188 protein-coding genes, 2 tRNA genes, 2 pseudogenes and 3 riboswitches (1 of these 195 cut by a window edge) are annotated in these 230686 nt (G+C 33.8%); of the genes and pseudogenes, 114 read left to right on the top strand and 78 right to left on the bottom strand.

The features are described from left to right. A protein-coding gene (locus APR43_RS08065; RefSeq protein ID WP_082356339.1) for a BamA/TamA family outer membrane protein crosses the window boundary here: on the bottom strand, positions 1–2419 show its 5' portion. 155 nt of this gene lie to the left of the window's left edge; the window shows 2419 of its 2574 coding nt (coding positions 1–2419); the start codon lies at positions 2417–2419; its stop codon lies beyond the left edge, outside the window. A 38-nt stretch (positions 2420–2457) separates the two neighbouring features. Between APR43_RS08065 and APR43_RS08060 the strand changes: the two genes are divergently transcribed. Next, a complete protein-coding gene (locus tag APR43_RS08060) occupies positions 2458–3186 on the top strand; it encodes a TrmH family RNA methyltransferase (protein WP_053470063.1) in 729 nt (242 codons plus the stop codon). Positions 3187–3195: 9 nt separating this feature from the next. On the opposite strand, the gene APR43_RS08055 is transcribed toward APR43_RS08060, so the two are convergent. The 4 genes from APR43_RS08055 to APR43_RS08040 all read right to left on the bottom strand — a co-directional run bounded on the left by APR43_RS08055 (position 3196) and on the right by APR43_RS08040 (position 6069). Further along, a complete protein-coding gene (locus APR43_RS08055; RefSeq protein ID WP_053470064.1) occupies positions 3196–3918 on the bottom strand; it encodes a porin family protein in 723 nt (240 codons plus the stop codon). 1 nt (position 3919) lies between these two features. Further along, on the bottom strand, positions 3920–4651 hold the full coding sequence (gene ubiE / locus APR43_RS08050; protein WP_053470065.1) for a bifunctional demethylmenaquinone methyltransferase/2-methoxy-6-polyprenyl-1,4-benzoquinol methylase UbiE: 732 nt from the start codon (positions 4649–4651) through the stop codon (positions 3920–3922). 578 nt (positions 4652–5229) lie between these two features. Beyond that, positions 5230–5712 (bottom strand): dihydrofolate reductase, encoded by a 483-nt coding sequence (locus tag APR43_RS08045; RefSeq protein WP_053470066.1) that lies wholly within the window; start codon positions 5710–5712, stop codon positions 5230–5232. A gap of 12 nt (positions 5713–5724) precedes the next feature. Then, a complete protein-coding gene (locus tag APR43_RS08040) occupies positions 5725–6069 on the bottom strand; it encodes a 2TM domain-containing protein (protein ID WP_053470067.1) in 345 nt (114 codons plus the stop codon). Positions 6070–6309: 240 nt separating this feature from the next. Between APR43_RS08040 and APR43_RS08035 the strand changes: the two genes are divergently transcribed. Then, positions 6310–6606 carry an isoamylase early set domain-containing protein gene (locus APR43_RS08035; protein WP_053470068.1) on the top strand — a complete coding sequence of 99 codons (297 nt, stop codon included), beginning with the start codon at positions 6310–6312 and terminating at the stop codon, positions 6604–6606. A 37-nt stretch (positions 6607–6643) separates the two neighbouring features. On the opposite strand, the gene APR43_RS08030 is transcribed toward APR43_RS08035, so the two are convergent. The 4 genes from APR43_RS08030 to APR43_RS08015 form a co-directional block, all read right to left on the bottom strand. Next, complete coding sequence (locus APR43_RS08030; RefSeq protein ID WP_053470069.1) at positions 6644–7495, bottom strand: thymidylate synthase; 852 nt, start codon at positions 7493–7495, stop codon at positions 6644–6646. Between the two features lie 125 nt (positions 7496–7620). Continuing rightward, on the bottom strand, positions 7621–8244 hold the full coding sequence (locus APR43_RS08025) for a bifunctional nuclease family protein (protein WP_053470070.1): 624 nt from the start codon (positions 8242–8244) through the stop codon (positions 7621–7623). A 162-nt stretch (positions 8245–8406) separates the two neighbouring features. Further along, complete coding sequence (locus tag APR43_RS08020; protein ID WP_053470071.1) at positions 8407–9375, bottom strand: electron transfer flavoprotein subunit alpha/FixB family protein; 969 nt, start codon at positions 9373–9375, stop codon at positions 8407–8409. A gap of 146 nt (positions 9376–9521) precedes the next feature. Continuing rightward, positions 9522–10268: an electron transfer flavoprotein subunit beta/FixA family protein gene (locus APR43_RS08015; protein WP_053470072.1), complete on the bottom strand. Its 747-nt coding sequence runs from the start codon at positions 10266–10268 to the stop codon at positions 9522–9524. A 503-nt stretch (positions 10269–10771) separates the two neighbouring features. On the opposite strand from APR43_RS08015, the gene APR43_RS08010 reads away from it, so the two are divergent. From APR43_RS08010 to APR43_RS07985, 6 genes are all read left to right on the top strand, one after another. Next, entirely contained in the window at positions 10772–11749 is a 978-nt protein-coding gene (locus tag APR43_RS08010; protein WP_053470073.1) for a pyruvate dehydrogenase complex E1 component subunit beta, read from the top strand. Between the two features lie 69 nt (positions 11750–11818). After that, positions 11819–14320: a DUF5686 and carboxypeptidase-like regulatory domain-containing protein gene (locus tag APR43_RS08005; RefSeq protein ID WP_053470074.1), complete on the top strand. Its 2502-nt coding sequence runs from the start codon at positions 11819–11821 to the stop codon at positions 14318–14320. A 51-nt stretch (positions 14321–14371) separates the two neighbouring features. Further along, complete coding sequence (locus APR43_RS08000) at positions 14372–15424, top strand: acyltransferase (protein WP_053470075.1); 1053 nt, start codon at positions 14372–14374, stop codon at positions 15422–15424. A gap of 12 nt (positions 15425–15436) precedes the next feature. Beyond that, positions 15437–16036 (top strand): DNA-3-methyladenine glycosylase family protein, encoded by a 600-nt coding sequence (locus tag APR43_RS07995; protein ID WP_053470076.1) that lies wholly within the window; start codon positions 15437–15439, stop codon positions 16034–16036. 132 nt (positions 16037–16168) lie between these two features. After that, entirely contained in the window at positions 16169–16699 is a 531-nt protein-coding gene (locus tag APR43_RS07990; protein WP_053470077.1) for an inorganic diphosphatase, read from the top strand. Positions 16700–16812: 113 nt separating this feature from the next. Then, positions 16813–19365, top strand: a complete 2553-nt coding sequence (locus APR43_RS07985) for a sodium-translocating pyrophosphatase (protein WP_053470078.1) — start codon at positions 16813–16815, stop codon at positions 19363–19365. Between the two features lie 598 nt (positions 19366–19963). Here the strand turns inward: APR43_RS07985 and APR43_RS07980 are convergent. Beyond that, positions 19964–20578, bottom strand: a complete 615-nt coding sequence (locus tag APR43_RS07980; RefSeq protein WP_053470079.1) for a deoxynucleoside kinase — start codon at positions 20576–20578, stop codon at positions 19964–19966. Continuing rightward, complete coding sequence (locus tag APR43_RS07975; protein WP_053470080.1) at positions 20578–21381, bottom strand: hypothetical protein; 804 nt, start codon at positions 21379–21381, stop codon at positions 20578–20580. Before APR43_RS07975 ends, APR43_RS07980 begins: the two co-directional genes overlap by 1 nt. A 233-nt stretch (positions 21382–21614) precedes the next feature. Between APR43_RS07975 and APR43_RS07970 the strand changes: the two genes are divergently transcribed. The 3 genes from APR43_RS07970 (at position 21615) to APR43_RS07960 (ending at position 27614) form a co-directional block, all read left to right on the top strand. Continuing rightward, positions 21615–22499 (top strand): GLPGLI family protein, encoded by an 885-nt coding sequence (locus APR43_RS07970; RefSeq protein ID WP_053470081.1) that lies wholly within the window; start codon positions 21615–21617, stop codon positions 22497–22499. 90 nt (positions 22500–22589) lie between these two features. Continuing rightward, positions 22590–25277: a carboxypeptidase-like regulatory domain-containing protein gene (locus tag APR43_RS07965; protein ID WP_053470082.1), complete on the top strand. Its 2688-nt coding sequence runs from the start codon at positions 22590–22592 to the stop codon at positions 25275–25277. 87 nt (positions 25278–25364) lie between these two features. Beyond that, on the top strand, positions 25365–27614 hold the full coding sequence (locus APR43_RS07960) for a hypothetical protein (protein WP_053470083.1): 2250 nt from the start codon (positions 25365–25367) through the stop codon (positions 27612–27614). A 62-nt stretch (positions 27615–27676) separates the two neighbouring features. Here the strand turns inward: APR43_RS07960 and APR43_RS07955 are convergent, their stop codons facing one another. Together APR43_RS07955 and metK are read right to left on the bottom strand one after the other, a co-directional pair. Further along, complete coding sequence (locus APR43_RS07955; RefSeq protein WP_053470084.1) at positions 27677–29443, bottom strand: DUF4153 domain-containing protein; 1767 nt, start codon at positions 29441–29443, stop codon at positions 27677–27679. Between the two features lie 139 nt (positions 29444–29582). Continuing rightward, positions 29583–30833, bottom strand: coding sequence for a methionine adenosyltransferase (gene metK, locus APR43_RS07950; protein ID WP_053470085.1), 1251 nt, complete (start codon positions 30831–30833; stop codon positions 29583–29585). 532 nt (positions 30834–31365) lie between these two features. On the opposite strand from metK, the gene APR43_RS07945 reads away from it, so the two are divergent. From APR43_RS07945 to APR43_RS07895, 11 genes are all read left to right on the top strand, one after another. Beyond that, entirely contained in the window at positions 31366–34212 is a 2847-nt protein-coding gene (locus tag APR43_RS07945; protein ID WP_053470086.1) for a TonB-dependent receptor plug domain-containing protein, read from the top strand. Between the two features lie 596 nt (positions 34213–34808). Then, positions 34809–34997 carry a hypothetical protein gene (locus APR43_RS07940; RefSeq protein ID WP_053470087.1) on the top strand — a complete coding sequence of 63 codons (189 nt, stop codon included), beginning with the start codon at positions 34809–34811 and terminating at the stop codon, positions 34995–34997. Between the two features lie 91 nt (positions 34998–35088). Then, entirely contained in the window at positions 35089–36393 is a 1305-nt protein-coding gene (locus tag APR43_RS07935) for an O-acetylhomoserine aminocarboxypropyltransferase/cysteine synthase family protein (RefSeq protein ID WP_053470088.1), read from the top strand. 262 nt (positions 36394–36655) lie between these two features. Next, complete coding sequence (locus tag APR43_RS07930) at positions 36656–37744, top strand: aspartate kinase (RefSeq protein WP_053470089.1); 1089 nt, start codon at positions 36656–36658, stop codon at positions 37742–37744. A gap of 545 nt (positions 37745–38289) precedes the next feature. Next, positions 38290–38490, top strand: a complete 201-nt coding sequence (locus APR43_RS07925) for a hypothetical protein (protein ID WP_053470090.1) — start codon at positions 38290–38292, stop codon at positions 38488–38490. A gap of 189 nt (positions 38491–38679) precedes the next feature. Then, positions 38680–38788: riboswitch (SAM riboswitch) on the top strand. 78 nt (positions 38789–38866) lie between these two features. Further along, positions 38867–39850 carry an alpha/beta fold hydrolase gene (locus APR43_RS07920; RefSeq protein WP_240514938.1) on the top strand — a complete coding sequence of 328 codons (984 nt, stop codon included), beginning with the start codon at positions 38867–38869 and terminating at the stop codon, positions 39848–39850. 1 nt (position 39851) lies between these two features. Further along, complete coding sequence (gene thrA, locus APR43_RS07915; RefSeq protein WP_053470092.1) at positions 39852–42266, top strand: bifunctional aspartate kinase/homoserine dehydrogenase I; 2415 nt, start codon at positions 39852–39854, stop codon at positions 42264–42266. A gap of 200 nt (positions 42267–42466) precedes the next feature. Next, positions 42467–42895, top strand: a complete 429-nt coding sequence (locus APR43_RS07910) for an OsmC family protein (RefSeq protein ID WP_053470093.1) — start codon at positions 42467–42469, stop codon at positions 42893–42895. A 131-nt stretch (positions 42896–43026) separates the two neighbouring features. Continuing rightward, a complete protein-coding gene (locus APR43_RS07905; protein ID WP_053470094.1) occupies positions 43027–44199 on the top strand; it encodes a trans-sulfuration enzyme family protein in 1173 nt (390 codons plus the stop codon). Positions 44200–44397: 198 nt separating this feature from the next. Next, entirely contained in the window at positions 44398–44898 is a 501-nt protein-coding gene (locus APR43_RS07900; protein WP_053470095.1) for an RDD family protein, read from the top strand. Between the two features lie 134 nt (positions 44899–45032). Then, the gene (locus APR43_RS07895) at positions 45033–45443 is read left to right on the top strand and encodes an RrF2 family transcriptional regulator (RefSeq protein WP_012023576.1); all 411 of its coding nucleotides are present in this window, start codon (positions 45033–45035) and stop codon (positions 45441–45443) included. Between the two features lie 117 nt (positions 45444–45560). Here APR43_RS07895 and APR43_RS07890 read toward each other — a convergent pair whose 3' ends face one another. After that, positions 45561–46343 (bottom strand): sulfite exporter TauE/SafE family protein, encoded by a 783-nt coding sequence (locus APR43_RS07890; protein WP_053470096.1) that lies wholly within the window; start codon positions 46341–46343, stop codon positions 45561–45563. A 299-nt stretch (positions 46344–46642) separates the two neighbouring features. Here APR43_RS07890 and APR43_RS07885 point away from each other — a divergent pair, with 299 nt between their 5' ends. From APR43_RS07885 to APR43_RS07790, 20 genes are all read left to right on the top strand, one after another. Further along, entirely contained in the window at positions 46643–47530 is an 888-nt protein-coding gene (locus APR43_RS07885; RefSeq protein WP_053470097.1) for a sulfite exporter TauE/SafE family protein, read from the top strand. A 25-nt stretch (positions 47531–47555) separates the two neighbouring features. Beyond that, positions 47556–48266 carry a phosphoadenylyl-sulfate reductase gene (locus APR43_RS07880; RefSeq protein WP_053470098.1) on the top strand — a complete coding sequence of 237 codons (711 nt, stop codon included), beginning with the start codon at positions 47556–47558 and terminating at the stop codon, positions 48264–48266. Positions 48267–48512: 246 nt separating this feature from the next. Then, positions 48513–49412 (top strand): sulfate adenylyltransferase subunit CysD, encoded by a 900-nt coding sequence (gene cysD, locus APR43_RS07875; RefSeq protein WP_035645595.1) that lies wholly within the window; start codon positions 48513–48515, stop codon positions 49410–49412. A 160-nt stretch (positions 49413–49572) separates the two neighbouring features. After that, positions 49573–50817 (top strand): sulfate adenylyltransferase subunit 1, encoded by a 1245-nt coding sequence (locus APR43_RS07870; protein WP_053470140.1) that lies wholly within the window; start codon positions 49573–49575, stop codon positions 50815–50817. A gap of 163 nt (positions 50818–50980) precedes the next feature. Beyond that, positions 50981–53071, top strand: coding sequence for a HEPN domain-containing protein (locus tag APR43_RS07865; protein ID WP_053470099.1), 2091 nt, complete (start codon positions 50981–50983; stop codon positions 53069–53071). Beyond that, a complete protein-coding gene (gene cobA, locus APR43_RS07860) occupies positions 53064–53837 on the top strand; it encodes a uroporphyrinogen-III C-methyltransferase (RefSeq protein ID WP_053470100.1) in 774 nt (257 codons plus the stop codon). Before APR43_RS07865 ends, cobA begins: the two co-directional genes overlap by 8 nt. A gap of 212 nt (positions 53838–54049) precedes the next feature. Further along, the gene (locus APR43_RS07855; RefSeq protein ID WP_053470101.1) at positions 54050–54631 is read left to right on the top strand and encodes a bifunctional precorrin-2 dehydrogenase/sirohydrochlorin ferrochelatase; all 582 of its coding nucleotides are present in this window, start codon (positions 54050–54052) and stop codon (positions 54629–54631) included. 153 nt (positions 54632–54784) lie between these two features. Then, on the top strand, positions 54785–55837 hold the full coding sequence (locus APR43_RS07850) for an NAD(P)/FAD-dependent oxidoreductase (RefSeq protein WP_053470102.1): 1053 nt from the start codon (positions 54785–54787) through the stop codon (positions 55835–55837). A 146-nt stretch (positions 55838–55983) separates the two neighbouring features. Beyond that, complete coding sequence (locus APR43_RS07845; protein WP_053470103.1) at positions 55984–56211, top strand: hypothetical protein; 228 nt, start codon at positions 55984–55986, stop codon at positions 56209–56211. Further along, positions 56202–56495, top strand: coding sequence for a type II toxin-antitoxin system RelE/ParE family toxin (locus APR43_RS07840; RefSeq protein WP_053470104.1), 294 nt, complete (start codon positions 56202–56204; stop codon positions 56493–56495). The genes APR43_RS07845 and APR43_RS07840 overlap by 10 nt, the downstream gene beginning before the upstream one ends. Positions 56496–56823: 328 nt before the next feature. Next, positions 56824–56940: riboswitch (SAM riboswitch) on the top strand. A 329-nt stretch (positions 56941–57269) separates the two neighbouring features. Then, complete coding sequence (locus APR43_RS07835; RefSeq protein ID WP_053470105.1) at positions 57270–58274, top strand: homocysteine S-methyltransferase family protein; 1005 nt, start codon at positions 57270–57272, stop codon at positions 58272–58274. Between the two features lie 5 nt (positions 58275–58279). Beyond that, a complete protein-coding gene (locus APR43_RS07830) occupies positions 58280–58708 on the top strand; it encodes a hypothetical protein (protein ID WP_053470106.1) in 429 nt (142 codons plus the stop codon). 135 nt (positions 58709–58843) lie between these two features. Next, positions 58844–59068, top strand: a complete 225-nt coding sequence (locus APR43_RS07825; protein ID WP_165590655.1) for an NTF2 fold immunity protein — start codon at positions 58844–58846, stop codon at positions 59066–59068. Positions 59069–59321: 253 nt separating this feature from the next. Further along, positions 59322–61997 (top strand): methionine synthase, encoded by a 2676-nt coding sequence (gene metH, locus APR43_RS07820; RefSeq protein WP_082356340.1) that lies wholly within the window; start codon positions 59322–59324, stop codon positions 61995–61997. A 170-nt stretch (positions 61998–62167) separates the two neighbouring features. Beyond that, entirely contained in the window at positions 62168–63124 is a 957-nt protein-coding gene (metF, locus tag APR43_RS07815; protein ID WP_053470108.1) for a methylenetetrahydrofolate reductase [NAD(P)H], read from the top strand. Positions 63125–63254: 130 nt separating this feature from the next. Beyond that, complete coding sequence (locus tag APR43_RS07810; protein ID WP_053470109.1) at positions 63255–63908, top strand: class I SAM-dependent methyltransferase; 654 nt, start codon at positions 63255–63257, stop codon at positions 63906–63908. Between the two features lie 160 nt (positions 63909–64068). Next, a complete protein-coding gene (locus APR43_RS07805) occupies positions 64069–65292 on the top strand; it encodes a dicarboxylate/amino acid:cation symporter (protein ID WP_053470110.1) in 1224 nt (407 codons plus the stop codon). 117 nt (positions 65293–65409) lie between these two features. Further along, a complete protein-coding gene (locus tag APR43_RS07800) occupies positions 65410–66804 on the top strand; it encodes a pyridoxal phosphate-dependent decarboxylase family protein (protein WP_053470111.1) in 1395 nt (464 codons plus the stop codon). Between the two features lie 298 nt (positions 66805–67102). Continuing rightward, positions 67103–69469, top strand: a complete 2367-nt coding sequence (locus tag APR43_RS07795) for a TonB-dependent receptor (RefSeq protein WP_053470112.1) — start codon at positions 67103–67105, stop codon at positions 69467–69469. A 76-nt stretch (positions 69470–69545) separates the two neighbouring features. Further along, positions 69546–70787, top strand: coding sequence for a DUF4374 domain-containing protein (locus APR43_RS07790; RefSeq protein ID WP_053470113.1), 1242 nt, complete (start codon positions 69546–69548; stop codon positions 70785–70787). A 524-nt stretch (positions 70788–71311) separates the two neighbouring features. Here APR43_RS07790 and gldA read toward each other — a convergent pair. Then, positions 71312–72208 carry a gliding motility-associated ABC transporter ATP-binding subunit GldA gene (gene gldA / locus APR43_RS07785; RefSeq protein WP_053470114.1) on the bottom strand — a complete coding sequence of 299 codons (897 nt, stop codon included), beginning with the start codon at positions 72206–72208 and terminating at the stop codon, positions 71312–71314. Between the two features lie 147 nt (positions 72209–72355). On the opposite strand from gldA, the gene APR43_RS07780 reads away from it, so the two are divergent. Next, complete coding sequence (locus tag APR43_RS07780) at positions 72356–72937, top strand: outer membrane beta-barrel protein (RefSeq protein WP_053470115.1); 582 nt, start codon at positions 72356–72358, stop codon at positions 72935–72937. Between the two features lie 379 nt (positions 72938–73316). Here APR43_RS07780 and metE read toward each other — a convergent pair whose 3' ends face one another. Then, on the bottom strand, positions 73317–75638 hold the full coding sequence (gene metE / locus APR43_RS07775; RefSeq protein WP_053470116.1) for a 5-methyltetrahydropteroyltriglutamate--homocysteine S-methyltransferase: 2322 nt from the start codon (positions 75636–75638) through the stop codon (positions 73317–73319). Between the two features lie 157 nt (positions 75639–75795). Here metE and APR43_RS07770 point away from each other — a divergent pair, with 157 nt between their 5' ends. Next, positions 75796–76257 (top strand): Lrp/AsnC family transcriptional regulator, encoded by a 462-nt coding sequence (locus APR43_RS07770; RefSeq protein WP_029271860.1) that lies wholly within the window; start codon positions 75796–75798, stop codon positions 76255–76257. A gap of 271 nt (positions 76258–76528) precedes the next feature. Continuing rightward, the gene (locus tag APR43_RS07765; protein ID WP_053470117.1) at positions 76529–77875 is read left to right on the top strand and encodes a deoxyguanosinetriphosphate triphosphohydrolase; all 1347 of its coding nucleotides are present in this window, start codon (positions 76529–76531) and stop codon (positions 77873–77875) included. A 72-nt stretch (positions 77876–77947) separates the two neighbouring features. Here the strand turns inward: APR43_RS07765 and APR43_RS07760 are convergent, their stop codons facing one another. The 3 genes from APR43_RS07760 to APR43_RS07750 are packed head-to-tail and all read right to left on the bottom strand — an operon-like array spanning position 77948 to position 81473. After that, a complete protein-coding gene (locus APR43_RS07760) occupies positions 77948–78949 on the bottom strand; it encodes a DUF3078 domain-containing protein (RefSeq protein WP_053470118.1) in 1002 nt (333 codons plus the stop codon). A gap of 36 nt (positions 78950–78985) precedes the next feature. Further along, positions 78986–80776, bottom strand: coding sequence for a 1-deoxy-D-xylulose-5-phosphate synthase (locus APR43_RS07755; RefSeq protein ID WP_053470119.1), 1791 nt, complete (start codon positions 80774–80776; stop codon positions 78986–78988). Positions 80777–80828: 52 nt separating this feature from the next. Beyond that, positions 80829–81473, bottom strand: coding sequence for a hypothetical protein (locus APR43_RS07750; protein WP_053470120.1), 645 nt, complete (start codon positions 81471–81473; stop codon positions 80829–80831). Positions 81474–81702: 229 nt separating this feature from the next. On the opposite strand from APR43_RS07750, the gene APR43_RS07745 reads away from it, so the two are divergent. The 3 genes from APR43_RS07745 to pbpC all read left to right on the top strand — a co-directional run bounded on the left by APR43_RS07745 (position 81703) and on the right by pbpC (position 90620). Then, the gene (locus APR43_RS07745) at positions 81703–82146 is read left to right on the top strand and encodes a nucleoside deaminase (RefSeq protein WP_053470121.1); all 444 of its coding nucleotides are present in this window, start codon (positions 81703–81705) and stop codon (positions 82144–82146) included. Between the two features lie 170 nt (positions 82147–82316). After that, entirely contained in the window at positions 82317–87992 is a 5676-nt protein-coding gene (locus APR43_RS07740) for an alpha-2-macroglobulin family protein (protein WP_053470122.1), read from the top strand. Positions 87993–88244: 252 nt separating this feature from the next. Continuing rightward, entirely contained in the window at positions 88245–90620 is a 2376-nt protein-coding gene (gene pbpC, locus APR43_RS07730) for a penicillin-binding protein 1C (RefSeq protein WP_053470124.1), read from the top strand. Between the two features lie 302 nt (positions 90621–90922). On the opposite strand, the gene APR43_RS07725 is transcribed toward pbpC, so the two are convergent. Further along, positions 90923–92467 (bottom strand): ribonuclease E/G, encoded by a 1545-nt coding sequence (locus tag APR43_RS07725; protein ID WP_053470125.1) that lies wholly within the window; start codon positions 92465–92467, stop codon positions 90923–90925. Positions 92468–92881: 414 nt separating this feature from the next. Then, positions 92882–93172 (bottom strand): HU family DNA-binding protein, encoded by a 291-nt coding sequence (locus tag APR43_RS07720; protein WP_007805026.1) that lies wholly within the window; start codon positions 93170–93172, stop codon positions 92882–92884. A 139-nt stretch (positions 93173–93311) separates the two neighbouring features. Here APR43_RS07720 and mutY point away from each other — a divergent pair, with 139 nt between their 5' ends. From mutY to gldD, 4 genes are read left to right on the top strand one after another with little or no spacing between them, the layout of a single operon-like run. Continuing rightward, positions 93312–94358, top strand: a complete 1047-nt coding sequence (gene mutY / locus APR43_RS07715; protein WP_053470126.1) for an A/G-specific adenine glycosylase — start codon at positions 93312–93314, stop codon at positions 94356–94358. Between the two features lie 36 nt (positions 94359–94394). After that, a complete protein-coding gene (locus APR43_RS07710) occupies positions 94395–94835 on the top strand; it encodes a single-stranded DNA-binding protein (RefSeq protein ID WP_053470127.1) in 441 nt (146 codons plus the stop codon). A gap of 23 nt (positions 94836–94858) precedes the next feature. Continuing rightward, positions 94859–96154 carry a gliding motility-associated protein GldE gene (locus APR43_RS07705; RefSeq protein WP_053470128.1) on the top strand — a complete coding sequence of 432 codons (1296 nt, stop codon included), beginning with the start codon at positions 94859–94861 and terminating at the stop codon, positions 96152–96154. Further along, positions 96155–96715: a gliding motility lipoprotein GldD gene (gldD, locus tag APR43_RS07700; protein ID WP_053470129.1), complete on the top strand. Its 561-nt coding sequence runs from the start codon at positions 96155–96157 to the stop codon at positions 96713–96715. Between the two features lie 94 nt (positions 96716–96809). Here the strand turns inward: gldD and APR43_RS07695 are convergent, their stop codons facing one another. Further along, the gene (locus APR43_RS07695; protein ID WP_053470130.1) at positions 96810–97286 is read right to left on the bottom strand and encodes a hypothetical protein; all 477 of its coding nucleotides are present in this window, start codon (positions 97284–97286) and stop codon (positions 96810–96812) included. Between the two features lie 142 nt (positions 97287–97428). After that, the gene (locus APR43_RS07690; RefSeq protein WP_053470131.1) at positions 97429–97806 is read right to left on the bottom strand and encodes a heavy-metal-associated domain-containing protein; all 378 of its coding nucleotides are present in this window, start codon (positions 97804–97806) and stop codon (positions 97429–97431) included. Positions 97807–97907: 101 nt separating this feature from the next. Here APR43_RS07690 and APR43_RS07685 point away from each other — a divergent pair, with 101 nt between their 5' ends. The 3 genes from APR43_RS07685 (at position 97908) to APR43_RS07675 (ending at position 99930) form a co-directional block, all read left to right on the top strand. Beyond that, the gene (locus APR43_RS07685) at positions 97908–98774 is read left to right on the top strand and encodes a DMT family transporter (RefSeq protein ID WP_053470132.1); all 867 of its coding nucleotides are present in this window, start codon (positions 97908–97910) and stop codon (positions 98772–98774) included. Further along, positions 98774–99232: a hypothetical protein gene (locus APR43_RS07680; protein WP_053470133.1), complete on the top strand. Its 459-nt coding sequence runs from the start codon at positions 98774–98776 to the stop codon at positions 99230–99232. The genes APR43_RS07685 and APR43_RS07680 overlap by 1 nt, the downstream gene beginning before the upstream one ends. Positions 99233–99696: 464 nt before the next feature. After that, entirely contained in the window at positions 99697–99930 is a 234-nt protein-coding gene (locus APR43_RS07675; protein ID WP_053472558.1) for a hypothetical protein, read from the top strand. Positions 99931–100367: 437 nt separating this feature from the next. Here the strand turns inward: APR43_RS07675 and APR43_RS07670 are convergent, their stop codons facing one another. Both APR43_RS07670 and APR43_RS07665 read right to left on the bottom strand, forming a co-directional pair. Then, positions 100368–102416 carry a M16 family metallopeptidase gene (locus APR43_RS07670; RefSeq protein ID WP_053472559.1) on the bottom strand — a complete coding sequence of 683 codons (2049 nt, stop codon included), beginning with the start codon at positions 102414–102416 and terminating at the stop codon, positions 100368–100370. A gap of 12 nt (positions 102417–102428) precedes the next feature. Then, entirely contained in the window at positions 102429–103751 is a 1323-nt protein-coding gene (locus tag APR43_RS07665) for a M16 family metallopeptidase (protein ID WP_053472560.1), read from the bottom strand. Between the two features lie 276 nt (positions 103752–104027). Between APR43_RS07665 and rplU the strand changes: the two genes are divergently transcribed. Beyond that, positions 104028–104468 carry a 50S ribosomal protein L21 gene (rplU, locus tag APR43_RS07660; RefSeq protein ID WP_053472561.1) on the top strand — a complete coding sequence of 147 codons (441 nt, stop codon included), beginning with the start codon at positions 104028–104030 and terminating at the stop codon, positions 104466–104468. Positions 104469–104492: 24 nt separating this feature from the next. Next, positions 104493–104753, top strand: a complete 261-nt coding sequence (gene rpmA, locus APR43_RS07655; RefSeq protein ID WP_012023622.1) for a 50S ribosomal protein L27 — start codon at positions 104493–104495, stop codon at positions 104751–104753. Positions 104754–105005: 252 nt separating this feature from the next. Here the strand turns inward: rpmA and APR43_RS07650 are convergent, their stop codons facing one another. After that, a complete protein-coding gene (locus tag APR43_RS07650) occupies positions 105006–107762 on the bottom strand; it encodes an AsmA-like C-terminal region-containing protein (protein WP_053472562.1) in 2757 nt (918 codons plus the stop codon). Positions 107763–107807: 45 nt separating this feature from the next. Next, positions 107808–108389, bottom strand: a complete 582-nt coding sequence (locus APR43_RS07645; RefSeq protein WP_053472563.1) for a tRNA-(ms[2]io[6]A)-hydroxylase — start codon at positions 108387–108389, stop codon at positions 107808–107810. A gap of 113 nt (positions 108390–108502) precedes the next feature. Here APR43_RS07645 and APR43_RS07640 point away from each other — a divergent pair, with 113 nt between their 5' ends. Then, complete coding sequence (locus APR43_RS07640; RefSeq protein ID WP_053472564.1) at positions 108503–109744, top strand: glycosyltransferase family 4 protein; 1242 nt, start codon at positions 108503–108505, stop codon at positions 109742–109744. A 54-nt stretch (positions 109745–109798) separates the two neighbouring features. On the opposite strand, the gene APR43_RS07635 is transcribed toward APR43_RS07640, so the two are convergent. The 8 genes from APR43_RS07635 to porU form a co-directional block, all read right to left on the bottom strand. Beyond that, complete coding sequence (locus APR43_RS07635) at positions 109799–110674, bottom strand: helix-turn-helix domain-containing protein (protein ID WP_082356441.1); 876 nt, start codon at positions 110672–110674, stop codon at positions 109799–109801. Between the two features lie 92 nt (positions 110675–110766). Beyond that, the gene (locus APR43_RS07630; protein ID WP_053472566.1) at positions 110767–111306 is read right to left on the bottom strand and encodes a carboxymuconolactone decarboxylase family protein; all 540 of its coding nucleotides are present in this window, start codon (positions 111304–111306) and stop codon (positions 110767–110769) included. Positions 111307–111675: 369 nt separating this feature from the next. Continuing rightward, positions 111676–113523, bottom strand: coding sequence for a hydrolase/aminopeptidase (locus APR43_RS07625; protein ID WP_053472567.1), 1848 nt, complete (start codon positions 113521–113523; stop codon positions 111676–111678). A 93-nt stretch (positions 113524–113616) separates the two neighbouring features. Then, entirely contained in the window at positions 113617–115257 is a 1641-nt protein-coding gene (locus APR43_RS07620) for a pyruvate dehydrogenase complex dihydrolipoamide acetyltransferase (RefSeq protein WP_053472568.1), read from the bottom strand. A gap of 4 nt (positions 115258–115261) precedes the next feature. After that, positions 115262–116260 carry a pyruvate dehydrogenase (acetyl-transferring) E1 component subunit alpha gene (gene pdhA, locus APR43_RS07615; RefSeq protein WP_053472631.1) on the bottom strand — a complete coding sequence of 333 codons (999 nt, stop codon included), beginning with the start codon at positions 116258–116260 and terminating at the stop codon, positions 115262–115264. Between the two features lie 157 nt (positions 116261–116417). After that, the gene (cdd, locus tag APR43_RS07610; RefSeq protein WP_053472569.1) at positions 116418–116900 is read right to left on the bottom strand and encodes a cytidine deaminase; all 483 of its coding nucleotides are present in this window, start codon (positions 116898–116900) and stop codon (positions 116418–116420) included. Between the two features lie 76 nt (positions 116901–116976). Further along, positions 116977–118182 (bottom strand): type IX secretion system outer membrane channel protein PorV, encoded by a 1206-nt coding sequence (gene porV / locus APR43_RS07605; protein ID WP_053472570.1) that lies wholly within the window; start codon positions 118180–118182, stop codon positions 116977–116979. Between the two features lie 41 nt (positions 118183–118223). Further along, positions 118224–122060 (bottom strand): type IX secretion system sortase PorU, encoded by a 3837-nt coding sequence (gene porU, locus APR43_RS07600; protein ID WP_053472571.1) that lies wholly within the window; start codon positions 122058–122060, stop codon positions 118224–118226. Positions 122061–122273: 213 nt separating this feature from the next. Here porU and gldJ point away from each other — a divergent pair, with 213 nt between their 5' ends. Next, on the top strand, positions 122274–123959 hold the full coding sequence (gldJ, locus tag APR43_RS07595; RefSeq protein ID WP_053472572.1) for a gliding motility lipoprotein GldJ: 1686 nt from the start codon (positions 122274–122276) through the stop codon (positions 123957–123959). Positions 123960–124076: 117 nt separating this feature from the next. After that, a complete protein-coding gene (locus APR43_RS07590; protein ID WP_053472573.1) occupies positions 124077–125363 on the top strand; it encodes a UDP-N-acetylmuramoyl-tripeptide--D-alanyl-D-alanine ligase in 1287 nt (428 codons plus the stop codon). 36 nt (positions 125364–125399) lie between these two features. On the opposite strand, the gene APR43_RS07585 is transcribed toward APR43_RS07590, so the two are convergent. Next, positions 125400–128270 carry a triple tyrosine motif-containing protein gene (locus APR43_RS07585; protein ID WP_053472574.1) on the bottom strand — a complete coding sequence of 957 codons (2871 nt, stop codon included), beginning with the start codon at positions 128268–128270 and terminating at the stop codon, positions 125400–125402. A 345-nt stretch (positions 128271–128615) separates the two neighbouring features. Between APR43_RS07585 and APR43_RS07580 the strand changes: the two genes are divergently transcribed. The 11 genes from APR43_RS07580 to APR43_RS07530 all read left to right on the top strand — a co-directional run bounded on the left by APR43_RS07580 (position 128616) and on the right by APR43_RS07530 (position 146249). Continuing rightward, on the top strand, positions 128616–131729 hold the full coding sequence (locus APR43_RS07580) for a SusC/RagA family TonB-linked outer membrane protein (protein WP_053472575.1): 3114 nt from the start codon (positions 128616–128618) through the stop codon (positions 131727–131729). Positions 131730–131743: 14 nt separating this feature from the next. Next, positions 131744–133252 (top strand): RagB/SusD family nutrient uptake outer membrane protein, encoded by a 1509-nt coding sequence (locus tag APR43_RS07575; protein WP_053472632.1) that lies wholly within the window; start codon positions 131744–131746, stop codon positions 133250–133252. Positions 133253–133276: 24 nt separating this feature from the next. Beyond that, the gene (locus tag APR43_RS07570) at positions 133277–134155 is read left to right on the top strand and encodes a hypothetical protein (RefSeq protein WP_123924600.1); all 879 of its coding nucleotides are present in this window, start codon (positions 133277–133279) and stop codon (positions 134153–134155) included. Between the two features lie 133 nt (positions 134156–134288). Then, the gene (locus APR43_RS07565; RefSeq protein WP_053472577.1) at positions 134289–135743 is read left to right on the top strand and encodes a glycoside hydrolase family 30 protein; all 1455 of its coding nucleotides are present in this window, start codon (positions 134289–134291) and stop codon (positions 135741–135743) included. Between the two features lie 91 nt (positions 135744–135834). Continuing rightward, positions 135835–137304, top strand: a complete 1470-nt coding sequence (locus APR43_RS07560; protein ID WP_053472633.1) for a glycoside hydrolase family 30 protein — start codon at positions 135835–135837, stop codon at positions 137302–137304. Positions 137305–137329: 25 nt separating this feature from the next. Then, complete coding sequence (locus tag APR43_RS07555) at positions 137330–138802, top strand: glycoside hydrolase family 30 protein (RefSeq protein WP_053472578.1); 1473 nt, start codon at positions 137330–137332, stop codon at positions 138800–138802. An 18-nt stretch (positions 138803–138820) separates the two neighbouring features. Beyond that, entirely contained in the window at positions 138821–140578 is a 1758-nt protein-coding gene (locus APR43_RS07550) for a cellulase family glycosylhydrolase (RefSeq protein ID WP_053472579.1), read from the top strand. A gap of 6 nt (positions 140579–140584) precedes the next feature. Next, complete coding sequence (locus tag APR43_RS07545; protein ID WP_053472580.1) at positions 140585–141667, top strand: glycoside hydrolase family 16 protein; 1083 nt, start codon at positions 140585–140587, stop codon at positions 141665–141667. Positions 141668–141740: 73 nt separating this feature from the next. Next, positions 141741–142580, top strand: a complete 840-nt coding sequence (locus APR43_RS07540; protein ID WP_053472581.1) for an endonuclease/exonuclease/phosphatase family protein — start codon at positions 141741–141743, stop codon at positions 142578–142580. A 1-nt stretch (position 142581) separates the two neighbouring features. Further along, positions 142582–144006, top strand: coding sequence for a glycoside hydrolase family 30 protein (locus tag APR43_RS07535; protein WP_053472582.1), 1425 nt, complete (start codon positions 142582–142584; stop codon positions 144004–144006). Positions 144007–144020: 14 nt separating this feature from the next. Further along, complete coding sequence (locus APR43_RS07530) at positions 144021–146249, top strand: glycoside hydrolase family 3 N-terminal domain-containing protein (RefSeq protein ID WP_053472634.1); 2229 nt, start codon at positions 144021–144023, stop codon at positions 146247–146249. 49 nt (positions 146250–146298) lie between these two features. Here the strand turns inward: APR43_RS07530 and APR43_RS07525 are convergent, their stop codons facing one another. Beyond that, complete coding sequence (locus APR43_RS07525) at positions 146299–146556, bottom strand: hypothetical protein (protein ID WP_053472583.1); 258 nt, start codon at positions 146554–146556, stop codon at positions 146299–146301. A gap of 288 nt (positions 146557–146844) precedes the next feature. Here APR43_RS07525 and APR43_RS07520 point away from each other — a divergent pair, with 288 nt between their 5' ends. After that, complete coding sequence (locus APR43_RS07520; protein ID WP_053472584.1) at positions 146845–147600, top strand: NUDIX hydrolase; 756 nt, start codon at positions 146845–146847, stop codon at positions 147598–147600. A 29-nt stretch (positions 147601–147629) separates the two neighbouring features. Next, positions 147630–147953: an MmcQ/YjbR family DNA-binding protein gene (locus tag APR43_RS07515; RefSeq protein ID WP_053472635.1), complete on the top strand. Its 324-nt coding sequence runs from the start codon at positions 147630–147632 to the stop codon at positions 147951–147953. A gap of 2 nt (positions 147954–147955) precedes the next feature. Here APR43_RS07515 and APR43_RS07510 read toward each other — a convergent pair whose 3' ends face one another. From APR43_RS07510 to ahcY, 13 genes are all read right to left on the bottom strand, one after another. Next, entirely contained in the window at positions 147956–148564 is a 609-nt protein-coding gene (locus tag APR43_RS07510; protein WP_053472585.1) for an alpha-ketoglutarate-dependent dioxygenase AlkB family protein, read from the bottom strand. After that, a complete protein-coding gene (locus tag APR43_RS07505; RefSeq protein WP_053472586.1) occupies positions 148551–148796 on the bottom strand; it encodes an Ada metal-binding domain-containing protein in 246 nt (81 codons plus the stop codon). Before APR43_RS07505 ends, APR43_RS07510 begins: the two co-directional genes overlap by 14 nt. Positions 148797–149031: 235 nt before the next feature. Continuing rightward, complete coding sequence (locus tag APR43_RS07500) at positions 149032–149745, bottom strand: 2OG-Fe(II) oxygenase (RefSeq protein ID WP_053472587.1); 714 nt, start codon at positions 149743–149745, stop codon at positions 149032–149034. Positions 149746–149924: 179 nt separating this feature from the next. After that, positions 149925–150773, bottom strand: a complete 849-nt coding sequence (locus tag APR43_RS07495) for a bifunctional helix-turn-helix domain-containing protein/methylated-DNA--[protein]-cysteine S-methyltransferase (RefSeq protein WP_053472636.1) — start codon at positions 150771–150773, stop codon at positions 149925–149927. 219 nt (positions 150774–150992) lie between these two features. Next, on the bottom strand, positions 150993–151325 hold the full coding sequence (locus tag APR43_RS07490; RefSeq protein WP_053472588.1) for a DMT family transporter: 333 nt from the start codon (positions 151323–151325) through the stop codon (positions 150993–150995). A gap of 55 nt (positions 151326–151380) precedes the next feature. Continuing rightward, the gene (locus APR43_RS07485; RefSeq protein ID WP_053472589.1) at positions 151381–151908 is read right to left on the bottom strand and encodes a metalloprotease family protein; all 528 of its coding nucleotides are present in this window, start codon (positions 151906–151908) and stop codon (positions 151381–151383) included. A gap of 6 nt (positions 151909–151914) precedes the next feature. After that, positions 151915–152826, bottom strand: coding sequence for a hypothetical protein (locus APR43_RS07480; RefSeq protein ID WP_053472590.1), 912 nt, complete (start codon positions 152824–152826; stop codon positions 151915–151917). Positions 152827–153037: 211 nt separating this feature from the next. Further along, positions 153038–154120: a hypothetical protein gene (locus APR43_RS07475; protein ID WP_053472591.1), complete on the bottom strand. Its 1083-nt coding sequence runs from the start codon at positions 154118–154120 to the stop codon at positions 153038–153040. An 8-nt stretch (positions 154121–154128) separates the two neighbouring features. Beyond that, the gene (locus tag APR43_RS07470) at positions 154129–154413 is read right to left on the bottom strand and encodes a hypothetical protein (protein ID WP_053472592.1); all 285 of its coding nucleotides are present in this window, start codon (positions 154411–154413) and stop codon (positions 154129–154131) included. Between the two features lie 136 nt (positions 154414–154549). After that, positions 154550–155131: a hypothetical protein gene (locus APR43_RS07465; RefSeq protein WP_123959128.1), complete on the bottom strand. Its 582-nt coding sequence runs from the start codon at positions 155129–155131 to the stop codon at positions 154550–154552. 89 nt (positions 155132–155220) lie between these two features. Beyond that, positions 155221–155796 (bottom strand): hypothetical protein, encoded by a 576-nt coding sequence (locus APR43_RS07460; RefSeq protein ID WP_123959125.1) that lies wholly within the window; start codon positions 155794–155796, stop codon positions 155221–155223. 136 nt (positions 155797–155932) lie between these two features. Further along, positions 155933–156454, bottom strand: coding sequence for a hypothetical protein (locus APR43_RS07455; RefSeq protein WP_123924573.1), 522 nt, complete (start codon positions 156452–156454; stop codon positions 155933–155935). A gap of 138 nt (positions 156455–156592) precedes the next feature. Further along, the gene (gene ahcY / locus APR43_RS07450; RefSeq protein WP_053472596.1) at positions 156593–157909 is read right to left on the bottom strand and encodes an adenosylhomocysteinase; all 1317 of its coding nucleotides are present in this window, start codon (positions 157907–157909) and stop codon (positions 156593–156595) included. A gap of 290 nt (positions 157910–158199) precedes the next feature. Between ahcY and APR43_RS07445 the strand changes: the two genes are divergently transcribed. Continuing rightward, complete coding sequence (locus APR43_RS07445) at positions 158200–158850, top strand: 4'-phosphopantetheinyl transferase family protein (RefSeq protein ID WP_053472597.1); 651 nt, start codon at positions 158200–158202, stop codon at positions 158848–158850. 26 nt (positions 158851–158876) lie between these two features. Then, complete coding sequence (locus tag APR43_RS07440) at positions 158877–159374, top strand: hypothetical protein (protein WP_053472598.1); 498 nt, start codon at positions 158877–158879, stop codon at positions 159372–159374. A gap of 31 nt (positions 159375–159405) precedes the next feature. On the opposite strand, the gene APR43_RS07435 is transcribed toward APR43_RS07440, so the two are convergent. From APR43_RS07435 to APR43_RS07425, 3 genes are all read right to left on the bottom strand, one after another. Further along, entirely contained in the window at positions 159406–159804 is a 399-nt protein-coding gene (locus APR43_RS07435) for a group III truncated hemoglobin (protein ID WP_053472599.1), read from the bottom strand. Further along, positions 159801–160088 carry a hypothetical protein gene (locus APR43_RS07430; protein ID WP_053472600.1) on the bottom strand — a complete coding sequence of 96 codons (288 nt, stop codon included), beginning with the start codon at positions 160086–160088 and terminating at the stop codon, positions 159801–159803. The genes APR43_RS07435 and APR43_RS07430 overlap by 4 nt, the downstream gene beginning before the upstream one ends. Positions 160089–160169: 81 nt before the next feature. Continuing rightward, entirely contained in the window at positions 160170–160766 is a 597-nt protein-coding gene (locus APR43_RS07425) for a Crp/Fnr family transcriptional regulator (RefSeq protein ID WP_053472601.1), read from the bottom strand. A 94-nt stretch (positions 160767–160860) separates the two neighbouring features. Here APR43_RS07425 and APR43_RS07420 point away from each other — a divergent pair, with 94 nt between their 5' ends. The 5 genes from APR43_RS07420 to APR43_RS07400 all read left to right on the top strand — a co-directional run bounded on the left by APR43_RS07420 (position 160861) and on the right by APR43_RS07400 (position 167149). Then, complete coding sequence (locus tag APR43_RS07420; RefSeq protein WP_053472602.1) at positions 160861–161589, top strand: geranylgeranylglyceryl/heptaprenylglyceryl phosphate synthase; 729 nt, start codon at positions 160861–160863, stop codon at positions 161587–161589. A gap of 31 nt (positions 161590–161620) precedes the next feature. Then, positions 161621–162241: a nicotinamide riboside transporter PnuC gene (gene pnuC, locus APR43_RS07415; RefSeq protein WP_053472603.1), complete on the top strand. Its 621-nt coding sequence runs from the start codon at positions 161621–161623 to the stop codon at positions 162239–162241. Continuing rightward, positions 162205–164319, top strand: coding sequence for a DUF4301 family protein (locus APR43_RS07410; RefSeq protein WP_053472604.1), 2115 nt, complete (start codon positions 162205–162207; stop codon positions 164317–164319). The genes pnuC and APR43_RS07410 overlap by 37 nt, the downstream gene beginning before the upstream one ends. Then, a complete protein-coding gene (gene arfB / locus APR43_RS07405) occupies positions 164319–164723 on the top strand; it encodes an alternative ribosome rescue aminoacyl-tRNA hydrolase ArfB (RefSeq protein WP_053472605.1) in 405 nt (134 codons plus the stop codon). The genes APR43_RS07410 and arfB overlap by 1 nt, the downstream gene beginning before the upstream one ends. Positions 164724–164986: 263 nt before the next feature. Beyond that, positions 164987–167149, top strand: coding sequence for a TonB-dependent receptor (locus tag APR43_RS07400; protein WP_053472606.1), 2163 nt, complete (start codon positions 164987–164989; stop codon positions 167147–167149). A 44-nt stretch (positions 167150–167193) separates the two neighbouring features. On the opposite strand, the gene APR43_RS07395 is transcribed toward APR43_RS07400, so the two are convergent. Continuing rightward, positions 167194–167607 carry a Rieske (2Fe-2S) protein gene (locus APR43_RS07395; protein ID WP_053472607.1) on the bottom strand — a complete coding sequence of 138 codons (414 nt, stop codon included), beginning with the start codon at positions 167605–167607 and terminating at the stop codon, positions 167194–167196. A gap of 155 nt (positions 167608–167762) precedes the next feature. Between APR43_RS07395 and greA the strand changes: the two genes are divergently transcribed. Then, positions 167763–168239: a transcription elongation factor GreA gene (gene greA, locus APR43_RS07390; RefSeq protein WP_053472608.1), complete on the top strand. Its 477-nt coding sequence runs from the start codon at positions 167763–167765 to the stop codon at positions 168237–168239. Between the two features lie 52 nt (positions 168240–168291). Then, the gene (locus tag APR43_RS07385) at positions 168292–168681 is read left to right on the top strand and encodes an HIT family protein (protein ID WP_053472609.1); all 390 of its coding nucleotides are present in this window, start codon (positions 168292–168294) and stop codon (positions 168679–168681) included. Positions 168682–168775: 94 nt separating this feature from the next. On the opposite strand, the gene APR43_RS07380 is transcribed toward APR43_RS07385, so the two are convergent. Next, the gene (locus APR43_RS07380) at positions 168776–169930 is read right to left on the bottom strand and encodes a sensor histidine kinase (RefSeq protein ID WP_053472610.1); all 1155 of its coding nucleotides are present in this window, start codon (positions 169928–169930) and stop codon (positions 168776–168778) included. Between the two features lie 161 nt (positions 169931–170091). On the opposite strand from APR43_RS07380, the gene APR43_RS07375 reads away from it, so the two are divergent. The 4 genes from APR43_RS07375 to APR43_RS07360 all read left to right on the top strand — a co-directional run bounded on the left by APR43_RS07375 (position 170092) and on the right by APR43_RS07360 (position 173009). After that, complete coding sequence (locus APR43_RS07375; protein WP_053472611.1) at positions 170092–170967, top strand: flavin reductase family protein; 876 nt, start codon at positions 170092–170094, stop codon at positions 170965–170967. A 31-nt stretch (positions 170968–170998) separates the two neighbouring features. Further along, the gene (locus APR43_RS07370) at positions 170999–171370 is read left to right on the top strand and encodes a DUF3127 domain-containing protein (RefSeq protein WP_012023670.1); all 372 of its coding nucleotides are present in this window, start codon (positions 170999–171001) and stop codon (positions 171368–171370) included. A gap of 203 nt (positions 171371–171573) precedes the next feature. After that, complete coding sequence (gene aat / locus APR43_RS07365; protein WP_053472612.1) at positions 171574–172212, top strand: leucyl/phenylalanyl-tRNA--protein transferase; 639 nt, start codon at positions 171574–171576, stop codon at positions 172210–172212. A 2-nt stretch (positions 172213–172214) separates the two neighbouring features. Continuing rightward, the gene (locus APR43_RS07360) at positions 172215–173009 is read left to right on the top strand and encodes an MOSC domain-containing protein (protein ID WP_053472613.1); all 795 of its coding nucleotides are present in this window, start codon (positions 172215–172217) and stop codon (positions 173007–173009) included. Here APR43_RS07360 and APR43_RS07355 read toward each other — a convergent pair. The 12 genes from APR43_RS07355 to APR43_RS07300 form a co-directional block, all read right to left on the bottom strand. Further along, positions 173006–173716, bottom strand: a complete 711-nt coding sequence (locus APR43_RS07355; protein WP_053472614.1) for a HesA/MoeB/ThiF family protein — start codon at positions 173714–173716, stop codon at positions 173006–173008. The genes APR43_RS07360 and APR43_RS07355 overlap by 4 nt on opposite strands. Before the next feature lie 101 nt (positions 173717–173817). Further along, on the bottom strand, positions 173818–174930 hold the full coding sequence (thiH, locus tag APR43_RS07350) for a 2-iminoacetate synthase ThiH (protein WP_053472615.1): 1113 nt from the start codon (positions 174928–174930) through the stop codon (positions 173818–173820). 40 nt (positions 174931–174970) lie between these two features. After that, on the bottom strand, positions 174971–175348 hold the full coding sequence (locus APR43_RS07345) for a GxxExxY protein (RefSeq protein ID WP_053472616.1): 378 nt from the start codon (positions 175346–175348) through the stop codon (positions 174971–174973). Between the two features lie 159 nt (positions 175349–175507). Then, positions 175508–176284, bottom strand: coding sequence for a thiazole synthase (locus tag APR43_RS07340; RefSeq protein ID WP_053472617.1), 777 nt, complete (start codon positions 176282–176284; stop codon positions 175508–175510). After that, positions 176265–176903: a thiamine phosphate synthase gene (locus tag APR43_RS07335; RefSeq protein ID WP_053472618.1), complete on the bottom strand. Its 639-nt coding sequence runs from the start codon at positions 176901–176903 to the stop codon at positions 176265–176267. Before APR43_RS07335 ends, APR43_RS07340 begins: the two co-directional genes overlap by 20 nt. Next, on the bottom strand, positions 176896–177648 hold the full coding sequence (locus APR43_RS07330; protein ID WP_053472619.1) for a hydroxymethylpyrimidine/phosphomethylpyrimidine kinase: 753 nt from the start codon (positions 177646–177648) through the stop codon (positions 176896–176898). The genes APR43_RS07335 and APR43_RS07330 overlap by 8 nt, the downstream gene beginning before the upstream one ends. Beyond that, positions 177606–178220 (bottom strand): thiamine phosphate synthase, encoded by a 615-nt coding sequence (locus APR43_RS07325; RefSeq protein WP_053472620.1) that lies wholly within the window; start codon positions 178218–178220, stop codon positions 177606–177608. The genes APR43_RS07330 and APR43_RS07325 overlap by 43 nt, the downstream gene beginning before the upstream one ends. 33 nt (positions 178221–178253) lie before the next feature. After that, positions 178254–180077, bottom strand: coding sequence for a phosphomethylpyrimidine synthase ThiC (thiC, locus tag APR43_RS07320; RefSeq protein ID WP_053472621.1), 1824 nt, complete (start codon positions 180075–180077; stop codon positions 178254–178256). A 111-nt stretch (positions 180078–180188) separates the two neighbouring features. Next, positions 180189–180395 (bottom strand): sulfur carrier protein ThiS, encoded by a 207-nt coding sequence (gene thiS / locus APR43_RS07315; protein WP_053472622.1) that lies wholly within the window; start codon positions 180393–180395, stop codon positions 180189–180191. Positions 180396–180460: 65 nt separating this feature from the next. After that, positions 180461–180557, bottom strand: a riboswitch (TPP riboswitch). Positions 180558–180654: 97 nt separating this feature from the next. Further along, positions 180655–181224, bottom strand: coding sequence for a DNA-3-methyladenine glycosylase I (locus tag APR43_RS07310; RefSeq protein WP_053472623.1), 570 nt, complete (start codon positions 181222–181224; stop codon positions 180655–180657). Beyond that, positions 181224–181907 carry a hypothetical protein gene (locus APR43_RS07305; protein WP_053472624.1) on the bottom strand — a complete coding sequence of 228 codons (684 nt, stop codon included), beginning with the start codon at positions 181905–181907 and terminating at the stop codon, positions 181224–181226. Before APR43_RS07305 ends, APR43_RS07310 begins: the two co-directional genes overlap by 1 nt. Before the next feature lie 15 nt (positions 181908–181922). Beyond that, the gene (locus tag APR43_RS07300; protein WP_053472625.1) at positions 181923–182585 is read right to left on the bottom strand and encodes a queuosine precursor transporter; all 663 of its coding nucleotides are present in this window, start codon (positions 182583–182585) and stop codon (positions 181923–181925) included. 162 nt (positions 182586–182747) lie between these two features. On the opposite strand from APR43_RS07300, the gene APR43_RS07295 reads away from it, so the two are divergent. Then, positions 182748–184811 (top strand): M3 family metallopeptidase, encoded by a 2064-nt coding sequence (locus APR43_RS07295; RefSeq protein WP_053472637.1) that lies wholly within the window; start codon positions 182748–182750, stop codon positions 184809–184811. A 65-nt stretch (positions 184812–184876) separates the two neighbouring features. Here the strand turns inward: APR43_RS07295 and tsf are convergent, their stop codons facing one another. From tsf to APR43_RS07265, 6 genes are all read right to left on the bottom strand, one after another. Then, positions 184877–185839 carry a translation elongation factor Ts gene (tsf, locus tag APR43_RS07290; protein ID WP_053472626.1) on the bottom strand — a complete coding sequence of 321 codons (963 nt, stop codon included), beginning with the start codon at positions 185837–185839 and terminating at the stop codon, positions 184877–184879. A gap of 138 nt (positions 185840–185977) precedes the next feature. Next, the gene (gene rpsB, locus APR43_RS07285) at positions 185978–186748 is read right to left on the bottom strand and encodes a 30S ribosomal protein S2 (protein ID WP_053472627.1); all 771 of its coding nucleotides are present in this window, start codon (positions 186746–186748) and stop codon (positions 185978–185980) included. Between the two features lie 176 nt (positions 186749–186924). Further along, complete coding sequence (rpsI, locus tag APR43_RS07280) at positions 186925–187311, bottom strand: 30S ribosomal protein S9 (RefSeq protein WP_017497947.1); 387 nt, start codon at positions 187309–187311, stop codon at positions 186925–186927. Continuing rightward, a complete protein-coding gene (gene rplM, locus APR43_RS07275) occupies positions 187311–187766 on the bottom strand; it encodes a 50S ribosomal protein L13 (RefSeq protein WP_026983738.1) in 456 nt (151 codons plus the stop codon). Before rplM ends, rpsI begins: the two co-directional genes overlap by 1 nt. Before the next feature lie 194 nt (positions 187767–187960). After that, positions 187961–188773 carry a ferritin-like domain-containing protein gene (locus tag APR43_RS07270; protein WP_053472628.1) on the bottom strand — a complete coding sequence of 271 codons (813 nt, stop codon included), beginning with the start codon at positions 188771–188773 and terminating at the stop codon, positions 187961–187963. 26 nt (positions 188774–188799) lie between these two features. Continuing rightward, the gene (locus APR43_RS07265; RefSeq protein ID WP_053472629.1) at positions 188800–189546 is read right to left on the bottom strand and encodes a ferritin-like domain-containing protein; all 747 of its coding nucleotides are present in this window, start codon (positions 189544–189546) and stop codon (positions 188800–188802) included. A 194-nt stretch (positions 189547–189740) separates the two neighbouring features. Here APR43_RS07265 and APR43_RS07260 point away from each other — a divergent pair, with 194 nt between their 5' ends. After that, entirely contained in the window at positions 189741–190766 is a 1026-nt protein-coding gene (locus APR43_RS07260; protein ID WP_053472630.1) for a LacI family DNA-binding transcriptional regulator, read from the top strand. Between the two features lie 226 nt (positions 190767–190992). Here APR43_RS07260 and polA read toward each other — a convergent pair whose 3' ends face one another. Continuing rightward, positions 190993–193845, bottom strand: coding sequence for a DNA polymerase I (gene polA / locus APR43_RS07255; protein ID WP_053474403.1), 2853 nt, complete (start codon positions 193843–193845; stop codon positions 190993–190995). A 349-nt stretch (positions 193846–194194) separates the two neighbouring features. Here polA and APR43_RS07250 point away from each other — a divergent pair, with 349 nt between their 5' ends. The 7 genes from APR43_RS07250 (at position 194195) to APR43_RS07220 (ending at position 198905) form a co-directional block, all read left to right on the top strand. Beyond that, positions 194195–194392 carry a hypothetical protein gene (locus APR43_RS07250; RefSeq protein ID WP_053474402.1) on the top strand — a complete coding sequence of 66 codons (198 nt, stop codon included), beginning with the start codon at positions 194195–194197 and terminating at the stop codon, positions 194390–194392. A gap of 51 nt (positions 194393–194443) precedes the next feature. Continuing rightward, positions 194444–194626: a hypothetical protein gene (locus APR43_RS07245; RefSeq protein WP_053474401.1), complete on the top strand. Its 183-nt coding sequence runs from the start codon at positions 194444–194446 to the stop codon at positions 194624–194626. A 187-nt stretch (positions 194627–194813) separates the two neighbouring features. Beyond that, on the top strand, positions 194814–195488 hold the full coding sequence (locus APR43_RS07240) for a response regulator transcription factor (protein ID WP_053474400.1): 675 nt from the start codon (positions 194814–194816) through the stop codon (positions 195486–195488). A gap of 10 nt (positions 195489–195498) precedes the next feature. Then, positions 195499–196836, top strand: coding sequence for a sensor histidine kinase (locus APR43_RS07235; RefSeq protein ID WP_240514936.1), 1338 nt, complete (start codon positions 195499–195501; stop codon positions 196834–196836). A gap of 103 nt (positions 196837–196939) precedes the next feature. Beyond that, complete coding sequence (locus APR43_RS07230) at positions 196940–197122, top strand: hypothetical protein (RefSeq protein WP_053474398.1); 183 nt, start codon at positions 196940–196942, stop codon at positions 197120–197122. 173 nt (positions 197123–197295) lie between these two features. Continuing rightward, positions 197296–198531: a metallophosphoesterase gene (locus APR43_RS07225; RefSeq protein ID WP_053474397.1), complete on the top strand. Its 1236-nt coding sequence runs from the start codon at positions 197296–197298 to the stop codon at positions 198529–198531. 71 nt (positions 198532–198602) lie between these two features. Then, positions 198603–198905: a thioredoxin family protein gene (locus tag APR43_RS07220; protein ID WP_053474396.1), complete on the top strand. Its 303-nt coding sequence runs from the start codon at positions 198603–198605 to the stop codon at positions 198903–198905. Between the two features lie 33 nt (positions 198906–198938). Here APR43_RS07220 and APR43_RS07215 read toward each other — a convergent pair whose 3' ends face one another. Together APR43_RS07215 and APR43_RS07210 are read right to left on the bottom strand one after the other, a co-directional pair. After that, positions 198939–199577: a polysaccharide deacetylase family protein gene (locus tag APR43_RS07215; protein ID WP_053474395.1), complete on the bottom strand. Its 639-nt coding sequence runs from the start codon at positions 199575–199577 to the stop codon at positions 198939–198941. A 95-nt stretch (positions 199578–199672) separates the two neighbouring features. Then, a complete protein-coding gene (locus APR43_RS07210; protein ID WP_053474394.1) occupies positions 199673–202954 on the bottom strand; it encodes a DUF2723 domain-containing protein in 3282 nt (1093 codons plus the stop codon). A 247-nt stretch (positions 202955–203201) separates the two neighbouring features. Between APR43_RS07210 and APR43_RS07205 the strand changes: the two genes are divergently transcribed. Together APR43_RS07205 and APR43_RS07200 are read left to right on the top strand one after the other, a co-directional pair. Next, positions 203202–203272, top strand: a tRNA-Gln gene (locus APR43_RS07205). Positions 203273–203381: 109 nt separating this feature from the next. Then, positions 203382–203452, top strand: a tRNA-Gln gene (locus APR43_RS07200). A gap of 84 nt (positions 203453–203536) precedes the next feature. Here the strand turns inward: APR43_RS07200 and APR43_RS07195 are convergent. Next, positions 203537–204361: a universal stress protein gene (locus APR43_RS07195; protein ID WP_053474393.1), complete on the bottom strand. Its 825-nt coding sequence runs from the start codon at positions 204359–204361 to the stop codon at positions 203537–203539. Between the two features lie 173 nt (positions 204362–204534). Between APR43_RS07195 and rimP the strand changes: the two genes are divergently transcribed. From rimP to APR43_RS07175, 4 genes are all read left to right on the top strand, one after another. Further along, entirely contained in the window at positions 204535–204999 is a 465-nt protein-coding gene (rimP, locus tag APR43_RS07190; protein ID WP_053474404.1) for a ribosome assembly cofactor RimP, read from the top strand. Positions 205000–205012: 13 nt separating this feature from the next. After that, the gene (gene nusA / locus APR43_RS07185) at positions 205013–206266 is read left to right on the top strand and encodes a transcription termination factor NusA (protein WP_053474392.1); all 1254 of its coding nucleotides are present in this window, start codon (positions 205013–205015) and stop codon (positions 206264–206266) included. A gap of 48 nt (positions 206267–206314) precedes the next feature. Then, positions 206315–209185 carry a translation initiation factor IF-2 gene (gene infB / locus APR43_RS07180; RefSeq protein ID WP_053474391.1) on the top strand — a complete coding sequence of 957 codons (2871 nt, stop codon included), beginning with the start codon at positions 206315–206317 and terminating at the stop codon, positions 209183–209185. 151 nt (positions 209186–209336) lie between these two features. After that, positions 209337–209846 carry a DUF4920 domain-containing protein gene (locus tag APR43_RS07175; protein ID WP_053474390.1) on the top strand — a complete coding sequence of 170 codons (510 nt, stop codon included), beginning with the start codon at positions 209337–209339 and terminating at the stop codon, positions 209844–209846. 132 nt (positions 209847–209978) lie between these two features. On the opposite strand, the gene APR43_RS07170 is transcribed toward APR43_RS07175, so the two are convergent. Continuing rightward, entirely contained in the window at positions 209979–210368 is a 390-nt protein-coding gene (locus APR43_RS07170; protein ID WP_053474389.1) for an SPOR domain-containing protein, read from the bottom strand. Positions 210369–210587: 219 nt separating this feature from the next. On the opposite strand from APR43_RS07170, the gene APR43_RS07165 reads away from it, so the two are divergent. From APR43_RS07165 to APR43_RS07100, 13 genes and pseudogenes are all read left to right on the top strand, one after another. Continuing rightward, positions 210588–211925, top strand: coding sequence for a c-type cytochrome (locus APR43_RS07165; protein ID WP_053474388.1), 1338 nt, complete (start codon positions 210588–210590; stop codon positions 211923–211925). Between the two features lie 32 nt (positions 211926–211957). Continuing rightward, positions 211958–215017 (top strand): TAT-variant-translocated molybdopterin oxidoreductase, encoded by a 3060-nt coding sequence (locus APR43_RS07160; protein ID WP_053474387.1) that lies wholly within the window; start codon positions 211958–211960, stop codon positions 215015–215017. Positions 215018–215051: 34 nt separating this feature from the next. Continuing rightward, complete coding sequence (nrfD, locus tag APR43_RS07155; protein WP_053474386.1) at positions 215052–216452, top strand: NrfD/PsrC family molybdoenzyme membrane anchor subunit; 1401 nt, start codon at positions 215052–215054, stop codon at positions 216450–216452. Beyond that, the gene (locus tag APR43_RS07150; protein ID WP_025572651.1) at positions 216445–216969 is read left to right on the top strand and encodes a DUF3341 domain-containing protein; all 525 of its coding nucleotides are present in this window, start codon (positions 216445–216447) and stop codon (positions 216967–216969) included. Before nrfD ends, APR43_RS07150 begins: the two co-directional genes overlap by 8 nt. An 8-nt stretch (positions 216970–216977) precedes the next feature. After that, the gene (locus tag APR43_RS07145; protein WP_053474385.1) at positions 216978–217523 is read left to right on the top strand and encodes a c-type cytochrome; all 546 of its coding nucleotides are present in this window, start codon (positions 216978–216980) and stop codon (positions 217521–217523) included. A gap of 27 nt (positions 217524–217550) precedes the next feature. Next, a complete protein-coding gene (locus APR43_RS07140) occupies positions 217551–218948 on the top strand; it encodes a hypothetical protein (protein WP_053474384.1) in 1398 nt (465 codons plus the stop codon). Positions 218949–218967: 19 nt separating this feature from the next. Beyond that, entirely contained in the window at positions 218968–220161 is a 1194-nt protein-coding gene (locus APR43_RS07135; RefSeq protein WP_053474383.1) for a cytochrome c oxidase subunit II, read from the top strand. A 30-nt stretch (positions 220162–220191) separates the two neighbouring features. Then, positions 220192–221994, top strand: coding sequence for a cbb3-type cytochrome c oxidase subunit I (locus APR43_RS07130; RefSeq protein ID WP_053474382.1), 1803 nt, complete (start codon positions 220192–220194; stop codon positions 221992–221994). 106 nt (positions 221995–222100) lie between these two features. Beyond that, positions 222101–223123: a Holliday junction branch migration DNA helicase RuvB gene (gene ruvB, locus APR43_RS07125; protein ID WP_053474381.1), complete on the top strand. Its 1023-nt coding sequence runs from the start codon at positions 222101–222103 to the stop codon at positions 223121–223123. Between the two features lie 120 nt (positions 223124–223243). Further along, positions 223244–223942: pseudogene (locus APR43_RS07120) on the top strand (alpha/beta hydrolase); the annotation flags it as partial. A 61-nt stretch (positions 223943–224003) separates the two neighbouring features. After that, positions 224004–225350 carry a cytochrome P450 gene (locus APR43_RS07115; protein WP_053474379.1) on the top strand — a complete coding sequence of 449 codons (1347 nt, stop codon included), beginning with the start codon at positions 224004–224006 and terminating at the stop codon, positions 225348–225350. Continuing rightward, the gene (gene queG, locus APR43_RS07110) at positions 225347–226273 is read left to right on the top strand and encodes a tRNA epoxyqueuosine(34) reductase QueG (RefSeq protein WP_053474378.1); all 927 of its coding nucleotides are present in this window, start codon (positions 225347–225349) and stop codon (positions 226271–226273) included. Before APR43_RS07115 ends, queG begins: the two co-directional genes overlap by 4 nt. Positions 226274–226826: 553 nt before the next feature. Then, a pseudogene (locus tag APR43_RS07100) lies at positions 226827–230686 on the top strand (DUF11 domain-containing protein); the annotation flags it as partial.

The following is a 230686-nucleotide window of genomic DNA, read 5'->3' as shown; positions in this document are numbered from 1 at the left end:
CTGAACCTAAAGCAATTTCATCTAAATCGTTTAAGTTGTTAAATCTTGCCTTGTCGTCAATCACATTATCGAACACATTCCAGATATTTCCGGCGTCTGCGAAGAGTGCGCCTTTAACATCTCCAAAAATCTTAAAACGAAATTCAGCGCTTAAGGCAATTTTCATATTGGCCTCGTTAAAATCGTTTAAAGCATTTGTACTTCCGGGACCAAGAGAGTAGGGCTGCCATGCGCGATTATCATTTGATCCTCCAGAATAATAACTTCGTGAGAACGGAATATAATTTGAATTTCCAAACGGAACAGCTATTCCAAAAAAGCTTCGAACCGCCAAAACTTTTTCTTTCCCGAAATCCCAGTGTTTGATATAATCAAATTCGGTTTTTAAGTATTCAGAATATTCTAAATTAAAAATCGAATAATTTCCATTTGCATTTTTTTCCAATTTTGCAATGCTTGAAATGGCAGATAATAAGGTTCCTGCAGATTCTATTTTGGTTTTAAACTGATAAAAAGTATTATCGGCAAGATCTTTTTTTGTTGTTTTCGTAAAGGTATAACTTGTGGCAAGAATAAAATCATTTTCGGTCAAACGAACTCTTCTTTCTTCAATACTTTCTACATCTTTATATTGAGGGTCTCCAGGTTTTAATGCAGTTTGACCTGTTAATACCTCATTTGTAAAATTTGTAGTTCCGGTTGGGATCGTTAGATTTTTTTGAGCTTGTTGCTCTGCTTCTTCTCCCCAGTTGGTAGGAACAGTATTATAATCCTTACCAATACCATTTAATTCATCATAAGATGAAGTATAAACATTAAAGTAATTGTTCGGATTTAAATTTCGAACATATTGAGCGTTTAATAACTCCAGTTTAGCAGTATTGTATCTTTTAGGCGACCAGTTATACGAGATTCCTCCGGTAAAATTTTCCTTATCTAAACCAATGTTTTGCTGTTTCGAAAAACCCGATGTAATCGAAGTGTAAGGAATCATCCTCTTCGGAATAATTTTCTCTGTTCCGAAAGGAAGTAAAATCCTTGGAAAATTAAGCTTTAAGTCAAGTCCGTATTCCGAAACATTGAAAAAGTTATTGTTTGGATTCGCCATGTCTTTTGAAGAACCAATATTAGCTCTTGCCGAAATTTCTAATGTTTCAGCTCTGTTGAATACATTTCGAATAGTTTGAGAAATACTCGCTCCAATACCAAAATCCTGAATATTAGAGTGTGTTACATCTAAAGTTGCACCAAAACTGTATTTTTTCCTCGGCGTTAAATACACATTTGCAATTAAAGACTGTGCAGTCGAATCGCGTTTGTCTACTTCATATTGTATAGAAGGATAATTGAAAATTTTAAGATTGTTCAAATATCTGGAAGAAAGCGTTGTTCTTGTGTCAGAATAAGTGCTTCCTTTATTAATAAAGATTGCATCTGTTATGGCACGAGGTTTATACTTTAGTTTTTTATAACTGTATAAATTAAAGTTGTTGTACGTTGTACTGTCGTTGATTTTACTTTTTGAATTGGCAGGAGAGTAATCAGTATAAATGTTTACATCGCTGATTTTGTATAGTTTAAATGGCTCTGTTCTGCTTGAATCTCTTTCCTGAATGTTGTTGTTGTTGATGATTAAAGTTACATCTGCCTTGTTTTTTTTGCCAATTGTATCAATATCAAAAGTTACATATGTTGGCTGAAAAAAGTAAGCACCGTGATTTCTGTAATAAGTTGTAATACGGTTTTTTTCTTCCTCAAAATCAGTAGTTTTATATTGATTTCCCGATTTTAAAAACGAAGGTTCAGTATTTGTTTTATATAAGGAATCAAGTGCAGGAGTAAGGATTTTAGTTCTAATTGTATCCAAAATATAACCCGGTCCTGTGGTAATATTATAATTTACCTGTGCTTTTTTTCGGGCAATACTGTCAATAGTATAATCTGTTGAAACATTAAAATATCCATTGTTGAAATAGTAGAATTTTAAACGCTGCAAAGATTTTTTAGTTCTGGCAGTGTCAATAATTACAGGCGGTTCTCCAGTATTTTTTAAAAACTCGTGAATACCTTTGTATAAAAAAGACTGACCAAGTCTGTCAACTTGTTTGGCCGATAATAGTTTTGCCTGACGTTCGTATAATCCGGGATTATTTTTGAATTTTGCCTGATAAGTCGAATCCGGATTTAAGTTCGCCAGATTGTATAAGTTTAAACGCAGTTTGTATCCTAATAAAGTACCGTTTGGTTTTTGGTACAATTGATTAGACGCGTTTTCATCGTTTGTATTTTTACCGTTTACAACAATATTATTTTTTACGAGAAGATTTTTTCCATCCGGAACTCTTTTTACAGCATTACAAGCGCAAATAAGTATTGCTATTAGAATAAATGCTGTTATTTTTGTGGAATTATTTTTCAAGTGTTTTTTAATATTTAATTCAAAAGTACATTTATTTTATGGTTAGTAAAAACCAAATAAAGCTTATATCAGGCCTGCATCAAAAAAAACAACGTTTTGCAAATCAATTGTTTTTTGCCGAAGGAGTAAAGGTAATTCAGGAATTGTTGCAATCCAATTTTGAATTAGAGCATTTATACACGACGTTAAATGATTTTGAAGAAGTTCAAACTACAAAACTAACTCTTATTAATGAACAAGAACTGAAAAAAATAAGTGCTTTAACAACTCCAAATTCTTGTTTGGCAGTTTTTAAAATGCCTGTAGAAAATCAAATTATAAATTCTGGTTTAATCCTGGCGTTAGACGATATTCGTGATCCCGGAAATTTAGGGACCATAATGCGTCTTTGCGACTGGTTTGGAATCAAACAAATTGTCTGCTCAAAAGAAACAGTCGATATTTATAATCCAAAAGTGGTTCAGGCCACAATGGGATCAATTGCCAGAGTAAACGTAAATTATGTTGATCTAAAAACTTTTATAAGTCAAACAAAACTTCCTGTTTTTGGAACTTTTATGGATGGTAACAATATTTATCAATCTGATTTACCACAAAACGGAATCATTATTATGGGTAATGAAGCCAATGGTATTTCGGCAGAAATTGAAAAAATAGTGACCAGCCGACTTACAATTCCAAGATTTGGAGAGCTGCAAAAAACCGAAAGTTTAAATGTAGCTACAGCAACAGCAATTATTTTAAGTGAATTTAAACGAAATAGTTAAGATTTTGTTTTAATGAAATGTGAAATTTATTAAAATAGCTCTCGATTTCATCGAATCTATATTATCCGTATAAGGACTTACCGGATGTTCTGGAGTTACATTATCACGAATTAACTCGTCAGTAATACCAAACATACCTCTAATAGAAGGAGAGAAGATGAAATATTCTGTAAAGAAATCAATTCCAAAACCTAGTTCGTAAGCAGCTGTCCATTGTTTAACCCTGAATTTACCTTCAAAGTTATCATCTACAGAACTTGAGTTACTTGATAAGTTTAAAGTCGTTGACATTCCTCCTACTAAATAAGGACGAATGTTTCCGGTTCTTAAAGAGGAGAACTTTAATAATAACGGAAAGTGAATGTAAGTACTGTTTACTTCTCGTAAATAATCTTTTTCTAAGTTTCCAACTCCAGGGTAATATAAATCTCTTTTTGTGTAGTATAAACCTGGTTCAAAACGCAAGTTAATATATTCCTGCAGTCTTAAATCGGCAACAACACCCACATTAAAACCAGTTGTTTTTTTTACCTGAATATCTTTTTGAACTACATCTTTGTAATCAAATTTAAAATCAAAACTATTAAAGCCTAAATAATAACCGAAATAGACACGTTGTTTCTGCCAGTTTTCAAGGTTAATAATAGGATCTTTACTAAACATACTTTTAGCAAATTGAGAATATCCTTTTGTCGTTAAGACTAATAAAAATACGATTACAATTTTTTTCATACTATTTTTTAGATGCTGAATAAATGGTTGCTACACCAAAAGTTTGCGGCATTGCTACAACATCTATAAACCCAGTTTTTCTCAAAATATTGTTTAATGCTTCGCCATAAGGAAAAGCCGCAGCAGATTCAGATAAATAACCGTAAGCTGAATTGTCTTTTGAAAACAATTTTCCAATAAGTGGAAGTATATTTTTGCTGTAAAATTTATATCCTTGTTTGTATGGAGTTTTATCCGGAACAGAAGTTTCCAGAATTACAAAAACGCCGTTTGGTTTTAAAACGCGTAAAATTTCGGCAAAACCTTTTTCTAAATGTTCAAAATTACGTACACCAAAACCTACTGTAATCGCATCAAAATAATTATCCTCAAAAGGAATATTTTCAGAATCGCCTAAAACTAAATCTATAACATTAGAAAGCTTTTTTTCTTCGACTTTCTTTTTTCCAACTTCAAGCATTCCGGCCGAAATGTCAAGACCAATAATTTTTTCTGCATTAGTTTTTGCCATTAAAATAGCCAGATCTCCGGTTCCGGTAGCGATATCAAGGATAACTTTTGGTTTAGAATCAGAAACTATTTTCAATACTTTTTTTCTCCATTTAGTATCAATACCAAATGAAATTACGCGGTTCAAATTATCATAGTTCCCAGAGATGTTATCAAACATTTGGGCAACCTGCTCTTTCTTACCTAAAGAAGAGTCTTTATATGGAGTTATTTTCTCAGACATTATTATAATTTACGCAAATATAAACAATCTAGTTTAACTGTAATTGAGTTTTTTAAATTGTCAATTAAATGTTTTAGAGGATGCATTAAATCATTTTTGAGGACTTGCTCAAGCATCACCAAAAGTGGGTATTTTTAAAAAATCACCAAAAGTGGGTATTGTGTCCGGCTGATTTTATACCCAACTTTGTCAAAGTAAAAATGATGAAATTTTAATGATTGATAGTTTCACATTGACTTAATCAGATGGCCGCTTTTTTTGCACTGGCAGTCATTTGTTCAAGTGGTAGTTTTTAAAGTGTTGTTCTTGGGGGAATACTATTTTAAAAAGTGCGAAGTACGTTCTTAGGATTAAATTTGTTTTTGGAAATTTTAATTTTCTTGCCTTTAATATCTTAGTGGTATTTGTTATTAAAGGCGCTTTTGAGACTTGTTCTCAATTAACATTAAATGTTATTCATTTATTTCAAATGTCTTTTTTCCATTTGAGATTTTTTACAAAAACTATTTCTTGAGCAAGTCAAGACTAAAAGTCAATCATTTTTAAAAAACATCCTCCAAAAGAGGGTGTTTTTTTATTTATTTTCGAATGTAAGTTTCATAAGTATAATCATAAAGATGTTTTTCATCTTTAAAATTTTCTTCAGATTCTACTAACTGCCATTCACTCTTACTGATTTTAGGAAAAAAAGTATCGGCATCAAAAGTGTGGTGTACTTTAGTAATTTCAATTATATCCGTAAAAGGTAAAGCCAAATTGTAGATTTCTCCACCGCCAATGATATACGAATCTTCCTCTTCAGGGCACAATGCTATGGCTTTTTCAATGCTGTCTACAACAATGCATCCTTCGGGATTATAATCTGTTTGGCGGGTTATAACAATATGTGTGCGGTTTGGTAAAGGTTTAGGGAAACTTTCAAAAGTTTTTCTTCCCATAATAATATGGTGATTAGTTGTCAGTGATTTAAATCTTTTAAAATCATTAGGTAAATGCCAGACTAAATCATTGTTTTTTCCCAGAGCATTATTTTCGGCAACAGCCGCTATCATTATAATCATGTTGTGTTTTAACTAAATTTTATTCTCGGTGTCTTCGTTTATTTTCGATTCTAATTGGCTGATTCTCTTTTGCTGTAAAGCAACAAGTCGGTCAATTTGCTCTCTTTCCCATTTTTTATTCATAAAACGATCTGTTATATAGACTTTTATAAAATGTAAAATAAAGATAAAGAGCCAGATCGTGATACCCCAAATACACCAGTTTTGAGTTGTTCCTTCGCCAAAACCAAAAAATTTATTAGCAATAAATAAAAATAAACTTCCCAGCAGGAAAAGAACAAAATGAAAATATAAGATTTTTTTTTGTCTTAATCGCCTTCTGGCATACTCATATTGTTCGTGCGCTTCTTTTTCCATAAGATAAAAATGAGATTATAAAGTTAAAATTTATTTTCAAAAAACTACATATTTTGACCCCAGAATATTTCCTGCGAAATCTGCCGTGAATTAGAAATGTGAAAAATATCGTACATAAAATTACATATCTAATTAAAATAATATACTGTTTTTGTCATAATCATAAATCGATTACAGTGCTATCGAATGTTCAGGTGAATTTATGTAATTTTATTGTAGAAATCTAAAAACTAAATAGTTATGTCTTTGAAGAAACAATTTATTAAAACGAAGCCAGTTGTTAAAGTTACATTTTCAATAGATGCCAAAGATGCTGATTCGGCAGCAGTAGTTGGAGATTTTAATAACTGGAATGTAGAAGAAGGAACATTAAGCAAGTTGAAAAACGGAACTTTTAAAGCTACTTATGATCTGGTTAAAGACGCGATTTACGAATTTAAATACGTAATCGACGGTATTTATGTGAATGACCCTGAAGCAGATTTTTACAAATGGAATGATTACGCCGGAAGTGAAAATGGTGTTTTAGTGGTATAAAAAAATCCGCTTGAATTTTCAGCGGATTTTTTTATAATTATACAGCAACACTTCCTTTTATGGCAGGATGCGGATCATAATCTAAAAGTGTAAAATCATTAAAATCAAAATCAAAAATGTTTTTAATCTCCGGATTTAAAATCATTTTTGGTAATGGTTTTGGTTCACGGGTTAATTGCAATTCCAATTGCTCAAAATGATTGTTATAAATGTGTGCGTCACCAAAAGTGTGAATAAATTCACCTGGCTCTAAGTCGCAAACCTGTGCAATCATCATAGTAAATAAAGCGTAAGAAGCAATATTAAAAGGAACTCCCAAAAAGATATCGGCACTACGCTGATATAATTGGCAGGATAATTTTCCTTTCGTTTCTCCTTTTTCTAAATCTGGAGCCGCTACATAAAATTGAAAAAAGGCGTGACAAGGAGGTAAAGCCGCTTTGTTGTTGGCTACATTTTCTTCAAATGATTTTTTAGTATCCGGTAAAACAGAAGGATTCCATGCAGAAACCAGCATTCTACGGCTGTTTGGATTTGTTTTTAGTTCTGTAATTAATTCAGAAATCTGATCGATTTCTTCACTGTTCCAGTTTCTCCATTGATGTCCGTAAACAGGGCCTAAATCACCATTAGAATCTGCCCATTCATCCCAGATTTTTACTCCGTTTTCCTGAAGGTACTTTATGTTTGTATCGCCTTTTAAAAACCAAAGCAATTCGTAAATAATCGATTTTAAATGTAATTTTTTGGTTGTAACCATTGGGAAACCTTCACTTAAATTAAAACGCATTTGGTAACCAAAAACACTTTTTGTTCCGGTTCCGGTACGATCTCCTTTTTGATTGCCGTTTTCTAAAACGTGCTTTACTAAATCTAAGTATTGTTTCATTGTTGCTTTATGCTTTATGCTTTATGCTGTAGGCTTTGAGCTTTTGCCTGCCGCTTACAGTTTGATCTTTAATCTCTTTTTGCTCAATATTCCAGGCTTATTGCTTAAAGCTTATAGCCTAATGCCTAACGTTTCGAGATTTCGTCTCTGATTTTTGCTGCTTTTTCGTAATCTTCCTGAGAAACAGCCTGATCTAAAAGTTCGTTTAGTTCTTGCAAACTGTGTTTTGCGTAAACGTCTCCGGATTGATTTGTTTCTTCTTCGTGGCCAAAAGTTTCAGGATTAGAAAGTACATCGTCAATTTCCTGTGAACCCTGATCAGAATCTGAAGTGTTTGATTTTAGATAAATTCCGGCTTTGTCTAAAATGTTTTTATAAGTAAAAATTGGAGCGTTGAAACGCAAAGCCAAAGCGATTGCATCAGAAGTTCTGGCATCGATAATTTCTTCGATTTTATCTCTTTCGCAGATTAAACTCGAGTAAAAAACACCGTCAACTAATTTGTGAATGATAACTTGTTTAACAACAATGTCAAATCTTTCAGCAAAATTTTTAAATAAATCGTGTGTTAACGGACGTGGTGGTTTTATTTCTTTTTCTAAGGCAATAGCGATCGATTGGGCTTCAAAAGCACCAATAACGATAGGTAATTTTCTTTCACCATCAACTTCATTCAAAATTAAGGCATAAGCGCCATTTTGAGTTTGACTGTATGAAATTCCTTTTATAGATAATTTAACTAGACTCATATATGTTTGTAAAAAAGGCACTTAGCGCCTCATTTTTATGATTTTTTGATTAGAAAATAAAAGTGCAATTTTAATCAAAAAATATGGAACAAAAAAGCTGCCTATAAACAAAGATACAATATCTTGTTTTTAGGCAGCTATATTTTTTAAGAGAATTTTTAATTAAGAATGTTGTGCTTTAAAAGCTTTTAATTTCTCTGTTAATTTAGGAACAATTTCAAAAGCGTCGCCAACAATACCATAATCAGCAACTTTAAAGAAAGGAGCTTCTGGGTCATTATTGATTACTACTTTTACTTTTGAAGAGTTAATACCCGCAATATGCTGAATAGCTCCAGAAATACCTACTGCAATATATAAGTTAGTTGCAACTGGTTTTCCTGTTTGTCCAACGTGCTCGCTGTGAGGTCTCCATCCTAAATCAGAAACTGGTTTAGAACACGCAGTTGCAGCGCCTAAAACAGCAGCAAGATCTTCAATTAATCCCCAGTTTTCCGGACCTTTCAATCCACGTCCGCCAGAAACTACGATATCAGCATCAGCGATAGAAACTTTTCCAGTTACTTTTTCTACAGATTCTACTTTTACTCCAAAGTCATTGTCTCCAATTGTTGGATTAAAATCTTCTTCAGAAGCAGATCCTGCACTTTCGAAAATTCCGTAAGAGTTTTTAGCTAAACCAAGAACTTTTACATCTGTAGAAATTTCTGTGATATTGAAAGCTTTGTTTGAAAAAGCATTTCTTTTTACCTGAAAAGGTGAAGTGCTAATTGGTAATCCAACAACATTTGAAGCAAAACCAGCATTTAAAGCCACTGCAACTAATGATGAAAGGTAAATACTGTCTGTAGTAGAAGAAAGTAAAACTACTTTTGTTCCTTCTTTTTCAGCAGCTTGTTTAATTACATCGGCGTAAGCCTTAGCAGTAAAACCAGCTAATTTATCGTTGTTTACTTTTAGAACTTTATCAACTCCGTATTTAGACAATTCGCTTACGTCGCTAATGTTTACAGTTAAAGCTGTAACAGTTGTACCTAAAGATTCAGCTACTTTTTTTGCGTAAGAAGCTAATTCGAAAGCTACTTTTTTAAATTTTCCTTCTGCAGATTCTGCATATATTAATATTGACATAATAATTTTAGATTTTAGATTTTAGATTTCAGATTTTAGAAAATTGAAATCTAAAAAGATTATTGATTTTAGATTTTGAAGTGAATCAAATGTTGATTTTAGATTTAGTATTGCGATCCGCAATCTAAAATCTAAACTCTACAATCTTAAATCACTTTAGCCTCGTTGTGTAATAAATTAACTAACTCATCTAAATTATCTGCAGAAATTAATTTTACTGCTGATTTTGGAGCTGGTTTTTCAAATTTCACCGCTTTTGTATTTACAGGAGCATCAACTGGCTCAAGAATAGTTAAAGCTTTAGTTCTTGCAGTCATGATTCCTCTCATGTTTGGGATACGTAAATCTTTTTCTTCAACGAGACCTTTTTGACCGCCAATAATTAAAGGAAGCGTAGTGCTTACAGTTTCTTTTCCACCGTCGATTTCACGAACCGCTTTTACATTGTTTCCATCAACAGTAAGAGATGTACAAGAATTTAAAAAGTTAGAACCTAAAATTCCGGCAATCATTCCAGGAACCATTCCACCATTATAATCAAGAGATTCTTTTCCTGCAATTACAAGATCGTATCCGCCATTTTTAATTACTTCAGCTAATTGTTTTGCAACAAAAAATCCATCAGTTGGATTTGCATTTATACGAATTGCTTCATTTGCACCAATTGCCAATGCTTTACGCAATGTTGGTTCAGTATCAGGGCCTCCAACGTTTACAACTGTTACATTTGCACCTTGCTGCTCTTGGAACCAGATAGCACGTGTAAGTCCAAACTCATCATTAGGATTAATTACATATTGTACACCATTGGTATCAAATTCTGAATCACCATTGGAGAAGTTAATTTTTGAAGTAGTATCAGGCACATGGCTGATGCAAACTAATATTTTCATAAAGTATATATTTTGAATTTGTAATATGCTTTTACAAATTTAGAATTTAATTTGGAATAATTATACTATGCATGCATAATATTTTTTAAAACTATTACGATTTCGAAGATTGTGTGTTTTGAAGTGGTTTTCATCGGAATCTTAAAATGAAAAAGCATTCATTTTGCCTGATTGTTAGGAATTTTGCAATTTTTGAAGATTAAACAATGGTTAAAGTTTAGGGCGATAAATACTAAATTTTGAATTTCCCCGTTCTTATGAAAGAATTTCGGAGAAACAGGAATTAAACAAATAGATTAAAGTTTGTCAAAAAAATAGATTTGGCAGATTAAGTGTGAGCTACACGTCTATTATATCGATTTCGTAAATATCACAATAATCTTTAAAAAGTTAAAAGCTAAAGAGAGAAAGAACTTCATGCGATTTTAAATTCAATTTATGCTTTTAAGTTATTTAAAATATTTATTTTTGCTCTTCAGAAAATTCAACATACAATATAAAATATGAGAACAATACAATTTAGAGAGGCCATTTGTGAAGCGATGAGCGAAGAAATGCGTCACGATGAATCCATATATTTAATGGGCGAAGAAGTTGCAGAATATAACGGAGCATACAAAGCTTCAAAAGGAATGCTTGCTGAGTTTGGTGAAAAAAGAGTAATCGATACTCCAATCGCTGAGCTTGGTTTTACAGGAATTGCAGTAGGTTCTGCAATGAATGGTAACAGACCGATTGTAGAATATATGACTTTCAACTTCTGTTTAGTTGGTATTGATCAAATTATAAATAATGCTGCTAAAATGCGTCAAATGACTGGTGGACAATTTAATGTGCCAATCGTTTTCCGCGGACCAACTGCTTCTGCAGGTCAATTAGGAGCAACTCACTCACAAGCTTTAGAAAACTGGTTTGCAAACACTCCGGGTCTTAAAGTTGTTGTGCCTTCAACTCCTTATGATGCAAAAGGACTTTTAAAATCTGCAATTCGTGATAATGATCCTGTAATTTTTATGGAATCTGAGCAAATGTATGGTGACAAAGGTGAAGTGCCAGACGGAGAATACACAATTCCATTAGGAGTTGCTGATGTTAAACGTGAAGGAAAAGATGTAACTATCGTTTCTTTTGGAAAAATCATCAAAGAAGCTTTTATCGCTGCTGATGAATTAGCTAAAGAAGGAATTTCTTGTGAGATTATCGACTTAAGAACAGTTCGTCCTATGGATAAAGATGCTATTCTTAAATCTGTTAAAAAAACAAACCGTTTAGTAATTCTTGAAGAAGCCTGGCCATTTGCAAGTATTTCTTCTGAAATCACTTATATCGTTCAGGAGCAAGCTTTTGATTTCCTTGATGCGCCAATTCAACGTATTACAACTGCAGATACTCCTGCGCCTTACTCTCCAGTATTATTAAAAGACTGGTTGCCAAATGCAGGTGATGTAGTAAAAGCAGTTAAAAAAGTGTTATACAAATAGTACACATTTAGAATACTCATAAAACTTCATCATTCATGTTAATTGATGAAGTTTTTTTTTGCCCAGACAATGAAAAGAATAATTTTACTCAGCCTATTTTTTGTATTCGCATTTGCGGCTATTGCTACTGCACAAACGAAAGTGAGTGGAATTGTTTTGGACAAGTCTAATCAGCCGATACCTTTTGCAAATGTTGTTTTTAAAGGTTCAAACACCGGAATCGTTTCTAACGAAGATGGTCGTTTTTATCTCGAATCTCCAAATACTTATACCGCTTTATTGGTTAGTTCTGCAGGATTTTCGGATAGAGAAGTTCCTTTAGAAAAAGCAGTCAATTACGATTTTAAAATTGTTTTGAGCGAACCTCAGGCATTAAACGAAGTTGTAATTTATACCGGAAAAACATCAAAAAAGAACAATCCGGCGCTTGATATTTTGAGAAAAATATGGGAAAGAAAACGTAAAAACGGACTTTACCAATTCAATCAATATCAAATGCAGAAGTACGAAAAAGTCGAGTTCGACATGAACACGATTGATAGTGCTTTCATGAAAAACAAACTTTTTAAAGGAATGGAGTTTGTATTTAATCATGTTGATACTTCAGATGTTACCGGAAAAACGTATCTGCCAATTTTTATCAACGAATCTGTTTATGACGTTTACGGAGATAATAAATTAAAAAAGGTAAAAGAAAATATTACGGGAAATAAAATGTCTGGTTTCAACGGAAATCAGCAGATTTTAGCTTTCGTAAAAGACCTTTATTCAGATTATAATATTTACGATAATCACCTTAAATTTTTTGACAAAAGTTTTACAAGTCCGCTTTCAAGAACCGGAATTGATGTTTACAATTATGTATTGAAAGACAGTGCTTTTATTGATAAAAAATGGTGTTTTAATATTGTTTTTTATCCGAGGCGTAAAAACGAATTGACTTTTAAAGGAGATTTTTGGGTAAACGATACCACTTTTGCGATCAAGAAAATTAATATGGGCGTTACTAAAAGTGCCAATATTAACTGGGTAAAAGATATTTATATCGAACAGGAATTTGAAGTAGAAAACGATTCTGTTTTTCTATTGACCCGTGATTATATGATGTCTGATTTTGCTTTGAATAAAAAAGAAAAATCAAAAGGAGTTTATGGAAAACGAACGACCTTGTTTCGAAACCATAAATTCAATATTCAAAAACCGGAGAAATTCTATAAAGAAGAAGTCAATTTCATTGACAATGCGGTCTACGACCGACCGCCGGAATTTTGGGAAGAAAATCGTTTTGAGAAATTAAATAAGGACGAAGCGGGTATTTATAAAATGCTCGATACTTTGCAAACGGTCAAGCGATTTAAACAATTGTATAATCTCGTCTCCATTTTGGGAAGTGGTTATGTCGAATTTAAAAACTTCGATTATGGACCTATTTTCTCCACATTTGGATATAATGAAGTCGAAGGTTTAAGGCTAAGAGTAGGAGGACGAACTTATTTCGGGCCAAACGATCCTTGGCGTATACAAGCTTATACAGCTTACGGATTTGACGACAGTAAATTCAAATACGGAGTTTCAGGAAAATGGATGGTCGACAAGAAAAAACGTGTGATTATTTCTGGAGGAAACAGGCGCGACATTGAACAAATTGGAGCCAGTTTAACCACGACAAATGATATTTTAGGGCGAAGTTTTGCTTCTTCTGCGTTGTTTACAACCGGAAGCAACGGAAAATTGACCAACATTAATTTGAGTAACATTTCGGTAGAAATGGAACCTAAAAAGAATTTTGTTGTTCAGGCAGGGTTTTCTTATCGAACATTAGAATCGGCATCAAAAACATTTAGTTTAGATTATTATACAACATTACCAACTGCAGCAGACCCTATAGGAGTTGTAAAAAGTGATGTAAAACAATCTGAAGCCAATATTCAGTTTGAATATATGCCAAACCGTAAAACAATTGGTTACGGAGTAGAAAGAGATTTAGTAGACAGTCCGTTTAGTCATTTCTTTGTTAACTTTAGCTACGGTTTAAAAGGAGTTTTTGACAGTGATTTTGCCTACGAAAAAATACAGGTATTCTATAAACAGCCAATTATTATTGGACCTTTAGGAAGATCTAACATTATTATAGAAACAGGAAAAACATTCGGAACAATTCCGTTAGGATTAATGAGCGTAATTCCGGGTAACCAGACTTATTTTACCATTGAAAATACATTCAGTAACCTTAATTTCTACGAATTCGTTACGGATCAGTATACAACATTACAATGGAATCATGATTTTGGAGGAAGATTATTCGCCAGAGTTCCATTTATGAGAAAACTGAACTGGAGAGAGTTTATAGGAGTAAGAGCAGTTCATGGAACAATTTCTAAAGCAAATCGTGAAATAAATGCTTCCGGACTTCCTTATAATGCACCAGAAAATGTATACTGGGAATACAATGCAGGAATAGGAAATATCTTCAAAGTTTTCCGTCTTGATTTTTCATGGAGAGGAAATTATCTAGATATGCCTGACGCCCATAAATTTGCTATAAAAGGATCTTTCGGATTTTATTTCTAAACATCGTTTAGATTCTTCGCTTTCATAATTATAATTAACAAATAATATTTTATGAGTGAAAACCAAGTGGGTAATAAAATGAGCTGGGCAACTAATCTAAGAGTTGCCGCAACGATTAGTGTAATTCTAGTACATGTAACAGCTGAGATTTTATATCAATATGGTTATGTCTCAAATTTTGTTTGGTGGACAGGGAATGTTTATGATAGTTTTGTGCGCTTTTGTGTGCCTGTATTTGTGATGTTAACAGGAGTATTAATGTTAAGCAGAACATACGAATTAAGCGAATTCCTTAAAAAAAGATTTTCACGAATAGTTTTACCTTTCTTATTTTGGAGTTTTGTGTATGCAATGTTTGCACTAAACGATAATATTTCTGGAGGTCATGAAATGTCTTTTTGGGAAATTATTGAATGGGTATTCCATCTGATACTAAATGGGAGCTCCTATCATCTTTGGTATATTTATATGATTATTGGAATATATTTATTTGTGCCGATCATGAGTAAATGGATTCAAAATGCTACAGAAAAAGAGATTTTATATTTTATAATTATATGGATATTTACTCTGTTTATTAATCAGCCAGTTTTATGCAGCTTTAGAATTAATGTTGATTTAACCTATTTTTCTGGGTTTATAGGGTATTTGGTTTTAGGATATTATTTGTCTATTAAATCTTTCTCGTTTCCTAAAAGAACAATTATTGGTACCGCCGTATTTTTGGTGTTAATTGGAGTAAGTATTACAATATTTGGGACTTATTTTTTATCCCGCGACAGCAATAGTTTTGAAGAGTATTTTTATAATTATAGTTCTTTAAATATTTTGATGGTTTCAGTTGGTCTTTTTCTTTTTTTTAAGAATCTGGAGATCACTAATTCTGTAGTAGTACAAATCACTAATTTTATCAGTAAATATAGTTACGGAATTTATTTGGTTCATGTTTTGATTTTACGATTGATGTGGACAATTAAAATAGATTATGATTTTATAAATCCAGTATTTGCAATTCCCTTAGTAACTTTAATTTGTCTGTTGATTTCTACTGTGATTATATATTCTATTAATAAATTACCTTATGGTAAATATATATCAGGATAAAAAGTTTCCATCATGAAAGAAGCAATAGATTTTCTAACCAATAAAAATCCAGTATTTCGGGAAATAATCGAAAAATACGGGCTTCCGCCAATACCAAAGCGTCCGCAGGGTTTTGAAACTTTGGTGTTACTAATTCTTGAGCAACAGGTTTCTGTAGATTCGGCGAAAGCCACATTCTTAAAAATAAAATCTTATACAACCTGCAATCCTGAAACAATGGCGATTTTGCCAGATGAAGAATATAGAAGTCTTGGCGTAAGCCGTCAGAAAACAAAATACATCAAGATCTTGTCGGAAGCCATTTTAAACAAAGAACTCGATGTAGAAAGTCTGGCTTCGAAATCGGCAAAACAAGTTCGTGAGGAATTAATCAAATTAAAAGGAATCGGAAACTGGACAATTGATATCTATTTAATGTTCTGTCTTCAGGAGCCGGATTTGATTCCGCTGGGCGATATTGCAGTCATAAATACAATCAAAGAATTGCTTGATATTCACGACAAACAAGAGATGGAAATCCATGCAGAACAATGGAGTCCGTACCGATCTTATGCCACATATTTGCTATGGCATTATTACCTAAGTAAGCGAAATAGGAAAATTATATATTAACTGTCTGTTATATAAAAAGAAAAGTATATTAATTAATGTATAAATACAGAGATTAATATACTTTTTTCATTGTAAAAAAGGATTGTTTAGTTACTTTTGCAGTCGAAATTATAGATATAATAAAAAACGAAAATGACCGCAGACAAACTAACAACTTTCGATGTATTAATCGAAATACCAAGAGGAAGCAGAAATAAATATGAGTACGATTTTGAAATCAAAAGAATGCGTTTCGACAGAATGTTATTCTCTTCAATGATGTACCCTGCAGATTACGGATTTATTCCTGAAACTTTAGCACTTGACGGTGACCCTCTTGATGTATTGGTTTTAGTAAACGAACCAACTTTCCCTGGATGTGTTATGGAAGTAAAACCAATTGGTGTTTTCCACATGGCAGATGATAAAGGACCAGACGAAAAAATTATTTGTGTACCAGTTTCAGATCCAATCTGGAATTCATTAAATGACCTTTCAGATATTAATGGACACTTATTAAAAGAAATCGAGCATTTCTTCCAGGTTTACAAAGATCTTGAAAACAAACAAGTAGATGTAGAAGGATGGGGAGACGTAAACGAAGCATTTGCAATTATTGCTGAATGTACAAAGCGTTTTAACGATATTGAAAACAAACCAGAGGGATTATTTAGTATTAAATAATTTATACCCTATTTTATTATAAAAAAAGCAATACTGCCGTCAGGAGTATTGCTTTTTTGTTTAAATTCGTTTCAGTTAGATTGTTGACTATTAACCAAAACCATTAATATATTATGAATGCATTTATGATTTACCTGCCAATTGTCATGGCAGTTTTAGGATTACTTTTCATGGGAATAAAAAGGACTTGGGTTTTAAAACAAGATGCCGGAGACGGTAAAATGAAAGAGATTTCAGATTACATCTACGAAGGGGCCTTAGCCTTCTTAAAAGCCGAATATAAACTATTAACCATCTTTGTTATTATTGCAAGTTTAGCTTTGGCAGGAATTACTTTTATTCCGGGTGTAAAAACACATTTATTGATCGTAATTGCATTTATTTTTGGCGCATTATTTTCAGCTTATGCAGGTAATATAGGTATGAAAATCGCAACCAAAACAAACGTTAGAACAACACAGGCGGCACGTACAAGTTTACCACAGGCACTAAAAGTGTCTTTTGGTGGCGGAACCGTAATGGGACTGGGCGTTGCAGGTCTTGCAGTTTTGGGTTTAACTACTTTTTTCATCATTTTCTTTAATTTATTTTCTGACGGAGTTTGGAAAGACACCGAAACAATGACAGTTGTTTTAGAAACGTTAGCCGGATTTTCTCTTGGTGCAGAATCTATTGCATTGTTTGCCAGAGTGGGTGGCGGAATCTACACAAAAGCGGCCGACGTTGGTGCCGATTTAGTAGGTAAAGTAGAAGCCGGAATTCCGGAAGATGATCCAAGAAACCCTGCAACAATTGCAGATAACGTTGGAGACAATGTTGGTGACGTTGCCGGTATGGGTGCCGATTTATTTGGTTCTTATGTTGCAACGGTTTTAGCAGCAATGGTTCTTGGAAACTATGTGATAAAAGATATGGGCGGAAGTATCAATGACGCTTTTGGCGGAATTGGTCCAATTTTACTTCCAATGGCAATTGCCGGTTTCGGAATTTTATTCTCCATTATCGGAACAACATTAGTAAAAATTTCAGATGACAATGCGAAAGAAGCGCAAGTTCAAAAAGCATTAAATATAGGAAACTGGGTTTCTATTGCTTTAACGGCCGTAGCTTGTTTCTTTTTAGTACAATATATGCTTCCTGAAACTATGCAGATGACTTTCTTTGGAGAAGGATCAAAAGACATTTCATCATTGCGTGTTTTCTATGCAACATTAGTCGGATTAGTTGTTGGCGGCGCTATTTCATCAGTAACAGAATATTATACAGGATTAGGAACAAAACCAGTTTTGGCAATTGTTCAAAAATCATCTACAGGAGCAGGAACAAACGTAATTGCAGGTTTAGCAACGGGAATGATTTCGACTTTCCCAACGGTATTATTATTTGCCGGTGCAATCTGGATTTCATATGCTTTGGCTGGATTTTACGGAGTTGCTTTAGCGGCTTCTGCAATGATGGCAACAACAGCAATGCAATTAGCAATCGATGCTTTTGGACCAATTTCTGATAACGCCGGAGGAATCGCCGAAATGAGCGAATTACCAAAAGAAGTTCGTACAAGAACCGATATTTTAGATTCTGTTGGAAACACAACTGCAGCAACCGGAAAAGGATTTGCAATTGCTTCTGCAGCCTTAACTTCATTAGCATTATTTGCAGCTTATGTAACGTTTACTGGAATTGATGGAATCAATATCTTCAAAGCGCCAGTTTTAGCGATGTTATTTGTCGGTGGAATGATTCCGGTGGTTTTCTCTGCTTTAGCGATGAATTCTGTTGGAAAAGCAGCGATGGATATGGTGTATGAAGTACGTCGCCAGTTTAAGGAAATTCCGGGAATCATGGAAGGAACCGGAAAACCGGAATATGGAAAATGTGTTGAAATTTCTACAAAAGCTGCTTTACGCGAAATGATGCTTCCGGGAATTTTAACGATAGGTTTCCCAATTGCAATTGTACTTTTAGGAAAATTAGTTTACTCAGACAACAATCAGTTAATTGCTGAAATGTTGGGAGGATATATGGCCGGAGTTACAGTTTCTGGAGTGCTGTGGGCAGTTTTTCAAAACAACGCCGGAGGAGCTTGGGACAATGCTAAAAAATCTTTTGAAGCTGGAGTTATGATTAACGGCGAAATGACTTATAAAGGTTCTGATGCTCACAAAGCAGCCGTAACCGGAGATACAGTTGGAGATCCGTTTAAAGATACTTCTGGGCCATCAATGAACATCTTAATTAAATTAACTTGTTTGATTGGATTAGTAATTGCACCAATTTTAGGTGATGGACATTCTGAATCAAACATTGCAGGAAAAGCTTCTTGCTGTGCAAAAACTGAAATGCATGCCGGAGGAGTTTCTAAATGCGGAGATTTATCAGGAATGACAAAAGAAGAATGTATTAAAATGTGCAAAGAAAAAGGCTGTACTGAAGAAGAAACAGCAAAATGTTTAGCACATTTTGATAAAACCGGAAAATATCAAAAAACAGATTGTTTCGATACAAGTAAATATGAGAAAAAATCTGTTCGCGTTGACCTAAGAAATGACAATGGTAAAACTACAGGAACTGTAACCAAAACTGAAAACGGTAAAACAACCACAGAAGTTTACGAAGGAACAGAAGAAGAAGTTGAAGCAAAAATTAGTGCAGCAACTGCAAAATAAAAAATAGCTTTGTCAAAGTTTCATAAAACGAAAATACCTCTAAATAATTTTAGAGGCATTTTTTTTATTTAATGAATTTTGAATCGAATAAGAAACTTAATCCTTTGGTATAGTCCCTACGGGACAAATGTTAGGTGGTGCGATAATGTTCTACCGATATGTAATCTCTACGAGATATATACTTTTAGGAATAAAATATTTGATAAAGAATCATCTCGTTTGGTATAGTCCCTACGGGACAAATATTAGGTGGTGCGATAATATTCTACCGATATATAATCTCTACGAGATATATCATTAGGAATTAAATATTTGATAAATGGATAAAGAATAGACAATCATATTCCTTATAAGAATTAAATATTTGGTAAAAGAATAAAGAACGAAAAATCATACTCCTTTAGGAGTTAAATATCGGTAGAAAAAATAAAGTAGTTGGAATAATGTCCCGTAGGGACTATACATTACGGTTCAATCTAACAAATATTAAATAATGATCCTGGCTTTAAATTTTTAACAAAGTTTCATAAAACGAAAATGCCTCTAAATAATTTTAGAGGCATTTTTTTATTTCATGCAAATCTGTGAAATTCGTGTTTTAAAACAACCCATTCAATTCAGCATCAATTCTATTAATGATGTTTCCTAAATCCTCAGGATTATCAACAAAATTGATATTATCAACATCAATAATCAATAATTTTCCTTTAGTGTAAGTCTGAATCCATGCTTCATATCTTTCGTTCAAACGACTTAAATAATCGATAGAAATAGAGTTTTCATATTCGCGTCCGCGTTTGTGAATTTGTCCCACTAAATTCGGAATAGAACTTCTTAAATAAATCAATAAATCCGGCGCTTTTACCAACGATTCCATTAATTCGAATAAAGACGTGTAATTTTCAAAATCACGGCTTGTCATCAATCCCATTGCATATAAATTGGGAGCAAAAATATGCGCATCTTCATAAATCGTTCTGTCCTGAATGATTTTTTTACCGCTTTCGCGAATTTGCAAAACCTGACGGAAACGACTATTCAGGAAATAGATTTGTAAGTTAAACGACCAGCGTTCCATTTGGTGGTAAAAATCGTCTAAGTACGGATTATCAACCACATCTTCATAATGAGGCTCCCATTTAAAATGTTTGGCTAATAATTTAGTTAATGTAGTTTTTCCTGCGCCTATATTTCCTGCTATTGCTATGTGCATTACGGTGTTACGATTTTATAATTTACAATTTCTTTAGTTGTAAAAATAGATAAAATTTGGTCTTTGTAATAGAATTTGTCAAACGTTTTTTCTAAAACTTCAATTTCAGAAATTGTGTTAGTATTTTCTCTCAAATACAGTGAGTTAGCTTTACTGAAAATGAATTTTTGAGAAGAAATTATTTCCATTTTATCAAAATCAGAAACATTGCCCAAACTTGAAATTTTTCCAAATATATCACATGAAAACCAATTGTTTTTTCTATCAATCCAATAAAAAGTATTAAAGTCGGTTTGGTAATATTTTATGCCTTCGGTTAACGGAATTGATACTGTTTTGTATTCATTTTTTAAATAATCAAAAAGACAAATCTGCTGATTCAAAGTATTAAAAATCCAAAGCTGATTTTGCGTCGACATTCCAATTGCGCTGACAACAATTGAATTTGTATTTTGCGAAAAATTAATTTCGGTCATTTTATTCAGCTGATTATCCAATAAAACAACGACGTTGAAATCTTCGTAAAACAAAACAATTTTAAGCGGATTCTGAATATCAACTTTTGTAATATTTCCTAACGAAACATTCTTGTATTCAAAGATTTCGCTTCCTTTTATTTTGCTAAAAACATTATTTTTTATTTGATAAGAATATCCAAAAGAATCGTAGCCAATAAATTCATCAGCATCAATTTTGAATTTTGAAATTAGAGAAGCATTTACTTTTTGGCTTTGCCCAAAAAAAGTCGAAAACGAACACGCAATAAACAGCAGTAATAAAATTTGGCGTATTGTTTTACTCATAATAGTATAATTTCAAAAGCCAAAGTACAAAAACTGCGTTAAAGAATATCTTAAAATTAGAGTTTTGGCAGTTTTTTGAGTTTAAACCTTTGTAAATTAGAGTAGTCTTACAAAGATTAGATTTTGTCGATACCATTCTGGCATTGATATATTTAATTTTCAGTATTTTAAAATTAGTAATAAATTTGAATTGTAAGTTTTACAAGACTTCACAACCTTTTAAATAAAACCACATGAAAAAACTATCTTATTTACTCTTAATATTTGCTTTTACACAAGTACATGCACAAAAAGATTTTCAGGGAATGGCCGTTTATGAGTCTAAAACCCAGGCTCCTAAATTTGAAGGAATGCGTGCCGGAAATAGAGACATTACGCCAGAAATGCAAAAAAGTATGGAAGAGCGTATGAAACAAATGCTGGAGAAAACTTTCATATTGAATTTTGACAAAACAGCCTCTATATATAAAGAAGAAGAAAAACTCGAAGCTCCGGGACAGCAAGGCGGTTTTCGTGTTATGATGAGTTCGATGATGGGCGGCGGCGGAACTTTTTACAAAGATGTAAAAGCTAAATCGTATACTGTCGATAAAGAATTTATGGGAAAAGAATTCCTTGTTGTTGATTCTCTGCCAAAATTAAACTGGAAATTGGAACAGGAAACCAAACAAATTGGCGGTTACAATTGCTTTAAAGCAACGGCAGTTAAAGAAGCCAGCAAAACCGATTTTAGAAACTTCAGACCTAAAAATAATGATAAAAAGGATGAAGCCAAAAAAACATCGGGAGAGACAAAAACTAATTTTGAAGACAATTTTGAAATTCCGAAAGAAATTACAGTTACCGCTTGGTATACACCGGAAATTCCGGTTAATCAGGGACCAGAAAATTATTGGGGATTACCGGGTCTGATTTTAGAAGTAAACGATGGAAAAACAGTTATTTTATGTTCTAAAATTGTTTTGAATGCCAAAGAAAAAGCGGAGATAAAACCATCTAAAAAAGGAAAAGTAGTTTCTCAAAAAGAGTACGATGAAACGGTGATTAAAAAAATGGAAGAATTTAGAGAAATGAACCGCGGACGTACGTCCGGGGCTGCAATGCCAATGGGAAGATAAAATTTGTAAAACTCCAAATTTCAAATCCCAAATTTCAAATTTCAAATTCCAAATTCCAAATTCCAAATTCCAAATTCCAATATTCTGATAATGAATAAGACACTTTTTTTATTTGCCTTACTTTTTACTTCTATATGCTTTTCTCAAAGTGTTCGTTTCGATGGATTTATTCAGGATGAACAAAAAAATCCGTTGGAGATGGCCAATATTATGGCGGTCAACAATGCTACCAAAGCAATGGATTCGTACGGAATTACCAATGATAAAGGTAAATTTCAACTTACTTTAAAACCAAACGCTTCATACACGGTTAAAGTAAGTTATCTGGGAATGAAATCGAAAGAAATAGCCATTTCTACCAAAACGGAAAATATCGTTCAAAATATTATTATGGACGGCGCGGGAATAGAACTCGAAGGAGTTGAAATCGTTCGTGAAATGCCAGTTTCTATAAAAGGCGACACTATTGTTTACAATGCCGATTCGTTTAAATCTGGAACAGAAAAAAAACTTGAAGATGTCCTGAAAAAACTTCCGGGCGTTGAGGTAAATGCCGATGGTGAGATTGAAGTTGAAGGCAAAAAAGTAAGCAAATTAATGGTGGAAGGAAAAGACTTTTTTGACGGAGATACGAAACTTGGCGTTAAAAATATTCCCGCCGATGCCATTGATAAAGTTCAGGTTTTAAGAAATTACAACGAAGTAAGCGCTTTAAAAGGTCTTGAAAACGATCAGGAAAATGTGGCGATGAATATTAAACTGAAAGAAGGTAAAAAGAACTTTTGGTTTGGAGATATGATGGCCGGAATAGGCGTTGCAGAACTCGACAGTCGTTATATTATAAATCCTAAATTGTTTTATTACAGCCCAAAATACAGCATTAATTTAATTACCAATTTTAATAATATTGGAGAACTGCCTCTTACGGCGCAGGATTATTTTAAGTTTACGGGCGGATTTAAAAACATGATGAAAAAAGGCGGAAGCTCTTTTAATGTTTCATCAAATGATTTAGGAATTTCGGTTTTAAGAAACAATCGGGCAAAAGAAATTGAAACCAAATTTGGCGCAACAAATTTCTCGTATTCTCCAACAAAAACATGGAATATAAGCGGTTTCGGAATTCTTTCGACTTCAAAAACAGATTTAGAAACCAAATCGCAGACTACGATTTTAGATTCTGGAGATCAGCAGAAAAGAGACGAATTAACGCATCAAAAAAACAATTTAGGATTGTTTAAGCTAAGTTCAACTTATAAGCCAAATGATAAATTTCAGTTTGATTATGACATCCTGACCAAATTATCAAAACAGGAAGAAGATACCGATTTACTTCGTGAACAAATTGTAAATAAGATTACTGACTCAGAAACTATTTTTACAAATAAGAAACAAGATCCAACTTCGGTTAATCAAAATTTGAGTTTGTATTATACACAAAGTGAAAAGAATATTTTTGCTTTTGAAATGCAGCATTTGTATCAGGACGAAAATCCATTTTATAATGCCAATCTGAGAACACTTCCTTTCAATTTGTCAGGATATATTCCGGGTCAGGATCGGAACGATTTAAATCAGGATCGTTTTGTGAAAACCAATAAACTAGACGCAAAACTAGATTACTATTATATGGTTACACCAAAAAGTAATTTTAATGTTACGTTGGGAAATACCTATTCGTATCAAAACTTCAACTCTCATATTTTTCAAATGCTGGATAACGGAGACAGAAATGATTTGAATAATTCAGAGAATAATAATGATGTAGATTATAGATTTAATGATGCATTTTTAGGTTTCCATTATAAAATTCTAACAGGAAAATTTACTTTGACGCCTGGAGTTAGTCTGCATTCTTACCAAATGACAAACGGACAATTGGGTTCAAATTATTCTCAAAGTTTCACCAAAATATTACCTGATTTCTTTGCTTTATACCAAATCAAAAAATCAGAAACTTTGACGTATAATTTCTCTTTAACAAATGATTTTACCGATATTAATCAGCTGGCAGCAGGTTATGTTTTATCAGATTACAGTAGTTTATTTCGTGGAGATCGTACTTTAGAAAACGCAACTTCGCAAGTACATACACTTCGTTATTTCAAATACAATATGTTCAATTTCGAGAATATTTTTGCGAATGCAACGTATACAAGAAAAGTGGATGCGATTAAAACGGAAGCTAATTTTGATGGAATTAATCAATCTTCGGTTCCATACAATTCCAATTTAGCCGATGAAACTTTCTCAGGAATGGGAGCTTACGGACGTTCTTTTTTAAAGAATTACAAAGCATCAGTAAATGCAAGTTTGAACTGGTCAAAATTCAATAACATTCAAAATGATGATTTGAGAACCACAGAAAGTTTTGTACAGAGTTATACCGTTAGAGCTTCAACCAATTATAAAAACCTTCCGAATATCGAGTTTGGTTATAATCTTTTGGTTAATAAATACAGCGGTTCTACCTTTTATACAGACAAACCTTTTGCAAAATTAGATTACTATTTTCTGGATAGTTTTTCTTTTGTTTCCGAGTATGAATTCTATCATTATTATAATGGAGATAAAACGGTCGACAACGAATATGATTTTTTAAGCGCCAGTTTAATTTATCAAAAGAAAAACAGCAAATGGGAGTATAAAGTTTCGGCGACCAATTTATTAAACACCAGATATCTTAATGATGATAACTTTACGCAGTTCTCTACAAGAGTTTCTCAATATACGGTTCAGCCGCGCTACATTATCTTTTCAATGAAATATAATTTATAATAGATTGACTTAATTTAAAATTTAGGAGTTTATTTTAGTAAGAATAGAATATCTTTACATGAATATTAACAGCCAAATTTTTATATTATGCGCAATTCTATTTGGAGTTTATTGCTATTTACTTCGGGAATTTTTATGTCTTTTTCTCAAACAAAAGGCATCGAAAAAGGGACTTATTTATCTGCCGCCAAAGGTCAGAAAATCAAACTGAATTTATTAGACGATAATAAATACGAATTAGTTTTTTATACGGGAGGTTATGAAATTAAAGGCGACTCGTTAGTTTTTAGTAGAAATCCAACTGCAGAAAACCGATTTGATCTGTCATTTGTTACTGATAAAAAAGCAAAAAACATCAAGATTAAATTTTTAGATCCTTCGTATTATTCTTTTTATATAGGAACTCAAAACGGTACAGAGGAAATTCAATACCAAAGAATTTCGGATATAAAAACGAAACTGGATCCTGAATGGACAAAAACAGATTTAGAATTTGAAATCGAAAAAACAGATTTTTTATATTTAGTTTATGAAGAATATGACGGAAATAGCCATTTAGAAAAATATGCTTTACCAAAAGATGCTGCCGAAATAACGATTAATTACGAACTGGAAGTTTTAGGTGATTTAAAACTTGCCGGATATTATGACAAGAAAACAAATGAATTAAAAATCTCTGAAAAAGGAGGGAAAAATCCATTGGTATTTCTAAATGAAAAAGAGCCGCAGCCTGTAAAAAAATCAAAAGTTACGCCTCTTGAAAATCAAACCGTTTCAAAATGGACTTATCCGGGTAAAGTTGATTATTTAAATGAAGATTTTGGAACCGGAGTTGCTGTTGATACGACGCTGTATCCGCCTTTATCGACTAATACTGAAATGGCTGCCAATTTTAATTTCAAATTAAAAATCGAAAACAACCTAAAAAAAGCAATTGAATCTACTAAAGGAGCAAGTACCAATAAGTATTTAGTTGTTTTAGCCAATGACAAAAATAAATCGGCAAAACAAAGTTTTGATGCTTTTGTAAAAGATCAGGAAACGCAAACGGGATATAATATGTACGAAGCGTATAATCCGCAATATGATGTTTATAATTATTATCTGGCTGGAGCCGATGATAAAAAATGGCTGAAAAACAATAAAATCACAAACGATCCGAGCGTGGTTGTTTTAAACGGAAATGGAGACGTATTAGCGGTTGCAAAATCTGATTTAGCAGACAAATCATATCACTTTAATTATTATGGAGATCTTTACAGAAAACTTTTGCGTGCCGATGCTTTTGTAACGATTGATAAAATCTTCAAAAACAAAAAAGCGGCCGACGCAGATTTGATCAGAGCTTTTAATAGAGCTTCGGTTTTAGAATCTTCGTATGATTATGATTCAGATTATGTTGTTACAGAAGATAATCCTACGGAATTTACAATAACAAAAACAGCTGTAGATAAAAAAGAGATTGCTCAAACCTGGAAAAAACTAATCGAAGCACATCAAAAAGACACCAAGCCAAACTTGTATTTGGTTGAAACAATTGTAAAAGAAATTAAAAACCAAGGTTTTACAAAACAACTTTTTAATGAAGACAGAATCTTAAACGATACAGATTATTTAGCGATAGATTATCTTTTAAAACATTCTGACGCAATTGAAGCTGAACGTGCGGCATTCAATAATAAAGAAGGAGAAATACATGTTTTAGGAAATGTAGTTTCTGAAATTTCTTCTGCATTACAGCAAAACACTTATATTTCTCAGGAAGGAACTTCGGGAGAAGTAAATAAAGAAAAGAATATTTCGATTTATAAAAAGATCATTGCTTTAGGAAAAGGAAACTTTGAATCGTACCGAAACTATTTTGATTATTTAAGCCAAATTGAAGATAAAGACGGTTCAAATACTAATTTCCTAAAAGATTTCAGTACTTATTTTGACTCCAACTTAGCTTCAGAAAAAGGAAGCCCAATTGAGAAATTAGATGCTATATATTCTTCATTAGATCCAACTTCAAGTTATTCTTATGACGGATGGAATTCATTTAAAGATTATCATTCAAATCTTTGTAATTCTACGGCTTGGACTGTAGTTTTAAAACCGCAGAATGCTTCTTTTATAAAAAGTGCAATTGTTTGGTCAGAATACAGTTTGGTCGTGACAAAAAACAATCCGTATTATTTAGACACTTTAGCGCAGTTATATTATAAAGACGGTCAAAAAGATAAAGCTATTGCAACTCAGGCTTTGGCAGTAAAATATCTGACTCCGGAAGTGGAAGAAGTAACTGCAAGTGAGATAAAAGAAACGCTTTCAAAAATGCAAAACGGAACTTATTAAAGTTCAAAATTTATAAAAAAGAAACCCGATAAGATTTTAAATTTTGTCGGGTTTCTTTTTTTTTATTTTTTAATACCTACCATTACTTTGATCTGATAATTTTCAGGAATTTTTTTGTTGTTTTCAACACCCCCACTTGCACTCAAATAAGTTAGTAAAATAGTGTATTTTGAATTCTCAATTCGCTGCTCAATTTTTTTGTCTGAGTTATTGTTAGTAAAGCCAGAAGATGAATTGATGAAATCATTTATTTTCAGCGGAATAATATCTTGATTGATTATTAAATCCTGACCATAATCCCTAGCTTTTGATTTAATAGAATAAATAGTCTTATCAATAGTTAAACAGCTTTTGCACTCGTATGGACTGTTTTTGTATAAAACGATTATGAAATCATAACCATGTATATCTACTATTTCATCAGTATCTTCATAGAAATAATAATTAAAAATATCGTCAGCATCATTTTTTCGATCATATATGGATCGGTACTCATAACCTAAACTTTCCATAATCTTATATGATCCGGGATCTTTGTCTTTTTTATATAACGCATATAATTTCTTATCTGCATACGGAAGCATGTCTTCAAGAGTATAATTTCTATCTAAAAAATCAACGATACTGCTTAATTCCTTTTCTTGTTCAAAAGTCAATTTTTTGTTTTCAGCTTTTTGCAGATAACTTTCAAACCGTGATAATTGACTGTATTTTGAAACAGAATTAGCACTTTGCGGACCCACAATAGAAAGCAATCCTGCCAGACACATACTTATAGGAATGAATTTTATTTTTGGATGTTTTGAGATTAGAAAATAACCTACAACAATCGTAAGCCAAATTGATAATAAGAAAACATAATAACGTTCGTGTGTAAATCCGTAAAGATTGATTCGGTATAAAATAGCCCAAAACAATAATGCCAATAGCGGAATTAATAAAAAATAAAACCAGCGATTAAAAGTTCGCATCCATAAATTGCCATTTTCATTTGCAATAGGATGAACCAGTAAAAAAGAAAGGATTCCGACAATTGCAAATGCTAAAACGAGATAAGAAACCCAGCCAACAGGTAATGAAAGCGTGATAAGGATTTTGGCCTCATAGCAAATCAAAATCACCAAATAAATACTTATTAAAGGTAATAATACAAACTGAGTGAAATTTTTAAGTCCTTTAGGATAACTTAAAAGAAGTGGATATTCTTTACTATTAGTTTCAGGAACGCCACTTAAAAAGAAAATGGTATTAAAAATTCCAGCAATAGTAAAAAATAGATATCCATAGATTTTATCATCTAATTTCACTTTAAATAATTTATCTACAGCTAAAATGGCTAAAGCTAAGCCTGTATAAAGAACAATACTGTACAAGCCAGAAGTTAATATGCGTAAAAAAAGCTGTTTGTTAAACTCCCAAAACTCTTCCTGATTATAAGTTCTTGGTAAAAAACCTGCAAAAGAAACCAATAAATGTAAAGCTAGGCTGAATACAAAAAACTGCTGCGCTTCAACCTCTGAGATTCTTTCTCCAAAATTAAATACAAAAGCAACTAATGGTACACTAAACAATAAACTAACTACAAACCGGATTATACCGTTTTTGTGTTTTGCAGCAAAAAACAAACTTGCAGAAACAAACCATACCAGACATAATGAGCAGCTCATAATGGCTTTTATGTAGAATTCATCATCATATACACGATCTTGCCTAATAAATAAAATAGCGAAAACAGTACCTAAAATTGCGGTTATAGTTTCTAAAGGAAATCTCAGAACAGTTTTTAATGTGGCATTCAGAACATTTTGTAACGAAGGAAGTTTACTCATTTTTTGGTCAGTTATTTTGTACTAAGAAAAGCAAATGCCATCAAATAACCAAATAAAAACCCCGAACTCTAAACGAATAGAATTCGGGGTAATATATATATAAGTAAGATTAAAAAATATTAATCGTATCAGCTATGAATTATAGTCCAAAAGCAGTTTTTACTTGGTCAACAAAATCAAGTTTCTCCCATGTAAACAATTCAACAGTAACTGTTTTTTCGTTTCCACCTGGAGCAGAAAAAGTTTTAGTAACCGTTTCTGGTTTACGTCCCATGTGTCCGTAAGCAGCAGTTTCACTGTAAATTGGGTTTCTTAATTTTAATCTTTGCTCGATAAAGTAAGGACGCATATCAAAAATAGCTTCTACTTTTTTAGCGATTTCACCGTTAGTTAAATTTACTTTAGAAGTTCCGTAAGTTTCAATGAAAATTCCCATTGGCTGAGCAACTCCAATAGCATAAGAAACCTGAACTAAGATTTCGTCAGCAACACCTGCAGCAACTAAGTTTTTAGCGATATGACGAGTTGCATAAGCAGCACTTCTGTCTACTTTACTTGGATCTTTTCCAGAGAATGCACCACCACCGTGAGCACCTTTTCCACCGTAAGTATCAACAATGATTTTTCTTCCTGTTAAACCAGTATCTCCGTGAGGTCCTCCAATAACGAATTTTCCTGTTGGGTTAATATGGTAGTTGATTTTATCGTTGAATAAATGCGCGTGAGTTGGGTTTTTAGCGATAATTCTAGGAATAAGAATTTCGATAATATCTTTTTTGATTTTAGCAAGCATTGCAGCTTCTTCATCAAAATCATCATGCTGCGTTGAAATAACAATCGCATCAATACGAGTTGGTTTGTTATCGTCGCTGTATTCTAAAGTTACCTGAGATTTAGCATCTGGACGTAAATACGTGATTTCTTTATTTTCACGTCTTAAAATCGCTAACTCTTGTAATAATTTATGAGATAAATCAAGAGCTAGAGGCATATAGTTTTCAGTTTCATTTGTAGCGTACCCAAACATCATTCCCTGATCACCTGCACCTTGCTCTTCTGGCTTAGCTCTGTCAACACCTTGGTTAATGTCTGCAGACTGCTCGTGAATTGCTGAAAGAATTCCACAAGAATTTGCTTCAAACATATATTCACTTTTAGTATATCCAATTTTACGGATTACCTCACGTGCAATTTGTTGTACATCAAGATAAGTATTTGATTTTACTTCACCTGCTAAAATAACCTGACCTGTAGTAACTAATGTCTCGCAAGCTACTTTTGAGTCAGCATCAAATGCCAGAAAGTTATCAATTAAAGCATCCGAAATTTGATCTGCAACTTTGTCTGGATGCCCTTCACTAACAGATTCTGACGTAAATAAATAAGCCATAATAATTTATTAAATTAACATTAAGCGAGGAAAAGTAATTGCTGAAAGTGCTAAAGGAGAATTCCTGCTTTAGCATTTTTTACTACCAAAATCTTAGTTTCGGCATCCATAACGAATCATTTCATTATGAAGAGGTTGCAATCAGTTCAAATTTTTCCTCTGTATTCGCGTGCAAAGGTATAAAACCATTTTGATTTGCAAATTAAAGTTCAACTTTTTTTATTTTTTATAGCAGAAATTTAACAGTAATATACTAATTTGATAGGGTAATAGAAAATATTTTTGTTTTTGTTTGGTCAGTTAAAAAATAGTTCGCACATTTGCCTCGTTAAAATAACAGAACAAAATGAAATTTACAATTTGCAATATGATGTCTTGTAAGATGCCGGAGCTTTCCGCAGAGACTCTATTGTAGTTTATTTTCAACAACATATATAGAACCTCTGCCAGCCGCAGAGGTTTTTTTTGTTCCAAAATTAAACTTGTAAGAATTTTTTTTAAGCCAAAAACACAAATTAATCAGTAAAAAGAAATGAAAAAAAATGTACTAATCGTTTTAGGTCTTTTGACATTTTCAGGCCTGTATGCTCAGGATAATAAAACTGAGCAGGATACTTTAAAGAATAATGAACTGTCAGAAGTTACCGTAATTGGAACTCGTAATAAAAATAGAGTAAAAACAGATGTACCGGTTCCGGTTGATGTTTTTAATATTTCTGAAATAACAAAAGGAGCACCGCAAACCAGCGTAACCCAGATTTTAAATTATGTTGCGCCATCGTTTACCAGTAATGCAACATCAACTGCCGATGCAACAGACCACGTTGATCCGGCACAATTAAGAGGTTTAGGCCCAGATCAGGTTTTAATTTTAGTAAACGGAAAACGAAGACATACCAGTGCCTTAGTAAACATAAACGGATCTCCGGGAAGAGGATCTGTAGGAACAGATTTAAATGCGATTCCATCTTTCGCCATCGAAAGAATCGAGGTTTTAAGAGACGGAGCCGCTGCACAATACGGTTCTGATGCCATTGCGGGAGTAATTAATATTGTATTGAAAAAGAATGCCAAATATCTTTCGGGAGGAATTCAATACGGAACTAATTTATCATCTGGATCTAACAATTTTAAAGGCGGAGCCGATGGTCAAACCGTTCAAGTCGATTTAAACTACGGAACATCATTAGGTAAACCGGGAAGTTTTTTAAATGTTACCGGAACAGCTGTAACAAGACAAGCAACAAGCCGTGCAGGAATTAGAAACAACGGAATTTTTAATGCCTATAATGCTGTAGAAAACAGAGCAGCGCAAAACGGAGTTCAGATCAATTCGCTTTTCAGCAATATCAATACGACTCCAAATTCAGCACAAATTATAAGTTCAATACAGCAATACGCACCGCAGGTAAGTTATTTTACGCCGGCACAGCAAACCGCTATTTCATCTGCAACAACAATAACACAATTGCAGACAGCACTTAATTTTGATGTAACTAATAATGAGTTAGCCTACAGAGGACAAGAAAGAGCAGACTATAATATGAGTGTGGGTCAGTCAGAACTGGCTTCTGGACAAGCGTATTATAATGCAAAATATCCTTTAACAGAAACAACTTCATTGTATTCATTTGGTGGAGTATCGTATAGAGATGGAAAATCTTATGCTTTTAACAGACTCCCAAATGGTTCAGGAACTTTCACGCAAGTCTATGAAAATGGATTTTTACCGGAAATCGAATCTGGAATTTTAGATGCTTCTGCAGCGCTTGGAGTAAATACTCAATTATTTGGTTTTGATACAGATTTGAGTTCAAACCTGGGGACAAACTCTTTTAAATATGATGTAAACAATACAATCAATGCAACTTTGGGCGTAAATTCTCCTTCTAGTTTTGATGCCGGTAAAGTTTCATTTTTACAAAGCACAACCAATTTAGATTTCAGTAGAAAATTTGATTTTCTTGCAGGTTTAAACGTTGCTTTTGGTGGAGAATTTAGATATGAAAATTACCAAATTAAACAAGGAGAAGAAGCTTCATACGGATTATATGATGTAAACGGAGCTTTAGTTTCTGGAGTTTTGCCAACTACTTCACCTTTAATTGTGACTGATTTCTTTGGAAACAAACGTGGAGCGGGAGCACAGGGATTTTCAGGATTTCAGCCTTCGGATGCTAAAGAAAGAGACAGACGAAGCGGCGCAGCTTATATTGATTTAGAATTAAATGCAGCCGAAAACTGGCTGTTAAACGGAGCTGCACGTTATGAAAACTATTCAGATTTTGGAAGTACCGTTACTTTTAAACTGGCTTCTCTTTTAAAACTAAACGATAATATCAACTGGAGAATTTCTGGACAAACAGGTTTTAGAGCGCCATCTTTACAGCAAAAATACTTTGAAGCAAGTTCAACTCAGTTCATTAACGGATCTCCATATCAGGTTGGATATTTTACAAATGATTCTCAGGCAGCAAAAAGTATTGGTGTAGAAAATTTAAAACCAGAGAAATCAAAAAGTATCAGCACAGGATTTACATTTAAAATTCCGGAAGCTAATATTACAATCGCAACCGATGCTTATTTTACAAGAATCAACGACAGAATTGTTTTGTCTGGACAATATGCAAGACCAACAGATGCGCAGATAAATGCTGCTACATCACAAACACAAAAAGATGCCTTGACATTGTTTCAACAAGCATTTGATTTGAAAGGTGTAGAAAGAGCTTCGTTCTGGACAAACGGAATCGACTCTGAAACCAAAGGAATTGATGTTGTAATTTCTCAAAAATACGATGTAATTCAGGATTTTGTAATCAGAAATGATTTTGCGTTAAGTTATAATGAAACAAAAAGAGTAGGAGATTTACATATTCCGCAATCAATTGTAAATGCAGGAGGAGATCCTTATATATATTCCTTTTTTCCGGAGTCAAGCCGAGTGTATTTAGAAGAAGCAATTCCGAAATTGAAAGCGAACCTAACAACAACTTTCAGCATTAAAAAACTGGATATTTATTTAAGAAACAGTTATTTCGGAAAAGTAACAGATCCGGGAGCGACAGATGTTAATTTAGATGGATTTGCTTCTGTATATGAACATCCGGAATACAGCGCAAAACTGGTTACCGATTTATCTTTCGGATACCAAATCAACGAACATTTTAGAGCAACTGTTGGTTTTAATAATATAGGAGACGTTTATCCGGACAGAAATAATCCGTCAACTCCGGCTTTTACCAATACAACTCCAACTTTATCTCCGGCGCCAAGTACAGACTTGACAAATGCAAATCAGTTTGCGTATTCAAGAGCCGTATCTCAATTTGGATTAAACGGAAGATTTGGATTTGCTCGTTTGAGCTTTAAATTCTAAAAATATAGGCCACAGATTTTACGGATTAAATGGATTGACACTGATTTTTTTGAATCAATGTGATTTTTATCCTGATGGTTATCGGGATTGAACTTAAATTATAAAAAAATAGGTCACAGATTTTAGGATTAAACGAATTAGCACTGATTTTTAAAATCAATGTAATCTTTTTAATCTGTGGCTAACCTTTTTCAATCATGTAAATGGTTTTTATATTACATTAAGTATAAAATGAAACCCGTGTCAATCCGTTTAATCCGTAAAATCTGTGGTCAATTTTTTAAAGAGGAAGCCTTTATTTACGCGAGCTAAAAAAATTTAACGTTAAATATCAAAATTTTATTTGGCAGTTAAATAAATAAATATTACATTTACTCTATCGAATTAGTCGAGTTTAAAAAAGAATTAAATTTTAAATTAAAATGAAAACAATAGCAAGAAATAATATGATGTGTTGTAGTATGATGCAAATGTGCATCCAACCTTGCTGTTGCCAAAAGTAAAAAGATAAAATCTTTGTTATAGTTAAACTATAAGCCCTTTTGGTCGCCATCCGAAAGGGCTTTTTTCATTTCCACACTTAAAATTTTAAAATCATGAAAACACTAAATTCAATCGCCATAGAGTATTTATTGAGAAACGATTCTCAAACAAATAACAATAGATCAGAAGAGATAACAAAAGAAGTTGTCAGAATAAAAACAGAACAAGATAGAAAAAGTCAAAAATCATTACTGTTTCAAATGTATGATCTTGAACTAGAAGGAGAACTTCCTTTTGCATAAATCAATTCACAATTTCAATTTTAAAAATCAATTTCAAAGTCAAATACCACTTTATATATAGTATTAACAATATTTAAAAAACTAAGAAATCATGAGTACACAAAAATTTGCAACAAACGCATTACACGCAGGACATGATGTAACTAAAAATTCAGGAACAAGAGCAGTGCCAATTTACCAAACATCATCATACGTATTTAATAGCGCAGATCATGCCGCTAATTTATTTGGTCTTGCCGAAGCCGGATTTATCTACACCAGATTAAATAATCCAACAAATGATGTTTTGGAACAGCGCCTGGCAGCTCTTGAAGGCGGAATTGGAGCTGTAGTTACAGCCTCTGGAGCATCGGCAATTTCAACGACTTTTTTGACTTTGCTTAGAACAGGCGATCATATCGTAGCTTCAAACAGTTTATACGGCGGAACGTACAATTTATTGAGTGTAACATTACCGCGTTTAGGAATTACAACCACTTTTGTAGATCCTTCAAACCCTGAAAACTTCACTAAAGCAGCAAAAGAAAATACCAGAGCATTCTTTGTAGAATCACTGGGAAATCCAAAACTGGATGTATTAGATTTAAAAGGAATTTCGGCGGAAGCCAAAGCATTCAAAGTGCCATTTATAGTAGATAATACAGTTGCGACACCTTATTTATTAAACCCAATTAAATATGGTGCCGATATTGTAATTCACTCCTTAACAAAATATATTGCCGGAAACGGAACTTCATTAGGTGGCGCAATTATCGACGCCGGAACTTTTGACTGGTCTAACGGAAAATTCCCTGAATTTACAGAACCTTCTGCAGGATATCACGGATTAGTATATCACGAAGCTTTAGGAAATGCAGCCTTTATTGCAAAAGCAAGAATCGAAGGACTGCGTGATTTTGGAGCAGCTTTAAGTCCATTTAATGCTTTCCAGATTATTCAGGGATTAGAAACCTTACCAATCCGAATTAAAAAACACAGCGAAAATGCTTTGGTTCTGGCCGAATGGTTAGAGAAACAAGATGAGGTAGTTTGGGTAAATTACCCAGGTTTGAAATCAAGTAAATATTATGATTTAGCAAAACAATATCTTCCTGAAGGACAAAGCGGCGTGATCACTTTTGGACTAAAAGGAGGTTTTGATGCGGCTAAAAAAGTGGTAGACGAAACAAAATTGTTCTCACTTCTGGCTAATATTGGTGATACAAAATCGCTGATTATCCACCCGGCGAGCACTACGCATCAGCAATTGTCAGAAGAAGAGCAATTGGCTACTGGAGTTTCAAAAGATTTAGTCCGACTTTCTGTTGGAATAGAAGATGTAGAGGATTTAATTGCCGACTTACAATCGGTTTTTGAAAACGTAACCCAGTCGCAGTATAGTATCAATAAAAATTAGGTTTTTTTGTTTTTTGTTTGAAAAATTGCCTTTAGCAGCGTGAGTTCTGCTAGAGGTGATTTTTTATGAAAAAAGAAATCAAGATAAAAGTTTCACCATATAAGTAATATAAGTTCATTTTAGTAGAGACGCACCATTGTAGAGACGCACAGCAGTGCGTCTATTATTGTGACGTCTAAAATTATAAACGTTGATAAATTAAATGAACTTATATTACTTATATGGTTTACTAATTACAGATATGTTTTAAAAAATTAAAATTATGTCAAAGCTTAAAATAAATATTATCCTTTTTGGGATTGGAAATATAGGAAGTACATTAATCAATCAGATTATCGAAAGTCAGGAGTTTTTTCTGCAAAGTAAAAACGTCGATTTTCATTTTCCCATAATTACCAATTCTACCGTTGCCTTTTTCGAGAAAGAAGGCGTAGGATATGCGTGGGAAACCAATTTTAGAGAATTGGCCGTTCCTTTTAGAGTGCAGGATATTATCGAATTTGCAAAAGAAAACGAATTCGAAAATCTAATCGCTGTCGATGCAACCGCAAGTGATGAACTTATTGGTCATTATAATACGTTGATCGAAAACGGATTTAATATTGTTGCTGTCAATAAAAAAGCAAATACTCTCCCAATTGATCTTTATAAGCAACTTAGAGAAAATCTTAAAAAGTACGACAAAGAGTTTTTATATGAAACCTCAGTCGATACCGGTTTTCCCGTTTTGCAGACTTTAAGGGATTTATATTTCTCCGGAGAAAAAATCACAAAGATAAGAGGCGTATTTTCAGATAATCTGAGTTATGTCTTTAATCGTTTTTCTGCCGAAGAAAATACTTTTTCCTCTGTTTTAAAAGATGCAAGCCTTCTCGGATTAATGCGATCTACTTTTAAAGAAGATTTATCCGGAAATGACACCGCCAGAAAATTGTTGATTTTAACTCGTGAAATTGGTAAAGAATTCGAACTCTCTGATATTAAAATCAATCCGCTTATTGGAGAAGAACATTTGGAGAAAAACGGAATCCTTAATAAAGATGCCATTGACCGATCGTTTAAAATTGCCAAAATAACCCAAAAAGACAATCATGTTTTAAGATATATAGGAGAATTTGATGTCGAGAAAAATACATTAGAAGTAAAATTAGTATCAGAACCTGTAACTTCAGCAATAGGACAATTAAAAGGTTCCGATTCTATTTTTGAAATTTATACCCAATCTTATGCCAGTACACCCATTGTACTTCAAAGTGCGTCGCCGTGCAAACAGGCCATTTCAAGAGGTTTAATTACAGATATTTTAAAAGTAGCTGAAAAGATTAAAAATAAGGAAGCAGTCTGGCTATAAGTGGTTATAATATTAGTAGTTCTTTGACAGATTGAAACTAAAAGTAAGTTATTTTTTGTAAGATTATACTTCTTTTGATTCAAATTGTAATTTTGTAGGATGTTTTTTAACGATAAAAAGCTGTTTTTTAACGTTTTTTAAGAAAAAATAGGGTTTTATAACTTGGAATATTGAAAAAATATTCGCACATTTGTAAGACAAGTAAGAACTGTTAAAAACAGCTGATTAATTGTTAAAATAAATATAGCTTTTGAGATCCTAATCACATCTAAAAAAAGCTTTTAAAAGAAAAAAGTAAATGCAAGATTTTTTTAAAATAACTGTCAAATCGCAAATGAATAAGTCCCTACAGATGAACATGATGTTTAATGTCGCACGTATTTGTGTACGCGTCTGTTGATACTAAAAGTATATATAAGTTCTATAAAAACTTAAACCCTTTTGGTATTAAAATCCAAAAGGGTTTTTTTATTCCATTTGGCAGACATAACAAAGAATTAAAGGAAATATAAAGATTAAAAAATAACTAACTTAAACTTAATAATATGAGCGCAATAACTTACTTAAGAAAAAAACTTACAGGGTACAGAAGTGCAAAAGCTGAAAGAAACAATCCGCCGCCTGTTAACGAATTAATCCACCCAAGTTTCGGTGTAACTGAAACAGATAAAAAAGCGGAGAAAAAAGTACCAAATTCATTATTGTTTTTGATGTACTCAAAAGAAAATGAAACCCTTTTCATCTAACTTGAAAAGCAGCCATAAAATAGGTTAAAACCTGCATGACTTTACTGGGCATAATGTTCGGTAATTTTGTGCGTACAAAAGTTTCTGATTGAATTATGTTTAAGAAATTGAGCAATCAGTTTCATTAAAATTTGTTAGTTTAAGAAATTAGTAGTTAATTTGCACCGTTAAGTTCAAAAACGTATTGAAATGTTATAAAGAAAGGAGGAGGGATTAGACCCGATGAATCCTTAGCAACCCTTCGTTAATTCGAAGAAGGTGCTGCATTCTACCACGCCCAAACGTGGAAAGATAACAACAAGAATTTTTCTAGTTTCAACTCTAGACTTTCTTTCTAATATTTCCACATACAAATCAATAATAAATAGATTTGAAATTGGAAAATATACCAAGTCCCATTATAATTCAAGATTTCATCACCGAAAGTGGTGCGCTGTATCCGTCGTTACCGTTAAGTTTTACACTTTCCGGCAAACCGCTGTATACTGCCCCAATTGTTTTGGTAAATCACGCCTTAACCGGAAACGCTCACGTTACCGGAGAAAACGGCTGGTGGAATGATTTAATAGGCGAAGCAAAAACTATCGATACCAATCAATATACTGTTTTGGCGTTTAATGTTCCCGGAAACGGAAACGATTCGTTTATAATCGAAAACTATCAGGATTTTACAACCAGAGATATTGCCAGAATCTTTATCAAAGGATTAAAAGCTTTAAATATTGAGCAGGTATTTGCCATAATTGGCGGTTCTGTTGGCGGTGGAATTGCCTGGGAAATCCTGGCTTTGGAACCCAACATTACAGAACATTTAATCCCAATTGCAACTGACTGGAAATCGACCGACTGGATGATTGCAAACTGCTTTCTGCAAGAACAAATTCTGAACAATTCTTCAAAACCAATTGAAGATGCCAGAATTCATGCGATGTTGTGTTACCGATCTCCTGAATCATTCAAAGAAAAATTCCAACGAACCATCAATCAGGATCTTTTGATTTTTAATATCGAGAGCTGGCTGGCGCATCACGGAAAAAAACTACAGCAGCGCTATCAATTAGCATCATATAAATTGATGAACCAGCTGCTTAAAACCATAGATATTACCCGAAATAGCGAGGATTTCGAAACGCTAATATCCAAATCTAACGCTGCGATTCATATCGTAGCCATCAATTCAGATTTGTTTTTTACACCAAAAGAAAATCTGGAAACTTACAATGAATTAAAGAAATTTAAAAACAATGTTTTTTACAGCGAAATTGATTCGGTTCACGGACATGACGCTTTTTTAATCGAGTACAAACAATTAGATCATTTACTTGCCGATATTTTTAAGGCAGAAACAATAGCAAAATAAAATGAAAATATTAAAATTTGGTGGTAAATCATTATCAAACGGAGAAGGACTTAATAAAGTAGTTTCAATCATTACGGATAAAGTAAATCAAGGAGAAAAAATTGCCGTGGTCGTTTCTGCGCGCGGAAACGCAACAGATGAATTAGAAGATATTTTAAGAATTGCTGCTAAAAACGGAAACTACAAACCACTTTTAGAAAGCTTTAAAGCATACCAAACTTCAGATTATCCGAAAGTTGATTTATCTGAAGAATTTAATATTTTAGATAAATTATTCGAAGGAGTAAGCTTAATTGGCGATTACAGCAACAAAATCAAAGATCAGATTTTGTCTAAAGGCGAATTGCTTTCGGCTAAATTATTAACTTCAATTTTAGTTGAAAAAGGAATTCCTGCTAATTTTGTTGATACAAGAGAATTGTTGAAAACAGATTCTAAATTTGGTGACGCTCAGCCTTTGGAACAACTTTCAAAGAAAAACGTTATCAATTATTTTAAACTTCATAACGGTGAAACAGTAAATATTGTTACAGGTTTCATTGGTTCAAACAACAACAACGACACTACAACTTTAGGAAGAAACGGAAGTAATTATACGGCTTCGTTAATCGCGAATTATTTGGATGCCGAAGAGCTTCAGAACTTTACGCATGTTGATGGAATCTACACAGCAAACCCGGATTTAGTTGCTGATGCTAAAAAAATCGAATATTTGTCGTTTAATGAAGCAAATGAGTTGGCAAATTTTGGCGCAACAATTCTGCATGCAAAAACGATAATTCCATTATTAGAAAAAAATATTCCGCTTCGTATTTTAAATACATTCAATCACGAAAATCACGGAACATTAATCACTTCAAATTCTCAAAAGGAAGGAATTAAAACACTTTCTGTTTTAGAAAACGTTTCACTTGTAAACCTTGAAGGACGCGGATTACTAGGAAAATCTGGCGTTGATGCCCGTATTTTTAAAGTAATGGGCGATCACAATATCAGTGTAAGCATCATTTCACAAGGTTCTTCAGAAAGAGGAATTGGATTGGTTGTGGCAAAAGAAAAAGCAACGCTTGCAATGGTGGAATTAGAAAAAGAGTTCGAAAACGACTTTTATTCTAAAGATGTAAACCAGATTACAGTAACAGATAATGTTTCGGTAATTTCGATTATCGGGCAGGATTTAAGTACGTTCCACAAACCATATACCGCATTAATCAAAAATAAAATAGTTCCAATTTTATTCAACAACACCGTTACAGGTAAAAACGTGAGTTTGGTTGTGAAGAAAGAAGAACTAAACAAAGCCTTAAACGTAATTCACGGAGAGATTTTTGGAGTTTCTAAAAAAATCAATATTGCTATTTTCGGTCACGGATTAGTAGGCGGAACTTTGATTAATCAAATTTTAGAATCGGCTTCTTCAATTGAAAAACGTAAAGATATTAAGCTGAATGTTTTTGCAATTGCGAATTCTAAAAAGCTTCTTTTAAATAAAAATGGTGTAACTTCAAGCTGGAAAAACGACATTGAAACTAAAGGCGAACCGTATACAATCAAAGATATTATCGCTTATGCAAATGAGTATCATTTAGAGAACTTAATTGCAATTGATAATACGGCAAGTGCATCATTCGTAGAAAATTATGTTCCGCTTGTAGAAAGCAGTTTCGACTTAATTTCTTCAAATAAAGTGGCGAATACTTTAACGTATGGTTTTTATAAAGAACTAAGAAAAGCTTTGGCAGAAAACCAAAAGAATTATTTATATGAAACCAATGTTGGAGCAGGATTACCATTAATTGATACAATTAAATTACTGCATCTTTCTGGTGAAAACATCACAAAAATTAAAGGAGTTTTCTCAGGAACGTTGAGTTATTTATTTAATAATTTCTCTGCAAAAGATGTTCCGTTTAGCGAAATTCTGAAAGAAGCAATTGATAACGGATATACAGAACCAGATCCGCGTGAGGATTTATGCGGAAATGATGTGGGAAGAAAATTATTGATTTTGGCAAGAGAATTAGATTTGCAAAATGAGTTTGAAGAAATCTCCATTCAAAACCTAATTCCGGAACATTTACGCGAAGGAAATGTTGCTGATTTCTTAACGAAATTAAAAGAATTCGACCCAATTTACGAGAAAATAAAAGCCGACCAAAAACCAAATCATGTATTAAGATACATTGGTGAATTGTCTGGTGATTTACAAAATGATAAAGGAAATCTAGAAGTAAAATTAGTTTCTGTTCCTTCAGATACTGCTCTTGGCGGATTAAAAGGTTCTGATTCTTTCTTTGAAATTTACACAGAATCTTACGGAGATCGTCCAATTGTTATTCAGGGAGCTGGTGCAGGCTCTGCGGTAACAGCAAGAGGAGTTTTTGGAGATATTTTGAGATTATCTGATAAAGGGTAATTTGAATTTTAGATTGCAGATTTTAGAGTTTAGATTTAAGATTTGTTCGAATTGAGTTTAGTTTGTCATTTCGAGGAACGAGAAATCGCACACGAAACTCGACAACAAAATGCCACAATCTTTGTCAACAATCTGGTGCGATTTCTCGTTCCTCGAAATGACAAGATTGCGGAAAATTGAATTAAAAAAAGAAAAATAACATGAAAGTAACTTTGAACAGAGTAAATGACGCTTTTCATTTTAAACTTAAAAATGAACGCGGACATGTAGTTGATGTTGACAGCAGAGCTGAATTTGGAGGAAGCGATTTAGGCGCAAGTCCGATGGAGTTGGTATTAATGGGCGTTGCCGGATGCAGTGCAATTGATATGATTTCGATTTTGAAAAAGCAGCGTCAGGAAATCACTTCTTTTAACGCTGAGGTTGATGGAACACGCGTACAGATTGATGAAGCTAAACCTTTTAAAGAAATCGATGTGGTTTTTTATTTAGAAGGCGATATCAATCCAGAAAAAGCACAGCGTGCTGCACAGCTTTCTTTTGAGAAATACTGCTCAGTTGCCAAAACTGTAGAGCCAACAGCAACAATCAATTACAAAGTTGTTTTAAACAACGAAGAATTAAAATAATTAGAAAATTAGTCCATTAGAGAATTAGATAATTCTTTGGACTAACTATTAAATAATGAAAGATTATTTCTCGAAACTCTGTGATCACTTTGTGAAACTCTGCGAAATAACTCTTTTAAACAAACAACACAATGAACGAACAAGAATTTGGTTTTGAAACTAAAGCCATACGTACACATTTAGAAAAAACACAATTTCAGGAACATTCAACTCCTTTGTATTTATCATCAAGTTTTATATTTGAAGATGCAGAGGATATGAGAGCTTCTTTTACAGAAGAAAAAGTCCGCAATATTTACTCCCGTTTCAGCAATCCAAATACAACAGAATTTGTAGACAAAGTTTGTGCAATGGAAGGTGCCGAAGCTGGTTATGCTTTTGCTACCGGAATGGCTGCAATATACTCTACGTTTGCCGCATTGTTAGATTCTGGAGATCATATTGTTTCTGCAGGAAGCGTTTTTGGATCAACTCATGCATTGTTCATGACGTATTTTCCAAAATGGAAAATTGAAACTTCATATTTCGATATCAATAAACCGGAAACTATTGAAAGTTTCATCAAACCAAATACTAAAATTCTATACGCTGAAACACCAACAAATCCTGGTGTAGATGTAATTGATTTAGAATTGTTAGGTCAAATTGCGAAAAAGCATAATTTGATTTTAATAATTGACAACTGTTTTGCAACGCCATACATTCAGCAGCCAATTAAATATGGTGCTCATATCGTGGTTCATTCAGCAACAAAATTAATTGATGGACAAGGACGTGTTTTGGGTGGAATTGCTGTTGGAGATGCTGAATTAATTCGTAAAATATATTTGTTTTCAAGAAATACAGGACCGGCAATGTCGCCATTTAATGCATGGGTTTTGTCAAAAAGTTTAGAGACATTGGCTGTTCGTGTAGATAAGCATTGTGAAAATGCTTTAAAAGTGGCTGAATTTTTAGAAAGCCATCCAAACGTAAACAGTGTGAAATATCCATTTTTGAAATCACATCCAAAATATGAAATTGCAAAAAAACAAATGCTTTTAGGTGGTAATATTATTGCGATTGAAATTAAAGGCGGTCTTGAAGCAGGAAGAAAATTTTTGGACAAGATTAAATTATGCTCTCTTTCGGCAAATATTGGTGATGTAAAAACGATTGTAACACATCCTGCATCAACAACACACAGCAAATTATCTGAAGAAGATCAATTAGCTGTTGGAATCACACAAGGTCTGGTTCGTGTTTCTGTAGGTTTAGAAACAGTAGCAGATGTAATTGCTGATTTAAAGCAAGCGCTGGATTAAATAATTTTAGATTTCTGATTTAGTCCCGATAGCTATCGGGATAGATTTCCTAAACTGTATATAATGACGATTTTTGACTGTAAATTTATTACTGTTAAAAATCGTCATTCTTTTTTGATGGTTATTTGGGTAAAAAATATATTTTTGTTTTCGTTATAATTTAAATCTATAATAATCAATTTAATAAACAACCAAACCATGAGTAACTCTACTTACATTCTTGATGAAAAATTATTGGCATCCGGCGGAAGCCGATTTGTAAACTATATTTTAGATATAGTTGTAATCCTTGCTTTAATTTTTGTTATTTCTTTAATGATTGCTTTTTTAGGAAATTTTTTGGGCTGGAATGATCTATTGTACTGGCTTGGTAATTTGAGTGATTTTGAAGGACAGTTAGTTTTTATTGTTATTTCTGTTTTTTATTATTCATTATCAGAAGGTCTTTTTGGAAGATCACTTGGGAAATTTGTAACTGGAACTGTTGTAGTAGATGAAAATGGCGAAAAACCTTCTTTCGGAACGATTTTTAAGAGATCATTATGCCGACTAATTCCTTTTGAAGTTTTTTCTTTTTTAGGAAGCAGAGGCTGGCATGATTCAATTACTGATACTTATGTTGTCAATAAAAAAGATTTGGAGAAAGAAGTAAAACTATTCCACGAATTCAATTTGATAGGGAACACCGAACTAAATTGATAGAATAAGTAGAATATAAATCTCAATCTGTTATTTTTCTCATTTAAAAAGCCTATTTTTGTTGCAGAATAATATGAAGCTTGTAAATTTTAAAAATAATCTAAAATTTACAGTCTGAAATCTAAAATTTAAAGATGCTTTCAAAGAAAACAAAATACGGAATTAAAGCTTTAACCTATTTAGCCAGACGAGAAAATAACGAACCTGTACAAATAGCTGAAATTGCAAAAAGTGAACATATTTCGATAAAATTTCTGGAAAGTATTTTATTATTATTGAGAAATTCAGGGTTTCTTGGTGCAAAAAAAGGTAAAGGCGGCGGATATTATTTAATAAAAGATCCAAAAGATATCAGTATGGCCAAAGTATACCGAATTCTTGAAGGGCCAATTGCACTGCTTCCGTGTGCAAGTCATAATTTCTATGAAAAATGCGATGACTGCGATGATGAATCGACCTGTGCAGCACGACGTTTAATGACAGAAGTAAGAGATAATACACTTAAAATATTAGAAAGCAATTCGCTTGCAGATATTGCTTTTTAAATTTAAACCATATAAGTTATATAAGTTCATTTTAATAGAGACGCACAGCAGTGCGTCTACATTTAAACGATGATAAATTAAATGAACTTATATAACTTATATGGTGAAAAAAATATTTTAAAAGATTAGTTTATATCCTGCAAGAAAAAGCATTACGGCGATGGCATTTCTAAGGAATAAATCCGGTACTTTTCCGCTTAAACTACTTCCTATATAAATTCCGGGAAGAGATCCCAATAATAATTGTCCTAATAGCGCTAAATCTAAATTTCCCATAGAAGCGTGGCCAATTCCTGCAACTAAAGTCAACGGAACAGCGTGGGCAATTTCAGTTCCTACCAAACGAGGCGTTGGCAAAAGCGGATAAAGGAAAAACAAAGTTACCGTTCCTAAAGCGCCGGCTCCAATTGAAGTTAAGGTTACAGTAGCTCCCAGTAAAACTCCAATTCCTACAGTAAGCATATTTTGAGTATGACTTTCGCTGTGAAATTTATCTCCAGCATGTTTTTGAGAAAACTTTAAAATTCTGTTTTTAAATATAATAGCAATTGAGGTGAACAATAAAGCCCAGCCTAAACTGTATTTAATTACACGATTAATAGTTTCAATATCTGTTTTAATACTATTTAATATCCATAAAGTCACTAAGGCAGCAGGAACACTTCCTAATGTGAGCCAGCCGGTAATTTTCCAGTTTATATTTCCCTTTTTATTGTGTACAAATACACCACCGGCTTTAGTAAAAGCGGCATAAAGCAAATCTGTTCCCACTGCGGTTGTTGGCGGAATATTAAAAAATAATAAAATTGGAGTCATTAAAGAACCGCCTCCAACGCCGGTCAATCCTACAATAAAACCTACTACTAAACCTGCAATTACAAGACCTATTTGAAAATCCATACAAAAAATTTGTCGCTAAAATAACGACATTTTTATAATTATCCTATGGAAATTGTAGAGATTAAGATATATTTATATAATCAAATGTTTCAGAGGAATATATTGTTTAAATATGGTGTTATAGCGCATTATTTGTGAAATTAATTCAATTATTTGTTTCAACGTGATGCAGAGGAAGTTAAAGGTTTAAAAAAACGAGAATATTTGTTTTGATTTTTAGAAATAAATAGTATTTTTGCAAAGTAATCTATTAACCCGATAGGGTAATAGGTTTTGAAAACAAATCGAATCATTTTAATATGGAAAGAGAACTGAAAATAAATACCGCCGATTCTTTTAAAGAAAAGCTATGGATTGGAATTCCTGTTGTTTTACTAGTAAGTTTATTAACTGTATTAATATACAATCATTACACTGAATTTTCGTGGAATGGATTTGTAGAGGGATTTAATGAAGAATTTTTGGTGTTTTTCGCCATTGGAGTTTTTGCTCAATTAGTAGACGGAACTTTAGGAATGGGTTACGGAGCGACTTCAACGTCATTTTTATTAGCTTATGGAGTCCCTCCGGTTGTAAGCAGTACCGCAGTTCACGTATCTGAAATGTTTACAACAGGAGCGTCGGCACTTTCACATCATAGATTCGGAAACATCAATAAAAAATTGACCAAACATTTATTGATTCCAGGTGTTTTAGGTTCAATTACAGGAGCTTATTTGTTATCTGATGTAATTAATGGAGATATTATCAAGCCATTTATTGCAGTTTACATGATTATCTTGGCTATTGTCATTATCAGAAAAGCATTGAAAAAAACAATTGTAAAGAAGAAAACGAAAAGATTAGGCGCTTTAGCTGTTTTTGGAGGTTTTATGGATTCGGTTGGCGGCGGAGGCTGGGGACCAATCGTAACTTCAACATTATTAGGAAGAGGAAGAAATCCAAGATATACAATTGGTTCAGTAAATGCAGCGGAGTTTGCGATTTCATTTGCAAGTGGTATTACTTTTATGCTTTTTGGAGGAATTCATGGCTGGCAGGTAATCATAGGATTAATTTTAGGAGGCGTTATTTCAGCACCATTAGCAGCATATTTGGTAAACAAAATCAAAAGAAAACCAATGATGGTTGCCGTTGGGATTCTAATTATATTATTGAGTTTAAAAACATTATCTAAATTATTATAATTCTTTAGATACGGAGAAAGAGATTATGAGTGCGATTATTGTACAAGAATTATTAGAGAAAACAAAAGATTTTTCGCTGGATCAAACCTTAGTTTTTTTAGCAGAAAAATTTCCGGGGAAAGTAATTTTTTCCACTTCTTTTGGACAGGAAGATCAGGTAATTACAGATTTTATTGCGAAGAGTAATACTGATATTACCGTTTTTACTTTAGACACCGGAAGATTATTTCAGGAAACTTACGATGTTTTTCACAAAACATTAAAAAAGTATAAAAGACCTATTGAAGTTTTTTTTCCAGAAGCAACAGCGGTAGAAAATCTTCTAAAAGAAAAAGGACCAAACAGCTTTTACGATTCAGTTGAAAACAGAAAAGAATGCTGTTTTATTCGAAAAGTAGTTCCGTTAAGAAAAGCCTTGGCAGGAAATTCAGTTTGGATTACAGGTTTAAGAGCCGAACAATCAGAAAACAGACACGATTTAAATCTGTTTGAATATGATGGAAACTTCGAAATCATCAAATTCAATCCGTTATTAAAATGGACTTTAGAAGAAGTTGAAACGTATTTATCAGAAAACAATGTTCCTCAAAATGCTTTACATAAACAAGGTTTCGTAAGTATTGGCTGCGCGCCGTGTACAAGAGCAATTTTTCCGGGCGAAGATATCAGAGCCGGAAGATGGTGGTGGGAATCAAGCCATAAAGAGTGTGGTTTGCATAGCGCTAAAAAAGAATAAAGAAGCAAGAGGCAAGAAAATAGAGAATAGAATAAAGATATAGATTTAAAGTTCCGAAGGAACGATTCATATTGTAGCGCCGGATTTTAATCCGGGGAGAATGAAGATTTATATTGCGGCATCGGGTTTCAACCTGATGGATGAATGGAAGAGAGAATAGAAAACAGAATAAATAGTGTAAAGTTTTAGAGTAACTCACAACTTAAAACCTGAAACTTGAAACTAAAAAATATCAAACAAAAAACAATGAGTTCAGTATTAAAAACAAACGCTTTAGAGAGTGAAGCGATATACATTTTCAGAGAAGTAATTTCACAGTTTGACAAACCGGTTTTACTTTTCTCAGGAGGAAAAGATTCTATTACATTAGTGCGTTTAGCGCAAAAAGCATTTTTCCCTGCTAAGATTCCGTTTCCTCTATTGCACGTTGATACGGGACACAATTTCCCTGAAACAATCGCTTTCAGAGATAAATTGGTAGAAGAATTAGGTTTAGAGTTGATCGTTCGTAATGTTCAGGATGCTATTGATGAAGGAAAAGTGGTTGAAGAAACTGGAAAATATTCTAGTAGAAACAGCCTGCAAACGACAACACTTTTAGATGCAATTGAAGAATTTAAGTTTGATGCTTGTATTGGCGGTGCACGTCGTGACGAAGAAAAAGCAAGGGCTAAAGAACGCATTTTCTCTGTTCGTGATGACTTCGGACAATGGGACGAAAAAAATCAAAGACCTGAATTGTTTGATATTTTGAATGGAAAGATTGAAAATGGACAAAACGTTCGTGTTTTCCCAATTTCAAACTGGACAGAATTAGATGTTTGGAGTTATATCGAAAAAGAACACATCGAAATTCCATCGATCTATTTTTCACATAAAAGAAAAGTTTTTTTGAGAGACGGTTTAATCTGGTCGCATTCTCCTTTTGTGTACCAAGAAGAAGACGAACAAATCGAAGAAAGAATTGTTCGCTTCAGAACCGTTGGAGATATGAGTTGTACAGCAGCAGTTGAATCTTACGCAGCAACAATCGAAGAAGTTGTAGGCGAAATCAGAGAATCAACGATTTCTGAAAGAGGAGCCAGAATTGATGACAAACGTTCTGAAGCTGCCATGGAAAAGAGAAAACAACAAGGATACTTTTAATAATTGTTAATTGTTAATTGTTAATGCAATTCAGAACGAAATTTTAAAAGTAAAAATCAAGAAAACAAAAACATACAGATTTAATTTTTAGATAAAGTTTTTCAACAACTTGAAACCTGAAACTTGAAACAAAAAATTAAACATGAAACAATATACAAGAATGGAAGTTTTAAAAATAGCAACAGCAGGAAGTGTAGATGACGGAAAAAGTACTTTGATCGGGAGATTATTGTATGATACAAAATCATTGACGACTGATAAGATAGAAGCAATCGAAAAAAGCAGTAAACAAAAAGGTTATGATTATCTTGATTTTTCTTTGGCAACTGATGGTTTAGTGGCAGAAAGAGAGCAAGGAATCACGATTGATGTTGCGCATATTTATTTTTCGACTGCAAAGAAAAGTTACATTATTGCCGATACTCCGGGTCACGTAGAATATACCAGAAACATGGTTACAGGAGCTTCAACTTCTCAGGTTTCTATCATTTTAATTGATGCCAGAAAAGGAGTAATTGAGCAGACTTACCGTCACTTTTTCATCAATAATTTATTGAGGGTAAAAGAAGTAATTGTTGCGATTAACAAAATGGATTTAGTTGATTATTCTGAAGAAGTTTTCAATAAAATCAAAGCCGATTTTCAGGCATTAAATGCAAAAAGTACTTTCAAGGAACAAAACGTAAGTTACATTCCGTTAAGTGCAATCAATGGAGGAAACGTGGTTGATAAATCTGAAAACATGCCTTGGTACGACGGTCAAACTGTTTTAGAACATTTAGAAGGATTGCATGCTCATCATGTTTTTGAAGCAGGAAAAGCACGTTTCCCAGTTCAGACGGTTATTCGTCCAAAAACAGAAGAATACCACGATTTTAGAGGTTACGCAGGAAAATTATACGGAAATTCAATCAAAGTTGGAGATGCTGTAACAGTTCTTCCTTCTTTAACAGAATCTAAAGTATCTAAAATTCACTTTTTCGATAAAACATTTGATGAAGCCGTTGCAGGTTCTTCGATCACAATCGAATTAGAAAATGATATCAATGTAACGAGAGGCGATATGATTGTAAAATCATCAGAACTTCCAAAAATTGAAAAAGACATTACCACAACAGTTTGCTGGATGGACAGTAAAAAACTGGTTCCGGGAACTAAATATTTGGTACAACACAATACAAACAGAGTTTTGGCAAAAGTTGAAAGCATTAAAAATACAATTGCAACAGATTACTCAGGAACAACAGAAGCTTCACAATTAGCGATTAACGAAATTGGAGAAGTAACGATCAAATTAAGTAAGCCGTTATATTTTGATTCATACAACGAAAACAAATCAAACGGAGCTTTTATCTTAATTGATACAGCAACAAACACAACAGCAGGAGTAGGATTTATTCGCTAGTTTCACTGCTGTAAGCAATAAGCTTTAGGCTGTAAGCTTTTAGCAAAAAACGTATAAAAAGGCATGCAATAGCTTACGGCTTATTGTTTAAAGCCAAAGCAAGAAAACACAAAGTTTAAGAAGCTTATAGCCTAAAGCTTAAAGCCTAAAGCATCAAAAAGAAATGGAAAGTTTTAGAACAGAAATAGAAAATCCGGTAGTTCAGAGAGAGATTATCGAATTAGAAAAAAAGATTCATTTATTCCGTGGAGGAAAAATTGATGATGAGCGTTTTCGTAGTCTTCGTTTAGCGCGTGGAATCTACGGTCAGCGCCAAGAAGGCGTTCAAATGATTCGTATCAAATTGCCTTATGGTAAAGTTACCAGCGAGCAATTAGTGCGTATTACACAAGTTTCTGATGAATATTCTACAGGACGTTTGCACATTACAACGCGCCAAGATATCCAGATTCACTATGTGAGTTTAGACCGAACACCAGAGCTTTGGGCAGATTTGGCTAAAGACGATATCACACTTCGTGAAGCTTGTGGAAACACGGTAAGAAATATTACAGGAAGTGAATTAGCAGGTGTAGACGTAAACGAACCATTTGATGTTTCGCCTTATGCACACGGACTTTTTCAATATTTGTTAAGAAACCCAATTTGTCAGGAAATGGGACGTAAATTCAAAATTTCGTTCTCTTCTTCAGACGAAGATACTGCTTTGAGTTATTTGCATGATTTAGGATTTATTCCGAAAATTAAAGACGGACAAAAAGGTTTCAAAATCATGTTTGGAGGAGGTTTAGGATCTCAGCCAGCACATGCCGAATTACTTTCAGAATTCGTTCCGGTTAATGAAATCATTCCAACAGCTGAAGGAATCATCCGTATTTTCGACAGATATGGTGAGCGTGCAAAAAGAATGAAAGCACGTATGAAATTCTTAATTAAAGAAATGGGAAGAGATGTTTTCCTTGATTTGGTTGAACAAGAGAAAAAAGCAATCGCTTTTGAAACATACGAAATTGATACAACAGCTTTTGATGGTCCAATTCCAGAGCCATTATTAGAAGTTCCGCAAGTTACAATCGAAGATACTAAAGCATATGAAGCTTGGAAAAATTCGAATGTAATCAAGCAGAAACAAGACGGTTATTATGCAATTGGAATTAAAGTTTTATTAGGAGATTTTTATACTGATAAAGCACGACTATTAGCTGCTTTAATTAAAAACTATGGAGCAAATGAATTGCGTTTTTCATTGCGTCAAAATATTGTAATACGTCATATAAAGGAAGAGAATTTACCTTTCTTTTATCAGGAATTAGCCAAACTGGATTTTGTTCAATTAGGATATAATTCTACAGGAGATATTACGGCATGTCCGGGTACTGATACTTGTAATTTGGGGATTGCAAGTAGTACCGGTATTGCAGAAGAATTAGAAAGAGTTTTAACGGCAGAATATCCTCAATATTTAAACAACCGCGAAATCGAAATTAAAATTTCAGGCTGTATGAACGCCTGCGGACAACATAATATGTCTGCAATTGGATTTCAGGGAATGTCTATCAACTCAGGTAAACTGGTTGCTCCGGCTTTACAGGTTTTACTTGGCGGAGGAAGATTAGGAAATGGCGCGGGACGTTTTGCTGATAAAGTAATCAAAGTGCCTAGTCGCAGAGGCCCGGATGCATTGCGTACCATCTTAAATGATTTTGATGCTAACGGAAGCGGACAAAAATTCCTGGATTATTATGATACAAAAGGAGAAAAATATTTCTATGAAATCTTAAAACCTTATGCAGATGTAACCAATTTAACAGAAGCTGATTTTGTGGATTGGGGTAATGCAGACAATTACGTAAAAGCAGTTGGAGTTGGAGAATGTGCCGGAGTGGTGATCGATTTAGTAGCGACATTATTGTTTGAAGCTAAAGAGAAATTAATCCTGGCTCAGGAATCTTTCGACAACCAAAAATGGTCAGATGCTATTTATCATGCTTACGCAGGATTTGTAAACGGAGCAAAAGCTTTGTTATTGGCAGAAAACCAAAAAACAAACCATCACGCAGGAATTGTTGATTTGTTTGATACCGTTTTCATCGAAAATAATAAAATCGAATTAAACTCAACTTTTAAAGACTTGGTTTACCAAATCAATAAAAATGAACCATCAGAAACTTTCGCTAAAGATTATATCGCTCAGGCAGTAGTTTTCTTTGATAAAATCGAAACTTTCAGAGCTCAGGAATTAGAAAATGCTTAATATAAAACCCAAAATAACTTTAGTCGGTGCAGGTCCGGGCGATCCTGATTTACTTACGCTGAAAGCTGTAAAAGCATTGGCTGAAGCAAATGTGGTTTTATACGACGCTTTGGCCAACGAAGAAATTCTGGATTACGCGCCAAAAAGTGCAATTAGAATTTTTGTTGGAAAAAGAATTGGAAATCATGCTTACACGCAAGATCAAATCAATCAGTTGATTGTAGATAATGCTTTGACATACGGAAACGTAGTCCGATTAAAAGGAGGAGATCCATTTATTTTTGGAAGAGGAGGCGAAGAAGTGGAATTTGCAGAAAGTTTCGGAATTGAAACGATCATAGTTCCTGGAATTTCATCTGTAGTTGCCGTTCCTGCAAGTCAGGGAATTTCAATAACTAAAAGAGGAGTTTCAGAAAGCTTTTGGGCGATTACTGGAACAACATCGGATAGAAAATTATCTTCAGATGTAGCTTTAGCAGCGCAATCTTCTGCAACGGTTGTAATTTTAATGGGAATGCACAAATTGCCTCAAATCATCGAGTTATTCCAGAAAGAAGATAAAGGAGGTTTACCTGTTGCGATCATTCAAAACGGAACAACAACAGATGAAAAAGTAGGCGTAGGAACTGTAGATTCGATTTTAGAAGTTGTAAAAGAAAAAGAACTAGGTTCACCAGCGATTATTGTTCTTGGAGAAGTTGTGAGAGAAAGCAACAAACTAAAAGGATTTTACGAAGAATTTCTATCAAAAGAAATCGCAAGATAAAGTTCCGAAGGAACGATTCATATTGCAGCGTCGGGTTTAAACCCGATGGACGTATGGCAATAACGTTGAATTTTAACCCAATTTTGCCAAAGAGAATGTTCCGTTAGGAACATTTGGTCGGTAGAAAAAATAAATGTTCCCAATAAAAATGTTCCGTTAGGAACATCTGATTGGTAAATCATCTAATTTTGATTAGATGAAAATAAATTAAAATGGAACAAAACGAATTATATCCAATATTTCTCAAGCTTCACAATTTAAATGTATTGATTGTAGGTGGTGGAAATGTAGGTCTGGAAAAGCTTTCTTTCTTGCTAAAGTCAAGTCCGAATGCAAATGTTGAGGTTGTAGCAAAAGAATTTCATTTAGAAATCAAAGTTTTAGCAGAAAACCATCCTTCGATTACGTTGACCAAATCGAAGTTCAAAAAGAAGATGCTCAAAAAACGTCACATGGTAATTGCCTGTACAGACGATTTGAAAGTGAATAAAAAGGTTTACGAATTATCGAGAAAACGTTATTTGATTTGCAATATTGCTGATACGCCCGATTTATGTGATTATTATTTAGGCGGAATAGTAACAAAAGGAAATGTAAAAATTGCTATTTCAACCAATGGAAAATCACCAACAACGGCCAAAAGGCTTCGGGAATTTTTTGAAGAAGTAATTCCGGAAGATATAAATCAAATGGTTGAAAACCTAAACGAATACAGAAAAACCTTAAAAGGTAATTTTGAAGAAAAGGTAAAAAGGATGAACGAAATAACCGATTCATTGAAGAATAAAAAATAATAAAAAAGTTCCGAAGGAACGATTTATATTGTAGCGTCGGGTTTCAACCCGATGGATGAACGAGGAGAAATGAATAATGATAAAAATCATTGTCAGGAGAATAAATTATTCGTTTCTTTGTATTATTAAGAATGATTATAAACAACAAACATAATGATTAAAACAGATATACTTATAATTGGAGCAGGCCCAACAGGTTTATTTGCCGTTTTCGAGGCAGGATTGTTAAAATTGAAATGCCACATTTTAGATGCCTTACCACAAGCAGGAGGACAACTATCAGAGTTATATCCAAAAAAGCCTATTTACGATATTCCGGGTTTCCCAGAAGTTTTAGCCGGAGATTTAATTGATAATTTGCAAGAACAAATTAAGCAATTTGAGCCGGGTTATACATTAGGAGAACGTGCTGAAACCATCGAAAAACAAGAAGACGGAACTTTCATTGTAACTTCAAACAAAGGAACTAAATTTCACGCACCGGTTATCGCTATCGCAGGAGGTTTAGGAAGTTTTGAGCCTCGTAAACCACTTATAGAAGATATCGAGTTTTATGAAGATAAAGGAGTAAAATACTTCATTAAAAATCCGGAGAAATTCAGAGATAAAAGAGTTGTAATTGCAGGAGGAGGAGATTCAGCGTTAGACTGGTCAATTTTCTTAGCAAATGTAGCTTCAGAAGTAACTTTAATTCACAGAAGAAACGAATTTAGAGGAGCTTTAGATTCTGTAGAAAAAGTACAGGAATTAAAAACAGCTGGAAAAATCAAATTAATAACTCCAGCAGAAGTTATTGGAATCAATGGTGCTGAGCACGTTGAATCATTAGATATCGAAGAAAACGGAGCACACCGTAAAATCGAAACGGATTATTTTATCCCGCTTTTTGGATTAACACCAAAATTAGGCCCAATTGGAGACTGGGGATTAGAAATCGAGAAAAATGCAATCAAAGTAAACAATGCATTAGATTACCAAACCAACATTCCGGGAATCTTTGCCATTGGAGACGTAAACACATATCCAGGAAAATTAAAATTGATCCTTTGCGGTTTCCACGAAGCAACTTTAATGTGCCAGGCAGCATACGGAATCATCAATCCAGGTAAAAAATATGTATTGAAATATACAACAGTATCTGGTGTAGACGGTTTCGACGGAACTCGTAAAGAAGCGCCAAAAGCGGTTGTGAAAGCAATCGTCTAGTTTCTGAGATTCTAAGTCCTAAGACACTAAGATTTCTATATAAAGCTCAAACTTTTAGTTTGGGCTTTTTTTAGCTTAATCCCTTAGAAACTTAGGATCTCAGAACCTAAAAAAACGTATCTTTGTAATTATAAATTTTGATAATCATGAATTTAGAAGCTAGAAAATATCAATTTATTCAAGAGTTGGCTAAGGTTGAAGATGAGCGCATTTTAGAGAAACTGGAATTGGTTTTGAAAGCAAATCAGAATGATTGGTTTGATGAATTATCAGAATCGGAGAAAAACGAAATTCAAATTGGAATAGATCAAGCCGAAAAAGGGGAAGTTGTAAGCCACGAAGATGTTATGAAAAGATTTTCAAAATGGCATTAAAATTTATTTGGACTTCACAAGCCGTAAAAGGTTTTAATAAAATTGTTGATTATCTGGAAGAAAAATGGACTAAAAAAGAGATTTTAAACTTAGAAGATAAAATCCGGCAAGTAATAAATCAAATCAATTTAAATCCCGATCAATTCCCAAAATCTGTAAAAAACGAATCTTTATATAAAGCAATTGTAGACAAAAATAATTATTTAGTTTACAGACTAAATAAGGAATCCAACACTATTGAAATTATCAATTTTAGAGGAACAAAACAAAAGCCTAAATACTAAGTGAAATATCAAGTTTCTAAGATTTTTATAGAAAGTTCAAACTCAAAGTTTGAGCTTTTTTATTTTAACAAATAATAGTCTCCTTTTACTTAAAATATAGCCAGTAGTTGAAACCACTGGAACGCAATCCATACACAATAAATGATTACAATACGAAAAGAATTATCACAATACGTTTCCCGTGGTTGAAACCACGGGCTATATTTGAAAAACAGAAGTTAATTTTAAAACTTAGAACCTAAGTATCTTAGAGTCTCAGCATCTTTAAAAAAACATTTGCAAATAGAAACCCTATTTCATACCTTTGCACTGTTCTTAAAATTATTGTCAGTTATCACGAAAGGCGGAGGGATAGACCCGATGAAACCTTAGCAACCCTTTATCATAAAGAAGGTGCTAAATTCTACTTTATACAACATTTTCCAGTATTAAAGATAGATAACACAAATACATTACTCGTATTTCTCAAAACTTTTCCAGACAACTACAATATTTACTGAAACAGATTCTGTATCAGGAGCGAATCATTGGCGCATTTTTGCAGTCAATAGTTCCCGCTTTCGCCTATATCTCTCCATTTCATTGCGAGGATACCGGCTCAAACAAAGTTCACTGAACTCCTATGAAAATAGAAATTAAGTGAAGTAATCGGGGCTAATGAGCCAGCAATAATGCACTTTTGGTATTAATGTGAAAAATATCGAAGGTAAATAGAGCCTTCAAATTAAAAATAAAAAAAGCTTTGTGCCTTAGCGCCTTAGCGGCAAATACAAGATGGCAATAACAATTCAAGAAGCAATAAAAAAAAATATCCTAATCCTTGATGGAGCAATGGGAACAATGCTGCAGCGCTATAATTTCTCAGAAGAAGATTTTAGAGGAGAGCGTTTCAAAGATTTTCCGCATCCGCTAAAAGGAAACAACGATTTACTATCCTTAACACAACCACAAGCGATCCGCGATGTTCATGCCGCTTATTATGAAGCTGGTGCTGACATCGTAGAAACCAATACATTCTCTGGAACGACAATCGGTATGGCCGATTATCATATGGAAGATTTGGTTTACGAGTTAAACTACGAATCGGCAAAAATCGCCAGACAAGTAGCCGATGAGTTTACTGCTAAAAATCCAGAAAAACCACGTTTCGTAGCCGGTTCAATCGGTCCGACAAACAGAACGGCAAGTATGTCACCAGATGTAAACGATCCAGGCTACAGAGCCGTAACGTTTGACGATTTACGAATTGCATACAAAGAACAAGTAGAAGCCTTAATGGATGGTGGCTGCGATTTGCTTTTAGTAGAAACTATTTTCGATACCTTAAATGCAAAAGCAGCGCTTTTTGCGATCGAAGAAGTAAAAGAAGAACGCAATCTTGATATTCCAATCATGGTTTCAGGAACAATTACGGATGCTTCAGGAAGAACACTTTCAGGACAAACAGTTGAAGCGTTTTTGATTTCAGTTTCGCATATTCCGTTATTAAGCGTAGGATTCAATTGCGCCCTTGGAGCCGATTTATTGAAACCATATTTAAAAACATTAGCGCATAATACAAGCTTTAATGTTTCGGCACATCCAAATGCAGGATTGCCAAACGCATTCGGACAATACGATGAAACACCGGAACAAACGCAGGCATTCATTAAAGAATATTTAGACGATAATTTAATCAATATAATTGGTGGCTGCTGCGGAACAACTCCGGATCATATTCGATTAATTGCAGAAGTTGCGAAGGATTATAAACCTAGAGTTGCGCCTGTCTTGGCTTAATAATTATGGGAGAAAAAAACGATGCGAAAGCAAATTATTTGGCAGTAGCTGGTTTTGTAGCAGTAATTATGCTAATGATTCTTTTTAGTCGTAACAATGCTGATGAATCTGAAAAGTATAAAAAGACATTTAAAGGAGAAACAATAGGACTTACAACTAGATCAAATTACCACCGAAAAAGGAGGTATTTGAGATATTATTTTTACACAAATAAAAAAGTTTTAGCTGAGGTTTCTAGTGATTATGGACATTTAAATAAGTTTTATAAAGTAAAATACGATTTAGACAACCCAGAAAAAAACTATATAGTTTTAGAAGAAGAATTAGAACCTGATTCAATTTCATTAGTTAAAGCAGGATTTACTAAAACTAAATATTACATATATGATGCAGGAGTAACTTGCAAATATATAGAGCATTCAAAATGGAAGTAAAAATTTCATAGGGATGAAACATTATAATAGTTCGACAATATGAAATTTTTCTTGTTTCTGTTTAGCTTAACATTTATTAGCTGTAATTATACAACTAATACAGTTTTTCAGAAAAGTATTAAATGTGAAGATTGTTTGGTTACAAAAGAAGAGACAGCTGTTGGAATAGCGGAGCCTATTTTGTTCGAAACATATGGAAAAGATCAAATAGAAGATCAAAGACCTTATACAGTAACAATAGAAAATGATTCTATTTGGCATATTGAAGGGACTTTTAATAGTATTGGTTTTGGAGGTGTGTTTGATATTAAAATCTCAGCAAAAAACGGGAAGGTTCTTTATATGATGCATGGAAAGTAGAAAGATAATTGAAAAGTAAAAGAAATATAAAGGCTATTATGAAACCGAGTTTGCGTGAGGGATAGAAGCGGTTAGCCCACAGCCTGACGAAGGAAGAGCGAGGACTAAAAGCGGATAGCCCGACCCGGAGGGACACGCCCAAATTAATAAACATAAATACCTACGAGGTTTTAAAAACCTTGCAGGAACACAAATAGAGAATAAAAAAACTTAGAATCTAAGCATCTTAGAATCTTAGTAACTGAAAAAGAAAATGACAGAAAAAAGAAGAGACCTTGTATTATCAGGATTAGAACCATTAATTATTACGCCGGAAAGTGTTTTCGTGAATGTTGGAGAGCGTACGAATGTAACAGGTTCAAGAAAATTCCTGAGATTAATCAAGGAAGAGAAATATGACGAGGCACTTGATATTGCAAGACAACAGGTAGAAGGAGGAGCGCAGATCATCGATATTAATATGGATGAAGGAATGCTTGATGGCGTTAATGCAATGACTAAATTTTTGAATTTAATCGCTGCAGAACCAGACATTTCGAGAGTGCCAATTATGATCGACAGTTCGAAATGGGAAATCATTGAAGCAGGTCTGAAAGTAGTACAAGGAAAAAGCGTTGTAAACTCGATTTCGTTAAAAGAAGGCGAAGAAGCCTTTATTCATCACGCGCGATTAATCAAACGTTACGGAGCGGCGGCAATTATCATGGCTTTTGACGAAGTTGGTCAGGCCGATAATTTCGACCGAAGAGTTGAGATTTGTCAGCGTTCGTATGATATTTTGGTGAACAAAGTAGGGTTTCCTCCACAGGATATTATTTTCGATTTAAATATTTTCCCGGTTGCAACCGGAATGGAAGAACATCGCTTAAATGCTTTGGACTTTTTTAGAGGAACAAAATGGGTTCGCGATAATTTACCTCACGCACATATCAGCGGTGGAGTGAGTAACGTTTCGTTCTCTTTTAGAGGAAACGATACGGTTCGTGAAGCGATGCACTCGGTGTTTTTATACCACGCGATTAAAAACGGAATGACGATGGGAATCGTAAATCCGGAGATGCTTACGATTTACGATGATATTCCGAAAGACTTATTAGAACACGTTGAAGACGTAATTTTAGATAGACGCGACGATGCGACAGAACGACTTTTAGATTTTGCAGAAAATGTAAAAGGTGAGGCAAAGAGCGATGAAAAAGTAGTTCAGGAATGGCGTTTTGGAACCGTTCAGGAGCGTATTACACATTCATTGGTAAAAGGGATTGATGCTTTTATCGAAGAAGATGTTGAAGAAGCACGTTTAGCAGCAACAAAACCAATTGAAGTTATCGAAATCAATTTGATGACGGGAATGAATGTGGTTGGAGATTTATTCGGAAGCGGAAAAATGTTTCTTCCTCAGGTTGTAAAATCGGCTCGTGTAATGAAAAAAGCGGTGGCTTATTTATTGCCATTTATTGAAGCAAGTAAGCAAGCCGGAGACAAACAAGGAAACGGAAAAATCCTGATGGCGACTGTAAAAGGTGACGTTCACGATATTGGTAAAAACATTGTTTCGGTGGTTTTGGCTTGTAATAATTACGAGATTGTAGATCTTGGAGTTATGGTGCCTCCGGAAAAAATTATTGCTGCGGCGATTGAACACAATGTAGATATCATAGGTTTAAGCGGACTGATCACGCCTTCGCTTGACGAAATGGTGTATTTAGCCAAAGAATTAGACAAACAAGATATTAAAATCCCGATTATGATTGGCGGCGCAACCACTTCGCGTGCGCATACAGCCGTGAAAATTGCGCCTCAATACAGAGAAACTGTAATTCACGTTAACGATGCTTCGAGAGCTGTTACCGTTGCAGGAAATCTGTTGGATCATAACCGAAAAATATATGCGGCTGATATTCGCGCAGAATACGATTCGTTTAGAGAAACATTCTTAAACCGTTCAAGAGATAAAAACTTCCTGACGATTGAAGATGCACGCAAAAATAAATTACCATTGGATTGGTCTGAATACACGCCAACTAAGCCAAAAGTAATTGGCGCTCAAACCATCGAAATAGAACTGGATGTTTTGGTTCCGTATATCGACTGGACGCCATTTTTTCAGACTTGGGAATTGTACGGAAAATATCCTGCGATTTTAACGGATGAGGTTGTGGGCGAACAAGCAACTTCTGTTTTTAACGATGCTCAGGCGATGTTGAAAGTGATTTTAGAAGAGAAAAAGCTGAAAGCAAAAGGTATTTACGGAATTTTCCCTGCGAATCAGATTGATGATGACGATATCGAATTGCGTGATGAAAACGGAAAAGTTTTAGAGAAATTCTTAACGCTTCGTCAGCAGTCACAAAAAACAAAAGGAGCACCAAACATGGCTTTAGCCGATTTTATTCTGCCAAAAGAAAGCGGAATAACCGATTATATGGGAGCTTTTTGTGTAACCACAGGTTTTGGTGTTGACGAATGGGCAGCGGAATATGAAAAGAATTTAGACGACTACAATTCGATTATGGTAAAAGCGCTTGCCGATCGTTTTGCTGAGGCTTTCGCCGAATATCTTCACGAAAAAGTTCGTAAAGATTTCTGGGGTTATGATTCAGAAGAATCTTTAACCAACGAAGAATTGATTAAAGAAAATTATAAAGGAATTCGTCCTGCGCCAGGTTATCCGGCTTGTCCTGATCACTTGGAAAAGCCAACGATTTGGAAACTTTTAAACGTAGCCGAAGAAATTGGAGTAACCCTGACAGAAAGCATGGCGATGTGGCCGGCTTCTTCGGTTTCAGGATATTATTTCGGAAATCCAAAAAGCAGGTATTTCGGACTGGGAAAAATAAAAGAAGATCAGGTTGTAGATTACGCCAAACGACGCAATGTTCCAACTGATTATGCCATGAAATGGTTGAATCCTAATATAGCAGATTAACGAAAGGTTATTTTAGTTTCAAGTTTCAGGTTTCAAGTTCTCTACAGCAACTTGAAACTTGAAACCTGAAACTTGAAACAAATAAAAAGATTGATTTACGTTTTTTGATTTCAGATTTTTTACACAGACTAAAACTCAAAATTCATAACTCATAACCCATAACTTAAGAAATGAAAGTAACAGAGCATATAGAAAACGCCAAAGGAAAAACATTATTCTCATTTGAAATTATTCCGCCTCAAAAGGGGAAAAGTATTCAGGAATTATACGATAATATCGATCCGTTAATGGAGTTTAAACCGCCGTTTATTGACGTAACGACTTCTCGCGAAGAGTATATTTATATTGATCGCGGCAACGGACTTTTGGATAAAAAATTGACTCGTATGCGTCCGGGAACGCTTGGGATTTGCGCTTCTATAAAACATAAATACAATGTAGATACAGTGCCACATTTGCTTTGCGGAGGCTTTACACAAGAAGAAACAGAATATATGCTGGTTGATTGTCAATATTTGGGAATCAACAACGTAATGGCGCTTCGAGGCGATGCGATGAAAGACGAACAATCTTTTGTGCCAAAAGCTGGGGGAAATCATTATGCAATTGATTTAGTACGACAAATCAACGATCTAAACTGCGGAAAATATCTTCATGAAGTGATGGATATCGACAACAAAGCTGATTTTTGTATTGGTGTTGCGGGTTATCCTGAAAAACATTTAGAATCACCATCTTTACAATCAGATTTAAAAAGATTAAAAGAAAAAGTTGACGCGGGAGCAGATTATGTAGTAACACAAATGTTTTTTGACAACTCGAAATATTTTAATTTTGTTGCTAAAGCAAGAGAAATGGGGATCACAATTCCTATTATTCCCGGAATTAAACCAATTGCTGTTCAAAGACATTTACAAGTTTTACCGCAGATTTTCAGAATCGATTTACCAGAAGATTTAATCGATGCTGTTGATAAATGCAAAAATAACGCTGAAATCAAACAAGTCGGAATCGAATGGGCGATTCAGCAGTCATTAGAATTAAAAGCTGCCGGAGTTCCGTTTTTACATTATTATTCAATGGGGAAATCTGAGAATATTCGTCAAATTGCGAGTCAAGTTTTTTAAGGTTTTTACGGATTGAACTTTGTCAAAGTTTTAAACTTTGACAAAGTTGTTCGAGTCTAGTTCCTCGGAAGACAAGAATAGGCTTAATTTGGAATTTGGTATTTTTTTATTGGAATTTAATTTAAGAATTATGAAAAACGAAGAATTACAAGCCATAGCCTCTCAATTAAAACATCCAACTGGAGAAAAAGGAATCGAAATGGCAAATATGATGAACGAAACGAACATCAATATGACCCGTCATTCGATTCAAAATCTTAATATATCCAAAGAGAATAAAATTCTGGAATTAGGTCACGGAAATGCGGGACACGTTGAATTTTTGTTTGAACAAGCAGAAAATCTGAAATATTACGGACTGGAAATGTCGGAACTGATGTTTCAGGAAGCACGCCAGATAAACAGGAATTTTGTTTCTCAAAAACAAGCTTTCTTTTCGCTTTATGACGGAGATAAAATTCCGTTTGAAGACGAATCTTTTGATAAAATATTTACTGTAAACACTATTTATTTTTGGCAGGAGCCAGAGAAATTGCTTTTAGAAATTTACAGAGTTTTGCAGCCAAATGGAAATTTCTGCTTAACATTTGCTCAGGAAGATTTCATGAAGCAATTACCTTTTACACAATTTGAATTCGAATTATACAGCACTGAAAAAGCTCAGCAATTAATTGAAAAAACGCCTTTTAAAATTGTTTACACAGAAACGCAGACAGAAAAAGTAAAGAGCAAAACAGGCGAATTGGCAGACAGAGATTATACAACTATTGTTTTGGAAAAATAATTTTTCTGCCACTCCCGATAACTATCGGGATAAAAGATTTAAAAGGATTTTTAATTTGTGTTAATCCTTATAATCTGTGGCAAAAAAGAATTAATTCTTGCATTTTTTGAGTACTTTCATTCTATATTATTAACCTTTCTGAATATAATCCTCTACAATTATGGAAGTTAAAAAAATCAATTTTCTACAAAATTACAGCAGCATACTTTTGCTTCTTGGCGGTATTATTATCGGGAGTATTTTTGGATTAGTGTTTGGAGAAAAAGTTTTGATAATAAAACCAATTGGCGATATATTCCTAAACTTGCTTTTTACTGCCATTATTCCACTTATATTTTTCACGATTGGTTCTTCCATTGCTAATTTGGAGCGAACAGAAAAACTAGGAAAGCTGTTTGTGATTATGATTCTGGTTTTTTTGGCGACAATTCTTATTTCAGGAATCGTAATGATTTGTGCCGTTTATCTTTTTCCAATTCATCAGGATATTGCCATTACCAAAGTTCCGTTTGAAAAGATTGAATCAGGATCTGCGGGAGATCAGATAGCGAAACTGCTTACGGCAAATGATTTCTTCGAATTACTGTCGCGAAAAAGCATGCTGGCGTTGATTATCTTCTCTTTTTTAATTGGTTTTGCCACATTGCAGTCTGGAGAAAAAGGAAAGGCTTTCAAGAGTTTTCTGGATTCCGGAAACGAGGTTATGAAACAACTTTTGAACATTATAATGAAGTTTGCACCACTTGGTTTAGGAGCTTATTTTGCCTATCAGGTTGGTATTTTCGGGCCGCAGTTGTTTGGAGTTTATGCAAAACCTATGGCAGTTTATTATGCAGCCTGTATTTTTTATTTCTTTGTGTTCTTTAGTTTATATGCATTTGTCTCTGGCGGAAAAAGAGCATTTAAAGTTTTTTGGAGCAATAATATTACGCCTTCATTAACAGCAGTTGGAACCTGCAGCAGTATTGCAACGATTCCGGCAAATTTGGACGCTGCACAAAAAATGGGAATTCCGTCGCATGTTCGTAATTTGGTAATTCCGCTTGGAGCACCTTTGCACAAAGATGGTTCGAGTATGTCATCCATTTTAAAAATAACCTTTTTGTTTGCAATGTTTGGGAAAGATTTTACAGATCCAATGACCATCCTTCTGGCTTTGGGAATTACTGTAGTTGTCTCAATTGTAGAGGGCGGAATTCCAAACGGAGGTTATATTGGCGAAATCTTAGCCATTACTGTTTACGGTTTCCCGATGGAACAAGCGCTGCCAGTTGCTATGATTTTGGGAACTTTGGTTGATCCAATTGCCACTTTACTAAACGCAAATGGCGATGTAATCTGCTCGATGATGGTTTCGCGATTCTCTGAAAAAACCAAGTGGTAGCTTCGGTATAAAAAATTTCCTTTCAAAAATAATTCTTAAAAATAATTTTATCTCGCATGTAAGGGCTTCGACTTCGCTCAGCCTGACAATGACGCTGATCAAATAACTTATGTAAATATGAACACAACACTACAACGCGATTTAAGCGATTTAGAAAATATCTTAGAAAAAGCAAAACAACAAGGCATTGATTTTCTTAATAATCTTGAAAACATTCCAACATCGAATACCAATAGAATTGATCCCAAGCGAAATTTAAACCAGTTAGGTTTAGGTTCAGAAAAAGCTTTAAAAGAATTTAATGAAAGATTAGCACCTTTATTAGTTTCGTCTCCGGGACCGCGTTATTGGGGATTTGTAACGGGAGGATCAACTCCGGCTTCTATTGTTGGTGACTGGCTGGCAACGGTTTATGATCAAAATGCACAATCAATTAATTCGCAAGGAGGAAATTCGGCACTAATAGAATTTGAAACTATTAATTTACTGCTGCAATTATTAGAACTTCCAGATTTCTTTTTAGGCGGATTCGTAACGGGAGCTACAATGTCAAACTTTACCAGTTTAGCAGTTGCGAGACAATGGTTTGGGAAACAACTTGGAAAAGATTTTGCTAAAAACGGAATTTCTGAAACCATAAATATCTTAACTGCAACGGCGCATTCTTCTTCCATAAAATCATTATCAATGTTAGGAATTGGAAGTCAGAATTACACCGTAATAAAAACGGTTGAAGGCAATCGTGAAGCAATTGATATTGCTGATTTAGAATTGAAAATTAAAGAATTAAACGGAAAACCTTTCATGTTAATTTCAAGTGCCGGAACCGTAAATACTGCAGATTTTGATGATTTTGAAGCTATTTCAAATCTAAAAGAAAAATACAATTTCTGGTGGCATATTGATGGCGCTTTTGGTGGATTTGCTGCGGTTTCGGAGAAATACAAACATTTTGTAAAAGGCTGGGAAAATGCAGACAGTATTACAATCGATTGTCATAAATGGCTTAATGTGCCTTATGAAAGTGCCTTTTATTTAATAAAAAAAGACCACGTGAATCTGCAGATTGAAACGTTTCAGAATTCGAATGCGCCATATTTAGGAAATCCGCTGGAGAATTTTAATTATTTAAATGTTCTTCCTGAAAATTCACGTCGTTTAAGAGCGCTTCCAGTTTGGTTTTCTTTATTAGCTTACGGAAAAGAGGGTTTTTGCGATATTATTGAAAAAAGTATTTCACTGGCACTGCATTTTGGAAATGCTCTTATTGAAGACGGCAGTTTTGAACTTCTTGCTCCAATTAGATTAAATAATGTTTGCTTTACTTTAAAAGGGGATGAAAATCAAGATAAAGTGGGAGAGTTTTTAACCAAACTAAATGATACGGGGACTGTTTTTATGACGCCGACTTTTTATCAAAATAGAAAAGGAATCAGGGCTTCGTTTGTAAATTGGCGAACTACAGAAGAAGATATTAAAATAGTTTTAGAAGAAATGAAACAGCTTATCTAAAAAAACAATAAAAACTTTTTGACAAGTCCTGCTAACTACTGTTAGCAGGATTTTTTTTATTGAATTTGTAAGGTTTTTAATGGATTTAAGTTTTGTGATTTTAACTTATCCTCCATTTTATTTAATAAAAACTTAATTTAATATTAATCAAATCTTAAGAATTGATGGATTTTTTTATTAATATTTTATTTTAAAGGTTAATTTAATTCTTATTTAGAATAAATAAAAATTAATTTGTTTTTATTTATATTTGTATGTTAATTTTGTGCAAAAATTTAATTTAAACCAAATTAATATAATGCAAATTAACAGACTATTAATCCTGATTTTATTGTTCTTCACTTCGATTCAGGGTTTTTCACAAAGTAGTAAAGTAAATTTAAGTGGTGTCATTTTAGGAAATAATGGAAAACCTTCCGAAGGTGTTTCGGTGGCATTAAAAGGGACATCTTATTCAACTTTAACAAACGAAAAAGGAGAATTTGAAATTAGTGCCGTACCAGATAATTATACTTTATCAATTTCCTATGTTGGTTACAAATCAAAACAAATCAAAATAAATCTGGATCAGTCTAAAACAATCCCAACGATCACTATTGAAGAGGATATGGCGGCTTTAGATGAAGTTCAGGTTAAAGGAAAATCAAAAGTACAGCGCGTTCGCGAAGAAGCCTTTAATATTACCGCAGTTGATTTAAAACAGCTTTATAATACTTCTGCAGATTTAAATCAGGTTTTAAATAGAACTACCGGAGTTCGTGTGAGAGAAACAGGAGGAATGGGATCTGCTTTTAATTTTTCATTGAACGGTTTTTCCGGAGATCAGGTTAAATTTTTTATGGACGGAATTCCATTAGATAATTACGGACCATCTTTTACATTGAATAATATTCCAACAAATATGGCGGAAAGAATTGATGTTTATAAAGGAGTTGTACCAATTGAATTAGGAGGCGATGCTTTAGGAGGTGCAGTAAATATTGTAACGAATAAAAATGTAAACAGATATATTGATGCATCATACAGTTACGGCTCTTTTAATACGCACAAAGCTGCATTAAATACACGTTTTACGAGTAAAAATGGTTTTGTAACCAATCTTAATGCCTTTCTTAATTATTCTGATAATAGTTATAAAGTCGAAGCTCAGGTTCCAGATCCTTTAACAGGACTTTTTGGGCCGCCGGAAGAACTTAAGCACTTTCATGATGGTTATAAACAAGCAACTGTTATAGCAGAAGTAGGAGTAAAAGACAAAAAATATGCAGATTACTTATTAGTTGGTGTTACTGGCAGTGCAAACAAAAAGGAAATACAACAAGGGCCTACTATGTTTAGAGTTGTTGGTGATGCTTTTGAAGACAGCCATAATTTTGTTACTTCATTAAAGTATAAAAAATCAAACTTGTTTACTAAAGGGTTGACTGCAACTTGGTCAGCATCTTACAACATAGCAGAAGAACGCAAGGTTGATACGTCATCCAGAAGATTTACATGGAGAGGAGTACGAACAGATGTGCCGGCTTATAATAGTTCGGGAGAAATTAATACCGTTAAAACTTTAATGGTCTATGATGTAAAATCTCTTCAAAGTAATGCTAATTTAAAATATGAGTTAGATGAGAACAACACATTTGCTCTAAATTATACTTATGTAGGATATAAGCGTACAGAGGATAATGAATATATAACTACAGATAAACCAACAAAACCGTTTTTGAATAAAAATATAGTAGGTTTTTCATATAGTTTATCAGCACTTGAAAAAAGATTGTCTTTTACAGCTTTTGGAAAAATGCTTGATTTAAAAGGAGAAGTAACAACAGATCCGGGTACAACTTCAGAAAAAGTAGTTAACCCTTCCTTTAACAATTTTGGTTATGGAAGTGCCGCAGCTTATTTTTTAATTCCTGAAACTTTACAGCTTAAAACATCTTTTGAGCATGCTTACAGAATGCCATCAGCACTTCAATTATTAGGAGATGGTCTTAGAGTAAGTCCAAGTCCAAATCTTCAGCCGGAATCTAGTGATAATTTTAATTTTGGATTTTCTTATAAAAATGCTGCTGCTGTACATTCTTATGGAGCAGAAGCAAATTTTATCTACAGAAGAGCTGATGATTTTATACAAGACAGACAAGATCAAAGCAATCCATCAAAAAGTAAAGCGATTAATTTTAAAAATATACAAGTAACCGGAGTTGATGGAGTTTTACATTATGGATACAAAGATTGGCTGGTTTTAGATTTAAATGCAACGTATCAAAAAACGGTTAATAAAGACGCAACGGTTTCTCCGGGTACCAATCAGGTTAATTATTTGTATAATAAACAACTAGCAAACGTGCCAATTTTATATGGAAATGCCAATCTAGGATTTAATTTCAAAAAAATTGGGTTTGAAGACGACTTCCTTACCATTAATTTATTGACAAATTACTCAAGCAGTTATTATTTAAGAAATCCAAATCTTGGAGAAACAGGAAAAAAAGAAATTCCTGAACAGCTTTACTATTCCGGATCTGTAGCTTATTCACTTAAAAACGGACGCTATAACATTGCATTAGAATGTTTTGATATTACAGACGTTAAGCTTTACGATTATTTTAATGTGCAAAAGCCCGGGCGATCATTTACATTAAAACTTCGTTATTTCTTCATGTAACCTTTCTAATACTATATAAAATTAATTCCAGAAACAGTTGAAGTTGCTGGTACTACTAAACTAAATTTAAATAATTATGAAAACACTTAAAATTAAAAATCTATTAGCAGTTATGCTAATGTCAGTTACTATATTTTCATGTAGCAGTGACGATTCTAATACAGAGGAACCGGTAACTTTAAGCAAATATGTTATTGGTTACCAAACTGATACCTGGAATGAAAACTACATGTGGAGCTTTAGTTCAATAGATCAGTTAATGACCGGAACAATAGACATGAATGGAAAAGGAATTGAGCAAGGCGGTTCATACATTCCAATTGCTAATACTATGTTTGCAATGGATAGTGAGGCAGAAGGTTCTGCACCATTTTCATTAAATGCTGCCGGAGCATTAGTTGCCGGAAGCCGTGTTTTTATCGAATCTCCATATGCTTATGGTGTTACTGAAGATAATAAATTATTAATTGTTGGTGCTTCATGGGAAGGTGCGAGTTCAAACAATGAATTAATTGTTTATGATCCTGTAAAACAATTTATTACAAGTCGTAAATTTAACGATTTTGCAACTACTACAGGTCGTTTTGATTTCCCAACAGGTGTAACAGTAGTTGGAGATAAAGTATTTGTATCTGTATTTAACAGAGATGCAAGTGATGACTGGCAGATAGATCAAAAACAAGCTTACATTAGAGTTTACGACTACCCATCTTTAACTTTTGTAAAAAGAATTGCTGATCCTCGTACAACTGCAGTTGGTATGTATTACACTAACACTGGTATTATACGCACAGATTCAGGAAATATTTATACTTTCTCTTCAAATGCTAAAGCTGGAGGTTATGCTGTAAAAGAAGATTCTCACTCTGGAATTCTTCGCATTAATAAAGGGCAGACAGATTTTGATGCTTCTTATTTCTTCGATCTTCAGGAAAGCACTCTTAACGGAAAAGTACTTGCAGCTTATCCAATTGGAGGAGAAAAAGCATACATCGTTTATCTTCCTGCTGCAGATGATACGGTAGAATGGGGTTTCTTACGTCATTATACCTTTAAATTTAAATCTGCAATTATCGATTTACCAACTAAAAAAATAACTGCAGTAACAGGATTACCTGGACACGCTGGAGATAATTATTTTGGTATAGGAAGTTTATTTGTTGAAAATGGAAATGCTTATAAAGCTTTTGTAACAAATGATGAAGTTCGTATTTACAAAATTAATTTAGAAACTGGAGTTGCAACTGCTGGTGCAAAAGTAACAGGTGGTGGAACTGATATTTCGGCTATTACTAAATTAACGTATACAGCTCAATAAAAATAGGTTAAAACTTTCTGTTTTAATTTCACATAACCATATAATCAATGTCTTTTACGGATTTGATTATATGGTTTTTTTATAATAACAATTTCATTTTAGAATTACAAAATATCTATTATTATCTCAAAACACCAAATTCAAATATCATTTCAGTAAAATAAAAAGAGCCTGTCTAAAATTAGCAGGCTCTTTTCTTTCAAAAAAAATAAAAAACAAAAAAAACAAGTTCAAGGGATTTAAATTCTATATGTTTGGAGTTAATGCACTAATAGGATTATCCAGATTATATCAATATAAATTTTACAGATGCAAATATAATATTATTTATAACAAGTCTAAATAAAAATAATTAAAAATTGCAATAAAACTTTACATGTTTGATACCAAGTAGATAAATATTTGATATTAAGAAAGATTAAGAGAGAAACAGAGATTCTTAGAAAAGAAAACCCGATTTATTCCTAAGAATAAATCGGGTTTTTATAATCTGAGACTGTAATCTGAGACTGCGACTAAAAAACTTACTTAGTAATTTCTCTAAAAACAGCTTCCAGGTTTTTATTTTTCTGGTTTAATTGTAATGTTTTTAAACCATTTTCTGTAGCGAAGTCAAAAATTGCAGGACGCATATCTTTATCAGTAACAAAAGTCAGTTCCCAAGTCATGTCATGCGTGTTTTTGTATGAAGAAATATTTTCTAATCTGGCTAAAAGCTGCTCTTCGACTTTATAATCAAACTCTACTTCAATAACTTGCTCTTTATTATCAGAAACTAAATGATCTAATTTATTGTCGGCAACAATTTGTCCTTTGTCAATAATTATGACACGATCGCAAATTGCTTCGACTTCCTGCATAATATGTGTCGATAAAAAAATGGTCTTATCCTTACCAATATTTTTGATTACGTTTCTAATTTCCATTAACTGATTCGGATCCAGACCTGTAGTTGGTTCATCCAAAATCAAAACATCAGGATTATGCAATAAAGCATTCGCAAGCCCAACGCGCTGACGGTATCCTTTTGAGAGCTGGCTGATCTTTTTATGGCTTTCCGGTGTCAGTCCTGTCAGTTGAATTACCTCTTCAATTCTTGACTTCGGTACTTTATATACATCGGCATTAAAAGCCAAATACTCACGAACATACAAATCCAAATATAACGGATTATGCTCTGGTAAATATCCTATCGACTGCTGCACTGCTTTTGCGTTTGTCATGACATCGTGGCTATTTACAAGGGCTGAGCCGCTGTCGGCAAGTAAATAAGTGGTCAAAATTTTCATTAAAGTAGATTTTCCAGCTCCGTTGGGACCAAGAAATCCTACGATTTCTCCCTTCTCAATTTTAAACGAAATTTCATTTAAAGCTTTTTGCTCTCCGTAACTTTTTGATATACTGTTTACTTCTATCGACATGACTTTTTATTTGCTACAAAAGTAAACAGAAATAGTCTCGATTGCTAAAATTTATCTTTTAAAGTAATTATAAAAAATTAAACAGCGCCCAGTATTCACGGCATCGTTATTGTTAAAGGAATGCTAAATTAAAATAAAACCCAAATTATGAAAAAAATTCTAGTGATGGCTGCATTGGCTATCTGCAGTTTTGCAAATGCACAAAAAGGAACAATCTTAGTAGGTGGAAACATCGGATATTCTTCTGAAACGGTTGATTATGGAGTTGGTGAAACAAAAACAAATCAATTTAGCTTTTCTCCTAAAGTAGGTTACCAATTTCACGAAAACTGGACAGTTGGAGGTGAATTTACGGTATCTTCAGCTAATGATGACAATGGTGCAAGAGAAATAAAAGATAATGATTTCAAATTAGGAGCTTTTGTACGTTATTCAGTGCCATTAAACCAAACTTTTTCTGTTTTTGCAGATATGGGCTTAGGTCTACAAAATAAAAAAAGAACTATTGATGGTCCTGGAAATGATTACTCAAAATCTAAAGCAGACGGAATGTACGTTGGAGTAACTCCAGCTCTTTTCATTAACATGAAAAAAGGATTTGGTTTAAACTTCAGCATTGGTGGTTTAGGTTACGATACTTACAGCTATGACAACAATGGTCCGGATGTTAGTAATTTCTACTTCAATTTTGGAAAAACATTTAACATTGGAGTTTCTAAAAACTTCTAATCTTAAGTTACATATTCAATTTCAGAAAAGCACTCCAATTGGGGTGCTTTTTTTATTGATAGAATCCCATTGAGTGTATCCTTTTCGCATAAGACGCACTGCGGTGCGTCTCTACGATATGCTTTGTGTTGATTTTTCTTTGATAATCATACACGTATTTTGTTCTGTAGAGACGCACTGCAGTGCGTCTACGCAACGAATATCGAATAAAACATTTTGTATTAAGATAGCGTATTGTTCGCTAAGATTTTTTGAAAACAAAAAGTCTTCTGCTTAAAAAAAATAATGCCCGCAAAAGTGAAGTCGAAACTAAATCATAACTAATTCCCGACTTCACTAAGCTGACACTAAAAAACAAAAATATATCTAAAAAGAACTATTAATTTACAGGACTTTCAACCGCAGCGCGCATTTCCTGAGCCGCTGCAACCATTTCGATTAAAGCTTTTTTGGTTTCATCCCAATGACGGGTTTTTAAACCACAATCAGGATTTACCCATAATTGATCGACCGGAATTACAGCCGAAGCTTTTTCTAACAAACGAACCATTTCTGCACTCGAAGGCACACGCGGTGAGTGAATATCATAAACGCCGGGTCCAATTTCGTTTGGATATTTAAAGTTGGCAAAAGCATCTAAAAGCTCCATTTGCGAACGAGAACATTCAATTGTAATAACATCGGCATCCATATCGGCAATGTTTTGAATAATGTCGTTGAATTCGCTGTAACACATGTGTGTATGAATTTGCGTATCATCATTTACACCGCTTGCAGAAATACGGAAAGCTTTTACAGCCCAGTCTAAATATTTCGCCCATTCTTCTTTTCTTAAAGGTAAACCTTCACGAATTGCAGGCTCGTCAATTTGAATAATTTTGATTCCCGCTTTTTCTAAATCCACAACTTCGTCACGAATTGCCAAAGCGATTTGCGTACAAGTTTCAGAACGAGGCTGATCGTTACGAACAAACGACCATTGCAAAATTGTTACAGGCCCTGTAAGCATTCCTTTTACCCATTTTGGCGTTAAAGACTGCGCATATTTTGACCATTTTACTGTCATTGGGTTTGGTCTTGAAACGTCACCGTAAATAACCGGAGGTTTTACACATCGGCTTCCGTAACTTTGAACCCAGCCATTTTTGGTAAAAGTAAATCCGGCCAATTGTTCCCCGAAATATTCCACCATATCATTACGTTCAAATTCTCCGTGAACCAAAACATCAATTCCGGTTTCTTCCTGAAAACGAATCGTAGCTTCGGTTTCTTTTTCGATTAAATCATTGTATTGTTCCGTAGTTAATTCGCCTTTTTTGAATTTTGCTCTCCAGCTTCTTACTTCAGCCGTTTGAGGGAATGAACCAATTGTTGTGGTTGGGAATAACGGAAGATTTAAAGCTTCAATCTGGCTTTTTCTTCTCGCTGCAAAAGCACTTTTGCGTTTGTCATCAGAAGCAGTGATTCCGGCAACACGTGCTTTAACTTCGTTATTATGAATTAATTTTGAAGTCTTACGGTTTTCATTTGCGATTACATTTCTTTCGTAATCAACAGAAGTTTTAACGTCAACTTCGCCTGAAGCAATTTGTTTTAAAAGTACAATTTCGTTGATTTTCTGCTTCGCAAAAGCAAGCCATTGTTTGATTTCAGGAGTTAGAGTCTGATCGTTTGTCTCTAAATCTAAATCGCAAGGACTGTGGATTAATGAGCAAGAAGGCCCAACTAAAATTCTGTCTTTACCTAAAACATCAGTTGCTTTTTTGATTAATTCTAAAGATTTTTTGAAATCATTTTTCCAGATATTTCTACCGTCAACAACTCCCAAAGAAAGATTTACGTTTGAAGCCAGTTTTCCGGATTCTAAAATATCATCTAACTGAAGCGGACATCGAACTAAATCTAAATGGAAAGTATCAACCGGAAGAGCCAAAGCTGTTTCCAGATTTCCTCCAAAACAGTCAAAATAATTAGCTAAAATAATTTTAAGTTTTGGGAAACGAATATTGATTTCGTTATAAACCTGTGTAAATGTATTTCTTTCTTTATCAGTTAAATTTAAAGCTAAAAAAGGTTCGTCAAGCTGAATATATTCTGCATTTTCTGCTTGTAATTTTTCGAAAATTTCGAAGTAAACTGGCAATAAAGCATCAATAAGATCAATTCGGTTAAAACCTTCTTCCTTTTCTTTTCCTAAAAGTAAATACGAAATTGGCCCAATTAAAACTGGTTTTGTTGCAATTCCTAAAGCATTTGCTTCTTTAAATTCATTGATTATTTTTTCTGAAAACAATTCAAATTTTTGGGTCTTTGTAAATTCAGGAACAATATAATGATAGTTTGTGTCGAACCATTTTGTCATTTCCATTGCTACAACATCCTGACCTTCTTTTTGCGCGCCTCTTGCCATTGCAAAATACAAATCCAGAGATGAATTTTTTCTTGCAAATTCGTGGTAACGCTGCGGAATTGCACCAACTGTCAAAGTCAAATCCAAAACCTGATCATAAAAAGAAAAGTCATTTGACGGAATCAAATCAACTCCGGCTTGTGATTGTAAATGCCAGTTTTTGATACGAATTTCTTTTCCGGCATCGATAAGTTCATCTGCCGAAATTTTTCCTGCCCAATACAATTCACTGGCTTTTTTTAATTCTCTGTTGCTCCCGATTCTTGGATAACCTAAATTATTTGTTTTCATTTTGATTTCAGTATTTTTTACTGAACAAATTTATTGTATTAGATTTTATAACTTATATTTGATACTTATTTCAGTAAAATGTATTTTAAAAATGATTTTAAAAAGATTTTATTACTGTAAATATCTTTCAAACGAACCTTTAGCCGTAAAAAAAACTATGGAAAACCTGGATAAAACCGATTTACTTATCCTGAAACACCTTCAGGAAAACTCAAATATCAACACAAAAGACCTCGCCAGTAAATTATTTCTTACTGTAACGCCTGTTTATGAGCGTATAAAAAGGTTAGAAAGGGACGGATTTATAACAAAGTATGTGGCATTACTTGATAGAAAGAAAATGAACCGCGGTATGACAGTTTTTTGCAATGTCCGTTTAAAAGAACACGCTAAAAACGTGGGAAGTAATTTTGTAAAAGATATCGTAGCACTTCCTGAAATTATAGAATGTTATAATATTGCGGGCGATTACGATTTTATGCTAAAAATTCTCGTCCAGGATATGGCTAGTTATCAAGATTTTGTAATGAATAAATTGTCAACGATAGAAAACATCGGAAATACGAACAGTATTTTTGTAATGGGAGAAATAAAACACAGTACCGCATTAGAGTTTTAATCTTTTTTTTTGTCACAGATTGCACAGATTATAATGATTTTTTAGGATTGATGGTTAGGTTTTTTGCCACGAATTTCACGAATTTTCACAAATCATTGTGTATAAATTAATTCGTGAAAATTCGTGAAATTCGTGGCAAACAAAATATTTAATCTTTTAATTCAAATTAATCTACAGCCTATTTTTATTTAATATTATCCTAAAATAAAATGTATTTTTGACGTTTAGATCCTCAATCTAAAATCAATAATCTACAATCTAAAATAGAACAATGAACTGGGAACAACTTTTATCATTAAAACGTCAGGGAGATACAAGCAAAAGATTACGTGTAGAACAAGATGATACACGATTAGGTTTTGAAGTCGATTATGACCGAATTATTTTCTCGGCTGCATTTCGTTCTCTGCAGGATAAAACCCAGGTAATTCCGCTTTCTAAAACAGATTTCGTGCATACCAGATTAACGCACAGTTTAGAAGTTTCTGTTGTGGGAAGATCTTTAGGACGTTTGGTAGGTAAAAAAATCATCGAAAAATATCCTTATTTAAAAGAAATTCACGGTTATCATATGAATGATTTTGGGGCAATTGTAGCCGCTGCTTCATTAGCGCATGATATCGGGAATCCGCCTTTTGGACATTCGGGAGAAAAAGCAATTGGCGAATATTTCTCTACCGGAAAAGGATTAAAATACAAAGATAAATTAACAGCAAAACAATGGCAGGATTTAATTGATTTTGAAGGAAATGCCAATGGATTTTCGGTACTAACGGCAAGCCGTCCGGGAATTGAAGGCGGACTTAGAATTTCATATGCAACATTAGGCGCTTTTATGAAATATCCTAAAGAAAGTCTTCCGAAAAAACCAACCAATAATATTTCTGATAAAAAATACGGTTTCTTCCAGTCTGATAAAGCTTTTTTTGAAGAAGTGGCCGAAGATATGGGAATGATCCCAAATAAAGAAGATGGAGATATTGGTTTTGAAAGACATCCTTTAGCTTATTTAGTTGAAGCAGCAGATGATATTTGCTACACGATTATCGATTTTGAAGACGGAATCAATCTTGGTTTAGTTTCTGAAGATTATGCTTTAGAATATTTAATTAAATTGGTAAAAGACAATATTGGGGTTGCTAAATATAAATTATTAGAAACAAAAGAAGACAGAATTAGTTATTTGCGTGCCTTAGCAATTGGAGCCTTAATTAACGACGCCGTCGATGTTTTTGTTGAAAATGAAGAAGCAATTCTGGCCGGAAATTTCCCTTTTGCTTTAACAGACAAAAGTAAATACAAAGCACAGATGAATGATATTATCAACTTAAGCGTTGAAAAAATCTATCAAAGCCGTGAAGTTATCGAAAAAGAAATTGTTGGTTATCAAATCATTCAGACTCTGCTTGATAAGTTTATTACTGCATTCAATAACAAATACGAAGGGACAGCATCAAATTATGATAAATTAATCCTGAAAATGCTGCCGGAAAAACATAATTTAGAGAAAGGTAATTTATATGAACGTCTGCTTCATATTTGTCATTACGTTTCTCTTTTAACAGATGGAAATGCGTTAGAATTATACGAAATGATTCAGGGAAGAAAAAAGAATTAATGTTCAAATTATAGTATAAAAAAGTGCCTGTAAATATTTACAGGCACTTTTTTTTATAAAATGAATTTTTATTTATTGAAAAGCATAAACTAAACCAACACCAAGGACTTGACGTAATTGCGCTCTTGGTCCGTCGTTAACCTGAGAAGTACTTCCGGTTACAGGATCAACAACATCTTTTTTAGTTTTAATATCGTCATCATAAACTAAATGAATACCAATATTTGCTTTCACATAAGCGTTTACAACAAGATCTAAACGCGTATCGTAATCGACATCGACATTTCCAAATCTGTTTAAATAGTCCGTATATAAACTTAATCTGTTTTCGTAAAAAATGTTTTTAAAGATTTCGCTTTTCATGTATGCCGTAAAAAGAATACCAAACTCTGCCTTTACTTTTTGTCCTTCCTCAATTAAAATTTGATTATTAGGATCTAAAGGATCTGGTGCATAAACTGCTTTTTTCACACCAAAAGAACCTTGATTTGCCAGGTATTGATCTAATACCAAAGTAGTTTTTAACGTAATAGGAGAGAAGTAAAAAGTTCTGTTTTTCTTTTTGTCTGAATTCTCAGCTCCCGCTCCCAGAAATATATAAGCTGGGGCAAAAGGTCTGGAAATTGCAATATCCCGGTTTGGATAATTGTAACCGTCTGTAAATTGTGTATTGAAGTTAAATTTAGCAGAATAATACCAGTTTGAAACCGTATCTTTTCTAAATCCGTATGTTGAGTTTAATAAAACAGCATCGTCTGTTTTTCTAAGTTCAGTCCCGTCTTGTTTGTTTAAACCATACTTAACAATAAGTTCGTTAACCCACTTATGATTTCCTTTTACAAAAGTTCGTCCAAATTCACCCTTAAATAAACCAGAAATAGAACTTGTTCCCCCGGCACTCCAATTCACAAAAGCGATCTCTGAAATATCAAAACCCACTTGATTTTTTTTAGTCCAGTTTGAAGGCAGTTTAGGTACTTGATTTGGATCTAAAGTCGTTTGTATAAGCTGCGCAAAGTTTTTTGAAGAACAGAGAAGCAACAGAAGCAAAAGGGTAGAACGTAATAATTTCATTAGGCTTATTTTTGTATTTTTGGTGTTGCAAAATAATTATTTTACACCGTTTGAAAAAAGATTTATTAAAGATTTAACGTCAATTTCACACAATTGTTGTAGCTGCAACACGCTTCCATGCTCAATAAACTCGTCTGGAATACCCAAAATTTTAATATCATTTTTGAAGTTATTTGTGGCAGCAAATTCCAAAACAGCACTTCCAAATCCGCCTTTTTTTACTCCGTCTTCAATTGTAATTATATTTTGAAAAGATGAAAAAATAGAATTTAATTGATTGATATCTAGTGGTTTAATAAAAGAAAAATCATAATGTGCCAGATCATCAGAATTCGAACATTGATTTATAGCTTCGATTACATTATTTCCAATTGCCCCTGTAGATAAAATAGCTGTTTTTGTACCGTTTTTTAAGCAGTTTCCTTCTCCAATATTAATTTTTTCGTAATGTCCGAAATTTTCTACTTCCCAGTTTTGTAAGACACCGCGTCCTCTTGGATATCGAATCGCAATGGGATGATTTAATAAACCTAATTGAGCCGTATATAAAATGTTTTGCAGCGCAATTTCATTAATTGGCGCATAAATAATCATGTTTGGGATAGAACGCAGATAAGCAATGTCAAAAACACCGTGATGCGTGGCGCCGTCTTCGCCAACTAAACCAGCTCTGTCCAAACAAAAAATAACGGGTAAATTTTGCAAAGCCACATCATGGATAACCTGATCGTAAGCGCGTTGTAAAAAAGTCGAATAAATATTGCAATACACCATCATTCCCTGAGTTGCCATTCCCGCAGCAAGAGTTACGGCATGCTGTTCTGCAATTCCCACATCAAAAGCACGTTCCGGCAATTCATCCATCATAAATTTTAAAGAACTTCCTGATGGCATTGCGGGCGTGATTCCGATTATTTTTTCATTCTTTTTGGCTAAATCTAAAATAGTTAAACCAAAAACATCCTGATATTTTGGAGGAAGATTTTCTTCTGATTTTAAATGAATTTCTCCAGTCGAAGCATCAAATTTTCCGGGTGCATGATATTTTACCTGATTCTCCTCAGCTTGCTGTAAACCTTTTCCTTTAGTAGTTACAATATGAAGAAACTTTGGGCCTTTTATCTTTTTTAATCTATTTAATTCTTTGATTAAAGTTGGAAAATCATGTCCGTCGATTGGACCGGAATAATCAAAATTCAAAGATTTGATAATGTTATTCTGTTTCGGATTTTTTCCGTTTTTAACCGCAGTGAGATATTTTTTTAAAGCACCAACACTTGGATCAATCCCAATCGCGTTGTCGTTTAAAATTACAAGAATATTAGCATCGGTAACTCCGGCATGGTTTAAGCCTTCAAAAGCCATTCCGCTTGCGATAGAAGCATCGCCGATAACCGCAATATGCTGTTTGTCGAAATCGCCTTTTAGTTTAGAAGCAATCGCCATTCCGAGCGCTGCAGAAATAGAAGTAGAAGAATGTCCAACGCCAAAAGTATCATAAATACTTTCAGCTCTTTTTGGGAAACCCGAAATTCCTCCAATTTGTCTGTTAGTATGGAAAATTTCTCTTCTTTCGGTTAAAATTTTATGTCCGTAAGCCTGATGTCCGACATCCCAAACCAATAAATCTTCGGGCGTATTAAAAACATAATGCAAAGCAATTGTCAGTTCGATTACACCTAAACTGGCACCCAAATGCCCTTCTTTTACAGAAACCACATCAATAATAAACTGACGTAATTCCTGAGCAACCTGAGTAAGCTGCTCTTCTTTTAAAAGACGTAAATCGGCAGGATTGTATATTTTCGAAAGTAAATTGCTTTTCATTGTAAGGTAAAAAGCAAATTTACGGTTTTAAATTTAATTTTTTCGCTGAGCGCTATTTCAATAAAATTGGTACAGAATATTGCATCTTGATTTTTTTTCCGTTCGATTCACCGGGCTGCCATTTCGGACATAAACTTAAAACTCTTATAATTTCTTTTTGCAAAGGTTCTTCAACTGCTGGGGAGCATTCAAGAAAAGATACAGAGCCATTTTTTTCGACTGCAAATGCAAGTGTGAAATTGAGTTTCCAATAATTTACGTTTTCTGGCTTTTTGTATTCTTTCATAAAAAAGCTATGAAATTGATCAATTCCACCTGGGAATTCAGCGTTTGAATTTGAAGGAGCTTTTGCAGGTAACGATGGTTCTTCTTTTTTTGCCTTATCGGACTTTGAGGTTTTGTTGTCCGTAATTTCTTTTTCAGTTATTGGTGTTGTATTTTTAAGTTCGGCGTGATTAATTTTAGATGCTGTTGGAACAATAGTGTGGTCGGTGTTATTATTATCTATTGAAATTTCCTTAGAAACTATTTGCTTTTTTTTAATGGTGTCTTTTACAGCCTGAACATTTTTAACTTTCAGGGTTTTATCTTCTTTATTTTGACAGCTGAATAGAATTGTTACGATAACTGTAATTATCGTGGTTAAAAATAATCTGTAATAATATATTTGAGCAGTTATTTTATAATTTCTTTCCATATTCTAATATCACGATTTAAATGTAATAAAAAATATATAGTTAAGCATTATCTGATATCATTTTGTCAAATGAGACAATTAATTAGATTAATCGCCTCAAAAAAACGGTATTTTTGAGGCGATTATTTTTTAATGCTTTAGAAATATGATTAGAATTTCTAAAAATTTCACTTATGCTTTCTCTTTATAAACAAGAGAAAAATAAGTTCTAAAATCCTATTTTTGCATTATGATAAACCCTTTCACCGACGAATATTTCATGAAAAAAGCCTTGCAGGAAGCGGAAGAAGCTTTTGCAAAAGGCGAAATTCCTGTTGGAGCAGTAATTGTTGTGGCTGACAAAGTAATTGCAAGAAGCCATAATTTGACTGAATTATTAAATGATGTTACAGCTCATGCTGAAATGCAGTCTATAACCGCAGCAGCCAATTTCCTTGGAGGAAAATATTTAAAAGACTGCACACTTTATGTAACGCTTGAACCTTGTCAAATGTGTGCTGGTGCTTTGTACTGGAGCCAGATTTCAAAAATCGTTTTTGGTGCGCGCGACGAACAACGAGGTTTTATAACTATGGGAACAAAACTTCATCCGAAAACAACTGTAGTTTCTGGCATAATGGCCAATGAAGCCGCAGATTTAATGAAGCGTTTTTTTCTGGAAAGGCGTAAATAATAGATTAAACTTCAACAAAAGTTAAATAATTATTGCTAAAGAATTTTCTTCTTAAAGAATCAAAAAATACTTTACTTTTATTGTAATTTAATTTGCGTTTTGCTGTTAAGACTTTAAACAGCAGACCGTGTTAAATTACTAACTTGTTAACCAATTAACTCTAAATAAAAGTGAAAGCAAAAGGTTTAGTTCTCGTATTTTTTGTGTTTTTTATTTTTCAATCCTGCGGCAGAAAATCGGCTGCAGATTTCAACTCCGATTTTGCATTATTCAAAGAGTACATAACCAGCTTTACCAGCGGAATCGTTTCTTCCGATTCTGATATTCGGGTTGTTTTGGCTTTCGATAAAAATGATTGGAAACCCAATCAGGAATTAGACGACGATTTGTTTGATATTTCACCAAACGTTCACGGAAAAGTGGTAGCACTTTCTACCAATACAATTGCTTTTATTCCTGAGAAAAAATTAAATCCGGGAACAGAATATCAGGTTACTTTGAACTTAGATAAACTGACAGCAATTCCGAAAGAAAAAGAAAAAGACCTTTCTAAATTCAACTTTACAGTTAAAACAGTTAAACAGGATTTTACCATAAATACCGGCGATATTCAGTCGTACAGTAAAGAATATCAATATTTAAACTGCGTTTTAAAAACAGCAGATAAAATTGATCTTGAAACGGCTCAAAAATTGGTTGAAGCCAAACAAAAAGGAAACAATCTTAAAATTAAATTTGAGAAAACGACAGGTCCTGCCAAAGAATTTCGTTTTATAATTGACAGTATTCAGCGTTTTTCTGAAGCTTCAAATCTGGAAATTATATATGACGGAAATGATTTTGATATTGATCAAAAAGGACAAATCGATTTCCCAATTACAAGCATAAACGAATTTAAAATTATAAAAGTTGAAGTTCCCGATGGAAGTAATCAATCGGTTTCAATTAATTTTTCTGAACCTTTAGAAAAAGGACAGGATTTTGCCGGATTGGTTTCGATTCAGAACACCAATAACTTAAAATTTTCTACACAAGGGAATTTACTAAAAGTATATTTTACAAACCAAAACGCTCCTAAAAAAGAAGAACCAGCACCAGTTGTTGTTGAGGAAGAAACGGCTGAAGTTACCGTTGATTCTGCTGCCGTAGCTGTAGATTCTGCCGCTGCCGTTGTAGAAGCTCCGGTAGAAGATATAGTCGAAGTTGTTCCCGATGAAGAACCGGAACAAGTGATTACTGGAGAATTGCTTTTGGAAGTTTTCCAAGGAATTGAAAGCCAGTATGGCAAAAAAATGGAAGCGAACTATTCTGAAAAAATCTCTTTTGATCAGATTAAACCAAGCGTGCGTTTCGTTAAAAACGGAACAATTCTGCCAAGTTCAAACAATTTAAAACTGAATTTCGAAGCCGTAAATTTAAGTGCCGTTGATGTAAAGGTTTATAAAATTTACAAAAACAATATTTTGCAGTTTCTTCAATATAACGAATTAAATGGTGCGCAAAACCTCAAAAAAGTAGCGCAGCCTATTGCAAAAACCACACTCAATTTAAGAGAAAGCACACTCGTAAATTTAACGAAATGGAATACGTATGCTTTAGATTTATCGAAAATTATAAAACCAGAACCGGGAGCGATTTATAGAGTTGAGTTTGAATATAAAAAGAAATACGCGCTTTATAAATGTGAAACATCAGATGGAGATCAGGATGAAACAGAGGAAGAAGAAGTTGACGAAAATGATGTAAACTACAGCGGAAACTCATACGACGATTATTATTACGATGATTACGAATGGAGAGAAAGTCAGGATCCTTGCTCTGGATCGTATTATTATAATGCGAAAATTGCAACTAATATTCTGGCTTCAGATTTAGGAGTTATTGCTAAAAGAGGAGAGAATAAATCGTATTTATTTGCTGTAAATAATATTGTGACGACAGAACCGGTTTCGAACGCGAGAGTTGATTTGTACAATTTTCAACAGCAAAAAATTTCGACACAAGCAACAAGCAGCGAAGGAATTGCATCTTTCCAGCTGGATAAATTCGCCTATTTTGCAATTGTTACTTTAGGCGATCAATCGACGTATGTAAAATTGGATGACGGACTTTCGTTATCTGTCAGTAATTTTGATGTTGCCGGAGAGACTTTACAAAAAGGTTTAAAAGGATTTATTTACGGAGAAAGAGGCGTGTGGCGTCCGGGAGATAATTTGTATTTGTCTTTCATTTTAAATGATGTGGCGAATAAACTTCCGAAATCGCATCCGATAAAATTAAGATTGAACGATCCTAATGGGAAAACCGTTTATCAAACTGTTCAAAAAACAAACGATTTAAATCATTATGCGTTTATAGTTCCAACAAATCAGGATGCACCAACCGGAAATTGGGAAGCGATGGTAAGTGTTGGAGGCGCAAAATTCTATAAGAGTATCAAAATAGAAACGATTAAACCAAATCGTTTAAAAATCAAAAATACATTTACCAGAAAAACACTTTCATCATCTTATCCAAACACAGATAATCTGGAAGTAACGTGGCTTCATGGTGCAATTGCTAAGAATTTAAATGTAGAAATGCAGGCAAAATTCTCGCAGCAAACTACAACTTTTAAAGGCTATGAAAAATATAGTTTTGATGATATGGTTCGTCAGTTTAGTACCGAAGAAATCAATGTTTTTTCAGGTAAATTAAACGAAAGCGGAAAAGCTTCGGTAAATATTCAGCCAAGATTACAAGGTCAGGCGCCGGGAATGCTGCGCGCTTCGTTTATTACAAAAGTGTATGAAGAAGGCGGTGATTTTAGTACCGATGTTATTTCGACAACGTATTCTCCATATAAAACCTATGTTGGGGTAAAATCGCCTGAATTGAACAAATATAACATGCTTGAAACCAGAACGAATAATCGCTTTGAAGTGGTTACGGTTGATGAAAACGGAAGACCAAAAGCAGTTCGAAATCTTGAAGTAAGAATTTACAAAGTAGATTGGAGATGGTGGTGGGATTCTTCAAGCGATAATTTGTCGAATTATAATTCATCGAACTCGACAACATCTTATAAATCTACTGTAATTAATACCGATTCCAGCGGACGTGGAAGTTTTCAATTTGCTTTAACCGATGAAGAATGGGGACGCTATTTAATTCGTGTTGAAGATCCAAACGACGGACATGCAACAGCTTTAACCGTAAATATCGACTGGCCAATTTGGTCTGGAAAAACAAGAAACAGAGATGCTTCGACAGCCAATATGTTAGTTTTTTCTACCGATAAAAAGAATTATGCCGTTGGAGAAAAAGCACAAATATCTTTCCCTTCAAGCGAAGGCGGACGTGCATTAATTTCTATAGAAAATGGTTCTCGCGTTGTACAAACACTTTGGGCAGAAACCAAAAACGGAGAAACAAAAGTTGAAGTTCCAATTACGGGAGCAATGGCGCCAAATGTGTATTTTAATATCACATTATTACAGCCACACGCTTCGACTAAAAACGATTCGCCAATTCGTATGTACGGAATCGTCCCGATTGAGGTTGTAGATAAAAACACGATTTTGGCTCCAACCATTAATATGCCTGATGTATTAAAACCAGAACAGCCATTTACGGTTAAAGTAGGGGAGAAATCAGGAAAAGAAATGACGTATACAATTGCAGTTGTCGATGAAGGATTGCTGGATTTAACCCGTTTTAAAACGCCAAATGCGTGGGATAGTTTCTATGTTCGTGAAGCTTTGGGGGTAAAAACATGGGACGTTTATGATGATGTAATTGGCGCTTACGGCGGAAAAATAAACCAGATTTTCAGTATTGGAGGAGATCAGGATTTGGGCGGTGGAAAAGCTAAAAAAGCAAACCGTTTTAAACCAGTTGTATTGTATTATGGACCTTTTAAATTAGAAAAAGGAGAAACAAAATCACACCAATTAAAACTGCCTAAATATATTGGATCTGTTAGAACAATGGTTGTTGCCGGCGACGCTGCGACAAGTGCATACGGAAGTGTTGAAAAAGCGACTCCGGTTAGAAGTCCGCTGATGGTTTTGGCTTCATTACCGAGAAAAATTTCGCCATCCGAAAAAGTAACGATTCCGGTTACCATTTTTGCAACTGAAAATAAAATCAAAAATGTTTCTGTTCAAATAAAAACAAGCAACGGATTGAAAGTTGTGGGAAGTGCTGTTCAAAAGCTAAGTTTTGCACAGCCAGACGAAAAAATGGCGTATTTCAATTTGGTTGTAGGTTCTGCAACCGGAATTGCAAAAGTGCAGGTTATTGCAACATCAGGAAATGAGAAATCATCTTACGATGTTGAAATCGATATGACAAACCCAAATCCGGTTACGAGTACTTTTACTGATGTTGTTTTAACTCCAAACAGTACCAAAACACTTTCGTGGAAAACGTTTGGTGTTGCCGGAAGCAATAAAGCAAGATTAGAAGTTTCGTCAATGCCATCGATGAATTTGAACGGAAGACTGCAATATTTAATTCAATATCCACATGGTTGTGTCGAGCAGACAACATCGTCGGTTTTCCCGCAATTATTCTTAAGTGATGTTGCTGATATTGATGCGAAACGTAAAGATATTATCCAAAAAAATATTGCAGCCGGAATTCAGAGATTAGGAAACTTCCAGTTATCAAACGGAGGATTACCTTACTGGCAAGGAGGTACAATTGCAGACGATTGGGGAACTTCGTACGCCGGACATTTCTTAATTGAAGCAGAGAAAAAAGGATATGTACTGCCAATAAATTTCAAATCAAAATGGCTATCGTATCAGCAAAAAGAAGCAAAACAATGGCGTTTTGAACCGAAATACGGTAACGATCTGGCGCAGTCTTATAGATTATATACTCTAGCTTTAGCAGGAAATGCCGATTTATCATCAATGAACAGATTGCGTGAAACAAAATCAATTTCGAATGAAAGTAAACTTCGTTTGGCCGCTGCTTATGTCTTAGCCGGACAAAAATCGGCTGGGCAGAATTTATTGCTTCAAACGAGTATTGACGGTTCAGACAACTATAATTATTACTATTATGGTTCAGAAGAAAGAAATCGAGCAATGGCTTTAGAAACGCTGCTTCTTTTAGATCAAAAACAAAAAGCATTTGCAACGGCGACAAAATTAGCTAAAGAAATGTCGGCAAATCAATGGATGAGTACGCAGACAACGGCTTACTGTTTGTATTCAATGTCGAAATTTGCGATAAGTAATGGTCCAAAAGGAATCAATATCCAGTTTAGCAAAAATGGTAAAGGAGAAACTATAAATACGCAAAAAACAATTGCAGATCGCAGTTTATCTGCTGCCAGCGGAACAAATAGCATCACGTTAAAAAACCTTAAAAATAATACCGTTTATGTTCGTGTATTGAATACCGGAATTTTACCAATCGGACATGAAAATGCTGTTCAAAGTGATGTTTCGGCAAGTATTGTTTTCAAAAACAGAAAAGGAAGTACTATAGATGTTTCAAGAATTAGTCAGGGGACAGAATTTATTGCTGAGGTTACCATTAAAAACCAAAGAAATGAAAGTGTTCAAAATGTAGCTTTATCGCAAATTCTGCCTTCTGGATTCGAAATTGTAAATACCCGTTTCACAGATTATGGGGACGCAGTAAATAACATTGCCGATTATATCGATATTCGTGACGACAGAACTAATTTCTACTTCGGAATGAAATCCAGAGAAACGAAAGTTTTCAGAATTCTGTTAAACGCATCGTATCTAGGAAATTATTATTTACCTGGATTACAATGCGAAGCCATGTACGACAATACATTCCTGGCAAGAACAAAAGGATTCTGGGTTGAGGTTGTGAAGTAAATTTATAGACCACAGATTTTACAGACGAAACGGATTACCACAGATATTTTTTAAGTTACTCTGCGAAAACCTGTTTCATCCGTGTAATCTGTGGGCCAAAAAACTTTGCGAACTTTGTAGTAAAAGAAAGTTTCCCGCAGATTTAGCAGATCCAGCTGATAAAATAAAATCTGCGAATCTCCTAAATCTGCGAGAAAAAAAATTTGCGAACTTTGCGATAACCTAGCGTCTTTGCGGTTAAATAAATTAGTCTTGAAAAATAAACTTATAGCGTTTTTCCAACGCATCATAAACTGGATTAAAAGAAATAAAATAAAATCAGCAATTGCATTTGTGCTTTTGCTGATTTACTATTTTTCCCTTCCCCGAACTTTATTCAAAGAGCCGTATTCAACCGTAATTGAAAGTAAAGAAGGCGAATTACTCGGAGCTAAAATTGCCCGCGACGGACAATGGCGTTTTCCGGCACAAGACAGCGTTCCTGATAAATTCAAAAAATGTATTGTTTATTTTGAAGACGAGTATTTCTACAAACATCCGGGATTTAACCCGGGAGCAATGGTTAATGCTTTTAAACAAAATAGGAAAGCGGGTAAAGTGGTAAGAGGAGGAAGTACTTTAACACAGCAAGTTATTCGATTATCCCGAAAAGGAAAAAACAGAACCTATTTTGAAAAATTTGTTGAAATTATTCTCGCAACCCGATTAGAATTAGGATATTCTAAAAATGAAATTCTCGAAATGTATGCTGCTCATGCGCCATTTGGAGGAAATGTGGTTGGATTAGAAATGGCTTCGTGGCGTTATTTTGGTGTTCAGTCCAATCAATTATCGTGGGCAGAAAATGCGGTTTTAGCCGTTTTACCCAATGCGCCTAGGTTAATTTATCCCGGAAAAAATCAGATAAAATTACTAAACAAACGAAACCGACTTTTACTGAAACTGCATCAGGAAGGAATAATTGACAAGCAGACGTACGAACTTTCTATAGAAGAACCTTTGCCTCAAAAACCTTACGATCTGCCTCAAATTGCGCCGCATTTATTGCAAAGAGTGGCAAAAAGTGAAGAAGGAACACGAGTAAAAACTACGATCGATCATGCCTTGCAAAATCGTGTAAATCAAATTGCAAGATATTATTACAACCAGTATAAACAGAATGAAGTTCATAATCTGGCAATTTTAGTAATTGATGTTCAAAACAGAAATGTAATGAGTTATGTTGGAAATTCTCCAACAGATAAAGATCATCAAAAAGATGTTGATATTATTGATGCTCCGCGAAGTACTGGAAGTATTTTGAAACCGCTTTTGTACGGTGCAATGCTTGATGACGGCGAATTATTACCAAATACTTTAGTGGCTGATGTTCCAACACAGATTTCAGGTTATACACCGCAGAATTTTAATCTTACGTTTGATGGGGCAGTTCCGGCGCATCGGGCTTTGTCGCGTTCGTTAAATATTCCGGCAGTATTAATGCTTCAGGAATTTACGGTCAATAAATTTTATGAAGAACTGCAAAAGTTCAAGTTAAAGGACATAAACAAAACTCCGGATCATTATGGTTTATCGCTTATTTTAGGCGGTGCCGAAAGTAATTTGTGGGATTTATGCCGAACGTATGCAAATCTTTCTTCTACGGTGAATTATTATACTAAAAACAACGGAAAATACCGAACAAACGAATTCACAGAGCTAAATTATAAAAACGATTTTAAGCCTGATTTTGGATCAGAAACCAATCAGAAGAATATTTTGGGAGCGGGATCAATTTGGTTAACGTATAACGCAATGGAAGAAGTGAACAGGCCGGAAGGAGACGAAGCCTGGAAATTTTATGACAGTTCGTTGAAAATTGCCTGGAAAACGGGAACAAGTTTCGGAAATCGTGATGCGTGGGCCATTGGAACAAATTCAAGATATGTAGTAGGAATTTGGGTTGGAAATGCAACCGGGGAAGGAAGACCAACTTTAACCGGAGTTACAAGTGCTGCGCCAATTTTATTCGACGTTTTTAATTTACTGCCAAGACAAAGATGGTTTGATATTCCGTATAAAGATTTAGAAGAAGTTGAAGTTTGTCGCTTAAGCGGATATCTGGCAAAAGAAAATTGCCCGAAAATCAAACAATGGGTTTCTAAAAAAGGAAAATCTACAGCGGTTTGCCCATATCATAAAACCATTCATTTAGATAAAGCAGAACAATTTCAGGTAAACAGCAGCTGTGAAAGCATTGAAAATATTGTCACAAAAAATTGGTTTGTACTGCCTCCGGTAATGGCTTGGTATTACAAAAGCCAGCATATAGAATATTTACCTCTGCCGCTATTTAAAGAAGGATGCGAAGGAACACAAACTAAAACAATGGATTTTATTTACCCAAAAGCCAACAGTAAAATTTATTTAACTAAAGATTTTAATAGTAAAGTACAGCCCGTAATTTTAAAAGTAGCTTATTCTGAAAGGGATAATGAGCTTTTTTGGTATGTTGATGATGTTTATAAAGCCACCACAAAAACTTTTCATGAACTCCCAATTATGCCAACAACAGGAATACATTATATTACGGTTGTAGATGCTTCGGGGAATGAAATTAGACGGAAAATAGAAATTGTGAGGGAATAAATGTTGAAAATAAATTCCAATTTTTAAATTCCAAATTCCAAATTTTGCTTCTTTATAAAAGATGAAAGGCATTGTATGTCAGGCTGAGCGAAGTCGAAGCCCACGTGCCAATTGGAGCGCCCTTCGACTTCGCTCAGGGTGACACTTTTGTATTCAAAATAATTTCTTAAATATAGTTTGAACATAAATTTCCGCCACGAATTACACGAATTGACACAAATTAATTCGTGCAAATTAGTGTAATTCGTGGCAAAAAAAGAGCATAAAAAAACCGCCCCGATGCATCGGGACGGTTTTGATTTTTATTCTGAAATAACATTTCCTTTTTTATCATAGAAATGGTATTCTAAGTACGTGTAAGCGTCACGAGGTATGATTTTCACCCATTTCTTATGTTCAAAAAACCATTTTGAACGTAATGATGGAAAACCTTTGCTGAGGTATGCAGCCACAAACGGATGTGTATTAAGCACAACTTTATTGTGGGTTTTTAAAAGTCTTTCTAAGTCAGAGGTGATCTTGTCAATTATTAATATTGGCGCTTCAATTTCACCATTAACTTTATTTGGATCTTCTTCTCTAGTTTTTATATTAACTTCTGGTCTTACTCGCTGTCTTGTAATCTGGACTAAACCAAATTTACTTGGCGGTAATATTTTATGCTTTGCTTTATCGTCGCTCATTTCTTCTCGCAAGAAGTCGAACAAAACTTTCCTGTTTTCTGGATTAGACATATCGATAAAATCAACTACGATAATTCCGCCCATATCTCTCAGACGAAGTTGTCTGGCGATTTCTGCAGCGGCAATCATATTTACTTCCATGGCGGTGTCTTCCTGGTTGGTAGCTTTATTCGAACGGTTTCCGCTGTTTACGTCTATAACGTGAAGAGCTTCAGTATGTTCGATGATAAGGTAAGCCCCTTTACTCATAGAAACGGTTCTGCCAAAAGAAGTTTTGATTTGTCTCTCTATATTGTATTTCTCAAAAATTGGAGTGTCATTTGATTGATAAAACTTAACAATCGATTGTTTCGAAGGTGCAATTTCTTGCAGATATTCCTTCGTTTGGTGGAACAACTCTTCATCATCTATTTGAATACCGCTGAAGGTATCATTAAATACATCTCTTAATATTGAAGAAGCTCGGTTAAGCTCTCCTAATACTTTTGATGGATGATGAGCAGTTGGTAATTTTTTACACATTGCAGACCATCTGCCAAGCAGGTTCTGCAAATCTTTTTCTAATTCGGCTACGTTTTTGCCTTCGGCTACTGTACGAACAATAACACCAAATCCTTTAGGTTTGATCGATAGAACAAGTTTTTTTAGACGATCCTTTTCTTTTTTGTCTTCTATTTTTTGAGAAATAGAAACACGATCAGAAAAAGGAACTAGAACGATAAATCTTCCGGCAAGAGAAAGCTCAGCACTTATTCTTGGGCCTTTGGTCGATATAGGTTCTTTAACTACTTGAACTAAAACAGATTGATTGGCACTTAAAATATCAGTAATGATGCCATCTTTGTCAATCTCTTTTTCAAACTGAAAGGTTTTTAGGGAGAAATCTTTTATTTTACCTGCGCTTACAAGTTTTATGAATTTCAGCTGAGAAGCTAAGTTTGGACCTAAATCGTGATAATGTAAAAAGGCATCTTTTTCGAAGCCTACATTTACAAAAGCAGCATTAAGTCCTGCAACTGGTTTTCTGATTTTGGCAATAAAAATATCACCAACCTGAAAGTTGCTTTTCTCTTCTTCTTTGTGTAATTCAATTAGTTTTCCATCTTTTAATAAGGCAAAATCTACGGCTTCAGAACTAGATCTAATGATTAATTCTTTATTCACACTGTAAATTTTTATCTGTTTTTTCAGAAAATAGAATATAGAGAGAAGAGCATAGATTTAAAAAAAATCTAAAATCTAAAATCTAAGATCTAAAATCTTATCTACAGATGGATTAAACAATATTTTAACAGGTATTGAACCCGGGAGGGAAAGTTAAATTTCAATTTTTAAATTCCAAACTCCAATTAAATCAATATTGATTTCTTAATTTTTGGATTTTGGATTTTCTTCTTTGGAATTTTTGAAATTTCCCAAATTTCAATGAACGTTTAAAAAGAAAAAAGTAGTTTAAAACTACTTTTTCTTTTTGTGACGGTTAGCTCTCGCTCTTTTCTTACGTTTGTGAGTAGCTACCTTATGTCTCTTTCTTTTTTTACCACTTGGCATATCGTGTCAGATTTATGTTAATTAATATTATTTTGCTTCGTTGTTAGTTTTAACTCCTTCTACAAATACTTTTGCAGGTTTAAACGCAGGGATGTTGTGTGCTGGAATTTTGATTGTAGTGTTTTTTGAGATGTTTCTACCAGTTTTTTCAGCTCTGGTTTTTACAATAAAACTACCAAAACCTCTTAGGTAAACATTGTCTCCTGTTTCTAAAGAAGTTTTTACTTCTTCCATAAAAGTTTCTACTGTTGCTTGAACATCTCCTTTTTCAAGACCTAATTTCTCTGAAATTTTCGCTACGATATCTGCTTTCGTCATTTTCTTTCCTATTTTATTTATAAATGGTGTACTATTTTTTTGAGTTTGCAAATATAGGAATTAAAAAAATAATTAATCAAGCTAATTCGTTAAATTTTAATTACATAAACATTTACTTTTGCATTTTAAGGATTTAACGATGAATTTTCATAACACGCTGATAAAATGGTATTTACAAAACAAACGTGATCTTCCATGGCGAAAAACGGCCGATCCGTACCAAATTTGGCTCTCAGAAATTATGCTGCAGCAAACCAGAGTCGCGCAAGGAATGCCTTACTTTTTTGCATTTACAGCGGAATTTCCTACAGTTTTTGATCTTGCAAATGCATCCGAAGAACAAGTTTTAAAACTTTGGCAGGGACTTGGATATTATTCCCGGGCAAGAAATCTTCATAAAACGGCAAAATACGTCGCAGAGGATCTAAACGGAAGTTTTCCTCCTTCATATAAAGAACTTTTAAATTTAAAAGGCGTTGGCGAATATACTGCCGCCGCAATCGCATCTTTCTCCTATAATGAAGCCGTTCCGGTTGTAGACGGAAATGTATTTCGTGTACTTTCCCGTTATTTTGATATTGAAACAGATATTGCACAGCCTGCAGCAAAAAAAGAATTTACAAAACTGGCTTATGAATTAATGCCAAAAGATAACCCGGCAATCTTCAATCAGGCGATAATGGAGTTTGGTGCGCTGCAATGCGTTCCTAAAAGTCCGAATTGTTCTGTTTGTGTTTTTAACGACAGCTGTTTAGGGCTGCAAAAAAAGAAAGTGGATTCTCTGCCGGTAAAATCTAAAAAAGTAAAAGTGACAAACCGTTTCTTTAATTATCTTGTTTTAGAAGATATATTAGGAAACACCATCATTCAAAAAAGAACTGCAAAAGGAATCTGGCATAACTTATATGAGTTTCCTCTTTTTGAAAGCAGTGAAATTGCAGGTTTTAATACTATCTCAGAAATAGCACAAAATGACCTGTTTTCTTCCTATACTATATTAGGTATAGAAGAATGCAGTGAAGCGACCGTAATACATAAGCTTTCGCACCAGCATCTTCATATCCAATTTTGGAAAATAAAAATTAATGAAGTGCTTGAAAACGGAATTGATTTGAAAACTTTAAAAAGTTTTCCTTTTCCAATTGTTATATATAATTTTATAGAAAAGCAAGAAATAAATTGCTAAAAAAATGTATCTTTGGTAGAAATACCACTATTAATTATGAATGGAACATTAAATAAGGTTATGCTTATTGGTCATTTAGGCGATGATGTAAAAATGCATTATTTTGATGGAGGGAACTGTATTGGACGCTTTCAGCTTGCTACTAATGAAGTTTATATTAACAAAACGACCAATGAAAAAATAACATCTACAGAATGGCATAATTTGGTTGTGCGTAATAAAGCTGCCGAAATTTGCGAAAAATACCTATCTAAAGGTGATAAAATATATGTTGAAGGCCGTATCAAATCCAGACAATGGCAGGCTGAAGATGGTACGACAAAATATACAACAGAAATTCAGGTTACAGAATTTACTTTTCTGACTACCAAAAAAGAAACGGGAAATCATAGGCCAAACCACGATCAGGAATCCGCAAAAAACACTAACTTTGATGCGCCAAACGAAGGCTTGCCCATTAATGATCTGCCTTTTTGATTGTTTAACTAATCTTATGTAATTTGGACCCGGAGCCCAGTTTATTATTTACTACAATTTTAGACACCAATTTAATCATTGGTTTTGTCGGAATATTTATTTTGCTGTTTCTTTCAGCAATTGTTTCAGGTGCCGAAGTTGCACTTTTTTCTTTGTCCCAAAAAGATATTGACGACACACTTCAGGAAAACCTTTCAAAAGGAAAAATTATTTCTGACCTTTTAGATAAACCCAAAAAACTTTTAGCGACCTTATTAGTAGCCAATAATTTTTTAAATATTGGGGTCGTTATCCTGTTCTCTTTTATTGGCAGGAACATTTTTGCAGGAGTCGAATCGCCTGTTTTAAAATTTATTTTAGAAGTAGTTCTCGTTACTTTCCTTATCTTATTATTTGCAGAAGTTTTACCGAAGGTTTACGCAAGCCGAAACAATATAAAATTTGCCAAACGTTTTGCTTATTCCATTTCTATTTTAGATAAATTACTGTCGCCAATAAGCTTGCCTATGCGCAGCCTTACTTTATATTTGCATAATAAATTAGGAAAACAAAAAAACAGCTTTTCGATAAATCAGCTTTCTCAGGCTTTAGAATTAACAGATTCTGAAGGAACATCAACAGAAGAGCAAAAAATATTAGAAGGAATTGTTTCTTTTGGAAATACAGATACAAAGCAGGTTATGAGTCCGAGGATTGATATATTTGCATTGGAAATTACAGAACCATTTTCGGCTATTTATCCTAAAATAATCGAGAAAGGATTTTCGAGAATTCCCATTTATCGAGATAATATTGACCAGATAGAAGGCGTTTTGTTTGTTAAGGATTTATTGCCGCATATTGACAAAGAGAGTTTTGACTGGGCATCCTTAATAAGAGAAGCATTTTTTGTTCCCGAAAATAAAAAACTGGATAACTTATTAAAGGATTTCCAAAGCCTTAAAAGTCACCTCGCAATTGTGGTTGATGAATATGGCGGAACTTCCGGTTTGGTTTCTTTAGAAGATATAATCGAAGAAATAGTAGGGGATATAAGCGATGAATTTGATGATGAAAATTTAAATTTCTCTCAAATCGATGAAAAGAATTTTCTTTTTGAAGGAAAAATAAATCTTAAAGATTTCTATAGAATTGTTGATGTCGACGAAGATCTATTTGAATCTCATAAAGGCGAAGCCGAAACGCTGGCCGGATTTATTTTAGAAATCCTGGGGAATTTCCCTAAAAAAGATCAAAAAATAGCTTTTGAAAACTGTGTTTTTACAATAGAAACCGTTGATAAAAAGCGTGTAAAACAAATAAAAGTAACAATAGAATAAATGTTTAAAAGAATAATTTCGGTCGCGGTAATTTTGCTCACATTAACAGTGGTAAGCTGTAAAGACGACGTTTTGCCAAAACCTGCAAGTTTCCTTAGATTAGATTATCCAGAAGCCAAATATGTCAATTTTGAAAATAATTGTCCGTTTGCTTTCCAGATGAATGAAGATGCCATTATTAAAGGTGAAAAAGACTGCGGATTTGCGATTACTTATCCAAAAATGAAAGCGACAATTTATTTAACTTATAAACCTGTTCACGGCGATATTGAAAAGCTTTTAAAAGATGCTCAAAAACTGACTTACGAACACGTTATTAAAGCCGATGATATTTTAGAACAACCGTATTTAAACACCGAAAAGAAAGTCTACGGAATGTTTTATCAAGTAGATGGAAATGCGGCTACAAACTCTCAATTTTACGTTACAGACAGTACAAAACATTTTATAACAGGATCAGTATATTTTTATGCAAAACCAAATTTTGATTCTGTAATGCCGGCGGCGAGTTATATTAAAAATGATATGCAGCGATTAATGGAAACATTAAAATGGAAATAAGAAATAATAAAAAAGGCGTTCAAATTTTGAACGCCTTTTTGATGGAACAAATTTCTTTGTGTTCACGAGCGGAATGCTTTTGTTTAATGACGGGCTAATATGGATTTTGCCCAATTTTAACTCTATTAATGCCTATCTCTATGATATTTTGTATTGTTTTTGTTAATGGTATAATCCAGTCATCATCATCACAATATGGTAAAGCTTGAAAGACATTAGGATTATCTCCCTCGTCTAGATAAATAAATAAAAAATTAAGACCTCCCCATACATCAAAGGCATAAAAAGGGCGATTTATGGAACGATTACTATCTTCCAGATGCTCTCTTACCCATTCCTGCATTTCTTGCTGACTATCATTAGGTCCGTAATCACATACATAACAAAAGTTACCTGCTAAAAATAATAACTCTTTTAGAACCTGAGGAAAAAGATTGCCGTTGTTCCATGTTAATTCTAATTGTTGAATCTCTGATTCAGGGATTCCTTCTATTTTAAATTGAAGTTCTTTGTTGTTTTTTGAATATGAAATTGGATTATCTCTTAATTGTTGCAAATATTTTATAGTCATATTTTAATTACTTAATATTTTTTTTTAAAATAATTCACGGCAATATTTATTTCATACTGCTTTTAATTTTGCCAATCTCTAAAAAATAGAAATGAAAAAGGCGTTCAAATTTGAACGCCTTTTTGATGGAGAAACTTTAAAATTAAGATTTAAAGTTTGAAACTTTATATGTTTTTCCGTCTCCGGTTTCCTGAACAACTTTAGTCAATGATTCAGAGTTTTGAACCGTTTTATCGAATGTAACAGTTGCTGTTTTTTTATCAAAATCAACAGTTGCTTTTTCTACACCTTCTAAATTAGATAATTCCGTTTCGATAGTTTTCGCACATCCAACCGCACAAGTCATACCTTCAATATTAAAACTTGCTGTTTGTACGTTTTCGGCAGCAATTGGTTTGTGTTCTTTTGGAGTAGTTTTTTCAGCATTTATTACTGCTAAACTTTTGTCTTCTTCTTTTTTACAGCTTACGAATACTAAACTTGCAATTGCTAATGAAGCTATGATTTTTGTGAATTTCATATTATAAGAGTTTAATTTACTAATAATTTTCTTTGCAAAATTACTAAAAATGAAGAGGCTAATTCGTAAAAATAGTACAAATTTGCAGTAAAATACTTTTTATGGATGCAAAACAGTTAAAGTGGGCTTACTTGCTAGTATTGTCACTAATTTGGGGAAGTTCTTTTATTTTAATCAAAAGAGGATTAGTAGGTTTGACCGCAATTCAGGTTGGATCTTTCCGAATTATTTTTGCAGCTCTTTTTTTATTGATTGTCGGTTTTAAAAGTTTAAAGAAGATATCGCGCTCACAGTGGAAATTTGTTGCTTTGACTTCTTTTTTTGGCACTTTTACGCCAGCTTTTCTTTTTGCAATTGCAGAGACCGAAGTTGACAGCTCAATTGTGGCCATTTTAAATTCGCTTACGCCTTTAAATACATTAGTTTTAGGAATACTTATTTTTGGAATCCAATTTCAAAAACGACAGGTTTTAGGGGTTTTTGTTGGCTTAATTGGATGTTTGCTTTTGGTTTTAAGCGGAGCATCGGCACATCCTGGGCAAAACTACTATTATGTTGGACTGGTTGTAATTGCAACTCTTTGTTATGCAATAAATGTTAATTTGATTAAAAGATATCTTCCTGATTTAAATTCAGTAAGCATTACAACAGGAAATTTTGCCGTTTTATTAATCCCGGCTTTAATTATTTTGAGCACAACAGATATTTCTCAAAAACTGACTTTTGAAGCAACACAGCATTCTATTTTCTTTGTAATGATTTTAGGTATTTTAGGAACCGGAATTGCCAATGTTTTGTTCTTTAAACTAATTCAGATTTCGTCTCCGGTTTTTGCAACTTCGGTTACTTATTTAATTCCTATTGTTGCTTTTTTCTGGGGATTATTAGATAATGAAATGCTTACACCAATTCAGTTTTTTGGCGCTTTTATTATTTTGATTGGAGTTTATTTATCGGCTAAAAAATAATGAAAAAGTTAATTGAAAAAATACTTTTGAAAGAATCAATAGAATTTAACGGTTCAATCACTGAGTTAAAAGAAAAGATTCAAATTGTAACTGAACGGAAATTTAAATTTGAATGGATTTCTGAAAATGATTTTAAAATTCTCTCTAAAATCTCTGTAGGAACTTTTATTCTCAATTCAAATCCTGGATATTTTGAGGGAATAAGAGGCTTTGGAAAGTTGACCGAATTAAAAAATGGAAAAACCATAATCGATTTGAATACCAAACTCCGCGTTGAACTTTATTTTGCTGGAATTTTGCCAACTCTTACATTTATCGTTTCATTTTTGAGTAGTGATAAAACACCATTATGGAGTTTTTTTTTAATTCCTGTTGTTGTTTTATGGTTTTGGTTTATTTACAGATGTCAAGAAGAAATACTTTTTAGAAAATTTAGAAATTATATAAAAATAGAATAAAAAACGAGCTGCAAAAGTTTCGACTTCGCTCAGCCTGACAAAGCAGAACCGAAGTGAAATTTTATTTATATGTCACCCTGAGCGAAGTCGAAGGGCGCAAAGAGCATCGATATTGATGAGCCTGACAAAAAAAAGCGATAAGGTTTTTTAGACGAAGTTTTGTCATTTCGACCGAAGGGAGAAATCGCACTAGAAACTCCGTATAGAATGTCGCCAATCTTTGTCGAATCCCGTGTGCGATTTCTCCCTTCGGTCGAAATGACAAACTTTGAGGAAATATATAATTTGTAGTAATTTTCTTTTATTTTTTGATATCTTTGGAGTCCTAAAATTTAAGATTATGAACTCTGCAAAACTCTTTGCCCGTGTGGTATGCTGGCGGTATTGGAAACAACTGCAACGCTTTCTTAAATGCGTAGGACAGCTAAGTCATGCGGGTTTTATTTTCCCTAAAATTTAAGATTATGAACACAAGCACCCTTTCAAAAGAAACAGAATTGAGATTAAATCATTTTTTCAACAATTCAATCGATCCTAAACTTATGGCAAAAACCATTCGAAAAGTAAATTATATACTTGCCTTAAGTATAATGCGGGATTGCGAAACAATGGAAACCGAAAAAATGAATCTTCAGGATGGTTTTTATTGGCTGAATGAATTAGCCGAAATTCTGAACCCTTATCTGGATGTTGAATAATCAAAACAAGAAAGGCTGTCGTAATTGACGGCCTTTCTTGTTTTTAAAAGAGCTGCTATCCTGAGCCAAGTCGAAGGGCGTGCCAATTGGAACGGGGCTTCGACTTCGCTCAGCCTGACAAAGCAATGTCAATGCTTAATAGATTATTCACATGTCACCCTGAGCGAAGTTGAAGGGCGCAAAGAGCGTCGACTTTGTTTTGTCATTTCGACCGAAGGGAGAAATCGCACTAGAAGCTCCGCAAAGAATGTCGTCAATCTTTGTAGAATCCCGTGTGCGATTTCTCCCTTCGGTCGAAATGACAAACTTTGGGGTTGTTTAAATTAAAAAAGCTTTGTCAAAGTTTTAAACTTTGACAAAGCCTATGAGAAAAAAACTTTAGCAACTCAGAATCTCAGAACCGTTGTCCCTTTGTTTCTTTGCAACTTTGAACCTTCCTAAAGAAAATCTGCATCAGAAACCCCTTCGTTAATCTTGATATCTGTCATTTTGATATCTAATTCAAAACCTACATTTTGAACCAAATTAAAAGGAACTTTTACGCCTTTTACTTCTCTGTAATCGTTGAAGTTTGTTATTTGCGTAACCGATTTTCCGTCTTGTTCACGAATTTTTGATTTTGCTACTTTCAATCCAGATTTCACATCATAATAATGAGTTGTGTTGCCATCTTTTATAGCATAAGCATCGCTTCCGTTAATTGGTTCAATGCTGTCAACTTTAAGATCTGTTCTTTTTACTAATTGTAATTCTTCAAAAGGAGCGGCGTTTGCTTTCATTTCTTTAAGATCATCGCCTTCAAGGTTTTTACGTTTTCCTTGCTGCTCGATGTAAGCACCTTTATCATTTACAACCTGTTTCATCAAATTCATAGTTCCCATAGAAAGAGAAATCATCATTTTTCCTTTAGAATCCAGTTTTGAAGTAAAAGTCAACGGAGCCGGAGCTTGCGGAACTTTTGTTGTTCCGTCCATATAAAGTGTTTTTACGGCAGATACGGCTTTTTCTCCGCCAATAGCTTTGATGTAATTTTCGAAAACCGTTTTTGCTGTAATTCCTGTTGGAGCTTCTTTTTTAACAGCTGGTTTTTCAATTGGATTTCCGTATTTATCAAAATAAAAAATCGGAATTTGAAGTTTTTCTAAACCAGAAATCACGTCAGAACCTTTTCCAACCACAACAATTCGCATGTTGTCAAGTAAAAAGTATTTGTTTGCTACACGATAAATATCATCAGCAGTTACGTTTGTAATCGTCTGAATGTATTTTTCGTAGAAATCAGCCGGAAGTTTTTCTGTTTCAATGTTTAAAGCATAACGCGCCACAGCCTGAGGTTTTTCTACCTGCATTACAAAGCGGCCAATATATCCTGCTTTTACATTTCTTAAAACTTCTGGATCAACTCTTTCAGTACGAACTCTTTTAATTTCTTTTATAAACTGAACAACTGCGCTGTCTGTTACCGCATTACGAACCGCAGACGAAGCTTTGAATTTAGTTACATATTTTCCGCTTCCAATGCTTGAATTTGCGCCATAAGTCCACGCGTGTTGTTCGCGTAAATTCATGTTTAAATAACTGTTGAAATCACCTCCTAAAATTTGATTTGCAATTACTGCAGGGAAAAAATCAGGATCACTCATTTTTAAATTTATAGTATTTACCAGCGAAATTTCTGACTGAACTGCATTTGGAACATCTACAAAATCAATTTGAAGTTTAGAGGCATTTTCAGGATTTGGATACGTATTTTTTGGAGCGGCTTGTTTTTTCCATCCGCCAAAAAGTTTTTCTACGGCAGTTTTAGTTTCTTTAAACTTAACATCTCCAATAATAACTAAATAAGCATTTTCAGGTACAAAATAAGTAGCGTAATTTTTTTGAACGTCTTCAAGCGTTACATTTTTTACGGTTTCTTCAGAAAGGTATTCACCATTAGGATGATTTTTTCCAAAGGCTAAAACATCAACAACACGATTTGCAATTGCCGGAACGCTTTTTTCATCGGCTTTAAGCCCTTCCAGTAATTTTGCTTTTTCCTTGTCAAATTCAGTCTGCGTGAAATTTGGCTGTAAAGCGCCTTCGGCTAAAAGCTCTAAAACACGTCCTGAATATTTGGATAGTGAACTTGCAAAAGCACCTTGTGATGTAAAATTGATGTTTGCTCCGTAGAAATCAATTTCTTCATTAAAAGCTTCTTTTGCAGTTTTTTTAGTTCCGTTACCAATTAAACTGCTGGTTAATTCATCAACACCTTTTTTGTTTCCTTCTGTAAAAGGAGCATTGTCCAGTGTAAGGTTAAAACTTACTCTTGGTAATTTATGGTTTTCGACAACCAGAACTTTCATACCGTTTGCCAAAACAAAGGTTTGAGGTTTTTTAATATTAACTACAGGCGGATTTCCTGGTTTTGGTTGTGGACGATCTTGTGCTTGCATAATTCCAGTTAGGAATAAAATGATTAAAAATGTATGTAGATTTTTCATGATTCGATATTCTTAGTTCTGAGATTTTGGGGTAGGAATGTAATCTAAAATTAATCTCTGATTAGGGTTTAGATACTTCTTGGCTACTTCTCTAATTTCTTCTCTCGTAATAGAATGGTAAATATCAATTTCGGTATTAATTAAATTTACGTCTCCATAAAGTAAATAATACGAAGCCAGATTTTCTGCAATTCCTTCTACGCTTGCATTTGCATTCACAAAATTATTATCGAATTTGTTTCGTAATTTTTCGTAATCTTTCTCAGAAATCAAATCGGTTTGAAGTTTTACGATTTCTTCATCCATTTCTTTTAAAATATCGGCTGTAGTATTTGGCGCCATTGGCAATCCATACAATATATAAGTTCCGTAATCTTCCTGACTAAAACCAACAGCACCAATTTGAAGCGCCATTTTTTTGTCGTCGACAATTTTTTTGTACAATTTAGAGCTTTTTCCGTCGCTTAAATACGATGAAATCAAATCTAAAACTCTGGCGTCTCTTGTTTTCATAGACGGCGTTCTATAAGAAGCCACAACCATTGGAATCTGAATATTCGGATCTTCGTAAGTTGCTTTAATGGTTTGTGTAATTGGCTCTTCAGTATAAGTTTGTTTTTTAACATCTTCACCTTTTGGAATTGGTCCAAAATATTTCTGAACCCATTCTTTAGCTTTTGTTTTGTCAAAATCTCCTGCAATTACTAAAACCGCATTATTTGGTGTATAGAATTTTTTATTGAAGGCCTGAAATTCTTCCAAAGTTGCAGCATCCAAATCTTTCATAGAACCGATAGTTGTCCAGCGATACGGATGATTTTTAAACATATTCTTTTTAACCTCAGGAAGAATGTTCCCATAAGGCTGATTGTCGTAACGCATTCTTTTTTCTTCTTTTACAACTTCGTTTTGCGTGTCAACACCAATTTTATTGATAATTGGATGCATTAATCTTTCAGATTCCATCCATAAACCCAATTCTAAATTGTTTGATGGAAAAACTTCATAATAATACGTTCTGTCGTCAGATGTATTAGCATTGTTGACTCCGCCATTTGCGGTAACGATTTTCATCCATTCGCCGCGTTTTATATTTTGAGTTCCTTCAAATAATAAATGTTCAAAGAAATGTGCAAAACCAGTACGATCCGGACGTTCGTCTTTTGAACCCACATGATACATTACAGAAGTAATAACTACGGGTGCCGAAGGATCGTTATGCAGAATAACATGCATGCCGTTATCTAAATTGTATTCTTCAAAAGCCACCTTTTGAGTATGAGCTACTCCGCCAAGCATTAGTGCTGCACTTAACATCATTATTGAATTTTTCATAAAGATTAATAAAATTTATATTACCTGTAAAATGGCAGGCAGCCAAGAATTGATTATAGTTACATCAAAAATAACTTTTTTTAATTATCATTTACGTGTTTATCTTTGTTTTGATTGCAATTTAACAATCTTTTACCTCTAATTGAAGTGGAATTCTCTTTAAAAAGCCTTGAAAAACAACGGTTAAACTACTTGAAATATTTTTAGTATAAGAGATTGCACAGTAAATTTTTAGTTGTATATTTGCAACCTTAAAAATCAATAAATCAATTTGGTATGTATGCAATCGTAGAGATAGCAGGGCAACAATTTAAAGTAAGCAAAGACTTAAAGGTTTATGTTCACCGTTTAGCTAATGAAGAAGGTTCAAAAGTTTCTTTTGACAAAGTTCTTTTATTAGATGATAATGGAAATGTAACTTTAGGCGCCCCAGCTATAGAAGGTGCTTCAGTAGAAGCTAAAGTGTTACAACACTTAAAAGGTGATAAAGTTATCGTTTTCAAAAAGAAAAGAAGAAAAGGATACAAAAAAAGAAATGGTCACAGACAATATCTTACACAAATTGTAATTGAAGGTATTACTGCAGCAGGAGGAACTAAAAAAGCAGCAGCTAAAAAAGCGGTTGTAGCAGAAGAAGCAGCTACTGAAGAAGTAGAAGCTCCTAAAGTGAAAAAAGCAGCAGCTCCTAAAGCGAAAAAAGAAGCTACTAAAGAATAATAACAATATTTAAACTCATACGTCATGGCTCACAAGAAAGGTGTCGGTAGTTCGAAGAATGGTAGAGAATCAGAATCAAAACGTTTAGGCGTTAAGATTTATGGTGGACAAGCTGCTATTGCTGGGAACATCATCGTTAGACAAAGAGGTTCAAAACACAATCCAGGTGAAAATGTTTACATTAGTAAAGATCACACACTACACGCAAGAGTAGCTGGAGTTGTTAAGTTCCAAAAGAAAAGAGATAACAAATCTTATGTTTCTATTATTCCTTTCGAGGCATAATTAACAAGATTTACTTTTTATAAAAAACCCGTTCTGAAAAGATCGGGTTTTTTGTTTTTAGCCATTGCGAGGAACGAAGCAATCTCACATGCTAAATCAATTATTGATCATTGTTCGGTTGCTTCGTTCCTCGCAATGACAAGATTGCAAAAAAAAACCTTTGTCAAAGTTTTAAATTTTGACAAAGGTCTATAAGATTTATTCTAAGCTGAGAAGAATTGGAATTTGGAATTTCTAAATTTGGAATTTAACTTATTCAGTATCCTTAGTCTCCTCTAAATCCTCAGTTTTACGTCCCACTTTTACTTTAGGATTATCCTGAGTTCCGGTAACAGTTAACGGAATTCCAAATATTCCTAATGGAGGTAAACCTAAGCGCATTTTTAAATTCAATTTTCCGTCTAAGCTTGTTGTGCCTTCAATTCTTGGTCTAAAGCCTGCAAACTTAAATTTAAAGCGTTCTACGGTCATGATATTGTTTTTGATCGTACTTTTGATATCTACTTTTGAAACATCGGGATTTTTCATCGATTCAGAACTTGTCTGTTTACTTACCGCATTAAACATTTTTAATCCTCGTACTTTTACATCTTTTACAGAAAGTGTTCCACCGCCAACAAGCGAAGGATAAACAGGCTCCATATTTCCGTTTAAGCGACCTTTTAATTGATAATCTAAAGAAACAATTCCCTGCGCTTTTTCGGCAGCGCTTGCCATTTTTCTAAAAACTTCTATTTCGTTGTAGGCTCTTTTAATATCAAAATCTGATGCTTTTATAGCGTAATCAAAATTTGCTTTTTGCGGTGTTACAGCCTGATAATTCGCATTCATAGCAACCTTACAGCCAATTAAATCAAACCCTGTATTCTGCATTGTCAATTTACCTTTGTTCATGGTTAAATGACCCGTTGCATTTTGAAGGTTTAATTTGTCGAAATTTACTTTTTGTGCATTAGCCAATAATTGTAAATTCAGGTTTGTTGGAATAATAATAACGCCAGTTTGTGCAGCTTCCGTTTTTGTTTCTGGTTTTGGAGCTGAGTTTTTTGTTACAGAAGTATTTGCTGATGTATTCGACATAAATTCATCAACATTAATATATCGTGCCGAAACATTAAAAGAACCTTTTAAAACACCTGTATTTGTGGTTGCGTAATTGAAAACATTTTGCAGATAACCATTCATTTTAAAATCAGATTGTCCGTAAGCAGCTGTGAAATTATTAAAAGACATTTTATCCTGATTGATTTTGAAAATTCCTTCTTTAATAATGAATTTTTTAGGAAGATACTCAGACGCAATGCCAATGTTTCTTAACTCAAGCGTTCCTTTGTTATATAATTTGTTGTAGTTTCCTTTTTCGGCATCGCTTTGTTTTCCTTTTAAAACTAAATCAGCTTTTACGAAACCATCCAGATCTAATCCTTTTTGAGAGAAAACTTTATAGATTCTGTTTACATCCAGTTCTCCTTTTGCTTTAATATCGTAAGCTAAATCATTAAAATCACTTAGATCAGCTTCTACAAAAACAGGTTTTCCTTCAAAAGTAAATTGAGCCGGTTTTAGCTTTATTTTTAAATCGTCAAAAGTTCCTTTTTGATTGTCGATTTTAGATTTTATCGTAATATTAGTGATCGGGTTTGGGTAATATTTTGTTTTTACATATCCATTTTCTAAATCAAAAACACCTTTTGTAACAGGGAAAAGTTTGTTTTTTTGATCGAATTTCCCATTCGCCTGAATATCTCCTGCTAAAGAACCTTTTAATTCAACATCTGGAATTCCCAGTGCTTTTGTTAGTTTACTAAGATCAATTTTAGCTTTAAAATCGGCATTGATTTCTGGTGTGTTTGCACCTTTTACAAAGAATTTCGATTTTATATAATCCTTGTTAATGTTTAAGGATAAGTTTTTAGCATCAACAGTTAAAAGATCCGGATTTAAAGACGGAACTTTTGTTTTAACTTCAAGATTTAAATTAGTAACCGGAAATGCACTTTTGTTATAATTCACAAATCCGTTGTCGATTTTTACGTCAAGATTTAAATCTGGAGCAATATTTTGCGAAGTAATATAATCTCCTTTTAAAGTAAAAAGCAAAGTCGTATTTCCTTTTAATTCTGTTTTAGAAAGCCATGTAATATACTTTGGAGGAAAAGCTGTAAATACATCGTACAAATCACTGTTATCAGATTTAATGACAAAATCCATATTGTAACCATCTTTTAAAATATCGAACTTCCCTTTAAAATCGACCAAAAGCTGATTGATTTTTAAGTTGTTCTGCTGGAAGAAAAAGGACAGCGAGTTGATGTCTACTTTGGTAATTAAATCGGCATCAATTTTTTTATTCATTAAATACGGCTCATCTTCATAGATGATATTTAATTTTTCAATTTTTGCTTTTGAAGATAAATCGAAAACAGCCTTATTCAAATCGCCTTTTCCTAAATAATTAAAGCCTAAAGCGTCAAAATGAACTTTTGTTGATTTGTCATCATAGATAATTTTGCTGTTTAAAATTTCAATTCGTTCTAATTTTAAAGCAGTATCTGTACTGTCTTTTGTTTCTGTGGCTTTTGCCTGCGATTTGTAAATGTTGTAATTCGCTTCTCCGTTTGGATTAACTTTTACATTGATAAACGAATCAGATAAATAAATCTGGTCAATTTTTACCGATTTACTAAAAATTAAACTGGCTACGTTTATTCCAAAAGAAACCTCTTTTGCTGTAATGAATTTTTCGTTTTTGTATGGCGCTGAACCGTTAAGACTCAAATTGTCTAAGGTTAAAGTCAGTGATGGAAAATGACGAAAAAATGAAACCGAAACATCAGAATAATTCAATTCTGCGCTTAATCTTTCGTTGGCTGTTTTTTTGATCTGTTCTTTGATCTGATCTTCAAAAACGATTGGCGTTAAAAATAATAGTGCTAAAATAACAGCGAAAGTTATTCCTAAATACTTCGCAATTTTTAATACGATTGATCTGGATTTACTTTTTTGCATAGCAATTTGTGGTGTTTAAATAATAGAGTGAAAAAAGAGCGTAATTTATCCGTGAACGGTTTCTGATTTACCATAATTGGTAATGATAGAACCTTCATATTCAATCCATTCTTTCCATCGTTTATCGATGTCGATATTGTCCTGGTATTTTCTGGCGAATCCTAAAAAAGTAGTGTAATGTCCGGCTTCAGAAATCATTAAATCGCGATAAAATTTAGCTAATTCTTCGTCTTTTATATTTTCAGAAAGTACTTTAAAACGCTCACAGCTGCGAGCTTCGATCATGGCCGAAAATAATAAACGGTCGCAAAGGGCGTCGCGTCGGCTTCCGTCTTTTTTCATGAATTTAAAAAGCTCATTTACATAATGGTCTTTTCGTTCGCGTCCTAAAGTTAGACCGCGTTTTTTTATAACATCATGAACCATTTGCAAATGTTCCAGCTCTTCGCGGGCAATTACAAGCATTTCGGTCACTAATTCTTCTAATTCAGAGTTGTAAGTCACAATACTGATTGCGTTTGAGGCTGCTTTTTGTTCGCACCATGCATGATCAGTTAAAATTTCTTCAATATTTGACTCGACGATATTGACCCAGCGAGGGTCTGTAGCTAATTTTAATCCCAACATAATTTCCCAGCATTTAATTCTTGCAAAATTAGTGATTTTTATTACTAAAAGTCAGGAAATGTCGTGCGATTGCGCTGAAAAAAGCATTATTTTGTATGTTAAAATAAATAACGATGAATCAGCTAAAAAAACTTCTCATAATTGGGTTTGTCTGGCCTGAGCCAAATTCTTCAGCAGCAGGCGGAAGGATGATGCAGTTAATTTCTATTTTTAAAGAAAATGGATTTGAAATAACATTTGTAAGTGCGGCTCTGGACAGTGATTTTATGGTTGATTTGTCTGAATTTGTAGTTACAAAAAAAAGTATCGAACTCAATTCTGCGAGTTTTGATGATTTTATAATCGAATTAAATCCAAATGTCGTTTTGTTTGATCGTTTTATGATTGAGGAGCAATTTGGATGGCGTGTGACAGAAAACTGTCCAAATGCGATCAGAATTTTAGATACCGAAGATTTACATTGTCTGCGAACTGCAAGGCAGAAAGCTTTTAAAGAAAATCGGAATTTTGAAATAGCAGATTTATTTTCTGAAGAAGTTGCAAAACGAGAAATCGCCAGTATTTTAAGATGCGATTTATCCCTGATTATTTCTGAATTTGAAATGAATATTCTGCAAGATGTTTTTAGAATAAATAAAGATTTACTTTTCTATCTTCCTTTTTTGGTTGATAAAATGTCTGAGAATGATCTTTCGAAATTACCTTTATTTGAAGATCGCAAGAATTTTGTTTTTATTGGAAATTTTCTTCACGAACCCAATTGGAACACAGTTCAGTATTTAAGAGAAGTGATTTGGCCTTCGATAAAAAAAGATTTTCCCGAAGCTGTTTTAGAAGTTTATGGCGCTTATCCGTCGCAAAAAGTATTGCAATTGCATCAGCCCAAAAATGGATTTTTTATTATGGGAAGGGCAGAAGATGCAAATGAAGTGGTAAAAAATGCCAGAGTTGTTTTGGCGCCAATTCGTTTTGGAGCTGGTTTAAAAGGAAAATTATTAGAAGCCATGCAATGCGGAACGTCAAGTGTAACGACTTCAATTGGTTCAGAAGCTATGCATGCTAATTTACCTTGGAATGGATTTATTGAAGATGATGCATCTGAATTTGCTAAAAAAGCAATTGAACTTTATCAGGATGAAAATCTTTGGAAACAAGCTCAAAAAAACGGTATTGCCATTATTAATGAATGTTATCAGAAAGATAAATATTCAGATGAATTAGTGTCTTTTGTAAATTTATTATTAGTGGATTCCAAAAGCCATCGTCTTCATAATTTTATGGGGAATTTATTGCAGCATCATGCTTATAAAAGTACAATGTACATGTCAAAATGGATAGAAGCGAAAAATAAGTAATCAGTAACAGTTTACAGTAATCAGCAGATTGAGACTGAAAACTGTAACTCTAAACTAAGCTTCCATTTTTCCAAAGCCTACTGTTTCACGATAAATTTGCGGCGAAACATCGGCATTTGTTTTAAAAAATCGGCTGAAATAATGTTCATCGTCATAACCCAATTCATAAGCGATTTCTTTTACCGTTTTATTGGTCATGTATAACTCTCTTTTGGCTTCAATAATAATTCTTTCGGCAATTAAATCAGTTAAGGTTTTATTGAAATAATTCTTGGATAATTTCGCCAATGCTTTAGGTGAAATATTCAGTAAATCAGCATAATTTCCCGCCGAATGTTTGGTTTTGAAGTTGAGTTCAATAGCATCTTTTAAATTTTGAAGAATCACAGGTTCTTTTGAATCCGGAACGGACTTCATTTCTTCTAATTGTTCTGTTTTTAATCGGGAAGCCGTTATTAAAAAGATTTTTAAATACGAAATAAGCAATTCGTATTGGGCTAATTCTGCATTTTGAATTTCAGTTTTCATTTGATCTAAAACCATTGCAAAAGTCTGCGCTGCTTGTTCTGTAACTTTGGTATAAGGCGGCTGGTAAACATTGTTGAATAAAACACCGTTGCAGGAAACTTCTTTTTGATGCATATGAATGCAGAAAAAATCAGGGTGAAAATGAATCGCAATTCCTTCAATTGGTTCGTTTACGCAAAGCATAAAAGGCTGATAAGGAGAAAAGGCGAGGAGTGAATTTTCTTCAAATTGATGTTCGGCAAAATCGGCTTTTACTTTACCTCTTCCTTTGATAACCCAAATTAATGAGAAAAAATTATTTCGCTGTAAATGATCAAAATGGCTGTTGTCATCAAATGGCAGTAATTTAAAAGCTAAATTTCCATTTTGCGGATTTATTAAAGTGAAAACATTCTGACTCATGATTTGCTGTGGTTTTTAGAAATATAAAGATAGTCATGAATTGAATTCACAACTATCTTTATAAATTGTTTTTTGTTTGAATTCTTTTGAAATTATAGGCTTGAAACTTCTGGGAAATCGATTTGTGTATTGGCAGTATTGTTGAAATAGTTTGTTAAAACATTCAACGCTACGTGTGCTACAGTTTCTGCAATTTCAGCATCAGAAACTCCTGCGTTTTTAGCTTTGTTTACATCTTCGTCGCTTACTAATCCGTTTTTGCTGATTAAGGTTTTGGCTAATTGTAAAATAGCTTCTGTTTTAGCGTCTGCAGAATTTCCTTTTCTTGCGTCTTGTAAAACTTGTGCGTCTGTTTTTAATAGTTTTCCGCCAATAAAAGTATGAGCTGCCACACAGTAGTCACATGAATTGCTTTCTGAAACTGCTAAGGCAATTAATTCTCCTGTTTTTGCACTTAATTTTCCGTGGCTTAATGCACCGCTAAAATTTAAATATCCTTCCAAAACTGCCGGAGAATTTCCCATTGTTCTCATCATGTTTGGAACTACACCTAATTTTGATTGTACTGCGTTGAATAAATCTTTAGTTTTTCCTGTTACTTCGTCTGGGTTTAATGCTGTTAATCGTGTCATTTTATTTAATTTTTTATGTTATTTATTAGTTGTTGTCTTTTGACATTACAAAGGTGCGACGATTACAGATTTTAGAACATGGAGAATTTACGCTATGTGGTGGACAATTTTCCCTAGGTAGTTTTTTGAATAAAAAAATCCCCAATTACATCCGTAATTGGGGATTTAAATAATTATGATTTATCCCGAAGGGATTACATATCGGTAGAAAAAAACATTACGCATTAAAGGCATTTGTCCCGTCAGGGACTAAACCAATTTACTATAATGTATAGTCCCTTGCGGGACAATAAGAAACGACCATAATTTTTTTCTACCGATATGTAATCCCTTCGGGATATAAATTGTACACGGAATTCGTGGTTATTTTTATTTCAAAATGCCTTCAACAGCTTGAATAGTTGTTGCATGATAACCAGATTTTGCTTTTTCAAAAATTTGATTTGCCCAAACTTTTCCTTCTGGCGTTTTAACCATTTCTTTATAAAGCATCATTACAGAACCTGTTCTGCTGATTCCAATTAAAAATTGTTCAATTGCAGGATAAGCAGGTTTGTATTGGTGAATTAGTGCCTGAACAAACCATTGGCGTTTAATGATGAAATTGCCGCCTTTTGTAAAGTTGAATTCACTGTCAATCGCTTCCATTTCTTTTGCTGTAATATCAGCAGGAAGATGATCTATAAAGTGTTGTTTTTCTGCTGTAGTTGTGATTTTTTTACTTAAACCTGCAACACCAGTTTCTCTCCAGCTTTTTTGAATTTTATCGATAGCATCAAAATCCACAGAACTTACCGGAAGAATATTTGATGGAATTCCCGGTTTGTAAATCCAGTCGTCTAATTTGATTTTATCAGCTAATGCTTTGTCATCTTTGATAAGGTTTTCGTTTAAATATTTTACGAAATCTTCTGTAGTAATTGATTTGAAAGCATGTGAATCGAAATAATTCTTAATGAACGGATCGAATTTGTCGCGTCCAACAGCATTTTCGATAACTCTTAAAAATGCATATCCTTTTACATAGGGAATTTGGCTGATTCCGTCGTCAGGGTTTCTTCCTGTCAGCGAAACTTTAAGTCTGGTATCTGGACTTGTATCACCATATTCTGCTACATTATCAACCAATTCTTTGTTTGTGATAACGTTTTGCATTTCAAATTCTTTCTTTCCGAAAATAGCTTCTCCAATGCGGTGCTCCACATAAGTTGTAAAACCTTCGTTTAACCAAATATCATCCCAAGTTGCGTTTGTAACTAAATTTCCGCTCCAGCTGTGGCCTAATTCATGCGCTAATAAGCTAGTTAAGGAGCGATCACCTGCAATAACACCTGGAGTTAAGAATGTTAAGTTTGGATTTTCCATTCCTCCGTAAGGGAAACTTGGAGGTAAAACCAAAACATCGTAACGTCCCCAGCGGTATGGGCCATAAAGTTTTTCGGCAGCTACAACCATTTTTCCAAGTTCTGCAAATTCCCAAGCCGATTTTTTCAGCATTGATGGTTCTGCGTAAACTCCGGTTCTGTTATCGATTGCTTGAAATTCGATATCTCCAACTGCAATCGCCATTAAATAAGATGGAATTGCTTTGTCTTGTTTAAAAGTATAGACTCCCGTATCATTTTTCTTCTGCGGATTTACAGCGCTCATTACGGCTAATAAATCTTTAGGAACCGTAACTTTTGCATTATAGGTAAAACGAATTCCCGGTGAATCCTGACATGGAATCCAGGTTCTTGACCAAACGCTTTCTCCCTGAGAGAAAAGGAAAGGTTTCTTTTTATCTGCAGTTTGTGCCGGTAAAAGCCATTGTAATGCAACAGCATCTTTAGTTGTGCTGTAATAGATGTTTACTTTGGTTGTATTTGGTTCAATGGTAACTTTAAGTGGTTTACCATGAAATTCGACATCTTTTCCCAGTTCAAATTTGGTTTCTTTTTCGTCGTCACCTAAAGTTACTTTGGTAATGTTTAGTGTGTTTTCGTCGAAAATAATCTCGTTTCCTTTGCTGATGTTGTCAATTGTCCACGAAGCCTTTCCTGAAATTGTCTGTGTGTCAAAATCAACTTTGATGTCAAGATCAAGGTGTTTAACTACAGCAAGTTCTGGTTTAGAATAACTGTGTTCATCAACAACGCTGGTTGGTTTTTCTGTTTGATCTTTTTTCTGGCAGGCTATTGCTGTAAGAAACAAGATTAGAAAGGTTAGTTTTTTCATATTATGAAGTATTGAATTTTGAGGATGAAAATTAAACAAAAAATCCCGTTTTGAACAAACAAAACGGGATTTAATTATAAAATTAACAACTAATTACGCCAACATTGTAACTGGGCTTTCGATGTATTGTTTTAATGTTTGTAAGAATTGAGCGCCAGTTGCACCGTCAATTGTTCTGTGGTCACAAGCTAATGATAACATCATTGTGTTTCCAACTACGATTTGCCCGTTTTTAACTACTGGTTTCTCAACAATTGCACCTACAGAAAGGATTGCAGAGTTTGGCTGGTTGATAATTGAATTGAATTCAGTAATACCAAACATTCCAAGGTTAGATACTGTAAAAGTGCTTCCTTCCATTTCTTGTGGTCCAAGTTTTTTGTTTTTAGCTCTTCCTGCAAGATCTCTTACAGCAGCACCAATTTGAGATAAACTCATAGCGTCTGTAAATTTCAATACAGGAACTACTAATCCGTCTTCAACTGCTACAGCTACACCAATATTTACGTGGTGGTTGATGATGATTGCATCTTCTTTCCACTGAGAATTGATTTTTGGATGTTTTTTCAATGCTAAAGCACAAGCTTTAATTACCATATCGTTGAAAGATACTTTTGTATCCGGAACAGTATTGATTGTTGCTCTTGCACCCATTGCTTCGTCCATGCTTACTTCGATCACTAAGTTGTAGTGAGGTGCAGTAAATAATGATTCAGCAAGACGTTTAGCAATAATTTTACGCATTTGAGAGTTTTTGATCTCTTCTGTGTAAACTTCTCCGGCAGGAACAAATATTTTCGCAGCAGCAGGAGCAGAAGCTTCTTCTTTAGCGGCTGGTGCTGAAGCAGTAGTTTGTGCTTGTGCAGATGGAGTAAAGTTCTCGATATCGCTTTTTACGATACGTCCGTTTTCTCCAGAACCTTTAACTTGGTTCAATTGAATTCCTTTGTCAGAAGCGATTTTTTTAGCTAAAGGTGAAGCTAAAATTCTTCCTCCGTTAGAATTGTCAGCTACAGCTTCTGGCGCTTTTTCAGCAGCAGGAGCAGCTTTTGTTTCTTCTGCAGCAGGAGCACTTGCAGCGCCTCCGGCAGTATAGTTGTCAGCAATTCCAGAAATATCAGTTCCAGCTGGCCCAATGATAGCTAATAAGCTGTCAACTGGAGCAGTGTTTCCTTCTTGAATTCCGATGTATAATAATGTTCCAGCATTGAAAGACTCAAACTCCATAGTAGCTTTGTCTGTTTCAATTTCTGCTAAAATATCACCTTCAGCTACAGTATCACCTACTTTTTTCAACCAAGTTGCTACTGTACCTTCAGTCATTGTATCACTCAAACGTGGCATAGTTACTACTACAACACCTTTTGGTAATTCAGCTGCAGCTTTTGCAGGAGCAGCAGTTTCTGTTTTTGCTTCTGCAGCAGGAGCGTCCGCTTTTGGAGCTTCAGTAGCAGCAGGAGCATCACCACCAGCTAAAAGAGCAGAAATATCTTCTCCTTCTTTACCAATGATTGCTAATAATGAATCAACAGGAGCAGTTTCTCCAGCTTGAATTCCGATATGTAAAAGAGTTCCTTCGTTAAAAGATTCGAACTCCATTGTTGCTTTATCTGTTTCAATTTCAGCTAAGATATCTCCTTCGCTAATTTTGTCGCCTACTTTTTTTAACCAAGTCGCTACCGTTCCTTCCGTCATAGTATCGCTCAAACGAGGCATTGTTACTTTAATCGCCATGATGTTATAGTTTATGAGGTGTAAATGGATAGTCTTCTTGTGCGTATACTACATCGTATAATTGTTGTAAGTCTGGGTATGGAGATTCTTCAGCGAATTTCTGACATTCCTCAACTAAGTCTTTAACTCTTTGGTCAATTACTTCAATTTCTTCTTCTGTAGCATATTTTTGATCCAAAATTACATCAAGAACCTGCGTAATTGGGTCAATTTTTTTGTACTCTTCTACCTCTTCTTTAGAACGGTATAATTGTGCATCAGACATAGAGTGTCCTCTGTAACGGTACGTTTTCATTTCAAGGAAAGTTGGTCCGTCTCCACGACGCGCTCTTTCGATAGCTTCGTGCATTGCTTCGGCAACTTTTACTGGGTTCATTCCGTCAACAGGTCCGCAAGGCATTTCATAACCTAAACCTAATTTCCAGATATCAGTGTGGTTTGCAGTTCTTTCTACAGAAGTTCCCATTGCGTAACCGTTGTTTTCAACGATAAATACAACTGGTAATTTCCATAACATAGCCATGTTGAAAGCTTCGTGTAAAGAACCTTGTCTCGCAGCTCCGTCACCAAAGTAAGTCATAGTAACTCCGCCAGTATTGAAATATTTATCAGCGAAAGCTAAACCTGCACCAACAGGAATTTGACCACCAACGATTCCGTGACCTCCGTAAAAACGGTGTTCTTTAGAAAAGATGTGCATTGAACCTCCCATGCCTTTAGAAGTTCCTGTAACTTTTCCTAAAAGTTCTGCCATTACATTTCTAGGATCAACTCCCATACCAATAGGCTGAACGTGATTTCTGTATGCAGTAATCATTTTGTCTTTAGTCAGGTCCATAGCGTGCAGAGCGCCCGCTAATACAGCTTCCTGACCATTATATAGGTGTAAAAAACCTCTAACTTTTTGTTGAATGTATAATGCTGCAAGTTTGTCTTCAAACTTTCTCCAAAGCAGCATGTCTTCGTACCACTTTAAATATACCTCTTTTGTAACTTCTTTCATCTGAATTCTTTCTTTTGCTAAAGTTGTTTGTGTTATCAATTGTTGCCTGTAACGCAAAATAGTTTCCTCCCACAAATTTGCGCCCGAAAGGTCGGGATGCAAAAATAAGACATTCCGTTTAAGAACTAAAATTTAAAAGGTCTTTTTTGGCTTTTTTTTACAAGAACTTTTTATCAAACATAAAAGGGAGCAGATTTTTTAGGGATGCCGATTTGTAAACTTCGCCAATTTCGCCCATAAAATAAATTTCAATAGGGGTGTCCTGCTTGATTTCATATTCTGCAATCGACTGACGGCAAGAACCGCACGGCGGAATTGGAGCCTGAGTTTGATTTGTATCTGAAGCGGCAGTAATTGCCATTTTTAAAATTTTGGCTTCGGGATATGCGCTTCCGGCATAAAAAATTGCTGTTCTTTCTGCACATAATCCTGACGGATATGCGGCGTTTTCCTGATTAGATCCCAAAATTATTTTACCATTATCAAGAAGTAAGGCCGCTCCAACCCTAAATTGTGAATAAGGAGCGTAGGCTTTTTTACGAATTTCGATAGCCTGATTCATTAAATCTTGTACATCTTGAGAAAGCTCATTGATGTTATCGTAAATAGTGAACGACGATGTAATGCTAATTTCTTTCATTATTTTTATGGGAAAAAAAATCCAAATTCCTAAAAATTTAGAAATTTGGATTGTAATTGTTTTTTATATCGTTTGTTTAATAAACTTCGTATTTGTCGCCAAAGTTAAAAGTTAAAGAGAAACGAAGTGTATTTTCTAAAGGATTTTTAACTTTTGATGCTGAAAATAAATACGAAACATCAACTTTTATAATATTGTATTTAAAACCTGCTCCTAGAGAGAAAAATTGTCTCGCACCTTTTTCAGGGCTTTCGTGATAATACCCTAATCGCATTGCAAACGAATCCTGATACATATATTCTGCTGCTGCGCTATACGTTATTTCTTTAACTTCTTCGCTAAAACCTCCCGGAGCATCTCCAAATGATTTGAAAATACCTTCTACCCAGCCAGTATCTTTGTATTTGTTATAGCTAATTGCGTTTGCTTCTGTTTGAGAAATGTCACCTGGATCTGTAAAATCACCGTCTCCGTTTGCATCAAAAGGTGTTCCTGGTCCCGGAGGAGTTGGAACTAATAGTTTAGTAAATTCAGCACTAACACTAACTTTATTATAATCATCTAAAATAAAATCAAAACCTCCTCCTAATCTTAAATTAGCTGGTAAAAAGTTTGAACTTAAGTCATCATTATCATAACTGATTTTTGGACCTAAGTTTTGAACGTTGAAACCTGCTCGCCATCTTCCGTTAAAATCGCTGTATGCAATTTCTTCTGATTGATAAAAACCAGCTACATCTACAGCAAATGAACTTGCTGCCGAAGCGTCAACTTCACCGGAAGGGATTTTTAAATTTGATCTTATATATCTACCCGCAACTGCCATCGAGAAAGTCTCGCTCAATTTTAGAGAGTAGGACCCGTCTAATGCAAATTCATTAGGGCTTACTTCTCGGGTAGCTTCATTTGGGTCTCCGGTTTCTCTTAGTTCAATTCCTCCAAAACCAAAATAACGAAAACTTGCTCCAAAAGCACTTTTATCATTGATTTTGTTGTAGTAGGTTAATTGACCAAGCGAAATATCATTGGCAAGATCTGTTAAATACGGGGTGTAACTAATTGAAAGTCCCTGTGCATCTTCTGCGAAAGCATATTTTGCAGGATTCCATTGTTGTGAAAAAACATCTGAAGAAGTGGCAACTCCCTGATCTGCTAAACCGGCTGCTCTTGCATCGGCTGCGACTAATAAAAAGGGAACTCCGGTTGTAATAGGTTCAATGTTTTGGGCTTTGGCGAAGGAAATTACTAATAAACAAATTAATAAAAGTGATATTTTTCTCATTTTTGGGAATAATGGTATTTATGTTACAAATATATATAATATTATAGAATGACAAGTTTTTCGTATTTTTCTGCTTTTTTATTTGTTAAGTTTGATTTTACAGTCAGTTTGTAAATGTAAACTCCTTTTCCAATTCGGTCGCCAAAATCATCTTTCCCATCCCATGTTATTTCCCTTGATAAAAAGCCTTCAGTCGTAATAATCTGGTTTTTTGTCCAAACCACTTTGCCTGTAATTGTCATAACCTGAACCTGAACATCTAAAGGTTCATATGGCCTGTTATGTGAAAACCAAAATTGTGTGTATGTTGAAAAAGGATTAGGATAATTGAGCACGTGTGTCAATTTTAATTCTTCGTCACCAACCACAACAAATTGTATTTCGCTTGTTACGGGATTGTTATAAACATCCCATGCCGTAAAACTAATGGTATGCAATCCGGCAGATAAATTTCGTAACGGAAAACGTAAATTTCCATTCGTATAATCATCTAATTTTGTCTGATAATAATCATTCAAAATATATGGGTTGCTTACGTCTCCATCCAGAACTGCTATGATGTCATGACCAATTCCGCTAGCTGTATTTATACCATTTTCATCTTCTAAAAACGCTAAAAGAAAGGGCGATGCATTTGTAATTCCGCCAGATACAAAAGTTTCATCGTTCATATATAACTTAACTTTTGGACTTATATTGTCCTGAGGTGCATTTTCATTTATTCCTCCAATTTTTATGACATTATTATAGCCCGATTGATTCTCAAGTGCTTGGCTTTTTTTAGCATAAAAACTAATTCGGCCATTGTCAACAGGAATACGAATATCTCTTGGTACAACAAAGCTAAATTCAAACTGGCCGTTGGTTACAGAGGCATTCCCTCTAAATATAGTTTCTCCAAGAGTTTTAAATGACATTGCAGGGCTATATCCATCATTATTTAATGTCGAAGACGTAATCATTTTGTCGAAAATAGCTGTGGCAAGTTCTCCATTATAATTGCTTAAAAGAACATTGTTTTCATCTGTAATTTCACCCGAAATTTTAATTTTTGATAAAGATTTAAAGTCAGGAATTGATTGAGAAATCACAATATCGTTTACTTTCGTTAAATTAATTCGCGGTTTCGGAATGGCTAACATCAAAGCCGGATCTCCTATATATACAACAACATTACTTGAAGAACTTGGGTTTTCATTTTTTGAAATTCGAAGCGACTCTGCAATACTATTATATTGATTTGAGCCATATGAAAGCAGGTTTTTGCTTAAACTGTCATTAAAGTTTTCAGCATTAAATTGTCCGATAGTTCGAATTGTTGTCAGCATCGAAATCGCACCGCCCTTTGGGTTCCAAAAAGTATATTCGCCGGCAGTTGGTCGGGTTGGGTCGTCAAATCGTGAAAATTCGCAGGTAATAGTTATAAACAATGGATATTTATATTGATTATTCAGGTTTTGTCCATCTGATTTTTCCCAGATTCTTTCAGCTGCTAATCCGTCTTCACCTCCGTGACCTAAGTAATTAAAGACTAATGCGCCTTTTTCAAAAGCATTAAAAATATCAGTTCTTGCTTTTGGATATCTTGATCCGCCGGCAGAAGCTTCTTGTGTATAAGAATCTAAAAGTATCTTGTCGATATTTAAAAATGGTTTTTCAACGGCAATTAAATCGGCTAAAGTATTTTGACGTGATTGTAATGAAGCGTCAGAACTTTGATCAGCATCATCACTGATTAAAACAAAATTATTTCTCCAGTTTCCGTATGATTTTGTATCGTGATATTCTAAAACTTTATTGACCATTTCCTGTGCTTGCGCATTATCTGACACTAACATTCGGCCAACAGCAATGTCGATTCCTCCAAAAGGATAAGCAACAATTCCTTCATTAGAATCCATAAGTCCAAAAAAGTCATCAGAGGCAAAAGAAGCTTCTCCAGTTGTGTTGCTGCTTAAAGATTGATATATAGGTACGATATTAGTGTTGTTAGAAATGCGGTCTTTATAATCATAAGAAGCATCACCAAATAAGTTTACATATTTTATTCTTTTATCTGTAGAAGATGCATTGTCATATATATAACGTATACAATTTCTAATGGCTGCAATGTCTTGTTTTCCCGATGAAAATTCCTGATAGATATCTTCTAATGAAATAACTTTTACAATTAGATTGGAATTGGTTCTGTGAAAATTAGCCAGTCTTTCGGCTTGTGATGCTAAAGACCTTGGAGTTATAATGGCGTAATCAATATCCTGAAAACTGTTTTGATTGTTTTTTAAGAGTGTTCCTTTTAAATTTTGATTGGCAATTTTTGATTGGCTTTCTTTTAAAGGAGTGTAATAATCGGCAGGATCAATGGCGATGTAATTTCTAATTTCACCCAGATTGGCTTTAAAACTAAAAGAGGCTTGATTTGTATTTTCAACTTTTGATACATTATATAGGTCTGTAATATCCCAAATTTGAGAAATTCCCGAAGCACTTCCAATCGTATAATTTACAATTCCTGCGGTTGAACCTGCTAAATTGTATTGAAATTTAAATTGTTTGCCTATTCCTAAAAGTCTTCTTTTGGCAATTAGATTAATGTAATCTAAATATCCTTTTGAGCCCGGTACTCCATTATTATTATAGGTAAGCTTGATTTTTACACTTTCGGCACCTGTAAATGTTGTATTTGGAGGAGTTTTGCTGGTTACATATTTAATTTCTGAACTTGCTGTTAAACTTGCAAAATTTAGCGTTGCGATATTTTGTCCGTTTGCAGTAACAACAAATGAAGTTGGCGTAAAAGCGGCCGAAGCGGCATTTAATTCAATTTTTACTGGTACAGTTGCATCCAGATTAGGGAAATTAAAAGTAAATTCCTGTTCCTGATTGATATCGAATGATTCTCCCAGCCATTGACGTCCCAAATGGACAATATTGGTTTGGTCAATTTCGTGATATTGATAGTCATCAAACGTGTTCAGTTCCAGAGTACTGTTTGCTGTTGGCTGAGTCAGGTTCGCAATTCTTTTTCCGTCATTTCCTGATGCGGTAACATAATAATAAGACCTATTACTATATAAGTTTAAATTAGTCTGGCTTTCGTCGTTCCATTTATCTACACCTTCGGCATAAAATAAGATATAATCTTCGTTATTGAAAGTGCCGTCGCCTTCGCCAATAATTTGAATGGCATTTTCTGTTAAATCCTCCGGATAATAAGAGTTATTGGCTAATGGAACCATTCTTCCGCCATTTCCGTAAATTTTAATCCTTCTTGGATCAGTTTTGCTTGGATCGAAACCCAGGCTTTGCAGAAATGTTTTTGTGATTCTATAAACTCCGGATTTTTCTACATAAAATCGATACCAATCTCCGGAAGCTAAAACAGAATTTGAAATAATCGCAGTTTTTTGAAATACCGATGAGTTGCTGTTTTTTGCTGAAGAATTATTGATATTGTAAGAAAATGATCTGATTCGTTTATAGCTACTTCCGTCTTTTATAATAGGATAGAGAGACAAAAATACCTGTTTTATATCTCTTGAATTAGTGATTTTTATCGTTTCGGTTATCTTATTCGGGATGTTTTCAATGGCTAAATCTCCTAAATCAGTTCTCGAAATGGATTCGAAATTGATATTTGTAATTTCTACCGAACTATTGTTCGCGACGTTTGCCTGATTGAGATTAAGCAGTAATGTTATGCTTTTTTTTGTAATGTCGAAGCGAAAAGCGTTTCCGGAAAAGTAAGGAATAATAAATTTGCTGTCGCCGTAATTCATCTCTTTTTTACTCTGCCAATCGAGCGTTAAGCTCCCGTTTATCTGGGAAAATGATAAGATAGGGAGTAGAAAAATGTATAGGATTATGGCTTGTTTCATTAGCTTAAAAACCGAAATTTAATTAAAATAAAATTAGTAAGTAAAAATATAGTATTTCATGTTACAGTAAATAATAAAAAGTATATTTTTGCGTTCGTAACTATAGGTTATTTTCTGGTAAAAAACAGCTAAATAAAATTATGAGAACAGATGTTGCTAATTAAATGTTAATTATTATATTGCAGCACCTAAATTTATCACCTAAGAATGAGTATGAAAGTAAACAAAATTGTAGTCTTGCAATTAATGATGTCAATGGTATTGATGTTGGGCACGGCTAGTTGTAGCAAAAAATCGAGTTCGAGTCACGCTTCTAGAGCAACAGGCTGGGATGTAGATAGTCAGAACGGAACAGCTGCTAGAAATGCTGGAAAAAAACAACAAGCTGGACCTGGTTTAGTTTTTGTTGAAGGAGGTACGTTTACTATGGGTAAAGTACAGGATGATGTTATGCACGATTGGAATAACACACCAACTCAACAGCACGTTCAATCATTCTATATGGATGAAACTGAAGTTACGAATGGTATGTACTTAGAATACCTTGAGTGGTTGAAAAAAGTTTTTCCTCCAACAGAAGAAAATTACAAAAATATTTACGAAGGAGCATCGCCAGATACTTTAGTTTGGAGAAATCGTTTAGGTTACAACGAAACGATGACTAATAACTATTTAAGACATCCTTCTTATGCTGACTATCCTGTAGTTGGTGTTAACTGGATTCAGGCTGTTGAATTTAGTAAATGGAGAACAGACCGTGTAAACGAGGCTGTTTTAGAAAAAAACGGATATCTTAAAAAAGGAGCTAAAACACAAGATGTTAGTGCAGAAAGCTTATTTAATACAGAAACTTACTTAGCTTCTCCAACTACTACTTATGGTGGAAACGAAGAGTTAGTTTTAAAGAAAAACCCAGCTGGAAAAAGACCAAAAGCAGGAAAAGATGGTGTTGTACCTGAAGAGCATAATGTTTATGCACAACGTTCTTCTGGTGTAATTTTACCAGAATACAGACTTCCTACTGAAGCAGAATGGGAATATGCAGCTGCTGCTGATGTTGGACAAAGAGAATATAACATCTACAAAGGACAAAAGAAATATCCTTGGTCTGGAGATTATACACGTTCAGCTAAACGTAAAAACAAAGGTGATCAATTGGCTAACTTTAAACAAGGAAACGGTGATTACGGTGGAATTGCTGGTTGGTCTGATGATGGTGCTGATATTACAAATAAGGTAAAAAGCTATGCTGCAAATGATTTCGGATTATACGATATGGCAGGAAACGTAGCAGAATGGGTTGCCGATGTTTACAGACCTATTATTGATAATGAAGCAAATGATTTTAACTACTACAGAGGAAATCAATATGCTAAAAACAAAATTGGTAAAGATGGTAAAATTGAAATCGTTTCAACTACTTCAATTAAATACGATACTTTAAGTAATGGTAAAGTGATTGCAAGAAACCTTCCTGGGGAAATTGCTCAGGTTCCGGTTGACGAACAAGAAACTTACTTAAGACAAAATTTCAGTACAAGCGATAACATCAACTATAGAGACGGAGATAAACAATCTTCAAGATTCTTTGACTTTGGAGATTCTGAGTCTGGACCTAAAGCTGATCAGGCAATGTACAATTCTCCTAAACATAACGTTACTGTTGATAGTTTAGGTAAAATGATTAGAAAATATGATAACTCTAGTAAACGTACTACTTTAATCGATGATAAAGTAAGAGTTTACAAAGGAGGATCTTGGAGAGATAGAGCTTACTGGTTAGATCCAGCTCAAAGAAGATATTTCCCTCAGGATATGGCAACTGATTACATTGGATTTAGATGTGCAATGTCTAGAGTAGGTGCTAAAACTGAAAGAAGAAAATCACCAAGAAACTAAGATTTAGAAATTTCAATTTAAAAAAATTCCAAATTCCAAAAGCTGAATATTTCAGTAAGGAATTTGGAATTTTTTTATTGCTTTTTTCTATTTTTATGGTCTATAAAAATTTTATAAATGAATATTCAGGAAATTCATAACTTGTTTTTAAAATGTAAATCTCTTTCAATCGATACTCGAAAAATTGAAAAAGATTCTATGTTTTTTGCTATAAAAGGCGAAAATTTTGACGCAAATACTTTTGCTAAGCAAGCGCTTGATTTAGGTGCTTTATATGTTGTTATTGACAACGAATCTTATTTTATTGACGAGAGAACGATCTTGGTAAATAATAGCTTAGAAACGCTTCAGGAACTTGCAAAATTTCATCGTGTTTTTTTAAAACTGCCTATTATTGCACTTACAGGAAGTAATGGAAAAACGACGACAAAAGAATTGATAAATGCTGTTTTGTCTCAAAAATTTAAAACCAAAGCAACTATTGGAAATTTAAACAACCATATTGGAGTTCCTTTAACACTGCTTTCTTTTACAAAAGAAACAGAGATTGGAATTGTTGAAATGGGTGCAAATCACAAAAAAGAAATTGAATTTTTATGTGAAATCGCCCAGCCTGATTTTGGTTATATTACCAATTTTGGGAAAGCCCATTTAGAAGGTTTTGGTGGTGTTCAAGGTGTTATTGAAGGAAAAAGCGAAATGTATCAATACCTGGCAAAAAATAATAAAATTGCTTTTGTTAATCTTGAAGATGCTATTCAAATTGAAAAGTCAAACGGCATAAAATCCTTCACTTTCGGAATAAACAAAGAAAACGCAGATCTAAAAATTAAAGATATAAAGGCAAATCCTTTTGTAGTGATTGACTATAATGATTTTACGGTTGAATCGCATTTAATTGGACTTTACAACGCTAATAATATCAATGCAGCTGCTGCAATTGGAAAATACTTTAAAGTAGATGACGCTGCAATAAAATATGGAATAGAAAATTATATTCCAGAAAATAACAGGTCTCAATTACTGAACAAAGGTTCTAATCAAATTATTTTGGATGCTTATAATGCAAATCCAAGTAGTATGGCGGTTGCAATTGCAAATTTCCTGCAATTGGAGAATCAAAATAAAATTATGATTCTGGGCGATATGTTTGAGTTAGGAAATGAAAGCCCGCAGGAACATAAACTGATTGTAGATTCTTTAGCAAATCAAAAAGAATCACTTTGTTATTTGATTGGAAAGTCATTTTATGAAAATAAAATTGCGAGTGATACTATTAAGTTTTTCGAAACTTTTGATGCTTTTGCAGGTTATCTAAAAAGTATTCAATTTAAGGATAATACTATCTTGATAAAAGGATCGAGAGGAATGGCTCTCGAGAGAACTTTAGAATATATTTCTTAAACATAAAAGGCCTTCTTTTACAGAAGGCCTTTTTCTTTATATACTCATTAAAAAACCAATAAGATTTTCCTTTTTATTTAATCCGAGTTTTTTTCTCAAACGATAACGGGCTAATTCTACCCCTCCGGTTGAAATATTCATAATTTCGGCTATTTCTTTGGTAGACATATTCATTAATAAATAAGTCGATAAATCGAGTTCACGAGGAGAAATTGTTGGATATTTTTCCTTTAAACGTTTTAAAAATTCAAAGTGAACGTTCTTGATGTGTTTTTCTAAATCTTTCCAGCTTTTGTCCGTATTTACCTCTTTTACAATACTCTTGTTTAGTTTACTGACTTGAAACTTAGTAGAGTCGTCCAGCGCCTCGACATCAATTTCTTTTAGTTTGTGAATAATTCCGTTTAGTATTTTATTCTTTTTTACTACTTGTAAAGAGTTGTTGACTAATTCCTTGTCTTTTGCTAAAATCTTAATTTGCAGCTTGTCGTTTTTTAATTTTTCGATTTCTTTTTCAAGATCATATTGTTCCTGCCTAATTCTGGATTCTTTTTCAAGATAAAGTCTTCGCTGCTCAATAGTTTCATAATATTTATTCTTTCTAATTTTCATTTTAATTCGACTGGAAATTACATAAATGGCAATTATTAATAGAATAAAATATAGCATAAAAGCCAGAAAGTGCCTGTACCAGGGCGGAGAAATAGTAAAAGATATTGTTGACGGTTCAGATTGAACTCCGTAACTGTTTCGCACTTTTACATTCATCACATAATCACCTTCACGAAGGTTTGTATACTCCTTAATTGAAATAGTTGACCAGTTGCTCCACTTTTCGTCAAAAGGCTCTAATTGATAAGAAAACTGCACGTTTTCAAGGTTTTCGTATGTTGGAGACGAAAAAGTAAAGCGAACATGATTAGAAGAATATGGAATTCGGATGTTTTCACTCTTGTTTTGATTGTTTCCAAGGATTATTGTATCGCCCGGAAATGAAAAGCTGCGAACAAATGCTTTTGGCTTCGTTACAAAATTGTTTAAAAGCTCAGAGTCGTAATGCGCTAAGCCATCTGTTAATCCTATAAAAATATTTTTAGAATCAATCGTATTTACCGAAAGATAGTTAGTGACCAAGTTACCGGTTAGGTTAGAAAATGGTGCAACGATATTTTTATAACCATTGTTTTGCTTCATTAAAACCCCTAATGACTCATCATAAGCATACCAAAGATTGGATTGCGAATCTTCACTTAATGCATTTATAACCGGAATATTTTTAAAAAGACTGGTTAGTTTTTTGTCCTCATAAAATATTTCCTGTTCCGAAGAATATTTATAAAAATGATTATTGGTTTGAAAGTATATTTTACCGTCAATTTTTTGAATACTTCCTATATTTTTAAACTGAGGTGTTAAGTGATCAATTTTTTTGATGCTTGAAAATCTAGTTAAATCCTCACTTAAAGACATTTTATAGATAGATTCATCTTTTTTAAGCCATAAATAAGATTGATCGAGCTCAAAACTATTCGATGATTTATCAAATCCTGCGACTTGATTTTTAAATGAAAGCCCGTTTGCTGTTTTTTGAAAAATGGCAAATCCGTCATAATTTGATCCAATATAAAAACCGGGATGACTTGGAATTTTCTTAAATCCAAAATATCCTTTTGAATCTATAATATTGGTAACTCTTCCTCCTTTAATTATTAATGCCCCTCTGTTGTTGGCACAAATTAATTCATCGTCGATAACTTGTACATTCCATGATTGAGCAGTAGTTCCTTCAACAAGTTTAAAAACATCTTCCTTGAAGCTATTGTTCCAGGCATGATAAAAAACACCCTGATTGGTTGCAACATATAAATTGCCCTGATGAACTACAGATGCATAAACGGTACTAATGTCATAACTAAATCCAAAATACGTAAAAGGAGAACTTTCGTTAACGAAAGTGATACCGTTATCCAGTCCAAGCCAAAGATTGTTTTTGTTATCGATAAAGGAAGTTAAAACCGTGTTGTTTTGCATTCCTTTTTTTCTGTTAATATGCTGAATGATTTTGCCGTCAAAATCACAAATGGCAATTCCATCCAAAACCGAATTTAAAACAATAAATTTATTGTTTATGAGAACACCTCCAAGTGAATTGTTTCGTTTTACAAAATTATTAGCTTCAGTATTCCATGGTGTTAACGCGTTATTTTCGTAAATAAATAAGCCTTTTTCTAATGTAATAATTAAGATTTTGTTTTTGCCTATAGAATACATAGCCCAAATCTCGGTGTTATTTAGGCTCGTAGTGTTTGGCAGCGAATAAAGCTTTCCGTTTTTATATTCTAAAATCCCTTTTTCTTCATCTTGAAAGTAAAGCTTGTTATTTACTACAAATGAGAATTGAAAGCGTTTAGGGGCTTTTAGTATTGATAATTTTCCTTTTTTAAAGATATATGCCCTGGCAAAAGATTGAAAAACAGTTTGATTATCTATGGAATGAATTTTCCATATAAAGTCAATGATCTTAATTTTGTTCTTATCAACTTTTTTAGATAATGATGTATATTGAAGTTTTCCTTTATTATCTGGTTGAAAATATCCAAATTCATTATAACCTCCCACATATATCTTTCCCGAGTTGTCAATTTTTAAACATCGTACGGAAGTTAAATTTGGCAGTGGATATTTCTTCCATGAAGAGCCGTCAAACTGTAAAAGACCATTATTGTTAGCAAAATATAAATTCCCATTCTTATCCTGATCAATATTCCAGTTTTGTGTTCCTCCTTTGTATTCATTACGCTTGTAATTTCTTACATCCGGTAATCCGATGTTTTTAACCTGCCCAAAAAAGGCAATTGTGAATAATGTAAAAAAAGTAATATAAAAATATGATATTGTTAATTTCATTAATTATTCGATTTAATTTGTTTTTTAGATTTTAAGTTGTTTGTTTTTAGGTATTTAAGAATATTTTTTCTGTACTATCACGTTGTAGAAAAACATTTCGTTCATAAAAATAAGCAATCTTATATAATTGTAGTGTTTATTTTTTCAATTAACATTTTCATAACATCTTATTTTTTGTTTTTAAATATCACTATATTAGATATTTATAAAAAAAATGATGTGTTTTTGTAATGTATAAAATTTTAATTTGATGTGTTTTTGTAATGAAATTTAAATGTTGATAGTAAAAAAATAACATTATTATTGCATCAAATTACTAATTAATTAACCAAAATTTTTAGAAAAATGAAATTAACAAAATTACTTATTTTTTGTGTTTCGTCTTTATTATTCTCGGTTATAGCTGTGGCTCAGGATGTCACAGTAAATGGAATGATAAACGATGAAAGTGGAATGCCGGTTCCGGGCGCAACAGTTGTCCTAAAAGGTACAACAAAGTCGACCGCATCAGATTTTGATGGGAAATTCCAAATACAAGTACCTTCAAACGGAGTTTTGACAGTTACTTTTATAGGATACACTACAGTAACTGAAGCTGTAAACGGAAGAACAAAAATTACAATTCAATTAAAACCAGAATCACAAACATTAAATGAGGTTGTGGTAGTTGGTTATGGTACTCAAAAGAAAGCAGTAGTTACAGGTGCAATTTCAAGTGTAAAAGCTGCAGATTTAGAGAAAGTACCAAATGGTAGAGTTGAACAGGCTTTACAAGGTAGAGCAGCAGGTGTTAACGTAGCTTCTACATCAGGTCAGCCAGGATCTGCTGCAAAAGTGCGTATTAGAGGTATAACTACTTTTAGAGAAGGTGGTAATGATCCGCTTTGGGTAGTTGATGGAATTGTAATTGATGCTGGAGCTACAGGCTTTATTAATCAATCTGATGTTGAATCTATTGAGGTTCTTAAAGATGCTGCTTCTGCTGCAATTTACGGTACTCGTGCAGCAACAGGGGTTATCTTGGTAACCACTAAAAAAGGTAAATCTGGAAAAATTAGTGTAAACTATAATGGTTTTGCCGGAATTTCTTCACCAGCTAAAAGATTAGATTTATTAAATGCAACACAATATGCTACATTAATGAATGAAAAATTAGCTGCTGACGGAAATGCTATCAGATATGCAAATCCAGCTGCTTTAGGAAAAGGAACTGATTGGCAAGATGCTATTTTTAATAATCAGGCATTTAGATACAATCACGAATTAAGTATAAGCGGTGGTGGTGAAAAATCTACATTTTATGCTTCATTTGGTATTCAGGACCAAGAAGGTATTGTTACAACTGATATTTCTGGTTATAACAAAAAGAACTTTCGTTTAAACTCAACTCATAAAATATCTGACTATTTTACTTTTGGTCAAACTTTTGGGTTCACAAGACAAAAATCACAAAGTCTTGGAAATACTAACAGTGAGTTTGGAGGACCGTTAAGTTCTGCAATTAACTTAGATCCAACAACTCCTTTAGTGGTAACAGATCCAGTACTTGCAGCGACAGCTCCTTATAACAATCCATTAGTTATTCGTGATGCAAACGGTAATCCTTATGGTATTTCACCATGGGTAGGTCAGGAAATGACAAATCCATTGGCATACACTCAAACAAGATTAGGCGGATATAACTGGTCTGATGATTTTGTTGGTAATGCTTATCTTGAAGCTAATGTTACAAGTCACATAAAATTTAGAACTACTTTTGGAGGTAAAATTTCGTACTGGGGAAGCCAAGGTTTCACACCTTCATTTTTCCTAAGTAATAACGTAAATTCAGCTAGAAATAATTACACTCAAAACAACGAGAAATCATTTGCCTGGACAATTCAAAACACACTTAACTATTCAAATAAATTCGGAGATCACAATGTAAATGTTTTACTTGGTCAGGAAGCTTTAGCTGAAAATATTGGAGGTGCAATTGGAACTACTATGTATGGTTTACCAATTACAGATTACCGTCAGGCATCTTTCAATTTTGACGTTCCTCAAACAGACAGACTAAGCTGGTCTAGTGATAAAGACGTTCATAAGTTGGCTTCTTTATTTGCACGTGCTAATTATGATTACATGGAGAAATATCTTTTTACAGGTATTGTTCGTCGTGATGGTTCTAATCGTTTTGGAAGTAATAAAAAATGGGGAGTTTTTCCTTCATTCTCTTTAGGATGGGTACTTTCAAAAGAAGGATTTTGGAAAGAAAATGAAGTAGTTAATACTTTGAAACTTCGTGGAGGTTATGGAGTAGTAGGAAACGACAACATTGGTGCAGATAAATATCTTCCTGTTGTAGTTGGAGGTTATAATTACACTATTGGAAATACTGGTAATATTACTACAGGTTATGCAAACTCAACTTTACCAAATCCAGATTTAGGGTGGGAAGAAACTTCTCAGGCAACTGTTGGTCTTGATGCAAGATTATTGAACGATTTTACGCTGTCTTTAGATTATTTTAAAAAGAAAACAAGCGGAATTTTAAGAGATGTTGTAATTCCTGGATATGTTGGTGTAGCTGAGTCGCCTTCAGCTAATATTGCAGATATGAATAACTCAGGTTTTGAAATTGAATTAGGTTTCAAAAAGAAACTTGGAGATTTCAATTTAGGTGTTAATGGAAACTTTGCAACATTGAAAAATGAGGTTACTTACATCAATACAAATACAGATTTTATAATTGGTGATGCAAGTTTTCAATCAATGGGACCTGTTACAAGAACTAAGGTTGGACAATCTTTCAATGAATTCTATGGTATGAAAACTAATGGAATTTTTCAAAATGAAGCAGAAGTTCAAGCTTACAGAAATGCAGCTGGTGGTTTAATTCAGCCAAATGCTAAGCCAGGGGATTTCCGTTGGGTTGATACAGATGGAGATGGTACAATAGATGAAAACAAGGATAAACAATTTTTAGGGACTAGTATTCCTAAATATACATTTGGACTTACTGTAAATCTTGATTATAAAAACTTCGATTTCATGGCATTTGCTCAAGGAGCTGCAGGAAGTAAAATTTTCCAGGGATTAAGAAGACTAGATATTTTGAATGCTAATTACCAGACAGAAGCTTTAGGTCGTTGGACAGGAGAAGGTACATCAAATGATTATCCAAGATTAACAAATAATGACCCTAATAAAAACTACAGTTTAATGTCAGATTTTTATCTTGAAAAAGGTGATTATGTACGTTTGAAAATTGTTCAATTAGGCTACACTTTACCATTAAAATTATCATCTAATATTGGAGCAGATAAAATTCGTTTTTATTTAAATGGAGAAAATTTAATCACATTTACTAAATACACAGGTTATGATCCAGAAATTGGAGGATTGGTAAACGGTGTAGATAAGGGAGTTTATCCACAAGCTAGAACTATAATGTTTGGGGTTAACGTTCAATTTTAATAAATAATATGATTATGAAAACAATAAAACTTAAATATATATTCTGTGGTATAGCTATGGCTGCAATAGGATCTTGTTCGGAAGATTTTATCACCACTAGTCCGAAAGGAAAATTAGATGCCGAAACCTATTACTCAAATGAATCACAAACTTATGCTGCACTAGTTGGTGTTTATGATCCTATTAGAAAAAATACAGGTGGTTTCGAAAATATCGTTGCGATGATGAACGCTGGTTCAGATGATTTCTGGGCAGGTGGAGGTAGTGCTACAGATGGTGCTGGAATTCAAAATTTTTCAAGCCATTCTCTTACTTCAACTTTAATGCCGGCAAGTTACTGGAATGATCATTATCAAGGGATTTACAGAGCAAATGTTTTAATTTCAAAATTGCCAAGTGCTTCAATGTCTGATGCTGTAAGAGCTAGATTTACTGCTGAAGCAAAATCATTACGAGCATTATATTATTTTAACCTGGTTAGAATGTTCAAAAACATTCCTTTGATTTTAGAGCCATTAACAGCCAGCGATATCTTTACACCTGAACAGGCTAAACCTGAAGATGTGTATGCTCAGATAGAAAAGGATTTGAGAGAAGCAATTCCTGTTTTACCGGGAACAGTTCCAGCTGGAGAATTAGGACGTATGACTAAGGGTGGTGCACAGGCTTTACTAGGAAAAGTATATCTTTTTGACGGTAAAAATGCTGAAGCTGCTACAGTTCTTGCAGAAGTTAATGGTACACCAGGAGCTACTAATCAATATGGTAACAAGCTGCTGGCTAAATTTAGTGACTTATGGGTTGTTGCAAATAAATTCAATGCAGAATCACTTATTGAAGTATCGCATAGTTCTGCAGGTAACTCTGATTGGGGATTCTGGGGATCAGGTAGAGACGAAGGAAATTCATTAAATGTAATGGTTGGGCCTAGAAGCTATACAAGATCTGCTAACTCTTCGGCACCAGATCTTCCTTCAGGATGGAGTTTTAGTGTACCTACACAAAAATTATATGATGCAATGAAAAATGACCCGCGTTTTGAAGCTACAATCTTAGATGTGAAAGCATTAAAAGCTGCAGGAAAAGCTGATTATATTGCAGCGAATCAAGATACAGGTTATTTCTTAAACAAATTCTTACCTAGAATGACAGATGTTCGTACAGGTGGTGGAGCTGCAGAATTAAACTACAAACAAGATTCATATGTCATCAGACTTGCTGATACTTATTTATTAGAAGCTGAAGCTTTAGGAGCAACTGGTGCAAGAGCTCAGGCATTATTAGATGCTGTTAGAGCCAGAGTTGGACTTGCTTCTGTTCCGGTTACACTTGCAGCTATTAAAAATGAAAGAAGAATGGAACTTGCTGGTGAAGGACACAGATTCTTCGATTTAGTAAGATGGGGAGATGCTGCTGCTGCATTAGCAGACAGAGGCTTTACTGCTGGTACTGATGAAATTTTCCCAATACCTTATGTTGAGCTAACAGGTACTAAACTACAACAAAATCCTAACTACCAATAACCAATAACCAAAAAACTAAATAAAATGAACCTAAATATAAATTTAAAAAAAGGAGTTTTCCTAATGCTTGCAATAGCATTAGGAACACTAGCCAGTTGTGATGACGATGCTGGAAGCGGAAATGGTTTAACAGCTTCAAGCGTAGATGCTTCATTTACTGTAACTCCGGTTGCAGGTGCTGTAAATACTTACCTTTTAAGTGCACAAACTAAAGGTGTTATCGGATCAAAATGGAATACTGGAGACGGAGACTATTCTGGAAAAATGAATGAAACAATTGTTTTGCCAGATGCCGGAACCTATACAATTACCCATACTGCTATTGGAGCAGGAGGAGCAACAGGAAAAGCAACTTCACAAATTGTAGTAGCAACAACTGACCCGGCAAAAGGTAACTTAGTTCAGGGAGGTTCTTTTGAAACTGCAGCAGATCAGGCAAAATGGTCAGTTTTAAACTTAAGTGCTACTGGTGCAGCTTTCTGGTCTTATGCTAATAAAAGTGCAACTATTCATTCTCCTGGAGGATGGGCTCAAGAAGGAATTTACCAGGCAATTGATGTAGTGAAAGATAAAGAATACACAATTGATATGTTAGTTTCTTGTCCAAGCGGTTCTGATGAAACTTGGTTTGAAGTTTATGCTGGAAAATCAGTTCCTAAATCTGGTGTTGAATATAAAGACAATAAAGTAATGGGATTAAGTACTTGGGACGGTTGTGCTAAAGCAGCATTCTCAGGTAAATTATCTACAGTAGGTTGTGTTAAAAATGATGCGACTGCAACTGTTTCTAATGTTGTTAAGTTCTCTGAAACTGGAAAAATATATCTTTTAATTAGATCTGGAGGTAACACATTTACAAAAGATGGAATTACCGTTACTAAGATTGAATTAAGAGGAAAATAAAAGTTTAAGTTAAGTTTAAGTTTGGTTGTAAATAGCCCATAATCATTATGAGTATGGGCTATTTTTAAATCCTAAGCAATCAGAGAACGAGTTTCTGAAAACTTCTTTTAGAATTAAAAAATCAAAGAAAAGAATGAAAAAAAATACTTTAAAGTTTCTGTGCTTTTTGTTTACAGTCACCGCTCTTGCACAGCAGACAAAAGCAAAGAAAGAATTTACAACCAACGGGAAAAAGATAACGGTTTACACTACTGCCGAAAATTCAAAACTGAGATTAACATCAACAGATAATTTGACTTTTTCAGCATCAAAACAGCCTCTTGAAACGGAGATCTCTGTTTTTGTAGAACCGTCTAAAAAGTTTCAAACATTTATGGGAATTGGAGGTGCCATTACTGACGCAAGTGCCGAAATTTTTGCTAAACTTTCAAAAGAGAAACAAACAGAATTTTTAAATGCCTATTACGATAAACAAAAAGGAATTGGCTATTCTTTGCTAAGAACCACGATCCAAAGTTCTGATTTTAGCAGTGGAAGCTACTCTTATATCACAGAAGGAGATAAAGATTTAAAAACGTTTACTATTGAACACGATAGACAATTTCGTATTCCGTTAATCAAACAGGCAATCCAGACTGCAGGAGGAAAATTATTAACTTATGTTGCACCTTGGTCTCCTAATGCTTTCATGAAAAGCAACGGAAACGTACTAAAAGGAGGAACATTATTACCAGAATATTATCAAACCTGGGCAAACTTTTATGTCAAGTTTATAAAAGAATATGAAAAAGAAGGAATTCCAATTTGGGGAACTTCAACTCAAAACGAGCCAATGGCTGTTCAAACTTGGGAATCTTGTATTTACACCGCAGAAGCTGAAAGAGATTTTATTAAAAACTTTCTAGGGCCAACTTTGAAAAAAGAAAAACTTGGAGATAAAAAAATCATCGTTTGGGATCACAATCGTGACCTGATGAATTACAGAGCAAACGTAATTTACTCTGATCCTGAAGCCGCAAAATATGTTTGGGGAATGGGTTTTCACTGGTATGAAAACTGGTCAGGAGGAGACTCTATGTTTGACAATGTTGCAAAAGTAAACGAAGCTTATCCAGACAAAAAACTTTTGTTTACAGAAGGATGTGTAGAAAAATTCGATGCTGCAAAATATCAGTTTTGGGGTAATGGAGAACGTTACGGAATTTCTATGATTAACGATTTCAATAACGGAACCGTTGGATGGACAGACTGGAACATTCTTTTAGATCAAAACGGAGGGCCTAATCATGTTGGAAATTTCTGTTTTGCACCAATTCATGCAGACACAACAACAGGTGAGTTAATTTACACACCCTCTTACTATTACATAGGGCATTTTTCAAAATTCATTCGACTAAATGCAAAAAGAGTTAGTTCTGCAGTTAGCAGAAGCGGTTTGTTAAGTACATCATTTTTAAATACAGATGGTACAATGGCAACAATTGTAATGAACAAAACAGATAAAGAAATTACATATAATTTGATAATAGCAGCAGAAAAATCAGTAGTTAAAATTCCTGCACACGCTATACAAACGCTTGTTTATTAATATTTTTTGAGTTAACAGAAGAGGGCTGATTTGAATCATCCAACTCAGCCCTCAATTTTTAACTAGAAATAAAATGTTTTTTGAAGTAACAATGAAAACCATCAATAGAATCTTATTAGTTTTAATAATAATTTTGCAAGTAAGTTGTTCAACATCAAAAACTGCAAACGGATCAGCTGTTTCTGCATCCAAAACAAATAAAAAAATTACGGTTTACACTACAGCCGAAAATACCAATTTGAGATTATCATTATCAGATAATCTAATTTCAAATTCTACTGCACAACAAACAAAATCAACGGTATCAATTTCTTTAGATGCCGATAAAACAGATCAGACTTTTTTAGGAATTGGCGGCGCAATTACAGACGCAAGTGCTGAAGTCTATGCAAAGCTATCTCCAAAAAAACAACAAGAATTCCTAACCGCTTATTACGATAAAAATAAAGGAATAGGATATACTTTAGCCAGAACAAATATTCATAGCTGCGATTTTAGCAGTGACAGTTATACATATGTTGCAGAGGGTGATAAAGATTTAAAAACCTTCAACATTGATCACGATCGAAAATATAGAATTCCATTAATAAAAAGTGCAATCGAAACTGCCGGCGGGAAATTAACGTTATTTGTTAGTCCATGGAGTCCCCCAGCTTTCATGAAAGACAATAATGATATTTTGCACGGCGGCGTTTTGTTGCCAGAGTTTGCACAATCATGGGCAAATTATTATGTTAAATTTATAAGAGCTTACGAAAAAGAAGGAATTCCTGTTTGGGGGTTAACCATTCAAAATGAACCAATGGCAAAGCAAAGATGGGAATCTTGCATTTACACTCCAGAAGCCGAAAGAGATTTCCTGAAAAACTTTCTGGGACCAACTTTAGAGAAAGAAGGATTAAATTCTAAAAACGTAATAATCTGGGATCACAATCGCGGAGATATGTTAACCAAAAGAGCCAATCTTGTTTTTTCAGATCCTGAAGTTTCAAAATATGCATGGGGAATTGGGTTTCATTGGTACGAAACATGGAACGGCGGCACACCTAAATTTGAATCAGTAAGGGAAGTACACGAAGCTTTTCCAAATAAAAATTTACTTTTTACAGAAGGTTGTATCGAAAAATTTGATGCTTCAAGATTTCAGTTTTGGGGAAATGCAGAACGATACGGAGTTAATATGATTAACGATTTTAATAACGGAACCGTTGGATGGACAGACTGGAATATTCTTCTGGATCAAAACGGAGGTCCAAATCATGTTGGGAATTTCTGTTTTTCACCAATTCATGCTGATATTACAAAAGATGAATTAATCTACACGCCGATGTACTATTACATAGGACATCTTTCAAAATTTATTCGCCCAAATGCGAAAAGAATAATACAGACAATAAGCGATAAAAAATTAATAAGCACATCTTTTAAAAATTCTGATGATAAAATAGTAACCATTGTCATGAATCAATCAGATAATGAGATTATTTACACCCTAATAAACCACAATTCACAAAATACTATAACTATCCCGGCACACGCAATACAAACTATTGTATACTAAGTGCTGCACTAAAAAACAATCAAAAATGAAACTAAATTTTAAAAACACTATAAAAATACTGTTCTTCTCAATGGCAGTATTTTCTCAGGTAAAATGTTCTACATCAAACGATGCAGTTGATCCTGTAGTAAATCCACCTGTTGTAAACCCACCAGTTGTGGTAACAAACGATGTTGATTTCTGGTTAACAAAAGGAGACCAAAGCGTATTGTTAGCAAAACAAAATGGAACATTAGGATTTGGTACAGTACCAAATTCATATACAAATATTGAAGTTAACGCAGCGCAAAAATATCAAACTGTTGATGGTTTTGGTTATACATTAACTGGAGGAAGTGCTGATGTAATTAATCAGTTAACGGCAGCTAAAAAAAGCGCACTTTTACAAGAATTATTTGGTACCGGAGCTAATTCAATTGGAATTAGTTATTTAAGAATCAGTATTGGAGCATCAGATTTAAATGCTGCGCCATTTACATATGACGACCTTGCAGCGGGAGAAACTGATTTGACTTTGGCAAAATTTAGTTTAGAAAAAGACAAAGCAGGAGTAATTGCACTTTTAAAAGAAATTCTGGTAATTAATCCAAAGATTTTAATTTTAGCAACACCTTGGTCAGCTCCGCTTTGGATGAAAGACAAAGACAGTTTTATTGGAGGAAAATTGCAAACACAATATTATGATGTTTATGCAAAATACTTTGTAAAATACATTCAGCAAATGAAAGCGGAAGGAATTACAATTGATGCAATAACTCCGCAAAACGAACCTTTACATGACGGAAATAATCCAAGTATGTACATGTCTGCAGTAGAACAAGGTAATTTCATAAAAAACAATTTAGGACCGGCTTTAAAAGCGGCAAACCTTAGTGTAAAAATTATTGCTTACGATCATAATTGTGATAATCCAAATTATCCAAAATCAATTTTGGCAGATGCAGATGCATTTCCTTTTGTAGACGGATCAGCATTCCATTTATATGCCGGAGATATTAGTGCATTAAGTAATGTTTACAATTCTTATCCAACAAAAAATGTGTATTTCACAGAACAATGGACATCTTCAGCAGGGGATTTTGCCGGAGATTTAAAATGGCATGTTCGAAACGTGGTTATTGGCTCGATGAGAAATTACAGTAAAAACGCATTAGAATGGAACTTAGCTAATGATGGATCTTTCCAGCCTCATACAAACGGCGGCTGTTCTATGTGTAAAGGTGCGTTGACCGTAACTTCATCAGAAAGTTTTCAGCGTAACGTTGCCTATTATATTATTGCTCACGCATCAAAATTTGTTCCTGCAGGATCTATCAGAATTGCAAGTAACTCAAGCGGAAGTTTACAAAACGTTGCTTTTATAACACCATCTGGATCAAAAGTTTTAGTAGTAGTAAATGATTCGACAGTAAGTGAAATTTTCAATGTTAAGTTCAATGATAAATGGATTACAACTTCTCTTGAGGCAGGAGCTGTTGGAACATACACTTGGAAGTAAAGTAAAATTGGTTTTCAAATGAAAAAAGCAATAATAACATTACAGCTTTTGTTTTCCATTACAGTTTTTGGACAAGGTTTTCTACACAGAGACGGACAAAAAATTGTTGACGGAAACGGAAAGAACATCATTCTAAGAGGCTTAGGCCTTGGTGGATGGATGGTTCAGGAAGGTTATATGTTACAAACACAGCCTTTTGCAAGTCCGCAATACCAAATCAAACAAAAAATTGAAGAAGTTATTGGAGAGCAGGGAACAAAGGAATTTTATGCAGCCTACAAAGCAAACGGAATCACAAAGCGTGATATCGATTCGCTGGCAGCTTGGGGTTTCAATTCGATTCGTCTTCCAATGCATTATAACTTATATACGCCGCCAATTGAGCAGGAAAAAAATGGAGAAATCACCTGGATAGAAGAAGGTTTCACCATAACAGATAATTTATTGAAATGGTGCGAAGCAAACAAGATTTACTTGATTTTAGATTTACACGCTGCACCAGGCGGACAAGGAAATGATGCCGCAATTTCTGATTACGACACCACAAAACCATCATTATGGCAAAGTGAAGCCAATCAGAAAAAAATGATTGCTTTATGGAAAAAACTGGCTTCACGATACAGAGACAGTCAGTGGCTTGGAGCTTATGATATTATCAACGAACCAAACTGGAATTTTACCGGATCAAATAAAAATGGCTGCGACGAAAACTCAAACGGACCTTTAAGAGATTTAATGATTGCCGTTACAAAAGCAATTCGCGAAGTCGACACCAACCACTTAGTAATTATCGAAGGAAATTGCTGGGGAAATAATTACAATGGAGTTTTCCCTTTATGGGATGAAAACATGGCGCTGAGTTTCCACAAATACTGGAACTACAACGACAAGGAATCTATCCAGAAAATGCTGGATTACAGAACCCAATATAATGTTCCTATCTGGTTAGGAGAAAGTGGCGAAAATTCAAACGTTTGGTTTAAAGATGCCTTGACATTGGTGGAAACTAATAATGTTGGATGGGCTTTTTGGCCAATGAAAAAAATCGAAAATATTGCAGGTGTAACTTCCGTAACCAAAATTCCGGAATACGATGTTTTACTTAAATACTGGAGAGACGGCGGTCAAAAACCATCAGCAGAATTTTCGAAAAAAGCATTAATGAAAATGGCAGATAACTACAAAATGGAAAACGTAACCGTTAAGCCAGATGTAATCGATGCCATGTTCAGACAAGTGCAGACAAACGACACAAAACCGTATAAAACACACACAATTCCCGGCAAAATCATTGCAACGCAATATGATTTAGGAACAAATGGATTTGCTTATTCTGATAAAGATTTTATCAATTACAGAGTGGCAACAGGAAATTTTGATCAGTGGAATAAAGGAAACACAATGCGTAACGATGGCGTTGATATTTTGCCTTGTAAAGATATCGGATCAAACGGTTATCAGGTTTCATTTATTGAAGATGGAGAGTGGTTACAATTTACTGCACAGGTTAAAAAACAAAATAAATACAATATTGCCATTCGTTATTCAAGCGAAAACCTGGAAGGGCAGCTTCATTTAGAAACAGCAAATGGCACAAAATCAAAAACCATAACATTGCCTGTAACTGGTGGAAATGAAAAATGGAAAACCATTATTTTATCTGATGTAGAATTAAACGCAGGTGAAAATAAAATAAAAGTAGTTTTTGAAAAAGGAGGATTCAATTTGAATTATCTGGATTTTTTGGACGGTAAAAAAAGTGTTTCTAAAAAATAAAAGCAAATGAAAAAATTTAAAAATATAATGAACAAAGCAGGTTTTCTAACCTCTATTTTATTGCTGATATTTCAATCTTGCAGCAGCAGTAACGATAGCTCAGACGGAGGTTCAGATAATCCAGCCCCTTCAAACTTAACTATTCAGGTTGAAGTTGTGGGTAAAACTGCCGCAAATCCTGATGGGGACGGAAGCGGTAAAGTGAACTTAAAAATTAATGCTGCAAATGCAGTTTCGTATAAAGTTTTAATAGACAATCAGCTTAAAGAAATTTCAAACGGAGAACTTACCTACACATTTACAGGTTCAGGGACAAAAACATATTCTATAATTGTTTCGGCTTACAATGGTTCTGGGCAATTTATCAGTTCAACTTCTTCAGTAAATGTATATGTTGCCAGAAAAATACTTTGGGCAGATGAGTTTGATGTAGATGGTGCGCCAAATACTTCGAAATGGGGTTACAACACAGGAACAGGAGACGGATGGGGAAATAACGAATTAGAATATTACACAACTCGTCCAGAAAACGTAATTATTTCAAATGGTACCCTAAAAATTAAAGCCATTAAAGAAGAGTATATGGGAAGCCATTATACATCAACAAGAATGCTTACAAAAGGTAAATTTTCATTTAAATACGGAAGGGCAGAAGTTCGTGCAAAATTACCAGTTGGCGGCGGAACATGGCCGGCATTCTGGATGTTAGGAGATAATATCGATACTGCGCCTTGGCCTGCTTGTGGTGAAGTTGATATTCTGGAATCAGTTGGAAATAATCCAAACGTGAACCACTCTTCATTGCATTCGCCTGGACGTTCAGGAAACACGCCTGATACTAAAACGACAACAGTTCCAAATTCAGCGACAGAATTTCATATTTACGCTGCAGAATGGAGTGCTGAAAGCATTAAGTTTTATGTAGATGATAATTTGTTTTATACCTATGCAAATTCTGCTTCAACACCATTTAACGCTAATTTCTTCCTGATTTTAAATTTAGCAATGGGAGGAAATTTTGGAGGAACAGTTGATCCAAATTTCACTAATGCAACTTTCGAAGTTGATTATGTGAGAGTATATAATTAACATAAGTTTTAAATAAGTTTTTTTCTTTAAGGATAGAGAAACACTAGCTTTACGGATTAAAATTTTAAAAATTATGAAAAAGACAAATAAATTTATTTTAGTAGTATTCTTACTTTTTGTAAGTATTTCATTTTATGGTCAAAATTTAAAAATTATGACTTATAACATTCGTTTAGATGTTGCATCAGACGGAGAAAATGCGTGGCCAAAACGAAAAGATTATTTTACTTCTCAAATACAATTTTATAGTCCGGAAATTTTTGGAGTTCAGGAAGCAACCCCAAATCAAGTAATAGATATCGCAGCAGCTTTTCCAAATTATAGCAGATTTGGAATAGGAAGAGAAGAAAACGGAACGGGAGAAGCATGCACTATTTATTACAAAAAAGATCGTTTTAAGGTGCAGAATTCCAATACGTTTTGGCTTTCAGAAACACCAAACGTAGTTTCAAGAGGCTGGGATGCAGCTTGTAACAGAGTTTGTACCTATGCACTTTTTACAGATTTAAAAACAAAAAAAACGTTCTGGGTTTTTAACCTGCATCTTGATCACATGGGCGAAGAAGCAAGAGTAAAAGGAGTTCAGCTTGTTTTGAAAAAAATAAGTGAGTTAAACACAAAGAAATATCCGGCATTTTTAATGGGAGATTTCAATTCAGAACCAAACACACCTCAAATTGCAGAAATAAAAAAAGTAATGGATGATACTAGAGATGTTTCAATAGAAAAACCTTTTGGACCATCAGGAACGTTTAATGATTTCAAACATAACGAACCAGTTACATTATTGATAGACTATATTTTTATTTCAAAAAATAGCGGATTAAAAATTCAAAAACATGCAGTTTTAAGTGATTCTAAAGATTTAAAATATCCGTCAGATCATTTACCTGTTTTAATAGAAATAGATTAAAATGAAAAACATTAACAAAAAACTTCAAATCTTACTTTTACTGCCGCTTATTGCGATGCAGATAAGATGCGGATCTTCAAAAAGTGTAGTTGCCAATTCTGGAAAAGCAGAATCATGGATTACAACTACCGATGAATCTTCTAAACTTAAAAAACAGGATGATTTAGTTTTTAGTACCGAAACTAATTCAAACCAAACCATTGAAGTAAATCCTTCTGAAAAATTTCAAACTATCGAAGGTTTTGGATTTTCGTTAACCGGAGGAAGCGCTCAGACCATTTTAAAACTGGATAAAGCAAAAAGAGAAGCATTGCTTCAGGAATTGTTTTCCAGAAAAAATGATGCCATTGGTATAAGTTACCTGCGTATTAGTATTGGAGCTTCAGATTTGAATGAGAAAGTTTTTTCGTATGATGACATGCCAGAAGGACAAACAGATTTAAAACTGGAGCACTTTAATCTTGGTCCGGATTTAAATGATGTGGTACCAGTCCTAAAAGAAATTTTAGCAATAAATCCAAAAATAAAAATTATGGGTTCACCTTGGTCTCCTCCAGTTTGGATGAAAGACAACGGAAGCTCAAAAGGAGGAAGCCTTCAGCCAAAATATTATGAGGTTTATGCCCAGTATTTTGTAAAATACATTCAGGCAATGAAATCTCACGGAATTGTTATTGATGCCATTACACCGCAAAATGAGCCGCTGCATCCGGGAAATAATCCAAGTTTATTAATGCTTGCAGAACAACAGGCAGATTTTATTGGAAATCATTTAGGGCCAGCTTTCAAAGCAGCAGGAATTAAAACCAAAATTATAGTTTACGATCACAATTGTAATAAACCAGAATATCCTTTAACTATTTTAAAAGATGCAAAAGCGAATCCTTTTGTTGCGGGTTCAGCATTTCACTTATATGAAGGAGATATTAGTGCTTTGACCACAGTTCATGATGCATTTCCAAACAAAGATTTATATTTTACAGAACAATATACAGGATCAAAAAGCAGTTTTGAAAATGATTTAAAATGGACTGTAAAAAATGTCGTAATTGGTTCAATGCGTAACTGGAGTAAAAATGCACTTTCGTGGGGATTAGCAAACGATGAATATTACAAACCATTTACACCAGGCGGATGTTCGACTTGTAAAGGAGCTTTAATGATTGATCAAAATCAAAACATTAAGCGTGAAGTCGGTTATTACATTATTGGACATGCTTCTAAATTTGTTCCCGAAGGTTCAGTAAGAATTGGAAGTAATATTGTTGGAAACTTATATAATGCAGCTTTCAAAACGCCATCTGGACAAACCGTTTTAATTGTAGAAAACGACGGAACTTCGGCAGAAACATTCAATATCAAATACAATCAAAAACAAATTTCAACTACTTTAAACGCTGGTGCAGTTGCAACTTACGTTTGGTAACCAAAATTAAATACATGAAAAAAATAACCACATTTGCCTTGTTGATGGTCTCGTTTTTTGCGGCGGCCCAGCAGCAGACAATAGATCAAAAAGTAAATGATCTGTTGAAGAAAATGACAATTGAAGAAAAAATTGGTCAGCTTAATCAATACACAGGAGATAATCAGGCAACAGGGCCAATTACAATAAACCCTAACAAACAAGCCGAAATCAAACAAGGTTTAATAGGTTCGATGCTAAACATCATCGGAACAAAATATACCAGACAATATCAGGAATTGGCTATGCAGTCAAGACTTAAAATTCCGTTGTTATTTGGTCAGGACGTTATTCACGGATACAAAACAACATTCCCGCTTCCGTTAGCCGAAGCAGCAAGCTGGGATTTACAAGCCATTGAATTAGCGGCAAGAGTTGCTGCTGAAGAAGCTTCTGCAAATGGAATTCACTGGACATTTGCTCCAATGGTAGACATTAGCCGTGACCCGCGCTGGGGACGTGTAATGGAAGGTGCAGGAGAAGATACTTACTTAGGATCTAAAATTGCCTATGCAAGAGTAAAAGGTTTTCAGGGAAATAAATTAGGGGATTTAAACTCTGTTATGGCCTGCGTAAAACACTTTGCTGCGTATGGAGCTGGAGTTGGAGGCAGGGATTATAACTCAGTTGATATGAGCGAAAGAATGCTTCTTGAAACGTATTTACCGCCTTTTAAAGCTGCTTTAGATGCTGGTGCAGCAACATTTATGAATTCATTTAATGACTTAAACGGAATTCCTGCAACTGGAAATGCGCATTTACAAAGAGATATCTTAAAAGGAAAATGGAACTTTCAAGGATTCGTAGTTTCAGACTGGGGTTCAATTGGAGAAATGGTAGCTCACGGTTATTCAAAAGACCTTAAAGAAGCTGCATATTCTGCCATTACAGCCGGAAGTGATATGGATATGGAAAGTAATGCATATCGTTACAATTTAGCGCAACTGGTAAAAGAAGGCAGAGTTTCTATCGACTTAATTGATGATGCTGTAAAACGTATTCTTCGCAAAAAATTCGAATTAGGTTTATTTGACGATCCTTACAGATATTCTGACGATAAAAGAGCAGAAAAAGTTTTGGCTAATCCTGCAAACAGAAAAGCAGCGCTTGAAGTAGCAGAAAAAAGTATCGTTTTGTTGAAAAACGAAAACCAGACTTTACCAATTTCTAAAAGTGTAAAAACAATTGCATTTATTGGCCCAATGGTAAAAGAATATAAAGCCAATATGGGATTTTGGTCTGTTGAACTTCCAGATGTAAATTATGATAAATGGGTAGTTTCACAATGGGACGGTTTACAAAATAAAGTAGGTAAAAACACAAAATTACTTTACGCAAAAGGTTGTGATATTACCGGAGACAATAAAGATGGTTTTGCTGAAGCAGTTGAAACAGCGAAACAAGCAGATGTTGTAATCTTGAGTATTGGTGAAAGACACGATATGAGCGGTGAAGCAAAAAGCCGCAGTAATATCAATTTGCCAGGTGTTCAGGAAGATTTAGTAAAAGCAATTCAGGCAACAGGAAAACCAGTTGTAGTTTTAATTAATGCAGGAAGACCTCTTATTTTTAATTGGACTGCAGATAACGTTCCTGCAATCGTATACACTTGGTGGTTAGGAACTGAAGCTGGAAATGCAATTGCAGATGTTTTATTTGGAGATTACAATCCGTCAGGAAAACTGCCAATCACTTTTCCAAGAGAAGTTGGTCAGATTCCAATTTATTACAATCATTTCAGCACAGGAAGACCAGCTAAAAATGAAGATTCAAAAAACTATGTTTCAGCATATATCGATTTAAAGAACTCGCCTAAATTTCCTTTCGGATACGGTTTGAGTTATACTAAATTCGATTATTCAGGATTGAAACTTTCTTCGACAAAAATCAAAAGCAGCGAAACAATTAAAGTTTCATTTCAATTATCAAATGTTGGAAAAGTTGCTGGAGAAGAAGTGGTTCAGCTATATTTAAAAGATAAATTTGGATCAGTAGTTCGTCCGGTTTTAGAACTAAGAGATTTCCAAAAAGTGAAATTAAATGCAGGAGAAACTAAAACAATCGAATTTACAATCGACAAAGAAAAACTTTCTTTCTACAATGATAAATTAGAATGGACGGCAGAGCCTGGAGATTTTGAAGTGCTGATTGGAGCTTCATCAGCAGATATTAAACTAAAATCAGATTTTGAATTAGTACAGTAATATAGAATGTCAATTAAAATTGGCGTTATGGATTTATAAAGGTTTTGAATTATTTCAAAACAGTATTTATAAAATCCATAGCGCCAATTCCTTTATAAGATGCGTACAAAGCTTTATCAAAAGCTTCGCGTTTTGCTTTTTTATCTTTTGCTTCCGTTTTAACGATCATTTCGTTAAAAATTCTTTCCTGTTCTTCACTGTATTTTAGCGAAGCCTCTAAAAGGTAAGTTTTAGAAACAAATCCGAAGGAAGTCCAGATTTTGGATCTAATTTTTTTGTTAATATTTTTTAGCGGATTGACACTCATAATCTCGTTTATTAAATTTCAATTCTCTATTTATCTACAGAATACAAAATTAAGTATTTGTAATCTTTTTCTTTCTTAATATTTTTGTTTTAACAATTTGCTGTTCAAATGTGTTATTATGACGCAATGTACTTATTTTTTCAATTCATTTCGTAATTTTAACTAAAATTGTGATTTGTACACTTTTGATTTTTTCAAATACTTATTTATTTTATAAAGACGTGCTTTTTATAAAAATGTAACAGTTTTGAAAAATAAAAGTAAATTGCAAGTTTAATAAGAACTCAAATGCTGAAATTTATTATAGAAAATAACGAAAATTACCAGCCGGGACTTTCCATTGATTGCGTTATTTTTGGGTTTCATGATAATCAATTAAAAGTTTTGCTGATTAAAGTTCCGCACAGTGAAAAGTGGTCTTTACCAGGCGGGTTTGTTCCGATAGATCAGGATATTGATACAGCAGCAGTTACTGTTTTAAATGAAAGGACCGGAGTAGAAGGTGTTTTTTTAAGACAGTTTGCAGCATTTGGAAAAATTAAGCGAAATGATGACCATTTTGGAAAAGAGGTTCTAAAATATTTAGATATTGATCCCGAAAAAGGTAAATGGCTGACACGTCGTTTTGTAACAATTGGTTATTATGCTTTGGTTGATTTTTTAAAAATTGTTCCAGTCCGAACAAGTTCTTCTGAAATAATTGAATGGATTGATCATAAAGAAGTTCCTGAACTTATTTTAGATCACAAAGAAATTCTTGATAAAGCCCTTGACACACTAAGAACAGAATTAAATTTAATGCCTGTTGGTTACAATTTATTGCCGGAAAAATTTACAATGCCGGAACTGCAAAAATTGTATGAAACAATTCTGGACAAAAAACTCGACAGAAGAAATTTTATGCGAAAAATAACCAACATCGGAATTCTGAATAAATTGGATGAAAAGAAAAATAATGTAGCGCACAAAGCTCCAAACTTATATTCTTTTGATAAAGAAAAATACGATGTAGTTTTGAAAAATGGTTTGAATCAAGGTTGGTAAATCAAGGTTTAACTTTAAAATTTACGATTATGGTTTCTTTTGAAGATTTTAGAAAATCGGCTTTATCCTTTGAAAATGCAGTTGAAGAACCTCATTTTGAGAAAACCTCTTTTCGGGTAAACAAGAAAATATTTGCCACTTTTGACGAAAAAAACAATCGAGCCATTTTAAAATTAAACGAAATCGATCAATCTGTTTTTTGTGCTTCAAGCGAAATGATTTTTTATCCAATTCCAAATAAATGGGGAAAACAAGGCTGGACAATTGTAGAGCTTTCTAAAGTTCGGCCAGAAATGTTTCAAGATACTTTACAGCTTTCCTACCAAAACGTGGCTCCAAAAAAGAAGAAATAAATCTATCTGACAATTGTTCTAAAAGTCAAATTTACGCGAGGTTTTTGAGTGGTTTTTGTTGGCGGTAAACGATGTAACCAGTACGTTTGCGTTTCATCTTTCATAACCAATAAACTTCCATGTTGCAGAATTAAAGAAACCGTTTCTTTGGTTTCTTTGTGTTTGAAAGCAAATTTGCGTTCAGCACCAAAACTTACAGAACCAATGGCGCCATTTTTTTTCAAATCTTTTTCGGCATCGCTGTGCCAGGCCATTCCTTCCTCGCCAGAATGATATAAGTTTAATAGACAGGAATTGAAAGTTTCTCCCGTTTCATCCTCAATAATTTTCTTTAATTCCAATAATTCTTTCGTCCACGGAAGTGCTTTTTTTGTAGTATTCGAATACGTATATTCAAATTCCTGATCGCCGTACCAAGCCACTTTTCTTTTGGTCAAAATTAATTTTCCAAAGATTATCGCTTCATCGTTTTTCCATTCAATTGTATTCAGTAAAACATCCAAATAATGATTAGAATCTTCTCTCGAAAATAATTTTCCGTAATAATTTACAGTTCCATCTTTCGGAAGTAGGTTTGTTGTTTCGTTTATTTCAGGATTAAATAAGTCCATTTTTCCAATTTAAATATTCAGGTTTCATACAATGTCCGCAAGGTCTGAAACCGTTTTGTTTTGCTTCATTTTCAGAAGAAAAGAAAACCCGATTTTCACGTTTCATTCTTTTTCCCGAAGAACATTTCAGGGTTCCGTAAATTTTTAGTTTCCGGTTGCCGCCGAAACAAATCTCCGCATTTTTAATTTTATTCCGAAGATTTGAATCTGAAATTTTATTGTGTTCAATCATAATTTTACCACATTTTATTCTGTAGAGACGCACAGCAGTGCGTCTACGCAAAGATTGAATACGTGACATTAGACGCACTGTATATGATGTTTTTTGCCACAGATTTAAAGGATTATAATGATTAAAAAATCTGTTTAAATCTGCCAATCTGCGGGAGAAATTATCTTTCTTTTTTGATTCACGTTGCGTAGACGCACTGCTGTGCGTCTCTACAGATATTGCATGTCTACAAATTTTACGATAATGCATCATGGAAAATAATTCCTAATGTATATCTTTCGCCTGAATGAATTTCGCTAACTCCATGTTTCATATTTACCCGATAATAACCTTTTGTACCTTTTACAGGTCTGAAATTGGTTGTAAAAACCAAAATATCTCCTTTTTTAGGTTTTAAAACAATAGCTTTCGACTGCGCTCTAGGGGTTTGCTGTGTCAATACAAATTCGCCTCCCGTAAAATCTTCATCAGGTTCAGAGAGGAAAAGCACAATTTGAATGGGGAAATAAATATCACCATATAAATCCTGATGTAAAGTATTGAAGCCGCTTTGTCCATATTTTAAAATTAAAACAGTAGCTTTCAATTGATTATTGTTGTGACATTGTTGTAATAATGCTGAATGTTTATCAGGAAAAATGGTATTGATATTTAATGCCTTCATCCAGGAATTTGCAATTGGAGCTAATTTAGGATAAATCGCAGAACGCATGTCTTGAATTAAATCAGGCAGGGGATAATTGAAATATTTGTATTCGCCCAAACCAAATCGATAACGTTCCATAACAACCGTTTTGCGATATAAATTTGGATTATCATAATCGAATTTTAAATCTTCACATTGTTCGTTATTGAGTATATTCGGAATAATAGCAAAGCCATTTTCGTGCATAGATTCGGTAATGCTTTCCCAATTTTGAGAAGCAATTTTTGATTGTATAGTTTGCATAAATGTTTAAATAAAGATTGAATTTTTGACAAAGAATATCCGTAGAGACGCACAGCAGTGCGTCTACGCAACGATTGTCGACATAGATTGTTCGTCAAATTAGGGTGGAATACATAACGTTAGACGCACTGCTGTGCGTCTCTACACATATATTGTGTGTATTATATTATGTATGTAAATTATAAATTTGGATTTACCTGCGCACCTTCCCAGCCAATTATAGCCGTTTTTCGGGTATTTCCCCACATATAACCGCCAAAGATTCCCGAAGACTGAATTACGCGATGACATGGAATTAAAAATGCGACAGGATTACTCCCAATTGCAGTTCCAACAGCGCGGGAAGCATTTGGTTTTTGAATTTGATGTGCAATAGTTCCATAAGTAGAAAGCTGCCCCATCGGAATTTTTAATAAAGTTTCCCAAACCTTCAGTTGAAAATCGGTTCCTTTTAAATGCAGTTTAATTTCAGGCAATTTACTCCAGTCATTTTGGAAAATGAAAAGTGCATTTTGCTGTGCTAAATCTAGTTTTCTGGAAAAAGCGGCATTTGGAAATTTATTCTTTAAATCATTAAATCCCATCGCTTCATCTTCGGCGAAAGCCATAAAACAAACGCCTTTTTGAGTCGAAGCCACAATAATATTCCCAAATGGGCTTTCGGCAAAACTGTAGTTTATTTCAAGATTTTTTCCGCCATTTTTATATTCGGCCGGTGTCATTCCTTCAATATTTACAAATAAATCATGAAGTCGGCTGGTGCCGGAAAGCCCCGTTTCGTATGCAGTTTCAGAAATGGTTGCCTGATTTTCTTTGAGTAATTTTTTGGCGTGTTCCAAACTGGTATACTGCAAAAACTTCTTCGGGCTTGTTCCTGCCCAATCGCTGAAAAGCCTTTGAAAGTGAAACGGACTCAAATGCACTTTCTCTGCAACTTCATCAAGATTTGGCTGCTCTTTAAAATTTGCTTTAATATAATCGATGGCATCTGCAATACGATTATAATTGATGTTTTCCTGTGTGTTCATTTTCATTCAATTTTATAAGGCAAAGATCGATTGGTTTTTGCAGGTATAAAATCCGAAACTTGCTGAGTTTTTTGCCACAAAGGCACAAAGTCGCTAAGTTTTTTTTCACAATATTGTCATCTTGAGCGAAGTCGAAGGAACGCAAAGTAAATCGGCAAAGATTGATATAAACTTAAAAAATAAAAACTTTGTGCCTTAGCGACTTCGTGGCATTATGTCTCAATGCGCCGTAGTTTTAGAAAAAACATTAATAACCACAACGCCAATTATAATTAAACTCAATCCAATTATCGCAGGTAAATCTGGAATTTCCTTAAAGAAAACAGCACCAATGATTGTAATTAAAACAATTCCAACTCCAGACCAAATCGCATAAGCAAAACCAACCGGAATTGTTCTGATTGCAAAACTTAAAAAATAAAACGCAGCAAAATAGCCTACAACAGTAATAATGCTTGGCAAAAGCTGTGTGAACTGCTCAGACTTTTTTAATGCCGAAGTCGCAATGATTTCGAAGATAATGGCAATGAATAAAAATAAAAAATTCTTCATAGTTCCGGTTTTTTACAAAGTTAGACTTTATAAAGTAAATGAAGAATCTTAAATTTTATCCAAATATTAAAGAAGGAATTCCTATTCCTATTGCAACACCATAAATTACATCTGCCCAAATTATCCTTAGAATGTTAAAGACATAAATTAATCCAATTATTGGAAAAGATATTATTGCTAATATGTTTTTATTTTTGATTGCTATTTTTGCTTCTTTAAACACATTTTCGGCATCTTGATTTGATGGAATAGCATGCATGCCTATTGAAACTCCAAGCCAAATTAAAAAATAAGATAATGGATGTTCAATATCAAAAAACTTTATTGGCATATAAGCCGGAAGACATATAAGTAAACATAAAAGAGTGTTTACAAAAAACGGCCCCATAGAGATTAAAAAAGTTGATGTGAAATTGCTTGTGTTCTCATGTATCACGTATCCGGCAGGGTTTCCAACTCTAAAATAACATGCGTCAAAAACAGCTACTTTTCTAATTTTACAAAATAACATATGTGCAAATTCATGAACAATGATTCCGGGAAATGACACAATTGAAATTAATTCACCAGGTATAAAAAACATATCTTTTTAATTTTTAATCCAACCGTTTGGAAATTTTTTAATAAACTCTTCTCTAGTTATTACTGTATGGGCAAATAATCTATATTCTATCATATTATAATAGAATTTGGCTTCGGAACTTGTACTGTCTATTGCTTTTGCTTTTTTTAAATATTCGAAGCTTTTAATTTTTGCAGATTCATCATTTTTAGCAGCATAAATGCAGGAGTAAGCAGAAGCAACACCTGAATAGCATTCTGCAGAAGTTGAGTCAATTTTAAGGACTTCCTGAGATGCGGCAAGAAAACCGTCGTAATCCTTTTTATCAAAAGTCACCCCAATTTTTGCCATATTGATATATAAATCAAGATTGTAATCAGGAGGTATTTTTCCTATGCAGGAATTAAATTTGTTTAAAGCTTCTTTGCTTTTGTTTTGTTTAAGAAAATTGAAGCCACTATAAAAATCAGCAAGCGTTTTGAGGTCTTCTACTTCAGGAACTTCTGTACTTGCTTTTTGCATTAAGTTTGATGCATTGGCAAAATCTCCTTTTTCAAAAGAACCAATTGATTCTTGAAATTTATTATAAGCGTCGAAATATTGCCAATTCCAATAAAATGAAAATAGAACAATAGCTATAATACCAATAAAGAACGCTTTTACCCAGGTAGGGAAAACTCGATTATTGACTGCTGTTTCGCAATCATTGCAATGAGGGTATACTCCAATTTTATTTAATTCTATTTCTTCAAAGTCTTTAGAACAAGCAGAACAGATTGTGGGATCATATTTTTTTTCTACTTTTTTCCCACTAAGACTTTTATCGTCGGGGAAATTAGTTTCAAAACAGGAGTTACAAAAATCTTTTTCATCAATTGTAATTGTTTCATTAATTGGTACACTTTTATTGTCACAATTAGTACATTCTGTTTTTTTCATTATAAAAGGGATTCAACTATGAATTAATAGATTTATATCTTTTTTTGAATTTGGTGCCGAAGATATAAAAGTTTTTGAACGTTTTATTTCGAAAAACAATTATGAAAGATTAATATATTAACAAAATTTATTTGTTTAAGTTAATAAGTTAGTGATTGTTAAAAGTTTTAAGATTTTTAATTAAAAATAAATGTCTGAGTATTAGATCAATTTACTTTAATTCTTCTTTTCTGGTAGAAACACTTATCAATTTATATCCGTTTTCAGTTCTTAAAAATTCAAAATGATCTTGTCCGTGTTCAAGTTTATTTTTTGGATTGATCACAATGTTTTTAACTGGATATATCCAATCTTTTGATTCATTACAATTGTTGAAATATATTTCGTATTCGTTTGATTCAAAAATAAACTGATTTAATCCGTCAGTAGAAACAAAGTAATCTGTTTTTGGATTTTTGAGTTCCTTAAGTTTAGATTTTAAATAGATATAATTTTGATTGATGAATTTAGTTTTTGATGAGTTTATCCAACCATCTGGTTCTTTCCAATACGAGATTTTATCAAAAGAATGTTTTTCTAAATTGCTTTTGGATAAATCAGAAAGTAATGTGTTCTGGAGCCAATATTTAAATTCTTTATCAAAATTTACAAACGAATAATATTGTCCGTCAACCCCAAGGAAATTTTCTCTTATTGGGTCTTTGCTTGGATCTTTTGATTTTTCTACAGAATAAAAGTTTAAATCATCATTGTAAGCAAAATTTTCGATTAAGATTTTATTGCTTGTATCTATTAAGAATTCTTTTCCGCCAGTCCAGAAAAAATGTTCGCCATCAATTACTTTCTTCGCGTCTTTTAATCCTATGAACATTCCATTTATGGCTTTGGTTATATTACTGTATTCTGCAGGAATTACAATTTTTCCGTTGCCATTAAACATTCCCATTTTATCAGTTTTGCGATCTGCAAATCTTATTAAACCTTCATTTTCACAATCGGGACCATTGTCAAAACTATATAAACTGTCACGACCAACTATTTTTCCTGTTTTGGTTAAATAATAGCTTTCCCATTTCCCCTCTTTTTCTTCACTAGCGGCAATAATATTTTCAAATTTACGGGCAGTTGTAAAACCAGTAGTAAATTTTGGTTCTATTTTGACAATGCCATTTTTATCTTTAAAACCTATGTGAGTTGTGTCTTTATCCCAAAAGGAAATCCATACATCATTATTTTGGGCAAATGCAGAGTAATTAAAGCAGAAAAAAAGGCAAAGGATAATAATTTTTTTCATGAATTTATTTATCGTAAGTGAATTTCTAATTCCTTGTTTTTTGCTTCATCAAAGCAATCAATACACAACATTTTAAAATCGGCTTTAGTTTGAAAAACTTCTGTCCATTCTTCGTCATTATCTAAAAGATATTGTTCGCATTCTCCGCACCATGCAATTTGTGGAAGATCTTTTTCGGCTTCTGAATAGAAGAAACCTACTTTTTCTTTTGAGTCTATTGCCATTGCAATGTGAATACAGCTGAAAGACATTTCTTTTGAACCATGTATTTCACATAAAACTTTTTCGATCATAATTTTAAAGAATTTTATTTTGGAGAGTTCTTTAATTTCAAATTTAAACTTAAAATTTTAGATTAAAAATATTTCAAACCCGACAGGTTTTTAAAACCTGTCGGGTTTGAAATATTATTTTCTAAAAGCTAAAAAATTATTTATTAGATTTTATGCTTTTTAAAAGAGCCTGATTTATTTCTTCTTGTTTTTTCTTTCTTTCTGCTTCTTCTTTTTCCTTTTTTTCAAGGTCTGCTTGTTTTGTTAAAGAAATTTCTTTTTCTTTTTTTAAGTCGTCAAGTTTTTTAGAACTTGTTTCCAGTTCACTTTTTACCTTATTAAGCTTTTCTTCAGTTTTGCTTATTTGTTCTTTAGTTTTCTCTATATTTTTTTGGCTGTCTGCACTATTTTTCGAATTTTCAAGCGCTGTTAATTTATCTTTTTGCACTTTTAAATCAGAATCTAGTTTTGCAGTTTTTTCTTCAAGTTTCTTTTTATTATTTTCTTCACTGATAATTTTTTTATCTGCTGCTACATTCTTATTCATTAATTGTCTATTCATTGCTTGCTGACCCCATTGACGGTCTGCTCTGTCGCGTTCACTTGCCCATTTTTGATTTTGGGTATTCATTTGTCTCTCAAAAGATCTACTCTGTTGTATTTGTTGGTTATTATTATATTGTGCAGAAGCGAAAATCGGCAGTAACATTAATACTATTAAAAGAAAATAAGTTCTCATAATTTTTTGGTTTAAGATTAGTTTTTGAAATAATATCCAGTTGCTTTTATCTATAAATTGATTTTAGATATTAAAAAAGAAGGCTTGATTTATTTCCCTTTCTTTTCCAGCTTTTCCTTTTCTTTTTTAGCTTTTTCTTCTTCTTTTAATTTTTTCTCTTCTTCTTGTTTTTTCTGTAATTCTTCTTTTTCGGTTTTATATTTTTCTACTTCTTTTTTTAAGTCTTCCACTTTTTTTGAACTAGATTCTATTTTTGTTCTGCTTTTGTTTACTTTTTCTTCAGACTTGCTTACTTTTTCTTCAGATTTTTCAATCTCTTTTTGAAGGTCAGCATTGTTTTCTGAATTATTTTTAAGATTAGCTAATTGATCTTGATTTGTTTTTAAATCAGCTTCTAGTTTTTCTGTCTTCTTTTCTAACTTTTGTTTGTTTTTTTCTTCTTTAGCTAATTTATGTTCAGCAGCTTCAATTTTAGAAACTTGATGTGACATCATATTTCTCATTTGCCATTGCTGATTTGAAGCAGCTCTTTCGCTTGCCCATTTTTGATTTTGTATATTCATTTGTGTATGCATACTTCTTGCTTGCGATTGCATATTGCTAAATTGTGCAGAAACAAAAAATGGAAGTAGTAATAATAGTAATAGAATAAAACGTGTTTTCATGATTTAAATTAGGATTTGTTTTTGGTGAATCAAATGTATATTTATATTTAAAAGAAACACGAGAAATCGCCTAATTAATTTAAATTAAAAAGAAAACCCGACAAGGTTTTAAAAACCTGTCGGGTTTGAAATATTTTTAAGAACCCTTTCTCGTAAATTTGGATTCTTCCAGCATTATTTCTAATTCAAGTACTTTTTCAGCTCTAAAATCCTGCTTACTTTTCGCGTCATCTAGTTTATTTTGAGATATAGCGATTTCCTTTTTTATTTTTTCAATATTTTTTTGATAATCAGGATCATTATTGTTCTTCGAAGTATTTTCAAGGTTTTTTAAACTTTCCCGTTTTGCCCTTAGGTCGAGTTCTATTTGCCATGTTTTTTCTGCAAGCTTGATTAGTTTTTGCTCTTCTCTTGCTAATTTTGCTTTTGTTTTTTCTACATCATTTCTAGAAAGAGGTTTCACGGTTTCCAGTTGTGGAAGTTTTGGATTCTGATTCGCTCCAGGAAATAATAAGTCTTGTTTTTGAGGTCCATATTTTGAAGGATCAAAATTTTGTGCGGATGCAAAAAGGGGCAATAGTATGATTGTTAAGGCAATCAGAAGTGTTCTCATAATTTGATCTTGGTTTTCAAAAATATACTTATATTTTGAAAACACAGTATGCCAAAATATAAATTTTAGATTGTAGATTTCTGATTTTAGATTAAAAAATGAAACCCGACAGATTTTTAAAATCTGTCGGGTTGGGAATATGAATTAAAAATCTAAGATCTACAATCGTAAATCTAAAATTTCTTAGTATCTGTAGTATTCTGGTTTGAATGGACCTTCAACTGGAACACCAATATAAGCAGCCTGATCGTCACGTAAAACTTCAAGTTCAACGCCTAATTTAGCTAAGTGTAAAGCAGCAACTTTTTCATCTAAATGTTTTGGTAACATATAAACTTCATTTTTGTAAGCTGCGCTGTTGTTCCATAATTCGATTTGAGCCAAAGTCTGGTTTGTAAATGAGTTACTCATTACAAAACTTGGGTGACCTGTAGCACAACCAAGGTTTACTAAACGACCTTCAGCCAAGATAATGATATCTTTTCCGTTGATGTTGTATTTGTCAACCTGAGGCTTAATTTCGATTTTTGATGCACCGTGGTTTTTGTTTAACCAAGCCATATCAATTTCGTTATCGAAGTGACCAATGTTACAAACAACAGTTTTATCTTTCATTTGCTCGAAGTGCTCTCCAAGAACGATATCTTTATTTCCTGTAGTTGTAATGATGATATCAGCATTAGCAATTACAGTGTTTAATTTTTTAACTTCATAACCGTCCATTGCAGCTTGTAAAGCACAAATTGGATCGATTTCAGTAACAGTTACAATAGAACCAGCACCTCTAAAAGAAGCAGCAGTTCCTTTTCCAACATCACCGTATCCACAAACGATAACTCTTTTTCCAGCTAACATTAAGTCAGTTGCACGACGTACAGCATCTACAGCAGATTCTTTACATCCGTATTTGTTATCAAATTTAGATTTAGTAACAGAGTCGTTAATGTTGATTGCAGGCATTGGTAAAGTTCCAGCTTTTACTCTTTCGTAAAGTCTGTGAACACCAGTTGTAGTTTCTTCAGAAAGACCTTTAATTCCAGGAACTAATTCCGGGAAACGGTCAATAACCATATTAGTTAAATCTCCACCATCATCAAGAATCATATTCAATGGTTTTCTGTCTTCACCAAAGAATAAAGTTTGCTCAATACACCAGTCAAATGATTCTTCGTCAAGACCTTTCCAGGCATAAACCTGAATTCCCGCAGCAGCAATAGCAGCAGCAGCCTGATCCTGAGTAGAGAAAATGTTACAAGAAGACCAAGTAACTTCAGCACCAAGAGCAATTAAAGTTTCGATCAAAACTGCAGTTTGAATCGTCATATGTAAACATCCAGCAATACGAGCACCTTTAAGAGGTTGTTCGTCTTTGTATTCAGCACGAAGCGCCATTAAACCTGGCATTTCAGCCTCAGCTAGTTCAATTTCTTTTCTTCCCCAAGCCGCTAGAGAAATGTCTTTTACTTTGAAAGCCACAAAAGGCGTAGTTGTAGTACTCATTTATAGTATATTTGTATAATTGTAAAATTTTTGCAAATTTACGGAATACCTTTTTATTTTTACTACTTTCTGTAAGATTTGTGAAATCTTTAAAATCTTAATCTCTAGAATGTTAGTTTATGAATCGTTTTTAACCATATAAGTAATGTAAGTTCATTTAAAAAAGATTCTGAAACTATTACCTTTGCTGCGAATTGCTTATATTTACTTAATACATTTTTTGACCCAAAAGTTATATTTTCTTACATGACTTATATGTTTAAAAATAATAACCGTAACGAACAACACGAATGCCTTTATTTCAAACCATACAATTTAATGAAACGACTAAAATCTTAATTTGGGAAATAACCGAATCCTTAGAGGAGTTATTGAGCAAAGTTGTGTTGAAAGAAAAAACACAAAAGAGACTGGACGGAATGAAATCGCAAATGCATCAGCGCGCTTTTTTAAGTGTTCGCATGTTGATTCAGGAAATGGGCTTTACAGATAAAGATTTGCATTATGACGAATTCGGCAAACCTTATTTTGATTGTCATAATTATATTTCAATAACACATTCGTATCATTTTGCGGCCATAATTATAAGCCACGAAACCGTAGGAATCGATATGGAATTGCAACGCGAAAAAATCCTTCGCATTGCTGATAAATTTGTCGACACAGAATTTGAGTATTTAAATCCAAATATTTTAGGCGAATACGTTAAAAAGCTCACCGTAATCTGGGGTGCAAAAGAAGCAATCTTTAAAATTAGAAATGAAAAAGGAATTAGTTTTAAAGATCATATCAAAGTTGGAGATTTCTCTTTAAATGAACCTCAAGCACAGGCAAGCCTTCATTTTGACGATTTAATAAAAGATTTTGATGTGCATTACAAAGAAATCAAATCAGATAATTTTGAAGGAAATTTTACTTTGGTTTATGCTTTTGAGAAATAGTTTTAATATTAATGGTCTGTAATAAAATGAAAAAACTATTTGTTATAATTTGGCTTTTACAATCATTGCAATTGATTTATGGACAAAAAATTAAATCAGAATTTGAAGCTAAAGCTGATGAAATTAATTATCAAGTTAGATTTATTGACAGTATTGGGAAGCAAAAAACCGAAGGAATAATTGAAGGGGTAGTTAAACATTCGCATGGACCAAATAAAAATTATGGATGGGAAGCGTATTTTTTTAATGATGAAGAAAAGAAAAAGCCATTAAGAATTAAATACAGCGAAACTACGCCAAAGGGGATTGAGCACTTAAATCTATACTATAAAGATGGAGAGTTAATATATTCAGAATTGATGAAAACTGAATATAATCGAAAGTTAAAACCTATAAATCAGGGTGTTAAAAAATTTATTTTCGAAAATGACAACGTTTTAAATCCTAAAGATATATTAGATGAAGATTCATTTTATATTATTGAAAAATCAAAATTACTTGTAAAAGAAATTTATAATTTATAAAGTTTTTTATTGTAGAATGTAAGTTCAGTTTTTAAACTTCGCTTTCTTTTTTTCGATGTTCAAACATAATAACGTATAAAAAAGTGCTCATTTTACGGGCACGTCTTTTTAGTGTTTCTACATTTTCGCCTTCAAAATGCTCGTCTAATGTCTGAGCCCAATGATTAAGCCAGATTCCGAATTCATTTGCCGTTATTTTACCTTCAAAATGTGCGTCAACTTCATTGTGAACAGCGTGTGGATTTCCTTTGTATTTTCTTACGGCAAACAAATTTGTTTCCCAAAAATCAGTCAGTTTTTCCAGATGCATATCCCAATCCTGAATCATCGTATTAAAATAAAAGCCGATCTCTTTGTCGGCTCTTATTTTAGCATAGAACTGATGTACTAAGAAAGAAATATCGGCTCTGTTTTCAATTTGCTTTTTCACAGAATAAAGGTATTTAAAAGAATAAACAAAACACTTAAAAATGTACTCAAAATTAAAAGGTTAAAAACAACCTTGTGTTTCATTTGCGCTAAAATTGAAGTGTTTACAAAGATACAAGCCAATACAATAATGGCCAATTGGATCATTTGACCAATAGAAGTTCCGTGAGAAAGAATATACATTGCTGCAGCCGCACCTAAACAGCTTTGGCCAATTACAGCCATTGTTGCAGAACCAATATAATTTTTATTGAAATTTTCGAATGTTGTTTGATATAGTGTCATGATATTGAGATTTTTACACTACAAAGTTACATCCACTTTACTGTTGCATTTTATGATTAAAATCATAAAACAGGAATTATTTTATCGGTATACTTTTCGATTAATAATCTTCAATTCGCCTTTTTTTTCCAGAGCTTTAATAGCTCGAATAACAGTTTCAACGCGCAAACCGGTTAAGTCGCCAATTTGTTGTCTGGTAAAATTGATTAAATAACCGTTTGCATCTTTTTTAAAATTGAAATAAGCAATTCCGTGATCAATTAATTTTAATACGCGATGTTCTGGTTCATGTGTAGAAATTTCGGCAGCCATAACCGATTTATAATACAAACGCTGCGCGAGATTTTCGATTATTTTAATGCTTATTGCAGGATTTTCTTCCAGCAGTTTCAAGAAAATTGATTTTGGCAGCAGCAGAATCTCGCTGTCTTCAACCGCAATAGAATTAGCAGGATATTTTTGGTTTAAAAATAAAGGCGGTTCTCCAAAAGATTGATCTTTATAAAAAATACCCTGAATAAATTCGCGTCCGTCATCATTGTAATTACTCATTTTAATTTCGCCCGAAATTATCTGATAATAATGCGTTGGCAGATTTCCTTCTTCAAAAATGATTTTACTTTTTTCAAAAGACTTTTTCAAGGCGCCATATTTTTCTAATAATTCAGTCGCAATCATATTTGTTTTCTTTGGTTGTTAACAGAGAGTTTACAAATATAATTCATTCAAAATAGTTCTTCTACGTTAAAAACTTTTTACTTTTACTGCCGTTATGGAGCAAAAAATACGCACGATTCACCAACAAATTTTGGATGCTAAGAAAAACGGGCAAAAACTATTGGCTATTCTTTTAGATCCTGATAAAATTGTTTGGGAAAATTTAGATCATTTATTACTTAAAATAAACCAATCACCTGCAACACATATTTTTGTGGGCGGAAGTATTGTTCAAAGTACCATTTTAGAAGATTTAATTACACAGTTAAAACAAAAAACAAATCTGCCTGTTATAATTTTCCCGGGCGATCCGTCGCAGATTTCCCCGCAAGCCGATGCTATTTTATTCCTGTCGTTATTATCTGGCCGAAATCCCGATTATTTAATTGAATATCAGGTTCAGGCAGCACCAATTCTCAAAAGAACAAAGCTTGAAGTTATTTCAACGGGATATATTTTAATCGAAAGCGGCAATGAAACCGCAGTTGCCCGCGTTAGTAAAACAGAACCGCTTAACCGCGAAAATTTTGATTTAGCTTTAGCAACAGCTCAGGCCGGCGAAATGCTCGGAAACAAATTAATTTATTTAGAAGCAGGAAGTGGCGCAAAAAAAGCGGTACCGCTGGAAATGATCTCATTAATCGCTCAAAACATAGAAATTCCTGTAATTGTTGGAGGAGGAATTGTAGATTTGCACGGAATTAAAAAGGCATATAATGCCGGTGCAGATTTAGTCGTTATTGGAACTGCTTTTGAAAACGACAGTCATTTTTTTGATTTATAAATAAAATTTAACAGCCACAAATACCGCAAAAATGATTGACTTTTTTCTTAATAGTTATAAAAATACTCCTTTATGGCATATCGCTTTGGAGTTTTTGGTCTTTGTTTTTGGAATTTTAAGTGTTTGGTTTGCTAAAAAAGAAAATATCTGGGTTTATCCAACAGGATTAATTGCCACTGTAATTTCAGTATATCTTTTATATGTTGCCGGTTATATTGGCGACATGATTATCAACGCCTATTTTTCGATTATGAGCATTTATGGCTGGTATGTTTGGGCAAAAGGGGGAACGGTTGAAGATAACCTGCCCATCACAAGAACAAATTTTAATGAAAAAATAATCGGGGTTTTATTGTTTTTCGTAACCATTTTCGTAGTTTTCGGGATTTATAAATATTTCGATTACGAAATACACAATGACAATTATGTCGATATGATATCGTCTGGAATCTTTTTTGCAGGAATGTGGTATATGGCAAAGAAAAAAATCGAAAACTGGACATTGTGGATTATCGGTGATATTATTGTAGTACCTCTTTATGCTTATCGCGGCTTAGGGATGCTGTCACTTCAATATTTAATTTTTACAATTTTGGCTATTTCAGCTTATTTAGAATGGAAAAAGATCTTAGACAGCAAAAAACAACAATAATAAAAATTGCTTTATTTGGCCCTGAAAGTACAGGTAAAACAACTTTAGCAAAACAGCTTGCAGATTATTATGAAACCGAATGGGTTCCGGAATTTGCACGTGATTACCTGCAGGAAAAATGGGAAGAAAATCAGCATATTTGTACCGCTGATGATATGATGCCTATTGCTTACGGGCAGACTGCACTAGAAAATGAAAAACTTGCTGCAGCAAATAAATACTTGTTTTGCGATACCAATTTAATGGTTACCAAAGTTTTTTCGGAAGTATATTATGGTTTTTGCGCCCCTCTTTTAAATGAAGCTGCACTTGAACATGATTACGATCTATTTTTCCTGACAGATATTGATGTTCCTTGGGAGAAAGACGATATTAGAGATACTCCGGAAGGAAGAGAAACAGTATTCTCTGTCTTTAAACAAGCTTTAATAGATACTAAAAAACCTTTTATAACACTTTCAGGCGATAAAGAAAGCCGTTTAGCAAAAGCAACCGCTATTGTGGATGCTTTAAATAATTTTAAAGAAAAAGGACTTTCATCTCAAGATTTTGTTGAAATTTATAATCACGGAATCCCTTTCGAAAATATCTTAAAGCAATTAAAAATATTTAAGAAAGGAATAGCAAAAAGCAATCTGATTAGTCCGGCAACCATAAACAACGGAATATTAAGTTTGTCTGAAACTGATTTTGAAGAAAAAGCTTCTTTTTTTGATCATCAGAAAGAAAAACTAAAAATTAAAAAATTCGTTCCTGCTTCTGGCGCGGCAACAAGAATGTTTAAGTTTTTAAGTGCGTTTTTAAATGATTTTGATATCGAAAAAGAAACTATAAACGCTTATCTAAATCGAAAAAAAGATAAAGAACTTGCTATTTTTATTATCGGAATGGATAAGTTTCCTTTTTTTGAAGAAGTTCATGAAAAGCTAAAAGAAATTTATCCTGATTTTGAAAACTTAGAAAGAGATTATAAAAATTATTACTTTATAAAATTGCTATTGTCTCCGGATTATTACAATTCAGCAAACAAGCCAAAAGCAGTTTTACCTTTCCATTTATATAAAACGCACATTGCAAACCCAATTGAAGAACATTTAAATGAATGTGTGCATTATGCTACATCAAAAAGTGTTTCAAATTTACATTTTACAGTTTCAGAAATCCATCAGGATTTGTTTGAAAAAGCGATTGATGAGGTTAAAGAAAAGATTGAAAAGGAATCTGGAACTACAATCAATATTGGTTATTCTTATCAAAATAAAAGCACAGATTCAATTAATGTTAACCCAAAAAACAAGATTGTTAGAAGTGCAAACGGTAATTTGATCTTTAGACCAGGCGGACACGGCGCTTTAATTGAGAATCTAAATAATCTTGATTCAGATATCATTTTTATTAAAAACATAGATAATGTAATTCAGAATCATATTGACAAAATTACATTGTATAAAAAAGCTTTAGGCGGAATTTTAATTGGAGTGCAGCAAAAAGTATTTGGGTATTTAAAAGCAATTGAAAAAGGAGAAATTACAGAAAATGATCTTGTTGAAATTGTTGATGTTTTAATGCAAAAGCTAAACATTCAAATGACTAAAGATTTCAATAAGTTTACTTTTGAAAATAAGATTACTAAGATTAAAGAATTGCTAGATCGTCCAATTAGAGTTTGCGGAATGGTTCGTAATGAAGGAGAACCGGGCGGCGGCCCGTTTTGGGTAATGAATGAAAAAGGAGAAACTTCTCTGCAAATTGTAGAAACTTCTCAAGTTGATTTGGGGAATAAAAAACAGCTTGAAATTTTAGAAGAAGCAACCCATTTTAATCCCGTTGATTTGGTTTGCGGAATCAAAAACTACAAAGGTGAAAAGTTTGATTTGAAACAATTTGTAGATCAAAAATCAGGATTTATTGTAGAGAAAAGCGTTGAGGGAAAACCAGTAAAAAGCTATGAACTTCCGGGATTATGGAATGGATCAATGGCAAATTGGTTAACTGTTTTTGTGGCAGTTCCGTTAATTACTTTTAATCCGGTGAAAACCGTAAATGATTTACTAAAACCGGCACATCAGCCACAATAATGGATAACGATAAAATCATATCAGAGTTAAATTTCAAAGCCGTTAGAAGCAGTGGCGCGGGCGGACAAAATGTAAATAAAGTTTCATCAAAAGTGGTTTTGTCTTTTGATTTAAATGCATCACAAGCTTTGTCTGAAGATGAAAAGCTGCTTTTACAAACTAATATTGCTCCTCGTTTAACAACCGAAAATGTCTTAATTTTAAATTGCGACGAAGACAGAAGCCAGCTTAAAAACAAAGAAATAGTTATAAAACGTTTTTTAGAAATTATCAAAAAGGGTTTGTTTGTACCTAAAGTTAGAAAAGCCACAAAAATTCCAAAATCGGTAATCAAAAAGCGAATTAAAGACAAAAAGAATATTTCTGATTTAAAACAATCAAGAAGAAAACCTAATTTGGAGTAAAATTCCAAAGAGACTAACTAAAAGCGAGTTTTTTGGAATTTGGAATTTCTTTTTTGGAGTTTTAAATATTTTAACACTAAATTTGCATTGTCTCAAAGGGGTGCTCTAAATAACGAGCTGAGATCATACCCAAAGAACCTGAGCGAGTAATGTTGCTAAGGGAAAAAACGACAATTTCAGTGTGAATACTTTGTTTTGTCGTGAAACACATTTATTAATTTAACAAAAGAATAATTCCCCCTTTTATTCGTAATTCTTTACGAATGAAAACTTTTTTTTTAGGTGCTAATGCACAAAGCTACAAAGGTTCTAAGGTTCAAAATGCAGCCAGAACCAAATCTATTTTCTTTATTCTATTTTCTTTATTCTATTCTCTATTCACTTTCGGACAGGAACAAGACTCAACTCAGGTAAATCAGCTTGATAATGTTTTGGTTTCGGCAGTTCGTGTTACGGCTAAAACTCCGGTTACGTTTAGTAATATGGACAAAAAGGAAATTAAATTTAGAAATCTTGGACAGGATATTCCTGTTTTAATGAATTATCTTCCATCTGTTGTTACAACTTCAGATGCTGGAGGAGGAATTGGTTATACCGGAATTCGTGTCCGCGGAAGCGATGCTACAAGAGTAAACGTAACCATAAACGGAATTCCGTACAACGATGCAGAAAGTCAGGGAACTTTTTGGGTAAATATGCCCGATTTTGCTTCTTCTGTAGAAAGCTTGCAATTACAGCGCGGAGTAGGGACTTCTACAAATGGTTCAGGAGCTTTTGGAGCAAGTTTAAATATGCTGACAGATAGTTATGCATTTAAACCAACTGGAGAAGTCTCTGGCTCGTTTGGAAGTTTTAATTCTCAAAAGGAAACAGTAAAATTCAGCACTGGTCTGTTAAATGATCATTTTGAATTGGCAGGACGTTTGTCAAGAATTAAATCTGATGGTTATGTTGACAGAGCTAGTTCTGACTTGAAATCTTATTTCTTGCAAGGAACTTATGTTGGAAAAACAACTTTAATCAAAGCTTTGGTTTTTGGCGGAACAGAAAAAACGTACCAATCCTGGAACGGAATTGACGCTGCAACTTTAAATTCAGACCGTACTTTTAACTCTGCAGGAATGTATATAGATGAAGCAGGAAATGTGCGTTTTTATGACAATGAAACTGACAATTATAAACAAGATCATTATCAGTTACACTGGAGCGAATCTTTCTCTGATAAATGGAGTACTAATTTAGCTTTGCATTATACAAAAGGGCAGGGTTACTATGAAAATTATAAAGAAGATGCCGATATGGCTGAATATAATTTGAATCCTGTTGGAGCTATTACAACAACAGATTTAGTACGTCAAAAATGGTTAGATAATGATTTTTACGGAACTACATTTTCAGCAAAATATAAAGATGAAAAACTAGATGTTATTCTTGGCGGCGGCTGGAACAAATACGAAGGAGATCATTACGGAAAAGTAATCTGGGCAAGAAACGCTTCACAGTCAGAATTGGGAGATCATTATTACGATGATTTTTCTACCAAAACAGATGGAAATATCTTCGCAAAAGCAAATTATCAGTTTACAGAAAAATTAAGCTTTTATGGTGATTTACAATATAGAAGAGTAGAATATAAAGCAGATAGTCCTGAAACTGGGTTAGTTGATGATACTTTCAATTTCTTTAATCCAAAAGCTGGTTTGAATTTCGAAATCAATCAAAAAAACACCTTGTATTTTTCATACGCTCGTGCGAATCGTGAACCAAACAGAACTGATTATGAAGGCGGAAATGTAAAACCGGAAAAACTAAACGATTTTGAATTAGGCTGGAGATTTAATTCAGAGAAATTCCAGTTGAATTCGAATTTCTATTACATGGGTTACAAAGATCAATTGATTTTAACCGGAAGATTAGATGATGTTGGAGCGCCAATTCGTGCTAATACTGAAAAAAGTTATCGTTTAGGATTTGAATTTGATGCAACAATTTCGCTTTCAGAAAAATTTATTCTTAGACCGAATTTCACTCTTAGCAGTAATAAAAATGTGGATCTTGCAGTTGAAGGACAATATTACGGAACAACTAAAATTGCTTATTCTCCAGAAGTTATTGCCGGAAATATAATTGTATACAGTCCAATCAAGAGCCTGCATATTTCTTTATTGCAAAAATATGTGGGTGAACAATACATGAATAATATCGAATTGCCAGAAGCTAAACTGGCTGACTATTTTGTAAACGATTTGAATGTTTCTTATGAAATAAAGCCAAAATCAATCTTTAAATCAATTACAATAACAGGTTTGATAAATAATATTTTAGACAAAAAATATGTTTCAAACGGAGCAATGTGGGATATTTATCCCTATTACTATCCGCAGGCAGGAATTAATTTCTTAGCCGGATTAACATTGAAATTCTAAAAAATAAAAAAGCCTGAAATTAAACTTTCAGGCTTTTTTTATTTCTAATTGTAAACATGAATCACAGTTCCGGTTACTTGTACTTTATATTGTTTTAGCGGATATTCTTTTCCTCCAAGTCCAGTAAACAAACTGTAAGAAGTTTTATCACACGAACACACTGCATTTATACCATCAATTGTCATTGCAGCGCAAGAAGTTAATTCCTGATTGGGACACGCTGCATCAAATGCATTATAGCCACTTCCTGCATTAAAAATAATAATTCCTTTTGCTCCGTAATTAGGAACAATAACACCGTTACTTACAAATTTAAGATTTGAATACGCCGGCAGGTTCATGTCTACAGACAAATTAACGCTGTAATTAGGTATGTAAGGATTTTTATTACTGCGTTCGCTGTCGCTGCATGCGATAAGCACAGAAACGAAAAGAAGTAAGAGCCAGATTTTTTTCATTATTTTAATAAGAATTAGTTAAACAAAAATAATTTATTTAGATTTGATTTTTATATGATTAACATATAATTATGTACTATTAAAAATAATAGTATATTTGTAATACAAAATCCCGTCCCGATGGGATTTTTTCTATTTATGTAAACGATGAAGTTATGAGTAAAGTATCTTATTATACCGCAGAGGGATTAAAAAAATTGAAAGATGAATTAGAGCATTTAAAAAGTGTAATGCGTCCTAAGGCATCTCAAGATATAGCAGAGGCAAGAGACAAAGGCGATTTATCTGAAAACGCCGAATATGATGCTGCAAAAGAAGCGCAGGGTTTATTAGAAATGAGAATTGCTAAATTAGAAGAAGTATATTCTAACGCAAGATTAATCGACGAATCACAATTAGATGTTTCGAAAGTTTTGGTGCTTTCTAATGTAAAAATTAAAAACCAAAGCAACGGAATGGAAATGAAATATACACTTGTGGCAGAAAGTGAAGCAGATTTAAAAACAGGAAAAATTTCTGTAACTTCTCCTATTGGAAAAGGTTTACTAGGAAAATCGGTTGGTGAAGTAGCAGAGATTACGGTACCAAATGGTGTTTTGAAATTTGAAATTTTGGAAATCTCAAGAGACTAAGTCATTGCGAGGAACGAAGCAATCACACTATTAAGATTTTAAAAATAAAACAATGAGCAGCATATTCACAAAAATAGTAAACGGAGAAATTCCTGCATATAAAATTGCTGAAGATGATAATTTTTTAGCTTTTTTAGATGTAAATCCAAATGCTAAAGGACACACACTTTGTATTCCAAAACAAGAAATCGATAAGATTTTTGATATGGATGACGAACAGTATTTAGGTTTGATGAAATTTTCTAAAAAAGTGGCAACAGCACTTGAAAAAACGGTTCCTTGCAAAAGAATCGGAATTGCAGTTGTAGGTTTAGAAGTTCCTCATGCACACGTACATTTGATTCCGTTAAACCATATGGATGAAATGCGTTTTCAAAATAAAGTATCTCTTTCAAAAGATGAATTTGAAGCTTTAGCTAAAGATATTCAGGCAAATCTTTAAAAATAATTGTCAGACTGAGCGAAGTCGAAGTCTTGTAAATGCAAAAAAAAACACCAATTCAAATTATGAGTTGGTGTTTTTTTATTTCTATTTTTTAAAGAGGTTCAACTATTTTATAACTGATTTGAAAAGTAGTCCCTTTTCCAATTTCAGAATGCAAAACCTTAATACTTCCGTTGTGATATTCTTCGACAATTCTTTTCGTTAAAGAAAGTCCTAATCCCCAGCCGCGTTTTTTTGTTGTGAAACCAGGCTCAAAAATAGTCTTGAATTGTTTTTTTTGAATTCCGCTTCCAGAATCTTTCACATGTATTTTTACATGATGTGAATCCTGCTCAATCGAAAGTTCCAAAATTCCTTTTCCTTTCATGGCGTCAATTGCATTTTTGATCAGGTTTTCAATTGTCCAGCTGTGAAGTGTTGGATTAATTAAAGCAAAAATAAGTTTTTCAGGAGCATGATATGAGAACGAAACCTGTTTAGAAAAACGAGATTGTAAATATTCATAAGTATTTAAAGTTTCGCTGACAATATCATACGGTTCCAAAACAGGAATAGAACCAATTTTAGAAAAACGATCCGTAATAGTTTGTAATCGATCAATATCTTTTTCTATTTCTAATGTTATAGACTGATCAATTTCTTCGGTTTTTAAAATCTCAACCCAGCCAATTAATGAGGAAAGCGGCGTTCCAATTTGATGCGCTGTTTCTTTTGCCATTCCCGCCCACAATTTATTCTGTGTCGCCATTTTGGTGCTTTTGTAAAAATTATAAATTAAAGCAACAAACAAAAATATAATCAGCAATAAGGCAATTGGGTAATATTTTAGTTTATTCAGCAATTCAGAATTACCATAATACAAATGCTGATATTTTCCCGGAGCATATTCAAACGTTATGGGTTCATTTTCATTTTTTAAATTTTTCAGGAAATTTTTTAATTTTTTCTTGTCATTAAGAATATCATCAGGAACGTTTTTAGAACTTACAACATTACCATAAAGCATTACTACAGCAGGAATTGAAGTGTTGTTGCTGAAAATTTGAAGCGGAAGATCAACATCGGTATTTTCGTCTGCATTAACGATTGTAATTTGCGCATTCGCAAAAAGGTTCATTTTCAGACGTTCTTCATTTTTAAAAATTTGGAAAAAAGTATAAGTATTCCAAAGAATCAAAGTAATGATTGAAAAGGAAATAATAATGATGACCCAGCGAGTTGTATTTCTACTTTCAGAAAAACGCATAAATTAATTTTTGAGGTATAAATATAACGAAATTAACACATTTTATATTTTGCAGGGCTTTAAAAGTTTTTTTGGTTTTATCTTCTAAAACTATTTCCATGAATTGAACGATTTCTCTACTTTTGTACAACCGAAATGAGGTTCGGTTAAACTAGAAAATTATGATTAGCATCAATCCAAAAGAAATTACAACGCCGCAGCTGCATGCTTATCTGCAAAGTTCGGTAGGGCCGAGACCAATTGCTTTTGCAAGTACAATAAGCGAAAAAGGAATTCCGAATTTGTCGCCATTTAGTTTCTTTAATGTTTTTAGTGCTAATCCGCCAATTCTGGTTTTTTCACCATCAAGACGTGTACGTGACAATACTGTAAAACATACTTTAATTAATGCCGAAGCAACAAAGGAAGTTGTTATAAATGTCGTAAATTACGATTTGGTACAGCAGACTTCATTAGCAAGTACAGAATATGGAGAAGGTGTAAACGAATTTATCAAAGCAGGTTTAACGCAGATTCCGTCAGATTTAGTAAAACCGTATCGCGTAAAAGAATCTCCGGTTCAGTTTGAATGCAAGATAACGCAGATTATTCCGTTAGGAACAGAAGGAGGAGCAGGGAATCTGATTTTATGTGAAGTAGTAAAAATGCATATTCACGAATCAATTTTAGATGAAAACGGAGCAATCGATCAGCATAAAATAGATTTGGTTTCAAGACTTGGGGGAAATTGGTATTCAAGATCGAATCAAGGACTTTTTGAAGTGCCAAAACCGCTGACAACTTTAGGCGTTGGTGTTGACGTAATACCTAATTTTATCAAGGAAAGTCCTGTGTTTAATGGGAATGACCTCGGAAAATTAGGAAATATTGAAGCCTTGCCTACAAGCGAAGAAGTTAGTATATTTGTGAAGGAAAATTTTTCTGTGAAAGGAGTTTTAAGCTCAGATGATCAGGAAAAAGTACACTTAGAAGCCAAAAAATATCTGAATAATGATGATATAGAATCGGCTTGGAAAGTGCTTTTAGCTAAAAAATAAGAATAGAAACAATAATTAATTATAGACGAAGATGGAAGTTATAGGAAAAGTAAAAGTGGTTAATCCTGAACAGCAAGTTAGTGCTTCATTCAAAAAAAGAGAATTAGTAGTTACTACAGATGAGCAGTATCCACAACACATTTTAATCGAATTTACACAAGATAAATGCGATTTATTGAGCAGCTATAAACAAGGAGAGGCAGTAAAAGTTTCTATCAATTTAAGAGGAAGAGAATGGGTTAATCCACAAGGAGAAACTAGATATTTCAATAGTATTCAAGGTTGGAGAATCGAAAGAATGGCACCAGAAGGACCTGCACAAACACCGTCAGTTCCTGCTGCAGAAGCTTTTGCTCCAGCTACAAATTTAAACGAAGACGAACCAGACGATTTACCGTTCTAAGAAAGTTTAAATTTCAAACATAAATTCCAAATTCCAATTCATTAGCATGAATTTGGGATTTGGAATTTTTTGTATAAAGTTTAAGCAAAAACTTTGTCATTTGACCGAAGGGAGAAATGATAAGATTGCGGAAGTTTGGAATTTGGAATTTCAGAATTGAGATTTCATTTTATTGAAATTTTAAAAAATGATTATTTAAAAAGATGTATTTCCTATTTGACAGATTATATTTTCCACCCGTTTCAGAAGCCGATGATGAAGGCATTCTGGCCGTTGGTGGTGATTTGAGTCCGGAACGATTAAAACTGGCATACAACAACGGAATATTTCCGTGGTTTAATGAAGGCGAATCGATTCTCTGGTGGGCTCCGGATCCGCGTATGGTTTTGTTTCTGGATGAGTTAATTGTCTCTAAAAGTATGCGTAACATTCTGAACAGGAATATATTTACGGTTACTTTTAATACACGTTTTAAAGAAGTAATTTTAAACTGTCAAAAAATATTGCGAGACGGTCAGGACGGAACCTGGATCTCTGATGAAATGATCGAATCTTATTGCGAACTTAATAAACAGGGAATTGCAAAATCTGTTGAGGTTTGGCAGGATGAGGTTTTGGTAGGCGGTTTGTATGGAATAGATTTAGGCCATGTTTTTTGTGGCGAAAGTATGTTTTCTAAAGTATCAAATGCCTCTAAAGTCGGATTTATATATTTGGTAAATCATTTGAAAAAAGAGAATTATAAATTATTAGATTGTCAGGTTTATAATCCGCATTTAGATAGTTTAGGATGTCGCGAAATTGATCGTGACGAATTTATGTCCATTTTAAAAAGCAAATAAAAATGAGTGCAGTTCATGTTGTAAAAGAAATTTATATTTATCCGATAAAAAGCTTAGCAGGAATTAGTGTTCAATCTGCTCTGGCTGAAGAAATGGGATTTGAAAATGACCGAAGATGGATGTTAATCGATGCTGAAAATCAAATGATAACGCAAAGAGAACATCGTATTATGAGTCAGTTTTATCCACAAATTTATGATGGAAAAATCAGTATTACTTTTAAGGATCAAAAACATGAATTTTCTATCAACGAACATTTGCAAAATTCTCTGGAAGTCGATGTTTGGGAAGATAAAAGCGAAGTTGTTGAGGTAAATCACGAAACTTCAAAATGGTTTAGCCAGCATTTGGGCTTTGAATGTAAATTGGTCAAAATCATGAAAAATGGAGACCGTAAACATGAAAGCTCAAAACTAAAAGAAACTTTTAATGTAAGTTTAGCCGACGGGTACCCATATTTATTAATTGGATCAAAAAGCCTGGATTTTTTAAATGACAAACTCGATGAAAAAATCACAGTAAAAAGGTTTCGTCCAAATATTGTAATCAGCAGTCAGAGTGAACATGAAGAAGATGATTTTAATACTTTTAAAATTGGAGAAGTTCAATTTAAAAATATAAAGCCTTGCGGAAGATGCATTATGGTTAATAATGATCCGGAAAATGGCAAATTAAAAAAAGAGCCTTTAAAAACCTTAAGCAAATACAGAAATGTAAATAATTCTGTTTTGTTCGGAACGAATATCGTGAGTTTAAACTCTGGAAATATTAAGGTTGGAGACGCACTTATTTTCTAGAAATTCAGTTTTGTAAAATTCCAGTTCAGTGTATTAAAAAGAACCAATTCGTTTTTTAAAACAGGTAATTCTAAAATTAATTTAAGCGTTTCGTGCGCCATCATATTTCCAATAATTCCGGGTAAAGTCCCCAAAACACCATTTAAATCACAATTCGGAACATCTTTCGGATCAGGCATTTCTGGGAACAAATCCCTAAGATTTTTACTTCCGTTGTGATTAAAAACTGCAATTTGCCCTTCAAATTTTAAGATGCTTCCGTAAACTAAAGTTTTATTTAATTCAACACATGTGTCGTTTACTAAATAGCGTGTTGTAAAATTATCTGAACCATCCACAATAATATCATATTGCTGTATAATTTTTGAGGCATTTTGAGAAGTTAGTTTTTCCTGAATGGCCTCGGCTTTAATTAACGGATTCAGTTTTGAAACTACATCTTTTGCCACAATTGCTTTAAATTGCCCAATTTCATTTTCGGTATATAAAATCTGCCTGTGCAGATTGTGAATTTCGATTGTGTCAAAATCCATGATTCCAATAAAACCAACTCCCGCAGTTGCAATATATTGTAAAATTGGACAGCCCAAACCGCCTGCGCCAATTACTAAAACTCTAGCTTTTTTTATTTTTTCCTGACCTTCGTCGCCAATTTCTGGAAGTATGGTTTGTCTGTTGTAACGGAGGAATTCTTGTATAATACTCACTTTTTATAATTTTAGATTGTTGATTTTAGATTTTAGATTGAGCTTGGAATTTGGGCTCGAGCGATAGCGAACAGGCGAAGCAATTTTAATATTGGGATTTATTAAATAAAGCTTTTGCTCCAATCCTTCCAAACAGGTTCATAACCTGCATTTTTTATGATTTTTGAAATTTCTTCTGCCGAACGTTCATCGCTGATTTCGAATTGTTCCAAAGATCGCGGATCAACTACATAACCACCTGGATTTGTTTTAGATCCCGCACTCATACTGGTAACTCCAATAGGAATTATATTGTTCCTGAATTTTTCATTTTCTCTGGTTGAAATCGAAATTTCTAAATCTTCATTCCATAAACGATAAGCACAGATTAATTGTGTCAAATCTTTATCGTCCATAATAAAATTGGGTTCGATAATTCCTTCGGCGGGGCGGAGGCGTGGGAAAGAAACGGAATATTTAGTCTGCCAGTATTTCTTTTGAAGATAATCTAAATGTAAAGCGTTGAAAAAGCTGTCTGTTCGCCAGTCTTCTAAACCTAATAAAACGCCTAAACCTATTTTATGAATTCCTGCAGTGCCAATTCTATCAGGAGTTTCAAGCCTATAATCAAAATTTGATTTCTTCCCTTTTGTATGATATTTTTTGTAAACTTCCTGATGATACGTTTCCTGATAAACTAAAACCGAATATACTCCAGCACTATGTAAACGTTCATAATCTTCGGTAGAAAGCGGCTGAACTTCAACAGAAATAATCGAAAATTCTTCCCGAATTAAAGCAATTGCATTGAGAAAATAATTGATGTTAACAGTGTAATTTGCTTCACCTGTAACCAATAAAACATGGTCAAAACCTGTGTTTTTTAAGGCTTCAACTTCGAGTTTTATTTCAGCATCAGAAAGTGTTTTTCGTTTGATTTTATTGTCTAAACTAAAACCGCAGTAGGTACAGATGTTTTGACATTCGTTGCTTAAATAGAGCGGTGCATACATTTGAATCGTTTTCCCAAAACGTTTTTTTGTGATTTCATGGCATTTCTGCGCCATTTCTTCCAGATAATTTTGAGCAATGGGAGAGATTAGAATCAAAAAATCATCGAGATTGAGTTTGGTTTTAGCCAAAGTTTGCTCGACATCTTTTGATGAGGTTTGGTATATTTTTGATTGAATAATATCCCAATTATATTGCTCAAAAATGGATTTGAATGTGTTCATTTTTTATTTTGTTTCCCGCAGATTTTGCAGATTGTACAGATTAAATTTTATTAACTACACGATGGATATTTTCAAGAATATTAGAACAATTGAAATTGACTAATAATCCGAGTTTTTTATTAGTCAATTTTAAATAAGTATTTAATTGTTTAAAGTGAATAGATTTTATCTCTTCAACTGATTTTAATTCTATAATCACTTTGTCTTCTACTAAAATATCCAGTCTGAAAGTTATATCTAGATAAATATCATCATATCTAACTGGTAAATCAATTTGTTTAATGACTGTTAATCCATCTTTCTTTAATTGATAATAAAGGGCACTTTCGTACACGGACTCTAATAATCCAGGCCCAAGTGTGTTATAAACTTTAAAAATTGCTCCTCTGACTTTATATGAAATTTCATTTTCTGACATAAATATTGATTTGATTTTTTTTGAATCAAATTTAATGAAAATTCTTACTTTTATTACTCTTGCAGATTTTGGAGATTGAACAGATTATCTTTTTCTATACTTATAATATATTTTAATTGAATAAATCTGCTTAATCTCCAAAATCTGCGAGAGAATAAATTAGTCATAAAGAAATGAAGTCAAAGGACTAGAAGCCACAGCATAATTTTGTTGATTAGCTACTTTTGCTTCAAAAGCTTTTCTTCCTGCTATTACGGCTTCTTTGAAAGCTTCGGCCATTAATTTTGGATTTCCGGCAACGGCAATTGCAGTATTAACCAAAACAGCATCGGCGCCAATTTCCATTGCTTTTGCAGCGTCAGACGGAGCGCCAATTCCTGCATCGACAATAACAGGAACATTACTTTGTTCAATTATAATTTCTAAAAAATCAATTGTTTTTAAACCTTTATTACTTCCAATTGGAGAACCTAACGGCATTACCGCAGTTGTTCCTGCACTTTCTAAATGTTTGCACAAAACAGGATCAGCGTGAATGTAAGGAAGAACAAAAAAACCAAGTTTAGCCAATTCTTCCGTCGCCTTTAAAGTTTCAATAGGATCTGGCATTAAATACTTTGGATCTGGATGAATTTCTAGTTTTATCCAATTTGTTTCTAAAGCTTCGCGCGCTAATTGAGCAGCAAAAATGGCTTCTTTTGCATTTCTTGCTCCGGAAGTATTTGGTAATAAATTGATATTTGGATGTTTTAAATGCGAAAGAATAGCATCGGTTTCAGTTTCTAAATCAATGCGTTTTAAAGCAACGGTTACCAATTCACTTTCTGAAGCTAAAATCGCTTCTTCCATTTCTTTGTTAGAACCAAATTTCCCTGTTCCTAAAAACAAACGGGATTTGAAGCTTTTGTCTCCAATATTAAACAATGACGTTTGCATATAATTTTTCCTTTAATTGTTTAATTAGTATTTTTTTCTCTGCACTTTCTGTGATGATCCCAGAAACGGCAATTCCGTGAATTCCGGTTTCCATTAATGGACTTACATCTTTTAATGTAATGCCGCCAATGGCATAAACCGGAACTTCGATCTTATCTTTTTTCATTTTTTGAAGAATTTCAAAATATCCTGATAAACCTAAAATTGGACTTAGTTTTTCTTTTGTAATTGTAAATCGAAAAGGGCCTAAACCAATATAATCACAGCCATTTTTGACATGATTTTGAATATCTTCAAAAGTATTAGCCGTTCCTCCAATAATTTTTGTTGCTCCTAAAATGGCTCTCGCTTCATCGATTTTCATATCGGTTAACCCTAAATGAACCCCGTCTGCAGCAATCTGCTCAGCAAGGTGCAGATCATCATTTATAATAAAATTAGCCAGATACTCTTCGCACAAAGGTTTTACCTTCTCTGCTAAAGCAAATGTTTCTTTGCTGGTTTGATTTTTAAAACGCATTTGTACCCATTTACAGCCAGCATCAAGAGCCTGATGAATATTGTACAATTGTTCTTTGCTGGTTTCGCCTTGTGAAATATATTGCAGCTTGTTATACATAGTGATATCCAATTAATGTTGAACTTGAACTCAGGTAATTTTCGATATATATTTTAGCATTTTTGCAGGCTTCTGTTATATTTTGATTTAAAGCCAAATTGGAAGCAATTGCAGAAGAAAGCACACAGCCTGAACCGTGTTTTTCAAAGCATTTTTTATTAGTTGGAAGCAAATCCAAAACTTCATTTTCAAGAAATAAAAGATCAGTTCCTATCGCTGATTCATTATGTCCGCCTTTCAATAAAATATTTGTTGTAATCTCATTTTGCAGATGAAGATTCTTTGATATAAAATCTGGAAATAAAATCTCAATTTCATTGTAATTAGGGGTAATCAAGTCGATTTTAGACAAGATTTTATGTAAATCAGAATAATCTTTAATCGCCATAAATTCAAATTTTGTTGTCGATCGAAGAACCGGATCCCAGACAATTTTGGTGGAAGGAGAAAGCATTTTAATCGTCGAAACAATTCGGTTTAAATCATACAAAGAAGAAATAATTCCAATTTTGACAGCACTGATTTTATAATTTAAAAATAACGTTTCGATTGAACGAATAACAAAACTCAAATCTGTCCATTGAATCTCATAAAATGTATTTTCGGTCTGAATCGTATTGGCTGTTGTAATAGCAAAACCAGTTACTTTATGCTGTTCAAATGTTTTGATATCAGCCAAAATACCAGCTCCGCCAGACGGATCTAAACCTGCGATTGTAAGTACGAAAGGACGATTTGCTGACATAATTTAAATTGTTTTATCGGGTTTTCATTATTCCAAATTGTTCCTAAAAGAGCTATATCATCAAAGCCATTTTTCATTGTTTTTTGAATGTTTTGAGAATCAATTCCGCCTAAAGCAATCACTTTTGTTTTATAGTTTGTTCTAGATTTTAATGCTTCAAAAAGATCGATTTTTGGCTCGTAATTTTCTTTGGAAATACTTTTAAAGACAGGGCTTAGAAATGCATAATCAAAATCATTTTCCAGAGAATTAAAATCTTCTATAGAATGTGTTGATGTGGAAAAATTATACCTACAAGGTTTTGGAAACCTTGCAGGAAAATCATGAATACGTTTTTTTTCTTTTTCAGAAAAATGAATTCTGCTAATTCCAAAATCTTCAGCTAGCAAATGATAATTGTGCAAGACAATTCGATCTCTAAATTCGATCTTAATTTGATGAATAAACTGCGCCATTTCCAATTCAGAAAAATCAGGTTTCCGAAGATGAAGCAAAGACAATCCTTCTTCAAATAAAGAATGAAGAATTCGAATTTCATCTTCAATAAAAAAAGGATTTGTAATTACAATCATATCTTTTTTCTATGCTCTTTATTCTATTTTCTTTTAGATATAAATCTCTTTTCCCTGCTCAATAAACTCTTCTGATTTCTCTTTCATTCCTTGTTCTGCGGCAGCGACATCTCTAATTTCCTGAGATATTTTCATAGAGCAGAATTTTGGACCGCACATGGAGCAGAAATGTGCCACTTTTGCGCCATCTGCAGGAAGTGTTTCATCGTGGAATTCTCTTGCGGTATCTGGATCTAAAGCCAAATTAAACTGATCTTCCCAACGGAATTCAAAACGAGCTTTACTTAAAGCATTATCGCGGTATTGCGCTCCCGGATGACCTTTTGCCAAATCTGCAGCATGAGCAGAAATTTTATAAGTAATCACGCCATCTTTTACGTCTTTTTTGTTTGGTAAACCAAGATGTTCTTTTGGTGTTACATAACACAGCATCGCACAGCCGTACCAGCCAATCATAGCAGCTCCAATTGCCGATGTGATATGATCGTAACCCGGTGCAATATCTGTCGTTAAAGGGCCTAAAGTATAAAATGGGGCTTCATGGCAATGTTCTAATTGTTTGTCCATGTTTTCTTTAATCATGTGCATTGGTACGTGTCCCGGGCCTTCAATGAAAACTTGTACATCATGTTTCCAGGCAATTTTAGTCAATTCGCCTAAAGTTTCTAATTCTGCAAATTGTGCAGCATCATTGGCATCGGCAATGGAGCCCGGACGTAAACCATCTCCTAAAGAAAAAGCTACATCATATTGTTTCATGATTTCGCAGATTTCTTCAAAGTGCGTGTACAAGAAGTTTTCTTTATGATGAAATAAACACCATTTTGCCATAATGGAGCCACCGCGCGAAACGATTCCTGTGACACGATTTGCAGTTAAATGAATGTATCGAAGTAAAACCCCTGCGTGAATTGTAAAATAAGAAACACCTTGTTCTGCCTGCTCAATTAAAGTATCACGGAAAATTTCCCAAGTTAAATCTTCGGCAATTCCTTTTACTTTTTCCAAAGCCTGATAAATGGGAACGGTACCAATTGGAACTGGTGAATTACGAATAATCCATTCTCTGGTTTCGTGAATATTTTTTCCTGTAGATAAATCCATAATGGTATCAGCGCCCCAGCGACACGCCCAAACGGCTTTTTCAACTTCTTCTTCAATGCTCGAAGTCACGGCACTGTTCCCAATATTGGCATTAATTTTTACTAAAAAATTACGGCCTACGATCATAGGTTCGCTTTCAGGATGATTGATATTATTTGGGATTATGGCTCTTCCGCAAGCCACTTCAGAACGAACGAATTCTGGTGTGATTTTGCTTTTTGGTGTATTGGCTCCAAAACTATGACCGCCATGCTGGCATTGCATAGCTTTAGTTTGCTCATTTAAAAGTTCGATGCGTTGGTTTTCGCGAATCGCTATATATTCCATTTCCGGAGTAATTATTCCTTTTTTGGCGTAATACAATTGCGTTACGTTTGCGCCTTTTTTAGCACGTTTTGGCTGATGCAAATATTCAAAACGAAGATGATTCAGGTTTTCATCTTTCAATCGGCTTTGACCATAATCTGATGTGATTTCGCCTAGAATTTCAACATCATTTCGATTAAGAATCCAACTTTCGCGTAAGCGTGGTAAACCTTTTCGAATATCAATTTCAATATTTGGATCTGTGTATGGACCAGAAGTATCATAAACAGTTACTGGAGGATTTTTTTCGATCCCACCGTTTGAAAGTTTCGTGTCGCTAAGATGAATCTCACGCATCGCTACTTTTATCGGGTGAATTTCTCCATCTATGTATACTTTTTTAGAATTCGGAAATGGGGTTCTGGATATTTGTTCTTCTGTTGTCATAGTAAAAGAAGTTATGAGTTATAAGTTATGAGTTATTGTAGAGGCGCACTGCAGTGCGTCTACGTCCTAAATGGAATTGGAATTTGGATTTTTTTTTATTGGAATTTATTTCTAACCTCCCTGCGTGGCAGAAATAATTAAAATTTCGTCAGTTTCTTGTACGAGGAATTCGTTCCATTTGGTTTTTGGAACAACAGTATTGTTAATAGCAACGGCGATTCCGTTTTGTTTGTGCGGAATTTCGAGATCGAGCAATGATTGAACGCTTAGCGATTCAGCATTGAAATGTTTGGTTTGTTGATTGATTTTTAGTTCCATTCCTTCTTGAATTAGTATAGAGTTATACTTTAGGAATGGCTACAAGAACGCATAAAAATGCGCGCAGAAGTCATCTTACTTTTCCCTACGCTAGTATGAACTAGATCAGGTTCAGAGGGTAAAATCTCAGCCTACAAGTTGTAGACACCCCTAAAGTGTGAAGCAAATATAATGTTTTTTGTTTAAAAGTTTCAGGTTTCAAGTTTCAGGTTCAAAAAAACTGAAAACTGTCACTGAAAACTGCGACTGTGACTGTAAACTATTTTGTTCTCGTCCAGCAGTCTTCGATATGATCATTGACCATTCCGGTTGCCTGCATGTGAGCGTAAATAACGGTTGAGCCTACGAATTTGAATCCGCGTTTTTTTAAATCTTTGCTGATTGCATCTGAAAGAGGAGTAGTTGCCGGAACGTCTTTTAAAGTTTTGGGATTATTGTCGATAGGTTTTCCATCGGTGAATTTCCATATATACTCTGAAAAACTTCCAAATTCTTCCTGAACTTTCATAAAAGCCTGAGCGTTTGTAACGGCAGCTTTTATTTTTAAACCGTTTCGAATAATGCCTGTGTTTTGCATTAATTCTTCGATTTTATCTTCAGAATAATTGGCAATTTTTTTATAATCGAAATGATCGAAGGCATTTCTGAAATTCTCTCTTTTATTTAAAATGGTAATCCAGCTTAATCCAGCCTGAAAAGTTTCTAAAATTAAAAACTCAAATAAAGATGCATCATCATAAACGGGAACGCCCCATTCTTCATCATGATATTTTTTGTATAAATCACTGGCTGAGCACCAGCCGCATCTTACTTGATCTTCGTTTTTCATTATTTTCCTATTTGCCAGCTATATCCTTTTACTCCTGGAATATAAGCAGAACGACCAATTATAATCAATTCGTTATGGATTTTTTTGTCGTACTTAATGCCAATTGCTGTTCCTGATGTATATAATTTATTAGCTTTAAAAGTAATTTTCATAAGACCATCTTTGAATTTAGCATCTGAAACTTTTTCAATAAACCAGGTCGACCGCCATTTTATGGCTATTTCATCTTCAGAAGTTTTTGTAATACTTTTTACAAGTTTTACGGCTTCTTTAGGGATTTCAAAATTTTCAGTTAATTGTTTCTGATTTAAAGTCTGTCCAATTTTACTGAGAGAAAGTATTCTTTTTAGATTGCCAAATGTTACCAAAGATTTGTTTTCTTCTTCATTCCAGTTTAAGTTAGTGTTTTCTGGCTCAACTTGTTGATTTTGAATTTGTGGTCTGCTTTGGCTTTCCTTTTTTGATGAAAAATGATTTCGTTTGTCAGTTGCAGAATTATGAGCAAGATCTTTAGATATCCCGATAGTTTTTAATGGTGTTTTTTTTAATGTTTTCGCAGAAGCGGGATTTAATTTATCGACAGGATAAATTGTTTTTCGTTTCTGCTGCTTTTTTTCATCGTTGCCACAGCCCATCAAAAAACAGGTAATTGAAAGAAATAGCGTGGCAATTGTCTTTTTCATAACTACAAGATAGCTTTAATCTTTGATAGTAAGATCTTCTTCCAAATATTTTTTTATCAAATGATGTCCAAGGTAAATTAAAGGAGTTAATACAACCGCAACCGAAAGTTTGAAAATGTAACCTGTTAGTCCAGAGGTGATAAAAGTTTTAAAATCGATTTTTCCGGGAAGCCAGAAAGCAATTCCCAGTACAATAAAAGAGTCAAATAATTGAGAAATTACCGTAGAACCAGTTGCTCTTAACCATATTTTCTTTTCTCCGGTTCTTTTTTTGAAAAACCAAAAAATCCAAACGTCGATTAACTGTGATACCATAAAAGCAACTATACTTCCGAAAATAATCCACATACTCTGTCCAAAAACGGCATGAAACTGCTCATCATTAACCGGACTGATTCCTTTTGCTGCCGGAATTACAATCGCCATAAATAAGATTAAAAATGCATAAGCAATTAAACAAGCAGTTATAAAAGAGAGTTTTTTTACTCCTTTTTCGCCAAAGTATTCATTAATCAAATCAGTAGTTAGAAAAACAATCGGCCAGGGTAAAATCCCTATACTCATTACAAAAGGACCAATCTGAATTAATTTTCCTCCAATAAGTTCAGCCACAACGGCATTCGTGATAAATATTCCTGATAGAACTACAAAGACAATTTCTTTTCGGGTTTTAAACATGTTATTTTGGTTATGATGATTCAAATTTAAACTATTTCTTCAAATGTTCGAAATGGATTAATGAGTTCGTTTGAAGTTTGCTTTTGATTGGTTAATTTTGAGATGCTGCGATATTTTCTTTTAGGAAATTATTTAAGCAGAAAATTATTAATGCATTTTATTATGAAAACACAAATAGATTTAAATAATCCTTTACTTCAGGAATGGTCTGGTCCTTATGGCGGAGTTCCGGATTTTACAAAATATAAAATCTCTGATTTTAAACCCGCAATTGAGTTTGCTATTCAGGAAAAATTAGAGGAGATTGATGCAATTGCAAACAATGTTGAAGAACCTACTTTTGATAATACAATTGTTGCTTTAGAGCTTTCTGGCGAAAAACTGGACAGAATTCATGCTGTTTACGGAATTTACAGATCAAATTTAAGCAGTCCTGAATTTAATGTGGTTGATACAGAAATGTCTCCAAAACTGGCAGAGATTAGTGATAAACTATATCAAAACGATAAATTGTTCCTCAGAATTGAAAAACTGTATAAAGCTGCCGAAAGTAAAAAGTTAAATCCTGAACAACAGCGTTTGCTTTGGCTTTATTATACTGATTTTGTTCGAGAAGGAGCGGAGTTAAATGAAGAAGATAAAAAGGAAGTAGCCAGAATTAATCAGGAACTTGCCAGACTTTTTACTCTTTTCAGCCAAAAATTATTGGCAGAAGAAAATGATCAGTTTTTAGAATTAAAATCTGAAAATGATTTGGATGGTTTGCCTGAGGAATTTAAAAACGCAGCCATTGCTGAAGCGAAAGAAAGAAAGCTGAATAGTTTAGCTAGTATTGGCAACACAAGATCTTCGATAGAACCGTTTTTGACTTTTTCAAATCGAAGAGATTTACGAGAAAAAGCATTTGATATTTTTGTAAAACGTGGTGATAACAAGAATCAAAATGATACTAATGAAACGCTGGTTTCAATTTTACAATTACGTGCGAAGAAAGCCAAAATATTAGGCTTTAAGAATTTTGCTGAGTGGAGTTTGTCTAATAAAATGGCTAAAGACCCACAGAAGACTTTAGATTTAATGGAATCGGTATGGAAGCCAGCTGTTGAAAAAGTAAAAAATGATGTTGCTGCAATGCAGGAAATGGTAAATAACGAAGGCGGAAATTTTAAAATTCAACCTTGGGATTATCGTTATTATGCAGAAAAAGTGCGCAAAGCAAAATATGATTTAGACCAAAATGAGATAAAACAATATCTTCAGTTGGAAAATTTACGTGAAGCCATGTTTTGGGTTGCGGGTGAATTATTTAATTTAGGATTTAAACAATTATTTGATGTTCCGGTTTATCATCCTGATGTTCGCGTTTGGGAAGTGAATAATAAGAATACGGGTAAATTAATCGGGCTGTGGTACTTTGATCCTTATGCGCGTGTTGGCAAGCGTTCTGGAGCGTGGATGAACTCGCATAGAGATCAGCAAAAAATAAAACAAAAAGTACTGCCAATAGTATCGAATAACTGTAATTTTATAAAAGGAAATAGTGATGATCCAGTATTGATTTCCTGGGACGATGCTACAACTTTATTTCATGAATTTGGGCACGCTTTGCACGGTTTATGTTCAAATGTTACTTATCCGAGTCTGTCAGGAACTTCGGTTGCGAGAGATTATGTTGAGTTTCCTTCGCAATTACTGGAACATTGGCTGGCAACTCCAGAGGTACTGAACAAGTTTGCGCTTCATTATAAAACAAACCTGCCATTGTCTGAATCTTTGGTAGAAAGAATAGAAAAAGCAGCGAATTTTAATGAAGGTTTTGCAACTGTCGAAACCATTTCGAGTTCTTTTGTAGATATGAAACTGCACTTAACAACTGAAACTGTTGACCCACATCAATTTGAAAAAGAGGTTTTGGCTGAAATCAATATGCCGTCAGAAATTGTAATGCGACATAGAATTTCGCAATTTGCTCATATTTTTTCAAGTGACGGATATGCAGCGGGATATTACAGTTATTTATGGGCCGACGTAATAAATGCAGACGCTTATGAAGCCTTTTTGGAAGGTGATGGCCCTTATGATAAAAAAGTGGCGGAACGTCTTTATGAGATTGTTTTAAGTGTTGGAAATAGTGTAGACAATGAAAGTATGTATGAGGATTTTAGAGGACATGCCCCAAAATCTGACGCTTTAATGCGTGCGAGAAATTTCCCAGTTGAGATTTAAAAACTAAAAATAAAAAAGCCCGAATAAATTAATATTCGGGCTTTTTATATTGAAATAATAATATATTAACCTAAAGTAACTCTTTTGAAACCTGTGATTTCAACGTTGTATCCTTTAACGTAATCACCAACTTTTTTACTATCGTCTTTGATAAAGTTTTGATCTAACAAAGCTTTTTCTTGATCTAAAGTAGTGTTGTCAGAGATAAAACGCTGTACTTTTCCTGGAATAATTTTGTCCCAAATTTGCTCTGGTTTACCTTCAGCTTTTAATTCAGCTTTAGCATCTTCTTCAGCTTGTTTTAAAACTTCTGGAGTTAATTGAGAGTAAGAAATGTATTTAGGAACATTTTTTAAAGTTTTTCCTAAACGTTTTGCTTCTTCATTATCTTTTTCGATTACAGCAATACGAGCAGCAAGTTCAGATTCAACGAAAGCAGGATCAAAATCTTTGTAAGATAATGTATCAGCTCCCATAGAAGCAACTTGCATAGAAACATCTTTAGTTAAAACGTCAGCGTTAGGAATTGCAGCAGAAATTGCAGTTAATGCAGCAATTTTGTTAACGTGAACATAAGATCCAACGAAAGCACCTTCTAAAATTTCAAAACCACCGATTTCGATTTTTTCACCGATAACACCAGTTTGTTCGATTAATTTTTCAGCAACTGTAATTCCGTTGAAATCTGAAGCTAAGAAATCTTCTTTAGAAGAGAAGTTAATAGCTCTTTCTACTAAATCTTTAGCTAAAGTTACGAAAGCCTCATTTTTACCTACGAAATCAGTTTCGCAGTTTAAAGTGATGATCGCTCCTTTAGTGTTGTCAGCATTAACAAAAGAAACAGCAGCTCCTTCAGAAGACTCACGGTCAGAACGGTTAGCAGCAACTTTTTGTCCTTTTTCTCTAAGGACTTGTATAGCTTTATCGAAATCTCCATCAGCTTCAACTAAAGCTTTTTTACAGTCCATCATTCCGGCACCTGTAGATTGTCTTAATTTATTTACGTCTGCAGCAGTAATTGTTGCCATAATATTTTGAATTTTAATGTTAAAAGTAAAAATTCCATCTTTTAAATTCTAAACTCCAATTTTATTAAATTATCAACATAACGTTTTTAATTTGTGGTTTGGATTTTAGAATTTAAAATTTGGAATTTAAAATTTGATTTATTCTTCAGTTGCAGGAGCAGCCTCAGCCTCAGCAGCAGGAGCAGCAGCTTCTTCAGCTACTTCAACTTCTTTTTCAGAACCTCTGTCAGAAAGACCTTCGATAACTGCAGTAGTCACTAAAGATAAAATTTTGTCAATTGATTTAGAAGCATCATCATTTGCTGGAATAACGTAATCAACCTCTCTTGGGTCAGAATTCGTATCAACCATTGCGAAAACTGGAATGTTTAATTTTTGTGCTTCTTTTATTGCGATGTGTTCAGCTTTGATATCTACTACGAACAATGCTGCAGGTAGTCTAGACATATCAGCGATTGAACCTAAGTTTTTCTCTAATTTAGCACGTAGACGATCAACTTGCAAACGCTCTTTTTTAGATAACGTCATGAAAGTACCATCTTTCTTCATTTTATCAATAGAAGACATTTTTTTAACTGCCTTTCTGATAGTTACGAAGTTAGTTAGCATTCCACCTGGCCATCTTTCAGTGATATAAGGCATGTTTGCAGCCTTTGCTTTATCAGCAACGATGTCTTTAGCTTGTTTTTTGGTAGCTACGAATAAGATTTTTCTACCTGATGCAGCGATTTTTTTCAAAGCTTCGTTAGCTTCTTCAATTTTAGCTGCAGTTTTATATAGATTGATAATGTGAATACCATTACGCTCCATATAAATGTAAGGAGCCATGTTTGGATCCCATTTTCTAGTCATGTGTCCGAAGTGAACACCTGCTTCTAGTAATTCTTTTACTTCTATTTTGTTTGCCATTTTTGTACTAGTTTACGTTCTGTTGATTAGCAATGTATAAATGGCGATTTCTCTGGCTTTATACATTTAGATGCTAAACTATATCCTACCTCGATAGGAGAGCAACAATAACTGTGTTTTTTAATTTCAATAAATAATTGATAATGTCTTGTCCCATCTGAACAAGACAGGTAATATTAACGTTTAGAGAATTGGAATCTCTTACGAGCTTTCTTCTGACCGAATTTCTTACGTTCAACCATTCTAGGGTCTCTTGTTAATAAACCTTCTGGTTTAAGGATAGCTCTGTTTTCGATGTTCACTTCACACATTACACGTGCTAATGCCATTCTTACAGCTTCTGCCTGACCAGTTGAACCACCTCCGTAAACGTTTACTTTTACATCAAAGTTACTAGCATTTTCTGTCATAGATAATGGTTGTAATACTTTGTATTGTAAAGTTGCAGTTGGAAAGTAAGTTGCGAATTCTTTTTTGTTTACAGTGATTTTACCTGTTCCTTCAGAAACATATACACGTGCAACAGCGGTTTTTCTTCTACCGATTTTGTGAATAACTCCCATTACTTAAGATCGTTTAGGTTAACAGTTCTAGGTTTTTGAGCTCCGTGAGTATGCTCAGCACCTACAACAACATTTAGATTTCTAAAAAGTTCAGCTCCTAATTTGTTTTTAGGTAACATTCCTTTTACAGCTTTTTCTACTAATAATGCAGGGTTTTTAGATTGCAATACTTTAGCAGTTAAAGTTCTTTGTCCTCCTGGGTAACCTGTATGACGCATGTAAATTTTGTCATTCATTTTTGTACCTGTAAGGTTAATTTTTTCTGAGTTGATAACAATTACGTTATCTCCACAGTCAACGTGCGGTGTGTAACTTGGCTTGTACTTACCTCTTAAGATCATCGCAACCTTTGAAGCAAGACGACCTAAGTTGTGACCTTCTGCATCAACAACAATCCACTCTTTAGTTACAGTGGCTTTGCTAGCTGAAATTGTCTTGTAGCTTAATGCGTCCATAATATTATTTTAATTAAACATTCCATCCCCAATAAAGGGGATGCAAAAGTACAATTAATTATTTTAAAACCAAATACCTGAAAAGAATATTTTATATCCTGAAAATCAGGCTTTCAGTTTTTATTTTTAAAACCATAAAAAAACCGCCCTCACAATAACAGCGAGGGCGGTTCAAAATTAACCTTAATTTTTAACTAAACAATAAATATATTGGCTATATCGACCACTTGTTGTGTCGTTAACGGTTCATCATAAGCTTCTGATCCTGCGGCAGCACCAAATGCTGAGGCTGTATTGAAGCCTGCCTGCATGGTTACTCCTTCGCCATCATAAACAGCCTGCGTTGCTGCCGGCATTCCGGCACCTCTTTCAGCATTAGAGATCCAGCCTTTTAAACCTCGCAGTCTTCTAACTTCAGAAGCGTGTCTGGCCTCAACTGAGTGAATTTGTAATGCTGCTGTCAGTAAATCAGGTGTAGATATTAAGTTAGCGGCCTGACCTTTATATGCTCTTACGCCTGTATCTTCAAAAGCTTGTGCCAATGCCAGAAAGGTAGGATAGTCATTAAAAGGATCAAATGCTCCGCCTACAGTAAAGTCAAAAGTTGGTTTTGGAACGAAGTTAGCGCTCATTGTTCCGCCAAGCCCCGCAATTAAAAACGAAACGTGATCTGCTTCGTGTGCCGCGATTTGCTGAAAAACTTTTAAATCGCGTCCGCCATTTTCAGAAGCTGGGATTACTCCAGAATCTAATGCCATGGCGTAAAATTCGTTTTCCAGATATTCCAGAGTCAATGCAAACTGCAAAGCTCCAATTGGTGTCGCTGGTGTTGCCGTTATGTCTTTTGCAAAAGCTTTATTAGTAAAAGCAGCCAATCCAAAAGGAATTGATGCCATTGCCAGGTTTTTTCCGATATTCCCAAACTGCGTAAAACTGTCTCTTCTCGAACCAGTGCTTTTCATTAAGCTGTCATCAGTAAAGGTTTCTATAAATTTTAAAATATTCATAATTTCTAATTTTTAGCTAGTTAAGATTAAGGTAAATAATTGGCCGTGAATTTTGTGGTAATAAATCCGGCAGCAACTGGTAGGATTTTTGACGGATCTTTTGCAACGTCTAATCCGGTTGAAGTGCTTATAATATCATCTCCGGCAAAATCTTTTGAATTCGGGTTGATCAAGCTTCTAATAGCAGAAGCGTGTCTTGCTTCTACAGAAACAATTTTTCCGGCTAATAATAAATAATCAGGGCTTTTAATAAGTCTGCCTGCTCCATTATAAGCAGCAACACCAGTATCTTCAAGTGCTTTTGCGGTAGCTAAAACTTCGGTACGGCTATTAAAATTCAAAGCACCATAACTAAAGGCTAAAGAAGGAAGTAATTGAGAACCAGGATCTGGAAGCGCTCCGGTTAAAGCGGCTTTAAAAAAATCTCTGTGAACTACTTCGTGATGGTAAAGATCTGTAAGGACCTGACGTTCTGTGTCATTAAATACAGTATTAAAGTTGGAGGCATTTACCACTTTAGTGTAAAAATCGGCTTCTAACTGCTCTAAGGCGTACGCATAAGTTAGAACACCAAAGTCTCCTGAACCTAAATCAAAAACACCATTTTTGACTCCAGGTAAGGAATTATCCTCCATATTGTCATCGTTATCATTGTCGCTGCAACCAGCTAAAACCAAACCTGCGGTAACTAATGTTAGTCCACTGAGCTTCAGAAAGCTCCTTCTGCTATCCAGGGAAGGGTTGACTTCCTGAATTTTAACTTCGTTTTTCATAATCTAGGCTTTTATTAAGTTAATAACATTCTATTAAGTTTAATAACGAAATTTTTAGACATGCGGTTTCAGAAATTTCTTCTTTTTTAGAATTATTTCGAATAGATACTATTATTTCAAATAGTGGCAGGGGTTTTTTGTTTTATTTTCGGTAATTCTACTATATTTGTATTAATTACATAAACTTTTATTAGATGAAAGCTAAAGCAACTCTAAAACAAATTGCGAAGGAACTAGGTGTTTCTGTGTCTACAGTGTCTAAAGCACTAAACGACAGCCCGGAAATAAGTGAGCAGACGAAGGTGAAGATTAAAGAGTATGCCAAACTCAAAAATTATAAACCGAATGTTATTGGTCTGAACTTGAAGAATCGAAAAACCAAAACAATTGGTGTAATTATACCTAATATATTAAACTCCTTTTTTGCAAAGGTTTTTAGCGGCATCGAAAAGGTTGCCGATAAAAAGGGATATAATGTAATTACGTGTATTTCGAATGAATCTTTAGAGAAAGAGGTTCATACGCTTGAAATGTTAAGCAACGGAACTATCGACGGATTTATTCTTTCGGTTTCTGAAGAAGCACAAAAGCTTCAGGATTACAATCACTTTTCGGCTATTATTAATGACGGAACGCCAATTGTAATGTTTGACAGAATTGCTGATGAAGTAGAATGTGATAAAGTTGTAGTTGATGATTTTGACTCTGCTTTAAACTCGACGCAGCATTTAATTAATTTAGGATGTAAAAATATCGCCTTAATTTCTTCTGTAGATAATTTAAGTGTTGGAAAATTAAGAGCCGATGGATATTTAAAAGCTTTAAAAGACAATAATATTCCGGTAAACGAAAAAATTATTCTTCGTACGGATTCTGAAGATGATATGAAAGCTAAAATTGATTCGATTTTTGATCATAAAATTGATGCGATTTTTGCTTTAGATGAAAATGATTCAGTTGCGGCTTTAAGAGTAAGTTTGAAAAAAGGATACAAAGTTCCTGAAGATATTTCGATAATTGGTTTTGCTGATGGAATCTTGGCTTCAAGACGTTTGTCTCCAAGTTTAACAACAGTTAGTCAGCACGGAATTGAAATTGGTGAAGTGGCTGCCAAAAAACTAATCGAAAGACTGGAAGAACCAGAAGGTGAAACTTCTGATTACGAAACAATCATTATCAAAACAAAATTGAAAGAAAGAGAGTCTACGAGAAAGGCTTAATTGTAAAAATATAATTCATAAAAAAAGGACTGTTCATTTGAACAGTCCTTTTTTTATGTTTAGTGTCATTTCGACGAAGGAGAAATCTCCGCAAGTAACTCCGCAATGAGGATCCAATCTTTGTCGAGCTTCTCGCGAAGATTTCTCCTTCGTCGAAATGACAAGATTGTGTTGATTGTTCTTGATTCATAAATCTAAAATCTACAATCAAAAATCTAAAATGGCATTAATGCGCTTCTAACCAATCTTTACCCAAACCAAGTTCAACTTCTAAAGGAACCGCCATTTTGAAAGCATTTTCCATTTCGTGTTTAATCATTGGCTGAATTTTTTCTAATTCGTCGTTGTGCACATCAAACACAAGCTCATCATGAACCTGTAGTAACATTCTGGATTTCCAGTTTTCGTCTTGTAATTTTTTATGAATGTTGATCATGGCAATTTTAATCACATCGGCAGCACTTCCCTGAATTGGTGCATTTACAGCATTTCGTTCGGCAGCACTTCTTACAACGGCATTCGCAGAATTTATATCTTTTAGATAACGGCGACGACCTAAAATAGTTTGTACATAACCGTTTTCACGCGCAAAATCAACCTGATCCTGCATATATGATTTTAATCTCGGATACGTTTTGTAATAAGCATCAATCAAAGCAGCACTTTCACCGCGAGATAATGAAGTCTGATTGCTTAATCCGAAAGCAGAAACACCATATATAATTCCGAAGTTTACCGTTTTAGCATTACTTCTTTGTTCGCGTGAAACTTCTTCAAGCGCTACATCAAAAACTTTTGCTGCGGTTGCTCTGTGAATATCTTCACCGTTTTGGAAAGCTGCAATCATATTTTCTTCACCACTCAAAGCAGCGATAATTCGTAATTCAATTTGCGAGTAATCGGCAGAGATTAAAGTGTGGTTTTCATCGCGCGCCACGAAAGCTTTACGAATCTGACGTCCTCTTTCCGTACGAATCGGAATGTTTTGTAAATTCGGATTATTAGAACTCAAACGTCCAGTTGCGGCAACAGTCTGCATATAATCGGTATGAACTCGTAATGTCTTTTTATCAACTTGTTCCGGCAAAGCCAAAATATAAGTACTTTGAAGTTTCACCATTTGACGCCAGTCCAAAATTTGTTTTACAATAGGATTGTCGTTTGCTAAATAAGTCAAAACTTCCTCTCCGGTTGCATATTGACCCGTTTTGGTTTTCTTTTGCTTTGCTCCGCCAATTTTAAGTTTATCAAATAAAATATCTCCTAATTGTTTTGGAGAGGCAAGATTAAATTTCTCGCCGGCAGTTTCATATATCTGTTCTTCTAAAGATTTGATTTCAATTTCCATCTCTCCAGACATTTGTTTTAAGAAATCAACATCAAGGCGAATTCCTTCTGTTTCCATTGCAGCTAAAACGCTTACTAACGGAATTTCAATTTCATCAAACAGCTTTTTAGTTTCTGTTTTGTCTAATTCTGTAGTAAAGATTTCTTTTAATTGTAAAGTAACATCAGCATCTTCTGCAGCATATTCTTTAATATCTTCCAAAGGAACATCACGCATCGAAAGCTGATTTTTTCCTTTTTTACCAATTAGAGTTTCAATTGATTTTGGTGAGTATTTTAAATATGTTTCGGCCAAAATATCCATATTATGACGCATATCCGGATTAATTAAATAATGCGCAATCATGGTATCAAAAAGTTTCCCTTTTACCGTAACTCCGTAATTAGCAAGAATTTTTAAATCGTATTTTAAGTTCTGTCCAATTTTTTCGATGTTTTCATTTTCAAAAAACGGAACAAATTTGTCTACTAAAGCTTTTGCTTCTTCCTGACTTTCCGGAAACGGAACATAAAATGCTTTTCCTTTTTCGTAAGAGAAAGACATTCCCACAAGTTCTGCATGCAACGCATCGATTCCTGTAGTTTCGGTATCAAAACAAACCGAAGTCTGCTTTTGTAAATTCTGTAAAAGCAATTTAATTCCTAAATCCCCCTGAACGGTTTGATAGGAGTGCTCAGTATTTTCTAAAGTATTGTAAAATGAATTTCTTGCAGCTTCTGTACTTTCATCAAGAGTAATTCCGCCTCCGCCAAAAAGATCAAATTGGTCTTCGTTCTTTGGCTGTGGTTTTTTGTATAATTTAGGATCGGCTGCCGGAGCACTATTTGCTAATTCATTTCCGCCTCCAACTTTAAATAAGTTATCAAACTGTTCCGCCATTCTTCTAAATTCCAGTTCCTGAAAAATAGCATCTGTTTTTTCGATATCAGGGCGTGAAAGTTCGTAGTCATCTTCATTAAAAACAACATCGCAGTCGCATATAATCGTTGCCAGTTTTTTAGATAAAATACCTTTATCTTTATTCGCTTCGATATTTTCTTTCATTTTTCCTTTTAGCAAATGTGTATTGTCTAAAAGGTTTTCCATTGTACCAAATTCTTTCAAGAATTTTTTAGCGGTAACTTCACCAACTCCTGGCAATCCAGGAATATTATCCACGGCGTCGCCCATCATTCCTAGAAAGTCTATAACTTGTTCAGGTCTTTCGATTTCAAATTTTGCCAAAACCTCTGGAATTCCCCAAATTTCGATTCCGTTACCCATACGGGCAGGCTTGTACATGAAAATATTTTCAGAAACCAATTGCGCAAAATCCTTATCCGGCGTTACCATAAAAACCTTATAATTTTGTTTTTCGGCTTGTTTGGCAATAGTTCCAATTAAATCATCGGCTTCACAACCTTCGATTTCAATAATCGGAATATGCATGGCGCGTAATAATTCCTGAATATAGGGAACTGCAATTTTAATCGCCTCAGGCGTTTCATCACGATTGGCTTTATATTCTACGAACATTTCCGTTCTTACATGACTTCCGCCTTTGTCAAAAGCAACAGCAAGATGATCTGGTTTTTCTCTTTTAATAACATCTAAAAGTGAGTTCATAAAACCCATAATTGCAGATGTGTCCATTCCTTTTGAGTTTATTCTCGGGTTTTTTATAAAGGCATAATAGCCGCGAAAAATTAATGCATAAGCATCTAGAAGAAAAAGGCGTTTTTGAGTTGACATATAAAAAATATTAGTCTGTAAAAATAAACAATTGGGTTCTCAAAAATTAGACTAAGAAGATTTTTTTTCCACCATATAAGTTATATAAGTTCATTTTAGTAGGGACGCATCTGTAGAGACGCACTGCAGTGCGTCTTTATAGTTGTATAAATATTGTAACGGTTCAATATTTAAATGAACTTATATAACTTATATGGTGAGAAAAAATAATTTATATGGTTCAAAAACGAGCAAAGCGTTAATGTCAAGTTAATTTTTTTTATTCAGGGATTTCTTCATTTTGTCTTCATGTTATGGAGGTAATTTTGATCTGTAAAATAAAAGGTAATTAATTTAAATCTTAGAAATCATGAGAAATTTATTGATGGTATTAACAGCAGTTTTAGGAACAAGCGCAATGGTTCATGCGTTTCCTGCAAAAGATGGTAAAACAGTTCCTGCAAAAGAAGTAAAAGCAACAAAACACCCAAAAAGCAAAACTGATAAAAAAACAAAATCAGTAAAAAGTGAAGCTCCAAAAGCAGAAACAGCAAAAGCAAAAAAATAAACAAAAAGATAATTTAGAAAAAAAGGTTGGTTAATTTAAAAATTTAAAATCATGAAAAAATTAATTTTATTAGCGGTAGCAGTTTTAGGAACAACTGCAATGGTAAATGCTCAAACAACTCCAGCTCAGGCAGCGCCTGCAAAAGAAGTTAAAGCGACAAAACACCATCATAAAGGAAATAAAAAGGCAAAAGCTGAAGCTCCAAAAGACGAAGCTGCAACTGTGAAAAAATAAGAATTACTCTCGTTTTGTTTTCGAAGCATTGTAACGGAGGCAAAACAGGAATAATGATTATGATGAATGCGATTGAAGAAAGCTGATGAAGAAATTTGTCAGCTTTTTTTATTCGTTAATTTTTTAATAACACGTAACCGGACTTTTGATAATTGATTAATTTTAGTTGCGTTTAAATGCCTTTTTTATGAATGTTTTAATTGTGGAAGATAATAAAGAACTTGCAGTAGAGGTTTATGACTTTTTGTGCAATGCGGGTTATATTTGTAAAATAGCGAATAATTGTGCCGATGCTCTTGAAGAATTTGCAAGCAATGATTATGATGCGATGCTGCTTGATCTTGGTCTGCCGGACGGAGATGGTTTTGAGGTTTTGCAGACGATTCGAAAAACAAAATCAAAAATTGCGGTAATTGTACTCACGGCGCGCGGAGAATTAGATGACAGGATTAACGGACTTCATCTGGGTGCCGATGATTATTTGACGAAACCTTTTGCTTTAACCGAATTAGCAGCAAGATTATTTGCCGTAATCCGCCGCATTCATGGTTTTACTTTAAACAATTTAAGTATTCACGGATTTTTGCTGCAGCTTCAGGATTATAAAGTCAGTTTTAATGATGTGCCTTTAAGTTTGACCAAAAAGGAATTTGATATTTTTCAATATTTGGTTTTAAATAAAAACAGGGTAATTACAAGACTTCAATTGACAGAACATATTTGGGGCGATATTCTGGAGGTAAACTCCGATTCTAATTTTATAGACGTACACGTTCGTAACCTTCGAAAAAAATTAGACAAACATACTTCGATTGATTGGTTTGAAACCGTTAGAAATGTTGGTTATCGTATTAATGAATAAATAGATTTTTGTGAAGATAAAACATCAATTGGCCATATTTAATGCACTAACAAGATTGTTGGTGATTTTGGTTTTATGGCTCATGCTTCCTATTTTGGTCGAAAATGTGGTTTACAGACACATTAATAATGGATTAATCGAAAAGAAACAGAAATTCATTGATCATTTAAACCAGCAGGAAATTAATGATTTTATCGAAAATGAAGATGATTCTACCGAAACTTATTCGCAGTTTTCTACACTTCACAGCGAATTTTTGGTTCTTTCCAGAGTTCCCATAAAACCACATCAAAAGAAAACTTCTTTCAGTAATGAATACCGAATTATTGAAGGGGAAGAAAATGAATACCGAATTCTGCAGCATCATTTTAGTTATCAAAATGAAGAATATCAACTCGAAATTGGGAGCAGTTTAAGCGAAGTAAAAGACTTGACTTTTATTATAAAGCTTTTTATAATTGTAGTTTTGGTCGTTATTCTTTTGGTTACTTTTTTGGCCGATACTTTTTATATCGAATATTTACTGAAACCTTTTTATAAAATTATCGATACTAAAATAAGGCGGGTCAATGAACCGGAGGTTTTTGATCATACGCCCATAAATGCAAAATCGAGAGATTTTAGGGAATTAGATTTGGTTTTAAACCAAATGATGAACCGTATTGCGGAGCTTTTTAAAAAAGAGAAACAGTTTATTTCTAATGTTTCGCACGAGCTTTTAACTCCAATTGCTTTATTGAAAAACAAGCTGGAAAATTTATTGCAAAATGATTCTTTAGATGATAATGCTGTGGATAAAATCGCAGGTTCATTGAAAACGCTTGATATGCTGAAAAAGATCATCAATAATTTACTGCTGATTTCCCGAATCGAAAACAATCAATACGAAGCCAACGAAAATATCAGTTTTCAGGAAATAATAGAGGATTTGCAGGAAGATCTGCAGGATCGTATTGATGATAAAGGAATTGAGTTTGTCAATAAAATGGAACATGATTTTGCTTTTAGAGGCAACAAAACTTTAATTCATATTTTGATCTATAATTTAGTTACGAATGCCATAAAATATAATAAGCCGGACGGAAGTATTATTGTTTCTGATGGGTTTTTGCAAAATCAATATTTTATTTCCATTACAGATTCAGGTATTGGTTTAAATGAGTCTCAAATCGAAAATATCTTCAACCGCTTTGCCAGAGTAAGTTCAGATCAGGAAGGGCAGGGGTTAGGTCTTGCTATTGCTAAAAGTATTGCTGTTTTTCATCATATAGAAATTAAAGTGAACTGTCTTATAAACGAAGGAACAACCTTTATTTTATTGTTTCCGGAAACGCAAAAACACAATTAAAAGTTAATTTTTTCAGATTGGTGCAATCTTCATTTTGTCTTCATTTACTGATTATATCTTTGAGCTATAAATAAAGAAGTAGTAATCACAAAAATCAACAATCATGAAAAAATTAATTTTATTAGCGGTAGCAGTTTTAGGAACAACTGCAATGGTAAATGCTCAAACAACTCCAGTAAAAGAAACTCCGGCAAAAGAAGCAAAAGTTGCTAAAAAAGAGAAAAAAGCTGATAAAAAAGCTAAAAAAGCAGAAGCTAAGCCAGAAGCGGCAAAAGCTCAAAAATAATGCGATAAAGGTTTATTGAATAAACTTTGTTGTAGACTAAAGGTTTTAAATAATTTGGCTGCAAAAGCTGATAGAGAAATCTATCGGCTTTTGCTATTATTTGAGTTAAATTTTTGATAATAAAAAGCGATAGAATATTCATTCTTTGTTACTTTGCTTAAAACTGTAAATAAATGATCCTTCGTTTTGTAATTCTATGTGCTCTTTTTCTATTTATTGAGTTCTATTCGTATCAAGCCTTTCGTACTTTAATCAAATTAAGATGGGTACTGATCAGCTATCAAATTATTAGTGTACTGCTTTTAGTTTTCATAATATATTCTTTTACGCAATTTGACCGTTCTGTTGGGCAGACCAAACAAACCATGTTTACAATGGGATTAATGTTATTGGTTTATGTTCCTAAAATTGTGCTTACACTTGTAATGTTTGGAGAAGATATTTTTAGAATAGGAGCCAGTATATTAAACTACTGCATGTACAATGCGCCTAGAAAAGAAATGATGCCGGACAGACGTAAGTTTGTCAGTCAGATTGCTTTAGGTTTGGCGGCGGTTCCGTTTTTATCTTTGATTTACGGAATTTTCGAAGGGAAATATAATTTTAAAGTATTCAAGCAGACTATCTTTTTTCCGGATCTTCCAGATGAATTTGATGGTTTTAAAATAACACAGATTTCTGATGTTCACAGCGGAAGTTTTGATAATCCTGATAAAATTAATTATGCAATTGATTTGATTAATGAACAGGAATCAGATATGATTTTGTTTACAGGAGATATCGTAAATACGCATGCAAAAGAAATGCATCCGTGGCTGGAAACTTTTAGCAGAATTAAAGATTACAAATACGGAAAATATGCTGTTTTAGGAAATCATGATTACGGAGAATACGTGACTTGGCCTTCTGAAAAAGAAAAAGATGAGAACTTTGCAGAAATCAAAAATCTTTACGGCAAAATAGGTTTTGATCTGATGCTGAATGAAAATAAATACATTCAAAAAGGTGCAGATAAAATTGCTTTAGTTGGTGTCGAAAACTGGGGACAGAATTTTAAGAAGGCCGGAGATTTGAAAAAAGCTTCGCAAGGACTTCACGAGACTGATTTTAAAGTTTTAATGAGCCACGATCCAAGCCATTGGGAATATGAAGTAAAAAAAGATCCTAAAAACTTTCATCTAACTTTATCTGGTCATACACACGGAATGCAGTTTGGAATTGAAATTCCGGGATATTTTAAATGGAGTCTGGCGCAATACATTTATAAACAATGGGCAGGACTTTATGAAGAAGCCGGAAGATATGTTTATGTGAACCGCGGATTTGGTTTTCATGCTTATCCTGGACGAGTTGGAATTATGCCTGAAATCACGGTTATTGAACTAAAAAAAGGTAAGAATGTGGCTTAATTCGTTAAAAATGCTACATTTGTATTAATTATATCTTTTTAATAGATTAAAAGAATTAAATTTTTGGTTTTATGTCAAAATTTGGAGAACTTATAAATGCTCAGGTTCCAGTGTTAATTGACTTCTACACAGATTGGAACGAATCATCAGTATTGATGCATCCGGTAATAAAAGATGTTGCGGCTGCGCTTGGAGATAAAGCGAAGGTAATTAAAATTGATGTTGATAAAAATCAGGAACTGGCCGAAGCATTAAGAATTAAAGGACTTCCGACTTTAATGATTTATAAAGAAGGACAAATGATCTGGCGACAATCCGGAGAACTTGATGCAAATACACTTATCGGAATTGTTCAGGATCAATTCGACGTATAAAATACTTCAGAAATAAGATATTGTTCGGGTTTTCTAATGAATAATATCAAACTTATATCCATTCTCTTTTAAAAAATGCAGCGTTTTTGGTAAGGCAAATTTTAAATTTGGCGATGCTTTTATGCTGTCATGGAATACAATTACGCTTCCCGATTTTACATTTTTAGTAACATTTTCAAGACATTTTTCAGGAGTTATGCTTTGGTCGAAATCGGCGCTTAAAACATCCCACATTATTATTTTATAGCCAAGTTTGCGTAAAATCTTTGATTGCGCTTTTTTAATTTTCCCGTAAGGCGGACGAAATATTAAATTGTTCGGTTTTATTTCTTCTTCTAAAATCTTAGCGCAGTTATTTACATTTTCGATATACTCATTCGTATGTATTTTCCAGCCATTTACGTGGTTCATTGTATGGTTTCCAATACAATGTCCATCTGTGATTAATTTTTCGAATAAAGATAAATTGGCTTTAATATTTTTTCCAATACAGAAGAAAGTAGCTTTTGCATCAAACTTTTTAAGTTCAGATAAAACCCAGTCTGTAATCTCTGGGGTTGGGCCGTCATCAAACGTTAAGTATATTTTCTTTTCGTTGTTTGGAATATCCCAACAATATTTAGAAAACACCTTTTTAATAAATGAATTAGTTTTTACCCAATAAAAGCTCATTTTGATTTTATTTATATCTACGTAAAAATAAAAAATGCAGCGCTTTTTATCAAGAAGCACTGCATTTTTTTAATCAATATATTTTTCGTATATTATTATTCTTTTTCGCGTCCAAAACGTTCAAAAACATTTACATACGTATTAAATACTGTTTTATGTTTTTCGTAGAAAGCTTTGTCTTTATTTTCTCTCATAACATGAAGTAAACTTCTGTAACGCTCAATATCTGTAATAATATCCATTGCTAAATCAGTTTGGTCAGTTGGAGGCAGAGTAGCGTAATAGTTTAGATTTTCTTTGTATTTATTTACTAGTTTATCTAATAAATCATGCGCTTTAGCTGTTTCTCCTACTTTATAATATCCGCCTGCAAATGGCTCAACTAAAGAATAATAACCAAATTTATCCAATGGCATTTTTGTCATTGCTAAATTAATTACGTTTTTAGCCTTGTCAATTTTACCTTCGGCAATAAGTTCGTCTACTAAACGTGATAAGTTAGTACGGTATGTAATACTGTTTCTTCTGGTTTCAGGATCATGATAAATTTTTTCGCTTTCGCTGTTACCCCAGTCCCATTTCATTACGATATCATACATTTTATCGGCATCAATTTGTCCCATATCCATTGGTCCTCCATCTTTAGAAGGTACGTTTCTAACAGGAACTAATTTATAAACCATACCGTCTAATTGAAGATAATCTTTTAACCATAAATAATCTTCATCGTCAAAAGCACCTCCGCTAAAATAAATTGGACGTTTCCAGTTATTATTAGCCAAAATATCCAGCATCATTAACCTGTTTTTGTAAAGAGCACTTCCTTTAATGTCAATATCCATATAAGGAACAATTGAATCATTATATTTAGGATTTACAACTTTGTTTTTAAGAATGATGTTTTTGTCAACATTCACTCTAATTTTATTCGTTGGATAAAAATGAATCGTTTGTCCGTTTTGTAAACCTACAGTTGACTTTGGATTTTTAATAAAATCAAGGAAATCTTTGATGTTCCAGCGTGTTTCAATCTTCGGAATATGAGCTACATAATCTAACTTATCCCCAACATATTGATCATGTGTAAATGATATTGGTAAAGGATCAGATTCATATGATTTTGCTTTCATTTGGTCGATATACCAATCTGTCATGAAAAGACTTGTATTTACAATCTTAACATCGGTTCTAAAATGCTCGATTTCCTGAGCATACCAAAGCGGGAACGTATCGTTGTCTCCAATAGTAAATAAAATAGCATCCTTATCACACGAACTTAAATACGCTTTTGCCATTGCAACAGCAGTATATCGGTTTGATCTGTCGTGATCATCCCAGTTTTGAGAAGCCATTAAAACCGGCGCTGCCAATAAACTTACTGCAATAATAGCTGGTCCGGCGATTTTTGGAGCAATATATTTCTGAATACTTTCATATAAAGAATAAACTCCAAAACCAATCCATATGGCAAAGACATAGAAAGATCCAACGAGTGCATAATCCCTTTCACGAGGTTCAAAAGGTCTTTCATTTAAATAGATTTTTAAAGCGATTCCCGTAAATAAGAATAAGGCTAAAAGCACATAAAAACTTTTAAGGTCTTTATTAGCATGATACATTATTCCAATTAATCCTAAAATGAAAGGAAGGAAATAGTAAACATTACGTCCTTTGTTGTTTAAAACATCAGATGGTAATTTATCCTGAGAACCCAAATGAACAGAGTCAAGCGCTTTGATTCCGCTAATCCAGTTTCCATCTAAATTGTCGTATTTCCCCTGAACATCGCTTTGACGTCCAACAAAATTCCACATTAAATATCTCCAGTACATATATCCAAATTGGTATTCGAACATAAAACTGAAATTATCACCAGTAGTTGGTTTTTCGATTATAAGATATTCTCCGTAGCTTTTTAAGAACTTAACATAACCTTCGTTGTCAATTTGCTTTTGAGCATAAGCATTTCTGAATTCAGATATTGTTTTTTCTACTTCATTACGAAGCTGTCCAGTTGCTTTGTTGTATTCTTCTTCGGTTAATTGACTTGCATCAATTCCGTATTTACCTAAATCATCCTCATAATTATAGTCTGGATTGATTCGGAATTTAGGCGGATTTGTGAAACTGATATAGTTTTGAATGTGTCCGGTTTCGGTACTCCACATTCTTGGCAGAATTGCTTTTTGATTGTCGTCGCTGTTTTGTTCTGCGTTTTTATAATTATTGGTAATAATATATTTACCAGTTTTATTGTCTCTTTCGTAGTTAGGTTTTTTGTCTAAATATGGAGTGTTAGCATCAAGACCGGCGAAAACTTCGGTATATTGAGGACCATAAAATAATGGATTTACACCGTATTGTTCACGATTGTAGTAGGCTAAAACCTCGGCAGCATCTGATGGTTTGTTTTCATTAATTACCGTATTGGCATTTGCACGAACAGGAAGCATCATCCAGGTAGAGAAACCAATTAATATAAATAAAGTACAAAGGATGATGGTGTTATAAAAAATTAATCCTTTTTGTTTAGTGAATTTTAATCCGAAATAGAAGAAAGCAATTAATAATAAAGTCACGAAAATAGTTCCGGAATTAAAAGGTAATCCTAAACTGTTTACCATGAAAATTTCGGTTTTACCGAAAAAAGCCATCGTTAAAGGCAGAAGTAATTTGAAGATAAACAACAAAATTCCTATTACAACTACATTGGCAATAAGAAAGTTTTTAATGGTAACTTTTTCGTAATGCTTAAAATAATATAAAAATCCAATTGACGGAATCGTTAATAACGCCATAAAGTGAACTCCAAAAGAAAGACCAACAACTAAAGAAATGATCAATAACCATTTGTTTCCTTTTGGTTTGTCCATATCTTGTTCCCAGCGTAATCCCAGCCAAAAAAGCAATGCAATCAATAAAGAAGCCATTGCGTAAACTTCTGCTTCGACAGCATTAAACCAAAAGCTGTCAGAGAAAGTATAAGCTAAAGCTCCAACAAAAGAACTTCCTAAAATAACAATAGAATTATTTTGATCAATTTCGGCAAAACGCGCTACGATTTTCTTTAAAATCATAGAAGAAGACCAAAATATGAATAAAATTGTAAAGGCACTAGAAAAAACAGACATCATATTTACCATCACAGCTACATGCTGGGCATCTATAGCAAACATGGCAAAGAAAGCTCCCATCATTTGGAATAAAGGTGCTCCCGGCGGGTGGCCAACTTCTAGTTTAGCTGCTGTGGCAATATATTCGCCGCAATCCCAAAAGCTCATTGTAGGTTCGACAGTTAATGTGTAGGTAATTAAAGCGATTGCAAATGCAAACCAACCAATAATTGTATTCCATTTATTGAAATTGAATTGTGCCATATTTAGGTGTTATAATTTTGTATGTTTTTCAATCCTACAAAGAAAATGTTTTTTTATGTAAAGAAACGAGCATTAACAAAAAATTCTATAATAACTATTTGTAAATATTAATGTATTGTGTATAAGGCTCTTTTGAAAAAGTGCGGGGCTTTAAAATGAAAAAGAATGAAAAAAAATATTTTTTTTGATAAAAAAGTTTGCGCAAACTAAATAAAACCTTAAATTTGCACTCGCTTAACAGCACTGCTGGTCTATGGTGTAATGGTAACACAACTGTTTTTGGTGCAGTCTTTCTAGGTTCGAGTCCTAGTAGACCAACGTAAAAAGCCTCTCAAATCGAGAGGCTTTTTTTTATGCAAAAAAGTTTGCTTAAAAATTTGCACAATTTAAATAAAGGTTTAATTTTGCACCCGCTTAACAGCATTGCTGGTCTATGGTGTAATGGTAACACAACTGTTTTTGGTGCAGTCTTTCTAGGTTCGAGTCCTAGTAGACCAACATAAAAAGCCTCTCAATCGAGAGGCTTTTTTTATGGAATAAATTTAAAATTCAGAGTATTTATTTCTTCATTGAAATTTTGATTTAAATTTTTAAGGTGATAACTGGTTTTACCGCATGGTTTACTAAGCCTTCACTTATACTTCCGTTAAAAAAGTGTGCGAAACCAGTTCTTCCGTGCGTACACATTCCAATAATATCGGCGTTTATGCTGTTAGAAAAATTGATAATTCCTTTTTCGATATTAGTGTCATTGTAAATATGTGTGTCGTAATTTGTGAGATTGAAATGATTTGTAAAATCCTTAATTGCTTGTTCGATTACGTGTGTTGGTTTAAAACTATTTGGAGTGCAAATAGTTACCAGATGTAATTTTGCGTCAAAGGATCTAGTGAAATTTAAAAGCCTTTCAAACGGTTTTTTGGTTTCTTCTGTAAAATCAGAAGCAAAAACAATATTTTGAACATTGAAATCTGAAATATCTTTTTTGATGACTAAAACAGGAATTTCGGAATTTCTTACTACTTTTTCGGTATTTGAACCAATTAATAATTCTTCAAGTCCTGAAGAACCGTGTGAGCCCATAATAATTAAATCAATATTATAGTCTTTGCTTACTTGAGTAATACCGTGAATTGGTTTGTCCATTTTTACAACTTCCGTGACCTGAATTCCGTCAAGAAAAGCGCTTTGTGAGATTGCGTCAAGAGTCTCATTTGCTTTTTGCATAAAAAGCATAGTTTCGGGAATGCTTACACCTCCAAATATTGCATCATTGGTTTGATGCGGGAATTCGAGCATGTGTAAAATAATGATTTCAGAATTGTTTTTTTTGGCGATTTGAGCGGCGATTTTTAAGGCGTGTTCTGCATGTTCTGAAAAATCAGTAGGTACTAAAATTCGTTTCATAATTTTCGGGTTAAATTATTAGAATAATATGTTTTTGAACGCTACTATAAAGATAAGAAATATTTTTAGAGCAATCTATTTATTTGATTTATAAAAAAATCACTATATTTGCACCGTTATTTATTAAAATCTAAATAATGAGGGGACTAATTGTCCCCTCTTTTTATAAAATTATGACATTTAAGGAAAAAGTAAACGAATTAATTACAGAAGCTCTTCTGGAAAAGCCATCGATCTTTTTGATTGATCTTGCGGTTTCGGATTCTTTTAAAATTAGTGTAGGTTTAGACGGAGATAATGGAGTGGCGCTTCAGGATTGTATTGATATTAGTCGTGCAATCGAGAATAATCTGGATCGTGAAGAACAGGATTTTTCGCTTGAAGTTGCATCGGTTGGAGTAGGTTCTCCTTTGAAATTAATAAGACAATACAAGAAAAATATTGGTAGAACGTTGATTGTTACTACAAATAATGAAAAAATTGAAGCAGAATTAGTAGAAGCTAACGATGTTTTTATAATTTTGTCTTGGGAGGCAAGAGAACCGAAAAAAGTAGGAAAAGGAAAAGAAACAGTTCAAAAAGAACAACAGATACCTTATACAGAAATTAAAGAGGCAGTTGTTACAGTAACATTTTAATTAAAGAATTCGCATGGAAAATTTAGCATTAATCGATTCATTCTCAGAGTTTAAAGATAATAAACTTATTGATCGTGTAACGCTTATGGCAATTTTAGAGGACGTGTTTAGAAATGCATTGAAGAAAAAATACGGTTCTGATGATAATTTCGATATCATTATAAATCCTGACAAAGGAGATATGGAGATATGGAGAAGAAGAGTTATCGTTGCTGACGAAGATCTTGATTTTGAAAATGAAGAAATTACTTTGACTGAAGCAAGAATGATCGAAGCGGATTTTGAAATTGGTGAAGAGGTTTCTGAAGAGGTAAAATTGATTGATTTAGGAAGAAGAGCTATTTTGGCTTTACGCCAAAACTTAATATCTAAAATTCACGAACACGATAATACAAATCTTTACAAGCAATTTAAAGATATTATTGGTGATATTTATACTGCCGAAGTACACCACGTACGTCCAAGAGTTGTTATTTTAGTTGATGACGAAGGAAACGAGATTGTACTTCCAAAGGAAAAACAAATTCCATCTGACTTTTTCCGTAAAGGAGATAATGTTCGTGGAATCATTGAAAGCGTTGAATTAAAAGGAAATAAACCACAAATTATTATGTCTAGAACTTCTGAGAAGTTTTTAGAAAAATTATTTGAACAAGAAATTCCTGAAGTATTCGACGGTTTAATTACAGTTAAAAATGTAGTGCGTATTCCGGGAGAAAAAGCAAAAGTTGCTGTAGACTCTTATGACGACAGAATTGATCCTGTTGGAGCTTGTGTAGGTATGAAAGGATCTCGTATTCACGGAATCGTTCGTGAATTAGGAAACGAAAATATCGACGTAATCAACTATACAAACAATATTCAATTGTTTATTACAAGAGCATTAAGCCCTGCAAAAGTTTCTTCAATCAAAATTGACGAAGAAAACAAAAGAGCTGAAGTTTTCTTGAAATTAGAAGAAGTTTCTAAAGCAATTGGTAGAGGAGGTCACAATATTAAATTAGCGGGTCAGCTAACAGGTTACGAATTAGATGTTATTCGTGAAGGAGATGTTGCAGGTGCAACGGCTGATGAAGACGATGTTGAATTAACAGAGTTCTCAGATGAAATCGAAGACTGGGTAATTGAAGAATTTGCTAAAATAGGTTTAGATACTGCAAAAAGTATCTTAAAACAAGAAGTAGAAGATTTAGTAAGAAGAACGGATTTAGAAGAGGAAACTATTCTTGACGTTATGAAAATACTAAAAGAAGAGTTTGATAACTAATTATCTGCTCTAACAACACAACGAAAAAGGTAATAATAAAAAGGTTATATGTCTGAAGAGAGAGTAATAAGAATAAACAAGGTTTTAAGGGAATTAAATATCTCGTTAGAAAGAGCTGTTGATTATCTAAAAGATAAGGGAATTGCTATTGATGCAAATCCAAATGCTAAAATTTCTGACAGCGAATTTAATATCCTGCAAAGCCAATTTGCGGGCGATAAGGGGAATAAGGAAGCTTCTAAAGAAGTAGGGGAAGAGAAAAGAAAAGAAAAAGAAGCATTGCGTGTTGAGCGCGAGAAAGAAATTGAGGACAAACGCAGACAAGACGAAGAACGTCAGAAACAACAAGAAATCATCAAAGCGAGAGCTGTTGTTACCGGACCTGTTCAAGTTGGTAAAATTGATTTAAATCCAAAAAAACCTGCTGTTGCTCCAGAAGAACCAGTTAAGGCTGAAGAGCCTAAAACTGTTACTCCATCTCAAACAGAAAAACCTGTTCAAAAAGAAACTGCACCATCAGAGCCTGTTGCTCCTGTAGTATCTGAAGAGAAAAAGGTGGAAAAACCAATTATTACAGAGAAAAAAGAAGTAAAAGCTGAGAATTCTAAAACAGCGCAGGAGCCAATTGTTTCAACTGATCCTGCAACTGCTGAAGAAACGATCACTACTCAATATCAAAAATTATCAGGAACTACTCTTACTGGGCAGACAATTGACTTGTCTCAATTTAACAAGCCTAAGAAAAAGAAGGAAGAACCGAAAATTACTCCAAATAAACCTGGAGCTCCGGGAGCTGGAAACAATAATAACGCTAATAAAAATAAGCGTAAAAGAATCGCTCCTAAACCTGGTACACCGGGTGCACCAAAACCTGCAACAGGAAATGCGCCGGGAACACCAAACCCTAATAAAATTACTCCAAATACAGGAGGTGGAGGCTTTAATGCTAACAGAAGTGCAAGACCAGGTTTTGTAAAAGGAAACCGTCCTGCAATTGTTGCAAAAGTTGAGCCTACTGAAGAAGAGGTAAAAAACCAAATTAGAGAAACTCTTGAAAAACTTCAAGGTAAAGGTGGTAAATCTAAAGCGGCTAAATACAGAAGAGATAAGAGAGAAACGCACCGTCAGAAATCTGATGATGAGCAAAGAGCTCTTGACGAAGGAAGTAAAACGATTAAAGTTACAGAATTCGTTACAGTAGGTGAAATTGCCATCATGATGGATGTGCCGATTACTAAAGTAATAGGTACTTGTATGTCTCTTGGAATCATGGTAACGATGAACCAGCGTTTAGATGCTGAAACATTAACTATTGTTGCTGATGAATTTGGTTACGAAGTTGAGTTTATTACTGTAGATATCGAAGAAGCAATTGAGGTTGTTGAAGATAAAGAAGAAGATTTAGTTACTAGAGCGCCTATCGTTACTGTAATGGGTCACGTCGATCACGGTAAAACATCTTTACTGGATTATATCCGTAAAGAAAATGTTATCGCTGGTGAGTCTGGAGGTATTACACAACACATTGGGGCTTACGGAGTAACTCTTGATAATGGTCAAAAAATCGCATTTTTAGATACACCGGGTCACGAGGCGTTTACCGCAATGCGTGCACGTGGAGCTCAAGTTACCGATATTGCTATTATCGTAGTAGCGGCGGATGATGATATCATGCCACAAACAAAAGAAGCAATTTCTCACGCACAAGCTGCGGGAGTGCCAATTATATTTGCAATCAATAAAATTGATAAACCAAATGCTAACGTTGAGAAAATCAAAGAGCGTCTGGCTAGTATGAATTTACTTGTTGAAGATTGGGGTGGAAAAATTCAGTCACATGATATTTCTGCAAAAGTTGGAACAGGAGTAAAAGAATTATTAGAGAAAGTTTTATTAGAAGCAGAAATCCTAGATTTAAAATCTAATCCAAATAAAGCGGCTCAAGGAACAGTTGTTGAAGCTTTCTTAGATAAAGGAAAAGGATATGTATCAACAATTTTAGTTCAGCACGGAACTTTAAAAGTTGGAGATTATATGCTTGCAGGAAAGCACCATGGTAAAGTTAAGGCGATGCATGATGAAAGAGGGCATATAGTTTTAGAAGCTGGTCCTTCGACTCCGGTATCTGTTTTAGGTTTAGATGGAGCTGCAACAGCAGGTGATAAGTTTAATGTATTTGAAGATGAAAAAGAAGCAAAACAAATTGCATCTAAACGTTCTCAATTAATGCGTGAACAATCTGTACGTACTCAGCGTCATATTACACTTGATGAAATTGGACGTCGTATCGCTCTTGGTCAGTTTAAAGAATTGAACGTAATCCTTAAAGGAGACGTTGATGGATCTGTTGAAGCATTATCAGATTCGTTCTCTAAACTTTCTACTGAAGAAATTCAAATTAATATCATACATAAAGGAGTTGGTGCAATTACAGAAACTGATGTTATGTTGGCTTCTGCATCTGATGCAATTATTATCGGATTTAACGTTCGTCCTGCTGGAAACGCAAGACAGCTTGCTGATAAAGAAGAAATCGATATCCGTTACTACTCTATTATCTACGCAGCAATCGATGACTTGAAAGATGCGATGGAAGGAATGTTAGCTCCTGAAATGAAAGAAGAAATTTTAGGAACTGCAGAAATTCGTGAGATTTTCAAAATTTCTAAAGTTGGTTCAATCGCTGGTTGTATGGTAACAGATGGTAAAATCTTAAGAACTTCTAAAATTAGAGTTATTAGAGATGGAGTTGTAGTTCATACAGGTGATCTTGTTGCTTTAAAACGATTCAAAGATGATGTTAAAGAAGTAAGCAAAGGTTATGATTGTGGTATTCAGATTAAAGGATTTAATGATATCGAAATAAGCGATGTTATTGAAGCGTACCATGAAGTAGCAATTAAAAAGAAATTGAAATAATATTCAAATCTATATGTAAAGTCCCAATGAAAATTGGGACTTTTTTTATGCGCTCAATTTATATTTGTCTACTTTGATATAGTTTATAAATATTTTAGCCAACTCAAATTTTAGTATTATTTTTGGGAGAATCAATTTAATACTATATAATATGAAACCAATAATATATTCATTCGTTTTGTTTTTATGTTTTTCTACTTTGTCTTTTTGTCAGGAAGCTGTAGAAAAACCTGCTCCGCCAGCGGGTAATGCACTAATTGGAGATTTCTATTGTGCTGATGTTTCTGATGTTTCAATTGACAAAGCAATTTCTGTTGAAAAGCTTGAAAGCAAATTAAAGGATACAAAAAAAGAAGAAGGGATTTCTGTGAAAGGTGAGGTGACTAATGTTTGTGAAAAAAGGGGATGCTGGATAACTCTTAAGACAGAAAATGGGTCATCTTTCTTTGTAAAAATGAAAGATTATGCATTTTTTGTTCCAACAGCTCTAAAAGGCAAAAAAGTAGTTTTAGAAGGTAACGCAGAGCGCAAAGTTACCTCTGTAGATGAGTTGAAGCATTATGCGAAAGATGCTAAAAAGTCAAAAGCTGAGATAGATGCTATTACTGCGCCAAAAGAAGAAATTGGATTTTTAGCAGATGGCATAAAAGTGGTAAACTAATTGAAATTTACAAATTTGAATTTGATATTATAACTGAATCTGCAAAGGTTAAAGAGTTTAAAAAGATACTTAGATTTATAAAAAGAAAAAGCGAGATAATTATCTCGCTTTTTCTTTTTATTTAGTTTTTAATTATTTACCAGGCTTAAGTAAAAAGACGCTTTTGTACTTTTTTCTAATGTCAATTAAATTCCTTTCGGCTTCTATTCTTGATTTAAAATTTCCAACAATAACCTTGTAATTCGGAGTGTTAAAAATTATGGTGCCGTCAATATTTGTGTATTCTCTTTTAAAGTCCGACAAAGTCTTTTTTGCATCTTCGCTTTTGCCGCTAAAAATTTGAATTCGATAAGAATCGTTTGTACTTATTGATGTGTTAAATTTACGTTTGTCGTTCAATAATTGCTCAAATTTTGGGTCTTGATTCAGTGTTAAATTTTGGCTTTGAGCATGAATATTATATGCTAATGTCAACATTGTGAATGTTAAGAAAACGTTTTTTGAAGAGGTTAAAATTCTCATAATGTGATGGTTTTTATGCAAAAATACTATTTAAAGTTTGTATGTAAAATTTTAATATTATTTAGAATTGATATAAATTGATATTTAAGACTATTTTAAGGTTTTGAGAATAGTTCATAAGTCGTATTTTTGTGCAAGTTTTAAAAGAAGGTATTAGTTTTTGTCTGATTTATTACAGAAAAAATCATACCAAAAATTAGTAGATAATTATTATACTATATGAAAAAGGTGGGTAACCATAATTCGATCTCAAGAAAATTATTACTTAGTTTATCGCTAACGTTAATTTTCTCCCTAACTTCATTTGCTCAAGATCCGGCTGCAGCTCCTGCGGCGACTGAAGCTGCTGCAGCTCCTGCTGCTGCATCTGGTGGTGGTGATCCAGTAAAAGGGAAAGAACTTTTTAATGCAAATTGCGCTGCATGTCACAAATTAGATGCTAAATCAACTGGTCCTGCTTTAAGAGGTGTTGCCTCTAAGCACGATATGGCATGGATTTACAAATGGGTACACAACAGTTCTGATATGATTAAATCAGGAGACCCTGTTGCTGTTAAACTTTTTGAGGAAAATAACAAGTCAGTAATGACTTCGTTCCCTCAATTGGCAGAAGCTGATATTGATAATATTATCGCTTATACTTCTCAGCCTATACCAGAAAAACCTGCTGGAACTACAGCTGCTTTGCCAACTGGCCCTCAAGCAGAAGGAAGTGGGATTTCTAATAATATTATTTTAGGAGCTCTTGCTTTAGTAATGGCTATTTTAGTTGTTATGTTGTTCATGGTGAACAAAGTATTAACTAAAGTTGCAAGTAATAATGGAATCGTAGTTGGGCCTAAAGAAGCCAGAACTCCAATTTGGAAAGCATTTGCTAAAAACCAATTTTTAGTATTAGTTACTTCTATATTCTTGCTTTTAGCTAGTGGTTACTTTGTATACGGATACTTGATGCAGGTTGGTGTTGATCAGAATTATGAGCCAATTCAGCCAATTCACTATTCACACAAAATTCACGCTGGTGATAACGAGATCAATTGTAAATATTGTCACTCTGCTGCACGTGTAAGTAAAACGGCTGGTATTCCTTCTTTAAATGTTTGTATGAACTGTCATAAAAATATTTCTGAAGTTGCAGAAACTACTGCTACTGCTGAATACAGCAAAGCATTTTACGATGCTCAGATTCAAAAATTATACGATGCTGTTGGATGGGATAAGACTAAACAAGCTTATACCGGAAAAACACAACCTGTAAAATGGGTTCGTATTCATAATCTTCCTGATTTTGTTTACTTCAACCACTCACAACACGTTTCTGTTGCAGGAGTTGAATGTCAAACTTGTCACGGTCCAGTACAGGAATTTGAAATCATGAAGCAATATTCTAAATTAACAATGGGATGGTGTATTGACTGCCATAGAAAAACTGATGTTAAGATGGAAGGAAATGCATATTATGATAAAATTCATGCTGAACTTTCTAAAAAATACGGTGTAGAGAAATTAACTGCAGCGCAAATGGGAGGTTTAGAATGCGGTAAATGCCACTATTAATCGAATTATTAAGATTTTAATATTTATATACAATGTCATCAAACAAAAAATACTGGAAAAGTGTTGAAGAACTAGAAAATAGTTCTATTGTTGAGGCGCTTAGAAATAACGAATTTGTTGAAGAGATTCCTACGGATGAATTCTTAGGAAATGCAGATGCTTTAGCTTCATCTGGAACTTCACGTCGTGACTTTTTAAAGTACGTAGGATTTAGTACTGCGGCAGTTACACTTGCTGCTTGTGAAGGTCCTGTGCACAAGTCTATCCCTTATGTATTACAACCAGAGCAAATCATTCCTGGTGTTGCAGATTACTATGCAACTACTGTTTTTGATGGTTTTGATTTTGCTAACCTTTTGGTGAAAACTCGTGAGGGTCGTCCAATTAAAATTGAAAACAATACTATTTCTGGAGCTAAGTTTTCAGCTAATGCAAGAGTTCATGCATCTATCTTAGGATTATATGATAGCATGCGTTTGAAAGCTCCTAAATTAGATGGAAAAGCTAGCAGCTGGTCAGCAGTTGATTTAAAAATTAAATCAAGTTTGGCAGATGCGAAAGCAAAAGGAGGTCAGGTAGTATTATTAACTAATACTTTAGCAAGTCCATCTACTGAGAAATTAATAGGTGAGTTTATTGCTAAAAACCCAAATGCAAAGCATGTTGTTTATGATGCCGTTTCTTCTTCTGATGCATTAGATGCATTCGAAACTGTATATGGAGAGAGAGCTTTGGTTGATTATGATTTTTCAAAAGCTTCATTAATTGTATCTGTTGGTGCTGATTTCTTAGGAGACTGGCAAGGTGGTGGATACGATGCTGGATATGCAAAAGGACGTATTCCTCAAAACGGAAAAATGTCTCGTCATTTTCAGTTTGAATCAAACATGACTTTATCTGGAGCTGCTGCTGATAAGCGTGTACCAATGAGTACAGCTGATCAAAAACAAGCTTTGGTTCAAATTTATAATATTGTTGTTGGTGCTTCTGTTCCGGTTACTTTAGATGAAAAATTTAAAGCAGAAGTTGTAAAAGCTGCGCAGCAATTAAAAGCATCTGGTACAAAAGGAATTTTAGTATCAGGAATTGAAGATAAAAATGCACAATTATTAGTTTTAGCTATCAATCAGGCATTGGCTAGTGAAGCTTTTAATACTGCTGGAACTAGACAAATTAGAAAAGGTTCTAATGCTGTTGTAGCACAATTAATTAAAGATTTGAATGCAGGAAGTGTTCATACTTTAATTATGAGTGGTGTTAACCCGGTTTACACTTTAGCTGATTCAGCTTCTTTCGTGTCTGGATTGAAAAAAGTAAAAACATCAGTTGCTTTTTCTTTAAAAGAAGATGAAACTGCTGCAATATCTACAATTGCTGCTCCTGCACCTCATTATTTAGAGTCTTGGGGAGATGTAGTAATTACAAAAGGAACTTACAGTTTAACTCAGCCTACAATTCGTCCAATCTTTGATACAAAACAATTTCAGGATGTTTTATTATCAGTAAATGGAACACCTGGAACTTTCTATGATTATGTAAAAGCTAATTCTGCAGCAATCATTACTGGTTCTTCTTGGAATAAAGTTTTACATGATGGTGTTTTTGTAATTGGCTCTACTGCTTTAGCTGGTGGTTCATTTGATTTCGCTGGTGCTGCAAGTGCACTTTCAAAATCAAAATCTGCTGGAGACTTTGAATTAGTATTATATACTAAAACAGGTATGGGTGATGGACAACATGCAAACAACCCTTGGTTACAAGAGTTCCCAGATCCAATTACCAGAGTTTCTTGGGATAACTACGTTACAGTTTCAAATGCAGACGCTAAGAAATTAGGATTGTCAAATGAAATTGTTGCAAACGGAGGTTTAAATGGTAGTTATGCTACTATTACTATAGCTGATGGTTCTAAATTAGAAAATGTTCCGGTAATTGTTCAGCCAGGACAAGCTGTTGGAACAGTTGGTTTAGCTGTAGGTTACGGTCGTAAAGCGGCTTTAAAAGAAGAAATGCAAGTAGGTTTAAATGCTTACGCTTTATATAAAAATTTCAATAGTGTTCAGTCTGTTTCTATTGCTAAGGCAAATGGAGAGCATGAGTTTGCTTGTGTTCAAGGGCAAAAAACATTAATGGGTAGAGGAGATATCATTAAAGAAACTACTCTGGACGTATTTAATAAAGAAAATGCTGAACATTGGAACCCACAGCCAATGGTATCTTTAGATCATCAGGAAGTAAAAGCTACTACTGTTGATTTATGGGAATCATTTGATCGTTCTACTGGACACCATTTTAACCTTTCAATTGACTTAAATGCTTGTACAGGATGTGGAGCATGTGTTATTGCTTGTCATGCAGAAAACAACGTACCAGTTGTTGGTAAAGCAGAGGTAAGAAGAAGCCGTGATATGCACTGGTTGCGTATTGACAGATATTATTCTTCTGAAAGTACTTTTGAAGGTGATAACGAAAGAAAAGAAAAAATTGCTGGTTTATCTAGTTCATTATCTACATTTAATGAAATGGAAAAACCTGGAGATAACCCACAAGTAGCATTCCAGCCTGTAATGTGTCAACACTGTAATCACGCACCATGTGAAACAGTTTGTCCGGTTGCTGCAACTTCTCACGGTCGTCAAGGTCAAAACCACATGGCATATAACAGATGTGTTGGTACTCGTTACTGTGCTAATAACTGTCCATATAAAGTTCGTCGTTTCAACTGGTTCTTGTACAACAAAAACAGTGAATTCGATTATCACATGAATGATGATTTAGGTCGTATGGTATTAAACCCAGACGTAAACGTTCGTTCTCGTGGAGTTATGGAAAAATGTTCATTCTGTATCCAAAGCACTCAAGCTGTTATCCTTGAAGCTAAACGTCAAGGTAGAGTAGTAGCTAAAGACGAGTTCAACAATGCTTGTGCATGTTCTGCAGCTTGTTCTTCTGGTGCGATGGTATTTGGAGATGTAAATGATAAAGAAAGCGAAGTTGCTAAATTAGCAGAAAGCGATAGAATGTATCATTTATTAGAGCATGTTGGTACAAAACCAAATGTTTTCTACCACGTAAAAGTTAGAAACACTTAGTAAAATTATTAATTAAGAAACAATATAAAGGATTATGTCGTCTCACTACGAAGCACCCATTAGAAAACCTTTAGTTATAGGTGATAAATCATATCATGATGTAACTGTAGATGTGGCAGCGCCTGTTGAAGGACCTGCAAATAAACAATGGTGGATTGTATTTTCAATCGCATTAACAGCCTTCCTTTGGGGGTTAGGCTGTATAATTTACACCGTATCTACCGGAATTGGAACATGGGGATTAAATAAAACAGTTGGTTGGGCTTGGGATATTACTAACTTCGTTTGGTGGGTTGGTATTGGTCACGCTGGAACTTTGATTTCTGCGGTATTATTACTTTTCCGTCAACGTTGGAGAATGGCTATTAACCGTTCTGCAGAAGCAATGACTATCTTCTCAGTAGTTCAAGCAGGTTTATTTCCAATTATTCACATGGGACGTCCATGGTTAGCATACTGGGTTTTACCTATTCCAAATCAATTTGGATCTTTATGGGTAAACTTTAACTCACCATTGCTTTGGGACGTATTCGCAATCTCAACGTATCTTTCAGTATCATTAGTTTTCTGGTGGACTGGTTTATTACCTGACTTTGCAATGCTTCGTGATAGAGCTATAACTCCATTTAATAAAAGAGTTTATTCTATCCTAAGTTTTGGATGGAGTGGAAGAGCAAAAGACTGGCAGCGTTTTGAAGAAGTATCTTTAGTATTAGCTGGTTTAGCTACTCCTCTTGTACTTTCTGTACACACGATTGTATCTATGGACTTTGCTACTTCTGTAATTCCAGGATGGCATACAACAATTTTCCCTCCATACTTCGTTGCTGGAGCGGTATTCTCAGGATTTGCGATGGTAAATACATTGTTGATCGTTATGAGAAAAGTTTCTAACCTTGAAGCATACATTACATTACAGCATATCGAGTTAATGAACATCATTATCATGATTACTGGATCTATAGTAGGTGTAGCTTACATCACTGAGTTATTTGTAGCTTGGTATTCAGGTGTAGAATATGAGCAGTATGCATTCTTAAACAGAGCTACCGGACCTTACTGGTGGGCATATTGGTCGATGATGACTTGTAACGTTTTCTCTCCACAATTTATGTGGTTCAAAAAATTAAGAACAAGTATCATGTTTTCATTTATTATTTCGATCGTTGTAAACATCGGAATGTGGTTTGAAAGATTCGTAATTATTGTTACTTCTTTACATAGAGATTACCTTCCATCTTCTTGGACAATGTTCTCACCAACATTTGTTGATATTGGAATTTTCATTGGAACAATTGGTTTCTTCTTTGTATTGTTTTTATTATACTCTAGAACATTCCCTGTAATTGCTCAGGCAGAGGTAAAAACAATTTTGAAAGGAACAGGAGATAATTACATTAGAGAAAGAGCAAATAAAGATTCACATCATGAGTAATAAAGTAATATACGCCATTTATAATGACGATGATATTTTGATGGATGCAGTAAAGAAAACCAGAGCTGCTCATCATCATATTGAAGAGGTTTTTACTCCATTCCCAGTTCACGGATTGGATAAAGCCATGGGTTTAGCACCAACAAGATTAGCAATTTGTGCTTTCCTATATGGATGTGTTGGTATTTCTGTTGCAACAACAATGATGAGTTATATTATGATTCATGACTGGCCGCAGGATATTGGTGGAAAACCAAGTTTTAGTTTCATTCAGAATATGCCTTCTTTTGTGCCAATTATGTTTGAGATGACTGTATTTTTCGCTGCGCACTTAATGGTAATTACTTTTTATATGAGAAGTAGATTATGGCCATTTAAGCAAGCTGAGAATCCTGATGTAAGAACAACAGATGACCATTTCTTAATGGAAGTTGCTGTAAACGATAACGAAGCAGAACTTGTTTCTTTTTTCGAAGGTACAGGAGCTGTTGAAGTTAAAGTAATTGAAAAGAATTAATTGTAGCTATGAAAAGGATATATAAAATAACACTTTTAGTTGGTATAACTATTTTAGTTTCATCTTGCCACAATAATTCGGCACCAAACTATCAGTATTTCCCAAATATGTATGAATCTGTGGCATATGAGCCATATACAGAGGCAAAAATATTTAAAGGAGACAAAGAAGGACAGCTTCCTGTTGAAGGAACTATTAATAGAGGTTTTGAGCCTTATGAATATGAAAATTCGACTACAGGTTATGAATTGGCAAAAGCTAATTTAAAATCTCCTTTGACTGAAGAAGAAAGAAATTCTGGAAAAGGTAAAGAACTTTTCGAAATTTATTGTATCAGCTGCCATGGTGCTGCTGGTAACGGTAAAGGTAAATTGGTTGAAAGAGAAAAATTTCTTGGAGTACCTAGCTATAAAGACAGAGATATTACTGAAGGAAGTATATTTCACGTTGAAACTTATGGTTTAAATGCAATGGGTTCACACGCAAATCAATTAAGTGCCCACGAACGTTGGTTAGTTGCTGACTATGTTCTAAAACTAAAAAGCCAATTATAATTGTTGAACAAACTGATCGTAATAGATATGTATACATTTTCAAGTAAATTAAAAACTTTTTCTATCATCTTAATGGTTCTTGGACTATTAGGAATTGGGTATGGTTTTTTAAGTGCGCCTAAAGATATTCAAGAAGTTGAAAAAATACTAGCTGCTGAGGCTCATGGAGAACATGGTGCTGCGCATGCGGAATCTGCAGAGGTTTCTCATAAAGAAGCAGGACATCATGAAGCTGCCGCTGAAGCTTCACACGAAGAACACAAAGGTGGAGAGCACGCAAAAGTTGGCGCTGCTGATGAACACACAGAACATTTAAATCACGTATTGCACCAATTGCAAAACAAGCCTTGGTCTGCATTATATGTAGCTTGTATTTTCTTTTTACTGCTTTCTATGGGGGTTTTAGCTTTTTATGCTATTCAACAAGTTGCTCAGGCAGGTTGGTCTCCAGTTTTGTTTAGAGTAATGCAAGGTATTACAGCTTATTTGCCTGCTGGTTCTATCATCTTTTTTATAATCTTAGTTTTATGCGGATTACATTTTAATCATATTTTTGTATGGTTAGGTGAGCATGTTACAGATCCAACTCATGCTGATTATGATGAAATAATTGCGGGTAAATCTGGATATTTAAACTTTCCATTTTGGATTGTTAGAGCTTTTATCTTTTTACTAGGATGGAATTTATACCGTCATTTTTCTAGAAAAAACTGTTTAGCTCAAGACGAAGCTAACGATGATCTTTACTACAAAAAGAACTTTAAGTTATCTGCAGGATTCTTAGTTTTCTTTATTGTTTCTGAATCAATTATGTCTTGGGACTGGATTATGTCATTTGATCCTCACTGGTTCAGTACTTTGTTTGGGTGGTATGTTTTCGCTTCTTTCTTTGTAAGTGGAATTACTTCGATAGCTTTAGTTACAATATATTTAAAATCTAAAGGATATTTAGAATACGTAAATACAAGTCACATTCACGATTTAGCTAAATTTATGTTTGGTATTAGTGTTTTCTGGACTTACTTATGGTTTTCTCAATTCATGTTGATCTGGTATGCTAACATTCCAGAGGAGGTAACTTATTTTGTAACAAGAATTCAATTGTATAACCTGCCTTTCTTTGGTGCAGTTGTTATGAATTTTGTTTTCCCATTATTAATATTAATCAATACTGACTTTAAACGTCTTAGCTGGGTTATTGTTATGGCGGGTGTTGTAATATTATTAGGTCATTATGTTGATTTCTTTAATATGATTATGCCTGGTACAGTTGGAGACAAATGGTTTATTGGAGTTCCTGAAATTGCGTCTATTCTTTTCTTCTTAGGTCTATTTATATTTGTTGTATTTACTGCATTAACTAAGTCACCTTTGCTTGCAAAAAGAAATCCTTTCATTGAAGAAAGTAAACATTTTCATTATTAATATTTAAAGAAGTAAACAGATGACAAGTTTGTTGGTAATTATAGTTTTAGTTTTATTAGCAGTTGCGCTATGGCAATTGACCAAGATATTTGATCTTACTCAAGTAGGATCTTCTTCGGACGATTCTCAAGTTGCATCAGATAATGATAATAACATTCAGGGATATATCATGTTTGGCTTTTTGGCATTCATTTATATATTTACTATTTATGGTTTACTAAAATGGGGTAATTTGGCACTTCATACTCCTGCTTCTGAGCATGGAATTTTAGTAGATAGTTTAATGAATATTACTTGGGTTTTGATCTTTACAGTACAGGTTATTACACAAGGTTTACTATATTGGTTTTCTTTTAAAAATAGAGGACATAAAGATAGAAAAGCATTATTTTTTGCAGATAGTAATAAATTAGAGGCAATCTGGAGTATTATTCCATCTGTAGTTTTAGCATGTTTAATTCTTTACGGATTGTATGCTTGGAATAACATTATGTTTGTTGACAAAGATGAAGATGTAGTCGAAATCGAATTATATGCTCAACAATTTAAATGGACTGCCAGATATGCAGGAAATGATAATGTTTTAGGAAAAGCTAACGTACGTTTAATTGAAGGAATCAACACATTAGGAGTTGATATGTCAGATCCTAATTCTCAAGATGATATTGTAGTTACTGAATTACATATTCCTAAAGGTAAAAAAGTACATTTCAAAATGCGTTCTCAAGACGTTTTACACTCAGCTTACATGCCTCACTTTAGAGCGCAGATGAACTGTGTACCTGGAATGGTTACTGAATTTGCTTTTGTTCCTACTTACACTACTGCAGAGTACAGAGAGTTGCCATTTATGATTGAAAAAGTGGCAAATATCAATAAACTTAGAGCTGAAAAAAGTGTTGAGTTAGTTGCAAAAGGAGGAACAGCTTTAGATCCTTATACATTTGATTATTTATTATTGTGTAATAAAATCTGTGGAGCTTCACACTATAACATGCAAATGAAAGTTGTTGTTGATACTCCGGAAGATTATAAAAAATGGTTAAGTGAAAAAACAACTTTAGCTCAGGATATTAAAGCGGCAGCTGCTGCTGAAAAACCAGCTGAAGGAGTTGAAGGAACTGCTGTAGATACTGCTGCTAAAGTAAAAGATACTGTAAAAGCAGTTATCGATACTGTTAAGGCTGCGGTTGCTAAAGTAGCTATGAAATAATATTATTAAGAAAATTTAAAGTACACATATATGTCAGCAGAAGCGCACGGTCACGATCACGGACACGATCACGAGCACGAACATCATCATAAAGACACGTTCATTACTAAATATATTTTTAGTATTGATCACAAAATGATTGCTAAACAATACTTGATTACTGGTATTGTTATGGGAGTAATTGGTATTGCAATGTCCTTGCTTTTCAGAATGCAATTAGCGTGGCCAGAAGAGTCTTTTAAAATATTCAATGTTTTATTAGGAGATAAATTTGCACCTGACGGTGTTATGGCAAATGATATTTATCTGGCTTTAGTTACAATTCACGGTACCATCATGGTATTCTTTGTACTGACGGCTGGTTTGAGTGGAACTTTTAGTAACTTACTTATTCCACTTCAAATTGGAGCGCGAGATATGGCTTCTGGATTTATGAATATGATTTCATACTGGTTGTTTTTTATATCTGCTGTAGTAATGTTAAGTTCTTTATTTGTTGAAGCTGGACCAGCTTCTGCAGGTTGGACAATTTATCCTCCATTAAGTGCTTTACCACAAGCTATTCCAGGATCTGGAGCAGGTATGACTTTATGGTTAGTTTCAATGGCTATCTTTATTGCATCTTCATTAATGGGATCATTAAACTACATTGTAACTGTTATCAACTTGAGAACTAAAGGAATGTCTATGACTAGACTTCCACTTACAATCTGGACATTTTTCGTAACAGCTATTATTGGTGTTATTTCATTCCCAGTATTATTATCAGCTGCTTTATTATTGATTTTCGATAGAAGTTTTGGTACTTCATTCTTCTTATCTGATATCTATATTGCAGGAGAGGTTTTACACTACCAAGGAGGTTCTCCGGTATTGTTTGAGCACTTATTCTGGTTCTTAGGTCACCCTGAGGTTTATATCGTAATCTTACCAGCGATGGGTCTTGTTTCTGAAATTATGGCTACGAACTCTCGTAAACCAATCTTCGGATACAGAGCGATGATTATGTCAGTTCTTGCAATTGCATTCTTATCAACTATTGTTTGGGGGCATCACATGTTTATCTCTGGTATGAATCCTTTCTTAGGATCTGTATTTACTTTTACAACTTTATTGATTGCAATTCCTTCTGCTGTAAAAGCTTTTAACTGGATTACAACTTTATGGAAAGGTAACTTACAATTTAACCCTGCAATGTTATTCTCTATTGGAATGGTTTCTACTTTCATCACTGGAGGTTTAACTGGAATCATTTTAGGAGATAGTACTTTAGATATTAACGTTCACGATACTTACTTCGTAATTGCTCACTTTCACTTAGTAATGGGTATCTCTGCACTTTACGGAATGTTTGCTGGTATTTACCACTGGTTTCCTAAAATGTACGGAAGAATGTTAAATAAAAACTTAGGTTATATTCACTTTTGGGTAACAGCAGTTTGTGCTTATGGAGTTTTCTTCCCAATGCACTTTATTGGATTAGCAGGTTTACCAAGACGTTACTATACAAATACTAATTTCCCATTATTTGATGATTTGCAAAATGTGAATGTTTTAATTACAACATTTGCTCTTGTAGGTGGAGCGTTCCAGTTAGTATTCTTATACAACTTCTTTAGTAGTATTTTCTACGGTAAGAAAGCAGTTCAAAATCCATGGAAATCTACAACTTTAGAGTGGACAACTCCAGTTGAGCATATTCACGGAAACTGGCCAGGAGAAATTCCTCACGTATATCGTTGGCCGTATGACTATAGTAACCCAAATCACGATGTAGATTTTGTTCCTCAAAATGTACCGATGAAAGAAGGTGAAGAAGTTTTACACCACTAAAAATATCAAAAGACCGTCAGAAATGACGGTCTTTTTTCTTTAGTTAAAGTTTTAATCGTTCAGATTTACTGTTTTACAAACTGATTAGTTTCTATATCTTTGTAGAATGAATGAAAACCTAGATCCTACTACAAAAGGATATAACCCAGAAGAATTAGATCTTGAAAAAAGATTGCGTCCACTGTCATTTGATGATTTTGCCGGTCAGGACCAGGTTTTAGAGAACTTAAAAGTTTTTGTCGCAGCTGCAAATCAGCGTGGTGAGGCACTTGATCATGCTTTGTTTCATGGACCTCCTGGGCTTGGTAAAACAACTTTGGCTAATATTCTTGCAAATGAGCTGGAAGTAGGTATCAAAATTACTTCGGGACCTGTTCTGGATAAACCGGGAGACTTAGCCGGTTTATTGACTAATCTTGATGAAAGAGATGTTTTGTTTATTGATGAGATTCATCGTTTGAGTCCTATTGTGGAAGAATATTTATATTCGGCAATGGAAGATTTCAAAATTGATATCATGATTGAATCCGGTCCAAATGCAAGAACAGTTCAAATCAATCTAAATCCGTTCACCTTAATTGGAGCAACTACCCGTTCTGGATTATTAACAGCTCCAATGAGAGCTCGTTTTGGGATTTCATCACGTTTACAATATTATTCTACAGAACTTTTAACGACTATTGTGGAGAGAAGTGCCGGTATATTAAAAATGCCAATTGATCTTGAAGCAGCAATTGAAATAGCAGGCCGCAGCCGTGGAACACCTCGTATTGCAAATGCATTATTGCGCAGAGTTCGTGATTTTGCACAGATAAAAGGTAATGGGACTATTGATCTTGAAATTGCCAGATATGCACTAAAAGCATTGAATGTAGATGCTCACGGACTTGACGAAATGGATAACAAGATATTACTAACCATTATCAATAAATTTAAAGGAGGGCCTGTTGGACTTTCGACTTTGGCTACTGCAGTATCTGAAAGCAGTGAAACTATTGAAGAAGTTTACGAACCTTTTTTAATTCAGGAAGGATTCATTATGCGTACTCCACGAGGACGTGAAGTTACAGAGAAAGCGTATAAACATTTAGGAAAGGTAAATACAAATATTCAGGGAGGATTATTTTAGACATATCATGAAACATCTCGTTTTATTTTTATTATTTACATATTGCAGTTCTTTTGGTCAGACTAAGTATTTTCCGCATCTTGCTTATGGAAATCGTCGCAGCAAGTTTTAGATCTATACCTCCCGAATGGGGATTTAAAAGATGTACCTATTGTTATACTTCTTCATGGAGGAGCTTGGTCAATGGGCGGACTTGAGTATACGAGTAAACATGCTCAGGATATTTGTAATAAAGGATTTGTTGTTGCGAATGTCGATTATCGTTATGTAAGTGACAATATTTCTGCTAAAGATTTACTAGCAGATATCGATGCAGCTGTTGCTTATGTTTCAGAAGCTTCAAACAAATATGGTTATGCAAAGAAAGGTTATCATATTGTTGGAATTAGTGCTGGTGCTCATTTAGCACTATTATATGGTTATACTAAAAAGAACATGAAATCTATAGCAGCACTTTGTGCACCATCAAGGTTAGATTCTTCTGAAGCCGTAGATTTTATGAGAAAGAATGGTCATCTGGACATTATCGAAAAACTGGCAGGAACTAAAATTGAAAATGGAGCTAATCCTGCATTAATTAAAATAAGCCCTTTTAATACTATTTCAAATATACCAACATTACTGATTCATGGTGATGCAGATAATTTGGTTAATGTCAGCCAATCTCAAAATCTTTACGATGAATTAAAAAGGAAAGGAGTAGAGACGAAATTGATAATTAGAGAAGGTAAAGGTCATGATGTTGGAATGAATACACCTGAAACTGAAATTCAGAATATTATTGATATTACAGAATGGATTATACAGTACAATAAATAGATTGATAATCAAAAAATATAAAGATCAATATTCAAGGTGAATTATTTTAATTCTATTCAAAATGTCTGAAAATATAAAATATATTTACCCTAATAAATTATCGATACTCAGATTTTTTAAAGATGCTGAAGGTGTTCGTAAAAATCCGATTCCTTTTCATAAGAGATATTTTGAGAGATTCGGTGATTCTTTTTCTATTAGAATTGGTTCTTCAAAATATATAATCTTGTCAAGAGATAATGAAATTGCACAGTATATTTTAGTTAAAAACCAGAAGAACTATCATAAGTCTAAATTTCAATCTGTATATCTTTCTAAGTATTTAGGAAAAGGGCTTTTAACCAGCGACGGCGATTTTTGGCTGAAACAAAGACGGCTTATTCAACCGGCTTTTCATAAACAAAAGATGAATCAGCTTGTAGCTAATATGAATAAAATTATTAGTTTAGAATTAGATAGTTTGACAGAGGATAAACCCGTTGATCTTTTTCCTGTAATGAGTGATCTGGCATTTAATGTTGTGGCCAAATCTCTATTTCAGCTTTCAACTGCCGAAAATAAATTTCACCGAATTAAATTTATAATTGAAGAAGTTCAGAATTTTTTAATTAAAGAAATTAGACTTCCGCATAAGGCATGGTGGTTTTCATTGAGTGGTCAGGTAAAGAAACATCTCATGCTGGCTGAAGAGAACAATAGGATTATTCAGGAAATCATTGAAGAAAGAAAAACTTCAAAAGAAGAAATAAATGATTTATTAAACATGCTTTTGGAAACAAGATATGAAGATACTGGTGAAAGTATGTCTATTGAACAATTGGTTGATGAAATTAAGGTTTTGTTTATCGCAGGACATGAAACAACTGCAAATGCTTTAACATTTACGCTTCATCTTTTAGGCAGAAACCCAGAAGTGCAGCAAAAAATATTTGATGAAATCATTGAGATTGAGTCGCAAACTGAAAACGTTATTGAACAGCTTCAAAAAATGACATATACCAATGCCGTTTTGAACGAATCTATGCGTTTATATCCACCAGCCTGGATTACAGACAGGCAGAATATTGAGGATGATTCTCTGGCTCAATTCAAAATTAAAAAGGGTACATTAATTGGAGTTTCTTTTTATGAATTGCATCGAAATCCTAAATATTGGAATAATCCGGATGAATTTATTCCGGAAAGATTCCTTGGTGAGCAAAAAAAGGAGTCCATGCAATATTTTTATCCATTTGGTGCCGGACCAAGAATGTGCATTGGAACTGGATTTGCCATTTACGAAATGTGTTTAGCGATCTCTCAAATTGTTAAAAAATATGTCATTAAATCGAATAATGATGTCATTCAATTTAACCCGCTAATTACTTTAAAACCTGTTAACGTCGAAGTTTCATTTTCTAAAAGATGAGTATCAATTCAAAAGAAACATATTCAAAATTTATAAAAGAGGAGGCCAAAAGGTTAGGGTTTATTTCTTGTGGTATATCTAAAGCAGGCTTTTTAGAACAAGAAGCGCCCCGGCTTGAGAAATGGCTGAATAACAATCATAATGGCCAAATGGCTTATATGGCGAACCATTTTGATAAACGCCTGGATCCAACTTTGTTAGTTGATAATGGCAAAAGTGTGGTTTCTTTATTGTTGAATTATTTCCCATCGGAATCTCAAAATGATAATAGTTTTAAGATTTCTAAATATGCCTATGGACAGGATTATCACTTCGTTATAAAAGAAAAATTAAAAGAACTTCTTTATTCGATTCAAGAGAATATAGGTGAAGTTTCCGGTCGTGCCTTTGTTGATTCTGCACCGGTTTTAGATAAGGCCTGGGCGTCAAAAAGCGGCTTAGGCTGGATTGGAAAAAACAGTAATTTAATAACTCAAAAGGTAGGTTCTTTTTACTTCATAGCAGAACTTATCCTTGATCTTGATTTAGAATATGACCATGCCGTTACAGACCATTGTGGTTCTTGTACTGCTTGTATTGATGCTTGTCCTACACAGGCAATTCTTGCACCCTATATTGTAGATGGAAGCAAGTGTATTTCTTATTATACTATTGAACTAAAAGAAAATATCCCAAATGATATGCATGGAAAATTTGATGATTGGATGTTTGGCTGTGATACCTGCCAGGATGTTTGTCCATGGAATCGATTTTCAAAGCCGCATTCGGAACCTCTTTTTAATCCTAATCCGGATTTAATTTCTTTCTCTAAAAAAGATTGGGCAGAAATAACTGAAGAAACTTTCCAAAAAGTTTTTAAAAATTCACCTATTAAGAGAACAAAATTTGATGGACTTAAGCGAAATATTAAATTTCTTGAGTAAAGTCTAAATAGGAATATTTCAATACAATTTTCTCCGATTTTTCATTTTACAGAATTAATTGTAACTATTTGATAATTAGATTCTTGATCTTTTTGTAATCGATTTAATTTTTTTGCCTTTGTAGGATAATGTTGCGTATTTTTCGTTTAAATTAAAAAATATTAATTTTTCATTAAAAAATTAAGAAATTTCTGTTGTTTCATTGTTAAATTACTATGTTTATTGACTTGTTAAAGTTAATTTATCTCGATGAAATGTGTATTTCAACGTTTTTCTGGGTAGTTTGTCGAGTAATGTGGCTAGTATTGAGGTGTTTATATACTTTCGCAGCACCAAATCTACTAATTTAATCCAAAGACGACTATGTGTCTTGAACCTGAAACAATTATGGTCCAAACGCTTTCCAATTATTTTTATGATTTTGAAAAATATTTTTTCAAAAATCAAAAAACCAATCCTTTCAATTTATCGTATCTGCTAAATAATCTGAAAATCAATTTTTGGTATTCAGTTTCTATACTATCTATTACACAAATTAATACTGAGTTTGTCTATGCGTAACTTTACTTTTAACTGGTTTAAGTTTTCCAAACCAAATTTTCTTGTTTTATTCTTTTTACTACTTAGCTATACTGTTTCTGCTCAATTTTACACGAAACATTATATCGCGCCGGCACCTTGGCAATATTTTAGTAAAGCAAATGAAATTGTTATTGCAACAAATTCTACTACTACTGTAAATATTACGCTAAGTAAGAGTGATGGTACTTTAGAAACAACTTTAACCACGGTAAAAGGAGCTCCAGCGGTCTACAGATTTAAGCTTTATTCGAAAGATCTTCCAATGAATCCTCTAAATACGGTAATTTCAGGGGCGGGATTGATCATAACAAGTGATGGACCAACGTCTGTAAACATGCGAAATGTTGCTTCTGATGACTATGTTAATGGGGAAAACGTTGATGCAAACCTAAAGGGAAATGCGGCATTGACCAGTTTTGGTGATGCTGGTGTAGGGGTACGTTTTAGAGTAGGATATTATAGAGATGGTACATTAGGAAATTTTAGCGGTTTAGGAGATCAACGTCCAATTTATAGTATTATGGCAACTGCTAATAATACAACTGTAAAAATTAATAATGCTGTTGCAGCTACATTAAATGCAGGGCAAAGTTATTTGTTTAAAGCAGCTATAGGAACATTGGTTGAGTCTTCAAGTCCTGCTGTGATGAATACTTCAGCGGCGATAGATATGCCGGGTGGCTGTGGAGATGGGGCTTTTAATCAGGTTCCGCCTGAATCAGTTTTAGGAACGGAGTACTTTATTGAAAGAGGAAAAGGAAATGATACTGCAGAACAAACTACTGTAGTTGCTACAAAAGACAATACAGCTTTAACAATAGATACTTATTCAACAACAGGAGCATTAGTTGGTACAACTAACGTTACTTTGGCAACAGCGGGGAGTTTTTATACTTTTCAGAATGGTGTGTCGAATACAAGTTTTTCTGCATCGCGTGTTTTTGCAGATAAGAAAATTGTTGTGTATTCAGGTACAGCACAATCTTGTGAGGTTGATATTTCGACAATTGCGCCAGTATCAGAATGCGGCGGATCTAACTTTATAGAAACAGCAAAGTTTAGAAATTATGGTACTGGATCGTTACCATATTTTGGATATATACTTTTAAGAAGTGCTACAGATGTCGTAACTGTAAATGGAACTAATATTGAGACTATAAGTGGTATTACAGCCCGTCATCAATTAGGAACTACAGGCTGGTATTTGATTAATTTTGAAGATACTCAAATAGGAAGCCCAAATGTTCTTTCTATTTCAAGTGCGGCAAAATTAACGGTTTCAATTGTACAGCAAGGAGGAGGATTCTCGATGGCAGGGTTTTTCTCTAATTTTGCGGTTCAGCCAGAAGATCCAACCATGACTTATATTTCTGGTGGAGGATGTACTAATAATAAAGCAGAATTGACAACGCCAGCTGGTTTTGCACCTTATCAATGGTATTATAATGGTACCGCAATAGCAGGAGCTAATTCTTCAACCTATACAGCAACAAAAACAGGAGCATATTCTGTAGCTTCAACTTTAACTTGTGGAGCTCAAACACAGTCAAAACCTGTTAGTGTTACTTTATGTACTGATTTAGGAATTACAAAAACAGTTGATAATGCGACACCGTGTTTAGGATCAACTGTAGAATTTACTGTTAAAGTAAGCAATTTAGGAGGTAATAATGTTTCAGGGGTTTCGGTAAATGATTTGCTTCCTTCAGGCTATACTTATGTAAGTTCAACGCCATCAGTAGGTGTTTATGATTCGGCAAGCGGTAGTTGGAGTATTGGAGATGTAGATGCTCAAATATCTGTAACCTTAAAAATTACTGCAACAATAAATACAACAGGTAATTATACAAATACTGCCTCGTTACCAGCATCAATAGATACTAATACGGCAAACAATTCAGCTAGTGCTGCAGTAACTCCAAAGACATCTAATCTTATTATTACTAACCCTGCTGCAATTTGCGCACCTGCTACGGTTGATTTAACAGCTCCGGCAGTTACAGCAGGAAGTACTCCAAATATGACACTTTCATATTGGACAGATTCAGCTGCATCTACTGCTTATCCAACACCAAGTGCTGTTACTGCTTCGGCAACTTATTATATAAAAGCAGTTTCTGCTGATGGATGTCAGTTTATAAAGCCGGTAGTGGTAACAATTAACGCGAAAGCAAATTCAGCTACAATTACAGCAAGTGGTTCTACTACATGTGCAACAGGAAGTGTTGTATTAACATCATCTGGTGGTTCAGGTACTTATTTATGGTCAACGGGAGAAACAACGAAAAGCATTACAGTTACTGCGAATGGAAGTTATACTGTTAGAAGAATAAATGCTGCAGGCTGTCCTGGTGACATTTCTGCGGCAACAGTAGTAACTTTTGTACCTGCAGCACCAACAGCTTCTTCGCAGACATTTTGCTCTTCTGAGAATAAAAAGGTTAGTGATTTAGTGGCTACAGGTACCAATTTGAAATGGTATAGTGCGAGCACTGGCGGAACAGCTCTTCCGACAACTCAGACATTAGCAACTGGAAATTATTTTGCAAGCCAGACTGTAAGCGGATGTGAGAGTACAAGAACTCAGGTAGCTGTAACTATTAATACGATATCTTCGGCTCCGGTTGCTTCTTCTCAGACTTTTTGTTCTTCTGATAATAAAAAGGTAAGCGATTTAGTAGCTACTGGAACTAATTTACAATGGTACAGTGCTTCTTCAGGCGGTACTGCCCTTCCTACAAATCAAACTTTGGCTACAGGAAATTATTATGTAAGCCAAACTGCTAATAGTTGTGGAGAAAGTGCAAGAACGTTAGTAGCGGTAACGATAGATACTCCACCATCTGCACCAACAGCATCTTCACAAACATTTTGTGCAACTGATGCTAAAAAAGTTAGTGATTTAGTGGCAACAGGAACAAATTTAAAATGGTATAGCGCAAATAGCGGAGGTACACTTTATAATGGAACTGAAACATTAACAACAGGAAATTACTATGTAAGTCAGACTACTAATAGTTGTGGAGAGAGTGCAAGAAGGTTAGTGGCAGTTACAGTAAATAATACAGCTGCACCTACAGCATCTTCACAAACATTTTGTGCAATTGATGCTAAAAAAGTAAGCGATCTGGCAGCGACTGGAACCAGCTTAAAATGGTACAGTGCTTCAACAGGAGGAACTTTATATACAGGTACAGAAACATTAACATCAGGTAATTATTATGTGAGTCAGACTCTAAACAGTTGTGAGAGTACAAGAACTTTAGTAACAGTTACAGTTAATAATACGGCTGCACCAACAGCATCTTCTCAAACATTCTGTGTAGCAGATGCTAAAAAAGTTAGCGATTTAGTTGCAACAGGAACTAATTTAAAATGGTACAGTGCATCAACAGGTGGAACATTATATACAGGAACAGAAACATTAACATCAGCAAATTATTATGTAAGCCAGACTTTAACTGGATGTGAAAGTGCTAGAACGCTAGTGTCAGTAACAGTAAATCCAACACCATCTGCACCAACTATTACAGCAGGTGGTCCAACAACTTTTTGTTCTGGTGGAAGTGTTACTTTAACTTCTAGCGGAGGAAACAGTTATTTATGGTCAACAGGAGCAACAACACAGTCTATTACTGTATCTGCTTCGGGAACTTATAGTGTAAGAATAGCGAATGCTTCAGGATGTCAAAGTCCAGCTTCAACTGCTACGACAGTAACAGTAAATGCTATACCTGCAGTTCCGACATTAAGTGCTGTAACCCAGCCTACATGTTCAACAGCAACAGGAAGTTTTACAATATCAAACTACAGTGCTTCTAACACTTATGC

It is taken from the genome of Flavobacterium sp. NLM, from assembly GCF_002210235.1.
In the GTDB taxonomy this organism is placed as follows: Bacteria; Bacteroidota; Bacteroidia; order Flavobacteriales; family Flavobacteriaceae; genus Flavobacterium; species Flavobacterium panici.
Note: the sequence above shows the minus strand (reverse complement) of the source record. Positions and strands in the feature narration are given on the sequence as shown.

Coding starts and splice junctions, on each gene's coding strand:
- APR43_RS08060 (WP_053470063.1), top strand. CDS start 2,458: ATGGTTAGTAAAAACCAAATAAAGCTTATATCAGGCCTGCATCAAAAA.
- APR43_RS08055 (WP_053470064.1), bottom strand. CDS start 3,918: ATGAAAAAAATTGTAATCGTATTTTTATTAGTCTTAACGACAAAAGGA.
- ubiE (WP_053470065.1), bottom strand. CDS start 4,651: ATGTCTGAGAAAATAACTCCATATAAAGACTCTTCTTTAGGTAAGAAA.
- APR43_RS08045 (WP_053470066.1), bottom strand. CDS start 5,712: ATGATTATAATGATAGCGGCTGTTGCCGAAAATAATGCTCTGGGAAAA.
- APR43_RS08040 (WP_053470067.1), bottom strand. CDS start 6,069: ATGGAAAAAGAAGCGCACGAACAATATGAGTATGCCAGAAGGCGATTA.
- APR43_RS08035 (WP_053470068.1), top strand. CDS start 6,310: ATGTCTTTGAAGAAACAATTTATTAAAACGAAGCCAGTTGTTAAAGTT.
- APR43_RS08030 (WP_053470069.1), bottom strand. CDS start 7,495: ATGAAACAATACTTAGATTTAGTAAAGCACGTTTTAGAAAACGGCAAT.
- APR43_RS08025 (WP_053470070.1), bottom strand. CDS start 8,244: ATGAGTCTAGTTAAATTATCTATAAAAGGAATTTCATACAGTCAAACT.
- APR43_RS08020 (WP_053470071.1), bottom strand. CDS start 9,375: ATGTCAATATTAATATATGCAGAATCTGCAGAAGGAAAATTTAAAAAA.
- APR43_RS08015 (WP_053470072.1), bottom strand. CDS start 10,268: ATGAAAATATTAGTTTGCATCAGCCATGTGCCTGATACTACTTCAAAA.
- APR43_RS08010 (WP_053470073.1), top strand. CDS start 10,772: ATGAGAACAATACAATTTAGAGAGGCCATTTGTGAAGCGATGAGCGAA.
- APR43_RS08005 (WP_053470074.1), top strand. CDS start 11,819: ATGAAAAGAATAATTTTACTCAGCCTATTTTTTGTATTCGCATTTGCG.
- APR43_RS08000 (WP_053470075.1), top strand. CDS start 14,372: ATGAGTGAAAACCAAGTGGGTAATAAAATGAGCTGGGCAACTAATCTA.
- APR43_RS07995 (WP_053470076.1), top strand. CDS start 15,437: ATGAAAGAAGCAATAGATTTTCTAACCAATAAAAATCCAGTATTTCGG.
- APR43_RS07990 (WP_053470077.1), top strand. CDS start 16,169: ATGACCGCAGACAAACTAACAACTTTCGATGTATTAATCGAAATACCA.
- APR43_RS07985 (WP_053470078.1), top strand. CDS start 16,813: ATGAATGCATTTATGATTTACCTGCCAATTGTCATGGCAGTTTTAGGA.
- APR43_RS07980 (WP_053470079.1), bottom strand. CDS start 20,578: ATGCACATAGCAATAGCAGGAAATATAGGCGCAGGAAAAACTACATTA.
- APR43_RS07975 (WP_053470080.1), bottom strand. CDS start 21,381: ATGAGTAAAACAATACGCCAAATTTTATTACTGCTGTTTATTGCGTGT.
- APR43_RS07970 (WP_053470081.1), top strand. CDS start 21,615: ATGAAAAAACTATCTTATTTACTCTTAATATTTGCTTTTACACAAGTA.
- APR43_RS07965 (WP_053470082.1), top strand. CDS start 22,590: ATGAATAAGACACTTTTTTTATTTGCCTTACTTTTTACTTCTATATGC.
- APR43_RS07960 (WP_053470083.1), top strand. CDS start 25,365: ATGCGCAATTCTATTTGGAGTTTATTGCTATTTACTTCGGGAATTTTT.
- APR43_RS07955 (WP_053470084.1), bottom strand. CDS start 29,443: ATGAGTAAACTTCCTTCGTTACAAAATGTTCTGAATGCCACATTAAAA.
- metK (WP_053470085.1), bottom strand. CDS start 30,833: ATGGCTTATTTATTTACGTCAGAATCTGTTAGTGAAGGGCATCCAGAC.
- APR43_RS07945 (WP_053470086.1), top strand. CDS start 31,366: ATGAAAAAAAATGTACTAATCGTTTTAGGTCTTTTGACATTTTCAGGC.
- APR43_RS07940 (WP_053470087.1), top strand. CDS start 34,809: ATGAAAACACTAAATTCAATCGCCATAGAGTATTTATTGAGAAACGAT.
- APR43_RS07935 (WP_053470088.1), top strand. CDS start 35,089: ATGAGTACACAAAAATTTGCAACAAACGCATTACACGCAGGACATGAT.
- APR43_RS07930 (WP_053470089.1), top strand. CDS start 36,656: ATGTCAAAGCTTAAAATAAATATTATCCTTTTTGGGATTGGAAATATA.
- APR43_RS07925 (WP_053470090.1), top strand. CDS start 38,290: ATGAGCGCAATAACTTACTTAAGAAAAAAACTTACAGGGTACAGAAGT.
- thrA (WP_053470092.1), top strand. CDS start 39,852: ATGAAAATATTAAAATTTGGTGGTAAATCATTATCAAACGGAGAAGGA.
- APR43_RS07910 (WP_053470093.1), top strand. CDS start 42,467: ATGAAAGTAACTTTGAACAGAGTAAATGACGCTTTTCATTTTAAACTT.
- APR43_RS07905 (WP_053470094.1), top strand. CDS start 43,027: ATGAACGAACAAGAATTTGGTTTTGAAACTAAAGCCATACGTACACAT.
- APR43_RS07900 (WP_053470095.1), top strand. CDS start 44,398: ATGAGTAACTCTACTTACATTCTTGATGAAAAATTATTGGCATCCGGC.
- APR43_RS07895 (WP_012023576.1), top strand. CDS start 45,033: ATGCTTTCAAAGAAAACAAAATACGGAATTAAAGCTTTAACCTATTTA.
- APR43_RS07890 (WP_053470096.1), bottom strand. CDS start 46,343: ATGGATTTTCAAATAGGTCTTGTAATTGCAGGTTTAGTAGTAGGTTTT.
- APR43_RS07885 (WP_053470097.1), top strand. CDS start 46,643: ATGGAAAGAGAACTGAAAATAAATACCGCCGATTCTTTTAAAGAAAAG.
- APR43_RS07880 (WP_053470098.1), top strand. CDS start 47,556: ATGAGTGCGATTATTGTACAAGAATTATTAGAGAAAACAAAAGATTTT.
- cysD (WP_035645595.1), top strand. CDS start 48,513: ATGAGTTCAGTATTAAAAACAAACGCTTTAGAGAGTGAAGCGATATAC.
- APR43_RS07870 (WP_053470140.1), top strand. CDS start 49,573: ATGGAAGTTTTAAAAATAGCAACAGCAGGAAGTGTAGATGACGGAAAA.
- APR43_RS07865 (WP_053470099.1), top strand. CDS start 50,981: ATGGAAAGTTTTAGAACAGAAATAGAAAATCCGGTAGTTCAGAGAGAG.
- cobA (WP_053470100.1), top strand. CDS start 53,064: ATGCTTAATATAAAACCCAAAATAACTTTAGTCGGTGCAGGTCCGGGC.
- APR43_RS07855 (WP_053470101.1), top strand. CDS start 54,050: ATGGAACAAAACGAATTATATCCAATATTTCTCAAGCTTCACAATTTA.
- APR43_RS07850 (WP_053470102.1), top strand. CDS start 54,785: ATGATTAAAACAGATATACTTATAATTGGAGCAGGCCCAACAGGTTTA.
- APR43_RS07845 (WP_053470103.1), top strand. CDS start 55,984: ATGAATTTAGAAGCTAGAAAATATCAATTTATTCAAGAGTTGGCTAAG.
- APR43_RS07840 (WP_053470104.1), top strand. CDS start 56,202: ATGGCATTAAAATTTATTTGGACTTCACAAGCCGTAAAAGGTTTTAAT.
- APR43_RS07835 (WP_053470105.1), top strand. CDS start 57,270: ATGGCAATAACAATTCAAGAAGCAATAAAAAAAAATATCCTAATCCTT.
- APR43_RS07830 (WP_053470106.1), top strand. CDS start 58,280: ATGGGAGAAAAAAACGATGCGAAAGCAAATTATTTGGCAGTAGCTGGT.
- metH (WP_082356340.1), top strand. CDS start 59,322: ATGACAGAAAAAAGAAGAGACCTTGTATTATCAGGATTAGAACCATTA.
- metF (WP_053470108.1), top strand. CDS start 62,168: ATGAAAGTAACAGAGCATATAGAAAACGCCAAAGGAAAAACATTATTC.
- APR43_RS07810 (WP_053470109.1), top strand. CDS start 63,255: ATGAAAAACGAAGAATTACAAGCCATAGCCTCTCAATTAAAACATCCA.
- APR43_RS07805 (WP_053470110.1), top strand. CDS start 64,069: ATGGAAGTTAAAAAAATCAATTTTCTACAAAATTACAGCAGCATACTT.
- APR43_RS07800 (WP_053470111.1), top strand. CDS start 65,410: ATGAACACAACACTACAACGCGATTTAAGCGATTTAGAAAATATCTTA.
- APR43_RS07795 (WP_053470112.1), top strand. CDS start 67,103: ATGCAAATTAACAGACTATTAATCCTGATTTTATTGTTCTTCACTTCG.
- APR43_RS07790 (WP_053470113.1), top strand. CDS start 69,546: ATGAAAACACTTAAAATTAAAAATCTATTAGCAGTTATGCTAATGTCA.
- gldA (WP_053470114.1), bottom strand. CDS start 72,208: ATGTCGATAGAAGTAAACAGTATATCAAAAAGTTACGGAGAGCAAAAA.
- APR43_RS07780 (WP_053470115.1), top strand. CDS start 72,356: ATGAAAAAAATTCTAGTGATGGCTGCATTGGCTATCTGCAGTTTTGCA.
- metE (WP_053470116.1), bottom strand. CDS start 75,638: ATGAAAACAAATAATTTAGGTTATCCAAGAATCGGGAGCAACAGAGAA.
- APR43_RS07770 (WP_029271860.1), top strand. CDS start 75,796: ATGGAAAACCTGGATAAAACCGATTTACTTATCCTGAAACACCTTCAG.
- APR43_RS07765 (WP_053470117.1), top strand. CDS start 76,529: ATGAACTGGGAACAACTTTTATCATTAAAACGTCAGGGAGATACAAGC.
- APR43_RS07760 (WP_053470118.1), bottom strand. CDS start 78,949: ATGAAATTATTACGTTCTACCCTTTTGCTTCTGTTGCTTCTCTGTTCT.
- APR43_RS07755 (WP_053470119.1), bottom strand. CDS start 80,776: ATGAAAAGCAATTTACTTTCGAAAATATACAATCCTGCCGATTTACGT.
- APR43_RS07750 (WP_053470120.1), bottom strand. CDS start 81,473: ATGGAAAGAAATTATAAAATAACTGCTCAAATATATTATTACAGATTA.
- APR43_RS07745 (WP_053470121.1), top strand. CDS start 81,703: ATGATAAACCCTTTCACCGACGAATATTTCATGAAAAAAGCCTTGCAG.
- APR43_RS07720 (WP_007805026.1), bottom strand. CDS start 93,172: ATGACGAAAGCAGATATCGTAGCGAAAATTTCAGAGAAATTAGGTCTT.
- mutY (WP_053470126.1), top strand. CDS start 93,312: ATGAATTTTCATAACACGCTGATAAAATGGTATTTACAAAACAAACGT.
- APR43_RS07710 (WP_053470127.1), top strand. CDS start 94,395: ATGAATGGAACATTAAATAAGGTTATGCTTATTGGTCATTTAGGCGAT.
- gldD (WP_053470129.1), top strand. CDS start 96,155: ATGTTTAAAAGAATAATTTCGGTCGCGGTAATTTTGCTCACATTAACA.
- APR43_RS07695 (WP_053470130.1), bottom strand. CDS start 97,286: ATGACTATAAAATATTTGCAACAATTAAGAGATAATCCAATTTCATAT.
- APR43_RS07690 (WP_053470131.1), bottom strand. CDS start 97,806: ATGAAATTCACAAAAATCATAGCTTCATTAGCAATTGCAAGTTTAGTA.
- APR43_RS07685 (WP_053470132.1), top strand. CDS start 97,908: ATGGATGCAAAACAGTTAAAGTGGGCTTACTTGCTAGTATTGTCACTA.
- APR43_RS07680 (WP_053470133.1), top strand. CDS start 98,774: ATGAAAAAGTTAATTGAAAAAATACTTTTGAAAGAATCAATAGAATTT.
- APR43_RS07675 (WP_053472558.1), top strand. CDS start 99,697: ATGAACACAAGCACCCTTTCAAAAGAAACAGAATTGAGATTAAATCAT.
- APR43_RS07670 (WP_053472559.1), bottom strand. CDS start 102,416: ATGAAAAATCTACATACATTTTTAATCATTTTATTCCTAACTGGAATT.
- APR43_RS07665 (WP_053472560.1), bottom strand. CDS start 103,751: ATGAAAAATTCAATAATGATGTTAAGTGCAGCACTAATGCTTGGCGGA.
- rplU (WP_053472561.1), top strand. CDS start 104,028: ATGTATGCAATCGTAGAGATAGCAGGGCAACAATTTAAAGTAAGCAAA.
- rpmA (WP_012023622.1), top strand. CDS start 104,493: ATGGCTCACAAGAAAGGTGTCGGTAGTTCGAAGAATGGTAGAGAATCA.
- APR43_RS07650 (WP_053472562.1), bottom strand. CDS start 107,762: ATGCAAAAAAGTAAATCCAGATCAATCGTATTAAAAATTGCGAAGTAT.
- APR43_RS07645 (WP_053472563.1), bottom strand. CDS start 108,389: ATGTTGGGATTAAAATTAGCTACAGACCCTCGCTGGGTCAATATCGTC.
- APR43_RS07640 (WP_053472564.1), top strand. CDS start 108,503: ATGAATCAGCTAAAAAAACTTCTCATAATTGGGTTTGTCTGGCCTGAG.
- APR43_RS07635 (WP_082356441.1), bottom strand. CDS start 110,674: ATGAGTCAGAATGTTTTCACTTTAATAAATCCGCAAAATGGAAATTTA.
- APR43_RS07630 (WP_053472566.1), bottom strand. CDS start 111,306: ATGACACGATTAACAGCATTAAACCCAGACGAAGTAACAGGAAAAACT.
- APR43_RS07625 (WP_053472567.1), bottom strand. CDS start 113,523: ATGAAAAAACTAACCTTTCTAATCTTGTTTCTTACAGCAATAGCCTGC.
- APR43_RS07620 (WP_053472568.1), bottom strand. CDS start 115,257: ATGGCGATTAAAGTAACAATGCCTCGTTTGAGCGATACTATGACGGAA.
- pdhA (WP_053472631.1), bottom strand. CDS start 116,260: ATGAAAGAAGTTACAAAAGAGGTATATTTAAAGTGGTACGAAGACATG.
- cdd (WP_053472569.1), bottom strand. CDS start 116,900: ATGAAAGAAATTAGCATTACATCGTCGTTCACTATTTACGATAACATC.
- porV (WP_053472570.1), bottom strand. CDS start 118,182: ATGAGAAAAATATCACTTTTATTAATTTGTTTATTAGTAATTTCCTTC.
- porU (WP_053472571.1), bottom strand. CDS start 122,060: ATGAAACAAGCCATAATCCTATACATTTTTCTACTCCCTATCTTATCA.
- gldJ (WP_053472572.1), top strand. CDS start 122,274: ATGAAAGTAAACAAAATTGTAGTCTTGCAATTAATGATGTCAATGGTA.
- APR43_RS07590 (WP_053472573.1), top strand. CDS start 124,077: ATGAATATTCAGGAAATTCATAACTTGTTTTTAAAATGTAAATCTCTT.
- APR43_RS07585 (WP_053472574.1), bottom strand. CDS start 128,270: ATGAAATTAACAATATCATATTTTTATATTACTTTTTTTACATTATTC.
- APR43_RS07580 (WP_053472575.1), top strand. CDS start 128,616: ATGAAATTAACAAAATTACTTATTTTTTGTGTTTCGTCTTTATTATTC.
- APR43_RS07575 (WP_053472632.1), top strand. CDS start 131,744: ATGAAAACAATAAAACTTAAATATATATTCTGTGGTATAGCTATGGCT.
- APR43_RS07570 (WP_123924600.1), top strand. CDS start 133,277: ATGAACCTAAATATAAATTTAAAAAAAGGAGTTTTCCTAATGCTTGCA.
- APR43_RS07565 (WP_053472577.1), top strand. CDS start 134,289: ATGAAAAAAAATACTTTAAAGTTTCTGTGCTTTTTGTTTACAGTCACC.
- APR43_RS07560 (WP_053472633.1), top strand. CDS start 135,835: ATGAAAACCATCAATAGAATCTTATTAGTTTTAATAATAATTTTGCAA.
- APR43_RS07555 (WP_053472578.1), top strand. CDS start 137,330: ATGAAACTAAATTTTAAAAACACTATAAAAATACTGTTCTTCTCAATG.
- APR43_RS07550 (WP_053472579.1), top strand. CDS start 138,821: ATGAAAAAAGCAATAATAACATTACAGCTTTTGTTTTCCATTACAGTT.
- APR43_RS07545 (WP_053472580.1), top strand. CDS start 140,585: ATGAAAAAATTTAAAAATATAATGAACAAAGCAGGTTTTCTAACCTCT.
- APR43_RS07540 (WP_053472581.1), top strand. CDS start 141,741: ATGAAAAAGACAAATAAATTTATTTTAGTAGTATTCTTACTTTTTGTA.
- APR43_RS07535 (WP_053472582.1), top strand. CDS start 142,582: ATGAAAAACATTAACAAAAAACTTCAAATCTTACTTTTACTGCCGCTT.
- APR43_RS07530 (WP_053472634.1), top strand. CDS start 144,021: ATGAAAAAAATAACCACATTTGCCTTGTTGATGGTCTCGTTTTTTGCG.
- APR43_RS07525 (WP_053472583.1), bottom strand. CDS start 146,556: ATGAGTGTCAATCCGCTAAAAAATATTAACAAAAAAATTAGATCCAAA.
- APR43_RS07520 (WP_053472584.1), top strand. CDS start 146,845: ATGCTGAAATTTATTATAGAAAATAACGAAAATTACCAGCCGGGACTT.
- APR43_RS07515 (WP_053472635.1), top strand. CDS start 147,630: ATGGTTTCTTTTGAAGATTTTAGAAAATCGGCTTTATCCTTTGAAAAT.
- APR43_RS07510 (WP_053472585.1), bottom strand. CDS start 148,564: ATGGACTTATTTAATCCTGAAATAAACGAAACAACAAACCTACTTCCG.
- APR43_RS07505 (WP_053472586.1), bottom strand. CDS start 148,796: ATGATTGAACACAATAAAATTTCAGATTCAAATCTTCGGAATAAAATT.
- APR43_RS07500 (WP_053472587.1), bottom strand. CDS start 149,745: ATGCAAACTATACAATCAAAAATTGCTTCTCAAAATTGGGAAAGCATT.
- APR43_RS07495 (WP_053472636.1), bottom strand. CDS start 150,773: ATGAACACACAGGAAAACATCAATTATAATCGTATTGCAGATGCCATC.
- APR43_RS07490 (WP_053472588.1), bottom strand. CDS start 151,325: ATGAAGAATTTTTTATTTTTATTCATTGCCATTATCTTCGAAATCATT.
- APR43_RS07485 (WP_053472589.1), bottom strand. CDS start 151,908: ATGTTTTTTATACCTGGTGAATTAATTTCAATTGTGTCATTTCCCGGA.
- APR43_RS07480 (WP_053472590.1), bottom strand. CDS start 152,826: ATGAAAAAAACAGAATGTACTAATTGTGACAATAAAAGTGTACCAATT.
- APR43_RS07475 (WP_053472591.1), bottom strand. CDS start 154,120: ATGAAAAAAATTATTATCCTTTGCCTTTTTTTCTGCTTTAATTACTCT.
- APR43_RS07470 (WP_053472592.1), bottom strand. CDS start 154,413: ATGATCGAAAAAGTTTTATGTGAAATACATGGTTCAAAAGAAATGTCT.
- APR43_RS07465 (WP_123959128.1), bottom strand. CDS start 155,131: ATGAGAACTTATTTTCTTTTAATAGTATTAATGTTACTGCCGATTTTC.
- APR43_RS07460 (WP_123959125.1), bottom strand. CDS start 155,796: ATGAAAACACGTTTTATTCTATTACTATTATTACTACTTCCATTTTTT.
- ahcY (WP_053472596.1), bottom strand. CDS start 157,909: ATGAGTACTACAACTACGCCTTTTGTGGCTTTCAAAGTAAAAGACATT.
- APR43_RS07445 (WP_053472597.1), top strand. CDS start 158,200: ATGCCTTTATTTCAAACCATACAATTTAATGAAACGACTAAAATCTTA.
- APR43_RS07440 (WP_053472598.1), top strand. CDS start 158,877: ATGAAAAAACTATTTGTTATAATTTGGCTTTTACAATCATTGCAATTG.
- APR43_RS07430 (WP_053472600.1), bottom strand. CDS start 160,088: ATGACACTATATCAAACAACATTCGAAAATTTCAATAAAAATTATATT.
- APR43_RS07425 (WP_053472601.1), bottom strand. CDS start 160,766: ATGATTGCGACTGAATTATTAGAAAAATATGGCGCCTTGAAAAAGTCT.
- APR43_RS07420 (WP_053472602.1), top strand. CDS start 160,861: ATGGAGCAAAAAATACGCACGATTCACCAACAAATTTTGGATGCTAAG.
- pnuC (WP_053472603.1), top strand. CDS start 161,621: ATGATTGACTTTTTTCTTAATAGTTATAAAAATACTCCTTTATGGCAT.
- APR43_RS07410 (WP_053472604.1), top strand. CDS start 162,205: ATGGAAAAAGATCTTAGACAGCAAAAAACAACAATAATAAAAATTGCT.
- arfB (WP_053472605.1), top strand. CDS start 164,319: ATGGATAACGATAAAATCATATCAGAGTTAAATTTCAAAGCCGTTAGA.
- APR43_RS07400 (WP_053472606.1), top strand. CDS start 164,987: ATGAAAACTTTTTTTTTAGGTGCTAATGCACAAAGCTACAAAGGTTCT.
- APR43_RS07395 (WP_053472607.1), bottom strand. CDS start 167,607: ATGAAAAAAATCTGGCTCTTACTTCTTTTCGTTTCTGTGCTTATCGCA.
- greA (WP_053472608.1), top strand. CDS start 167,763: ATGAGTAAAGTATCTTATTATACCGCAGAGGGATTAAAAAAATTGAAA.
- APR43_RS07385 (WP_053472609.1), top strand. CDS start 168,292: ATGAGCAGCATATTCACAAAAATAGTAAACGGAGAAATTCCTGCATAT.
- APR43_RS07380 (WP_053472610.1), bottom strand. CDS start 169,930: ATGCGTTTTTCTGAAAGTAGAAATACAACTCGCTGGGTCATCATTATT.
- APR43_RS07375 (WP_053472611.1), top strand. CDS start 170,092: ATGATTAGCATCAATCCAAAAGAAATTACAACGCCGCAGCTGCATGCT.
- APR43_RS07370 (WP_012023670.1), top strand. CDS start 170,999: ATGGAAGTTATAGGAAAAGTAAAAGTGGTTAATCCTGAACAGCAAGTT.
- aat (WP_053472612.1), top strand. CDS start 171,574: ATGTATTTCCTATTTGACAGATTATATTTTCCACCCGTTTCAGAAGCC.
- APR43_RS07360 (WP_053472613.1), top strand. CDS start 172,215: ATGAGTGCAGTTCATGTTGTAAAAGAAATTTATATTTATCCGATAAAA.
- thiH (WP_053472615.1), bottom strand. CDS start 174,930: ATGAACACATTCAAATCCATTTTTGAGCAATATAATTGGGATATTATT.
- APR43_RS07345 (WP_053472616.1), bottom strand. CDS start 175,348: ATGTCAGAAAATGAAATTTCATATAAAGTCAGAGGAGCAATTTTTAAA.
- APR43_RS07340 (WP_053472617.1), bottom strand. CDS start 176,284: ATGCAAACGTCATTGTTTAATATTGGAGACAAAAGCTTCAAATCCCGT.
- APR43_RS07335 (WP_053472618.1), bottom strand. CDS start 176,903: ATGTATAACAAGCTGCAATATATTTCACAAGGCGAAACCAGCAAAGAA.
- APR43_RS07330 (WP_053472619.1), bottom strand. CDS start 177,648: ATGTCAGCAAATCGTCCTTTCGTACTTACAATCGCAGGTTTAGATCCG.
- APR43_RS07325 (WP_053472620.1), bottom strand. CDS start 178,220: ATGATTGTAATTACAAATCCTTTTTTTATTGAAGATGAAATTCGAATT.
- thiC (WP_053472621.1), bottom strand. CDS start 180,077: ATGACAACAGAAGAACAAATATCCAGAACCCCATTTCCGAATTCTAAA.
- thiS (WP_053472622.1), bottom strand. CDS start 180,395: ATGGAACTAAAAATCAATCAACAAACCAAACATTTCAATGCTGAATCG.
- APR43_RS07310 (WP_053472623.1), bottom strand. CDS start 181,224: ATGAAAAACGAAGATCAAGTAAGATGCGGCTGGTGCTCAGCCAGTGAT.
- APR43_RS07305 (WP_053472624.1), bottom strand. CDS start 181,907: ATGAAAAAGACAATTGCCACGCTATTTCTTTCAATTACCTGTTTTTTG.
- APR43_RS07300 (WP_053472625.1), bottom strand. CDS start 182,585: ATGTTTAAAACCCGAAAAGAAATTGTCTTTGTAGTTCTATCAGGAATA.
- APR43_RS07295 (WP_053472637.1), top strand. CDS start 182,748: ATGAAAACACAAATAGATTTAAATAATCCTTTACTTCAGGAATGGTCT.
- tsf (WP_053472626.1), bottom strand. CDS start 185,839: ATGGCAACAATTACTGCTGCAGACGTAAATAAATTAAGACAATCTACA.
- rpsB (WP_053472627.1), bottom strand. CDS start 186,748: ATGGCAAACAAAATAGAAGTAAAAGAATTACTAGAAGCAGGTGTTCAC.
- rpsI (WP_017497947.1), bottom strand. CDS start 187,311: ATGGGAGTTATTCACAAAATCGGTAGAAGAAAAACCGCTGTTGCACGT.
- rplM (WP_026983738.1), bottom strand. CDS start 187,766: ATGGACGCATTAAGCTACAAGACAATTTCAGCTAGCAAAGCCACTGTA.
- APR43_RS07270 (WP_053472628.1), bottom strand. CDS start 188,773: ATGAATATTTTAAAATTTATAGAAACCTTTACTGATGACAGCTTAATG.
- APR43_RS07265 (WP_053472629.1), bottom strand. CDS start 189,546: ATGAAAAACGAAGTTAAAATTCAGGAAGTCAACCCTTCCCTGGATAGC.
- APR43_RS07260 (WP_053472630.1), top strand. CDS start 189,741: ATGAAAGCTAAAGCAACTCTAAAACAAATTGCGAAGGAACTAGGTGTT.
- polA (WP_053474403.1), bottom strand. CDS start 193,845: ATGTCAACTCAAAAACGCCTTTTTCTTCTAGATGCTTATGCATTAATT.
- APR43_RS07250 (WP_053474402.1), top strand. CDS start 194,195: ATGAGAAATTTATTGATGGTATTAACAGCAGTTTTAGGAACAAGCGCA.
- APR43_RS07245 (WP_053474401.1), top strand. CDS start 194,444: ATGAAAAAATTAATTTTATTAGCGGTAGCAGTTTTAGGAACAACTGCA.
- APR43_RS07240 (WP_053474400.1), top strand. CDS start 194,814: ATGAATGTTTTAATTGTGGAAGATAATAAAGAACTTGCAGTAGAGGTT.
- APR43_RS07230 (WP_053474398.1), top strand. CDS start 196,940: ATGAAAAAATTAATTTTATTAGCGGTAGCAGTTTTAGGAACAACTGCA.
- APR43_RS07225 (WP_053474397.1), top strand. CDS start 197,296: ATGATCCTTCGTTTTGTAATTCTATGTGCTCTTTTTCTATTTATTGAG.
- APR43_RS07220 (WP_053474396.1), top strand. CDS start 198,603: ATGTCAAAATTTGGAGAACTTATAAATGCTCAGGTTCCAGTGTTAATT.
- APR43_RS07215 (WP_053474395.1), bottom strand. CDS start 199,577: ATGAGCTTTTATTGGGTAAAAACTAATTCATTTATTAAAAAGGTGTTT.
- APR43_RS07210 (WP_053474394.1), bottom strand. CDS start 202,954: ATGGCACAATTCAATTTCAATAAATGGAATACAATTATTGGTTGGTTT.
- APR43_RS07195 (WP_053474393.1), bottom strand. CDS start 204,361: ATGAAACGAATTTTAGTACCTACTGATTTTTCAGAACATGCAGAACAC.
- rimP (WP_053474404.1), top strand. CDS start 204,535: ATGACATTTAAGGAAAAAGTAAACGAATTAATTACAGAAGCTCTTCTG.
- nusA (WP_053474392.1), top strand. CDS start 205,013: ATGGAAAATTTAGCATTAATCGATTCATTCTCAGAGTTTAAAGATAAT.
- infB (WP_053474391.1), top strand. CDS start 206,315: ATGTCTGAAGAGAGAGTAATAAGAATAAACAAGGTTTTAAGGGAATTA.
- APR43_RS07175 (WP_053474390.1), top strand. CDS start 209,337: ATGAAACCAATAATATATTCATTCGTTTTGTTTTTATGTTTTTCTACT.
- APR43_RS07170 (WP_053474389.1), bottom strand. CDS start 210,368: ATGAGAATTTTAACCTCTTCAAAAAACGTTTTCTTAACATTCACAATG.
- APR43_RS07165 (WP_053474388.1), top strand. CDS start 210,588: ATGAAAAAGGTGGGTAACCATAATTCGATCTCAAGAAAATTATTACTT.
- APR43_RS07160 (WP_053474387.1), top strand. CDS start 211,958: ATGTCATCAAACAAAAAATACTGGAAAAGTGTTGAAGAACTAGAAAAT.
- nrfD (WP_053474386.1), top strand. CDS start 215,052: ATGTCGTCTCACTACGAAGCACCCATTAGAAAACCTTTAGTTATAGGT.
- APR43_RS07150 (WP_025572651.1), top strand. CDS start 216,445: ATGAGTAATAAAGTAATATACGCCATTTATAATGACGATGATATTTTG.
- APR43_RS07145 (WP_053474385.1), top strand. CDS start 216,978: ATGAAAAGGATATATAAAATAACACTTTTAGTTGGTATAACTATTTTA.
- APR43_RS07140 (WP_053474384.1), top strand. CDS start 217,551: ATGTATACATTTTCAAGTAAATTAAAAACTTTTTCTATCATCTTAATG.
- APR43_RS07135 (WP_053474383.1), top strand. CDS start 218,968: ATGACAAGTTTGTTGGTAATTATAGTTTTAGTTTTATTAGCAGTTGCG.
- APR43_RS07130 (WP_053474382.1), top strand. CDS start 220,192: ATGTCAGCAGAAGCGCACGGTCACGATCACGGACACGATCACGAGCAC.
- ruvB (WP_053474381.1), top strand. CDS start 222,101: ATGAATGAAAACCTAGATCCTACTACAAAAGGATATAACCCAGAAGAA.
- APR43_RS07115 (WP_053474379.1), top strand. CDS start 224,004: ATGTCTGAAAATATAAAATATATTTACCCTAATAAATTATCGATACTC.
- queG (WP_053474378.1), top strand. CDS start 225,347: ATGAGTATCAATTCAAAAGAAACATATTCAAAATTTATAAAAGAGGAG.